The organism is Vibrio sp. 10N.286.48.F5 (genome assembly GCF_041469785.1).
GTDB classification, from domain to species: Bacteria; Pseudomonadota; Gammaproteobacteria; order Enterobacterales; family Vibrionaceae; genus Vibrio; species Vibrio crassostreae_C.
Genome location: NZ_JBFRLG010000006.1, coordinates 57,672 through 229,394 on the forward strand (window position 1 = coordinate 57,672; position 171,723 = coordinate 229,394).

At 44.5% G+C, this 171,723-nt stretch carries 143 protein-coding genes and 1 riboswitch; of the genes, 74 read left to right on the plus strand and 69 right to left on the minus strand.

The window, feature by feature from the left end; genetic code table 11:
- Window positions 1–465: 465 nt before the first annotated feature.
- Window positions 466–1,995: a DUF3612 domain-containing protein gene (locus tag AB4185_RS06220; protein ID WP_372107143.1), complete on the minus strand. Its 1,530-nt coding sequence runs from the start codon at window positions 1,993–1,995 to the stop codon at window positions 466–468.
- A gap of 169 nt (window positions 1,996–2,164) precedes the next feature.
- Between AB4185_RS06220 and AB4185_RS06225 the strand changes: the two genes are divergently transcribed.
- The gene (locus AB4185_RS06225; protein ID WP_017060610.1) at window positions 2,165–2,761 is read left to right on the plus strand and encodes a malate synthase; all 597 of its coding nucleotides are present in this window, start codon (window positions 2,165–2,167) and stop codon (window positions 2,759–2,761) included.
- Between the two features lie 130 nt (window positions 2,762–2,891).
- Here the strand turns inward: AB4185_RS06225 and AB4185_RS06230 are convergent, their stop codons facing one another.
- From AB4185_RS06230 to AB4185_RS06255, 6 genes are all read right to left on the minus strand, one after another.
- Window positions 2,892–3,908, minus strand: coding sequence for a GGDEF domain-containing protein (locus AB4185_RS06230; RefSeq protein ID WP_017060611.1), 1,017 nt, complete (start codon window positions 3,906–3,908; stop codon window positions 2,892–2,894).
- 457 nt (window positions 3,909–4,365) lie between these two features.
- Window positions 4,366–4,578 carry a cold-shock protein gene (locus AB4185_RS06235; protein ID WP_004740083.1) on the minus strand — a complete coding sequence of 71 codons (213 nt, stop codon included), beginning with the start codon at window positions 4,576–4,578 and terminating at the stop codon, window positions 4,366–4,368.
- A gap of 358 nt (window positions 4,579–4,936) precedes the next feature.
- Entirely contained in the window at window positions 4,937–6,214 is a 1,278-nt protein-coding gene (locus tag AB4185_RS06240; RefSeq protein WP_102332003.1) for a cytosine deaminase, read from the minus strand.
- Window positions 6,215–6,223: 9 nt separating this feature from the next.
- Window positions 6,224–7,462 carry a cytosine permease gene (gene codB, locus AB4185_RS06245; protein WP_065585003.1) on the minus strand — a complete coding sequence of 413 codons (1,239 nt, stop codon included), beginning with the start codon at window positions 7,460–7,462 and terminating at the stop codon, window positions 6,224–6,226.
- 680 nt (window positions 7,463–8,142) lie between these two features.
- The gene (locus AB4185_RS06250) at window positions 8,143–9,366 is read right to left on the minus strand and encodes an HlyD family secretion protein (RefSeq protein ID WP_017066494.1); all 1,224 of its coding nucleotides are present in this window, start codon (window positions 9,364–9,366) and stop codon (window positions 8,143–8,145) included.
- Entirely contained in the window at window positions 9,360–9,710 is a 351-nt protein-coding gene (locus AB4185_RS06255; protein ID WP_017066493.1) for an MFS transporter, read from the minus strand. Before AB4185_RS06255 ends, AB4185_RS06250 begins: the two co-directional genes overlap by 7 nt.
- 133 nt (window positions 9,711–9,843) lie before the next feature.
- Here AB4185_RS06255 and AB4185_RS06260 point away from each other — a divergent pair, with 133 nt between their 5' ends.
- Window positions 9,844–10,851: an AraC family transcriptional regulator gene (locus tag AB4185_RS06260; RefSeq protein ID WP_017061786.1), complete on the plus strand. Its 1,008-nt coding sequence runs from the start codon at window positions 9,844–9,846 to the stop codon at window positions 10,849–10,851.
- A gap of 10 nt (window positions 10,852–10,861) precedes the next feature.
- On the opposite strand, the gene AB4185_RS06265 is transcribed toward AB4185_RS06260, so the two are convergent.
- Both AB4185_RS06265 and AB4185_RS06270 read right to left on the minus strand, forming a co-directional pair.
- Complete coding sequence (locus AB4185_RS06265) at window positions 10,862–11,818, minus strand: urea transporter (RefSeq protein ID WP_372135143.1); 957 nt, start codon at window positions 11,816–11,818, stop codon at window positions 10,862–10,864.
- An 82-nt stretch (window positions 11,819–11,900) separates the two neighbouring features.
- Window positions 11,901–12,560, minus strand: coding sequence for a pyridoxamine 5'-phosphate oxidase family protein (locus AB4185_RS06270; RefSeq protein WP_017061784.1), 660 nt, complete (start codon window positions 12,558–12,560; stop codon window positions 11,901–11,903).
- Between the two features lie 90 nt (window positions 12,561–12,650).
- Here AB4185_RS06270 and AB4185_RS06275 point away from each other — a divergent pair, with 90 nt between their 5' ends.
- Window positions 12,651–14,108 carry a PLP-dependent aminotransferase family protein gene (locus tag AB4185_RS06275; protein WP_017061783.1) on the plus strand — a complete coding sequence of 486 codons (1,458 nt, stop codon included), beginning with the start codon at window positions 12,651–12,653 and terminating at the stop codon, window positions 14,106–14,108.
- Between the two features lie 46 nt (window positions 14,109–14,154).
- On the opposite strand, the gene yjeH is transcribed toward AB4185_RS06275, so the two are convergent.
- Window positions 14,155–15,426: an L-methionine/branched-chain amino acid transporter gene (gene yjeH, locus AB4185_RS06280; protein WP_017066490.1), complete on the minus strand. Its 1,272-nt coding sequence runs from the start codon at window positions 15,424–15,426 to the stop codon at window positions 14,155–14,157.
- 254 nt (window positions 15,427–15,680) lie between these two features.
- Here yjeH and AB4185_RS06285 point away from each other — a divergent pair, with 254 nt between their 5' ends.
- The 3 genes from AB4185_RS06285 (at window position 15,681) to AB4185_RS06295 (ending at window position 17,798) form a co-directional block, all read left to right on the plus strand.
- Window positions 15,681–16,142: an Lrp/AsnC family transcriptional regulator gene (locus tag AB4185_RS06285; protein WP_017061781.1), complete on the plus strand. Its 462-nt coding sequence runs from the start codon at window positions 15,681–15,683 to the stop codon at window positions 16,140–16,142.
- Window positions 16,136–17,056 carry a LysR family transcriptional regulator gene (locus tag AB4185_RS06290; RefSeq protein WP_017061780.1) on the plus strand — a complete coding sequence of 307 codons (921 nt, stop codon included), beginning with the start codon at window positions 16,136–16,138 and terminating at the stop codon, window positions 17,054–17,056. Before AB4185_RS06285 ends, AB4185_RS06290 begins: the two co-directional genes overlap by 7 nt.
- 127 nt (window positions 17,057–17,183) lie before the next feature.
- On the plus strand, window positions 17,184–17,798 hold the full coding sequence (locus AB4185_RS06295) for a LysE family translocator (protein ID WP_372111664.1): 615 nt from the start codon (window positions 17,184–17,186) through the stop codon (window positions 17,796–17,798).
- A gap of 103 nt (window positions 17,799–17,901) precedes the next feature.
- On the opposite strand, the gene AB4185_RS06300 is transcribed toward AB4185_RS06295, so the two are convergent.
- Entirely contained in the window at window positions 17,902–19,065 is a 1,164-nt protein-coding gene (locus tag AB4185_RS06300; RefSeq protein WP_102397949.1) for a carboxylesterase, read from the minus strand.
- A gap of 53 nt (window positions 19,066–19,118) precedes the next feature.
- Window positions 19,119–19,349 (minus strand): hypothetical protein, encoded by a 231-nt coding sequence (locus tag AB4185_RS06305; protein ID WP_017061777.1) that lies wholly within the window; start codon window positions 19,347–19,349, stop codon window positions 19,119–19,121.
- A gap of 273 nt (window positions 19,350–19,622) precedes the next feature.
- Here AB4185_RS06305 and hcp point away from each other — a divergent pair, with 273 nt between their 5' ends.
- Window positions 19,623–21,284 carry a hydroxylamine reductase gene (gene hcp, locus AB4185_RS06310; RefSeq protein ID WP_102332007.1) on the plus strand — a complete coding sequence of 554 codons (1,662 nt, stop codon included), beginning with the start codon at window positions 19,623–19,625 and terminating at the stop codon, window positions 21,282–21,284.
- Between the two features lie 101 nt (window positions 21,285–21,385).
- A complete protein-coding gene (locus tag AB4185_RS06315) occupies window positions 21,386–22,447 on the plus strand; it encodes a hybrid-cluster NAD(P)-dependent oxidoreductase (protein ID WP_102332008.1) in 1,062 nt (353 codons plus the stop codon).
- Between the two features lie 239 nt (window positions 22,448–22,686).
- Here AB4185_RS06315 and AB4185_RS06320 read toward each other — a convergent pair whose 3' ends face one another.
- Window positions 22,687–24,123: a glyceraldehyde-3-phosphate dehydrogenase gene (locus tag AB4185_RS06320; protein WP_017068649.1), complete on the minus strand. Its 1,437-nt coding sequence runs from the start codon at window positions 24,121–24,123 to the stop codon at window positions 22,687–22,689.
- Between the two features lie 966 nt (window positions 24,124–25,089).
- Between AB4185_RS06320 and AB4185_RS06325 the strand changes: the two genes are divergently transcribed.
- Window positions 25,090–27,654, plus strand: a complete 2,565-nt coding sequence (locus tag AB4185_RS06325; RefSeq protein ID WP_102332009.1) for an ATP-binding protein — start codon at window positions 25,090–25,092, stop codon at window positions 27,652–27,654.
- A gap of 31 nt (window positions 27,655–27,685) precedes the next feature.
- Here AB4185_RS06325 and AB4185_RS06330 read toward each other — a convergent pair whose 3' ends face one another.
- From AB4185_RS06330 to AB4185_RS06340, 3 genes are all read right to left on the minus strand, one after another.
- Window positions 27,686–27,922 (minus strand): hypothetical protein, encoded by a 237-nt coding sequence (locus AB4185_RS06330; RefSeq protein WP_017061772.1) that lies wholly within the window; start codon window positions 27,920–27,922, stop codon window positions 27,686–27,688.
- A 166-nt stretch (window positions 27,923–28,088) separates the two neighbouring features.
- On the minus strand, window positions 28,089–28,715 hold the full coding sequence (locus tag AB4185_RS06335) for a D-Ala-D-Ala carboxypeptidase family metallohydrolase (protein ID WP_017066096.1): 627 nt from the start codon (window positions 28,713–28,715) through the stop codon (window positions 28,089–28,091).
- Window positions 28,716–28,912: 197 nt separating this feature from the next.
- On the minus strand, window positions 28,913–29,227 hold the full coding sequence (locus AB4185_RS06340; protein WP_004742367.1) for a DUF496 family protein: 315 nt from the start codon (window positions 29,225–29,227) through the stop codon (window positions 28,913–28,915).
- 195 nt (window positions 29,228–29,422) lie between these two features.
- Here AB4185_RS06340 and AB4185_RS06345 point away from each other — a divergent pair, with 195 nt between their 5' ends.
- From AB4185_RS06345 to luxQ, 5 genes are all read left to right on the plus strand, one after another.
- Window positions 29,423–29,623 carry a hypothetical protein gene (locus AB4185_RS06345; protein ID WP_017061770.1) on the plus strand — a complete coding sequence of 67 codons (201 nt, stop codon included), beginning with the start codon at window positions 29,423–29,425 and terminating at the stop codon, window positions 29,621–29,623.
- Between the two features lie 56 nt (window positions 29,624–29,679).
- Window positions 29,680–30,336 carry a YceH family protein gene (locus tag AB4185_RS06350; RefSeq protein WP_017061769.1) on the plus strand — a complete coding sequence of 219 codons (657 nt, stop codon included), beginning with the start codon at window positions 29,680–29,682 and terminating at the stop codon, window positions 30,334–30,336.
- Window positions 30,337–30,651, plus strand: a complete 315-nt coding sequence (locus AB4185_RS06355) for a GIY-YIG nuclease family protein (protein WP_017061768.1) — start codon at window positions 30,337–30,339, stop codon at window positions 30,649–30,651.
- A 308-nt stretch (window positions 30,652–30,959) separates the two neighbouring features.
- Window positions 30,960–32,054, plus strand: coding sequence for an autoinducer 2-binding periplasmic protein LuxP (locus AB4185_RS06360; RefSeq protein ID WP_372135145.1), 1,095 nt, complete (start codon window positions 30,960–30,962; stop codon window positions 32,052–32,054).
- Window positions 32,054–34,627, plus strand: a complete 2,574-nt coding sequence (gene luxQ, locus AB4185_RS06365; RefSeq protein WP_029235262.1) for a quorum-sensing autoinducer 2 sensor kinase/phosphatase LuxQ — start codon at window positions 32,054–32,056, stop codon at window positions 34,625–34,627. Before AB4185_RS06360 ends, luxQ begins: the two co-directional genes overlap by 1 nt.
- 59 nt (window positions 34,628–34,686) lie before the next feature.
- Here luxQ and AB4185_RS06370 read toward each other — a convergent pair whose 3' ends face one another.
- Window positions 34,687–35,346 (minus strand): PilZ domain-containing protein, encoded by a 660-nt coding sequence (locus AB4185_RS06370; protein ID WP_017064847.1) that lies wholly within the window; start codon window positions 35,344–35,346, stop codon window positions 34,687–34,689.
- Between the two features lie 194 nt (window positions 35,347–35,540).
- On the opposite strand from AB4185_RS06370, the gene AB4185_RS06375 reads away from it, so the two are divergent.
- On the plus strand, window positions 35,541–35,891 hold the full coding sequence (locus AB4185_RS06375; RefSeq protein WP_017061764.1) for a HopJ type III effector protein: 351 nt from the start codon (window positions 35,541–35,543) through the stop codon (window positions 35,889–35,891).
- A 134-nt stretch (window positions 35,892–36,025) separates the two neighbouring features.
- On the opposite strand, the gene AB4185_RS06380 is transcribed toward AB4185_RS06375, so the two are convergent.
- Window positions 36,026–36,334: a DUF1289 domain-containing protein gene (locus tag AB4185_RS06380; protein ID WP_080582242.1), complete on the minus strand. Its 309-nt coding sequence runs from the start codon at window positions 36,332–36,334 to the stop codon at window positions 36,026–36,028.
- A 160-nt stretch (window positions 36,335–36,494) separates the two neighbouring features.
- Here AB4185_RS06380 and yegD point away from each other — a divergent pair, with 160 nt between their 5' ends.
- From yegD to AB4185_RS06400, 4 genes are all read left to right on the plus strand, one after another.
- The gene (gene yegD / locus AB4185_RS06385; RefSeq protein ID WP_017064846.1) at window positions 36,495–37,847 is read left to right on the plus strand and encodes a molecular chaperone; all 1,353 of its coding nucleotides are present in this window, start codon (window positions 36,495–36,497) and stop codon (window positions 37,845–37,847) included.
- A gap of 491 nt (window positions 37,848–38,338) precedes the next feature.
- Window positions 38,339–39,415, plus strand: coding sequence for a porin (locus AB4185_RS06390; protein WP_102332013.1), 1,077 nt, complete (start codon window positions 38,339–38,341; stop codon window positions 39,413–39,415).
- A gap of 349 nt (window positions 39,416–39,764) precedes the next feature.
- A complete protein-coding gene (locus tag AB4185_RS06395) occupies window positions 39,765–40,397 on the plus strand; it encodes a fumarylacetoacetate hydrolase family protein (protein ID WP_102428783.1) in 633 nt (210 codons plus the stop codon).
- A 150-nt stretch (window positions 40,398–40,547) separates the two neighbouring features.
- Window positions 40,548–41,180, plus strand: coding sequence for a LysE family translocator (locus AB4185_RS06400; protein WP_017068640.1), 633 nt, complete (start codon window positions 40,548–40,550; stop codon window positions 41,178–41,180).
- Between the two features lie 107 nt (window positions 41,181–41,287).
- Here the strand turns inward: AB4185_RS06400 and AB4185_RS06405 are convergent, their stop codons facing one another.
- Window positions 41,288–42,994 (minus strand): phospho-sugar mutase, encoded by a 1,707-nt coding sequence (locus AB4185_RS06405; RefSeq protein ID WP_102428784.1) that lies wholly within the window; start codon window positions 42,992–42,994, stop codon window positions 41,288–41,290.
- Between the two features lie 454 nt (window positions 42,995–43,448).
- Between AB4185_RS06405 and coxB the strand changes: the two genes are divergently transcribed.
- The 4 genes from coxB to AB4185_RS06425 are packed head-to-tail and all read left to right on the plus strand — an operon-like array spanning window position 43,449 to window position 47,873.
- Entirely contained in the window at window positions 43,449–44,651 is a 1,203-nt protein-coding gene (gene coxB, locus AB4185_RS06410) for a cytochrome c oxidase subunit II (protein WP_017061757.1), read from the plus strand.
- Complete coding sequence (gene ctaD / locus AB4185_RS06415; protein ID WP_372135148.1) at window positions 44,648–46,309, plus strand: cytochrome c oxidase subunit I; 1,662 nt, start codon at window positions 44,648–44,650, stop codon at window positions 46,307–46,309. Before coxB ends, ctaD begins: the two co-directional genes overlap by 4 nt.
- Before the next feature lie 11 nt (window positions 46,310–46,320).
- Entirely contained in the window at window positions 46,321–46,950 is a 630-nt protein-coding gene (locus AB4185_RS06420; protein WP_017064839.1) for a cytochrome c oxidase assembly protein, read from the plus strand.
- A gap of 38 nt (window positions 46,951–46,988) precedes the next feature.
- Window positions 46,989–47,873 (plus strand): cytochrome c oxidase subunit 3, encoded by an 885-nt coding sequence (locus AB4185_RS06425; RefSeq protein WP_372135150.1) that lies wholly within the window; start codon window positions 46,989–46,991, stop codon window positions 47,871–47,873.
- A gap of 19 nt (window positions 47,874–47,892) precedes the next feature.
- Here the strand turns inward: AB4185_RS06425 and AB4185_RS06430 are convergent, their stop codons facing one another.
- Window positions 47,893–48,123 carry a DUF2909 family protein gene (locus AB4185_RS06430; protein WP_017066085.1) on the minus strand — a complete coding sequence of 77 codons (231 nt, stop codon included), beginning with the start codon at window positions 48,121–48,123 and terminating at the stop codon, window positions 47,893–47,895.
- Window position 48,124: 1 nt separating this feature from the next.
- Between AB4185_RS06430 and AB4185_RS06435 the strand changes: the two genes are divergently transcribed.
- The 4 genes from AB4185_RS06435 to cyoE are packed head-to-tail and all read left to right on the plus strand — an operon-like array spanning window position 48,125 to window position 51,627.
- The gene (locus AB4185_RS06435; RefSeq protein WP_372135152.1) at window positions 48,125–48,958 is read left to right on the plus strand and encodes an SURF1 family protein; all 834 of its coding nucleotides are present in this window, start codon (window positions 48,125–48,127) and stop codon (window positions 48,956–48,958) included.
- Window positions 48,951–49,559, plus strand: coding sequence for a hypothetical protein (locus AB4185_RS06440; protein ID WP_016793603.1), 609 nt, complete (start codon window positions 48,951–48,953; stop codon window positions 49,557–49,559). The genes AB4185_RS06435 and AB4185_RS06440 overlap by 8 nt, the downstream gene beginning before the upstream one ends.
- A gap of 48 nt (window positions 49,560–49,607) precedes the next feature.
- Entirely contained in the window at window positions 49,608–50,663 is a 1,056-nt protein-coding gene (locus tag AB4185_RS06445) for a heme A synthase (RefSeq protein WP_372135154.1), read from the plus strand.
- The gene (gene cyoE, locus AB4185_RS06450; protein ID WP_372135156.1) at window positions 50,653–51,627 is read left to right on the plus strand and encodes a heme o synthase; all 975 of its coding nucleotides are present in this window, start codon (window positions 50,653–50,655) and stop codon (window positions 51,625–51,627) included. Before AB4185_RS06445 ends, cyoE begins: the two co-directional genes overlap by 11 nt.
- A gap of 110 nt (window positions 51,628–51,737) precedes the next feature.
- On the opposite strand, the gene gbpA is transcribed toward cyoE, so the two are convergent.
- Window positions 51,738–53,204 carry an N-acetylglucosamine-binding protein GbpA gene (gene gbpA, locus AB4185_RS06455; protein ID WP_102332020.1) on the minus strand — a complete coding sequence of 489 codons (1,467 nt, stop codon included), beginning with the start codon at window positions 53,202–53,204 and terminating at the stop codon, window positions 51,738–51,740.
- A gap of 72 nt (window positions 53,205–53,276) precedes the next feature.
- Window positions 53,277–53,366, minus strand: a riboswitch (cyclic di-GMP riboswitch).
- Between the two features lie 323 nt (window positions 53,367–53,689).
- On the opposite strand from gbpA, the gene AB4185_RS06460 reads away from it, so the two are divergent.
- From AB4185_RS06460 to aroG, 4 genes are all read left to right on the plus strand, one after another.
- A complete protein-coding gene (locus AB4185_RS06460; RefSeq protein ID WP_017061749.1) occupies window positions 53,690–54,043 on the plus strand; it encodes a hypothetical protein in 354 nt (117 codons plus the stop codon).
- A gap of 100 nt (window positions 54,044–54,143) precedes the next feature.
- Window positions 54,144–54,479, plus strand: a complete 336-nt coding sequence (locus AB4185_RS06465) for a hypothetical protein (protein ID WP_372116984.1) — start codon at window positions 54,144–54,146, stop codon at window positions 54,477–54,479.
- 13 nt (window positions 54,480–54,492) lie between these two features.
- Window positions 54,493–54,708 carry a DUF3820 family protein gene (locus AB4185_RS06470; protein WP_004730103.1) on the plus strand — a complete coding sequence of 72 codons (216 nt, stop codon included), beginning with the start codon at window positions 54,493–54,495 and terminating at the stop codon, window positions 54,706–54,708.
- Between the two features lie 313 nt (window positions 54,709–55,021).
- Window positions 55,022–56,074 carry a 3-deoxy-7-phosphoheptulonate synthase AroG gene (aroG, locus tag AB4185_RS06475; protein WP_017061746.1) on the plus strand — a complete coding sequence of 351 codons (1,053 nt, stop codon included), beginning with the start codon at window positions 55,022–55,024 and terminating at the stop codon, window positions 56,072–56,074.
- A gap of 110 nt (window positions 56,075–56,184) precedes the next feature.
- On the opposite strand, the gene AB4185_RS06480 is transcribed toward aroG, so the two are convergent.
- From AB4185_RS06480 to AB4185_RS06490, 3 genes are all read right to left on the minus strand, one after another.
- Window positions 56,185–57,609, minus strand: a complete 1,425-nt coding sequence (locus AB4185_RS06480) for a phosphomannomutase CpsG (RefSeq protein ID WP_102332022.1) — start codon at window positions 57,607–57,609, stop codon at window positions 56,185–56,187.
- A 15-nt stretch (window positions 57,610–57,624) separates the two neighbouring features.
- Window positions 57,625–59,160, minus strand: coding sequence for a mannose-1-phosphate guanylyltransferase/mannose-6-phosphate isomerase (locus AB4185_RS06485; RefSeq protein ID WP_372107159.1), 1,536 nt, complete (start codon window positions 59,158–59,160; stop codon window positions 57,625–57,627).
- Between the two features lie 86 nt (window positions 59,161–59,246).
- Window positions 59,247–60,416, minus strand: a complete 1,170-nt coding sequence (locus tag AB4185_RS06490) for a mechanosensitive ion channel family protein (RefSeq protein ID WP_065585022.1) — start codon at window positions 60,414–60,416, stop codon at window positions 59,247–59,249.
- 186 nt (window positions 60,417–60,602) lie between these two features.
- Between AB4185_RS06490 and AB4185_RS06495 the strand changes: the two genes are divergently transcribed.
- Entirely contained in the window at window positions 60,603–61,259 is a 657-nt protein-coding gene (locus AB4185_RS06495) for a TrkA family potassium uptake protein (RefSeq protein ID WP_372135158.1), read from the plus strand.
- Window positions 61,260–61,278: 19 nt separating this feature from the next.
- Window positions 61,279–62,646, plus strand: coding sequence for a TrkH family potassium uptake protein (locus AB4185_RS06500; protein ID WP_017065604.1), 1,368 nt, complete (start codon window positions 61,279–61,281; stop codon window positions 62,644–62,646).
- Window positions 62,647–62,744: 98 nt separating this feature from the next.
- Here the strand turns inward: AB4185_RS06500 and msrB are convergent, their stop codons facing one another.
- Window positions 62,745–63,887, minus strand: coding sequence for a peptide-methionine (R)-S-oxide reductase MsrB (gene msrB, locus AB4185_RS06505; RefSeq protein WP_102332024.1), 1,143 nt, complete (start codon window positions 63,885–63,887; stop codon window positions 62,745–62,747).
- Window positions 63,888–64,087: 200 nt separating this feature from the next.
- Between msrB and AB4185_RS06510 the strand changes: the two genes are divergently transcribed.
- Window positions 64,088–64,486, plus strand: coding sequence for an OsmC family protein (locus AB4185_RS06510; protein WP_017064824.1), 399 nt, complete (start codon window positions 64,088–64,090; stop codon window positions 64,484–64,486).
- A 159-nt stretch (window positions 64,487–64,645) separates the two neighbouring features.
- Here AB4185_RS06510 and AB4185_RS06515 read toward each other — a convergent pair whose 3' ends face one another.
- The 4 genes from AB4185_RS06515 to phnW form a co-directional block, all read right to left on the minus strand.
- Window positions 64,646–65,716, minus strand: a complete 1,071-nt coding sequence (locus AB4185_RS06515; RefSeq protein ID WP_017064823.1) for an OmpA family protein — start codon at window positions 65,714–65,716, stop codon at window positions 64,646–64,648.
- Between the two features lie 440 nt (window positions 65,717–66,156).
- Window positions 66,157–66,975 (minus strand): phosphonoacetaldehyde hydrolase, encoded by an 819-nt coding sequence (gene phnX / locus AB4185_RS06520; protein WP_102332026.1) that lies wholly within the window; start codon window positions 66,973–66,975, stop codon window positions 66,157–66,159.
- Window positions 66,976–67,067: 92 nt separating this feature from the next.
- On the minus strand, window positions 67,068–68,489 hold the full coding sequence (locus AB4185_RS06525; protein ID WP_372135160.1) for an aspartate aminotransferase family protein: 1,422 nt from the start codon (window positions 68,487–68,489) through the stop codon (window positions 67,068–67,070).
- Entirely contained in the window at window positions 68,489–69,592 is a 1,104-nt protein-coding gene (phnW, locus tag AB4185_RS06530; protein WP_102495249.1) for a 2-aminoethylphosphonate--pyruvate transaminase, read from the minus strand. Before phnW ends, AB4185_RS06525 begins: the two co-directional genes overlap by 1 nt.
- Before the next feature lie 368 nt (window positions 69,593–69,960).
- Between phnW and AB4185_RS06535 the strand changes: the two genes are divergently transcribed.
- The 6 genes from AB4185_RS06535 (at window position 69,961) to AB4185_RS06560 (ending at window position 77,478) form a co-directional block, all read left to right on the plus strand.
- Entirely contained in the window at window positions 69,961–70,971 is a 1,011-nt protein-coding gene (locus AB4185_RS06535) for a putative 2-aminoethylphosphonate ABC transporter substrate-binding protein (protein ID WP_108193676.1), read from the plus strand.
- A gap of 200 nt (window positions 70,972–71,171) precedes the next feature.
- A complete protein-coding gene (locus tag AB4185_RS06540) occupies window positions 71,172–72,593 on the plus strand; it encodes an FAD-dependent oxidoreductase (RefSeq protein WP_372135162.1) in 1,422 nt (473 codons plus the stop codon).
- Window positions 72,594–72,820: 227 nt separating this feature from the next.
- Window positions 72,821–73,930: a putative 2-aminoethylphosphonate ABC transporter ATP-binding protein gene (locus AB4185_RS06545; protein ID WP_372135164.1), complete on the plus strand. Its 1,110-nt coding sequence runs from the start codon at window positions 72,821–72,823 to the stop codon at window positions 73,928–73,930.
- A gap of 21 nt (window positions 73,931–73,951) precedes the next feature.
- Window positions 73,952–75,661 carry a putative 2-aminoethylphosphonate ABC transporter permease subunit gene (locus AB4185_RS06550; RefSeq protein WP_372135166.1) on the plus strand — a complete coding sequence of 570 codons (1,710 nt, stop codon included), beginning with the start codon at window positions 73,952–73,954 and terminating at the stop codon, window positions 75,659–75,661.
- Between the two features lie 68 nt (window positions 75,662–75,729).
- On the plus strand, window positions 75,730–76,434 hold the full coding sequence (gene phnR, locus AB4185_RS06555; RefSeq protein WP_048609092.1) for a phosphonate utilization transcriptional regulator PhnR: 705 nt from the start codon (window positions 75,730–75,732) through the stop codon (window positions 76,432–76,434).
- Between the two features lie 141 nt (window positions 76,435–76,575).
- Entirely contained in the window at window positions 76,576–77,478 is a 903-nt protein-coding gene (locus tag AB4185_RS06560; protein ID WP_372135168.1) for a multidrug transporter, read from the plus strand.
- Window positions 77,479–77,612: 134 nt separating this feature from the next.
- Here AB4185_RS06560 and AB4185_RS06565 read toward each other — a convergent pair whose 3' ends face one another.
- The 3 genes from AB4185_RS06565 to AB4185_RS06575 all read right to left on the minus strand — a co-directional run bounded on the left by AB4185_RS06565 (window position 77,613) and on the right by AB4185_RS06575 (window position 81,860).
- Window positions 77,613–78,395, minus strand: coding sequence for a siderophore-interacting protein (locus tag AB4185_RS06565; RefSeq protein WP_372058051.1), 783 nt, complete (start codon window positions 78,393–78,395; stop codon window positions 77,613–77,615).
- 200 nt (window positions 78,396–78,595) lie between these two features.
- A complete protein-coding gene (locus tag AB4185_RS06570) occupies window positions 78,596–80,074 on the minus strand; it encodes a peptide MFS transporter (protein WP_069601584.1) in 1,479 nt (492 codons plus the stop codon).
- A 415-nt stretch (window positions 80,075–80,489) separates the two neighbouring features.
- Window positions 80,490–81,860 carry an L-serine ammonia-lyase gene (locus tag AB4185_RS06575; protein ID WP_372135170.1) on the minus strand — a complete coding sequence of 457 codons (1,371 nt, stop codon included), beginning with the start codon at window positions 81,858–81,860 and terminating at the stop codon, window positions 80,490–80,492.
- 356 nt (window positions 81,861–82,216) lie between these two features.
- Between AB4185_RS06575 and AB4185_RS06580 the strand changes: the two genes are divergently transcribed.
- A complete protein-coding gene (locus tag AB4185_RS06580; protein WP_372135172.1) occupies window positions 82,217–83,095 on the plus strand; it encodes a YdcF family protein in 879 nt (292 codons plus the stop codon).
- Window positions 83,096–83,225: 130 nt separating this feature from the next.
- Here AB4185_RS06580 and AB4185_RS06585 read toward each other — a convergent pair whose 3' ends face one another.
- The gene (locus AB4185_RS06585) at window positions 83,226–83,486 is read right to left on the minus strand and encodes a DUF333 domain-containing protein (RefSeq protein ID WP_017059521.1); all 261 of its coding nucleotides are present in this window, start codon (window positions 83,484–83,486) and stop codon (window positions 83,226–83,228) included.
- 302 nt (window positions 83,487–83,788) lie between these two features.
- On the opposite strand from AB4185_RS06585, the gene AB4185_RS06590 reads away from it, so the two are divergent.
- From AB4185_RS06590 to AB4185_RS06610, 5 genes are all read left to right on the plus strand, one after another.
- Window positions 83,789–84,307 carry an NUDIX hydrolase gene (locus tag AB4185_RS06590; protein ID WP_017059522.1) on the plus strand — a complete coding sequence of 173 codons (519 nt, stop codon included), beginning with the start codon at window positions 83,789–83,791 and terminating at the stop codon, window positions 84,305–84,307.
- A 228-nt stretch (window positions 84,308–84,535) separates the two neighbouring features.
- Window positions 84,536–86,299: an ABC transporter ATP-binding protein gene (locus AB4185_RS06595; protein WP_102332038.1), complete on the plus strand. Its 1,764-nt coding sequence runs from the start codon at window positions 84,536–84,538 to the stop codon at window positions 86,297–86,299.
- On the plus strand, window positions 86,293–88,077 hold the full coding sequence (locus tag AB4185_RS06600; RefSeq protein ID WP_372100090.1) for an ABC transporter ATP-binding protein: 1,785 nt from the start codon (window positions 86,293–86,295) through the stop codon (window positions 88,075–88,077). Before AB4185_RS06595 ends, AB4185_RS06600 begins: the two co-directional genes overlap by 7 nt.
- Before the next feature lie 235 nt (window positions 88,078–88,312).
- On the plus strand, window positions 88,313–88,579 hold the full coding sequence (locus AB4185_RS06605) for a hypothetical protein (RefSeq protein ID WP_017059525.1): 267 nt from the start codon (window positions 88,313–88,315) through the stop codon (window positions 88,577–88,579).
- 116 nt (window positions 88,580–88,695) lie between these two features.
- Window positions 88,696–89,130 (plus strand): hypothetical protein, encoded by a 435-nt coding sequence (locus tag AB4185_RS06610; protein ID WP_017064806.1) that lies wholly within the window; start codon window positions 88,696–88,698, stop codon window positions 89,128–89,130.
- A gap of 80 nt (window positions 89,131–89,210) precedes the next feature.
- Here the strand turns inward: AB4185_RS06610 and AB4185_RS06615 are convergent, their stop codons facing one another.
- A complete protein-coding gene (locus tag AB4185_RS06615) occupies window positions 89,211–89,726 on the minus strand; it encodes a cytochrome b (RefSeq protein WP_082151303.1) in 516 nt (171 codons plus the stop codon).
- A gap of 276 nt (window positions 89,727–90,002) precedes the next feature.
- Here AB4185_RS06615 and AB4185_RS06620 point away from each other — a divergent pair, with 276 nt between their 5' ends.
- Entirely contained in the window at window positions 90,003–90,842 is an 840-nt protein-coding gene (locus AB4185_RS06620; RefSeq protein ID WP_372100092.1) for a tetratricopeptide repeat protein, read from the plus strand.
- A gap of 161 nt (window positions 90,843–91,003) precedes the next feature.
- Window positions 91,004–92,269: a peptidoglycan DD-metalloendopeptidase family protein gene (locus AB4185_RS06625; protein WP_372135174.1), complete on the plus strand. Its 1,266-nt coding sequence runs from the start codon at window positions 91,004–91,006 to the stop codon at window positions 92,267–92,269.
- A 217-nt stretch (window positions 92,270–92,486) separates the two neighbouring features.
- Here the strand turns inward: AB4185_RS06625 and AB4185_RS06630 are convergent, their stop codons facing one another.
- Both AB4185_RS06630 and AB4185_RS06635 read right to left on the minus strand, forming a co-directional pair.
- The gene (locus AB4185_RS06630) at window positions 92,487–92,807 is read right to left on the minus strand and encodes a heavy metal-binding domain-containing protein (protein ID WP_004730185.1); all 321 of its coding nucleotides are present in this window, start codon (window positions 92,805–92,807) and stop codon (window positions 92,487–92,489) included.
- 36 nt (window positions 92,808–92,843) lie between these two features.
- A complete protein-coding gene (locus tag AB4185_RS06635) occupies window positions 92,844–93,791 on the minus strand; it encodes a LysR substrate-binding domain-containing protein (protein WP_372135176.1) in 948 nt (315 codons plus the stop codon).
- Window positions 93,792–93,882: 91 nt separating this feature from the next.
- Here AB4185_RS06635 and AB4185_RS06640 point away from each other — a divergent pair, with 91 nt between their 5' ends.
- On the plus strand, window positions 93,883–94,908 hold the full coding sequence (locus tag AB4185_RS06640; RefSeq protein WP_372135178.1) for a DMT family transporter: 1,026 nt from the start codon (window positions 93,883–93,885) through the stop codon (window positions 94,906–94,908).
- A gap of 42 nt (window positions 94,909–94,950) precedes the next feature.
- Here the strand turns inward: AB4185_RS06640 and AB4185_RS06645 are convergent, their stop codons facing one another.
- Window positions 94,951–97,974: an HD domain-containing phosphohydrolase gene (locus tag AB4185_RS06645; protein WP_372135180.1), complete on the minus strand. Its 3,024-nt coding sequence runs from the start codon at window positions 97,972–97,974 to the stop codon at window positions 94,951–94,953.
- 321 nt (window positions 97,975–98,295) lie between these two features.
- On the opposite strand from AB4185_RS06645, the gene AB4185_RS06650 reads away from it, so the two are divergent.
- The 4 genes from AB4185_RS06650 (at window position 98,296) to AB4185_RS06665 (ending at window position 101,881) form a co-directional block, all read left to right on the plus strand.
- The gene (locus AB4185_RS06650; RefSeq protein WP_017059533.1) at window positions 98,296–99,042 is read left to right on the plus strand and encodes a phosphatase; all 747 of its coding nucleotides are present in this window, start codon (window positions 98,296–98,298) and stop codon (window positions 99,040–99,042) included.
- A 144-nt stretch (window positions 99,043–99,186) separates the two neighbouring features.
- The gene (locus tag AB4185_RS06655) at window positions 99,187–99,582 is read left to right on the plus strand and encodes a cytochrome b562 (protein ID WP_017059534.1); all 396 of its coding nucleotides are present in this window, start codon (window positions 99,187–99,189) and stop codon (window positions 99,580–99,582) included.
- 301 nt (window positions 99,583–99,883) lie between these two features.
- Entirely contained in the window at window positions 99,884–100,234 is a 351-nt protein-coding gene (locus AB4185_RS06660) for a hypothetical protein (RefSeq protein WP_017064798.1), read from the plus strand.
- Between the two features lie 111 nt (window positions 100,235–100,345).
- A complete protein-coding gene (locus tag AB4185_RS06665; RefSeq protein ID WP_372135182.1) occupies window positions 100,346–101,881 on the plus strand; it encodes a PepSY-associated TM helix domain-containing protein in 1,536 nt (511 codons plus the stop codon).
- A gap of 111 nt (window positions 101,882–101,992) precedes the next feature.
- On the opposite strand, the gene AB4185_RS06670 is transcribed toward AB4185_RS06665, so the two are convergent.
- Together AB4185_RS06670 and AB4185_RS06675 are read right to left on the minus strand one after the other, a co-directional pair.
- Window positions 101,993–102,376: a VOC family protein gene (locus tag AB4185_RS06670; protein ID WP_102393573.1), complete on the minus strand. Its 384-nt coding sequence runs from the start codon at window positions 102,374–102,376 to the stop codon at window positions 101,993–101,995.
- Window positions 102,376–103,308 (minus strand): LysR family transcriptional regulator, encoded by a 933-nt coding sequence (locus AB4185_RS06675; protein WP_017059538.1) that lies wholly within the window; start codon window positions 103,306–103,308, stop codon window positions 102,376–102,378. Before AB4185_RS06675 ends, AB4185_RS06670 begins: the two co-directional genes overlap by 1 nt.
- Before the next feature lie 455 nt (window positions 103,309–103,763).
- Here AB4185_RS06675 and AB4185_RS06680 point away from each other — a divergent pair, with 455 nt between their 5' ends.
- Entirely contained in the window at window positions 103,764–104,957 is a 1,194-nt protein-coding gene (locus AB4185_RS06680) for a glycine C-acetyltransferase (RefSeq protein WP_017064793.1), read from the plus strand.
- A gap of 110 nt (window positions 104,958–105,067) precedes the next feature.
- Window positions 105,068–106,099 (plus strand): L-threonine 3-dehydrogenase, encoded by a 1,032-nt coding sequence (gene tdh, locus AB4185_RS06685; RefSeq protein ID WP_017059546.1) that lies wholly within the window; start codon window positions 105,068–105,070, stop codon window positions 106,097–106,099.
- Between the two features lie 128 nt (window positions 106,100–106,227).
- Here the strand turns inward: tdh and AB4185_RS06690 are convergent, their stop codons facing one another.
- The 3 genes from AB4185_RS06690 to AB4185_RS06700 all read right to left on the minus strand — a co-directional run bounded on the left by AB4185_RS06690 (window position 106,228) and on the right by AB4185_RS06700 (window position 110,535).
- Window positions 106,228–107,454 carry a DUF819 domain-containing protein gene (locus tag AB4185_RS06690; RefSeq protein ID WP_017067619.1) on the minus strand — a complete coding sequence of 409 codons (1,227 nt, stop codon included), beginning with the start codon at window positions 107,452–107,454 and terminating at the stop codon, window positions 106,228–106,230.
- Window positions 107,455–107,995: 541 nt separating this feature from the next.
- Window positions 107,996–109,918: a monovalent cation:proton antiporter-2 (CPA2) family protein gene (locus AB4185_RS06695; protein WP_372100263.1), complete on the minus strand. Its 1,923-nt coding sequence runs from the start codon at window positions 109,916–109,918 to the stop codon at window positions 107,996–107,998.
- Window positions 109,918–110,535, minus strand: coding sequence for an NAD(P)H-dependent oxidoreductase (locus tag AB4185_RS06700; RefSeq protein ID WP_010428887.1), 618 nt, complete (start codon window positions 110,533–110,535; stop codon window positions 109,918–109,920). The genes AB4185_RS06695 and AB4185_RS06700 overlap by 1 nt, the downstream gene beginning before the upstream one ends.
- Window positions 110,536–110,841: 306 nt before the next feature.
- On the opposite strand from AB4185_RS06700, the gene AB4185_RS06705 reads away from it, so the two are divergent.
- Window positions 110,842–111,918, plus strand: a complete 1,077-nt coding sequence (locus tag AB4185_RS06705) for a low specificity L-threonine aldolase (RefSeq protein WP_372135184.1) — start codon at window positions 110,842–110,844, stop codon at window positions 111,916–111,918.
- Window positions 111,919–112,020: 102 nt separating this feature from the next.
- Here the strand turns inward: AB4185_RS06705 and AB4185_RS06710 are convergent, their stop codons facing one another.
- Window positions 112,021–112,146, minus strand: a complete 126-nt coding sequence (locus tag AB4185_RS06710; protein ID WP_372100265.1) for a hypothetical protein — start codon at window positions 112,144–112,146, stop codon at window positions 112,021–112,023.
- 247 nt (window positions 112,147–112,393) lie between these two features.
- Here AB4185_RS06710 and AB4185_RS06715 point away from each other — a divergent pair, with 247 nt between their 5' ends.
- Window positions 112,394–112,828: a YccF domain-containing protein gene (locus AB4185_RS06715; RefSeq protein WP_004730224.1), complete on the plus strand. Its 435-nt coding sequence runs from the start codon at window positions 112,394–112,396 to the stop codon at window positions 112,826–112,828.
- 104 nt (window positions 112,829–112,932) lie between these two features.
- Here the strand turns inward: AB4185_RS06715 and AB4185_RS06720 are convergent, their stop codons facing one another.
- From AB4185_RS06720 to AB4185_RS06730, 3 genes are all read right to left on the minus strand, one after another.
- Window positions 112,933–113,856 carry a hypothetical protein gene (locus AB4185_RS06720; RefSeq protein ID WP_029235256.1) on the minus strand — a complete coding sequence of 308 codons (924 nt, stop codon included), beginning with the start codon at window positions 113,854–113,856 and terminating at the stop codon, window positions 112,933–112,935.
- A gap of 195 nt (window positions 113,857–114,051) precedes the next feature.
- Window positions 114,052–115,200, minus strand: a complete 1,149-nt coding sequence (gene yiaY / locus AB4185_RS06725; protein WP_017069430.1) for an L-threonine dehydrogenase — start codon at window positions 115,198–115,200, stop codon at window positions 114,052–114,054.
- 260 nt (window positions 115,201–115,460) lie between these two features.
- Window positions 115,461–115,613, minus strand: coding sequence for a hypothetical protein (locus AB4185_RS06730; RefSeq protein ID WP_017060903.1), 153 nt, complete (start codon window positions 115,611–115,613; stop codon window positions 115,461–115,463).
- Between the two features lie 234 nt (window positions 115,614–115,847).
- On the opposite strand from AB4185_RS06730, the gene yjjG reads away from it, so the two are divergent.
- Window positions 115,848–116,522, plus strand: a complete 675-nt coding sequence (yjjG, locus tag AB4185_RS06735; protein WP_372107258.1) for a pyrimidine 5'-nucleotidase — start codon at window positions 115,848–115,850, stop codon at window positions 116,520–116,522.
- 180 nt (window positions 116,523–116,702) lie between these two features.
- Window positions 116,703–117,635 carry an aromatic amino acid DMT transporter YddG gene (gene yddG / locus AB4185_RS06740; RefSeq protein WP_017060901.1) on the plus strand — a complete coding sequence of 311 codons (933 nt, stop codon included), beginning with the start codon at window positions 116,703–116,705 and terminating at the stop codon, window positions 117,633–117,635.
- A 51-nt stretch (window positions 117,636–117,686) separates the two neighbouring features.
- On the opposite strand, the gene AB4185_RS06745 is transcribed toward yddG, so the two are convergent.
- The gene (locus tag AB4185_RS06745) at window positions 117,687–118,583 is read right to left on the minus strand and encodes a cation diffusion facilitator family transporter (protein WP_102428335.1); all 897 of its coding nucleotides are present in this window, start codon (window positions 118,581–118,583) and stop codon (window positions 117,687–117,689) included.
- A 288-nt stretch (window positions 118,584–118,871) separates the two neighbouring features.
- Between AB4185_RS06745 and AB4185_RS06750 the strand changes: the two genes are divergently transcribed.
- Entirely contained in the window at window positions 118,872–119,222 is a 351-nt protein-coding gene (locus AB4185_RS06750; protein ID WP_017060899.1) for a hypothetical protein, read from the plus strand.
- Between the two features lie 34 nt (window positions 119,223–119,256).
- Here AB4185_RS06750 and AB4185_RS06755 read toward each other — a convergent pair whose 3' ends face one another.
- Window positions 119,257–120,135, minus strand: coding sequence for a LysR family transcriptional regulator (locus tag AB4185_RS06755; protein ID WP_016797108.1), 879 nt, complete (start codon window positions 120,133–120,135; stop codon window positions 119,257–119,259).
- A gap of 161 nt (window positions 120,136–120,296) precedes the next feature.
- Here AB4185_RS06755 and AB4185_RS06760 point away from each other — a divergent pair, with 161 nt between their 5' ends.
- From AB4185_RS06760 to AB4185_RS06770, 3 genes are all read left to right on the plus strand, one after another.
- Window positions 120,297–120,896 (plus strand): class I SAM-dependent methyltransferase, encoded by a 600-nt coding sequence (locus tag AB4185_RS06760; protein ID WP_017064785.1) that lies wholly within the window; start codon window positions 120,297–120,299, stop codon window positions 120,894–120,896.
- A 346-nt stretch (window positions 120,897–121,242) separates the two neighbouring features.
- On the plus strand, window positions 121,243–122,808 hold the full coding sequence (locus AB4185_RS06765; protein ID WP_017060897.1) for a YjjI family glycine radical enzyme: 1,566 nt from the start codon (window positions 121,243–121,245) through the stop codon (window positions 122,806–122,808).
- Window positions 122,809–122,851: 43 nt separating this feature from the next.
- On the plus strand, window positions 122,852–123,766 hold the full coding sequence (locus AB4185_RS06770; RefSeq protein WP_029235396.1) for a YjjW family glycine radical enzyme activase: 915 nt from the start codon (window positions 122,852–122,854) through the stop codon (window positions 123,764–123,766).
- 75 nt (window positions 123,767–123,841) lie between these two features.
- On the opposite strand, the gene AB4185_RS06775 is transcribed toward AB4185_RS06770, so the two are convergent.
- The 5 genes from AB4185_RS06775 to yccS form a co-directional block, all read right to left on the minus strand.
- Complete coding sequence (locus AB4185_RS06775) at window positions 123,842–124,753, minus strand: LysR family transcriptional regulator (protein ID WP_065584590.1); 912 nt, start codon at window positions 124,751–124,753, stop codon at window positions 123,842–123,844.
- Between the two features lie 75 nt (window positions 124,754–124,828).
- Complete coding sequence (locus AB4185_RS06780) at window positions 124,829–126,091, minus strand: hydroxymethylglutaryl-CoA reductase (RefSeq protein ID WP_029235254.1); 1,263 nt, start codon at window positions 126,089–126,091, stop codon at window positions 124,829–124,831.
- Window positions 126,092–126,252: 161 nt separating this feature from the next.
- Window positions 126,253–126,573, minus strand: coding sequence for a hypothetical protein (locus AB4185_RS06785; protein ID WP_372135186.1), 321 nt, complete (start codon window positions 126,571–126,573; stop codon window positions 126,253–126,255).
- 121 nt (window positions 126,574–126,694) lie between these two features.
- The gene (locus AB4185_RS06790; RefSeq protein WP_017064780.1) at window positions 126,695–126,880 is read right to left on the minus strand and encodes a hypothetical protein; all 186 of its coding nucleotides are present in this window, start codon (window positions 126,878–126,880) and stop codon (window positions 126,695–126,697) included.
- A 332-nt stretch (window positions 126,881–127,212) separates the two neighbouring features.
- Window positions 127,213–129,396 carry a YccS family putative transporter gene (gene yccS / locus AB4185_RS06795; RefSeq protein ID WP_017060891.1) on the minus strand — a complete coding sequence of 728 codons (2,184 nt, stop codon included), beginning with the start codon at window positions 129,394–129,396 and terminating at the stop codon, window positions 127,213–127,215.
- Window positions 129,397–129,573: 177 nt separating this feature from the next.
- Here yccS and helD point away from each other — a divergent pair, with 177 nt between their 5' ends.
- Window positions 129,574–131,649, plus strand: coding sequence for a DNA helicase IV (gene helD / locus AB4185_RS06800; RefSeq protein ID WP_372135188.1), 2,076 nt, complete (start codon window positions 129,574–129,576; stop codon window positions 131,647–131,649).
- A gap of 87 nt (window positions 131,650–131,736) precedes the next feature.
- Window positions 131,737–132,087: a VOC family protein gene (locus AB4185_RS06805; protein WP_372135190.1), complete on the plus strand. Its 351-nt coding sequence runs from the start codon at window positions 131,737–131,739 to the stop codon at window positions 132,085–132,087.
- 120 nt (window positions 132,088–132,207) lie between these two features.
- On the opposite strand, the gene AB4185_RS06810 is transcribed toward AB4185_RS06805, so the two are convergent.
- Together AB4185_RS06810 and torT are read right to left on the minus strand one after the other, a co-directional pair.
- Entirely contained in the window at window positions 132,208–132,663 is a 456-nt protein-coding gene (locus AB4185_RS06810) for a methylglyoxal synthase (RefSeq protein WP_017060888.1), read from the minus strand.
- Window positions 132,664–132,723: 60 nt separating this feature from the next.
- A complete protein-coding gene (torT, locus tag AB4185_RS06815) occupies window positions 132,724–133,752 on the minus strand; it encodes a TMAO reductase system periplasmic protein TorT (protein ID WP_372135192.1) in 1,029 nt (342 codons plus the stop codon).
- A 92-nt stretch (window positions 133,753–133,844) separates the two neighbouring features.
- Here torT and torS point away from each other — a divergent pair, with 92 nt between their 5' ends.
- Complete coding sequence (torS, locus tag AB4185_RS06820) at window positions 133,845–136,850, plus strand: TMAO reductase system sensor histidine kinase/response regulator TorS (protein WP_372135194.1); 3,006 nt, start codon at window positions 133,845–133,847, stop codon at window positions 136,848–136,850.
- A 135-nt stretch (window positions 136,851–136,985) separates the two neighbouring features.
- Here the strand turns inward: torS and AB4185_RS06825 are convergent, their stop codons facing one another.
- The 3 genes from AB4185_RS06825 to AB4185_RS06835 are packed head-to-tail and all read right to left on the minus strand — an operon-like array spanning window position 136,986 to window position 141,026.
- Window positions 136,986–138,566: a hydantoinase/oxoprolinase N-terminal domain-containing protein gene (locus AB4185_RS06825; RefSeq protein ID WP_017064777.1), complete on the minus strand. Its 1,581-nt coding sequence runs from the start codon at window positions 138,564–138,566 to the stop codon at window positions 136,986–136,988.
- 4 nt (window positions 138,567–138,570) lie between these two features.
- Entirely contained in the window at window positions 138,571–139,695 is a 1,125-nt protein-coding gene (locus AB4185_RS06830; RefSeq protein WP_372135196.1) for a DUF917 domain-containing protein, read from the minus strand.
- A gap of 5 nt (window positions 139,696–139,700) precedes the next feature.
- Entirely contained in the window at window positions 139,701–141,026 is a 1,326-nt protein-coding gene (locus AB4185_RS06835; RefSeq protein ID WP_372135198.1) for a cytosine permease, read from the minus strand.
- A 93-nt stretch (window positions 141,027–141,119) separates the two neighbouring features.
- Between AB4185_RS06835 and AB4185_RS06840 the strand changes: the two genes are divergently transcribed.
- Window positions 141,120–142,058: a LysR family transcriptional regulator gene (locus AB4185_RS06840; RefSeq protein WP_372135200.1), complete on the plus strand. Its 939-nt coding sequence runs from the start codon at window positions 141,120–141,122 to the stop codon at window positions 142,056–142,058.
- 122 nt (window positions 142,059–142,180) lie between these two features.
- On the opposite strand, the gene AB4185_RS06845 is transcribed toward AB4185_RS06840, so the two are convergent.
- The 3 genes from AB4185_RS06845 to AB4185_RS06855 form a co-directional block, all read right to left on the minus strand.
- Window positions 142,181–144,535 carry a fatty acid cis/trans isomerase gene (locus AB4185_RS06845; RefSeq protein ID WP_372058268.1) on the minus strand — a complete coding sequence of 785 codons (2,355 nt, stop codon included), beginning with the start codon at window positions 144,533–144,535 and terminating at the stop codon, window positions 142,181–142,183.
- Between the two features lie 236 nt (window positions 144,536–144,771).
- On the minus strand, window positions 144,772–146,436 hold the full coding sequence (locus tag AB4185_RS06850; protein WP_372135202.1) for a VRR-NUC domain-containing protein: 1,665 nt from the start codon (window positions 146,434–146,436) through the stop codon (window positions 144,772–144,774).
- 57 nt (window positions 146,437–146,493) lie between these two features.
- Window positions 146,494–147,732, minus strand: coding sequence for an OFA family MFS transporter (locus AB4185_RS06855; protein WP_017067032.1), 1,239 nt, complete (start codon window positions 147,730–147,732; stop codon window positions 146,494–146,496).
- 594 nt (window positions 147,733–148,326) lie between these two features.
- On the opposite strand from AB4185_RS06855, the gene AB4185_RS06860 reads away from it, so the two are divergent.
- Window positions 148,327–148,707 (plus strand): hypothetical protein, encoded by a 381-nt coding sequence (locus AB4185_RS06860; RefSeq protein WP_017064770.1) that lies wholly within the window; start codon window positions 148,327–148,329, stop codon window positions 148,705–148,707.
- 180 nt (window positions 148,708–148,887) lie between these two features.
- On the opposite strand, the gene AB4185_RS06865 is transcribed toward AB4185_RS06860, so the two are convergent.
- A complete protein-coding gene (locus AB4185_RS06865) occupies window positions 148,888–149,232 on the minus strand; it encodes a YajD family HNH nuclease (protein WP_017060876.1) in 345 nt (114 codons plus the stop codon).
- 284 nt (window positions 149,233–149,516) lie between these two features.
- Between AB4185_RS06865 and yghU the strand changes: the two genes are divergently transcribed.
- From yghU to AB4185_RS06880, 3 genes are all read left to right on the plus strand, one after another.
- Window positions 149,517–150,374 carry a glutathione-dependent disulfide-bond oxidoreductase gene (yghU, locus tag AB4185_RS06870; RefSeq protein WP_372058266.1) on the plus strand — a complete coding sequence of 286 codons (858 nt, stop codon included), beginning with the start codon at window positions 149,517–149,519 and terminating at the stop codon, window positions 150,372–150,374.
- Window positions 150,375–150,649: 275 nt separating this feature from the next.
- Window positions 150,650–154,069 (plus strand): SslE/AcfD family lipoprotein zinc metalloprotease, encoded by a 3,420-nt coding sequence (locus AB4185_RS06875; RefSeq protein ID WP_372135204.1) that lies wholly within the window; start codon window positions 150,650–150,652, stop codon window positions 154,067–154,069.
- Window positions 154,070–154,273: 204 nt separating this feature from the next.
- The gene (locus tag AB4185_RS06880) at window positions 154,274–154,597 is read left to right on the plus strand and encodes a DOPA 4,5-dioxygenase family protein (protein WP_372100279.1); all 324 of its coding nucleotides are present in this window, start codon (window positions 154,274–154,276) and stop codon (window positions 154,595–154,597) included.
- A gap of 165 nt (window positions 154,598–154,762) precedes the next feature.
- Here the strand turns inward: AB4185_RS06880 and fruA are convergent, their stop codons facing one another.
- Genes fruA through fruB form a run of 3 tightly spaced genes read right to left on the minus strand, consistent with a single transcriptional unit; the run spans window position 154,763 to window position 158,659 of the window.
- Window positions 154,763–156,523, minus strand: a complete 1,761-nt coding sequence (gene fruA, locus AB4185_RS06885) for a PTS fructose transporter subunit IIBC (protein WP_102428326.1) — start codon at window positions 156,521–156,523, stop codon at window positions 154,763–154,765.
- Window positions 156,524–156,538: 15 nt separating this feature from the next.
- Window positions 156,539–157,516, minus strand: a complete 978-nt coding sequence (pfkB, locus tag AB4185_RS06890) for a 1-phosphofructokinase (RefSeq protein ID WP_372135206.1) — start codon at window positions 157,514–157,516, stop codon at window positions 156,539–156,541.
- A 9-nt stretch (window positions 157,517–157,525) separates the two neighbouring features.
- A complete protein-coding gene (gene fruB, locus AB4185_RS06895) occupies window positions 157,526–158,659 on the minus strand; it encodes a fused PTS fructose transporter subunit IIA/HPr protein (RefSeq protein ID WP_372135208.1) in 1,134 nt (377 codons plus the stop codon).
- Between the two features lie 373 nt (window positions 158,660–159,032).
- On the opposite strand from fruB, the gene cra reads away from it, so the two are divergent.
- Window positions 159,033–160,037 (plus strand): catabolite repressor/activator, encoded by a 1,005-nt coding sequence (gene cra, locus AB4185_RS06900; protein ID WP_017067037.1) that lies wholly within the window; start codon window positions 159,033–159,035, stop codon window positions 160,035–160,037.
- Between the two features lie 33 nt (window positions 160,038–160,070).
- Here cra and AB4185_RS06905 read toward each other — a convergent pair whose 3' ends face one another.
- From AB4185_RS06905 to nirB, 4 genes are all read right to left on the minus strand, one after another.
- Window positions 160,071–161,861 (minus strand): protein kinase domain-containing protein, encoded by a 1,791-nt coding sequence (locus AB4185_RS06905; protein ID WP_372135210.1) that lies wholly within the window; start codon window positions 161,859–161,861, stop codon window positions 160,071–160,073.
- A 167-nt stretch (window positions 161,862–162,028) separates the two neighbouring features.
- A complete protein-coding gene (locus AB4185_RS06910; protein ID WP_017060867.1) occupies window positions 162,029–163,498 on the minus strand; it encodes a NarK family nitrate/nitrite MFS transporter in 1,470 nt (489 codons plus the stop codon).
- 143 nt (window positions 163,499–163,641) lie between these two features.
- Entirely contained in the window at window positions 163,642–163,986 is a 345-nt protein-coding gene (gene nirD, locus AB4185_RS06915) for a nitrite reductase small subunit NirD (protein ID WP_017064759.1), read from the minus strand.
- Between the two features lie 67 nt (window positions 163,987–164,053).
- Window positions 164,054–166,636, minus strand: coding sequence for a nitrite reductase large subunit NirB (nirB, locus tag AB4185_RS06920; protein WP_372135212.1), 2,583 nt, complete (start codon window positions 166,634–166,636; stop codon window positions 164,054–164,056).
- Window positions 166,637–167,108: 472 nt separating this feature from the next.
- Here nirB and AB4185_RS06925 point away from each other — a divergent pair, with 472 nt between their 5' ends.
- Both AB4185_RS06925 and AB4185_RS06930 read left to right on the plus strand, forming a co-directional pair.
- Complete coding sequence (locus AB4185_RS06925) at window positions 167,109–169,706, plus strand: molybdopterin oxidoreductase family protein (protein WP_372135214.1); 2,598 nt, start codon at window positions 167,109–167,111, stop codon at window positions 169,704–169,706.
- Window positions 169,707–170,054: 348 nt separating this feature from the next.
- Window positions 170,055–171,311 carry a DUF4062 domain-containing protein gene (locus tag AB4185_RS06930; RefSeq protein WP_260256506.1) on the plus strand — a complete coding sequence of 419 codons (1,257 nt, stop codon included), beginning with the start codon at window positions 170,055–170,057 and terminating at the stop codon, window positions 171,309–171,311.
- Window positions 171,312–171,723: the final 412 nt, after the last annotated feature.

Consider the following 171,723-nt stretch of genomic DNA (forward strand, 5'->3'; position numbering starts at 1 on the left):
ATTGAATCTCAATGTTCGCGTTTTTTTATGGGCGCTGTTTGGGGTATTGTTGATGTTGAGTAGCCGTTTATGTTGAGTAACCTAGGGGAGGTTTATTGCTGTTTAAAGTGATTGAATCTAAGGGAAATATGACATTTTTGGGAAGGGTAATGAATCTTTAATTATTCATTAATAATAACATAATCACTAGCGTTTTTGTTGAATTTTGCAATTTGCAATTCCAGTTTGCAAAACAAACAAGGATATCCGGCCGATACGTGTCCAGATGCGTAGTAAATACGTGTTTTAAAAGTTGGCACGCATGCTGCATTAGTAATGGTGACCCTTCTTAAGCCGAGGGTCACCTAGCCAACTGACGTTGTTAGTGAACCTTTTTTGTTCACACAAAATATATGACCAATCACCCTTATTGTGATTGGTTTTTTTTTGCCTGAAATTTAGGTTCTATTTTTTGTTATTACTTTTTTACTCACCACACTTAGAGTAACAGCTTGGTTGGCGTGGGCATTCTCCACCTCTGGAGCAGATAAGCCTCGCCTCTGTCTCAATCCCACGTTCAATCCAATTTATATTTAGAATCTTGGCTATTGTCGTGAGATCTTTTTTGATGTTACGCGGAATTGCCACAGAGCCACCATTGTTAACGCATGACGCTTTAAGCTGCTCTGCTATGTCTCTTGAATTACCGCCTTGAGCATCAATTGCAGGGTTGAGATCTATACCAGCACACAACACACGATTGTTACCCGCAGGATCAGTCATATTGATGGATTCACAGCAGTAGATTCTTGGCTCATCACCCACGTTCAAAATGGAGATTTGAGCCGAGCTTCCCGCTCGAGGTTCTGATAATCGACGGAACACAGCCCAATGTTGACATGGGTCAGCGACCGTTCTCATATTTCCCCAAGGTAGCGGAATCCCGTTCCCGCGATATACCGCCTTGAGTTTCCCCGGCCCATAAGCATCAAAGTAGTGCCAGTGAGGGTAGGGCGATACTACAGTCATTCGACGCATCGCAACAGAGGGGGAAACCCCTGCTCTTTTGTGAACGTCGATTTCGTAACCAGTGCGGTCAAGTAGCTGCCTAAACGGGACTTTCGGGCACAAAAGTGCGCCAGCAAAGAAGCTGGATTCAAAGTCTCGCCATGCTTGAAGAATATCTTGGGAGTTGAGCTGTGAAGAGCCTGATACCTGGTTGTCGTCCCACGTGTTGTTGTTACCGACCGACAACACACTCTTTAGGCCTTCTTTGCTGTGCAGAATGCAATGACCGATATAAACCGAAAGGTCGTATTTCAGACGAGTTGGATACTCTTTAAGAATCTCGTTTAAGAAGATAGTACCGGGAGGCTCAAAGAAGGAGGTCACTAACTGCTTAGCGTTAATTCCGAGCTCATCGACGACGTCTTGCGGCGTGCGCGTCACCCAGCGGATGTTGATTCCTAGGCTTCTAGCGATGTCTATCAGGTCTTCTACGCTGAGGTTAAGACGTTTTAAGCCTACTTCTTCCGCAGCGCGCTCAAGGTCAGGGAAGTGGTTCTGGTTGCTCTCTTGGTGTGCTCGAATCAAGAGGTGCGCAAACTGGCGGCCTGAAATGCCCGTTTGTGACAGCATCTCAGGAATCGCAATTTGCAGGATGTCGTTTGAGAATAGGAAGCTCGGCTCGAGCGCCATGCCACTTATCCCACCACGATTCCCCTTATCAGGAGCAATGGCTTGTTGTTCAGATTCGTCGTCGAGGAACCACGTCGGATTCTTCTGAAAGACCTGTGCAATCACTTCCAGCATATCGATGCTCGGAACCCGCTTTCCACGTTCAATCATTGAAAGGTAAGAAACGGAAGGGGCACATTCTGGGTCGATTCTAATACAACGCGCAGACAGGTCCTCCATCGTTAAATGGTTACGTTTTCTTAGGTTACGTATCTTCGTACCTAGGAAATGTGACTGACGAACTAAACTTTTTGACAAGGGCATATTTGTAAAATTCACATTGTAAAATTTTTGTTGTGAAATTGTATGTAAAAAAGCGCTAATCTACAAACTAAGCAATTCACAAAATGACAAATAAATTAAACGTTAGTTTGGAATAATTGCTCTAGGACACATTTTTGCTGTAGAAATCGGTGGTTATCACCGGACTGGTCAAGAGGGAAAGACTATGAATATGCTTACATTCGATAAAACAGAAATCCAAAAACAATCAAAGCCATTTATCGCTGAAGCTGTCTTTGCCGTGGAGACAATCAATGCTAATCAGCAAACTGAAAAGCAAGTGAAAGCAAAGCAGCTGCTTGATCGACTATTCCCACTAGAGAATGGCTCACATCAAGACGTAACCAGCTACGTAGTCGATTACCGCCATATTATGGCTTACTTTAAAGACGGTCAGCACAGCGGTCTGAAGCACCCTAAGCAGTTTGTAGCGTACATGGGTGAGAAGAACGACCCAGACTCTATCTTGTTTCGAGATGGCAGTGGCAGCCACCTAGAGGTGATGTTTGGTTGCCACAAAGGGACAGGTTGTATTGAGCTAGTAGAAATTGATGATATTCAGTTGGAATCATGCACCACGTTTGGCCAATCACCAATGGAAGCAACAACCACAATGCGTGAAGAGACCATTGCAGCGATGCGCCACTGGATCAGTTTGATTCAAGGTGACGCAAAGGGTAAACCAAAGGCATGCAGTGAAGATAAAGAGTTCAGAGCAAAGAGTGGTGAAGACTACTGCTTGAATTATTGCTTCCAGATCTAACGGTGAATCCTAGTTAGCTAAAGTAATTTATACAACTAAAGAAAAAAAGCCCCGAAGATAATGAACTTTGGGGCTTTCTAGTCTCAATACGAGCCGACTAATATGTCGATAAGAGCATTGTTGGTGTGTTTTACAAAGGCATGACTCGGTTACGGCCAAGTGATTTCGCTTCATAAAGTAGCTTATCAGCACGTTCAATCAGCGATTGAGCTGATTCGCCGGGTTCAAGTTCAGCGACACCAAACGATGCAGTGATACTGCCGACTTGTTGACCACTGCGGCGATCTTTAATCGACAGCTTTTCTAGAGAGCGACGATTGGTATCAGCGAGTTGACGAGCAATACGCAAAGACTTGTTAGGCACAATCAGCGCGAACTCTTCACCACCAAATCGATAGGCAGAAATACCTTCACGGCAACTTAACTTCAGCTTGCGAGCGATCGCTTTAAGCACCATATCGCCAAACAAGTGGCCATAGGTGTCGTTGAAATTTTTAAAGTGGTCGATATCGAGAAGAATCAGACACAAAGATTGTTGTGCTTCACACAGGGTTTCTATGTCACGGTCGAAAGAGCGACGGTTATAGAGTGTGGTTGTACTATCGAAAAGCGCATCTTTCTGAACTTCTACTAACTGGGTTTTTAGCTTGGTGATCTCTGAGGTTGCAGAGTTTAGCTGAGAGTTTAAAAACTGAGTAGAGTGACGAATATGACGGGATTCAGACACCAGCTGTCGAACTAAGGACATGACTTCATCAATAGATAGGCTTTCATTATCAACACGAGCCAAGTCCTCGAAGCTTTTATCGATCATGTCAGAAAAAGCGGAGGTGTCGGTCAGGGTGTCATTCATTGAATTGGAAACTTCAGAAACTAACAGTTCCAAATTAGCGCGAAGGTCATTGATATTGGTTTCGGATTTGCTGGCAACATAATTGTTGTATAGCTGCTCACCAACGGCAGGAGGACAAATACCGTAGTGTTCTAAAACACCATCCATGTCTTGAGTCAGCTGGGGAATAGCGTTATCGACATAGGTGTACCAAAGTGCGTAATTTGCAGGTGTCGTTGACACCCTGTTCTTCATCATAAGAGGCACCGCTTTTTTTAGATTTGCGGTGGATTTCTGAAATTCGTCTTTGTTCATTATTTTTACTGCAGATACCAAAACAACTAAGCCACTTGCGAACAAGGTTAGCGGATTTCGAAGGTCTTTGCTTTAAAAATTATATGATTAGTGGATGAGGGTTGGATAAATAACTCATTTTTATTATGAATATCGATTGCGTATTCATAAGCGTAATCTAATGGATTGTTCTTTAACCATATTTGGGCTTATCAAACTTTCGGCGTAGCGTGAGTTAGTATCAAAAGATTACTGAGAATTAAGTGTTGTCTAGGGAAGTGCATACAAAAAGTGACGTAAATTGATCGTTGAGCTTTAATTGAGAAAGTCTAGGTTGAGGACGCTTGGCTGGTGATTTGCATTTGTTCAGAGTTTACGGGGGAAAGCCTGTATCGAGAGGGGAAATGTTTATAAGCAGGCATAAAAAAGCGCCGATAAAAATCAGCGCTTTAAAATTCTTTTTAGCTATAAGAGCTAATTATTGAGCAACAACGTTTGCTGCTTGTAGGCCTTTTTGACCATTTTCAACTTCGAAAGAAACCTTTTGGCCTTCTTTCAGAGTTTTGAAGCCTTCAGAAACGATTGCACGGAAGTGTACGAATACGTCAGCGCCGCCGTTGTCTTGAGAAATGAAACCGAAACCTTTCTCTTCGTTAAACCATTTTACAGTGCCAGTATTTGTGTTAGACATAATTTGTCCCTTATTCATAAATTTTCTAAGTTGTTGATTGCATTTAATGCAATGCGCTGATAATTGAATTATTTAATATTGCTAAGAAATAAGGAAAAACTACTTACAAAAACGGGTAACGATTTTACATGTCAATTTTTTACTATTCATCTAACTTAAATAACTCCGGCTAACAGAGCGAGAGCATGTTAACACAGTCTTTTGAGATGTACACGCATTGCTTAAGAAATTTGTGTTTTTTTTGTCATACCGTGCGAATGTACAAGATTTACACTGATTTAGTGATAGTTTTGTCGCTTCGTCCAACACAACAAAAGGAAGCATCTCAGCTTCCTTTTGATCATTAGTATAGACGATATTAACGCTTAAAGTTGATATCTTCAGTTTGATCTAAATTTATTTTTGTTTTCGCTGGTTGAGTCTCTGCAATCACCTTACCGTGGCGTATTGAGTACTGCACTGGTACTTGGCGGCGTACTGCATCAAAGCCATTGTCAGCAGGAAGAATCAGCAAGCTACCTGGCTTACCTTCTTCGATACCGAAGTTGTCTTGAATGTTCAATGTGCGAGCAGAGTTCTTGCTGATCAAATCAAGTGAGTTGTTGATTTGGTCGTAGCCCATAACCTGTGTTACATGCAGTCCCATGTGCAGAACTTGAAGCATGTTCGCTGTGCCCAGTGGGTACCATGGGTCAAACACATCATCGTGGCCAAAACAAACGTTGATGTCTGCTGCTAGCATCTCTTTAACGCGCGTTACACCGCGGCGTTTCGGGTAATCGTCGAAACGGCCCTGTAAGTGAATGTTCACTAGCGGGTTTGCCACGAAGTTGATACCTGACATCTTCAATAGACGGAACAGGCGAGATGTGTAAGCACTGTTGTACGAACCCATTGCAGTGGTGTGGCTAGCAGTTACTTTCTCGCCCATTTCAAACTTATGAGCAAGGGCTGCTAATGTTTCCACAAAGCGAGACTGTTCGTCGTCGATTTCATCACAGTGAACGTCGATCAGACAGTCGTACTTGCGTGCAAGCTCGAACACATAATGCAAAGATTCAACCCCGTATTCACGAGTGAATTCGAAGTGAGGGATAGCACCGATAACGTCAGCGCCGATCTTCACTGCTTCTTCAAGCAACTCTTTGCCGTTAGGGTATGAAAGAATACCTTCTTGAGGGAATGCAACGATCTGGATGTCGACCCACTCTTTCATCTCTTCACGAACTTCAACCATCGCTCTTAACGCAACGAGTGTTGGGTCAGACACATCAACGTGTGTACGAACGTGTTGAACACCGTTAGCTATCTGCCATTTCAGTGTTTGCTTGGCACGAGACTTTACGTCTTCGATTGATAGCAGTTCTTTGCGCTCAGCCCAACGCTCAATACCTTCAAACAAAGTGCCAGAGATGTTCCAGTTAGGCTCACCAGCAGTTTGAGTAGTATCTAGGTGGATGTGCGGTTCACAGAAAGGAGTAACTGCAATGCCACCTTCAGCATCAAGGATGTCGCCTTGATGATTGATTTGCGCGCCATTATCGAGAATGCGAGAAAATTGACCATTTTCAATCAGAATCTGTTTCAAGCCTTCTTGGTCTTGAAGTTTCGCGTTCTTGATTAATAAGGTTGTCATAGTGTGTCCTTAAGCGGCCTGAGATTTCAGAGCTTTTTTGTTCAATAGAGGATTAAGCACGAGGTAACTGATTGCACCACCTAACACTGCGTTCAAAGGAACAACGCCAGGTAGGAAGTGACCAGCGGCTACGCCTGTTGCTACCGCGATAATGCCAGCCCAGTTAACGGTTTGGAACTCTGCATTTGCAAAATCTTTGTAACGTTTACGGTTCGCGAAGAAGTCGGCGATGATTACGCCACCAATTGGTGGAATCGCCAGCGAAAGGAAGGTTAACCAACCAACGAAGTTGTTGTATAACCAAAGTGCGAAAATCGTACCGATAATGCCGTTAATGATTGACATTGTAGTACTTGAGCGACCAGTGATGTTAGATAAACCCAAACCGGATGCATAAAGTGCATTTTCATTGGTTGTCCAGATATTCAAGCCTAGCACGATGATGGCTGGAAGCAGCAGACCTTGCGCGATCATCACATCTGAAATATCAGCCTGACCGGTTGCTGCTGCTCCTGCTGCGCCGAAGATAAACATCAGCGAGTTACCGATGAAGAACGCAACCATAGTAATTAATACTGCGCTTGCTGGCTTTTTACCAAAGCGAACGAAATCGGCCGTTAACGTACCCGCACTTACGAACGAACCTACAACCATTGCAAGAGCCATTGAAAAGTCCATTGGCGTCTCTGGTTTAATAAGTTGCAGTTGCTCTAGTCCACCAACACTGTCTACCGCAATCAGTACTGAGTAACCACCCAGAATCGCAATTGCAGGCACTGCAATCGCTGAAAGCACCATTAGCGCTTTAATGCCGAAGTACACTGTACCCGTCATCAATAAGCCAGATACGATAATCAAGGTGTTGGTATCAATGCCCGTTGCTTTTTGTACTGGAATAGCAAACATCGCAACACCCACACCAAACCAACCGACTTGTGTACCACCAAGTAAAGCAGAAGGAAGCCATGAGCCTTTTGTACCGAAAGAGAAACGAGCTAGTAGGTGAGTAGAGAGGCCAGTAGATGAGCCGATGTAGCCAAGAAAAGAAGTGTAAATACCGAGGATTAGGTTACCGATGAGAACGGCGAGGAAGAAATCGTTGAATGAAAGACCTGTCCCGAGTGAACCACCTGTCCACATACTTGCAGAGAAGAAAGTGAGTCCAAGCATTACCATGGTGAGTGAAGCGACTCCTTTCCTAGCCGATGTAGGAACCGGCCCTAGACTGTAGTTATTATCAGCAGCCATTTTTTACCTCCGCAAATGATCAAAATTAAAATTAACGGTCGCCGTATTGCAGGCAAACTTGCGCATTATGGTGATATAAATCACATAGTCAATGCTAATTTTGTCAATAATTGCCCATAAAAACCAGTTATTGCAGTAATTATCTTGTAAAACATAGGGTTATTTTCTGTCTTTATTTAAAAAAAACAAATAGAAAACGTTTTCTATAATGCGTTGGTTATCTGCTGTTCTTGGTTGGCTATGAATGCTTATTATTATACGTCTGAATGGGTGTCTGTATCGAAAAAGAGGGCGGTTGGCCAAACTGCAGGCAAAAAAATAGCCAATCGCAATAATCGCAATTGGCCTATATATTTTGTGAACAAGAATAGGTTCACTAACAACGTCAGTTGGCTAGGTGACCCTCGGCTTAAGAAGGGTCAATATATACATTGCAGTTAGTGTGCCAACTTTTAAAACCACGTAAAACGGCAGTTTTATAGCAATCTGGTGCGTATTTGAGCGTTTAATTTGCGTTTTTGAAATACCCAATTGCAAAATGCAATTGCGATTTGCAACTTTAGAGTGTTTATTCGTTTTTCGGGTTTGTGTTCTTTCTGGCGACGAATGGTGAAATAAACAAAAAGCCCGTGCGATCTAAGAGCGCACGGGCTTGGGTATTGTTTCACCAATAGGAAGTATTAGATGGAGTAGAAGAAGTACAGTTGAGACTTCATTCTAATGATGATCCCGCGTATTACGTCTAGGAACGCCATAAAGCTGATAGGCTTCTCACCGCTTACCCACGCTAATCCGACAGAGCCAACAGGAATATCGTAACCCTCTGCCTCATCAATTTTTAAACGAACAAAGTGGTGCTTGTTCTGAAGGTTTTTGCCTGTGGTAACACGAACCTGCTCATCGATACCCAGCAAACTTGCTTGCGCTTCACCAGTGGCTTCTACAATGCCTTCTACGGTTGCAGAGAACACTTTTCCTGGGTATACCGCTGTCGCAAATTCCGCAGGTTGACCGACCTTAATATTACGAATCGCTTGGTGGTTAACTCGCATCAGCACGTACTTCTCTTCGGTATACATCTGGATACGAGGCATCATTGAAACACGCTGACCTTCACGAAGAATAAAGTTCGTTACAAAGCCGTCAGTCGGTGCCGTGACTTTGGTGCTGTTCAAGTCCCATTGTGCTTGTGCCAGTGTTGCCTTTGCTGAATCGACCTCAGTTTGCTTCTTGCTCACATTGGTTTCAGCTTTGTGGATGTTCAACTTCGCATTCTCGGCATCGACTTCTTTCTTGCTAAGCTGAGATTCCAATGTCGTAACGTTATACGTCGCTAAGTCTACCTTTGCTGTTTGTTGGTCGATGTCAGTTTCAGTGATCGTATGTTCTACCACTTTGTTTTGCTTCTGGTAACGATCAAGCGTCTTTGACTGCAGTACTAAGTCTGTTTTAGCCGAATCTATTTGTGCGACTGAAGCTTTGATGTCTTCAAGCGCCGATTGATAGCTGACTTTTGCAATGCTCACTTCTTGACGAGCTGTGTCTAAAGCGACCTCTGCAGACTCAAGTTGAACGCTGGCTTTGTCTCTTGCGATGACATATTTAGTGTCATCAATTTCGTAAATTAGCTGTCCTTCAGTCACATCCTGGTTTGGGTCGATGTGGACTTTGGAAGTTTTTCCCGACACATTAGTTGAATCGGGACGCAGCTGAATATGTGGAGACTGAACCACTGAGCCTCCCGATAGATCCATCGGAGTAAAATTGAGTAGGCCAACCCATACAAACAGCAACCAAGATGTACCCCCTAGGTACGCAAACGCCTTGGTGCCTTTGTTCCAAGGCATACCAACAAGTCTGAGTAAGTAAATGAACAGTGCCCAAATTGCCAAGCCTTCTAACATGTTTGGCTCTCCTCATCTTGCTTGTCGGAAGTTGTTTGCTCCTTGGTTGTGGTCGGTGACTTCCATGTGTCTCTTAGATTGATGATGGCTTTTTCCATATCAACGAAGGCCAAAATTACTGCTAGTACCCATACCCAGTGCCATACAAAACCAATCCATGTTAATGCGGTGATCAAACCGAGTTGTTGATGCTCTTTACTGTGAGCCTTGTTGATTGGTAATTCATGCACACGCCAGAAGCCGTAACATGCAGCAGCGATGGTTGCGACTAACACTACGCCTGCAACTACGTGTAGTGCGGTATCTGCGCCGGTTCCGACAAATGGGACACTAACTAAACTCATTGATATACCCTAGGTTAAATTGAGCACCGAGTGTTATTGATATCAGATTTAGAAGTTGATAATTTACCAATTACTTTAATAATGATGCCATTATGATTTGATCTGTAATAGTGACTTCTAAGTATGGTGGCTAATGAACAATTGTAACTTCTTAAGAGCATTGGGTATTTTGGGTATTTACCAATACGCAACGACTAATAAGGCTGTGAATACTGAGCAATTAGGTATTCCTAAATCGGTGTTTAATAACCCGATGAACCTTATCCCCGTAAGTGAAGTGGACAAATGGTATGGCTTACTTGAACAACAAACCGGTGATTCCGATATTATCTTGAAGCTGGCTGATAGAGTGGATATTGAAAGGCTAGGTCCTCTCTCTAACTGGTTTTTCTCGGGGCACGATCTGGCGTCGTCTATACGCCGAGTTAACATCGGGTTGCACTGTTTGCAGTCCGGGGCTTTTCTATATGGCGCTCAAGTCGGTAATTTCATCAAATGGTGCTACGACAATCCTGCTTATACTGAGGTGGGTAAAGTTCATGACTCAATTCGAGTTGCCATCTTTATGATGAAGATATTAAGGCGTTACTTGGGAGACGACTTTACTCCCGCAGCCGTCTCTATCGCAGGTTATCGCGAGAACACTCAACTCTATCAAGAGTATTTTGGGTGCAATATTCAGTGGGGCCAGCCACGAACTGAAATCTGGATACCAAGCCAGTCGAGGTTATCGAGCAATCAAGCCCCTTCTAGCGGCAAGATGAGCTTGGCAATGAACTTTCATGACTTAGATAATTACCTCAACATGCCTGATGCCGCGGATGAGCATAAGGTGACCTATGAGATGATCAATTACAGTCGCCATTTCGGCCTGCCAACACTGCATAAAGTGTCGAGTTTGCTTGGGTTATCTGAACAGCAATTTCAACGTCGATTGCATAACTTAGGCATCAACTTTTCTACCATTATGGGCTATGCGTTAAGTAATGTGGCGGTGGAGTTGTTGATGTATTCAGTGCCAATAGATAAAGTCGCGACGAGGCTCGGCTATACCAATGTCGCGAGCTTTAATCGGATGTTTAAGAAACATCGAGGTTTGACACCCAAGCAATATGTTGAGCGCCTAAAAACTGGCCTGTAACTATTCAGAGCTAACTTATGGTTCGTTTATGGATCAGGCTGGACAAGTAAACCATCCCCCAAGTACTCAAAATGAAAGGGGCGGTGAGTGGTAACAGTGACAGTTCATGAAAACCAAGTGTGATGAGACAGCTTAACAGCATGCCTAATAGGATTAACGGCCAACGGATTCGCGGATAGGGCACAAGTGCTAAAGTGGCAAGAATGGCGTTGTACCCGTAAAGACCTTGGGCTACCAGTTCGTTAGAAGCGCCAATCAACCCGCTAAATACGGTGCTAATTATTACTGCGAGCATAACCCAAATGGCATGCTTGATATTGTTGAGTGCGATGGCGACTAAGATAACGAGCCCCGACAACGCATTTTCGATGAAGCTGACTTGGCTTATCCCTTTTAACAACGGGATCACCACTGTCGGCAGGTTGAACCACGAGTTAGCCTCAATACTGATGAGTGGCATCAGTGCGGAATCAGGTGCAGAAAACGCTGACAGCTCAAAGGTTGATTGGATAATATAAATCAGCCAAGTGGTGAGGATAAAGGCGCTAGTGTAACCGTGATATTTCTCAAAACTGAATACGATGTGGGCAATCGGCACCGTGAGTAATGCACCTAACGCAGTCACTAAAGCCAATAATGGTGTCACACCAAAAAAGTTACCGATAAATAAACCAATCAAAGCGCCATTTAGCGCGTACATTCCACTATCAATGTCGTCAACTGACTTGTTGGTGTTGGTGTTGGTGTTGGTGTTGGTGTTGGTGTTGGTGTTGGTGTACATATAGCCATAGAAAGCTAATGCATAGCTGCAACTGGCGCCAAGTAAGGTAAGAAAAGCCAGCGCCAGTGACTCAATAGAAATGGCAAGCAACAGCAAAGTCGACGTCATGATAGACGGTGTGAAATAGACTTGCCCAATGCCATTGAGCAAGCCTTGAAACGGCAGAATATCCTTGTTCGTTTTCATCGTCTGATTACATTATTGAGTCATGTTAAATTTTTGTAATTCAGATTGTATACAATTTTATCAAGTTCACCATCTTCGAGTGTTAATTCTGATACCAGCGTTCACCATAAGCTTGTTGGTAATCTGGTGTTTCAATGATGCCTTCTTGTTCTGGAACGGTTTCTAACGGCCCAACAACAGTTCTATAGGGTAATACGCCAGCCCAAACTGGAATGTCCATATCGGCTTTATCATCATTCACTCCATGTTTACCAATCTTCACGGAAGCTTCTGTTAAAGGTATCGCCAACAACTCGGTCGCAGTGAGTTCTTTTTCATTACTGAGCCTCACTTCATCGGTTCTGCCCGGTGCGATTTGCTCAATAAAGATATTCAACAAGCGATCCTTTTCTTGATTGTCATCGATGACTGAAAATGACCCCAATACCACAGCAGAACGATAATGCGCACTATGATGAAATGCCGAACGAGCCAGCACCCAACCATCGAACAAGGTGAACGTTAAACAGGTTGGTTCTCCCTTTTTTAGTCCTTTTAGTAGGCGACTGTTTTTAGCTCCATGAATGTAGACTATATCACCCACTCGCCACGCGAGCATCGGGATGACCATTGGTCCTTGTTCGCCCTGCAATGCAATGTGTGCGATTAAGCTCTCATCAATAATTTGGTGCAGTTTCTCTTGTTCAAATACGGCTTTGTGAGCCCCTTTTTTAATCGTGGTTCTTTTCGTGTTAGATAACATAATCGCTCCTTAATCATTGCCTTTTGATTAATGTAGCGATTAACTGGTCTATTAAATAGAGCCACTTTTAAACACTATTTGGATCCAGTTATGCAGCCTATCGATGTCGGTGATCTACAGTTAGACGAACAACACGGCACGCGTCAAACCGCCTTGTTCCACGCGATAAGAGAGAAGATCGTTCAAGATTTATGGAGCAAGGGCAGTAAGTTACCTTCAACACGTAAGTTGGCTGTCGAGTTATCGGTGAGTCGAAATACGGTGATTTATGCGTACGAACAACTGGTTACTGAAGGCTATATCGAGAGTAAGCAAGGCTCAGGGTTTTATGTCTCGGTTGAACAACCAGAACACTTTCTAAGTTTGTCTAAGCCAAACAGTGTTCAGGATCCGAAGGTCAAACAAACAGTCAGTAAACCGAGTACAAACATAGCGACACCTAACGACATTAACCGCAGCTTTGCCCCAGGAGTTCCTGACTTAGATGCGTTCCCTTTTGCGAAATGGCAGAGGTTGCTGCAACGTCACTCTACACGTCAGAACATTGCGGGCAATCAAGAGGTTCAGGGAAGCTCAGCCTTGAGGGGAGCGTTGAGTGGGTATCTTGCAAGCAGTCGTTCCGTTCATTGTAATGCCGACAGAATCATCATCACCGCAGGTGCGCAGCAAGCCATCTCAATCGGATTAATGGCAACGTTAGCGATGGGCGACAAAATCCTCGTGGAGGAACCCGGTTATCGACAAGTACATAAAATTATCGATCTGTTGAGACTAGAGTTAGAAGGTGTAAGTGTGCGTGAAAAGGTGGGGTTGGATATTGAGAAAGTGTTGGCCAGTAATGCTAAGGCTCTGTATGTCACACCGAGTAACCAATACCCAATGGGCACGACTTTAAATACTGAGCAGCGCCTTAAACTGATCGATTGGGCCAATCAACATCAGTCATGGATCATTGAAGATGACTATGACAGTGAGTTCCAGTTTGCTCATCGCCCTTATACCTGCATGCAAGGGTTGGCGGGAAAGTTGGGGTTCGATGATCGCATCATCTATGTCGGCTCTCTGAGTAAGGTTATGTTCAATGGCCTTCGATTAGGGTACTTAGTGGTACCAGAAAGTCTGGTGGCGAAGTGTCTTGAGATCAAAGACGCGCTTACTGGAGACACGGCGTCCCACACACAGGAAGCTTTGGCGGATTTTGTTCGAGAAGGCGACTTGCTGCGTCATATTAGAAAGATGCGTCGGTCATACAAACTCAAGTATGAAGCCATGATAGAAGCGATTGAAAGCGAGTTTAACGGTGATCTTGAAGTGATCAGTCAGGCAGCAGGGCTACATGTGACCGTGAAGTGGTATCAAGGTATATCTGAGACTGAATGGAGTCATAGAGCTGAGCTTGAAAATATCATCATTCGTCCGTTTGATTTTTATGAATATGGATCAAGTGATGCTCGTGATTGGAGTGGGGTGGTGTTGGGGTTTGGAAATATCCGATTGGCTGACATAAAGCCGAAGATCAAACAGATCGCTCGGCTTTTTTATCAGTAATATTGGTAGGGCTTGTTTACCATTTTCTGATTCATCACGAATCGAGTTACAACTTGTCGATAGAGACGGTGGGTTTACCTTTACCTAGCCACTTCCGCCAAGGGAGTGACAATGTCACAAAAACAGTCACAGCATAGAGCATCGACCAACTTAAACAGATAAACACCAAGGTACAGATGACCAATGAAAGCATGGCAGTGTATCTAGATGCGCCTGTTAGTAATCGGCAAGCGGCTAACATTGCGAGCAGATAAACCAGAACAAAAATACCGTTGGCGAGCTTGAGAAAGAACTCAAGGTCTAAATTAGACAGCTCACCAATCACACACGAAATAAGCACGACAAAGCCAATTGCTAACGTTGGGTAGAGCGGTACGCCGCGGCTGTTCAGTTGAGCCATTCGACTTGCAGGGCTGTGTTGGCGGGCCTGAGCCCAGATCATCCGAGACAGGCTTTGTGTGTAAAGGTTTAGGCTGGCAAAGCAAGCAAAGAACCCGAGCACGCTGATGACGGTTTTGAAGCCATTACCAAACAGTTGTTCTGTTACCCAAGGGATGGATGCGGCATCGAATTCAGATGAACCGAAAGCACCCAGCTTAAGAATCACTACTGAACAAGCCCAGTACACTAGCCCCGCAACAAAACAGCCTGCAATGATGGCGATTGGGAAGTCACGTTGTGGATTTTTGAATTCCTCTCCCATGTGAGCAAAAGCTTCTATTCCGACAAAGCACCAAAACATGACAGCTAAAGCAGCGCCGATAGACCACATTGAATTGGATGAGATGGCAGGAAGAGCAACATCGGTTGCCGTGATGTCGGCTTTCCAAACAAAAGCGCTGACTAAGGCAAAAATCGACAATGCGATCACGGTTTGCAGTCGGCCAGAAGATTTACTGCCCATCAAATTGACGGCAATAAGCAGGGCGACGGTAAAGGATTGAGCACCAAGTGGTGTATCGAGAGGTGCGGGTAACAATTGTTGAGCAAAACCACCAGCCAGTGCAATGGCCGCTGGAATACCGACAGGAATAACACTCACAAACAACCACGCCACGCTTGTTTCTAATCGCTCGCTAAACGCCTGGCGCACAAAATAGGCAGTACCACCTGCATTCGGGTAGCGTTTTCCTAATGATGCGAAGGTCAGTGCAATCGGGCAAATAGCGATAAACAGGATTAACCAAGCGAGAAGAGACAACTGTCCTGCAATGCCTGCTGCGATCGCAGGGATCATAAATAATCCAGTGCCTAGCAAGGTCGTCGAGAGTTGTCCGATTCCTGAAATAAGCGTGATTTCTTGTTTGAGTTGTGTCATTCGCTCTCCTAGCTATTTGATTCTGGTCACGGTCTTCCAGTAACTTTCTTCTGGTGTGTGAGAAGTTATGATTGAGAGCATACATTGTTGACATCAATAATACAGCTAGCGAAACGTCGTAAGACACCGTCATTTTAACGGTATTAATCCGATTCAGTGTGAAAGTGTCGGCTGTCAGAATGGCTGTTATAAGTAGGAAAGTTGTGTCAAATTAGGCGTTATAAATAGAACAATAAATGAAAAGAATCAGAAGCATGGATAAATTTGATCGCCAGATTTTGGATATTCTCAAAACCAATGCACGATGCTCAGTGAGCGATATCGCCCGAGATGTCAGCCTCTCGCGCTCAGCGGTGAACGCCAGAATCAAGAAACTGGAAAGCGACAAAGTGATTACGGGCTACTGCGCTCAAGTGGCAGAACCCAACCAAACGAAGAATGTGTGCGCTTATATCTTGTTGAAGTTCGACATGTCGAGTAGTGACCATAGTTGTGAGTCTTACGCGAAACAAATCCAGAGTATTGATGAGGTGCAATGGTGCCACTCTATTAGCGGTGAGACAGATATGATGTTGTACGTGGAAGTGGAAAGCATGGAGAGCTTGAACCGAGTTCGCGATCAGCTGCAAAGTTACCCGGATCTTCGCCACTTAATGACTCATACGGTTTTGACCGAGTTTTTCAACAAACAGAATGCGACGGTGCATTCATGTTAGGCAATATCAACTTAAACCTACTGCGTTCACTGCATGTACTTCTTGAAGAGTGTCATGTGAGCCGTGCCGCCCAACGTTTGCATATCACACAATCCGCGGTGAGCCGTCAGCTCAGCCAGTTACGTGATTTGTGTGGCGACCCTTTGCTGGTCCGTGACGGCAACAAACTGGTGCCGACCAACCGTGCATTGCTACTCAAAGGTAAACTCGACGACCTGCTTGGCGAGTTTGACCACCTGTTAGATGATAAACCCTTCGAGCCGCAAGACTGGCAGGGTGAATTGGTGTTGTCTTCGAGTGATTATGTCGCTCAGTATATTCTTCCTGTGATTGTGGCAGAGGTGTCTGCTGAAGCACCGAACATTAATCTGGCTTATCGATTGTGGCAGCCAAACTACCTTGAAGCACTGAACGAGTCTGGGATTCATTTGGCTTCCAGTATGTTTCCCACAAAGCCAGAACATGTCTCAAGTATCAAACTTGGTGAAGATAAGTCGGTGTGTTTGATGCGAAAGTCGCACCCGCTGGCTCAACAAGCGGTTTTGAGTGCAGAAGATATTGTTCACTACTCTCACATCAAAGTGACGGGTGGTGGAGATAAAGACAGTTACGCGGACATAGCATTGAAGAAGCAAGGGCTGAAGCGAAGAGTGGCTTTACAGGTTCCGTTCTTTTCATCTGCTGGTACTGTGTTATTGCAAGACGACTATCTGATGATCGTGCCAGAACATATCGCCTATAACCTAGGTCGACACCTCGATACTACCTACTTTTCGTTGCCATTTGATACGGAAATGCATACCTATTGGTTAATGTGGCATCCTAAATATGACAACGACTCTGCCCACAAATGGGCGCGAGAAAAAGCATTCCAAGCCATGCAAAAGTCGAGTTACAATATCAGTATGACTTGAAATCATAGGTGTGATGATAATCTTTGATTTCAAATAATACCTCCTGCGAATTATGGTAAGTGCCAAGTATTGAGTATTAAGCGTAGAGCGTTCAGCTGGAACGCTTTATTTTATTAGGAATGGAATGATGACAGTAACAATTTGGTTTTCTTTATTAGCGATTTGCTTGTTGGGTGCAATGTCTCCGGGCCCAAGCTTGGCGATGATCGCTAAACACAGTTTGGCTGGTGGCCGTATGAACGGGCTTATCGCAGCTTGGTCACACGCTGCTGGTATCGGTATTTATGCGTTCGCAACCATTGTTGGTTTAGCCGTTGTGCTTGAGCAATCCCCAATGTTATTTAAAGGTATTAGCTTAGCGGGGGCTGCTTATCTGCTTTATCTTGGCGTTAATGCGTTACGTTCGAAAGGTGGTGTTGCCGCGAAATTAGAAGCGGGTGAAAAGATGAGTTACATGCAGTCTGCTCGTGAGGCTTTCTTGATCTCTATCTTGAGCCCAAAAATCGCGCTGTTCTTCATCGCTCTGTTTAGCCAATTTGTGGCGTTAGGTAATGAACTGACCAATCAAGTGATTATCGTATCAACACCGCTACTTGTAGACGGTTTATGGTACACCTTTATCACCTTGGTACTGTCTAGCCCGTTGATTGTTGAACGTATTCGCTCGAAAGCTCAGTTGATTGATCGACTATCTGGCGTGGTGCTGATCCTGCTTGCTGTTCGCGTGGTGTGGATGATTTAGTCATCACTAGACCTTAAGAGCTAAAACGGCTCACAAGAGATTATCTTGTGAGCCGTTTTTGTTTCTACTTATCTAAACGCTAACAGTTAACAGCTAAAAGAAGTTAGCCTGCTGAGTTTAGAACCGAATCTAATTCTTTCATTGAGTCAGCAAAGTAAGGGTTATAGGTCAAACGAGCATGGTTCTTCCCTTCTTCACGATACCCCCAAGCTGAGTACCAAACCTCACTGGTTGCATTGCATTGTTCTTCAAACCCTTCTGCCTGACCATTGGAGCAAATCTTCTCGCTACCATTGATTCCGTAATAAGGGTTGTTTGGTGAGAACAGTAAGCCCATGTGAGAGCCGTTCGAGATGCGTTGCTCTGGGATCTTCATGCTGTACTGAACAGCGCGAGGATCCTCGAGAGTCGTCTCTCCTTGCCAAACCAACACATTGTTTGGATTCGGCATAGATTCAGTAAAGGCTTGCTGAACGTAGTTGGTGTCAATCACGCTGTCGCCTTCACTCATCATAATAAAAACTGGTTTATCGAAGTGTTTATCTTGTAAGTCACCACGTACGACTTCTGATGTCTCGTAGTAAACCGATGCACCATTCATTGGCAACGAGTTGTAACGCAACACATTGTCTTCAGGATCTTGATCCGCCCAAGTGACAAAGTAGCTTGCTAGTCCCGCGTATTGAACGGCAGACGAGCTCGGTTGAAACGCAGGTGAGAACAGCAGTAACCCAGAGATCTTTGGATCGTTCATCGCCTGTGAAGTCACGAGGTTCGCGCCGGTTGAATAGCCGCCTAGCCAAACAGAATCATACTCTTGCTCAAGTAACTTCGTATGATGAGCCACCACACCTTGCCAATCTTCTAGGCTCGGCTGCATTAAATCACCCACGCGACTGCCGTGACCCGGAAGTAATACGGTTCTCACTAAGTAACCTTGCTCTGCCAAATGGGTAGCGATGTCTTTAAATGAGTAAGGTGAGTCGCCTAATCCATGAACCAATAATACCGCCTTGCCGTTTGGCGAGGTTGGTTGATACTCGGTTGGTGAATTGAGTTGGATCTCGAGTTGCTTGTCTTCCGTCATGAACACGCGGTTTTTCAATAACCAATCTTGTGTGTCATTGACGTAGGCATCAAAGCTGTCTTGCTGATAGCTAGGCAAGTCTGGAGATGTTTCGTAAGCGGGTATCGGTGTCTCGTTGGAACAACCAACGAGACTTAAAGTCGTTAAGGCTAGCAGTGCTAGGAGGGGCTTTCTTTGCATTATGTAATCTTGTCTCTGTTGTGCTTTCACTATGTCTGAAACTAAAGTTTAGGTTACTTTTTGCTTGAAAGGTCTTCGTATTCACCTTCAATAACACCGGCATCATTGGTTGATGACTGACGAGTGTTCATATGAGCTGCGAAACCTTGTTTCTTCATTTGATTCTGAATGCGCTTGCCAGTAATTAAAGCTGCAATAGCTAAAGGAATAGCAAGGATCAAGCTTGTGAATAACGCCAAAAGGCCAGTAAACAATGCAACAATCGTAACTAATATATTTTTCATATTCATTCCTCTTTTTCTATGTTGTTACTTTATCGCTTCTATTCTGAACGAAACATGAACGCCGTTAATAAATCTCTGAGAGTCACTATGACACGGATGTGTGCTGTTAGGGAGTTTATATGTAGTCATAATCACGCACTAAAAACATGGAATAAAACTAAGTTTAATAAAATCAATATGTTAAAAGTTGGCACGCTTGATGCTCTATAGGGGTTGGAATAAGTCACTGTAAGCAAAGTACTTACAGTTAATAAAAATTACTGGAGCCCTTATATGTTCTGTATTCAATGTGAACAAACAATTCAAACCCCAACCGTAAAAGGCTGTTCTTTCGCACAAGGTATGTGTGGTAAAACTTCGGAAGTATCCGACCTTCAAGACGTGTTGGTGCATTCTCTTCAAGGTGTTTCTTTTTGGGCCAATTTGGGCCGTGCGTGTGATGTTATTGATACTGAAATCGACGAGTGGGCGCCAAAAGCGTTTTTCGCAACACTAACCAACGTTAACTTCGACCCTGCTCGTATCATCGAATTCGCACAACAGTCCCATGAATTCAAGCAGCGTTTAGAGCAACAGGTTCGCGCGGCAGCGACATTGATTGGTTTTGAGATCCCAGCGCTTTCTGCTGCTGCTCAATTCGACCTTCCAACGGACTCTTCAGAGCTATTGGCGCTTGCCCCTCAAGCGGCGGTAAACCGTGGTCACGACTCTCAACACGAAGATGTGATTGGTCTTCGCCTTCTTTGCCTATACGGTCTAAAAGGTGCAGCAGCTTACATGGATCACGCACGTGTTCTTGGTCAAACTGATAACGCTATTTTCGCTGAATACCATGAAATCATGGCGTTCCTAGGCACAGATCCATCAGACCTAAAACAACTGTTAGATACGTCTATGCAGATCGGCTTAATGAACTACAAGGTCATGGAAATGTTGGATAAAGGCGAGACAGATACCTTCGGTCACCCTCAACCAACAACCGTGAATGTGAAGACGAAGCGAGGTCACTGTATCCTTGTTTCTGGTCACGACCTGCATGATCTAGAAAAGATCCTTCAACAAACGGAAGGCAAGGGCATTAACGTTTACACCAACGGTGAGATGCTACCTGCACACGGCTACCCTGAACTAAACAAGTACCCACACCTTGCGGGTAACTACGGCAGCGCTTGGCAGAACCAGCAAAAAGAATTTGCGAACTTCCCAGGTGCGATCGTAATGACATCTAACTGTCTGCTTAACCCAGATGTGGGCTCGTACGCTGACCGCCTATTTACGCGTAGCATCGTAGGCTGGCCGGGTGTTGCTCACCTTGAAGGTGACGATTTCAGTGCAGTGATCGATTGTGCTCTTGCGCAAGAAGGCTTTAAGCATGACGAGATCGAGCAAATGATCACTGTCGGTTTTGGTCGTAACGCCTTGATGGAAGCAGCGCCTGCGGTTGTTGAACAAGTGAAAGAAGGCAACATCAAACACTTCTTCCTAGTGGGTGGTTGTGACGGCGACAAATCTGAACGTAGCTACTACACAGATTTCACAGCTCAAGCGCCAGAAGATTCAGTAATCCTGACATTGGCATGTGGTAAATTCCGTTTCAACAAAAACCAATTCGGCGACATTAACGGTATTCCACGTCTGCTCGATGTTGGCCAATGTAACGATGCATACTCAGCGATTCAGCTTGCTCTTGCGCTGTCTCAAGAGTTTGATTGTGGCATCAACGAACTACCACTAACACTTGTTCTTTCTTGGTTCGAGCAAAAAGCGATCGTTATCCTGCTTACTCTGTTCGCACTGGGTGTGAAAGGTATCTACACAGGCCCAACAGCGCCTGCATTCCTAACTGAAAACCTACTAAAGATTATTCAAGACGAGTTCGATATGCGTTCTATCTCAACGCCAGAGCAAGATCTTAAAACAATCTTAGCGGCTTAATCTAAGCCCACTCCCAAGCCCCGTTGTTGCTGTTCTCTAGGAACGTGCAGCGGCGGGGCTTTTTAGATTTAATTCTTTAGTATCAGTGAGGTGTGTGAACTATGTATGCATGGTCGGATAGCGATTCAATCAATTTAGTGTGTTTAAAGAAATGGCACGAGACGCCAGATACGGTCAGCTTTGAGCTTGGCAGTGTTCCACAAGATTTACATTTCAATTTTAAGCCCGGTCAGTTCATCACCTTGGGTTTAGATATGCCGACGAAAACGGATTACCGTGCTTATTCCGTGGCTTCTTGCCCCGAAGATAACCGCCTGAAGTTGACGGTCAAGCGTGTGGAAGGTGGCTTGGTTTCGAACTTTATTGTTGATGAGCTTGATGAAGGTGACGAGGTTTCTGTGTTGAAGCCGGCAGGCGCGTTTAACTGTATTGATTGCATGCCAACGGCAACAAAGAAAGTAACGCTAGTGAGTGCGGGCTGTGGCATTACACCCGTAATGGCGATGGTAAAATATTGGCTGTCTCAAGACAGTGACAGTGACATTGAGATTGATTTCGTCCACATGGCACGCAACAAGCTTGAGACTATCTACTTTCAAGAACTTCATCAGCTCGATGAATCACATGCGAATTTCAACTTAAAACTGCTGTTAAAAGACAACGAAGGAACAACCGCCCCTCAAGGTCGTTTAGATAAAAACTGGTTGGTGAAACTGAGCCCAGATATCTTAGATAGAACGGTTTACCTGTGTGGGCCTGTCGGCTTCATGCAAGATATTGAGAGTTATCTGAAAGAGCTTGAGTTCAACATGGATAACTTCTATCAAGAAAGCTTTACTCCTGCTACTCAGGATGCTCAATCAGAAGCGTCAAACGCCGAAATTGCTGACGATACGAATAGTGCTGTTAAGGTATTTGTGCCTGCGTTCGGCGCTGAAGTTGAAGCGGAAACTGGCACACCATTGGCGGATTCATTAGAAAAAGCAGGCGTTCCAATTATTATCGCTTGTCGTAGTGGGATTTGTGGTTCGTGTAAATGCAAAGTGACCAAAGGATCTGTGGAATCAAGCAGCCAAGAAACATTGACGCCAGAGCAGATTGAACAGGGCTACGTGCTTGCATGTTCAAGCTCGATTCAGTCAGATGTTGAGGTTGAGTTATAACAGACGTAAAGCTGTGCAAGAGTGATGAAGACAAGATCTTATTATAGCGATAAAAGTTAGGGCGCTAGATGTAAAAAGGCCACCTAGATCAGTTAGAGAGAGCAGATCTAAGTGGCAACCCTCTTGTTTATACGGGGGAGTAAAACAAAAGGGGTTGCGAAGTCCATACAGACTTCGCAGATATAGTTATTATGTTGTGGAGCTTGTTGCGATGGACGTATCTACAAGAGCGAAGTTAATTAAACTTCTGGGTATGTCTTGTAGCGTACACCCATCATCTGTTCCATACAGTGAACAACTTGGCAGCTGTAGCCAAACTCGTTATCGTACCAAATGTACAGCACGGCACGGTTGTCTTGTGCGATAGTCGCCACACCGTCAACCACACCTGGGTGACGAGAGCCAACCAAGTCGGTAGATACAATCTCAGTCGAGTCTGTGTAATCAATTTGTGCAGACAAAGCAGAAGACAGCGCCATTTCACGCAGGTACTCGTTCAACTCTTCTTTGTTTGTGCCTTTCTCAAGGTTTAGGTTCGCAACTGCCATTGAAACGTTTGGCGTAGGAACGCGAATCGCATTACCTGTTAGCTTACCTTCCATTTCCGGCATCGCTTTTGATACTGCTTTAGCAGCGCCAGTCGATGTCAGTACCATGTTCAATGATGCAGCACGACCACGACGATCACCCGAGTGGAAGTTATCGATTAGGTTTTGATCATTGGTAAATGAGTGCACCGTTTCGATGTGACCAGACAGCACGCCAAACTTGTCGTGAACCGCTTTCAATACTGGCGTGATTGCGTTAGTAGTACAGCTTGCTGCAGAGATGATGGTGTCTTCTGGCTGAATAACATTTTCATTCACACCAAATACCACGTTCTTGATGTCGCCTTTACCAGGTGCAGTCAGTAGCACTTTCTTCGCACCGTTACACGCAACGTGTTGGCTCAGGCCTTCCGCGTCACGCCATACGCCTGTGTTATCAACCACAAGTGCATTTTCAACACCGTAAGCCGTGTAATCCACTTCTTCTGGTTTGTTTGCGTAGATAACTTGGATGAAGTTACCGTTAACGATGATCGCTTTGCGTTCTTGGTCTACAACAATGCTGCCGTTGAATTGGCCGTGTACAGAGTCACGACGAAGCAGGCTTGCACGTTTTTCTAGGTCGCCATCTTTGCCGCCGCGTACAACGATTGCACGTAAACGCAGTGGGTACCCCGGGCCACTTTTCTCGATCAACAGACGAGTTAGCAGTCGGCCAATACGACCAAAACCGTACAATACAACGTCACGAGGTTCTGTCATTGCATCGCCTTCAAGCGATTCGATAAGTGCAGTTTGTAGGAAATCATCCAACCCATGTGTGTCTTCGCGATCTTGCCAGAATGAATGCGCAAGGCGACCAACATCAATACGACATGGAGATAAGTCCATAGAGAGAAGGTGTTGAATAATAGGTTGAGTCTGTTCTGCTGTAAGAGGAGAACCAGTGTAACGTTTTGCGATGCGGTGAGCTTTGATGATGTCGATAGTTGTCGCGTTAACTAAGGTCTTACCAAAGAGGATAACTTCTACGCCTTTTTGACGGTATAACTGACCTAAAGTTGGAGCGATGGATTCAGCAATGGTTTGACTAGTTTGCCAATCTAGGAGGTGCTTTTCGGGACTCATCTTTACTCGGGACCTTTCACGTTAAGTTTCTGCATTCATGGCGGTTGTAGGGAAGCCAATCAGCATAGGGGATTTGAGGCATCAGTCTGTGGTCTTTATTGCCACTTAAATGTGCTGATATACCTTGTGTGTAACTTGTAATTTTTATGTGGCAGGATTGTAAGGTACGACGGGTTATTCTGCTAGGAAAAATAAATGCAGACAAAATATCTGCAAATTGGCTTTATATTAGCCATAAATCAAGATTTGAACGTCGATAAAGACTATTGACTTTAATAATCTGTAGCACTTATTTTTCGTCAAAAAATACTCAATTCAAAGGATAATATGTAATACAGGTCATATTGAACATTAAAGGTGTGATCGCTAACTCAAGTTACACGTAAACAGTAAACGATAAATAAGGGAATTAACGAGTATTGATGTTTGACCTTTGAATAAGCCTAGCTTGAGTGTGAAAAGTGCATCACGCAAACGATTGGATGTCACAATTTTAACCTAACTATCCACTTTGTTAGCACGCAGAGTCATTATTCACAGTCTAGTTGAGCCGCAGAATGTGGATGTGTACTTGTTATGCCGGTGATAATAACTGGAGAAAACGTCTTTTGTTTACATTTTGCTCACTAAAACCTCGCTTGCTTACATCTCATTTGTAGAAACCTCCTCGAGTAGACCTCTCTCACGTAACGTTCACTTGTCTAAAATCGGCTTGTCTCAATCTCACTTAGTAAAGCAGACTCCTCCGCTTTAAAGCCCTGTTTTGGATGCCTGTTGATTCTAATTTTTCGTTCTGGGCTCAGAGTATCATTTGTTCATATCCAATTTGATCAATAACCCCCTGTTAATGTCCTATTCTTAATTTGGGCTAGGTAAATTACTTTCGGGAAGGGAGTCGTTATAAAAATGATAAATATGTCAATTAGATGGCGTCTTATTTTTCTTTCCACGGTTTCTGTACTCATTATGTTCGGGTTTACAGTGAATGAAGTGCTTAAGAACGATGAGAAGATGAATCACCTTGAAACAACGCGTATTAAGGTCGAAGCGCTTCAATTTTTTAATACGGTTTCAAGTGATGCTTATCGATGGTTGGTGCTGTCTAATGATTCCCCTGAGAAAGGTCAGTTGCTTTTAACACTGCAATCAGAACTGGATAGACTGACTCAGTATGGAATGCGACTTCAACGGTTCGACAGCAATTGGAGTATTGACCCTCAGTTAGCTGAATTGAAAAAGTTGTTGATGATCCTAGCTAGTACACCTGAAACGACAGACAGCAGAAAATTGACAGAGCGCGCTTTCGACTTGTTAAAAGACGTGCTGATGGAGCTGTCCGAATATCGCATGGCTTTAGTCGATGAAAATATCGGTCAAGCTGAAGCGATGTTTATCAATCTTACGCATTATGTGTTTTGGACTCAGAGAGAAGCGTGGTTAAGCTTCAGTTTGAATCGCTCCCCAGAGTTTAAAAACCAATACTTGCTTAGCTATGTCGCTGCTCTAGAGAGGCAGCAACAGCTATTAGATACATTTTTCCGTTCGGATACGCGTTCTCCAAACATTAGACAGTTGCTAAACGCTGTCGCCAAAGATGAATTCCAAGACAAATTTACATCTCGAATCCTCAAAGGGGACTTTTCATCACCCGAAATATATCAACACTTGAAAAGCTTAGAGGTTAAAAAACGGGCTATTTCAAACGCGATTGGCGCTTACACCAATCAAATACAGTTTGAACTGACCAAGAATATCGCGTTGCAGAAAAGGCAAACCTTGGTCATGACGTTGCTTATACTCATCGCTTCTGGTGTTTTGATGTGGCTTGGGGTTGCGACATCTCTGCGCTTAAACAGAAACCTGTCGATTATCTTGAAAGGTGTGTCGGAATGCGCTGATAGCTACGGCCAGCCAAAGGTGATTCGTATCCAAGGGAACGATGAGCTTGCCGAGTTCACTGAAACCCTAAATCGAGTGATGGAACGCAACTATCTGCACAACAAAGAGTTGATAACAGCAAAAGAAGACGCGATTTCGGCTAACAAAGCCAAAAGCGCATTCTTAGCAAATATGTCACATGAAATACGCACGCCACTTAACGGGATCATTGGCATGGCTGAGATCTTATCTCAAAGCCAACTGAGCCCAAATCAACAAGAAGTACTGGGGGATATCGAATCGTCCTCTCACTCTTTACTGGTGCTGCTGAATGACATACTCGACCTGTCTAAAATCGAGTCGGGTAACTTGATGTTGTCACCACACAATGCTGATTTGCGAGAAGCGGTTTATGACTCTGTGAGTGTGATTCAGTCGAAAGCGATAAGTAAGGATATTGAGCTCGACATCAATATCGATTATCAAACGCCGTCACAACTGTTTTTCGATGAGTACCGCGTGAGACAGGTGCTGACCAATCTGCTTTCTAATGCCATCAAATTTACGTCTAAGGGCACAATTACAACTGACATTGCTTATACACCTATGTCTATGGGCAGGGGCAAGCTTGAATGCAGCGTGTCTGATACCGGGATTGGGATTGAGCCCGAGAAGTTAGAGTCCATATTTGAACCTTTCACTCAAGAAGATGGCAGCATTACCCGTCAATTTGGCGGTACGGGGTTAGGGCTTGCGATTTGTCGACAGCTTGTTGATTTGATGGGTGGTTACATTACCGCGCGTTCAGTGAAAGGAGAGGGCTCTACATTCACTTTTTGTTTGTATGTCGATGTTGTAGAAGCGCCTGTTCAAACTTTCGATAACCTGAGCCGAGCGACCATCATCTCGAACTCTTTCAATTACCTCGATCAGCTCGTTAAAGAGTGTGAGCGTTTGAATGTTCGAGCCAATGTGGTGTCATCCATTGCTGCTCTTAGTGAAAGTGTAAAAGAAAGTGACTTCATACTTTATTGTCATACCTTGCACCACTCTATGGAAAAAGATCTTGCGACGTTGAAGGTGATATATCCTCTTGCTCGCGTCATCGTTTGTCAGCATCACCTATTTAAAACCAACCTAATCAGAGAAACGGTCCACTCGACTCATACCTTGCCATTCTTGGGCCGACGTTTCTTAACCAGCTTACAATCTCTCGATGTGGGCGAAGAGCAAACGCCTCAAGTGGAAGCAAAAGATGAAGAAGTTCGCTCTCTGAATCGACGCATTTTGATCGTTGAAGACAATCTGATGAATCAAAAAATAGCGAGCTTCTTCCTTGAGCAAGCGGGTTATGAATATTTGATTGCCAGTAATGGCCAAGAAGCGGTGGATGTCATCACCCAGGGTGCTCAGTTTGATGCAGTCTTAATGGACTGCATGATGCCTGTTATGGATGGCATAACGGCGACTCGTGCGATACGTCAGTGGGAAGCCGATCAACAAGTCACACCATTACCCATCATAGCTTTAACCGCCAGTGTTCTAGAAGAAGACATCAAAGATTGTTTTGAAGCCGGTATGAACGCCTACTTACCTAAACCCTATAAATCTCACCAGCTGTACGATCTTTTCAGTAGCCTTGATATTGTCTAGGGCTCCCGTATCAAGGCTAGCGCGGCGCTACTTAACGAACTTCCAATCCAAGGTTGTATTGTGCAAGGCAACGACCGACATAGCTGATGTTCAGCAAGGCTGCGACTAAGATGGTGCTGATGTGGGCGACGATTTGAATTGGCAGTGAGAAGTGATCGGCCATTGGATAAGCAACAATAATACTGAGAAGCATAAGCAAGGTTGTGATAGCTAGACTGAAGTTTGAAACAGAAAGTAGAGTTTGAAAGCGTTGAGTCATCGTCTTCATATTGAATTCCTAATTGCTATTAATAATTATGATACTTGTTATTAATATCAATTAGCGTTCCAGTTTTAATTTACATTTAAAATCATAATCTTATGTAATTTCGCTTGTTTTTAGAGTCTAAGTGACACGTGCGAATTGCAGGTCTTTATGACTTGATCGTATTTCTTTACCATTGTCTAAACCCACAAGTATCGATGTGGAATCGAACACCTGAATATAAACCAAGCCCAACATTATTTTTTTGCCCGAATTCCGAATGAATCTTTTTAAGTTTCACGTGTAGATCTTCGCGAGTAATGTCATTTGCAGGCACTAGGTCTAAGGCACAAAACTCTAAGTGCTTACTTCGCAGTGCACCACCAGCTTGTTGATTGTAGATATCGGTTCGCTCTCCAGATACTGGTATAACAACACCGATTTCAGGCTCAATATATTGTTGTATGTACTTCAGGGTATTGATCATGTTTGGCACATGTTTCTTATTTGGGAGGGTAAACAAGGTTGTATTACTCATTGCCCAATCCGTCCCTTGCAATAGAACGAGATGCAGAGGCATGCTCTGAGTAACGCCATTGTCCTTGAGTTGTTGTCCGATTGCTCTCACTTGGTCTTGAGCGTGATTGAGGAGCATCCAACCTCGAAATGCTGATCGGGTCGGAACCTTGTAGCCATGAACATCGACCACGAGATCGTCATAAGTGATTTCGGTTTCTTCGGTATAAAGTTTCTCAAATTTTTCAGGGTAAGGTTGTGTCGTTGATAACGCCAAGGTTATCAGAATACTTCCGTACATAAAGTCTCTCCATCGCTAGTGTACACTCGTTATTTAGTTTGATACTGCTGTTGAGTTTCATTCATTTTGCTTAGGTACGCTTAAGCCTAGACGGTTAGGTTTAGATGCTTAAGTATAGACGCTGGAGTTTAGGTAAAAAAAACCCACTACTAAGAGTGGGTTACTAACATTGTTACAAGTGAATTAGAGAGGTTAGATTACTTCTTACCTTGGATTTGCTTGTCTTCTTCTGTCAGTTCACGAATGCGACGGCTGATGTCACGGCGAGCTTTAGAAATCTCAGCGCTCTTGATGATGTGGTCATCAACACGGTCTTCGTAGTCAGCTTTCATATTTTTGATAATGCCTAGGATCTCGTCGTGGGTCATCTCTGGCTTGATGTAATCAAGTAGGTTATCAAGAAGGTCGACACGCTTACGGTTGTCACGAACTTTCTTTTCGTTGTCTAAAAGTTCACGCTTAAGTTTGTTCTTACGTCGTGCTTGGTTAACAATTTCAAATACGCTGCTCATAGATTCCTTTTCCTATTCGTCAAATACGTTGTCTGCTTCTGATTAAAGCACATCAATTGATGATGTAACAGTCTTTAGATCAAAGCAAAAGTAAGGTTGTTTAATTATTCGTCACTCTCGCTGATGTGTGATTGTTTTTATCTTACCGTTCAAGTTAGTATCCCATGTAGATACTGCATTGATACGAAATGTGAAATGAATCAACAACAATTGGAAAACGAAGAATTGGACGAGAATGTCACTGAATCTTCAGCAGAACAAAACAAGCTTCGTGATGCGTATGTACAAGAGCGTACTTATTTGGAAGTCGTGGAAATAGAGCTAAACCGTTCTAAGATCATAATGATTGATGAACAGGGCAGAAAGAAACGAGTACCAATTTTGTCTGAACACTAGTTACTGCATTGTTAGGTGTTGAGATGGAATTATCAAAATAATAAAAAGGAAAAACGATGAACACAGTACTTTCCCCAATTGAAGCGAGAATTATCGGTTGTTTGATCGAGAAAGAAGTCACTACTCCCGATCATTACCCACTGACACTGAACAGTTTAACCACGGCATGCAATCAAAAGAGTAACCGTGAACCTGTTCTCTCTCTTTCTGAGTCAGATGTTTTAGATGCAGTTGATGGTTTAATCGGACGTCGCATGGTGAGTGATGAGAGCAGCTTCAATAGCCGTGTTAATAAGTATCAGCATCGTTTCTGCAACACTGAGTTCGGCGATCTGCAATTTACAGAGCAAGAGCGTGCAATCATCTGCTGTATGTTACTGCGCGGTGCGCAAACACCCGGTGAACTTCGTACTCGAACGGGTCGCCTTGCAAACTTTAGTGATGTGAAAGAAGTAGAAGCAACATTAGACAAACTCGCTGCAAGAGAAGCAGGTGCCTTGGTTGTGAAGCTGCCACGCGAAGCGGGTAAACGTGAATCACGCTACCAGCATTTGTTGAGCGGTGAAGTGGACGTTGAAGCGTTTGCGATGGCATCAGTAAGCGCGGCTGCCCCCTCTGCAACGAGTGAAAAGTTTGAAGAGCTTGAGTCTGAAGTTGCAAGCCTACGAGCAGAAGTGGCAGAGCTTAAGGCTCTGGTTGAATCACTGCTTTAAATGTCAGATGCTGATAAAAATGCGGATTGGGTCGTGTACTTGATCCGCAATCGTCACAATGCCCTTTATTGTGGCGTGACGAACAATCTAGAACGTCGATTTGAACAACATCAAACCGGTAAAGGCGCCAAAGCTTTAAAAGGTAAAGGCCCACTTAAGCTGGTTTGGAGCTTTGGTGTTGGCTCAAAAAGTGAGGCGTTGAAAACCGAATACGCGATCAAGCAGTTGCCCAAATCCCGCAAAGAAAAACTGGTATCACTCAAACTGATTATTGAGTGGCAAAAAGACAAAATTCAATATATCGAAGTCTCATAATTCATAGCTAAAATGTTTGTTATTGATTAAATCTTAATAGTGTAAGGAGCTATATCGGCTCTAGCTAAGCTTATGAATTTAAATGGTAATTACTCTTACCGTGAATGGGCTGAAATCATAATTTAACTCGATGTTCTTAATCTCCATTCCAAATTAACATATTGCTCATTTAGAATGTCGTTCTAATTAGTGTTAGACGCTATCATTTATCATCGTTGTCCTACATAATATCCATTAGCCATACAAAGAGATGGTGTCATGCTAGGTTAAAAAATGAGCCAAAGTAGCTCATATAAAACGAGAAAAATATGAAACGTTTACTGATGTTGTTTGGACTTGCCGTATTTTCTGCGTCCGCTCTTTCCCATGGTACTCATGTCCTCAATAGGTACTGGGAATACCAAGATTATCTTTCCACTTTTCCAGAACAAAGAGCATTGACCGATAAAATGGTCGAGGCTGTACAAAATCACCCTGTGCCACTGAGAAGAATCCAAGACGAACCAATTACGATTTCCGTGGTGTATCCGGGTCAACAGATCTCGGATTACTGGGTTCGCAATATTCAAGCTTTTGAGAAGCGTCTCGATAGGCTGAAGATCCGCTATCAAATAAATCAAGTGTTTACCCGTATTAATGCCGATCTCGCGCAGCAGAGTATTTCGTTGCAAGAAGCGATTGAAAACAAGACGGATTATTTGATTTTCACGCTAGATACCACGCGCCACCGCAAGTTTATCGAGTACGTGTTGACCTCTACAGACACCAAACTGATTCTTCAAAATATCACGACGCCAGTGCGAGCTTGGGCAGATAGACAGCCATTTATGTATGTGGGTTTTGACCATGCGACAGGCAGTTTAAAACTGGCGGACTATTTTAAACAAGTAAGTCCGCCAGACAGTAAGTATTCTGTTTTGTATTACTCACAAGGCTATATCAGTGATGCGCGTGGAGATACTTTTATCCATGAAGTGAATACGGATACCAACTTTACCCTTAAGTCTTCGTTTTACACAAAATCAAACAAAGACAGTGGCTACCAAGCGGCTAAAATCAGCATAGAGAACGATAAGGATCTAGACTTTATCTATGCATGTTCAACGGATGTCGCTCTCGGTGCAATGGAAGCGATTCGTGAATCGGGCCAAGACATCTTAGTGAATGGTTGGGGAGGCGGCTCGGCTGAACTTGAAGCCATTGCAAGGGGCGACCTAGATGTTACTGTCATGCGTATGAACGACGATACAGGCATTGCAATGGCAGAGGCGATCAAGTGGGATCTAGCCGGTTTGGAAGTGCCTACCGTTTACTCTGGTGAATTTGAAATTGTCACCAAGGAAGATTCCCCAGAACGTATTTCAGAACTTAAACAGCGAGCATTTAGGTACTCAGGTCACTAATGAAGAAAAGTTACGCCAGTACACCTAGAAACACTTTAGCTAGACTCATTACGCGTATCGTTATTTTGGTGATAGGCGTGATGGCACTTGGCGTGCTTATTCATAATTATGAAACCAGCAGTAATATCGTACAGCAAGAGACGAATCGAACGGTACAGCAAACCTCAAGCCTGATCCAAAACATGTTTGATTATCGTTTGTCGGTGCTGCAAATCCATCAAGACAGTAGCTCACACAGTGAAACTCTCAGAGAGTATTTTGATACGGGTAATGACGAGACTCTGAGCTACTTTTTCTTTGGTGTTGACCAACGTGAACCGGATCATGCACCAGATTTACGCTTTGTCTCAACCCACGATGGTTTGGCTTGGGAAGACGGCAACAGTCAATTTTATGGTTTGGATGAGTCCAACTTAAAGCATATTTCTGATGAGGTTTCGTTCAGCAGTAATTGGCATTTTATTAAACTGAGGACAGATATAGGTAAGCGTCACTTGTTGGCTCGCCGTACCCCTATTGTTGATAACGCTACTGGGGAAGTCCTTGGTCAACTCTATATCGCCATTGTGCTTGACAACAACTTCTCTTTGGCTGAGTCAATCCAACAGGGCAGTAATAGCGAAAATATCGTGATTGAAGCGCACGGTACACCGGTGACATCGACATTCAGTGGTGATGAAAGCTACACCATTACTGACATCCTCAATTACCAAATGTACGAACAGTTGCCGCGTCATTTCGTTACCATCGCAACCATTAAGATTAGTGCTGTTGAAACTCCTTTAATCATTCGAGCTGTTCAAAAAAATAATAATTTCATTGCGTTAGAAGAGAATTATCAGCGTGCGATCATCGTGGTGATTGTGGTGATCATATTGATGTCTTTTTTTGCTCGAACTTGGATTCAAAAGAGAGTCTCAGCCGAGCTTGATAAGCTAATGGACTTTACTCGTTCGGCAAGTGCTAGCGAAGAGTACAACAAGTTCGATGGCTCTAACATTTTCGAATTTCATCATATTGGTTGTACTCTTGAAGACACCTTTGAGCGCTTATCTGAACAGAATCAAAAATTCCAAGATCTCTTTAACTTTGCTCATTCGCCTATCTTAGTTTGGTCTGAAAAAGGCGATTTGATTCAGATGAACCCCGCCGCTCGCATGGCGTTGTTCGATGCTGATGACAATTATGGTCCAATTGCCCAAGAGTTTGAGCAGCGAATGCTGCCTAATATTCAAATGGTGGTTCAGGGTTCTAAACTGACGGGTATTAACGTACCCATTGGTGAAAAGGTGTTTCGTTGGAACATGTCTGCTATTCGCGTGGAACACGGCATCACAGGAGTGGTGGTACAAGGGCAAGATATTACTAAGCTAATCGAGGCGGAAAGACAGGCTGATCGAGCAAGAGAAGAAGCTGAGCATCTTGCGAATGTGCGAGCAGACTTCTTAGCTAAGATGAGTCATGAGATTCGCACGCCGCTCAACGGTATTCTCGGTGTGTCTCAGCTGCTCAAGCGCTCTATGCACAATGAAGATAATCGCGAGCAGGTGGATGTACTGTGTAATAGTGCGGAACATTTACTGGCGGTACTTAACGATATCTTGGACTTCTCAAAGATTGAGCAAGGGCAGTTTAATATTCAAAAGAAAGACTTCCGTTTAGGGGAGTTAGTTAATACCTTAGACAGTATCTATCGACCGCTGTGTGAAGATAAATCCGTCGAATTTACCATTGTGAATCACTTGGTTGATGACATTGAAATCAATACCGACCAAGTACGCCTCAATCAGATCATGTTTAATCTGTTGAGTAATGCTTTTAAATTCACTCATCAAGGCGGTATCTCCGTCAGCTTTGAGCTCGAGAGTATCTTTAACTCCGATCACGCCAGCTTGATCGTTCGAGTGAAAGATTCTGGCATTGGTATTGATGAAAGCAAAATTGATGCTGTTTTTGAACCCTTTGTTCAAGCCGAAGAGACCACCACTCGTGAATATGGTGGCACTGGTTTAGGACTTACAATTGTAAAAAATCTGGTCGATATGCTGGAAGGGGACATTCAAGTCCGCAGCGTGATAGGTCAAGGCTCAGAGTTCACGATAGAAATTCCTGTAGTCGTACACGCCAAGCCGCTATTAGTCGATGCTAAGCAACAAGCTGAGGTTGAGCCAGAGGCGTTGTTTAGTCGACCTTTGAATGTGTTGCTGGTGGAAGACAATCACACCAACGCCTTTATTGCTCAGGCTTTCTGTAAGAAATATGGCATGGTCGTCACCTGGGTAAAAGATGGCTTAGAAGCGATTGAGATGGCTAAGACGATTACCTATGACTTGATCTTGATGGATAACCAACTCCCTAATCTCGGTGGTGTTGAAACCACTCAGCAGTTAAGAGGTGAGATTGGTGTGTCAGCCCCTATTTATGCGTGTACCGCTGATGCTCAAGAGTCAACTAGAGACAGCTTTATGGCCGCAGGGGCGAATTACGTGATTGTAAAGCCGATTAAAGAAGAGTCGCTCCACCAAGCGTTTGTTCATTTCAAAAACTCATACTGGAATGACACAGAGCACTAGGCTTTAACTTAGTGCTCTTTAATGGAGTCTGTTGAAGAGAAGTAACTAATTTTCTGCCTTTATATCGAGCCAGCGACAAAGGCTTGTTCCAATAGCAGCGTTTTCAACTCATCACTCATATCTAGGTGTTCAGGGAATTGGATACCTAGCAGCCAGCCTTGTCTTTGCCTTTTCTTACTTACCACCTTGTAGACAAGATCGTCATCTAAGTACTCATTTAAGTCAGAATTGACTTTTATCTTCCAGCCGACATCAATATCTGATTGCTGGGTAAGATAGATACCGCACCCTGACGCTGAAAAGTCGACTAGTGTGGCATCCAGCGACAAGGTATCAAAAGTGACTTCACAGCTGAGACGTACTTTATACCTTTCGTGTTCACGAATAGGCTTGCTTGCAAAGTTTGAGGGTGGGCGAAGGAAGATTAGATGTGCTGGAGAGGTGATATGAGCCAGTACATTGGTTTTGAACGCGACAATGTGCCCAAGTTCGGTGTCGGTAATCGCACGAACAATAATATCAACGTTTGTGAGCTTTCTCAGCGTCAGTGCTTCTGTCGCTTTTTGCGTAAGCTCTAGGATGAGGTACTGATCTTCTTTGTGTCCGATATAAAGTGTACTGATCTGGATTGAGTCGTCTGGGCCAAATTCCAATACACCTGCTGTTTTTGTACCTGGCTTTAGGTATCTGAACAGTTCTAAGTTTTTATCTTTATGCATATTCGTTACTGAACAATGTTAATCGTTTGATAAAATAATATAACGCCCTGATAAAACTATGTCATTAGTTTCATTGAAGTAATTAGCAGCGTACAACAAAAAAGTGAATCGCTATCTCAAGTAAACAACGGCTTACTCTTGTCTTAAAACAAGATACACTGCTGACAGATATATACTTGATGGAGAAATAGTAAATGGAACTGGAAACCTTATTGAATACTCTGGCTGAAACCCCAGAGGCCGTGCAATTTGAAGATACAATGCAAGTGATCGAAGCTCACTATGATTTTTCTGAGCGCGAATTTCGCAATGGTGAGGTAGTGAACGCTGCAGGGCAGAATAATGGTTCGTGTAAGATTTTTGCTTTTGGTTTAGAGCAAGGCCTATCAGCAGAGCAAACACTTGCTTGTTTTGGTCAATTTTATCGTAACGACGTGCTCGGTTTTCCTGAGAACAGCGACCATCAAAATATTCGTAACTTTATGGTTCATGGCTGGAATGGTATCCAGTTTTCTCAGCCTGCGCTGGTTGCAAAAGTGAAGTAGACACTAACCAGGTAACGATTAGGTCGAAATTTAATCTCAGTATTTTGAAGCGAGAAAACAACCTCTCGCTTTTTTTGTCTATGTTGAACTGGCTAGTAACTTGCTATCCAGTAACTTACTAAATGGGCTCTAAACTACTGAACGGGCAGGGCAGATAAGCACTTACGACACATACAAACTCCAGCCTTTGGAATATCGCTAGTATCTCGTTTTTCTAACTCAAAACACCAACACGTCTCTTTGCCCGCACTGATATCGCATTGAGCTGGCTCATTACACTGTGGACATTGGTGAGTCGAACTCGCGCCACTAAGATTATCCATAACCGACGTTTGCTCTTCTTCAGATAAGCCTTTCCAACCTATAATTTCATCCATTGTTCGAAAGCAGCCACTACACATTCCGCCATTATTTTTACAAGCCGCTCGGCAAGGTGTTTTCATTTCTCTAACCTGTGATTCATTTGGGCTGAAATGTAGCATATTTGTTTCTTCTTGAAGAGCCGTTAAGCTAAGAAATTACTCAGTTAAATTTAGAAATGACCTCGTAATTTTTAGGCTTTTCATGTAGCATCTCGCCCCTTTTGTTGAGTGGGGGGATATTATGTTTATTGGATTTGATTATGGAACAGCGAACTGTTCTGTCGCGGCGATGGTTAATGGAGAGCCAAGCCTGTTACCGCTAGAAGGTAACAACCACTATATTCCCTCAACCGTGTTTGCGCCTACTCGTGAGAGTGTTTCTGAACATCTATTCCGCCACTTGAATATCAAGCCGAGTGATGCGATCGGTGAGCAAGTACTACGACGTGCGATTGCGCTGAACAGAGAAGAGAGTATCGACTTAGTGCCAGAAGACATGGCATTTGGTCAGGCTGCGTTGGACTTATATTTAGAAGACCCTCGCGATGTTTATTATGTTAAGTCCCCTAAATCTTTCCTTGGCGCGAGTGGACTGCATGATGTGCAGGTGAGCTTTTTCGAAGATTTAGTGTGCGCCATGATGGCAAATATCAAGAATCAAGCCGAACTCACGACTCAAGAGCAGATCAAGCAAGCTGTTATCGGCCGACCAATTAACTTCCACGGTCGAGGTGGTGAAGAGGCGAACAGACAAGCTGAAGACATACTGTCTCGCGCAGCTAAGCGTGCCGGTTTCCTTGATATCGCTTTTCAATTTGAGCCCGTAGCCGCAGGCCTTGATTACGAAAGCACATTAACTGAAAACCAAACAGTATTGGTTGTTGATATTGGCGGTGGTACCACCGATTGCTCATTATTAGAAATGGGACCAACGTGGTCTGGTAAAGCGGATCGTACCCAGAGCTTGTTGGCACACAGTGGGCAAAGGGTAGGGGGGAATGACCTCGATATCTATCTTGCATTCAAACAACTGATGTCACCTTTTGGTATGGGCAGCAAAGGCATTTCGGGTATTGATATGCCACTGACTCAATTCTGGAACCCAATTGCGATTAATAATGTTGAAGCTCAAAAGAACTTCTATTCAAGAGAAAACCTAGCGGCATTAAAATTACTTCGTAAAGAAGCGTCAGAGCCTCAAAAGCTAGAACGTTTGATGAAGGTTTATCACGACACTTTGGGTTACGGTATTGTGCGTAGAGCGGAAGAGGCCAAGATTGCGCTGGCAGAATCCCCTCAATATCGTGCTGCGATTAATGTTGCCTCTGAACTGGTCGAGGTAGATATCTCAGTCGAACAGATGGTTGAAGCGATTGAAACACCAAAGTCTAAGATGATTGAGTTGGTTAAAGAAGCGATTCAACAAGGCCAGAAAAAGCCAGACGTAATCTACATGACGGGTGGTTCCGCTCGTTCACCGATACTTCGTGAAGCCGTACAACAAGCTGTGCCGAATGTACCGATTGTGAGTGGTAATTACTTCGGTTCAGTAACTGCAGGTTTAGCTCGTTGGGCTGAGGTTTGCTTCAAATAAGAGTTCAATGATGAGTTATGAAGGGCAACCAGTCGCTGATTGGTTGCCCTTTTTTTGTTTTTCTCTAATGAACTTTCTATTGAACGATTTTTCCTAGCTCATATTGGGATTTGTTTCACAAAGCTAAATATTTCAGCTGAGCTCTACGTGTTACAAAATGTTTCAAAGGCAAAGGCGAGCCTCTCGATGGTCTGATGAGTTACCTTGGGTTTAGATTTTTAATGCTTTTTTAGTGATTATAAAATCAAAAATAATCAAAGTATTTATCTCAAAGAATGAAAGGAAATCCCAGTAATTGTCGTGTTAATCAACTGTTTTAAAAGGTATTTTTGTTTTTTATAGTGCGATTTTTTTTATTTTATATATTTTAATGCAACTTTTTTGTCATTCGTATATTAGTGTTTGCCTACTTGTTAAATGCAGGTAACAACTTCTCCGTAAGCACGAGGTTGTTAGTGAATAACTCACCCAGTTACATAATGGATATGACAATGAATAAGAAACTTTTAGCGCTAGCAATTTCTGGTGCAGTATTTGGTACACAGGCAGTTGCTGTAGAACTTTACAACGAAGACGGCACAGCGTTTTCTGTAGGCGGCCACGTTTCAGTAAACGTGAACGGTTCTGAAAAAGACGATGCATCAGTAGGTACAAACTCTCCACGTATCAACTTTAACGCTACTCAAGATCTGGGTAACGGCTTTACTGCTGACGCTAAAGGCGAATGGGCACTTAACTACCTAGATGGTGGTGATGACACATTTACAACACGTCTTGGTTACGTTGGTTTGACTCATGAAGAGCTTGGTCGTGTAGTTGCTGGTACACAGTGGTCTCCATACTACGATGTAGCTGCAGCAACAGATATGCCCATTGCTTTTGCGAATGACTTCCTATACGACAACCACGGTGCACTTGGTACTGGTCGTGCAGACAAAATGGTAAGCTACCGCAATGCTTTTGATTTTGGTGAAGCTGGTGAATTTAGTTTTGGTCTAGGTTGGCAGGGTGATAACGATGTTACTACTGAAACAGAAACGGTTGGTAACAACGGTTTAGTTATTACAACGCGTTCAACTGCATCTTACGGTGATCGTGTTCAAGCAACGCTTGGTTACTCTATTGCAGGTGTTAAACTAGGCTATGCATTTAACACTGGCGACTTCACTGAAGGCGGTGTCTCTAAGACTGCTGAATCTCACCTAGTATCTGCAGCATACGGTTCATACGGTTCTGGTTTATACCTAGCTGGTATCTACGGCTTTAATGAGAATATGAACGCTGGTCTTGTAAGTGGTACAACTCTTGAAGAGAGCAATGCTTACGAACTACTAGCAGCTTACGCACTTGCGAACAGCTTGAACCTAAGTGTGAACTACGAAGTTGTTGAAGGCGAAGTTCTTAAAGGTGGAACAACTACTACAGCTCGTGAAGAGTTAGCTCTACAAGCTGAATACAACTTCACTAGCAACTTTGTTGGCTACACTGGTTACCAATTCGATCTAAACGACGAAACTGGTTACAAGTCTGACGACAAGTGGACTCTTGGTGCTCGTTACTACCTATAAGTCGCAGACTTATTTAGCATAGTGTTTACTTCTTAAGTTTACCTTTTAGGATACTGTCCTAGACACCATGCTAAGCCCTCTCAAGCCTTTTGGTTTGAGAGGGCTTCTTTCGTTTTAATGCTCTTCAAATTTAACTGCCTACTTTAGTTTCATTTTCTCTAATTGATGTAAGCCGATGACTCTATTTCTGGAGGGTAGGTCGAGATATACACCGATATTTACCTAAAAGTATTCAAATCAATGAATTGAGCTCAAGATCAGAATTTAGAGATCGGTAATCATCTTGTCGAAGACTCTCATTTTATGATGCGCTAAACTCTGCTCTCTAAAAATAGTTCAGGGATAAACTATGAGCAGCGTTGTAGATCAGAAACAATTGATGAATTCGAAACGAACAGCAACCCCAACAAAAGTACTGTGTGTTGGGCGTAACTATGTCGATCACATTGAAGAACTTAACAATGCGATCCCTGACTCTATGGTGGTTTTCAATAAGCCAAGCACCAGCGTGACTTCCTCTCTTTCTTCGTTTCATCAAGAAGCACTGCACTATGAAGCTGAAATCTGCTTTATCGTTGAAAATGGCCAATACTCAGCCGTGGGCTTAGGGTTAGACCTCACCAAGCGTGAGTTGCAAAGTAGCTTAAAAGCGAAAGGCTTACCTTGGGAACGCGCCAAAGCTTTTGATGGCTCAGCCGTATTTAGTCGCTTTGTTCCAATTGATAACTTAGACCTTGCAGACTTAAACCTAGAGTTGTTTATTAACTGTGTTCGTGTTCAGAAAGGACATGTTGAGCAGATGCTTTACTCTCCAAAAACTATCCTAGAAGAGCTGTCTTCTTATACCACCTTACTAGACGGCGATGTTGTGATGACAGGTACGCCAAAAGGTGTTGGGGCCGTACATCGAGGCGATATCTTCCTTGGTCGCCTAAAGTGTGGCGATACGACATTGATTGAGATCGAATGGGTAGCAAGTTAATTAGTCTTTTCTATTTAGTTAATAAATTGGCTTTGTCGCTTAATGTTGGTTTTTAATTCGATTAAATAAACGTCGAACAACTGATTGCATCTGGAAGGGTGTTGGTAATTGATATAAAATCCGCCTCCGTTTTTATCAATGCTGACCCTCATGATCGACTTAACCATTTTACCTGTCTACCTGACTGCCGTTGTTGCACTTCTTCTTTTACCTGGCCCTGATATGTTACTGATTGCGAGTTCAAGCATGAGCTATGGCCGTAAGGTCGGCGTGTTTGCAAGCCTAGGTAATGCGACTTCTGGAATCATTCTGACAGTATTAGCGGCTATGGGTGTATCAGCGTTGATCGCAATGAGCCCAATAGCGCTTAAAGCTCTACATTTGTTAGGCGGCGCGTACTTGTTGAAGATGGGATGGGACTGCCTGCGAACAGAGCAGGGTAACGCGCCTGAGTTAAGCGATAACTTTGCAGCAAAAGCCTACTATCAAAGAGCGCTAATCAGTAACCTGCTTAATCCTAAAGCCTTGGTTTTCTTTGTGATGTTTCTGCCTCAGTTTGTGTCGACGAATATTGAAGCGACTTCCGGTCAGCAGATGCTTGTTCTGGGTTTATTACTGAATGTTCTCGGCTTAACGTTTAACTTTTTGCTGGTGGCGTTAGTGGGTACGATTGGTAAATCTCTCGTAGAAAACGCGAAGTTTCGTACCTATCAACAGAAAGTCATGGGCGGAGTTTTCATCGTGTTAGCTATCTGGATGTTGTCTTCTTTCTTTACTTCGTAGACGAATCAAATCAGACATCTTCTCGTGGTTAGCCGCTGAGACAAAAATGGACGCTACGAGCGTCCATTTTTTATATTTAACCGTTACATGTTGAACGCGCTAAATCGCTATGAATTCAACTCTTGTTGGTGTTGTTCAATCAGTTTCTCCATGTACTTCTCACCGCGCAGGCGAGTGTCTTCGTAGGTTTCTGTCCCTTCAAATTTTGTCACCGTCTCATAGTAGATCTTAACTTTTGGCTCAGTACCGGAAGGTCTTACGATAATGCGTGAACCATCTTCGAGATGATAGATGAGTACGTCACTTGCAGGCAGGTTAATGGCTTCAGTATTGCCTCCAATGACGAAGCGTAAAGAAGACTGCAAATCTTCAATTACAGAGATAGCGACACCGTTGATTGCTTTAGGCTGTGCCGAGCGGAGCTTAGAACCAATCGATGGTGAATCTGGGTCTAGTGCAATACTTCGCTGAGCGTTGGTATGAACCCCATGTTCAAATGAAATTTGAGCGAGAAGATCCCAAACTGTTCGACCTTGAGATTTTAACTCCTCAACCAATTGAGCAAACACGACAATAGCAGACAGCCCATCTTTGTCTCGTACTTGAGTACCAATTGTGTAGCCTAATGCTTCTTCATAGGCGAACAAGAAGGCGTTCTGATCATTTTCCAATTGCATGCCAATATTCGCTAACCATTTAAAACCTGTCAGCGTTTGGAAATAAGTCGCCCCGTGGGATTGAGCTACTTTTTCAAGCAATGTTGAAGATACGATACTGTTACCAACTAATTGGTTTTTGGTATGTGGCTTTGAGAGTAGATAATGAGCGAATAGCACGCCGACTTGGTCACCTGTTAGCATTTTGTATGAGCCATCATCTGTTCTCACTGCAACCGCAAATCGGTCTGCATCTGGATCGTTGGCACAAGCAATGTCGGCATCGACACTTTTTGCTAAGTTAACCACCAGATCCATCGCGCCTTTTTCTTCCGGATTCGGGAAGTTGACGGTCGGGAAGTTACCATCGGGCTCTCTTTGCTCGGCGACGCTGAACACCTTATGGAAACCAGAATCATGAAGTAGATCCTCGGCCATTTGTGCGCCGACACCATGCATTGCGGTATAGGTGATGGTGGTGTTCGCCGATTCGATCTCGTCACTCACGTATGGGCTCTGATTGATCGCAGCGCGGTACGTTTGATAATAGCCTTCAGTTAACCACACCAACTTACCTTGCGTCTCAGCGTCACTTAGGCTCATTAAAGGGAGCGGCTTGGTCGATGCGATATCGATTTCAGCGGCAATACCCGCATCGTGAGGAGGAATGATTTGAGCGCCATTCTCCCAGTACACTTTGAAACCATTGTATTCCGGTGGGTTGTGGCTGGCCGTCACCACAACGGCAGCTGCGGCGTTGAAGTGCTCAATACCAAAGGCAACGATAGGGGTCGCCGCGACGTTCGAGGTTAGATAAACCTTAATGCCTAAAGCCGTGAGTACGGAAGCGGTATCAATCGCGAACTGCTTTGAATCTAAACGGCCGTCATAACCGACGACCACACCGCGAATGGTCGCATTAGCGACATGTTCGATTAAGTAGTGGCCGAGCCCGGTTGCTGTTTCCTGTATGACTAAACGGTTCATTCGATTTGGGCCGCATCCAACTTTGCCTCTAAGTCCTGCCGTTCCGAACTCTAATCGTTGAGTAAAGCGGTCTTCAAGTTCGTCGTGCATTCCCTCATCGATGAGGTGTTGAAGTTCTTCACGAGTTCTTGGATCTGGGTCTCTCGCTAACCAATTCATTGCATCTTGCATAATCACTAAACCTATTAATGTCTGTATGACTTACCGTTGACTTAATTTAAGTGATATTAATTCTCATTTCCATGAAAGCAATCGTAAAACTCGATATAAAATAAATTCCAACGGCAAGAGGGCACGTAGATTAAGCCACTTCAAATAATTGACTGTTTAGTAAGTAAACTTACCTTGAATAATTGGATATCACTAACTAGCCTTTTACATAAATATAACAAAATTTAACAAATCCGCCGTTTTTGAATCTTTCATGGAAACCTCCAACGCTTTTGAACCGTAGTAGTTCTTGGGTTTATATGAGGTCAGTAGCCTGCTCACAGGCTAGTTCCATGTGAGTTGTAGATTGAGATTCAGCCTTTTCATGTGTAGCCGGAATAACAATGAATGTTGTCCAGTTCGCAACGACATTTAGGTCGCAAGTATCCAATTAGGAAGGACAAGGAGAGATCTTTTGAAAAGATTACTGGTTAGGCTAGCGTGGCTTTTGAAGAGTTTTGTTGTGCTTTTAGTATCGCCTTTAGTGCACGCTAGCAGTGATTACAACATGACTCAAGGCGTCACTGAGATCAGTGGTAAGGTGTATGAACTTCATATGCTGATCTTCTACATCTGTTGTGCGATTGCCTTTGTTGTTTTTGGTGTGATGTTTTATTCGATTTTGAGGCACAGGAAATCGAAGGGCGCAGTTGCTGCCCATTTTCACGAAAGCACGAAAGTCGAAATTCTTTGGACCATCATCCCTATCATCATTCTCATCGCTATGGCGATACCCGCCACCAAAACCTTAATAGCGATGGAAGATACCTCCCAATCAGATCTGACCGTTAAAATCACCGGGTCACAATGGAAATGGCATTACAGCTATTTTGGTGAAGACGTCGAATTTTTCAGCCTTCTAGCGACCAGTGACAAAGAGATTGAAGGCCTCGAAGTGAAAGGCGCGCATTACCTGCTAGAAGTTGATAAGCCGCTGGTACTGCCTGTTGACCGTAAAGTCCGTTTCTTGATGACTTCCGATGATGTGATTCACTCATGGTGGGTGCCAGCATTCGCCGTTAAGAAAGATACCATTCCGGGCTTTATTAATGAGGCTTGGACTAAGATAGATGAGCCTGGTGTTTACCGAGGGCAGTGTGCAGAGTTGTGTGGTCGTGCCCATGGTTTCATGCCGATCGTGGTGCATGCCATGGAAGAAGATGAGTTTGACGCATGGCTAGCGGAGCAGAAAGAGTTAGCGATAGCCGAACAACAAGCCGCAAAAGATGCATTAGATGCGTCACTTTCCTTGGCGGAGTTGAATACCATCGGTGAAGAGGTTTACAAAACTCGATGTGCGGTTTGTCACCAAGCAAACGGTGAGGGCATTCCTGGAGCATTCCCTGCCATCAAAGGAAGTCCTATTGCCCTTGGTGATGTGGATGTTCATATCGACACCATTGTTTATGGTCGTGGCGGTACGGCGATGCAAGCATTCGATAATCAGTTAACCGAGAAAGAGATCGCAGCGGTAGTAACTTATCAACGAAACGCTTGGGGTAATGATACCGGCGATATTGTTCAGGCCTCAGATATCAACGCTTATAAGGCGAAGCAAGAAGGCAGTTCTGAAAGCTCAACGGATGATGCACAAAATGATGCTAAGGATCAGTTATGAGTTCACCAATCAATAAGCCGGTGAAATCGGCTCCAGCAGAAGATCAAGTACTGATCCATTCTGCGGAAGGCACCTTGGGCAATAATGATTTGCCTGTTGATGATCACGATTCACATGCGGCACCTAAAGGCTGGGCTCGTTGGCTGTATTCAACCAATCATAAAGACATTGGTACACTTTATTTGTGGTTCAGCTTTGCAATGTTCTTAACGGGCGGCGCAATGGCGATGGTGATCCGTGCGGAGCTGTTCCAACCGGGTTTGCAACTCGTTGAGCCAGATTTCTTCAATCAGATGACTACAGTCCATGGTTTAATCATGGTATTCGGTGCCGTAATGCCTGCATTTACGGGTTTGGCTAACTGGATGATTCCGATGATGATCGGTGCACCAGATATGGCGCTGCCGAGAATGAACAACCTCAGTTTCTGGATCTTGCCTTTTGCGTTTCTAATCTTAATCGGATCTTTGTTTACAGAGGGTGGCGGCCCGAGCTTTGGTTGGACCTTCTACGCGCCACTCTCGACAACTTATGGCCCAGACAGTACCGCGCTATTCGTATTCTCAGTTCATATTATGGGGATCAGTTCGATCATGGGGGCGATTAACGTCATCGTAACCATAGTGAACATGCGCGCTCCGGGTATGACTTGGTTCAAGCTACCGATGTTCGTATGGACATGGTTAATTACCGCTTTCTTGCTGATAGCCGTGATGCCCGTTCTCGCGGGGGCTGTGACTATGGTACTGACTGACAAGTATTTTGGGACTAGCTTCTTTGATGCCGCTGGTGGTGGGGACCCGGTGATGTTCCAGCACATATTCTGGTTCTTTGGGCACCCCGAAGTGTACATCATGATCTTGCCATCTTTTGGTATTGTCTCAGCCATCATCCCTGCATTCAGTGGTAAGCGCCTGTTTGGTTATCACTCGATGGTTTATGCGACCTGTAGTATCGCACTGTTGTCATTCTTGGTTTGGGCACACCACATGTTCACCACGGGTATGCCAGTATTTGCCGAACTGTTCTTCATGTATTGCACCATGTTGATAGCGGTGCCGACCGGTGTGAAAGTCTTCAACTGGGTAGCGACCATGTGGCGGGGTGCTTTGACCTTTGAAACACCAATGCTGTTTGCGATTGCCTTCATTGTTTTGTTTACGATTGGCGGGTTATCTGGATTGATGCTCGCTATCGTGCCAGCTGATTTCCAATACCACGATACTTATTTTGTTGTGGCTCACTTCCATTATGTTCTGGTAACCGGTGCCGTGTTCTCGATTATGGCTGCTGCCTATTATTGGCTGCCTAAGTGGACCGGACATATGTACGACCACAAGCTCAGCCTGTGGCATTTCTGGACGTCGGTGATTTCAGTTAATGTACTGTTTTTCCCGATGCACTTTTTAGGGTTAGCGGGTATGCCGCGTCGTATTCCTGATTATGCGATTCAGTTTGCTGACGTTAACCAAGTCGTGTCGATTGGTGGTTTTGCGTTTGGGTTGTCTCAGCTAATTTTCTTATGGCTAGCGATTAAGTGCGTAAGAGGGGGAGAGCCTGCGCCAAGTAAGCCTTGGGATAGAGCTGAAGGTCTTGAATGGACAGTACCAAGCCCAGCGCCTCACCACACCTTTACCCATCCGCCGAAAGTGGATTAGAGGGCAGAACCATGAGTGATAAGCAAAGCGATCCCAATCAAGATAAAAAACAACCTAAGCGCCTGTCTAATAAGCGATCGACCAAAAAGCTGACGGGCTACTTGGTGTTGAGCGTGGTTGCGATGTTTTGCTTCGGTTTCGCTTTGGTGCCGCTCTACGATGTCATGTGTGAGGCCTTAGGCATCAATGGCAAAACTAATACTGTTTCAGCGGTGCAACCTCAGGGAATGCAGCCAGACTACTCTCGTACGGTTCGAGTCGAATTCATGTCCCACATCAAGCCAGATATGCCATGGCAGTTTTCGCCTGAAGTTCGAGTGTTAGAGGTTCATCCTGGTGAGGTGGTTCAAACTAACTACATTGCCAAAAACCTTTCTGGAGCCTCATTGGTTGGCCAAGCCGTACCGTCGGTTTCTCCAGGTATGGGGGCAACCTACTTCAATAAGATGGAATGCTTTTGCTTTAATCAGCAGCCATTGGACGGGCACAAGAGCGCAGAAATGGGTTTGATATTTTACATTGAGCCAGATATTCCAGAATCGATACATACGCTGACGCTCTCTTACACATTATTCAATATCACGAATGAGGTGGGTGCTGCGGCCAATAAATCTGAGCCTAACGTACTCGCAAGTAACTAGGAATTTACAGAACCAGTATCAACATAAGGAGTTGAGCGATGAGTTCTAAAAATGAAGTGTATTTCGTTCCACATCAAAGTCACTGGCCATTGGTGGGTGCTGTAGCACTGTTTTTGGTCGCGGTTGGCGCTGGCTTGACGGTGCAAAACATGGGTACCGACGCCGCAGGTGGTGTGTTTGGCAAAGCGGTGTTGTTAGTCGGGTTTGCTGTGCTGCTTTACATGCTCGCAGGTTGGTTTAGCAATGTGATCACAGAATCATTGAGTGGTCTCTATTCTGAGCAGATTTCTCGTTCTTTTAGACAAGGAATGAGTTGGTTCATCTTTTCCGAAATCATGTTCTTTGGCGCTTTCTTTGGCGCGCTTTTCTATGCTCGAATGATTTCTGTGCCTTGGATTGGTGGTGCGGGCAATAATGAAATGACCCATGAAGTATTGTGGCCGATGTTCCAATCAATTTGGCCACTAACGACGACCCCTGATGGCGTAACGACACAAGCTATGCCTTGGCAAGGTATCCCGCTTAAGAACACCATTATTCTGCTGCTTTCCTCTGTGACGCTGCACATGGCACATATCAGTCTTGAACAAAATAAGCGTATGGCTTTGATCGTGTGGTTGGAGATAACCATTGTTCTGGCTGGCTTCTTCCTGTTCTTCCAAGTTGAAGAGTATCTTCACGCTTATCAAGAGATGGGGCTGACACTTCAGTCTGGCATCTACGGTAATACCTTCTTTTTGCTTACTGGGTTTCATGGCTTACATGTCTGTTTAGGGACGATCTTTTTGATTGTGTTGCTGGCAAGGGTTGCGAAAGACCACTTCACTCCGAAAGACCACTTTGCGTTCCAAGCGGGCAGTTGGTATTGGCACTTTGTTGATGTGGTTTGGTTAGGCCTGTTTGTATTTGTCTATGTGCTTTAACTGCTGAGCCTATCGGGGATTAATAGGGGCGAGGGTTAGGAGTTATCACTCCTGATCCCAAAGCAAGTAATAAAAGTAGCACGACAACGGCTGACCACATGACACGACGACCCAAGAAGTAACTGAGTCTTTTTCCATTGTGTTTACCTGAGGCGATTTGGATTAGACCTTTCATCAAATTGAAAGCGATAAAAAACAGCAAAGCGACCAATACGACTTTAAATAACAGAACAAAGGTAGATGACGCCATAGTGATAACTCCAAACCGATTGATTGATGATGAACACAAGTTCCGCAGTAAAGGTTTTTGGATAGCGGTTGTTTTAACTGTGGTTTCAGTCGGCGCTTTAATCAAGTTAGGTTTATGGCAACTCGATCGTGGTAACGAGAAATTACGTTATGAACAGCAACTATCAGAAAGAGCGCAGCAATCGTTTAGGGCATTGGACACGGTTATCTCTGAATGGAAGGGCTCGCGTACACAAGCCCAAGGTACATCTGAACAGCAGTTTTTAAATGGTTTGAAGGTTGATGTTGAATTGGAAACACCAAGTGGTTTGGTGGTCTTGTTAGACAATCAGATTAACCAAGGAACGGTGGGGTATGTGATTTACATGTTGGGTGAGGTTCGCTTTGAAGATGGAAACCAGTCCTTAGTGGCTGAAAAACAGTTGTTGATCGATCTTGGGTTTGTTCCGGCAAGTAATGACAGAAGAGAACTACCGCAATTAGGAAGTATCACTGTACCAACCAAAATGTCAGGGCGCTTGTATACACGCTCAATTAATCCTTTAAGTCATGAGTTGGGTTTAGAAAATACGACACCGAATAGAATCCAAAACCTAAACATAGCAGCGTTATCACAGTATACAGGACAAGAAGTGCTGCCCTTTGTCTTCCAACCTCAGAGTTTAGATTCATGGCCCTATGAAATGTTATGGCGTCCAACGGCAATGAAATCTGAGAAGCACTTCGGTTACTCATTTCAATGGTTTGTAATGGCAGCGGTACTTTTGTTTTTGATGTTGTTGATTGGCTATCGGTACCTAAAAGCGACACCTATCACGGAGAACAACGATGGATAAATCTCAAGCACAAGTGAACAGGGAAAGTACCGAGGCAAACATGGCTGAGCTTAGAAGCCGTCGTACTAAGGGACGTTTGGTATTAATCGGACTCGTTCTAATTTTCGCTTTGCCTGCGATTATCGCCAAAACTGTGTTGGACCAGAATTGGTATACCTCAGGTGTCACTAACTCAGGCGAATTGGTAGAACCAAGAGTCACGCTAGCGGATTTTGGCGTAACGGTACCCATGGCTGGAGAGGGTTGGTTAGTAGGTTATATCGCACCGATGGAGTGCGAAAGCTTGTGTGAACAACAGCTTCATTATTTGAATCAAAGCTACTTAGCGTTAGGAAAAAACAAAGAACGCGTGACCGCCGTTGTTTTCGTCTCAGAAGGTAATTCGTTATCGGGTTCTCTTGATAAGCCTGATCTATCTTTGTTAGCTGGTGGTGATCAGTTAAGTACCGAGTTTGCGCCAGCTTCCATTGTGATAATTGACCCACTCGGGCAATTGGTTATGGAATATAAAAGCGTTTCTGATCCTTCGCAGTTAGTCAGCCAATCTAAAGGCATGATTCATGATTTACGAAAATTACTCAAGTTGTCGAGAGTGGGGTAAAGGCCAGTAATTAGTCGGCGTTGATGATTCTAGATAGGGAGATAAGCTATGCAAAAAGGAGCTCCAAAGTTACTCATGTTGATTATGAGAGTGACTATATTCCTAACTTTGACTGTGATTGTACTCGGTGCTTACACTCGTTTGTCTGATGCCGGTCTTGGCTGTCCCGACTGGCCTGGTTGTTATGGAAAGATCACGGTGCCTTCTGATGTATTGGCGGTGACTGAAGCGAATCTGCAATTTCCAGAACGAGCTCTCGAAGCAGACAAAGCGTGGATAGAGATGATCCATCGCTACTTTGCAGGAACATTAGGGTTGCTTATCTTTGTCGTTGTAGCTTGGTGTATTAAAAAGAACATCACACCAGTTGGTCTTCCATTACTTATCTCTGCCACTGTGATTTTTCAGGCTTTGCTTGGAATGTGGACGGTGACTCTTAAGTTGATGCCCGTTGTGGTTATGGCGCATTTGATGGGGGGCTTCACGTTGCTGTCACTGTTGTGTCTGCTCTACTGCCGTTTGTCTCAATTCCAAAGCCGTTTTGGCGAGGCTTCTTATTCTCCAACACTTAAATTTTGGGCGTTGTTTGGGTTACTCATTGTGGTTGGGCAGATACTGCTTGGTGGTTGGACATCGTCAAACTATGCCGCTTTGGTGTGTACCCAATTGCCTATTTGTGAAGGTAACTGGATGAGCTACCTCGATTTCAAAAATGCGTTCGATTTTGCTCAACATGGACACGATAACTATGAGTTTGGTGTGTTGGAATATCCCGCAAGGCTTACCATCCATGTCATGCACAGGTTCGGGGCTATTGTGGCGACGTTAATGGTGCTGATGATCGTGTACCAGCTATGGAAATTTGGCCAAGTGCCTCACCAAAAGCTGAGCGTGATTGTCGCAATAGTGTTGTTTACTCAAATCAGCCTTGGGATCAGTAATGTATGGTTTCACCTGCCAATCTCAGTTGCGGTTTTGCATAACCTAGTCGCAGCAATGTTGCTCATCAGCATGGTTGTAACCAATTTTGTGGTGTGGCAACGCAAACCGAGTGAGAGCTTGGTGAAGAACAGTGTATTACAAGGAGGTAATCATGGTCAGTAGAACGTCAACACAGTATGAAGTGGTGGCTCAAGACGCAGCCTTAACTCATAAGATAACAGCCAATAATGACATAACTTTAAGTAACGAAAAGGCTGAAAAAAACAAAGCCACTTGGAAAGTTTATTTAACGCTGACTAAGCCTAAAGTGGTGGTTTTGATGTTGCTGACAGCATTGGTTGGGATGTGTTTGGCCGTGCCGAATGGATTGCCTTTGCAACAAACTCTGTTCGGAATGATTGGGATAGGGTTAATGGCAGGTTCAGCGGCTGCGTTTAACCATTTGATCGATAAAAAGATCGACGGCCAGATGACTCGAACAAATCGACGCCCTTTACCATCCGGTGAGCTGAGTAGTGTGCGTGTGTTTAGCTTTGCAGCAGGTATCGGCTTATTTGGGTTCGCTACGTTAGTGGTGTGGGTCAATCAACTCACGGCTTGGCTAACCTTTGCAAGTTTATTGGGCTATGCGGTCATCTATACCATGTACTTGAAGCGAGCGACGCCACAGAACATCGTAATTGCAGGGATAGCTGGCGCAATGCCACCGTTATTGGGCTGGACGGCAGTCACCAACGAGCTGCATTCAAATGCTTGGTTGTTGGTGATGATCATCTTTATTTGGACGCCTCCTCATTTCTGGGCGTTGGCAATTCATCGTCGTGATGAGTATGCCAAAGTGAACATCCCCATGTTGCCTGTGACTCACGGAATCGAATACACCAAGACGTCTATTCTTCTGTATACCTTTTTGCTTAGCATCGTGTGTATATTGCCTGTATTGGTTGGCATGAGCAGCTGGATATATCTGAGCGCTTCATTGGTGCTCAACGGCGGGTTTGTTTATCACGCTTGGGTACTGAAATATCGTGATGAACCCAATATGGCCATGAAGACCTTTAAGTTCTCCATCTATCATCTCATGATCTTGTTTGTGGCTCTGTTGGCAGACCACTATCTACTTTGATAACCGCATTTCTGCTGTTGCTGAATAAGAAAACGGATGCTTTGGGCATCCGTTTTTGTTTGGTTGATGACTAAAACTCACCCAATACAAAGTAAGTATCTAGCGAGTACTTAGTCCACTTTGTTCCAAGCACTTTGCCAGTGTGAACCGACACCTGGTTCGTACTGAGTTGCTGTTGGAGCCCATTGAACACAGTAGCCAGAGTATGGGAACTCTTTACACTGATAAACACCACCATCGCTGCTCAGAACCTTTGTTCCTGCAGTGTAAGATTCAATGCTTTCTGGGAACACAAAGTCGTAATCGCCCGCTGGTGGCGGCGTTTGCTCGTCCATTAGATGAAAATCAAGCGTGTTCTGATCCACTAAGTTACCTTGGTCATCTTTCGTCACAACCACAAGCATGTGGTGGCCAGCTTCAGACTTAGAAAGAGTCAGTTGAACATCTTCAACTTGTCCGTCTGTTAGATCCGATTTCTGAGATGCAAGTGCTTCACGGTGATGGTTGTACACGGTAAGCTCAGCTTGGATATCGCCTGTTGCCGCTAACGTAAGATCAAGCTGAGTAGGTTGGCTCTCATCGATAATGTACTCTGATTCTAAGCCCGAGACTTCAAGATCATGCTCGGGTTCTGGAGTATCAATCTTGTAGCCGATTTCGACACTGTTAAAGCCAGAGCCTGCTTTTAGATAAACAGGGTTCGTGCCGTAAACGGGTGCGAAATCGCCTTGGTCGTTCAATTGGCCTGCTTTGATTTGCGTCTGCTCTTGGTTGATCTTAGAAGCAAGCGCGTAAGACCAGTTATTGGCTTTGCCTTGTTCAGAAGTTTCAATCACAAGCTCAGTGCTGTATGAAGCGTTCTCACCAGACTGGTCGAATACACGCGTATAAACAGCGTCACCAACATTCAGGTCTTGTGTCGGGTTGATTTGACCACCTTGATCCCAATCAGGAATGATAGGGCCGTCACCATCAAATTTCACGTCGATAACGTTGTAGAAAGCCGCTGCAGTGTCACCTACATCCCATACCGCAAGGATCACTTGATAACCTTCACGCTCTGGCACATTACACAAGTGACTGACTTGCATCGGTGGCTGTTCCATATTGCCTTCAACAACACAGAATGGCGTTAAGTCAAAAGAGCTGCGAGCCAACGGCTGGTTTGGATTCCAGTCGGGTTGAGTAATGTAATATTTCCAATCGCGAGTCTTGTGGTTAGCTGTGAATGTCCACTCGAAGTATTGAGAACCAGACTTGATAGGGCGTTTAACCCAGCGGTCTGCCTTTTGCTCGTCTAGTGCTGCTGCTAAAGAAGATTGCGCACTGGCGATTCTCCCATCAGCAGGGCCAACTTCTGGGAAGCCTTCAGGGCCTTCTACACTTTGTGGTTCGTATTGGATACCACCACAGTTGGTGTTTTTCTCTTGCGTATCACTCGCAGGGAACTTACATAGGGCAACACGGCTCTCAGCTACGCCATTGTTGTATGCCGAGACATAACCGTGACCGAAGCTTGCACCGCTTACGCTAAGAAGCGATAGCGCGATGAGTGATTTTTTTTGGAGTTGTTTCATTATTTGTCCTTACTGTATTTGGCCGACAAAAAAGAGAACACCCCGGCATGCATTTACACTTAAATTCTATTAAGTGGCGGCCCCGCTATCATAGACAGAATATTTGTCGACAGACCGGTGGCTTTGCGTCTTATTCTTTCAAATAGTTTGCCAGAAGTGCGTTTGAGCAATCGAAATGTAGCCAACCAGTTTTATAAATGCGAATCAATCGATTGAAATGTGGAATGCCAATCTCGAACTTTTAATTCTTGATACAAATTAACTTGCTATATGTTTAGTTCGTTAACGTATAAATTATTGATATAAATAAAGAAAGCATTTGCTCTAATCGTTTTAGTGAATGAATTTGGGTTGTTTCGCTTCGCTCTGTACAACAATTGTGCGCATATCAAAACCAAACCTTTGGTTTCCACTAACCGAACCCTGACACGCTATGTATGAAAAAACGGACAATTGATTGGTATGAATTATATAAAGGAGTCGGTATGGAATTCACAGAACTAGACAGAGACGCGTTGTATCAAACGTGGATGTCACAAAAATCGAGAATGCGAATTACGCAGATGGAGTTTTCAAAAAAGCTAGGCATGAACCAGCTTGATTTCTCAAGAGTGCTAAGAGGGGAGACGCCATTAACCATGTCTTTCATTAGTCACTTTTGTCGTTTACTTCATTTGGAACCAAGGAATGTATTCCCTTCGCTAAAAGAGGGTAATGAATCGGGCCCTAAAGTGGTCTACCTGAAAAGTAGAATGAGTGTTGATGGTGAGATCCAAAATGCTTATATTGAAGGAAATCAGGTAATTGTAGAGTACGCACACACTGTTCAACATGACTAATTTTAGAGTTAGCTCTGATTTTTAACCCCCTTTTTCTACAACCTTTTCACATAGGGTATGTCATACTTAATTAGATTCCTTAATTTTGACTAAGTGCGTTATGAACCCTTTAAAAGTCCTTTTGCTTGTTGCAACCAGCATTTTCTTGCTTGGTTGTGCAGGCGGCCCAATTAGAACCGCTACTAAATTTACCAGCTACGAAGATTTTCAGGCTGGGCCTGACGGAGGCGTCGACTTGGTTTGGGCAAGGGTTGGGCTACGTGACGCGCAGCGTTTGAAATCCAAGTTAGATGACTACGATTCTGTAGTGATCGACCGTGAAGCGGGTAATAAAGACTTTTCAACCATGATTGATTCGCTGGATGATGCCAAAGACGCGATCAACTATTGGGTTGAACGTTTAGGTGATACTCTACACAACATAGATGACGCATAGTAAAGACCGAATAATGCTAGAGAAAGAGAACCTGATTAAGTTGGCTCGAATGCAGATGCCATTTGGAAAGTACGCGGGTCGTACACTGATTGACTTACCTGAAGAATATTTGCTGTGGTTTGATAAAAAGGGATTCCCGTCTGGTGAACTCGGCGATTTATTGAAACTGTGCCTTGCTCTGAAAATTGAAGGGCTTGATAGTGTCGTCAAGCCATTGAAAAGAATGTAATTAAATAAAAGCTCACGCTGATCACGTGAGCTTTTTTGTTTTTGAGTTCGACACAATTTTACATGCATGATGTAGCTTGAAGAATGGCTCTTCTTACCTTGCTATAAAATACGCAATCGATAGCGTGTAAATAATGGTATACAGGGTGTTTTAAATATAAAACACAAAAAAAATTGCGTTTATTTTTAATTAGTGATTGAAACTAGAGTTTTTACTAGTTAAGTTACAGGGAACAAGAAGATTAGTGCTGATAGAAAGTGACGTGAGACAACGTACATTCAGCTCAAGGATAGAAAAAAGGAAGAAGTAAGCAATGTTCCAGACTGATGATGTAAGAATTAACAAAGTAAAAGAGTTATTACCCCCTGTTGCTGTTTTAGAAAAGTTTCCAGCGACAGAAGTTGCTTCTTCTACAACCTTTGAAAGCCGCAAAGCGATCCACAATATTTTAGAAGAGAGCGATGATCGCTTGCTTGTTATTGTCGGCCCATGTTCTATTCATGACACAGAAGCTGCTCTTGAGTACGGTAAACGTTTGAAAGTGTTGCGCGACGAACTGGGTGATAACCTTGAAATCGTAATGCGTGTTTACTTTGAAAAACCACGTACAACTGTTGGTTGGAAAGGTCTAATAAATGACCCGTACATGAACGATACGTTCAAGCTAAATGATGGCCTTCGTCTAGGACGTAAGCTACTGCTGGACCTAACTGACATGGGCATGCCAACGGCAAGCGAATTCCTAGACATGATCACGCCTCAATACGTTGCTGACCTAATCAGCTGGGGTGCAATCGGCGCACGTACTACAGAATCTCAAGTTCACCGCGAACTGGCTTCTGGCCTATCTTGCCCAGTTGGATTTAAGAATGGTACTGATGGCAACATCAAGATTGCAACAGATGCTATTCGCTCTGCTAGCGCTTCTCACCACTTCTTATCAGTAACTAAGTACGGTCACTCAGCTATCGTTGAAACAGCAGGTAACCCTGATTGTCATATCATCCTACGTGGTGGCAAAGAGCCAAATTACAGCGCAGAACACGTTGGTAAGATTAAAGAAGAGCTAGCAGCTTCTGGTCTTCCACAAAAAGTGATGATCGATTTCAGCCACGCAAACAGCTCTAAGCAGTTTAAGCGTCAAATGAACGTATCTGATGACGTAAGCGCACAAATTTCTGGTGGCGACAAAGCTATCTTTGGTGTGATGATTGAATCTCATCTTGTTGAAGGTCGCCAAGACCTGGTTGAGGGCAAAGCTGCAACGTACGGCCAATCTGTTACTGATGCGTGTATTGGTTGGGAAGACACTGAAACAGTACTTCGCCAGCTGGCAGACGCTGTTGAAGCTCGTCGTAACAAATAGACTAATTACAGTCAGCGATTAAGCTACTGAAAATTCAAAGCCCTTAGTTAGCAACAGCTAATAAGGGCTTTTTTGTGGATCTTAGTTGAAAACTGGAAGTGTCTGTATTCTTAAATGAGAAAAGACAGTAACTCGTCGACTTTAAGTGACAGTAAAGCTTTATCTTGTTTGGTTTCAACGTTAAGGCGTATTAATGGCTCGGTATTGGACTTTCTTAAGTTGAAGCGCCATGAGCCCATATTCATGCTGATTCCGTCTGTGTGATCGATCTCAACGGCATGATCTTGGTAGTGCGATAACACGCAAGCCATGACCTGCTCTGGGTCTGAGACTCTTCGATTGATCTCCCCGGAAGAGGGGAATCTATCTATACTAGTACTCGTTAATTGGTGAAGAGATTGTTGAGTTTTCGACATCAGCTCGATAACCAATAGCCAAGGAATCATGCCTGAATCGCAATATCCAAAATCACGAAAATAATGGTGTGCGCTCATTTCGCCCCCATAGACGGCATTCGTTTCACGCATCTTCTCTTTGATCAGTGCGTGTCCTGCTTTAATTCCAATCGCTTTTCCACCATGCGTTTTTGCGATTTCAATTGTGTTCCAGGTCATGCGCATATCGTGCAATACAGTCGTGTTAGGCTGTTTGACCAAGAATGCTTCAGCAAGCAACCCTACAATGTAATAACCCTCGATGTAATTGCCTTGCTCATCAAAGAAAAAGCATCGGTCGAAGTCTCCATCCCAAGCAATTCCAAGGTTGGCAGAATGCTCTAAAACGGCATCTCGAGTGGCTGCTTGGTTCTCTCTAATCAAAGGGTTTGGAATACCATTTGGGAAGTTTCCATCAGGGTTATGATGAACTTTGATGAAGGTGATAGGGACACCGAGTTCGTTAAATTTATTATCTAAAGCATCAATGATATGTCCTGCAACACCGTTCCCAGCATTAACCACAATCTTCATCGGTGACAGCTTTGATGGGGTTATGTACGAGAGTAGGTGCTCGACGTACGGAGCAAGAATACTGTTCGATCTACTAGAGTTACTTGGTTGTGCATGAACGAACGGTAAATTGCAGTTCAGCTCTTGATTAAGTTCTTCAATGCGTCGTTTGATTTCATCTAAACCACTGTTTTTACTGATAGGGCTAGCGTCTACACCGACCATTTTCATGCCGTTGTAATTGATTGGGTTGTGGCTGGCTGTGATTTGTATTCCGCCAATCGCTTTTAGGTAACGAGTCGCAAAGTAGACCTCTTCAGTGCCAGTCATACCTAGATCAATGACGGTAATCCCTGACTCGATTAAGCCTTTGGTCATGGCTTCTTGTAATGACAGGGAGGTTTTGCGGTTATCACGACCAATCACTACCTGCGCCAAACCATCGAGTGAGGTTTCAGGCTTAGCGGATAGGACGTATTCGCCAAATGCCTTACCGAGCAGGTAGGCGAGTGGCTCATTGATTTGTTTACCAATGACGCCGCGGATATCGTTGTTCTTAAAGCAGTTTAGGTCTAATGTTGGTTTCATCGATTTGTCGCTGCTTTATTTCGTTTGGTTGTGCTTTGATGAGTGGACTTGTTGCTTGCGCACGTCTCGCCTATAACTGTCTTGATATCGAATGATGTCGCCTTCACTTAAATGACTGCCTGTTTGTACTTCAATCATCTCGAGTGGGAGATCCCCTGGGTTCTCTAGGCTGTGAATATGACCTAAAGGGATGTAAGTGGATTGATCTTCTTCAACCAGATAGGTTTTCTCATTGTTGGTCACTTTCGCAGTACCCGCCACGACTACCCAATGTTCCGCTCTATGGTGGTGCATTTGTAACGACAACTTGTGACCGGGTTTAACGGTGATACGTTTAACTTTGTCGCGCTTGCCTAGGTCGATAACATCGTATTTACCCCAAGGTCTAAACACCTCACGATGATGCACATGTTCTGTGCGACCCGCTTGATTTAGTTGACTGACAATCGATTTAACACCCTGAACCTTGTCTTTATTTGCAACCAATATAGCGTCTTTGGTTTCGACAATAATCAGGTTGTCGACACCTACCGTCGCAACCAGCTTATTTTCAGCATGGATGTAGTTGTGTTGAGAGTCGACGGTTAACACATCACCTTCAATGACGTTATTGTGCTGATCTTTTTCGCTTACATCCCAGATCACGGACCATGAGCCAATATCGTTCCAGCCGACATCCATCGGGATCACCGCGGCGTGCGAGGTCTTTTCCATCACGGCGTAATCGATTGAATCACTTGGACTGCTTTTGAATGCTTCAGCGTCTATACGGATAAAGTCGAGGTCGGTATTTTGCGTTGCAAGAGCGAGTTTACTAGCCGCTACTATCTCAGGGTGGTGTTCGGCGAGTTCTTCAACATAGCGTGATGCCTTAAACATGAACATGCCACTGTTCCATAAGTATTGTCCTGAGCGGATGTACTCTTCTGCTGTTGCTGTGTCTGGCTTTTCTACAAAGCATTCTATGGCGAAGGCGTGATTGATTGGCTGCTCTGTTCCATTAGTATCAGTTTGAGCACTGGAGGAAAGAGGCTCTCCCTGCTTGATATAGCCATAGCCAGTCTCTGGGGAGCTAGGTGTTATACCGAATGTCACCAGCTTGCCTTGTTTTGCATAATCAACACCACGACTAATCGCTTGTTGGAATTCAGAGGTTTTCGCGATGTGATGATCAGCAGCCAGCACTAACAAGATAGGGTCGGATGCGCTTTGTTCATTAAGCGGTGGTTTACTTAAAGCCTTTAGGGCGGCAAGCGCAATGGCTGGGGCTGTATTTCTACCGACTGGCTCTAGCAGAATACCACTATGTTGAATGTTAGCTGATCGAGCTTGTTCAGCGGCAATAAAGCGATGCTCTTCATTACAGATAATGAATGGGGCATCGCATTTACTATCCATCAAGTGCTCTTCAAGGCCTTGCAGGCGTTGAAGTGTGTGCTGAAGCATTGACTGGTCGCCGGCAATATTGAGAAATTGCTTAGGGTAAAGCTCGCGAGACAGTGGCCAGAGACGACTTCCGGAGCCGCCGGCTAGAATGACAGGTAAAATCATAGCGTGGTAATTAGGTGCATTAGAATACTGCCATCATATTACCACGCTTCACGCTTATTACTTATCGATAACCAAGAAGGATATGACTATCGATGACCTTCCGTAGGGGAGTTCAACATGTCTTTGGGATCGCTAATATTCTGATTATCACCTAGGCTTTGAACGCTGTTATGATCTTGAACATTAGAAAAGTCTTGAGGGTCAATCTTGAGTGTCTGTGTTGGGAACGCGATGTCTGCATTGTGTTTATGAATAATCGCCAGAACCTGTAACAGAACGTCTTGCTTCACTTTGTGGTACCTGATCCAGTTGACTGTTTTTGTGAAGGTATAGATAAAGAAGTTGAGCGTTGATGGCCCAAATTTGTCAAAGTTAACGATCAACGTCTGTTTGGCATCAATATCTGGGTGGGTCTCGAGCATGGTTCTTACATCATCAACAATGAGCGCCAATTTGTCTGCATCTTGATAACGAAGACCAAAGGTTTCATTGATTCTACGATTCAACATTCTCGATGGATTCTCTACCACAATACTACTGAACACCGAATTTGGCACGTACAAAGGACGCTTATCAAAAGTGCGGATGATCGTCATGCGCCAACCAATGCGTTCGACAGTGCCTTCGATTTGACGATCGGGAGAACGTATCCAATCACCGACTTTAAAAGGGCGGTCGAAGTAAATCATCATGCCACCGAAGAAATTCGACAGTAAGTCCTTAGCCGCTAAACCGACGATCAAGCCACCAACACCACCAAAGGTGAGTAAGCCTGATAGGCTGAGTCCAAACGCTTGCATGATTGTCAGGCCGCCCATGACCATAAAGAACAGACGAGCTACTTTTGCAATCGCCTGTACAGTTGTCTCATCCCTGTTTTTTTGCTCTAAGACGTATGCTTCAGCATTGGTGATCATTCGTAAGGTGAACCAAACGAAGGTACATATGATCAATATGTGCTTGAGAGTTTTTAACCAGTTGATTTCATTGCCAAACTGATCTTGAAGAATCAACCCGATAGATACGGTCGCTGGCCAACACCAAAGTAACGTACTGACAGGGGTTTTCAGTGCCTCTAGTAGTAGGTCATCCCAGTGAAAGTGGGTTCTCTGTACCAGAACTTCCAAGCGATTATGGATAATTCGCCAAGCTACCCAAGCGAGAAAACTCGCAATAGTGATGCATAGGACGCTGTTTGCCCAATCACTATGGCTCTGGTTGATGTAGGTTTGTACTTGGGTTATGAATTCATTCATTGTGTGTGCTGCCGCAGAAATTATGAATTGGAAATTAGCAGAAACTCGAGTTGTTCTCTACCTTTATAAATCAAGCGATTATGACAATAGTATAACCTTATTCTTGCAGAACTAACTTTTTTTGAGATAGAAACTAATGTAGGTTTGGCTATCCCGTGTAATTAAAATTTCTAAACAGGATTTCAAATGAGCGACAAACAATATGCAGTTATCGGTTTAGGGCGATTTGGTCTGTCTGTTTGCAAAGAGCTACAAAGTTCAGGGGCACAGGTACTGGCCGTCGATATTGATGAAGAGCGAGTGAAAGAAGCAGCGGCTTTTGTTTCACAAGCGATTGTTGCGAACTGCACGAGCGAAGAGACGGTGAAAGAGTTAAGACTCGATGATTACGATATGGTGATGGTGTCGATAGGCTCTGACGTTAACTCAAGCATTCTAACGACTTTGGTGGTGAAAGAATCTGGAGCAAAAGCAGTCTGGGTTAAGGCGAACGATAAGTTTCACGGCAAGATTCTCTCTAAGATTGGTGCTGACCATATCATCATGCCTGAACGAGATATGGGCATTCGTGTTGCGCGTAAAATGTTGGATAGACGCGTTCTCGAATTTATCGACCTTGGCAGTGGCTTAGCGATGACGGAGATTGTTATTGGTTCTAAACTGTTGGGTAATAAACTTGGCGATCTTAAGCTGTGTAAAGAAAATGGTGTTGAGGTACTTGGCTTCAAGCGAGGGCCGAACCTCACTAAAGCACCAGAATTGGATGTGAGTTTAGAAATTGGGGATGTGGTGATCATCGCTGGGCCGAAAGAGACCTTATCTAGAAAGCTACGCAATTGGTAATTGGCAATAAGGTAACAGTATGAATTCGTTAAAACGAAAAGGTACTTTCTACACGCTTAAGAGTGATAAAAAGCCACGTAAAGGCTCTGAACCTAAGATTATCCTTACGAGCTTCTTAGGCGTACTTATCCCCTCTGCAATATTGTTGACGATGCCTGTATTCTCTGTGACAGGCCTAAGTTTTACGGATGCACTGTTTACAGCAACCTCGGCGATCAGTGTGACAGGATTAGGTGTTGTCGATACCGGTGAGCATTTCACCTTGGCGGGTAAAATCTTACTGATGTTCTTGATGCAAGTCGGCGGGTTAGGGCAGATGACTCTATCTGCGGTACTGCTTTACATGTTCGGTGTTAGGTTAAGCCTTAAACAACAAGCACTCGCGAAAGAAGCGCTTGGCCAAGATCGTAAGATTAACCTTCGTAAATTGGTTAAGAAGATCATCATCTTTGCATTAGTGGCTGAATTTATCGGTTTTGTATTGCTCTGCTTCCGCTGGGTACCTGAGATGGGATGGTCAACGGGCAGTTTTTATGCTCTATTTCATGCGATATCTGCATTCAATAACGCAGGTTTTGCACTGTTTTCAGACAGTATGATGAGTTTTGTTGATGATCCGCTGGTGATCTTCACCTTAGCTGGCTTGTTTATTTTCGGTGGGCTAGGCTTCACAGTCGTCGGCGACCTATCGAGTAACTGGCGTAAAGGTTTTCGACATCTTCATTTACACACCAAGATTATGCTAACCGCCACTCCGACTCTATTGTTGGTAGGTACGGTATTGTTCTGGCTGCTAGAAAGAAATAACTCAGCAACCATGGAAGGGTTATCGACTCAAGGACAGTGGCTAGCCGCATTTTTTCAGTCGGCAAGTGCTCGTACTGCTGGCTTTAATAGTGTGGATTTGTCTCAGTACACACAGCCTGCGTTGCTGGTAATGATTGTACTGATGTTGATTGGTGCAGGTTCTACCTCAACAGGTGGTGGTATTAAGGTTTCGACCTTTGCAGTAGCCTTTGTCGCAACGTGGACCTTCCTCCGTCAGAAAAAGCACGTGGTGATGTTTAAGCGCACTGTGACTTGGCAAGCGGTAACAAAGTCATTGGCCATTATTGTGGTAAGTGGGGCGTTATTAACCACCGCGATGTTTTTGTTAATGCTTACTGAAAAGGCAGCGTTTGATCGAGTCATGTTTGAGGTGATTTCAGCCTTTGCAACGGTTGGCTTAACCGCTGGCTTAACCGCGAACCTGACTGAGCCAGGTAAATACATCATGATTGTTGTTATGGTGATTGGACGTATCGGCCCCCTGACCTTGGCTTATATGCTAGCTCGCCCAGAACCTTCCTTGTTGAAATATCCAGAAGACACGGTGTTGACTGGTTAATTAGGTTCACGGGCTGATAAATAAAGCTCTGTAAATAAAAACAAAGCCAGCGATATGCTGGCTTTGTTGTTATAGGCTGTTCGTTAAATGCTGAATGCTTAGCCCTCAAACATCTCAACGTATTCCTCATAGCCTTCTTCTGCTAATTTATCCGCTGGGATAAAGCGCATTGCGGCTGAGTTCATGCAGTAACGTAAGCCTGTTGGTTTTGGACCATCTTTAAATACATGTCCCAAGTGAGAATCACCAAACTTACTGCGAACCTCTGTTCTTGGGTAAAGCAGTTTGTAGTCAGTAGTTGTGACGACATAAGCCTCGCTGATTGGCTGTGTAAAGCTCGGCCAGCCTGTGCCTGACTTGTATTTGTCTTTTGAAGAGAACAATGGCTCCCCAGTTACGATATCAACGTAAATACCTTCTTGCTTGTTATCCCAGTATTTGTTGTCAAATGGGCGCTCAGTAGCGTCTTCTTGCGTTACATCGTATTGAAGTGCTGTAAGCTTCGCTTTGATCTCTGCATCAGACGGTTTTACGTATGTTTTAGCATTCGCTGTCGCATTCTTACTGTCGATGATCTGACGTAGTGTTTTAGGGTTGTCCTTTCTATCATCACCGAAGATCTTATCTAGGTACTGATCGCGGCCAGAAGCATAGCGGTAGTAGTTATAACGAACCTTACTCTTCTTGTAATAATCTTGGTGGTAATCTTCTGCTGGCCAGAACTTCTCAAATTTTATCAGTTCTGTTTTTAGTGGTGCACCAAAGATATTAGCTTTGTCGATCTCCATCATGAAGTTCTGAGCAACATCTTTTTGTGCTTGGTTATGATAGAAAATAGCCGGTCGATAATGACGGCCTCGGTCTACAAAAGAACCTTTGTCATCGGTTGGGTCGATGTGTCGGAAGAATTGGTCAAGAACCTGTTCGTAGCTAACCACATCAGGGTTATAGGTCACGTTGATCACTTCGATGTGACCTGACTTACCCGAAGAGACCTGTTTGTAGGTTGGGTTTTCCAGTTCACCACCAGAGTATCCAGAGATAACGTCGGTCACGCCTGTCAGTTTTTCTAGATCGGATTCTGTACACCAAAAACAACCACCAGCCAGTGTCGCGATTTCAGTTTTACCTGAACTAGCCGTTTTATCCATTGTATTGGCAGTGCCAGTCTGGCTTACAAACAGCGAAATCAGTGGTAGTGTAACCACGAGTGATACCAATATTTTAGATAATTTATTCATAGATACCTCATCTTGACGTTTTTCTCATTCGATTTTGAATGTACGAATAGAGACAGGTTTTAGATGGAAAAAATTACACTATTCATGAAAAAAATATCTCAAATAGAAAATCTTGCTCATAAATGCCGCCAGTAGTAGGGTGTAGGCATTGATATAAAATACCAAATAATGATGACGTTTTCGTACATCTAAGGAACAACATGCAAGCAGAAGTTAAATGGGTCGAAGGCTTTAAATTCCTCGGTCAATCTCAATCAGGCCATTCTATTGTTATGGATGGAAGCGGCGGTGCTACTGCGCCAAGCCCGATGGAAATGGTGTTAATGGCTGCTGGTGGCTGTAGCTCTGTTGATGTAGTGGACGGTTTGAAATCTGCGGGTCAAAGCATCACTGGTTGCAATGCAAAGCTTGAAACCAAACGTCGTGAAACAGCGCCGAAAATCTTTACTGTGATTAATATTCACTTTGAAGTGTCTGGTGACAACCTTGATCCTGAGCAGGTCGCTAAGGTGTGTGCGGATTCATTAGAAAAGTACTGTTCTGTATGTCTAATGTTGGGTGCTGGCGTAGAGATGACTCATAGTTGGGAAATCGTCTAGTCTTCTGATTGTACAGCTTGGCGGTAGGCTAATCTTTACGGCTTACGGCTTACGGCTTACGGCTTATCGCTTACGGTTTTTAGGCATAGCCAGACAAAGAAAAGGGCGGAGCACTTTAAAGTGCTCCGCCCTTATTATTTTAACTAAGGTAGAGTGCTATTATTCAGCAGCTTCTACGATAACTTCTTCAACTTTGACTTCTTCTTGGTATTCAAAACCAGGGATCGTTGCGTCAACACGACGGTTTTGAGCACGACCTTCAGCTGTAGCGTTTGATGCAATTGGATTCTCTTCGCCTTCACCTGACGCTGTAATACGGTCTGCTTCAATGCCTTGCTCTTCGATGTATGCGGCTACAGCAGCAGCACGTTTCTTAGAGATCATTAGATTATACTCAGCTGCACCTGTTGAGTCGGTGTGACCAACAACATCAACTGATGATTGAGGGTGAGCTTTAAGTACTTCAACTAATGGCATTAATGCAATTTTACCATCTGTAGACAGTTCAGTACTGTTTGTCTCAAACATACCTTGAGAGAAGCTCTCAGTTTGCGCTTTAGTAACAACCACGGTTGTCTTCTCTTCAACAACAACTGCTGGTTCTGTGATTGGCTCAGATGGCGCTTGAGTCACTGCTACTGCAGAAGCTGTTGCAGCCGCCGCTGATGCTGTTGTGTTGCCAGTACCGAAGTTGTAGCTAACACCAACTGATAGTAGGTTCGAGTTCAGGTCTTGAACGTAGTTGTCGTCGAAATCATCAAAGTATTGGTATTCAACACGTAATGCCCAATCAGAAGATAGTTGCTTCTCTACACCGATACCAGCAGAAAGAACGACGTCATCCTCGCCACCGTGTGAAATGTAAGCAGGACCTGCTTTAAAGAATACGTCAAACTCTTGTTGTACTGCTAGGCGGTACATTGGAGTTAGCGAGATTGCGATCAGTGGATCGCTGAACGCAGCTGTTGTGCCGTTCTTTGAAAAGCTTGTCTTGTAGTCGCCAAGGAAGTCTGAGCTTAGCTCAATACCAAACTTGTCATTAAAATTGTAGCCAGAGTAGATGCCTGCACCAATTGCATCATCATCACACTTTTCACCGCTTACGCATGCGCTGTCTAGCCAGCCCACGCCCACTTTTGCACCCACGTAAGTCGTTGCAGCAATAGAAGGCGCTGCTGCTAGGCCTGAAGCGGCTACAACAGCACACATGATTTTTGACAGTTTTTTCATAATTTTTTCCTTGGATTAACTCTTATTTTTATCTGAACTTACCAGTAAAACGATCACTTATTGGGTTACGACACTGCTTATAATAAGTAAATCAAGGTGTTGGTTCAGGTGAACCTGTTTCTTTCTCAGTACTTATATTGTTAATCTGATTGCGTATTGGAGTCAATGAAATTGTTAAATATTATATATTTAAGATGCCTTTATTGTTGATTTTATCATTTGTTGGAATGTTTATGTTTAAGCTATAGCCTAGCCTCGTCTATTTACCAGTGGCGCTACGGGTAATAAGTAAAAAACTTGCGCTTTATCATGCTTATAAAACAAAAATCCCCACCCAATATGTATAACTCGAATGAGTACATGATTGGATAGGGATTTGAATTAAAGCGATTAGAGATGTTTTTCACGTACTTTACGTCACGTGAACATCTCGCTTTTGCTTATGGGCGCTCTCCTGCCAGTAAACGCTGTTCAATATCTGCAATGACGCCTGGTAGGTCTGCAATGGTATCGATCAAGTAGTGCGGGTTTGATTCGTTTAGCCTAACGCTTGCTTTTTCACGTGCAGCTGTAAGTGTTGTCTCGTCTGCATCTAAATATTCTTGATACGTTAAGCCTGCTTCGTTCCCCGATAATACAAGTCCAACTGTCCACATGCCTGCGTTGTGACCCTCATCGATCCCCGGTGCTGCGTCGTCTACTTTTACACACGCAGCAACGCTAGTTACACCTAGATCGATTACGTTTTTCAGTGCCATAAATGGAGCAGGGCGACCACCTTGAGGTAAGTCATCGGTCGCTACCACGTTATCTGGTCGGTAACCGTAATCTGCAGCAGCAGGAATTAAAACATCCATCACTTCACGTGGGTAACCTGAACAAGACCCGATCTTCACGTTCTTCTCTTTTAGGTTATTGACCACTTCTATCGCATTCAAAATAGGTGCTGCGTGATCGGCTACTTTCGCTTTTTGAAGAGGCATGAATGCCGCGTAGATCGCGTCAACGTCTTCACTTGTCATGGAGCGTCCGAACTGAGCCTTCCAACGAGCGTCAACAGCTGGAATTCGACCCACTGCTTGGATGTGGTCCCATTTGCCGATCCCCATAGGTTCACGCGCTTCAGCTAAGTCGATGTCAAAGTCGAAACCTTGTTTGAATGCTTCAACGAAGATGCTAGTTGGAGCAAACGACCCAAAATCAACGATAGTGCCGGCCCAGTCAAAGATAACCGCTTGGATAGGTGATGTCGTGTTCATAATAGTGTCCTATTTTTGTGTCACTCCCAGTTCAAAGTTCTGGGAAACAAATGGTTGTTTAAGGTTATTGGTTTAAATGTTGATTTCGAGAATTAAAGGTATTCAAAATCTTTGCAGACTTTGGCTATCGCTTTTTCGAATACAGACAGAGCGACTTCTAGCTCGCTACGGCTGATGATCAATGGTGGGCTCAATTGAATCACGTTACCTTGTGAAACCTTAAAGCTCAGGCCATCGTTCAGACATTGGTAAAGTACTGCTTCTGCTTCATCGAACGCTCGGTTTTTGGTGATATGGTCAGTGACCAATTCCACTCCCCAAAGCAGACCGATGCCGCGAACGTCACCAATGACTGGGTATTTCTCTTTCATTTGAAGCAGTTGTTCACGCACGAATGCGCTGTCCGCTTGTACTTTTTCAAGTAGATTTTCTTGCTCAATCACTTCCATCGTAGCCAGTGCCGCTGCGCAGCCAATAGGACTTTTCTCGTGGGTGTAGTGACCAAGTGATACTTGCGCTGCCGTGTTGTATTTGTCTTTAGTGACCATGGCTGCAATTGGAACCAAGCCCCCGCCAAAACCTTTACCGATACAAAGAATGTCAGGTTCGATATCAAAGGCCTGGTGAGTGAACCATTCGCCACTACGACCCATACCGTTTGGAATGTCGTCGATGATCAACATGACGTTATGCTTATCGCAGATCTCACGGATGCGCTTCCAGTAAGCTTTGCTTGGAACCTGAACGTCTGTGTTACGCACTGCTTCGGCAATGAAGGCTCCAATGCCACCTTCTTTTTCAATCACATACTCTAAATAGTCGGCATAGTGAACGTCGCATGCAGTTTCGTTTGCATTGACTGCGCTATTCTCGTTAAACGGGAAAGCGCCACGATAAGAGACGGCTGGTGGAATGCGTTCTACGCCAGCCATTAACGGGCCCATGCCTTCGCGGAAACAAGCTTCACCACCCACTGAAATTGCGTCCAGTGACGCGCCATGGAATGAGTCCCACAGTGAAACGACCTTGAAGTTGTTGGTGACATGTCGAGCCAGTTTGAGTGCCATGCCGATAACCGAAGTACCACCCGGTGCAAACAACACGCGGTTCAACTCACCACCGCAGATCTGTGTCAGCTTTTCAGCGCATTGAACGGCTGTTTCATTGGTAAAGCGACGTGGTGAAAACGGCAATGAAGCCATTTGTTGAGTCACTTTATTAATGATATGTGGATGGCCATAACCCAATTGATGAACATTGTTACCGTGAAAGTCCATGTACTTCTTGCCCGTCGCATCTTGAATGTAGATGCCTTCAGCTGCTTCAAGTGTGTCTAGACAAGGCGTTGACATCGCTTGATGAAGAAATACGTCAGAGTCACGTTTTAACATCGCTTGAGTCGCATCATCGTTTAGCGACTCGTTCCATTTTTCGCGTGCTGGCGTGGTGTTCACATCGCCTTCGCTTCGAAAGTGTGTGGCCTTTAGAACTGGCTCTGGATTGGTCGTCGTCATTATTTGATGTCCCAGTACATAGCGTTTTTCACTGCGCTAATGAGAGCTTCAATGTCTGACGGATACACTTCACCAATGTTACCGATTCGGAAGCAGTCTGCGTTTGAAACCTTGCCCGGGTAAATCACAAACCCTTGCTCTTTCAAACGGTCATAGAATTCCTTGAATTGGTAATCGCTATGAGTTGGAGAATAGAAAGAGGTGATGATAGGTGAATGAAGGTCATCATTAAGCAGTGGTTCAAAACCAAGAGAACGCATACCTGCAACCAATGTGGTTTGGTTGGTTTGGTAGCGACTATGACGAGCTTCGATGCCGCCTTCTTGTTCCAATTCAAGTAGAGCTTGGTAGAAAGCGCGCACTGTATGAGTCGGAGAGGTGAAGCGCCATTTACCATGGTTGCTTTCCATGCAGTGCCACTGGTCAAACAGGTCAAGGCTTAATGAGCGAGCTTGGCCTTTGCATTTTTCCAGTTCCGATTGCTTCGCAATAACAAAGCCGAATCCAGGTACACCTTGAATACACTTGTTTGCCGAGCTGATCATGTAATCAATACCTAAGTCAGCAATATCCATAGGGATGCCACCAAAGCTCGACATCGCATCAAGAATGACGGTTTTGTTGTGCTGTTTTGCCAATTTGGCAATCTCTTCGATTGGATTCAACATACCTGTAGTGGTCTCACAGTGCACAATCGCAACGTGAGTAATATCTGAATCCATAGCCAATGCCGTTTCCATTTTGTTCAAGTCAGGCTGTGATGTTTCACCTGGGGAAACGACATGGCATGGAATGTTTAAATATTCTGCGATTTGAGCAATACGAGCACCATACGCACCGTTATCGACCACAAGAAGCTTATCGCTGTTAGAGATAACGCTACCGATTGTTGCTTCAACTGAAGCAGTGCCGCTGCCTTGCATTAATACACTTGTATATCCCGCCTGCTTAGTCGCCAAAGTAACAAGCTTGCTACGAATCACTTCAACAACGTCTTTGTTGTATTCATCATCCCAAGTACACCAGTCTTTTAGCATCGCTTGGCGAACGGTTTCAGAAGTAGATAAAGGGCCCGGTGTCAGCAGTAAGTATTCGTTTCTCATGTTCAACTCTCGTGATTTTAATTTTTGGACTATACCAATATTTAGAGTTACTTTAACAACCAATTTAAACGGTCGTAAATAGCCCAAACATCATTTTCACAAAAGCTTCATATTAAAAATGGTCACTTGTCTTGAGAAAGTTTTCGATCTTTAAATTGCCATTTTTCGTTCATTTAATCGTCACAAAAGCCAGTTAGCTTAATAATCGAAATCTGGTACATACCAGTGGGAGGGGTGTGTGCCAACAACTGGAATGAATTTTTGAATATAGGTGCCTCTCGATAGGGCTTCTAGCTTTAACAACTTTAACTTTGGCAATTTTTAATTTTGGCAACTTCTCACTCTAGAGTTGGGCCTGACTGGAGAAAATGATGAAAAACCGTTTTATGAAAGGATCACTTGCAGCATTAGTCACACTATTAGCTGGTAACGCTTATGCGGCACAGGAAGTGACGGTTTATACCGCTTTTGAAACTGACATCTTAGCGAAGTACAAAAATGCTTTTGAAAGCGAAAACCCAGACATCAACATCAAATGGGTTCGTGATTCAACAGGAATCATGACGGCAAAATTATTGGCTGAGAAAAACAACCCTCGTGCAGAAGTGGTGTGGGGCCTTGCGGGTTCTTCAATGGCTCTACTTAAGGAGGAGGGCATTCTTAAGCCTTACACTCCTCAAGGTGTAGAAGCGCTGCGCTCAAACCTCAACGATCCGCAATCTACTCAAGCTTGGTATGGCAACGATGCATTCTTCAATGCGGTTTGTTTCAACGAAGCGGTAGCGAAACAACTTAACCTACCAGCACCTAAGTCTTGGGATGACCTAACGAAGCCTATCTACAAGGGCCATATTGCTATGCCAAACCCAGCGTCTTCTGGTACAGGCTACATGCAGGTTTCGGCTTGGCTACAAAACATGGGTGAAGACCAAGGTTGGAACTACATGCAGAAGCTAGACCAAAATATTGCTCACTACACGCACTCTGGTTCTAAGCCATGTGTTCAAGCTGGCATGGGTGAAGTCGCTATCGGTATTTCTATGGCGAGCCGTGGCGCTAAGCTGAAAACTCAAGGCGCTCCACTTTCAGTGATTACGCCTGAAGGCATCGGCTGGGAATCTGAAGCGGTAGGTCTTGTTAAGCCTTCTGATGCAGCACAACGTGTTATCGATTGGTCTATTTCTAAAGCGGCAAATGAGCTTTACATCGAAATGTACCCAGTTGTTGGTCACCAAGATGTGACAGGCAAAGCAGAGAACTTCCCTAATGTAGAAAAGAACATGGCAAAAATGGACTTCGCTCGCATGGGCAGTGAACGTGCAGACGTTCTTAAAACATGGTCTGAGAAGTTTGACGCTAAATCAGAGCCAAAATCTTAATCTGCTGAGCTTTTTAGTTCATGAGCTCCTTGGTTAATTATCTACCGAGCTTATTAGACACATGGTTTATTAGATATATGGCTTATTAGACACGTAGTCCATTAGATATGCAGCTCATTAGAAGTTAGAGATCAGTAAAGGAAGGCTTCGGTCTTCCTTTTTTAGTTTTACGCCTTTAGGTTTTAAGTAAGGTACAACAAATGACAAAGCACTACTCATATTGGTTCAAGCAAGCGTTAGAACAAGAGTTTGGCAACATCAATGAGGGGCTAGATTCGGCGAAGTCGCTCCAAAAAGACGTCAACTGTGATATCGCCATTGTTGGCGGTGGCTATACGGGTTTATGGACGGCGATTTTAATCAAACAACAGCAACCCGAAAAGCATGTTGTCGTGATTGAAAAAGGCCTATGTGGTAGCGGTGCTTCTGGTGCGAACGGCGGTTGCATGCTGACGTGGTCAACTAAGTATCCGACGCTGAAAAAGCTCTACGGAAAAGAACAAGCGAAATGGTTGGTTAAGGAATCGGAAAAGGTTATATACGAGATTGAAGCCTTCTGTAACGAACACAAGATTGACGCGCATCTATATCGAAGCGGTACTTACTACACGGCGACCAATGAAGCGCAAAAGGGTGGAATGGAGCCTGTTGTTAATGAGCTGGTTAAGCAGGGTATCAATAGCTGGAAGAAGTGCGACAATTCTTTGGCTGATAAAGCGGGATCTGAACGCCACATTGAGGGTTACTACTCAGAAGCTGCGGGTAGTGTGCAGCCAGCGTTATTGGCGAGAGGCTTACGCCGCGTTGCGATCGAATTGGGTGTCGAAATTCACGAAAACACAGAAATGACATCACTCGACTATGGCTCTCCCGCTCGAATTCAAACCAAAGGCGGGTCAGTATTTGCGGATAAAGTGATTTTGGCACTCAATGCGTGGATGCTCGATCACTTCAAAGAGTTCAAACGCAGCATTGTGGTTGTCTCTTCAGATATGGTGGTGACCAAGCCCATTCCGGAAAAGCTCAAGCAATTTGGCCCAGAGAAAGGGGCGGCGGTGGTAGATTCGCGTATCTTTGTCCACTACTACCGAGATACCCAGGACGGACGACTCATGTTGGGCAAAGGCGGCAATAAATTCTCGTTTGCGAATCAGGTTGAAAGCATGTTCAACCAAACGACTAACTACCTACCGATTCTCAATCAATCGTTCCAAAAATTGTTCCCTAAATTGGAACAAAGTGAATTCGATTACAACTGGTCTGGCGGCTCAGATCGTTCGGTCACCGGATTGCCATTTTTCGGTAATCTAAAAGGCCAAAGCAACATCTATTATGGGCTTGGTTACTCTGGAAATGGCGTTGCTCAAACCCGTATGGGCGGGAAGATTTTGTCAGCAATGGTACTCGATATCGACAATGCTTGGACGCGAAGCGGTTTAACTAAAGGCCCATTAGGACACTTCCCGCCAGAGCCATTCCGTTGGGTAGGTGCGATGATAGTGCGTGATGCGGTACGAAGAAAAGATAACGCGGAAGATTCGGGTAGCACGCCATTGTGGCTAGATAAACAGTTATCCAAACTCGCAGGTGCGGCGGGCAAAGCCGACAAGGTTGAATCATAGATTAATCTTGCGTTTAAATTAGAAGTTTACATTAAGGCTCTCAGTGATTTATGGGCAAGTCACTGAGGGCTTTCAACGTTGAACGAACTGTTAATGCTGAACAAATAGCAATCCTTAATGCTTATTATATCTGCAATATAACTGTCATTTAGCTACTATAAATTTGTCACTCAACTGCAATATTCCCAGTTTAAATTTGGTATATACCATATAGAGAGTGCTGTAGTATGAGCAACCAAACTTATTTGAATATTGAAAACGTTGTAAAGCAATTTGGCCAATTTACAGCGTTAAAAGACATCTCCCTATCGATAGATAAAGGCGAGTTCGTCTGCTTCCTTGGCCCATCTGGCTGTGGAAAAACCACCTTATTACGTGCGATTGCAGGCCTAGACTTACCAACGTCAGGTTCTATTGAGCAGAACGGTAATGATACGACCTTCTTGCCACCAGAAAAGCGCGACTTTGGCATCGTGTTCCAGTCTTACGCTTTGTTTCCAAATCTCACTGTGGAAGAAAATATTGCGATTGGTCTGAAAAACCAAGGCATGTCGACCAAAGAAGCCCTTGAGACGGTTGAGTCTTGGTTAGAAACCATCGGCTTATCAACGTCTGGTCAGAAATATCCAAATCAGCTATCTGGTGGACAGCAGCAGCGTGTTGCTCTGGCTCGCGCATTGGCGTTATCTCCAGGCTTGTTGCTACTCGACGAACCACTTTCTGCGTTGGACGCGAAGGTAAGAACACACCTACGTGATGAGATCTGCCAACTGCAACGCAAGCTGGGTATCACCACTATTATGGTGACGCACGACCAAGATGAAGCGTTAACGATGGCAGACCGTATTGTCGTGATGAATCATGGTGTTATCGAGCAGGTCGGTGCTCCTCAAGAGATCTACCAAAAACCCGTCAGTCGTTTTGTTGCTGAGTTTGTTGGCAGCATGAACTTTATCCAAGCTTCTGTTGCGGCTCAAGGCAAGATGCGCATTGCTGAGTCAATGCTGCCGTTACCTGGCTTAGATAATCTCACGCCAAATCTGGGTGATGTTTTCGATATTGCCGTTCGTCCAGAGCAAATCCAGTTTGTTGATCGTTTTAGTGAATCCTTGCCAGTGAGAATCGTATCAAGCGAATTCTTAGGGGCGTTTTATCGTATTGAGTGCCAATTGCAACATGACTCAACGGCGAAAGAGATCATCGTTGATGTACCCGTCAAAGAGTTCAACCGATTGAAGCTGCGTCGCAGTGATATTCGTTACGTGGCGTTTGATCAAGAAGGCCTTAGAGCTTACCCATCGAAAAGCCTGCAAGTGATGAAAGACGAGGCGGCGTAAACAATCATGGAATCGACTCAAATGATGCAATCTAAGCTGCTAATTCAACGACGAGTACAACCTTTTCTGGCTCGGTTAAGCAAAGACAACGTAATTCTGTTTGGGCTGTTGGCCTTTTTGTCTGTGGTCATGACGTTGTTTATCCTGATGCCACTGTGGGCGATGTTGAAAAAGAGTGTTCAGAACGCAGATGGCGAATTTGTAGGCTTAGAGAATTTCGCAACGTATTTTGCGTCTCAAAGCTTATGGCAGTCGGTAGGCAATACCTTCACGCTTGGGTTGCTAGTGACAGTTGTCGTGGGCGTCTTGGCGTTTGGTTATGCCTATGCGCTAACTCGTTCATGCATGCCTTTTAAGGGGCTTTTTCAAGTGCTGGGTTCTGCGCCTATTCTTGCTCCGTCACTGCTTCCTGCAATCAGTCTTATCTTCCTATTTGGTAACCAAGGTATCGCTAAAGAAGTCTTAGGTGGCAACTCGGTTTATGGCTTGATTGGTATCTCACTGGGCTTGATATTCTGGACGTTTCCACACGCCTTGATGATTCTGACCACCTCATTAAGAACCTCTGACGCTCGCCTTTATGAGGCAGCACGTGCACTCAATACTTCATCGTTAAAAACCTTTTTCATGGTGACGTTACCTGCGGCAAAATACGGCTTGATCAGCACCCTGATCGTTGTGTTTACGCTGGTGGTTTGTGACTTTGGTGTGCCAAAGGTGATCGGTGGTAGCTACAACGTGTTATCGACTGACATCTTTAAGCAGGTGGTTGGTCAACAGAACTTCTCTATGGGTGCGGTAACCAGTATCTTACTGCTATTGCCTGCGTTGCTTGCGTTTACCGTTGACCGCTGGGTTCAAAAGAAACAGAAGAGCTTGTTTGATACTCGTTCTGTCGCGTACCAACCTGAACCTAGCTCTCTGCGTGATGGCTTATGTTTCCTTTATTGCACCATCATCTCTGCTGCTGTGGTTATCGTGTTGGGCATGGCGATATACGGTTCGATGGTCACCTTCTGGCCTTGGAACAAAGCGCTGACGCTAAACAACTATAACTTTGCAGAAATGAGTACCTATGGTTGGGCGCCATTCTTCAACTCGTTAACGCTTGGTGCTTGGACTGCGATAATTGGTACTGTTCTGATTTTCCTAGGCGCATACTGCATTGAGAAAGGCCGCGCCTTCGGTCCTGTCCGTCAAGCGATGCAAATGCTCAGTGTTGTTCCTATGGCAGTTCCGGGTATGGTGCTGGGTTTGGGGTACATCTTCTACTTCAATGATTTGAGTAACCCACTTAACTTCTTGTATGGCACGATGGCGTTCTTGGTGATTAATACCGTGGTTCACTACTACACGGTAGGGCACATGACGGCGTTAACGGCATTGAAACAACTGCCTTCCGAAATTGAAGCAACAGCGGCTTCGGTAAACTTACCGCAATACAAGCTGTTCTTTAAGGTGACGGTACCTGTTTGTCTGCCGGCGATTTTAGATATTGCGACATACCTGTTTATTAATGCACTTACCACGACATCTGCGGTAGTATTCTTGTATTCTATCGATACGATACCTGCGTCAGTTTCAGTACTGAATATGGACGACGCGGGGCAAACGGGTGCAGCAGCTGCCATGGCGGTGATGATTATGATATCGGCAGCGAGCGCGAAGTTGATTCATATGTTAATCAATAAGTTATTCGAGAAGCGCACCCAAGCTTGGCGTAAACGCTAGCAAACCATTTTATATTGCAGTTGGCCAAGGAGTGGCTGACGACAAGAACAAGAATAAAAGGAAATGAAGTGCAGTACGTAAAAATCAAAGATGTCATCGTAGAGCAGATAGAGTCGGGGATGTTAACGCCGCGACAGAAACTGCCTGCTGAGCGTAAACTGGCTGAATCGTTCGATACGACTCGAGTTACCTTACGCGAAGCCTTGTCTTCACTTGAAGCGGAAGGGCGCATTTATCGAGAAGACCGACGTGGTTGGTTTATCTCTCCCGAGCCGCTTCGTTACGATCCAACACAAACGCTGAACTTCACCAATATGGCTCTATCGCAGAATCGTAAGCCGAAAACAGAGTTGGTGGCGGCGAAAGGAATGTTAGCAACCAAGGAGGCGACTCGGCTTCTTGAGTTACAACCTTTCTCGGACGTTTATCGAGTAGACAGAGTTCGTTATCTTGAAGATAGGCCGGTTGTGTATGTGACCAACTACATTCGACCTGAGTTGTTCCCTAACTTACTTGACTACGACTTGTCTAAATCGTTGACGGACATCTACCGCGAACACTTTGGTGTGGTGTATCAGAAGATCCGTTACCGAGTGAGCACAACGTCTTTACTTGGCGAGACAGCGCAAGCCCTACGTGCGACTTCTGGCTCTCCTGCAATGGTCGTAGAGCGTGTGAACTACAACCAAAACGGCGACTTGATTGACTGCGATATTGAGTATTGGCGTCATGACGCGATCAGTATCGAGTCAATCGCGCAGCTAGAGCGCTAGTCATACCTTAGAACGTGTACATATCTGTAACTCTGTGGGCTTGCCCAATTGAATCGATCAAAGGTCTCTTACCAAGAGGCCTTTTTTATCCCCCGTTTTCAGCGACGGCTTTTATACGTCAGTTAATAAGTTAGGAATGAAATGGAATTTTCTGCCATCGTCATCGTGATAATTTCGGCTTTGCTTCATGCGGGTTGGAATGTTCTAGGTAAATCTAATCAAGGTTCGGGGTCGTCTTTTTTCCTTGCTTCTGGCTTTGCCGCTGCCGCGATCTTGACTCCTTACCTAATTTGGTATGTTGATAACGTTGGATTTTCAAACATCTCATTTCCATTTTGGCAATTGGTTTTGTTGAGTGGGATTTGCCAAATTGTTTATCTAATTGGGCTAGGTGCTGCATATAAACAGGCCGATATTGGGGTGATTTACCCAATGGCAAGAGCACTGCCCGTGTTGATGGTGGGTTTAGGCACGGTGTTGATAGGCTATGAGCTGTCACCCAATCAATGGTTTGGGTTCACCTTGATTACCTTGGGTTGTTTGTTTGTACCACTTAAGAAGTTTTCAGATCTTAGGTTAAAAGCGTATCTCAACCTTGGCGTACTGTGGGCGTTGATCGCGGCCATTGGTACCACGGGCTATTCCATCATTGATAAAGAAGCGCTTTTGTTACTCGATCCTTTGAGCACACCAGTTATAACTAACAAGCACACCGCGATTTTCTACCTAGGTATCCAGTTCTGGGCAATTGTGATTCCGTTGAGTGTTTGGTTATTCGTAACCAACCAAAGAATCGAGTTTACTAATGCTTGGATACTGCGAAAGAAAGCCACGCTTGCAGGCATTATGATGGCTTCGACTTATGGTTTGGTGTTATTTGCGATGACTATGACAGAGAACGTCAGCTTGGTTGTGGCACTTAGGCAAGTAAGTATCATCTTCGGCGTAGTGATGGGGTTCTACTTTTTAAAGGAAAAGTGGCACGCGACTCGCGGTGTAGGCGTCTCTCTAATTATTGCTGGCTTAGTTATCTCATTGACTTAAAAGATCGCCTGAGTGATTGGGGATTTGTGAATAGGTATCTCTATTAAGTTAAATGAAAAAACGCCCTTAGCGAAACAAACTTCGTTAAGGGCGTTTTCTCTTTATTTAGTAAGAAGCTGTAGGTAGTAAAAGACTTACCCCGCTAAATCTTGAGCATCTTGCTGTTTCAACACTTTGTGGCCATCTTCAGTGACACCACGTTTCCAGTAGCTGCTGATGTAGATGTTCTCTTTCGCGACTTCTTTTTCGTTGCGGAAGTATTGTCTTAGCTCACGCATGCTTTCAAATTCACACGCTGTCCATATTGAAACCTGACCTTCTAACCATTCTGTGTTGCGCACGGTTTGTGAAAGTGACTCTGAGGTTTCATCTTCAATCAACCAGGTTACTTTGATACCTTGAGGAGTCTCAAGTACCTGCTTATCTGCTGCTGAGTTGATCTGAATGATAGCGTGACCAGTTGCTGTTTCTGGGAGCGTTTTTACTTTTGCAGAAAGCGCAGGTAGGGACGTCATGTCTGCAACTAAGAAGAACCAGTCTGACTCTAGGTTAAGCCCCTGAATTAAACCAGGACCAGCCACTGAAATAGTGTCACCCACTTTCGCGTTCATTGCCCACCTTGCAGCAAAGCCACACTGCAAATCTTTAGTGATGTGACGAACGAAATCGACTTCAATCCACTGCTCTACAGGATTGTACTGATGAATGGTGTAGGTACGCATGGTTGGGCGCTCACCTTCGTTTAGCTGGCTTAAATCAGTCGTGCCAAGTGGCGAGAATAAAAGCTTGATGTAGCCGCCGGCACATTCTGTTGGGTATTTACTTAATCCCTCACCGCTAAGCGTTATGCGCTGCATGTTTGGAGTAATTGTTGAGGTTTGAGTAACGGTTAATGTGATAGGGCTAGGCTTGCTCATATAAGGCTCTCTTAGATTTGGATTTCCACATCATAATCCTGAACTAAAAAACACTCAATACTAATAGTTATCATTTACTTTTGTTTACACATGTACTACCTAACTTATACGACAGATCCTATTGAGAAACGGATCCTACAAAAAAGAGTCCTTTAGAAAACTAAAGGGCTCTTAGGATTGGTTTGACTCAGCGAACAGAATTAGCTGTTTGCTTGCTCTAGTTCAATCGTTTCTTCAGCGGCTTTCGCAGCTTCTAGCATCTTACGAATAATGAACGATGCTGCCATTGCGATACCTACCATCACGACGGCAAGAACAGTCAGCATTTGGAAGTAATCACCGTAAACCGTTTGCACGATCTCTTGTGTGATCTCTTGACCTTTCTCTAGTGCAATAGACGTTGAGAATACCGCGCCAACAATGCCTGATAGTGCGATAGCAACAGAGAACAAGCTTACTGAGAAGTTTTCAATGTGCTTAGGTGCAACAGACAGGATGAAGGCTACAACCATTGAACCTACAATCACTTCACCGAATGCTAGGAAGAAGTGAATCGCTAGGAAGACTTCTGGGCGGATCAGAACATCGTCACCCACTGTCGTTACTGCCATCGTAAGGATACCGAAAGCGATAGCCGTAAGGATGAAAGAGAAACCGACTTTGGTTGCAGTTGAGAAGTTAATGTTTTTCTTTTCTAGGCTAGAGAAGATACCCGCGATGATAGGACCAGCAACCATACACCATAGTGGGTTCATTGCCATTGAAGCTTCAGGTGCAACAGGGATAAAACCAAATAGATCGCCACGCATTGTGTTGATCGCTACCATTGTCATCGAAGTCATCATCTGACCGTAGTACACGAAGAAACATGTCGTCAGGAATGTGATGATTAAAATAGTGCCCATTTTCAGCATGTCTGATTTCTTCGATTTCAACATCAAAGAAACAAAGTAGACGATTGCTGCACCGCCAATTGCGTATACGATGTTTTGGCCAATATCCATGTTCGAGAACATGAAGAATACCAAGCCAATCATAGCGGCAGAAAGACCAAGGAACGCTGCCCAGTTTTTAGTGCTTACTGGTTTTTGGTCGATTTCAGCACTTGCTTCAACAAGGCCTTTGCGAACAAAGATCATCATCAGAAGCGCAGCACCGGCTAGAACCGCTGAAAGAAGGAAACCACCGTGGAAACCAACAACAAGTACTAGCATTGGGAACAGGTATTGGCCTAACAGAGCACCAATATTGTTTACTGAGTAGTTGATTGGGTAGCAGTTCTCAAAATCTTCTTGAGTTTTGAACGTGCGTTTGTAAAGACTTGGGTAAGAAGGGGACATCAAACCACGTGCATAACTTGCTAACGCAATACCACATAATGCCATCGGAACATTGGTTGCTGCTGCACCAAGTACCAGTAGAACGTAACCACTTGCGAACCCTAGGAAGGCAATGGTTAAAGATCGGTAAGCGCCTAAAAACTTGTCGGCGATAAAGCCACCTGCGATAGCAAATAGCGGTCCGATTGCAGAGAAAGCACCAACAACCATCATGGTGTCGGCTTCATTGTAGTTCAGATCTTCAAGGAAGAAACGAGTCAAGATCACCATGACGCCATAGAACGAAAGTCCGAACATCATTTGGCAGAACATCATTGATTTGTTTAATCTATTCCACATTATTTTATTCTCACGTTTGTATTAATATGTAGTGTAATTACCCGATTATAATATCATTAGTAGTAATACATAAACTGAAACATCTGTCCCAAACAGAACTATACTCGATATATCTTTTCTTATGAGTGCATTCATATTTCTCATGAATGAGATTTGCAACGTTAGATTTTGCAAGTGGATGCATGGCGGTATGAAATTTAGCCATCATCATTTGTGGCTAAGTAATGAACTAATAAAGGGAAAGTTAGAGGTAGTCATTCTGTAAGTTATTTTGAGTGAGTATCACTTTCAATTAGCTGTTGGGCTTTAGCCAATAAAAAAGCCAGCTTGGTGGCTGGCTTTGTTGAGATATTGAAAACTAAGTTTACAAGCATGCTGTCTCTATAGAGGCTTTCTCCACTCGTGTTCCTGTCTTTTATTCACAAGGTGGTGCCATGTGGATCACGGCTAGGCCGCCTAGAGAAGTTTCACGGTACTTCTTGTTCATGTCTTTACCTGTTTGATACATGGTCTCGATAACCTTGTCTAACGAGATAAGACACTTGCTGGTACGTTTCAACGCCATGCGCGATGCATTGATCGCTTTCATTGCACCCATTGCGTTACGTTCGATACATGGCACCTGAACAAGGCCACCGATCGGATCGCATGTCATGCCCAGTGAGTGTTCCATCGCGATCTCAGCGGCAATACAAATCTGTTCGTTGCTACCACCACGTAGGGCAGTTAGGCCTGCTGCGGCCATTGATGAAGAAACGCCGACTTCACCCTGACAACCTACCTCTGCGCCAGAAATCGAAGCGTTGGTTTTGTATAAGATGCCGATTGCGCCAGAGACTGCCAAGAAGTCTTTAAGCTGCTTGGTGTCTAGCTCCTTGATGAAACGATGGTAGTACATCAATACCGCAGGAATAACCCCAGCCGCACCGTTGGTCGGTGATGTCACGACCTGACCGCCCGCTGCATTCTCTTCACTCACGGCAAAGGCAAATAGGTTAATCCAATCCATGATCTCCATTGGATCGTTTTCAATCGAGGCATTCGCTTCAAGCTTTTTAAGCAGAGCAGGTGCTCGACGAGTGACTTCTAGGCCGCCATCAAGGATGCCTTCCGTGTCAAAGCCACGCTGCATACACAGAGACATCACCTTCCAAATTTGGTCGGCTTTCTGGTCAATCACATCCATACCTTGGAATGAAACTTCGTTACGTAGAATTAAGCCACCAAGGCTCAGTCCTTGTTGTTCGGATAGTTCAAGCAACTGATCAGCAGAAGAGAAAGGGAACTCAACTTGAGTTTCTGCTTCCTGTTTGCCGTTTTGTAGCTCATCAGCGGTTGCGATAAAGCCACCACCAATCGAGTAGTAGGTTTCCATATCCAGAAGGCTGCCGCTTTCGTTAAAGGCAGAGATAGTCATACCATTTTCATGCAGCGGAAGGTTGGTCTTGTGGAAGAGCAGATCGTTTTCTACATCGAAATAAATTTCATGGTTACCGCTAACCAATAGAGATTTATCTTCAATCGCCTTACGCATTGCTTGGTTAGCACTGGTGATTTTAATGGTGTCGGGGCGGTTACCTAGCAAACCTAACAAGGTCGCTCTGTCTGTGTGGTGACCAATACCCGTCAATGATAACGAGCCGTATAAGTCGATTTGAATACGCTTCACTTGCTTAAGCTGAGCATCAATTTTTTGGGTAAAGTTAAACCCAGCGATCATTGGTCCATTTGTGTGGGAGCTGGATGGTCCAACCCCAATTTTGTAGATATCAAAAATAGACAGCATAGTAACTTCCTGTGAAGACGGTTCGATGGACGAACTCTGTGTAAAATTTGTATTTGGTTAGTTGCACTTCTTTGAGTGAACCTGTTCTGTGGGTGAAACAGTTATGCGATAGAGCGTATTCATTGATTGAAAGGGCTCTTTTATCGACTAGTGCTAACAAGCATAGAGCGATGAAATACAAGAGCGTGCTATGTTTGCTGTAAAGCGACACGTTTATTCTTGTATTACCTAAGATGTCGCTATCAATAGTGAGCATTATTGCGAGCAACATATAAGAATTTCAAAATACTTTTGTTAACAAGTATTGTATACATAATTCACTCCATCTAATCCCCAAAACGAGACTTGAACATAAAATGAGCATTAATCACCTCCTTATTGTGCTGGGTAAGCGACTTAATGAGAATAAATTGACTGATGAAGGAATCAGTCGAGTTGATGCTTTGGTTGAGTATCTGGCGGAGCCTTTGGTAGAAGAGTCGAATCAGCAAACTGCGGTAGCATTTTGTGGTGGGCTAACAAAAGGGCAAACACTGTCTGAAGCCGACGCGATGCACCAGTACTTTAGAAAGCTTGAAAAGCAGCGTGAACATCCGTTTTCTTTAGGGGCGATTTTGCTCGAGCAGCACTCGACCAACACTGTCGAGAACATACAGAACTTGGCCTCAGAGTTGATTGCAAGCGGGCTGTTTACTCGCGGGCAAAGTGTGCAAGTGACATTCGTTTCGAATGACTACCATTTACAACGTATATTCGAGATTCAATCGCTCATGGGCGAGCAAGGTTTGCTTAAAGTTCTCATCGAGAAGTGTTCCGCACTTGGGGTAGAGCAGCAAATAGATCGCAGGTTGGAGGCTCATGTTGCGGTGCCATACCCACATCAAAGTGCTCAGGGGCAATTGTTTCTGTTGATGGACGTACTGACGACCTACCGAGTTTATCTTGAAGGTGTTTGTGCGGGCGCATTTAAGCGAGATTTAGAGTTGGTTAGACGAGAGCCAGAAAGACTGTCTTTGGAAGCATTGATCACTGCCAAAGAGCTCGTTGGACGTTCATCTGACTTTGACATTGTGGACAGTTTACTCCCAGCATTGGAGCGCTGTATCCAGCAGACTTCAGTGGGTACCGATGTAAAAAAAGTCAGGGAATACCTAGCTCTACTAGATACTAACCTGACTTTATTGAATCGTTATTTAGATCCGGAATCGGATCACACACATCGCTGGTGGCGATAGGTGATTATTTCTTTCTCGTGATGCCAAAAGCTAGAAGTTCAGTGCCTTCTTCAGCGATGTTTTTAACCGCTAGAACGTAATCATCGCCCATAACATTGTGCCAGAAGGCTCATGTGTTTTTTTACAGTGATTAACTTTGGTTTTCTGAATCTTGCTCATGGTTATTGCGGTAGTACTCCCACTGTTCAATGCGCTCGCCGTCATCGAATACACAGTAAGTTGTACGCTGATTGTTTTCAGTAACCGTGTCTAATTCACCGTCTTGTTGAACACAATAAACCGCTGCTGGGTTAGCGACTGAAACACGTTGGCCCTCGCTATATTCTGCATAGTCGTTTGCACAACCGCCTAATACAACGGCACATACAGCCATCAAACCAATTTTCTTCATGTCTATCTCCTACGTGATAACTCTATAATCGAATGCGTTAAGTTCTACAGAACCAAATGAGAAGCTCTATGAAATTAGTATATTTTAGATTTCAGAAAAGGTTGTCCTAATTTGGTCAAGATATTGAAATAGGTTGATATTTCTTCATGTTTAACGACTTTTTGAGTGTTAGATCAAGCTAAGTGGATTCAAGTTACCGTAGGAATATCCCCGTCCGCTCCGTTCTGGTTAGCGGTTGTGAACCTCGAATCTATTGATGATTATGATATGATGCCGCCAAATTCAGTAGAGCAGTCAGAATCATGAGACACCTAAAAACAACCATCCATCCTGATATCGACCATCTAGACAATAAAACGGTCTATAAGCGCAACGCTGCCCGTGCCATTGTGTTAGATGGTGAAGACATTCTGATGCTGTATACAGAGCGTTATCACGACTACACCATTCCTGGTGGTGGTTTGGATGAAGGGGAAGATGTGATCGCAGGTATGGTTCGTGAACTCGAAGAAGAGACTGGCGCGAAGAATATCCATAGCATCAAGCCGTTCGGCATTTTTGAAGAGTTTCGTCCTTGGTACAAAGATGATGCAGACATGATGCACATGATTTCTTACTGCTACTCATGCAAGATCGATCGTGAGCTTGGTGAAACGGCTTACGAAGATTATGAAGTGAAAAATGGGATGAAACCGGTGTGGATGAATATCCATGAAGCGATCGCTCATAACGAAAAGACCATGGCAGAGAGCCCTAAGAAGGGCATGAGTATTGAACGTGAAACCTTTTTGCTGCATTTGATTGCCAAAGAGATGCTTTAGCCGTTATCAATACTAGCCTGCTAAGCTATTTATTTGCCGCCACTTTTGGCGGCAAAGTTGTTTCTAGCAATGCTAAAACTTAATACCCGAAACTAATTATTGAATATGGTTGATATTGTCAACTAGGTGTTTTTGATGTATCTTTACCTCAGCGATGAACCTATCTAGCTTAACTGCCCGGTTATATCGTTAAATCTCGCTGTGAGCCTGCCCTAAACAAAGAATACTATGAATAAAAGACAGTTTATTGCCCATTATCTGCGCATGAATCGCACCTCGTACTTATTGGCGATTGTGTTCATCTTTCTCGTCAACTGGTTACAAGTAGAGATCCCTCGCTATATCCAATTGGCGATAGATTTGATTGATGATGCCTCTTCAACTGGCCACCAACAGCTTCAAACCTATGTTTGGATTGTGGTCGGGATGTCGGTTGCCATGGTGGTGGTGAGAATTCTGTCTCGTATCTATGCGCTTAATCCGGGGCGAATTACAGAGGCCGCACTTAAAAGTACACTTCTACAAAAGTTGAATCGCTTACCGAGCAGCTTTCACGAACGCTTTGCTTCGGGTCGACTGATCTCGATTATCAACAATGACCTTAGTGGCATTCGACTGCTGTTTGGTGTCGGCTTCTTGCAGTTCTTCAATGCCTTGCTTGCGTTGTCGTTGACGCCTCTTTACATGTGGCGTATCTCACCAGAATTAACGCTTTATTCGATCATTCCTATCTCAATCGCTTTTGTGATTTTCCGTGTGGGCTTCAAGCGTATGAAAATACTGCATTTAGAGCACATGAAGCGTCTACAAAACCTGTCTGCTCAGCTAATGAGTTACCTGTCTGGGATTGATCTCATTAAGAGCCAGCAGATGTCACCTTGGGTGAAAGCCGAAACTGAAAAGCTGAACCAGTTATTGCTTGAATGCCGCCTTAAAATTACACGCATTCAAGTCTTCTTTATGCCGGTACTCGACTACGCCAATGACCTGATGAAAATCATCATTCTTGGGCTTGGTGGCTACATGTTAATGAGACAGGAACTCACACTTGGTGAGATTACCGCCTTTCTGACTTACTCGGTTTTGCTCGCTATGCCATTGATGCAACTTGGCAGAATCGCGACCATTTATCAGCGTGGCATGGTAGGTATTCAAAGTGCACAAACCATTCTTAATGCCAAAGTCCCGGAGCTTGATGAAGATAAGCTGACTGAACTAGATGTTGAATCACTGAAGGGAAAAACGTTTTCTGTTCGCAACCTCAGCTTCAGCTATTCAGGTGAAGAACGCGTGATTCTCGATGACATCAGCTTTGATATTCCAACAGGTAAGAAAGTGGGTGTGTTAGGCGGGATCGGAGCGGGTAAAACGACATTAGTGAACTGCTTAAACCACCACTTGGATGTACCACAAGGTTCTGTTTTCCTTGGTGAAAGAGATGTCACTAGCTTCTCACGCAGTGACTTACGCCGTTACGTGAAAACCGTGACTCAAGACCCTTACCTGTTTTCAGCAACCGTCGAAGACAATATCCGCTTTGGTAGCCTAGATACCGATTTGGCAAAGAGTCAGGTTGATGAAGTGCTAGAGCTCAGCCAGTTGGCTAGTGATGTGACACGTTTTGAACACGGCGATCAAACCTTAGTCGGTGAGAAAGGGATCATGTTGTCAGGTGGTCAGAAGCAGCGCTTAAGTATTGCGCGTGCTTTATTGCAACCCACCGACCTGATCATCATGGATAACGTTCTATCGGCTGTCGACTATGAAACAGAACGTAAGATCTTGGAAGGTTTGTTTAAACGTTTGGAAAATCAATCGGTTCTTGTGGTTTCACACCGCGTTAATGCCCTTGAATATATGGATGAAGTCATCGTGTTGAACGAAGGTAAAGTGATCGCGAAGGGCGACCACGCCACGTTATTGAAAACCTGTGATTACTATTACGATACATGGCAACTACAGCAGAATGAAACGGAGGCAGCAGCATGTTAAAAGGTGTTGATCTCAAATACCTCAAGCACTTTTTTAAGTTTGCTAAGAAATACAAAGGCTCTGCGATTCTGGGCATCGCTATGCTTCCTCTTTCTGTCATCACGAGCTTGTTGTTCCCTTGGCTGATCATTCAAGTGATCGATGTTCACCTGAGTCATGGGGATATGGATGGTCTGCTCGAATACGTCTTCTATCTCGTTGCCGTGCTGGTGGCGAGTTATGTGGTGGATACCACCTATTCGTACAACCTTCGTAAAACTGGGCAATACACGATAACTGACATGCGCTCAGTGTTGTTTGCTCGCGTGCTCAAACTGCCACGCAGCTATTTTGATAACACACCGATTGGCGTAACGCTTTCACGATTAACCAGTGATTTGGAAACCATCGGCGAGACGTTTGTTCAGTCGGTTGTCGGGCTAGTTAAAGACAGCATCAATACCATTGCTCTGTTGGTGATGATGTTCTTCATTGATTGGCAGTTAACGATGATTGTATTGATCATTATGCCGCCAGTGATGTATTTGACGGTGTATGTGAGAAACCGACTTCGTGCTCTCTATAAGGTGACTCGTTCTTCTCTCGCTCGCGGTATTGGCTTTTTACAAGAAGTCTTATTTGGCATGAAAACCGTTCAGATGTACCGAGCGGAAGAGCAAGTCGAGCAACGCTACCAAGGCTATACCGATGAGTTTTTAAGAGCGCAGAAGAAGATCAATAAATACGATGCGATTTTGTTCTCGTTTATCTCTGGCATCACCTCCATCACTATCGCGATTATGATCTGGTATGGCTCTGAGCAAGTGTTAGAAGGGGCGCTCACCTTGGGTGTGCTGATTGCGTTCATCAACACCTTAGAGAAAGTGTTTGTTCCGATTCGTGACTTTACTTCGCAGATCGCTTCGATTCAGAGTTCATTTGCAGCGTTTGACCATATTGAAGAGCTGTTTGTTGAGCCGACTGAAGAAGAAGGGCGCAACCTGTTGTCATCTAACAAGGTTGAGAAGCAGCTTGAACAGTTTGTGAGCCTAGAGTTTAAGAACGTAAGCTTCCGCTACAAAGACGACTCTCCCTACGTTCTAAAGAATGTCTCGTTTGTATTGGAGAAAGGGCATCAAATCGCGCTTGTGGGTTCGACGGGCTCGGGCAAGTCGACGATTCTGCGTCTGATCTCTAAAGCCTACCAAGACTATGAAGGCAGCATTTTGTTGAATGGAATAGAGCTGTCACAGATCTCAAGTGAAGACTCTGCTCATTTGTTCTCAATGATGATGCAAGACGTGCACTTATTTGAAGAGACCATCCAATTCAATATCGCGCTGGGCAAAACGCATCTATCTAGAACTGAGGTTGAACAGGCGGCGCGCTATGTTTATGCCGATAAGTTTATTGAACAATTGCCACAAGGTTATGACTTCCACTTGGAAAAGAACGGCTCTAACTTGTCTGTAGGGCAAACGCAGCTTATCTCGTTCGCTCGAGCGGTTGCACAGGGTGGTCAATTGATGATGCTTGATGAGGCGACCAGTTCGGTAGATTCAATCACTGAAGACCTGATTCAAAAAGCAATGCAGCGCCTTTTCAAGGAAAAAACCGTGATTGCGATTGCACACCGTTTGAGTACCGTTCGTCACTCAGATACGATTTTGGTGTTGGAAAAGGGTGAAATTGTTGAGCAAGGTAATCATCAACAGCTGGTGGCACACAATGGTATTTATGCTGGCTTGTTACAAGAATCGATTGTAGAAACGGGCGATTCTCAAGTAACGGTTGCCTGATCACCTCAAATCAGGTTTACCGTTATCGATACTATGAATTGGTGTTGCTTATGTTTCACCAATTTCTATTCTTTTCTAGTATTCCCAGTAGCTTAGGGAAAATAAAACATATTTTACGATTATTAATATGTTATGATCTCCCTACTACTAAAGGGGTGTCTTAGGGCATCGGGATGTATGCAAGCAAAAAGAACCGGCTTGTGTCAGTCACTTTCTGGCGAATATGGAATCGAAAATGTTGTTGGAAGAAGTTGTAGAAATTATCGAATTAACCGACTCAGACCATTTATCTCAAGCAATGGAACTGTTTAACGAGCATGGTTTTGTTGATGCTGAGTCTTTACCTTTTATGAATGTTGTTTTTGAAACAGCACCAGATCAACTTGCGAAGAAGCTGTCGCAGATTGGTTTTAAAGGTTTAGTGCAAGTCGAAAAGAATGAAGATGCATCAGGCTTCACCATTATTGATGCTGACCGTGTTCTGCTAAAAGATTCTGCTTAGTCGAAAGGCTCTGCTTAGCTGCAAGATTCTTCTTAATAACAAGAATAAGATTCAGCTTAGTGAAAAGACTCTATCCAGTTCAGTAACACCCGTTATGATTATTTGAGGTTAACACAGTGACAACAGCAACCGTTTCATCAACAGAACAACATATTTCCAACGAACATGCACTTTTAGGTGCATCGTTATTAGCGTCTCAAAAAGTTGAGTTGGCTCTGTTCAGTGTGATCTCTAAATTAGCTAAAGCCCTATCAAAAGAGCAGCAACAGTCATTAGGTTTGGATTTGGATACCTTTTTAAGGGAGAAGCCAAGTGAACAAGCCTCGACTCTGAGCCGCTACGAAAATACGTTTGGTGAACAACTTCCTTTGAAGGCTAATGAACTCAACGATTTTATTTATCATCGAAACTTGGTCACTCGTGGCTTTTGGCGTGTGACTGGTGCTGATGTTAAAGGCGGTGAGAAACTTGCTAACCCAGAGCTTTATTTAAAAGAGTTCTTGGCTAAATGTGAATACTGGCAAGTGATGATTGATACTCAAACCAAGTAATCAAATTGAAATAAGAAAGCCATAGCGAACATGCTATGGCTTTTTTGTTGTTTGTGCAAATTGTCTTGAATTCTTTGAATCTAGAGCATCATCTTCAATACATAGTTCCTAGAGACAAAGTGATGTTTAAGTGCGGCACTGATATGCAGCACAATTAAACAGGCTAGGGCAATACAACTGGCACGATGTAAATAGAAAAAGAAGCCGTTGATTGCAGAGTCGGTAATTAGATTATTTACGCTCACTAACCAAAATAAAGAGTACGGTTCTTTTAGCATTAAGTAGCCGGTGCTGAAAACCATAAACATCACAAGATACATCAAAGAGTGTGCAAGCTTGGCAACGCATTTTTGCCCTTCAGGCACAGAGGTTGGCATGCTTGGCGACGAGCGAAAGTGGCTCCAGATATAACGAACCACAAGCAGTGGCGTCGCAACGGTCGCCAATGACATGTTGAGCACTGACAGAAAAGAAAACAGCTCTGGATGACTGGTGACATAGTGCATCACATACCCTGCGATTGTTGCATAGATGATTACAGAAGCCATTACCCAGTGCAGTACACGGCTTACTAAATCGTATCGTGGATTATTCAAATTAACCTCGTTCTGATCGTTATTAATATAAGATTCATCTCGATGCAATAAACCATTTTTCGGTATATTCGCATCGCGAATTAATCATATAGAACAGTATTACGCGGTATTTTTATAATTTAGAAATTAATGATGTTGCTTCAGGTGTTTTATAATTATCAATGATGTTTTAGAGTGTTAATTCCAATATGGACATAGCAAACTTGTCGACTTCCTAGCTTGTATGCCTATTACGAGATACAGTTAGTCTAAATATAAACATATAAGGAATGTATAATGCTTCGAATCTTATTGGTTGCAGTTATCTCGGTGTTCAGCACGATGAGTTTTGCAAGCGAAGAGGTTAAGTACTCGGAACAAGAGTATTTGGATAGACCGCTGATGGAACGCTATATCTTGGATGAGTTGAAGCAGCTTCGAATGGAACAGCAGGATCTTGAAAGACGCTTGACCATTCAGATGACTGACCGGGAACTGACTGTGGCAGACAAGTCTCTGAATTACGCCAATGTAACCGTAACCTACTTCTTCTACATTATTGCTGGTGTGGCCTCTCTTATCGCGCTGGTGGGTTGGCAATCCATCAAAGAGCTTAAACACACAACTCAAGACATGGCTGATAAGCGACTTAATTCTATCGCTCAAGACTATGAGAAGAAGTTTAATGTTCTTGAACGGGATCTTAAGCGCAAGACCAGAATCATTTCCGACAACAACCGCGAAATTGAAATTATCAATGAGATTCATAACCTATGGTTGAGAGCACAGAACGCACAAACGGCAGAGCAAAAAATTGAAATCTACGATGAAATACTGAAGGTTCGTCCTGGAGATTTAGAAGCACTTACTGCCAAAGCTGACGCTGCTATGGATATACAGGAATACCACTGGGCAATGAGTCTTTGTAACCGTGTATTAGAAGTCGATGACCAAAATGCTCATGCCTTGTATCAACGTGCTTGCGCCTATGCTCGATTAGGGGCAGAAGGTCAAGCTATCGATGACTTAGAGCGCGCTATTGAAGCCAGTGGGTCCATGAGAGAGCTGCTAACTGAAGAGCCGGACTTTGAGATGCTGCGAGGCTTAGAACGCTTCGAAGTACTTCGTGAAGAGTAATATGAGGTAAAGATCCGTGTTAACTAAGGTGGTGGGCTTTGCATGCTCACCATACTTTCACACCTATCGCGCTATGGTTTCTTACATTTCATTTATTTTTTTGATTTAATTGTTATGTTATAACACTTTCTAAGTTCCTCGTTATAACCGCTAAGTATTTTATGAAGTTCCTCCGTATTGGTCTGATCGTTACTGCGATCAGCGCATTTTCCCTTGCTGCTTTGCTCTCTTTTCACTCCAAACCAGCACCAGAAATCTCTATCAAAATAACACCTTACCAAGGTTCTCAACCTAATGATAAGGAAGTCATCGACTCGCAAGCGACTCCCAACTCTTTGGTTAAGGTCCATTATTTTGTGAAAGTTGGCGATACCCTCAGTAACATATTCGAGTCATGGAATCTGCCTTATGAGACAGTTCAAAAAGTCATGGAAGCGGATCTTGAGTCTTTGAAGCTCGATACAATAAAGCCTGGCGATCACCTAGAGTTGCTTTTGGATAGTGACTCTAAACAACTCGTAGAGCTGATTTTCCATGAAAGTCTCGTAGAGCAAGCTGTCTTCACTAAAAATGATGATGGAAGCTTTAATTACCAATTCCATGAAATGCCTGGCGAATGGAAAGAAAAGCTCTATAAGGGCACCGTTCATGGCAGTTTTTCAACGTCAGCATACAAAGCGGGATTAACAACCGCCCAGATAGCCAATATTACTCGAACGTTAAGAGACAAGATTAACTTCTCAAAGCAGTTAAGAGCGGGCGATGAGTTTAATGTGTTGGTCAATGAGCAATACACAGGCGACCATCTAACAGGAAAAACGGAGATCCAAGGCATATCGATTACGTTACGAGGTAAGGAAGTGGCCGCGTTTCTTGCTCCAGATGGACGCTTCTACGACAGAGAGGGTAATAGCCTTGAGCAAGCGTTCAATCGCTACCCAATAGACAAACAATTCCGAAGAATTACTTCGCCATTTAACCCGTACCGTAAGCACCCAGTGACCGGACGTATATCTCCGCATAATGGTACTGACTTCGCAACACCCGTAGGGTCGCCAGTTTATTCAACCGGTGATGGTCGAGTTATTGCTATTCGTAACCACCCGTATGCGGGGAAATACATAGTGATTGAACATAACAGTGTTTACAAAACTCGCTATCTGCACTTGAGCCGATTCTTGGTTAAGAAGGGGCAACAGGTTAAGCGTGGGCAGAAAATTGCGTTGTCTGGCACGACTGGTCGCGTAACCGGGCCGCATTTGCATTTTGAAGTGCTGGTGCGTGGAAGAGCGGTGGATTCGATGAAAGCGAACTTACCTTTAGCAAGTTCTATCTTACCTGAAAATAAAGGTGCATTCTTGGCGAGAGTTGCCTCGTTTGATGACATGCTCTCCGGGCAAAAGGTTGCACGAGTAACATCAAGCTAAGTATCAGCTTATAACTGTTCTAACCCTTTGGTGGCTAGTCATCAAAGGGTTGGAACGAGTTTTCATTAGGCTGCCTGATTGCTCAATAGCTTAATAGATTAAGTGCTCAACATCTTATGTGCCCAAGTGCTCATGTGTTGAGATCTTAAGTGACTAAGTGACTAAGTGACTAAGTGACTAAGTGACTAAGTGACCAAGCGATTGAGCGACTAGGCGATTAAGCGACGACAACCGCCGTGCCGCTCGCTGATACCATCAACATGCCATTACCCGTCCCTAATACTTCATAATCTATATCGACACCTACCACCGCGTTGGCACCCGCTTCAATCGCTTTTTGCTCCAACTCTTTGAATGCGTAGTTGCGTGCTTTTTCTAATTCTTTCTCGTAGGTGCCAGAACGTCCACCCACAAAGTCACGAATTCCTGAAAACATATCTTTGAAAACGTTCACCCCTAGAATGGCTTCTCCGGCAATAACCCCTTTGTAATCGACAATGCGCTTGCCTTCGACTGATTGTGTGGTGGTAATAATCATAATGGCCTCTTGTAAGCTTGCTGAGCTGTCACTCGCTTATTGATTGATAGTTTGGTCTTGCTCTTGAATGTCATCGTTCAGTGCTGTCTCTGAGCGTGTGAATTCATGTCTTAACCATGTTCTCAGTTTTAGCACACTTTCTTGTTTTAATTTGTTTTTTGGGCAAACAAAGTAAAAATCTTGGTGCGGGTTAGCAACCGGTTTACCCAATTCGACAAGCATCCCATGGCTGATATCATCTTTCACAAACAAGCGATGCGTTACTAGTACGCCTAACGAACGAGTTGAAGCTTGCACCGCTTGAATGGAGACATCGAACGTCAGATTGCTATGGAATGTGGGCAGTGGAATTTGGTAATTGTCGCACCACACTTGCCAGTCGTGTTGCCGCCTGAGGTTAAAAACGCCAATGGTCGGGTTTTGTTTGACGAGTTGCTCGACGCTCAATCCGGTCTGGTTTTTTAATAGAGTAGGGCTGCACACCAAGACCAGATCATCGTCGGCCAGTTTCTCGCTGTAATATTGCTCCCACTCATTGGGCTTGCCATGTACGAGCGCAACATCGACCCCTTCCTGTTCAATATCGAAAGGGCCAGTTAGCGTCGAAATACGGATATCAAGTGAGGGAGCGAAAGCTTGGAAGTCGGGAACTCGTGGGATCCACCAGTGCATCGCGAGCGAATTGACCATGTTGAGGGTAATGCGGTGGTCGTTAGGCGTTCTGGCAAGCTCTTCGGTCGCCTCTATCACTTGCTCAAGTGCGGGCGCGACTTTGCGGTAATATCGCTTACCTGCGGCATTAAGAACAACACGACGACCGACTCGTTGAAACAGAGGCTTGTTGACCAGTTGTTCTAACGACTTTATCGCTTGGCTTACCGCAGAGTGACTGACGTACAATACCCGCGCGGCGTCGGTCATGCTGCCAGTCTCAGCAACAGCAATGAAAGCATAAACGGATTTAAGCGGAACGAGTTTTTTCATTGGTAAGTTTTCCTTACAGTTATAGTTAATATTACTCGCTATTTTTCATTACGTCACGCCTCTAAAATAGATGTCATAGGAGGTGATAATTATGTCTGATATTACCAAGGCGACGACTTTCATGTTGTTGTCGACGTTCAGTTTGTCTTTAAGTGGCTTGATGGCCAAGTATCTATCTGAAGTGATGCCCACTTCGTTACTCAGTTTTGTGCGTTTTTTGTTACCCAGTCTGTTTTTATTTCTTTTCCTGACCTTTTACAAAATCAGCAAGCCGACACGAGAAATGTGGAAACCTTTGGTGATGCGGGCGATCTTTATGGTGGCGTGTCAGTGGTGTTTCCTTACTTCACTGCAAACCTTAACGCTTGTTGAAGGGGTTGTGTTGTTCAGTACGGGGCCTCTGTTTATTCCATTGTTAGAAAAGTTAATATTTAGAACCAAGATTCATACAACGACGATAGTGTGTTTAGCTGTCACCTTTGTTGGCGTAGTGATGATGGCGGGGGATTGGTCGCAGTTTGAGTTGGGTTCGGAGTTCTTTAGACCTGCGCTTCTGCTTGGGCTTCTCGCGGGGGTATTTAATTCTGGCTCGCAAGTGAGTTTGTACCGAGCGTCTAAAACCAGCCTGACTCCGGCAGAGCTTAACGCGTGGACCTTTTTAGTTGCGGCAATTATTGTGATACCAATGGTGGTGTTTACTTCTGTTTCTGCGGTGCCTGATGTACTTGAAAGTGCAGAGAAAGGAACCTTGTCGGCGTTGCTGTCTTTTGACGATTTACGCTGGATTGTTCTCGGATCACTTGGTCTTGCACTGTTTACCATCAATACCCAAATCTTCCGTTCCAAGGCGTATAAGCTTGCAGACAGTGGCTCCCAGTTGGCACCTCTGATTTTTACTAACATGCTGTTTAGCGCGCTTTGGCAGGGCTTGTTCTTTGATGATGTGTTTTCTACACAGCAGATGATTGGCATTAACCTAATTGTCGTGGCGAGCATCACCAATACATTGTTGGCAAAAAGACACAGCAAGGCGAAAGCCAACCAGAAACCGCACACCACAATGGCTGTAGCGACTGTAGTGGACGTTGCGGTATTGGACTCGGCAGCTAAAAGCTAACCATTGAGCTATGGCTTATCCTCTGAATGGTTAGCTTAAAACTTAGAACAATGAGCGTATGTACTCTTTTACTCGGTCGATGTGTTCGTGCGGGTCAATCTCGCAGCGTTGGTTTGTTTCTAGGAATCGCTCAGCATATTTATCGTAGATTTTGTTTTCCAAAAACAGTAAATACAACTTGGGATCGATATGACCGCTGGTGGCCATGTCGGTCATGATGTTGAGTGATTCGCTTAAGAGTTTACCTTTCTTATAAGGGCGATCACTAGAGGTGAGCGCTTCAAAGACATCAGCAATTGCCATTGCTCTCGACGGCAGAGGTAACTGGTCTTCGTTTAAGCCTCTTGGGTATCCCTTACCGTCGATACGTTCGTGGTGTCCGCTGGCGATATCCGGAATGTTTTGAAGGTAAGGCGGGTAAGGCAACTTGTTGAGCATGGTGAAGGTTTGGATAATATGATCGTTGATCATGAAACGTTCTTCATCGTTTAGCGTACCACGGCGTACTTTCAAATTGTGCAGTTCACCTTGGTTGTATTTAACTTCTCCGGGCTTAAGTACAAACGCTTCTTGCCATACATCGGCAGGGTTAAAGCCATTGTCCCAAGGTATTTTATGCTCCGGTTTGTCGGCAAGCAGAGGCTCCATGACAGGCAAACCCTTTTCCTGACTTGTTGGCTCAGTTCTCTCTTTCTCAATCGACTCTTTTTGGGTGTTAAATCTCTCTTTTTCAGACCAAGACAAACCCAATTGATCATCCAGTGTACGTTTCCATTGGCGTTTGGCTATTTGATCTAAGCGTTCTAGCTGCTCTTCCGTCATAGATTCGCCGCCAAGATTACACTCAGCAACGAAGGCAAACTCCTCATCCAGTTCAGACAGGCTTTGTTCGAGTATTTTGAGTTGTTCTTCTTGTAGTGCACCGTTCGCCATCGCTTTCCAGTAATCGGTTTCCGCTTGCTGTTTCAACAACTCAAAACGCATTCGCACTTCGTGGATTCGGTCGTAAATGGTTTCCAGTTTTGTTGCCTTATCTACCACATATTCAGGCGTGGTCACCTTGCCGCAGTCATGAAGCCAAGCGGCGAGCATCAACTCTTCCCACTGTTTACTGTCCAATGAGAATTGCGGGTAATAGCGGTCATCATCTATGGTTGCTTGAGTTAGCCATTTGGTGAGCTCAGGCACTCGTTGGCAATGCCCGCCCGTATAAGGTGACTTGGTATCAATCGCCGATGCAATCAGCTCAATAAAGGCATTAAGCATGTCTTTTTGTTGCTGCATTTGGTCGATGTTGTCTTTCGCTATTTCCGCAAAGCTGAGCAACTCTCTTAAAAAGGCGTGCTTGTCTGCCTGCATCTTGGTAATTGGTCTCTCATAGCCAATTGCCACAATCCCTACCAACAGTTTCTCTCGGTTTAATAGTGGAAATAGGTACAGGTCTGAATTGAAGATCGAATCTTGGTAATAGTTGAGAACATTGTCTTCTCTGTTTAAATGGATCGTCTCACCAGATCTAAGCTGACACAGCAACCAAGGCGTGTGTTTGATGAAGTCATTGATGTCGGCCTTAAAAGGAAGAATGGCAAGGTTGGCTGCCGTATCAAACACGTCTTTCTCTTTGGATTGAGTGAAAAGGACAATGGTTTCTGCTTTGGTAATTAAATAGCTTTGATGAGCAATGTTCTTGGCTAAGATCGAAAACTCCTGATTCCCGGCGGTGTCTCGAAGTAGGGTAATCAGATCATGAAGCGTGTGTTCCATTAGCTCAATCGAGTGGGCGAGGTTAGCCACTTCTTGAATCATGCTTTTGGGATAATGAGTACGCCTGAAGTCGAACCGAGCGATGTTGTCGGTGAGTTGCATCAGCGTATTGAGCGGCTGAGACAGTCGATTAGCAACAAACCATACGATAGCGAAGCAGATGAACAACATCCCAATCGCGACCGCAACTTGCTTGTCTCGCATCGAGATAAGATCAGCGAGCAGCTCATTGTGTGGCGTCGCTTCTGCCAAGTATAAGGTGACATTTTGAGTCAGTTGAACCGGCGTTAGCGTTAGTGCCCAAGTGTTTAAGTTGTACTCAACGTTTTTTAGATTGAGGTTAAACTTCTCTTCATCAGAGATAAGCGGCGCAATAACGGACGCTTTCAATGCTTCCATCTGTTCACGTTTGGGCACATTAAAGAAGCTTTGGTCTTGCTCACTGCCAGAGAGATTCCCCGTCGTTTGGTTGTTCGTTTGCTCAGTTTTACTTGTGTCATCAGATTGGGAGTCAGGCTTGGGTACTGATAGCTCAAGTTGATGCTGACCGAGAAGATTAAAATGTTGATCGAACAAGGCGAGTCGGGTTTGCGGAGAATAAGCTAATTCACTGATCTGAGAAGAGAGGGAACTCAACGTAAAGTCGGCACCAACCACATGCTTGCCATCGGCAGAACGCCTAGAGAGTGTAATGCCATTGGTTTGCAGGAAATAGAATAGATAGGGCTGAGAGAGTTGTATTGAGCCATCAGGCTTTGCGTTACGAAACCAAGGACGAGTGGTGGGGTTGAACTTACTCTCTGCTTGTCGAGTACTGATCACTTGATGTGCGCCATCAAGATAGGTAATAAAGTTTTCACCGTCTAGATTGGTGCTGCTGACCATCATGGTCGCTTTAGCGGGCGCGCTGTTTTCGGCTCTCTGTTTATTGGTGCTTAATGGACGAAAGATTCTGAAGTCACCATCTTCAGAACCATAAAATAGAGCGACCAAATTGGTGTTTTGCTTGAAGATGATATCGACCGAAGCAAGCCAAGAGTCTTTTTCGACAGCGGAAGCTTGATGAGCAACAAACGGGCTCACCGCCATCACATTTAAGGTTGTGATAACAGGGGCAATGGCTTGTTTAAATACTGATTCCAGTTTGTCGCGGTGCTCATTACTGATCTCGCGCACTGTGCCTAGCAGCAGCTCTTGGGAGTGCCGATAACTTATCGAAATCAATACCGCACCGACAAGTGTTGTCAAAATTAGGAAAAGGCTAGTGATGTGGATACTCAGCGGATATCGTCTTCTTCTCATCTAACACTCCGGTTTGTAGACTGGTTTAAGTATTGACGAACTTGGGTAGGTTGCAAAAAATTGGCGCAATTACCGAGTGTGTGCGGTTCTACTTAGATAAGGCCAAGCGCTGGCTGGCTCTGGTTAGCCACGTATTCCCGTGTCGTGTAAATGAACCAGTAATAAACCTTTATGTTTGGGTGCTAATTGTCACTTTCAGCTGATAAACTGGCCGAATTGTTGCCATTAGGCATTCATTTTCTGAAGTATTCTTTTCCTGAAAGAGATTCAGAGTTACTTTCTGAAAAACGTATTTTGACCGAGCGAAGAGGGCATTGATTCATGGAACTCAAAGTAGATACTCACACCCACACATACGCAAGTGGTCATGCTTACAGCACATTGATCGAAAACGCCAAGTCGGCAAAGCAAAATGGTTTAGCCATGTTTTGTACTACTGATCATTCAGAATCAATGCCGGGCGCGCCACACTATTGGTTCTTCAGCAATCAGCGTGTGCTCCCTCGTTTTATTGAAGATGTCGCAATTATTCGAGGTGTTGAGTCAAACATCATGAACACACAGGGTGAAATCGACATTCATCCGAGTGTGGATAAGAACTTGGATTGGGTGATCGCGAGTTTTCATGAGCCAGTATTTCGCCCATCGGATGTCGCTACCCATACAGAAGCATTGTTGAATGTGATTAAGGGCGGTCGAATTGATGCGCTTGGTCACTTAGGCAATCCTAATTTTGATTTCGATTTCGAAGCTGTTATTCAATGTGCGGTTGAGAACAACGTGGCGATTGAGATCAACAACACCACACTCAAAGGCAATAGCCGAGTTGGCAGTGTTGACCGCTGCTATGAGATTGCAAGAATAGCGAAAGCGAAGGGTGCATTTATTACAACAGGCAGCGATGCGCATTTCTGTTTAGATGTCGGTGGCTTAGACTTAGTCGCAGCATTGTTAGATGAAGTGGGCGTAGATTCGAGTAAAGTGATTACCCATTCGCCAAAGCAGTTCCTAGCCTTTTTGGCCTTGCGCGGTCGTAATGAAATCCCAGAATATTCAGATCTTGTTTAAGAGAATGTCGGCGGGTTTGCATTTCGACACAATCAATTTTTGTGCCTGAAAGATTTTTGTATACACTAGCCGAAAATAATAAAGTCGAAGTGCCACAGTAATGACGGCTCTAACTTCAAAGACACCGCTTCACTTGGAGAAACAATGAAAACTCGCTCAATCCTTTTATCTGGCTTAATCGCTGCTTCAGTATTGTCTGGCAACGCATTTGCTAATGTAGACCTTAAGAAAAACATGCAAGAAATGAAGCTTGCGTTCAAACAAGCGGCAGAAGCTCAAAGCATTGAAGAGATGCAAAAGCCTATCGTTCGTTTAGATACGCTAGTGGCAGAGCTGAAAACGGGTGTTTACCCAGTCGAGAAAGAAGACAACTTCATGGAAGGCTTCAAAAAGATCAGTGCATCACTGGATAGCATTGAGCAGAAGCTAGACCAAGGTGACTTAGCGTCGGCACAGCAAGAACTTCGTACTATTGATGGCCTTCGTGAAGAGTACCATGAGAAGCGTAACCCAAGCATCTGGAGCAAGATCTTCGGTTAATTCGTTAATCATGAACGTTTGCTAGATAGGTAACAAAGAGCAAACCTCAAGATTCGATTTCTAAAACGCCGCCTTACATTACCCTCTTTCGAGGAAGGTGTAAGGCGGCGTTTTTATTGTCTCTTTTATCGAAAGCCTGCTGCAAAGAGATGAGTATTACTTTCTTAGTTTTAGTGTTGTAACCAGTATTTAACGAAAAAGAGTGTGCGTTAGCTTCAATTTTTTAACTTGCTGTTAATCTTTACGTTTACCTATATTCCAAGTCCCTCATAATAAGGGAAATTTATAAAGACTTGGAATAATGCGCCGAACCTCGTTCAACTTCTTCATGTTACTTGCAACAGCATTAAGCTGGGCGCTAGTGACATTAATGCCTGTTATCAATGCTCATGGTAATAGTGCGGGAGTATGGGCGTCGTTATGTACGGTCAATGGCTTTGAATTGGTTCAAATCGAAGAAGGCGAACCTAATACTCATAAAGGAAAGCCGTGTCCGTTTAGCCATTTTTCCACGTTTCACCAAGATGAACTTCCCACGACACTACTGACAACTCGACTGAGTTCTATTGTCTCCGACAGCTACGCTTTTTTGGCTCTAAGCGAACGCTACACGAGGCAAGCCCCGCGCGGCCCTCCCTTTGTTATTGCTTAAACCTAACCCATTAAAATAATTAAAAAATAAAGTATTAAGTGAAGTTAAACATGCTCAGATTACTTTCTGATTTTTCAGAAGGTATGTTTGCGTGTGTCAAAGGAAATTATAATGTTGAGAAATGAATCTCAAACCCCTGCGAAAGCACAAGCAACTTCGCAGTCTAAAAGCAGTGCAACAACCGGTTCGGAAACCAATATAAAAAGCAAAGACCGCAATAAAACCCTCTATTTCCTCACATGGCGCTGGCACTTCTATGCTGGGCTATTTGTTATCCCGTTTATGTTAATGCTGAGCATTACAGGTTTGGTGATGCTGTTTGATGATGAAATCGAATTGACTTTCCACCACGAAGCCCTAGAGATTGTTGCATCGGGCGAGCCGATTAAAGTGTCACAACAGTTAGCTGCAGTACAACTTCAATACCCACAAGGTTCGGTTACCCAGTTTGTTCCGAGCAAAGCTCCTGATCTGGCTAACCGCTTTTCGGTAGCACTTGTAGACGGCACATCGGTCTTCGCCACGGTAAATCAATATACGGGCGAAGTGGTCGGAGAGATTCCGCGTAGCGACAGCCTGTACCAACTCGCGAATGACATTCACGGCACTTTGTTGATTGGTGATTGGGGTGATTATCTAATTGAAGTCGCAATAAGCTTGTCTATTCTGTTGCTCATCAGTGGTATTTACTTATGGTTACCTAGAGATAACGCGAGCCGCGCTGGTTTTCTTAAGCTTCGATTTGGTTCAGGAACGCGTATTTTAATGCGTGATCTGCATGCGAACATTGTAGGTGTGTTATCGCTCGTTCTGTTGTTGTTTATTCTGTCTGGATTGGCATGGACAGGTTTTTGGGGCGGTAAGCTTGTTCAAGCATGGAGCACTTTCCCTGCTCAAATGTGGGACGATATTCCGTTGTCTGATAAGACGCACGCTTCCCTCAACCATGGCTCAGAAGAAGAGCTACCTTGGAACTTGGAGCAAACACTATTGCCTTTGTCTCAAGATAAGCCAGCAGAACACGTTCATCATGTGGAAGAGGCGACGGAACCTCATGATCACTCTAAGATGGGTGAAGATCACTCTCAACATGTGTTGTCAGCAAGCAACTTCGACATTGATGACGTTACTGAAAAAGCATACTCACTTGGCTTTACACGATACAAGGTGAATTTCCCGCGTTCAGAAACAGGTGTTTACACGGTCACAGCCAACACTATGGGCGGTGACATCATTGATCCAACGCAGGACCGTACTACGCACCTCGACCAATACTCAGGTCGTATTCTGGGTGAGGTGACATGGCAAGATTATAACTTCATTGCCAAAACGTTAGCGGTAGGTATTTCATTGCATCAAGGTGACATCAGCATCATTAACAAGCTTCTAAATGCTTTGTTTTGTTTGGCGTTCATTGTTGTGTCCGTGACTGGCGGTGTGATGTGGTGGATACGTAGACCTTCAGGTCAAAGAAAGCTTGGCACGCCACCGAAGTTTGGCGATGCAGGGCTTTGGAAGACAGGTTTAGTGATCGTGATAGTTATTTCAGTACTGTTTCCACTGGCGGGAGCGACGATCGTGACAGCAATGCTGCTGGATTGGTTACTATTTTCACGCGTTGAGAAATTCAAGACGGCATTGAGTTAATTGATATACAAACTGACCTCCTTTTTCAGGAGGTCAGTTTCATTATTCAGATGACATGCTCTGTTTATTAAGAAGACGTTAGACTTGTACAGCTCTATATTTGATAAAGCTCTAGATTTCATAAAGCTCTAACGGAAGCCCGTCAGGATCGGCAAAAAAAGTAAATGCTTTACCTGTAAATTCATCAATTCGGATCTGTTCGACTTCGATTCTTTGTTCTTCCAAATAGCTTTTGATTTGTTGAACGTCATCAACACAAAAAGCTAAGTGTCTTAGCCCTTGAGCTTCAGGAAAGCTAGGTCTTTCCGGTGCGTTAGGGAAGCTGAATAGTTCTATCTGAGCACCATTAGGTAGCGCTAAATCAAGTTTGTACGACTGGCGAGCCTCTCGATAGTTTTCGGCAATGATCTCAAGTTTTAAAATCTCGGTGTAAAAGTGCTTCGATGCGTTGTAGTTTGAACAGATTATGGCTGCGTGGTGTATTCCTTTCAACATCAGTTTATTTCTCCTGCCAACTTGTCACCTAAGTGCTCCATGGCGTAATCAATGAATACACGCAGTCGAGCGGGCATGTACTTGGTTTGAGCAAACTGCATCGCAATCGCACCATGGTAATTACTCTTGATGGTCCAATCTTCCAACACTTGTACTACAGACCCTTCAGCCAACGCATCTTGAATCACGAAGTCATGGAAAATACCGACGCCTAGACCTTCTTTCACACCTTTCAGTCGCATCTGCGAGTGGTTAACTGCGTAACGTCCACTGACGGGTACTGTGTGAAATTCATCATCTTTAAGAAAATCCCAAATGTGATCTTTGTCTGTCTCTGCAAGATACAAACAGTCGTGTTCAGACAGCTCGGTAGGGTGGTGAGGAATCCCCTTGGCATCTAAATAGTCAGGGCTTGCACACAACACGAGGTTTGTTTTTCCTAACTCTTTCAATACTAAGCTTTCGTCGGGCTTATCAGTCAGGCGGAAAGCAATGTCGATGCCTTGACGTAAAATATCGATGTCGCCGTCAGCCGCTCTCAATTTAAGTTGGATTTCTGGATACTGATTTAAGAATGGAACAACGAAAGGCTGCAATACCGAATTCAAGAAGGCTTCAGGCGCCGCTACCGTTATCGAGCCTGCAGGTTCGGTATGGTCGGAGGTAGACAGTTCAACGGCTTGTTGCGCTGCGTTGATCATCACCACACTCTGATCATAAACCAATTGACCCGCTTGCGTAATGATAAGGGTACGAGTGGTACGCTCAAACAGTTTCACCGATAGCGCTTTTTCCAAGCGGGTGATGAGCTTACTCAAGGCTGATGGTGTCACGCCTAACTGTTTTGCTGCAGCCGTAAAACTACCTTCGTTAACCACCAAAATGAACGAGGCGAGATCCGGAAGCAGGGCGATGAGTTTTGGGTTAATCATAAGTATCCAGTTAAGCTAGTTTCAACGATGAACTTAATGGTCATTGTGAGCGATTTACTTTGATTTGTGAATCAATTTCATTAATTGATTGACGTGATTGCTCTGATAGGTTGTTGTGTTTGAAGCTCATCTGTATAGCGGCGTTGCTGCTGCGCATTCTGAGATGAAAAATTGAGATTTGATATGAAAGCGAAATTAGACGGAAATTATAGCTAATTTGGCGTTTAAAAAAGCAGGTGAAGGGCGTTAATGTGCCCTATGTCACTGGGATGAACTATTATTAGTGCCTGTGATTCATTAATGTTTTTCCAACTAAAGGGATAATCGGAACGGGGATGTTCAACTAGAATATAGGCATAAGTTTTACAGTGTAAATGATCGTGTTGAGATCGTTTACATCCCTACATAAAGCGGCGCGCGATGCTGCTAAATTATAACTAGGAAGGAATGAGACAATGTCTTCTGCATTTTACCAACAGATTCAAACTCAAATCGAAGAAGTTAAAGAAGAAGGTCTTTACAAGTCTGAGCGCATTATTACTTCTGCACAAAAAGCAGCGGTTTCTATCTCGACTGGTGAAGAAGTACTAAACTTCTGTGCAAACAACTACTTAGGTCTTGCTAACCACCCAGCTCTTATCGAAGCAGCTAAAGATGGTATGGATCAGCACGGTTTTGGTATGGCTTCAGTACGTTTCATCTGTGGTACTCAAGATTCTCACAAAGAACTAGAGCAAAAGCTTTCTACGTTCCTAGGTAAAGAAGACACTATCCTTTACACATCTTGTTTTGATGCAAACGCTGGTTTGTTCGAAACAATTCTAGGTAAAGAAGACGCAATCATCTCTGACGCACTAAACCACGCATCTATCATCGATGGCGTTCGTCTGTGTAAAGCAATGCGTTTCCGTTACTCGAACAACAACATGGAAGAGCTAGAGCAGCAACTTATCGCTGCTAAAGAAGCTGGCGCTCGTCACACACTAATCGTAACTGACGGTGTGTTCTCAATGGACGGCGTAGTGGCTAACCTTCCTGCTATCTGTGACCTTGCAGACAAGTACGATGCACTAGTAATGGTTGATGACTCTCACGCAGTGGGCTTCATGGGCGAAAACGGAGCGGGTACTCACGAGTTCCACAACGTTGTAGACCGTATCGATATCATCACTGGTACTCTTGGTAAAGCAATGGGTGGCGCTTCAGGCGGTTACACTTCTGGTAAGAAAGAAGTGATCGACTGGCTACGTCAGCGTTCTCGTCCATACCTATTCTCTAACTCTGTTGCTCCTGCAATCGTATCTGCGTCTATCCGCGTTCTAGATCTTCTTGCGGAATCTGGCGACCTACGTACTCAACTATGGGAAAACTCTGCTCACTTCCGTACTCGCATGGAAGAAGCTGGCTTCACTATGGGCGGTGCAGACCACGCAATCATCCCAATCATGCTTGGTGATGCAAAAGTAGCGGCTGAGTTCGCTGAGCGCGCACTAGAGAAAGGCATCTACGTTGTAGGTTTCTCTTTCCCTGTAGTACCAAAAGGTCAAGCTCGTATCCGTACGCAAATGTCTGCTGCACACTCTCGTGAGCAACTAGACCGCGCAATCGATGCGTTCATTCAAGTTGGTAAAGACATGGGTATCATCTAATTTTAAAGGGATGCCACGAGCATCCTTTAATTGGATAGAACAACACCCAGTAGAACATATAGATTTTTGATTCTCGCCTTACAGTTAGGCGAGATGAACTAGGTAACATTATGAAAATTAAAGCACTTTCTAAGCTAAAGCCTGAAGAAGGCATTTGGATGACCGAGGTTGAAAAACCTGAAATGGGTCATAATGATCTTCTTATTCGTATTAAGAAAACCGCAATTTGTGGTACTGACGTACATATCTACAACTGGGATGAGTGGTCACAAAACACAATCCCAGTACCTATGGTAGTAGGTCACGAATACGTGGGTGAAGTTGTTGGCATTGGCCAAGAAGTTCGTGGTTTTGAAATCGGCGACCGTGTATCTGGCGAAGGTCACATCACATGTGGTCACTGTCGTAACTGTCGTGGCGGCCGTACTCACCTTTGTCGTAACACAACAGGTGTTGGTGTTAACCGCACTGGTGCGTTCTCTGAGTTCCTTGTGATTCCTGCGTTCAACGCATTTAAGATCCCTGCAGAAATCTCTGACGATCTAGCTTCAATCTTTGACCCGTTTGGTAACGCAGTACACACAGCACTTTCTTTCGACCTAGTTGGCGAAGACGTGCTAATTACTGGTGCTGGCCCAATCGGTATCATGGCTGCAGCTGTTGCTAAGCACGTTGGTGCTCGTCACGTTGTAATCACTGACGTAAACGAATACCGCCTAGATCTTGCTAAGAAAATGGGTGTGACTCGCGCAGTAAACGTGATGGAAGAGAAGCTTGAAGACGTAATGTCTGATCTTGGCATGACAGAAGGCTTCGATGTAGGCCTAGAAATGTCTGGTAACCCATCTGCGTTCAATAGCATGCTAACTAACATGAACCACGGCGGTAAGATCTCTCTACTAGGTATTCCACCATCAGACATGGCGGTAGACTGGAACCAAGTAATCTTTAAAGGCTTGGTTATCAAAGGTATCTACGGTCGTGAGATGTTCGAAACTTGGTACAAGATGGCTTCATTGATCCAATCTGGCCTAGATCTAACACCAATCATTACTCACCACTACAAAGTGGACGATTTCCAGAAAGGCTTCGACATGATGCGCTCTGGTATGTCTGGTAAAGTAATTCTTGATTGGGAATAAGCTTTAGCTGAGTAACAAGATATTAGAAAGGCGACAGTTTTTACTGTCGCCTTTTTTACATCTCGGAACTCAAGAAAATGGGCGATATGATCAAGGTTCAGTTGCCCATTTTTTACAGCAATGAGTTGTTAACCCAATGCAGCAGCCTGCATGATGAGGCCACAGATGTAAGCGCCGTATGTACCGAGAGCGTAACCCAATACCGCCATTAGGATACCTACTGGTGCCAATGCTGGGTGGAATGCAGCCGCGACGATAGGTGCCGATGCAGCACCGCCTACGTTAGCTTGGCTACCTACAGCCATGAAGAACAATGGTGCACGAATTAGCTTCGCCATTACAATCATCAGAAGGGCATGGATAGTTAACCATGTAATACCAATGAAGAAGTAACCTGGGTTGTCTAAGATAGCTGTCACATCCATTTGCATACCGATAGTTGCAACTAGGATGTAGATGAACGCTGAACCTACTTTAGATGCGCCACTGTGCTCAAGGCTGCGTGTTGATTTGAAGCATGAAGCAATGAGTGCAAACGTAGTCACCATTACGATTAACCAGAAGAATCCAGAAGTCAGGCTGTATTGCGCCAGTTCAGGAGCATTAGTTGAGATCCATGGTGCGATAATGTCGCTAAAGAAGTGTGCTAAGCCCGTAAGGCCAAACGCAATCGCAGTGATCTTCATTAGATCCGTTGTCGTCGTCGGACGCGCGTTTTCTTCTTGGTACTTAGATACGGTTTCTTTTAGGTCTTCGATAGATGAAGTATCGGCTTTTAACCATGCATCAATCTTCTTCTGACGACCTGCCATGATAAGCAATATTGCCATCCAAATATTGGCACAGATAACATCAACCGTAATCATTGCAGAGAAGAGTTGGTCATCAACCTCGAACACTTCTTTCATTGCAGCTTGGTTTGCACCGCCGCCGATCCAAGAACCAGCCACCGTTGTTAGACCACGCCATACATCACCCGATACAAGGCCAGGATTTATTTGGTCGATGATCAAGATAGCCAATGGGCCGCCAATGATAATACCGACAGTACCGGTTAGGAACATGATGACGGCTTTTGAACCTAGTCCAAAGATCTTGCGCAGATCTGCAGAGATGATCAGTAGAACGAGTGCACTCGGAAGTAAGTAACGGCTTGCAACAAAGTACAGCTTTGAGTTTGATGCGTCGATGATGCCGAAGCTGTTTAATAAAGAGGGAACAAAGTAACAAAGCAATAGACCCGGAACGAACGAGTAGAATTTTTTCAGTGCGCTATTTTGGCTACTTTCCGTGATAAAAACACCGCCAAGAATAACAGCTAACATGCCCATTATTACAGCATCATTAGTAATCATTATTATATCTCCTTTAAGGTGAGCGCAGAGGTCTCACTTTTTGAATTGCAGGACTATACCGATAATCGCTATTCGTTACAAATTGTAACAATAGACATGTTTTGAAATGTTTATGTTAATTTTAACGGGTTGAATTTGTGAATGTCGTGCGTTATTTATTTGATTGATGAATGAATCTGTTAGGGGTTTTGCAGCGTATTTAGATATATGCAATGTAACTCAAGCTTTAGAGGGTGGTCGCTATGAATTGGGGCGATGATTGAACGACTTAAATGAGTGCATATATAGCCATGTTTATGGTGTGGTTTATGCGAGGTTGGAATGTTTCAATAATGTAAAAAGTGAATTCACTTTTGCCATGTGGTCAGAAATTAAAAATTTTAGCTAGATCACATAAATCTTTCGGATTACGAGTTCTAGCACCCGCTACTCATGCTCATTTGACGTTTTGTAGGGGTTCAATGAAAGAAAAAGCGGCCTAAATAGCCGCTTTTGATGGTTGCCTAGTATGGTTATCTAGCGCCGTTATTTAGAGTTCTGCTTAGGACTCTTCTTCCTCAAAGCCATCTGCATAGCCTTTCGGTGGCGGTGTCCAACCACGTTCAGATCGAGAGTGCTTGTCTGAACGGTCTTTTTTCATATCTTCTTTCATTGCTTCTTCAAGGTGAATGAAGATTTGTCGGTAGTTGTTGTCGTAGCGCGGGTTCTCTTCCGCTTCAGACCAAGCTTGGTAGAGCTTTTCAGACTTACGGCTTTCAACACGTTGATACGTCGATTTCTGTTGTTCAACGAAGAATGGGTGATGACCCAAAGAACGCAAGGCTTCTGCACCCATTTCAAGAGCAGAATGGTAGGTCTCTGATTCCACGAAGTCTGCACCTGCTTCTCTTAGGCGATAACTATGACCACGGTCGAATGCACGCGCTAAGATTTTCACTTTAGGGTAGTTGTGTTTAACGTATTTGACCAATTCAACACTTGAGTCTTGGTTGTCGATAGCCACAACCAACATTGCGGCTTCTTCGATACCAGCGGTATGTAATAAATCATGACGAGTCGCATCACCAAAGTAAGATTTGATGTTGATTGAACGTAGCAAGTCGACTTGATTAGCTTGATGATCCAAAACCACAGTATTGACATCATTCGATACCAATAAGCGGTTAACAATCTGACCGAATCGGCCAATACCAGCAATGATCACCGTGCCTTTCTCTTCGATGGTATCTTCTTCGCGATCGTTAGACTTTTGCTCGTAACGAGGAAGTATCACTTTATCAAACAGAATGAACAGACCAGGAGTTAAGAACATAGAGAGGGCAACAACCAGTGATAGTGTTTGAACAATATCCGCAGGTAATACATGGTTCTGTGCTGAGAAGCTGAGTAGTACAAAACCAAATTCCCCCGCTTGAGCCAAGCTCAATGTAAATAGCCAGCGGTCGCTGTTTTTGATTCTGAAGATTAAAGCCAGTGTAAACAACACCAAGGCTTTCAGCGCCATCACGCCAAGAGTTAAGCCAATGATGAGTGCGAAATCGTTAAATAGAACGCCAAAGTTGATACCTGCGCCTACCGTGATAAAGAACAATCCAAGCAATAACCCTTTAAACGGGTCGATGTTAGATTCCAGTTCGTGCCTGAACTCACTGTTGGCAAGTACCACACCTGCTAAGAAAGTACCTAGGGCAGGCGACAAACCAACAAGGCTCATTAGCGCGGCAATACCAATCACCAACATCAGTGCAGTTGCAGTGAAGATCTCGCGTAAGCCAGAGCTCGCAACAAAACGAAACAGTGGCCGACTTAGATAATGTCCACCGACGACCACAATCGCAATTGAAGCCGTAATAACAAGTCCGTATGCCCAACTTGGCAAACCTGCAACTAAACTGAGTTCATCATGGTGTGCAGCGGTTTGGGCGGCACTTTCTGCCAAAGCAACCAATTCAGGAAGAGCCAACCAAGGGATGAACGCCAGCATTGGGATAACGGCAATATCTTGGAACAAAAGTACCGAGAAAGCGTTTTTACCGCCTTCCGTTTTAGACAGGCCTTTCTCATTGAACGTTTGTAGAACAATGGCTGTCGATGAAAGCGCAAAGATCAAACCGATAGTTAAAGCAATCGTCCAAGGTTGACCAAAGAACTGTGCAATTCCCATCACGATAGCGGTCGTACCACCAACTTGAAGGCCACCAAGCCCCATCAATCGGTTTCTCATCGCCCATAGCATCTTAGGTTCAAGTTCAAGCCCGACTAAGAACAGCATCATCACTACACCGAACTCGGCAAAGTGCTGGATGGTTGTTGTCTCTTCGCCAACCAATCCAATGATGGGACCAATCACAACGCCAGCGATTAAGTAGCCGAGAACTGATCCAAGTCCAAGTCTTTTGGCAATAGGGACCGCAATCACGGCTGCAATTAAATAGATAAATGCTTGTAGAAAGTATCCCGTCATTATTTAACCTCTGCCATCAATTCTTCCACAATATGGTTCAACTTTTCTGCCTTGTTGGCTCTTTTGATGTTGATATCACCTGCAACCAAGGCCTGTAAAAGCGTTCTGTAGCTATCGACATGTTGTTGAATACGGTTTTCTTCTAAAGCGGTACGAGATCCAAAAAGCGCAAAAGGCGCAAGATAGTTCATCCCACATAAAGACGCGGTTTGTTCAATTGGGTGAAGCAGTTCTCGAATAGTGAAGTGGTTGTAGCCATCACTTTGGTAAGCATCCTTTTTACCGCCAGCAGTGATGCAACACAGTAAGCTCTTACCTTGTAACTCGTTGCCATCGGTTCCATAGGCGAAGCCATACTCTAGAACGAGATCTTGCCACTCTTTGAGAATTGCCGGTGTGGAGTACCAATATAAGGGGAACTGAAAAATGATGATGTCATGGTCCAATAGGCGTTTTTGCTCACGATCGATGCTGATCTTGAACGTTGGATATTCGGCATAGAGGTCGACGCACGTGACACCGTCAACGCGTTTTGCTTGCTCAAATAACGGTTTGTTTGCTTCAGAACGATGTTGAGAAGGGTGTGCGAATAGCACTAAAACTCGATTTTTCGACATATAGCCCTCTTTGTATATAAACGAATAATACCTATTGGGATTATAGATATACAATAATAGAAGAATGCTTGAAGAACAACGAATTAGCTAATAGTGATTGTTTTTTCATTATCTCATTTCGTATAGTTTACCTTGTTTTAAGGCACTGTATTGTTTATACAATTCAATACTTCGAAAGGATATGAGCTTGTAAAACTAAATATTCGTTAATAATAAAAGCTAACATTTTTACTTTATGTCACCTTAACGTTAGAACGAAACCATTCGACAACTTTTCATACAATGATAACGAATAAAGGAAAGAGTATGAGTACAGATCTGCGTCAACAATGTGATTTTTTGCTTTCTGGTCACTTAGAACCAACTCCGGCACAAACATTCGCTCAGATGGCTCACTGGTGTGAAACAAATAATGTTACTCACGATAGCTACGGTGATGGCGAGTTTATTGAGAGTTTTGAAAAGAAAGTGGCAGATCTGCTCGGTTATGAAGCGGCTGTGTTTGTTATTACTGGCACCATGAATCAACCAACAGCATTAGAAATTGCGTGCCAAGAGAAAAGAAACCCACTAGTAGCGATGCATGAATCGAGTCATATTATGCGCCATGAACGCCAAGGGTATCAGCTTCAAAATCGTTTTAGTGTTCTTCCTGTCGGTAACGTATTCCGCACTTGGAATGTCGATGACTTAAAGGCATGGCCTGATGAAATCGCAGCCGCATTATATGAACTGCCGATGCGAGAAATTGGTGGGCAGTTACCCGAATGGGAAGAGCTTGAGGCGATTAAACAGTACTGCAAAGAACAATCGATTCATCTGCATATGGATGGTGCGCGTTTGTGGGAGTGCGGCGCGTATTATCAAAAGCCATACAGCGAGATTGCTAAGGGGTTCGATACGGCTTATGTTTCGCTGTACAAAGGGTTAAACGGTCTTGGGGGGTCACTCTTATTAGGTGACAAGGCTTTCGTAGCAAAAGCGTCGGCATGGATGAAGCGTCAGGGCGGAAATGTTTATCATCGCACGCCTTACGTGGTTTCGGCAGCAATGCAGTTTGATGAGCGATTAGAACTGATGCCTGCTTTATACGAACGCACCAAACAGGTTTATCAAATCCTACAAGATTACCCTCAGTTTACGATTAACCCGCAACAACCGCAGGTCAACATGCTTCACCTCTATTTACCTGTGAGCTATGAAGACGGCATTATTGTGAGAGATAACATAGCGAAGAAACACAAGATTTGGATAGGAAACCCAGCGATCAGTGAGTTGCCAAACCAATGTAAGATTGAATGGTATGTAGGGGATAACCTACTAAATTTGCCTGATCATGAGCTGATAGACATTCTAGATTTTATTAGCGAAGAGCTGATTTGATTAACGAAGAGCTGGCTGAAGAAGAACTGATCTAATTGGAACTGAAATGGATACAGGAAAGGGTTCTTATATCCATTTATATAGCTAGGATGTCCGGCTCTGTTACATATACTGGTTGATGTACACATCAACTAAGAACATGAACACTGGAACAGTGCTGAGAAGTCCGAAGAAGGCGATTGGCACCCAGTTTTTCATTTTCTTTTTAGGTTGCTCAGTGTTATTCATAAATTCGGCCTTAAATTCGTTGTTGAGTCTGTTTAGCTTTTTGGTACTAAAAATCTAAGTGTATGGTATCAAATAAATGGGTTTAGCCCTATGTAGATTTAGAGAACCGTGGTGTATATCAATCACATAAAATGTAAGTGATTCATAAACGGTTCATAAAGGTTCAACAATAATGAACCTATTACAACAATCATTGCCTTACTCGGCATATTAAATAAATAGCATTCAAAGATTTGGAGAATACAGAATGAAAACAATAGGAAACATCATTTGGTTTCTGTTCGGTGGCGTATTTATGGGACTAGCTTGGTGGTTCTTCGGACTGCTCGCATTCCTAACCATCGTTGGTATTCCATGGGGTAGAGCATGTTTTGTTATGGGTAACTTCTCATTCTTCCCATTTGGTCAGGAAGCGATTTCGCGTGATGAGCTAACCAATGAAATGGACATCGGCACGAGCCCGCTAGGTGTGATTGGTAACGTTATTTGGTTCTTATTTGCGGGGATCTGGTTGGCGATTGGTCACATCATGTCAGCAGTAGCGTGTTTCATTACTATTATAGGTATTCCGTTTGCGATTCAGCACCTTAAGCTCGCGGTTATCTCATTGGCGCCAATCGGTAAAACCGTTGTCGACAAGCGTGAAGCAGAAGCGGCACGAGTAAGAAACTACAAGGGTTAAGACTACAGTTTAAGCCTTATATAGAACTGAAAAAGCACATCACATGATGTGCTTTTTTGTGCCTCGTTTTCTATCTAACGATGCCCCAATCTCACAAACACTCACTAGACATTGTTGAACAAGACTTCAAGCCTAAGGGTGATGTTGGCTTCTTCGGTGTGTTTCTCATGAGGTTCTCGTTCCCATTGATAACGAGGGATGAGTTCGTAGAACAGCCACTCTTTCCATACGTTTTGTCGGTAGGTAACCGAAACCTGAGCGTATTCGTAATGATTATGAGGCTCATCCGTTGCATTAATCGTGGCGCTATATTGAAGTGCTTGGTCTTGGGCAAGGTAGTGATACAAGGTTAGCCCTGTACCATAGTTCCAACCTTTAAGGTCGTCGTTATATCCTGCAAAGCTTGACCATCGAGCCAAGAAATCATCACTTAAAGAAAGATCAAAGTCGATGTCGGTGATCTCACCAGTCTCTTGTTTTTCTTGATATACACGTTGGGTCAGCCTGAATACTGCATCTGTGGTGAGCGGGTAGGTAAAACGATAGCGAGCCTCTATTCTTGGGCGTAATGTCGCTTTGATATTGAAACTACTGTAACCCTTGGCATAGGCGTCATAACGAAGGCCAAGTGCATTCTCTAACTCTTCAGAATCTTGTGGGAAGAAGTCTAAGAATTCTTCATCGCCAACAGACTCGTAGATTAGCTTAAGCCTTTTGCTGACAAAGGGTAAATGCAGGCGTGCGTTGAGCTTGGTGGAATAATCCACGTCACCGCCCTCAGAATAGATGAAATCATTATACCAACGTACAGAGGTTCCGGCTCTGGCGTCCTCGGTAATACGGTCATCCACAAAGAAGTTATCGAACCATATTGCGGGCTGACAAAACTTGCTGTTTAGGTAGTGGTAAGCTTTTTCGACGCGCGTGTCTTCTAACGGTTGGCTGTGACACTCATCCTGTTCCTCCGCGAAGGCAGAGTGGGAAACGAGCGATGCTAATAATGAGGAGTTAACTATCCAACGACTCAATGGAACCTGTTTGTCATTCTATGTATCAATAGTTTGACTATAACTAAGCAGTTATGACAATGCGACTTTTAAAGAGATTTATCTTAATCAGTGGCTATTCAAAACAGAGACTTGAATAACATATGGCAGGTAAAGAAAACGGGCTCAGTAGGTGAGCCCGTTTGTCGATAAGTTTATAAGTGACTTAATGGCAGATTACATTGCCGCTTCGAAAATCGCAGAGATTTCTTCGTGGGTCGCTTGTTTAGGATTAGTAAAACCACATGCGTCTTTCAGTGCGTTGTCAGACAGCGTAGGGATATCTTCTAGCTTCGCACCAAGTTGCGCGATACCTGTTGGGATGTTCACGTCATTTGCTAGTTGAACAATTGCTTCGATCGCAGCTTCTGCACCTTGCTCTGGTGACATACCTTCAACGTTAACGCCCATTGCTTTTGCAACATCACGTAGACGCTCAGGACAAACTTGCGCGTTGTAGCGTTGAACGTGTGGTAGCAAGATAGCATTACACACACCGTGTGGAAGATCGTAGAAGCCGCCTAGCTGATGCGCCATCGCATGAACATAACCTAGTGACGCGTTGTTGAACGCCATACCCGCCATGAACTGTGCGTAAGCCATTTGTTCACGTGCTTCAATGTCTTCGCCGTGCGCTACTGCCGTTCTTAGGTGAGCTTGTACAAGTTCAATGGCTTTAATCGCTACAGCGTCTGTAATTGGTGTCGCTGCGATAGAAACGTAAGCTTCGATTGCGTGTGTTAGCGCATCCATACCTGTTGCAGCAGTCAGTGATGCAGGCTTAGCAAGCATTAGTTCAGGATCGTTTACTGAAATAAGCGGTGTTGTGTGCTTATCAACGATAGCCATCTTAATGTGGCGCTCTTCATCAGTGATGATGCAGAAACGTGTCATTTCTGAAGCGGTGCCCGCAGTCGTGTTGATAGCGATAAGAGGCATCATCGGTTTTTCAGATTGATCGACACCTTCGTAATCTGCAATCTTGCCGCCGTTAGAAGCAACCAGAGCGATACCTTTTGCACAGTCGTGTGGAGAACCGCCACCTAGAGAAACAACAAAATCACAATCGTTGTCAGTCAGCAATTCTAGACCATCGTTCACGTTAGTGATGGTTGGGTTTGGTTGAGTGCCGTCGAATACAACTGCGTCTACGCCACGCTGGCTAAGAAGGTCTTGTACCTGCTTAACTACACCAATTTGATTCAAGATCTTATCAGTTACGATCAGACCTTTTTTAAAGCCTTGAGACTGAATACTATCAGCAGCATCCTTCAGACAGCCAGTACCCATGAAGTTGATTGTAGGGATGTAAAATGCAGTAGACATTGGAAAACTCCGTTAATTATGATTTTTAATTTCCTACATGTTGTCGGCATTCAAGTGGTCGACCATTGATCTGGAACAACTTTGAATTCGAACTACCACTTTGTGGCTAGTCGTTGTGATAGGGCTCATATAGCAATCGTTTTCATGGTTTTTGGCTGTGTTGATTGTCAGTAATAGATCGCGATAAATCGACTAAATTAGAGACAGTATGGAGCTCTATAACAATGAAAAATAAGGTTTTTCATTGAAAACTCTTCTAGTTAGGCTGGTGTCGACGTTTTATCTGAGTCATCGCTGCATTCAATTTCAGGTTCTTGTGACTCTTCAGAATCAAGCGTGTCTTCTGACTCCTCGTCATAGTATTTGACAAGAAAAGGGGTAAGCATGACAGACGATGGTAAAAAGTGCTTCATAGTACCTCCCGGTACCTAAGTGTATTTATTGTATGGTATTGGTTTAATATGTGGCAAAATTTGCGATACATCATGACTTGCGGCTTGTTTTCTATAAATTATTAGATTTATATACAGGCTCACAGATTTACGAGTAAAGTGATTGCCAGCCTACAAGGCGAAGAGAAAAATTAAGCAAAACTACGATAAAAACAAACACAGCACTGCTCAACAACGCGAATAACAGGACAGAAAATGAAGTACGATTGGATATTCTTTGATGCGGATGAAACCTTGTTCCACTTTGATGCTTTTCAAGGAATGAAGCTGATGTTCTCCCGTTTTGGTGTGGACTTTAGTGAACAGGATTATTCGGTTTACCAAGAGGTTAATTTACCACTATGGGTAGACTATCAAGATGGTCGCATTACGGCTGATCAACTGAAACACACGCGCTTCGAAAGCTGGGCTGAGAAATTAGAGACAACAACCGCTGCTTTAAACAGTGCATTCTTAACAGCGATGGCGGATATCTGCTCTTTATTACCGGGTGCACAAGAGTTGATGGAGTCTTTAAAAGGCAAAGTGAACATGGGCATCATCACTAACGGTTTTACAGAGCTGCAGTCAATTCGTTTAGAGCGTACAGGAATGACGGATTACTTTGAGCACGTGATAATTTCTGAAGAGGTTGGGGTAGCCAAACCGGATGCACAAATTTTTGAATATGCCCATAAGCTGATCGGGTTACCATCTAAGCAACGAGTATTGATGGTCGGAGATAACCCACATTCCGATATTCTAGGCGGATTAGATTTTGGTATTGAAACCTGTTGGTTAAATAGTCAAGAAAAGGCAACGCCAGCCGGAATTAACCCTCATTATCAGGTTAAGTCTCTGGCTGACCTGCAAGCTCTTTTACTAGCATAATTGCTAATTGCTAATTGCTAATTGCTTTTAGATTTTTGAGTGAATGATTGATAGCCGAGTACAGTTATGTGCTCGGCTACTTATTTTTACTTACTGCAACTTATCGATAGTGGCGTTTAAGCCTACCTTTGCTTTAAGCTCGCTTTGATTACCCCATTACAATAAAAATAAGGAAGAGGCGTGCTGAAATCTCATCGCCATAGCTGCTACGGCATTGCTGCCATTTTACTTTGGAGCTGCTTAATCGCGCTGTCTCGTAGCGTATCAGAACAACTGGGCCCAATTGGTGGCGCCGCCAGTCTTTATACAGTGAGCTCACTGTTGTTGGTCTGTGTTATGGGGTTACCTAAGCTGTCGCGGTTTTCTAAGTCATACCTGTTGATTGGTGGTGCTCTGTTCGTTTGTTATGAGATCTTCTTAGCTCTGGCTTTAGGGATGGCAAACAACCGACATCAAGCCTTGGAAATGGCCGTTATCAACTACTTATGGCCTGCATTGACGGTGTTGTTCGCGGTATTGCTCAGCGATAAAAAGATTAACTGGTTGGTTTACCCAAGTATTTTCTTAGCCTTCTTTGGTGTGGCTTGGAGTATCAGTGGCGATCAGGGGCTTTCTGTTGATCAAATCGCTGCCAATATTGCCACCAACCCTAAAACCTATTCAATGGCGTTTTTCGGCGCGATTATTTGGGCGGTCTACTGTAATTACACTCAGAAAGTGGCGAAAGGACAGAATGCGATCGTGCTGTTCTTTATCGCGACTGCAATCACCTTGTGGATCAAATACGCATTGAGTAACGAAACCGGCATGGTGATGACAACCAGTGCTGCAATTGACTTAGTGTTAGCCGGTGTGTGTATGGGCGCAGGTTACGCACTTTGGAATACCGCGATACTTGGCGGCAATATGGTCTTCCTAGCGACCATGTCTTATTTCACGCCTATTTTTGCGACCTTACTGTCTTCTATGATTTTGGGTTTGTCACTGAGCATGACGTTTTGGCAAGGCGTTTGTATGGTGACGATTGGCTCTTTAGCTTGCTGGTGGGTAACCAGAGACAAAAAGCCGACGGTTACGGCGTCGGCTTCTAAAAAGGTTCAATCAGAGTCTTAGTTAACCAGAGGTTGATGGGTTAATTCTTGTTTTTTTTTTAACTCTCGATTCTTAACTCGCGATATTGAGATTCAATTGGAGCTCATAAGGCATCTTCGATAAGCGTCGCTTAAGTTGGCGGCGCGTACGTTCAATATCATCAACCGCAATTGCATCTTGGTCATTGGTATGAATATCAACGTTGATTCTTAGCTCAGGACCAACCTTAGTCACGCCCATTAGCTCTAAATCTTGATCCGCTTCTTTGTCTACCGCGACAACGTTCTTATCTACCGCATCACAAATATCTTTGTTTGCCGACATCATAAGCAGTTCGCGCATCGCCTCACGTAACATGTCGAAAGGCACTTTGATGAAGTAGAAAGACATTAGCAACATCATCATTGGGTCGGCATACACTGCGTATTCTGCAAGCGGAGAAAAAGTAATTAACCAAGCCGCTACGAAACCCGCGGTTACCGCTACACTCAGTAGCGTATCCATTTGCCACTGTTTAGACTCAGCCTGAATCAGACCTGAAGAAATACGTTTACTCTTATTCGCGATGTACCACCAAGCGTAACCACAACCCAGTACGTTGAAAATACCAAACAGAGTTGCGATAGAAGCATCAACTTCACGGCCACCCGTCATTAGGGCACCAATCGCAGAGTAAAGTGAATAACCAACCACAAGAAGAATCACAACGGCTTTAATCGCAATCACAATCGGCTCGATGATAGCTCGACCAAACGGGAACTCAGTGTCCGAAGGGCGATTGATGTATTTCGAGGCAGCTAGTGACAATAAAGTTAACAGTAAGCTGATAAGAGAATAGACACCGTCAAATACTATGACCAGAGAGCCAACGAGAAGACCCAACACCAATCCGCCAATTGCGAAGCCTGATGCTAAAAGGGCTGAGAACAATAGTACTCGATTTTCGTTTTGGCTTTTCCTGTCACACATAATATTTTCCAGATGTTTTTGATAACTTCATTGTTCTAATAATGAGCTAACTTTACAAACTTTATCTGATGATGTTTATATGTCTTATTTAATTCGAACATATAAATCAATAAAATTCAGTAACTTAAGATCAGGGTGTGGTGTCAATAAAGTTGACGTTGAGTGTTTTTTGGTGATGGTGTGCAACTGAAATAGGATCGTTTATGATTAATAAAACACATTAGTCGCTAAGGTCTTATTGGTCTTCTAGATTTGACTGCGACTGCGATGGACAAGGAGTGAATCAATATGAAGTTTGACGATATCAGTGATAATGAGTTGTGGGCGATTGCTAACCCGATTATGGATAATCTGATGGATGGTTCAACTAAGGTTGATCATGAACAGCACTGTCGAGATTTTACTCAAAGGATGAAAGACATTGTTACGCCAGAATATTTAGAAAAGGTGTGTCACCATTATCAGCACAGTAATGGCTTTTTTGCTGAGCGTGAGCAAGTTGCTTTATTTAGACGTTCAGACTCCATCGCCTTTGTGTGGAAACAAGCTTACACCATCGCCAAAGGTGAGTTTGTCGCTGAAATGGTATTGGTTGAAGAAGACGGACGCTATTTAGTGGATCACGTGATGGTTTTCTAGAGCAAGACTTAAGTATGGAGTAAAAGTCGTCCGTCTAGAAATCAAACAAATAATCACTAAGCTGGTCGGCCAACCAATTCATTCCTGGGTGCTCTGCCATGCCAGCCGCGGTAAACATACAGTAGTCTTCTTGTGTTAAACCGTAGGTGTGTTTGATCACGGCAAGCTCTTGTTCACGCAGTAAATGGCGAATCAATGGCTCAGGCATTACGCCCCATGCTTCTTCACGTAGAATCGTATCCAACATAAAGTCGAAGCTAGAGAAGCCAATGTAACGACGCGAGAAGGGCTCAAGCTCAGGATTATCCTTTTCATTAAGATAAACCATGGTTGCTTGCATCGAATTTCTCAGTACTTCATCAGACACTCGTCGCATCGCACTCAAATCATGTCCTTTCTTACATACAGACATCATTCGAATCTTACCAAGCGGGTTGTAGATAATTCTTGGGTCATCGACGCGTTCGTAATCGACACCAAATGCGAAGTCGACTTGCTGAGTTTCAACTAGGTTAGCTAAGTCACCGCTCGATGCGAGAACGAAGTTGAATGAGGTAGAAGGGTACTTGTTATTTAAGGCGTGAGATAAGTCCTGCCACATTTCATCGGGTAGGGAGTCATCTCGTGCTATCCAAATTTCTGCGTTGAATTCGCCCGAAACATGCAAGCAGGTTTGTTTAATACGCGCGGCTGTCACCAACATGCCTTCGCAATCTTTGTAAATCGCTTTACCCGCTTCTGAAAGCTCAACGTGGTTTCCGCTGCGGACGAACAGCTCGACATCTAACTCTTTTTCCAAGGCTTTAATCGACATGCTGAGTTTGGTTCGGTTGCATTCTAACTGGCGTGCAGCTTCAGAAACTGATCCTAAATCAGCAACGGAACAAAAGGCTTGGACTTGAGAAAGGTTCATTTCATTTCCATATTGAGCGGGGGTCGGTGCATATTATCTGAATATTGTGCTGACTATCTTAGAAATAGTCCATCTTTGCATGATAACTCTATGACGAATTGACTAATTTGGTTTACTCTGGGGAAGTTCCGAACCTACAAGAAGTAAAGATGGAGGCCATGATGGCGAAACAATGGGACGAATACGCCGTTGATTGGGATAAAGATCCCGCGACCGCAGTATTCGCACAGTCCGTATTTGACCAGTTAACACAGCTCGTTGATTTAAACGGAACCCGTGTCCTTGATTTTGGTTGTGGTACAGGACTACTCAGCCAGAAAATATCTCCTTTAGCAAAAGAGATCATCGCACTTGATATCTCTGAAGGGATGATTGAAGAGTTAGATAAGAAAGAGTTACCTAACGTTGAACCGGTAGTTGATATTTTATCGCGCGGACTTGCAGCGCAGCATCCAGCATTCAGAAACCAGTTTGACCTAGTGGTAGCCTCTTCGGTGTGTGGTTTTATCCCGAACCTACAAGACACAGTCAGTCTGATTTACACGCTGCTTGAAAACGACGGTACGTTTGTACACTGGGATTGGTACTTGGAAAGCGACAGTGAAGACTACGGTGTAAGCCAACAGCGCTCAGAAAATGTATTGAGTGCAGCGGGCTTTGCAGTAGTTGAAGTCTCTACACCGTTCTCGATTGACACTCCACAAGGAGAGTTAAAGGTATTAATGGGTGTTGGACGTAAACAAGCGCTTCCAGATCTGTAATCGTGTGTATGCCTTGAGCTAGCATTCAGAATGCTCATTTAAACTACTAAACCCACATTAACGACTCTAACGTCAGTTATGTGGGTTTTCTCTTTTTGGCGCTATCGTTTTAAACAGAACGAATTAGCGCTTTCTCATTTCTTCACTACTAACTCTGGTTTCTCTATTTCTCTATTTCTCTATTTCTCTATTTCTCTATTTCTCATCTCGCTCATAGAAAACTCAACACCGCTAATTTACAAATTGTTTATTTCCATTTTGGAAATGTAGTCTTGCATACATTTCATTAGTGGAAATATAACGGTGAGATATAAAATAAGCCCATAACAACACTAAGGGTTTAATCATGAGCCACCAATCTGCGTCATCTACTTCTTCACCACTTTCAGAGCAACAACAACGCTTTAGCAATATCATTTCAGATGCCAACCTGTCACCAAAACAGAAGTCGAGCTATCTTGCCTTAGAAGCTGAAGCCAGCTTACCGTATATGCCGGTAAGCAAAGAAGTAGAGCAAGCCTTACAACAAGGTGTGCTGTGTGACATGTTTGAAGGGCACGCCCCATTTAAGCCGCGCTATGTACTTCCAGATTATTCTAAATACTTACATCAAGGCTCAGAGTATTTAGAGCTTAGCGCGGCAACCAACTTCGATGAAGCATTGAACATGCTTACCATCCTTTACCACCATGTTCCGTCTGTCACTTCAATTCCGGTTTACCTAGGTCAGTTGGATGATGTGTTGATGCCTTTCGTGGGCGACTTAACAGAAGAGCAGGTATACCAAAAGATTAAGCTGTTCTGGATCATGTTGGATCGCACACTGCCAGACGCCTTTATGCATGTGAATATCGGCCCGACAGACAACATTATCTGCCGTACGATTTTACGTGTAGACGCTGAATTGAAGCAGATCGCGCCAAACTTAACCTTTATGTACGACCCAGCCGTGACACCTGATGATCTACTTCGTCATGCGGCGAGCAACATCTGTGAATGCAGTAAACCACATATTGCAAACTATCCAGCGCATGCCGAGGCTTACGGCGATAAGCGTTTTGGTATTGTGAGCTGCTACAACTCTCTGCCGTTAGCGGGTGGTTCAAACACCTTGGTGCGTATGAACCTTAAGCAAGTGGCGTTGAAGTCTGAGGACAGTGCTGATTTCTTACAACAAGTATTGCCGAACTACAGTGGCATCATGGTTGAGTTGATGAACGTTCGAAGCCGCTTCTTGCATGAAGAGTCTAACTTCTTCGAAGGCTTCTTAACCAAAGAAGGTTTGATCGAAGAGGATCGCTTTGCGCCAATGTTTGGTATTTACGGCATGGCGGAAGCAGTCAACATCTTGTTGGAGAAAGAAGGTCAAGCAGGGCGTTATGGTCACGATGAACTGGCGAATCAGCTTGGTCATCGTATCTCTGAAAAGCTGGCTGAGATCGTTGAACGCTCTGAAGTGAAATATGGATTAGAAGGTAAAGCTCTGCTGCATGCTCAAGGCGGTATTAGCTTAGATGAAGATGTGACGCCGGGTGTCCGTATTCCTTATGGTACCGAACCGGATCCTGTCTCTTACGTTCGTGCAACCGCGGGTCACCATAAGTTCTACACCTCGGGTATCAGTGACATTCTGACCATCGACGAAACAGTGAAATCTAACCCTGAAGCGATGTTTAACCTGTGTAAAGGCGCGATTCAAGCGGGTTACCGAGAGTTCACGGCTAACGTTGCATCAAATGATTTGGTTCGTGTCACGGGTTACATGATTAAGCTATCTGACATTGCCAAATATGACGAGCAAGGCTCACGCACCAATACCACCTTTTTAGGTGCCGAAGCTGCGAAGAACACGGGCATATTAGAGCGTAAACCACGCGTGGCGAGTTTAGAGATGTCGCCGACATACGAATAGCTTTAACGTGTGTTATGCGTTTCGAATACGAACAATGTGAATTATGAAAATTTCTGATCTAACAACTCAAATGGCTAGGGTTAAAAATAATAAGACAGAAAAACAAGCGAAGGTCAGCCGTGTGCTGACCTTTTCTTGTGTTGATGGACCGGGAAATCGCCTAGTGCTGTTTCTACAAGGGTGCAATTTCGATTGTATAACCTGCCATAACCCACACACTATTAATCACTGTAACCATTGCGGAGATTGTGTGAGTGGCTGTCCAAGCCGTGCTTTAAGCATGGTTGATGGCAAAGTGAAGTGGGACCCAGCAGCTTGCACCAACTGCGATAAGTGCATTGATATCTGCGACCATAAGTCGAGCCCGAAAATTACCACAATGACGGTCTCAGAGGTTCTGGAGCTTGTCAGGCATAATCAGTTTTTCTTGAGTGGCATTACCGTTTCTGGCGGTGAAGCGACCATGCAGTTGCCGTTTATCATAGAGCTGTTTCAAGCGATTAAACGTGATCCACAGTTAGCGCATCTCACGTGTTTTATTGATAGTAATGGTTCGCTGTCACTTCAAGGGTGGGACAAGGTGTTGCCTTATCTTGATGGCGCGATGATTGACCTAAAATCATGGCAATCGGAAACACATCAATGGTTAGTGGGTAGAGGTAATCATAGGGTGTTTGAAACCATTAACTACTTAGCAGATAAAGGAAAACTGCACGAAGTTAGGTTGCTACATATCCCAAATAAAAGCGATCTTGAGGACGAAATTGAACAAGTGGGGCGTTACTTGAAGACTCTACCAAGTGATGTTCGAATTCGACTCAATGCGTTTCAGCATCATGGTGTCATTGGCGACGCGTTAGATTGGCCGAAATGCACCGAAAAACAGATGCAGAGCTTTCACGATAAGCTCTACACCATAGTTCAAAGACCGATGCAAACTCCTGAGGTTTATACCTAGTCTTTAGATTTCTTAGGCGGTCAATCAGGCTTCTAAGAACGTTAACTTTCTAAAGATATTAAGTCTCTAAAAATATTAAGCTTCTAAAAACAGGTCACACAACCATTTGATCGCTTGATCATTCATGTTGGGTTTATTCCACACCAAGCTGTACGCCACCTTACCGTAATCAAAAGGCAAGGGCTTGCTCACTAAGCCCTGAGCTTGTTTAGCATGCTCAGCCCACTGTTTAGAGCAAGTGAACAGGAAAGGTGTGTGGTGACACAACACAGCCGCAGCGCCGAAGTCCGCGACCGATATTGCCATCTCTCTTGGTTGGTGGCATTGAACCAAGTTTTGTTCAAAGTAAGGCTGAGACAGTTCGTTATCTAAAATCCCAATGTGCTTGTAATCTAAGTAGCCTTCTACCGTCAGTTCTTGCTGAGCGAGAGGGTGGTGTGCGCCCATCAAACAAACCATTTCATCTGGAAGAATTGTTTCCCAAACCAGCTCTTTGTTATCGGTCGGCGGCTGAGATATATCATGAGGCAACAAGATTAAATTGACCTTGCCACTGAGTAAAGCATCGAAGCCGAGCTGTTGTTTCGAATAGATGTTGAGCTTCGCGCTTGGCGCGAGCTCAGTGGTAATTTTACTGATCTTTGAGGCAAATACTTCGAAAGTACTTTCACGCATCGAAAGTGAAAAACTGCCTTGGTACTCTTGAGGGGTAAAACTCTTTTGATGAAGCAGTCCATTCATGCTTGAAAGAATTGCGTGAACAGTGGGCGCTATCTTCAGAGCAAAGGGAGTCGGGATAAGCTTGGTACCATCTCGATAGAAAAGCTCATCATTCAGGATGTCACGCAACTGAGACAGGGTTTTGCTTACACTCGAAGGGCTGACACAGAGTTGCTCTGAGGTCTGAGTGACGCTGTGGGTGTTCAGCATAATATGAAGCGCAGTGAGGTGCTTAAGGCTCACCCTAGATAAGTGTAAGTAATCCATTTATGACTCACGCATTCAGATTGGCTTGTGATTTTGCATGAACGACAAAATCGAACAAGCCAAATTGGATAAAGGTTATTTACGAGCTAGCTTATGGTGCGCTCGTGAAAAGTGGCCTGCGCAAAATGCGCCCACAATCGATAGTTCACCCGCTAAACACAGTGCAGCACAAACTTCAGCTAGGGCTTGTGATTTACCGTTACCATGCAGCCCAAGTAAATCTAAACAGGCTTTTTGACTTGGCAAGCCGGTACCACCGCCGACAGTCCCCACCATTAGGTTAGGCAGTGTCACGCTAGCGTATAAACCGCCTTCTTTGTTGAGTTCCATACGCGTCATACCAATCGCTGACTCAGCGACACAGGCCGCGTCTTGGCCACAAGCGATATAGAGTGCCGCCAACGCATTCGCATAATGGGCATTGATACCGATAGTACCACTCAAAGCGCCACCGACTGTGGTCATTTGGCCAAACTGGACCATCTTCTCTGGTGTCGTGTGTAGGTACTTCGCGACAAGCTCTGCAGGGATATTAACCTCAGCAGTTACCTTTTTGCCACGAACGCTGCGCAAGGTTTGGGTATTGGCTTTCTTATCGCCTGACAAGTTGCCATCAAGGAAAGCATGGTCAGGCTTAACTGGCGTATTTTCGATGATGTACTCAAACACGGCATTGGTTGCGATGGTCACCATATTCTGACCAGAAGCGTCTCCGGTTAGAAATTCGAACACCAAGTAAACATGGTTACCTTCGATGTTGATATTAATGTCGGTCAGCTTGCCGTGTGATGTTGTTGATTCTGCCAAGATCTTGAACTGGTCATACTGAGTCACAGCCCAAGCCACAAACTGTCCGGCTTCAACTAATCCTTGAAATGCAAAGCCAGGAGTACGTGTTACGCCTTCATTGAGCAACATAGCACTTGCGCCACCACAAGCCGTAATCAGCTTAGAACCACGGTTATAAGACGCGACAAGCGCAGCTTCTGTGGTCGCGAGTGGTACGAGGTAATCGCCCGTAGCAAATAGGCCATTGACTCTTAAAGGGCCAGATATTCCCACAGGGACTTTAACGGTGCCAATAAAGTGCTCAATGTTTTTCTCATAAGCTTGGAACTGACTTTGTGTATGAGGGTCGAGCAGTTCTTGCTGTGAATCTGCATTATCGAGCGCTGTCCAGCGACGTGTGAGATTCTTTTCTGTCAGGTAGGGGCTAGGTGTCAGCTTATTTACTGGCTTTTCAAAATGAGGCTGAAGCTTTTTTTCTAATTCGTCTGCGGAGATGTCGCCTCCTAAAATAGAAACATAGTCACGGCGATGCAGATTTAGTTTTGGCATAAATAGTATGAAGTAAAGTTTGTGCAGCAAATTGGTTTGCGCTGATTCTACCGAGTAATAAACCAGAAACAAGCGCCTGATATAATGAGTTACAGTTTGTGTGGTTGTTGAAGCAAAAAGCAGCGAAGTTTCGCGAAATATAGGCTGTATTTGAGCGAAATTTAGATATGAATGTCGAGAAGGCTACCGATGACTTCGTTTTGACGATCAACCACACTTGCACCAACGCGGTTATAACTTGCGCTTTGTGTCAGTTTAATCAAGGAATCGGTTGAAGATGAAGCAGGTTCAGGTTCTTTGTCTTTAAAGGGAATGGCTTGTTCAGGCTCTATTTGATTAAAGCTGAGATCGCTAGCTTCGAAAGTGTCGTCGGATTCTAGAGCGTGTTTGGAGGCTTGGTTGAGCTCGATTGCGGCTTCTTCAGCCATGTTGGTGGATTGCTGAATAATGGCGTAACCAGATTGAATACCAGATATCGACATATCAGAACCTTTTATTGACGTATGGAATGAGTCTAGGCGGACGATATTTTGAGCGCAATGATGAACAGATGAAATTTACGGTAAAAATGTGAACTTAAGCTAAAATAGTGATGTCTGTCTATTAACTGAACAGGTCATTTAGCGCGTTTAACTCTTCATCAGTAAGCAAAGAAGGCTTCTCTGTTTCGAGGTTGCCGTCGATCTCACCCTGAAGTGCTTTTAATTGTTGTGGGCTAAGAAGCTGTATTTGCTGCTTAAATGCTTCAAATTGCTGTGTATTCATAGTGTGACCTTTATTCAAATTCATATGCTCTTTAGAGCATAGCCTACTGATTCAGGAAATCAAACAAGATTAAGTGAATTTTAAATGATGTTTGAAGTTTCTTGAAACTAAGACAACTATAAATTCCTGTGGTCGTTTTTTGTCCGAGAAATGTTAGGAAAAGTTAAGGCTTGGTCAATCAAAGTCAGAAAATTCCTACAATGTAAAAACGCCTTCAACCCTTGTAGCACAAGGGTAGGTAAGTAATTTCTCTACCCAATTAGGGGTATGGGTAAAGCAATGTATAAATATTTGTGATGATCAAAAGATAAGCAATTGGCGTTATCTTTTTGTTTTTACGGTATTTTGTTTGTTGCTCAAGAAGCTTCTGTTTCAAACGACTTGTCGATCTTAACCTTAACTGCAAACTTGGTCGCTAAGGTATGCAGTTCTGGAAGCATGCGATAGATCAAATGGAGCTGTTGTAGAACCATTTTGACAGAATTCTCATCTTCTTCTCGCCATTCACTCAAACGTTTATCCAGCTCCGGGTCATAAGCGTTTTTCACTTCACAATGCTCTTTATGAGAATAGAGCTGATCATTTAGAGCGTCGAGATGCTGGTGGATTACTCTGTGCGCATCTAGCACCAGTTTGTGTGTCGCTTCATCATCAATACGCGTTCTGTGAGCACCCAGAGCCGAGATATAGCTAAGCAGAGCATGATTGAGTGTTAAGAATCGGAAGCTCTCATCTTCAGAGGTACGGTACTTACCCGGTTCAACCAACATGCTACTGATGGCGGCAGTCAGGTTTGCGTCATTATTATGAGCGCTACGACGAGCGATACGATAGTTTAGGCTATCTTTCTTACCGACACGGTATTGGCCGATGATCTGAGCGAGATAGTTCTTGTTGGAATCGAGCGCATCCGCCATCACTTTGTGCAGTCGCTTCGATTGCCAATCAGGCAACACATAAATGACAGCAAGCACGGCGAGAGCACAACCAATAAAGGTATCCGCTAACCTTGGCAATACTACCGCGTAGCCTTCACCTAATTGGTTAAAGCAGAAGAGCACAAGCAGTGTGATAAAGCCGGTCGCAAACCCGTAGTTATTGATTCGAAACGCAAAGAACATCACGCCACTGATCACAATGAACACTAATTGGCTCTCTTGCGACGGGAAGAAAGTCAGTAACGGTACTCCGATCAATAAGCCTGCGACCGTGCCAATGACACGCGCCGTCAGTTTTTGACGGGTTGCACTGTAGTTTGGCTGACACACAAACAGTGTCGTCAGTAGAATCCAATAACCTCGTTCGATATCAAAACCCTGGATAATCCCGTAGCCCAGCGTCAAAGTGATCGCCATGCGAATCGCGTGGCGGAATAGCATAGAATCGGTGTGCAAGTTAGCTTTGATCTTGTGCCACATTGCCGTCAAAGTATGAGGGTTGGTATCGTCCAATACACCTTCTTCAATCTTCTCTGCATCTGGGTTGCTGATATTCGAGAGCTGTTTTTCAACGGTTGCTAGGTTATTGAATAAGTAATCCAACTGGTTCAGCAGTGATTTCCATTTAGGATTATTCTGTTGGTGCAGATGATTGAGCGAAGACATCAGCTCATCGAGTGCCAATACAGACTTGTCACCATGCTGGTATTCAGCGCCAACTTTCAACGAGCTCGCCACTTCTTTACACGCAGTGGCCTGCGCTTCCAGTAGATACTTAAATCTAAACAACACGTCAGAGCGCTCAAAGTGTTTTGCTAGCTCTTGATAGCGATAGTGGCTAGAGCTGACGCGTTCATGAATATCTTGTGCGATGAAGTAGGTGTTAAGAAATCGGTCACTAGGGCCGTCAATGTGTCCGCGCTTAGAGCGATTAAGCAGCGTCGCTTTACACATGTTGAGTGCGTTAACGGTACTCGCGTTGAGTTTGGCTTCAATGATTCGGTGTGGCTGGGGAATCAAGTCAGAAACGGGGTAGAAGAGTTCCGCTTTTGAATCGATGTAGTTACCGATTTGATCGAATACCGTGGCTAAGTTTTGCTGCACGGGTTGCATTGGCCACACTATCTGCCAAATCATCGACATGAAGTAGTACCAAGCGGCGCCAGTTAACAGTAGAAGCGGTTGAAACCAAAGGTTGGTGCTCTCGTGTGCACCAAGCATGGTATAGATGGCAACCAAGAGAGAACCAAACGCGATACTCGCGTATTTAGGGCCAATTGCCCCGAGAATGATAAAAGAGAAGGTTGAAACAAAAAGCCCTATCGCGAACAGCCAAGGCGTATCGAAGAGAAGCTCAATAGAGAAAGCCGCAACGGCGAAACAGATAAAGGTCAGCGTGAGTGCTTTCAAGCGCCCGGTAAAGCTGTCATCACTTTCCGCAAGAGCCGCAGCAATAACGCCTAAGATCAAAGGCGTGATCAGTGTGTTTTGTCCATAATACCAAGCAGGCACCACCACGCCGAGTAGAGTGATGAGAATTAATACGCTGTAATTTATGGTTTTATTCGCCCAATAGAGGCGTAATTTGGCTGAAAAGTCCACAGTCGCTCACTTGACACACTAAAAACCATAATCCTAACAGAAATCAAGCACAAGAATTTGATACTTATCCATAATTGCCCGTAGGTGGTCATGAAAGCGTCGATAAGATATGAGATATTATTAATTCTCATTGCATCATGATATAAATTCAATATTCCCAATTAAGAGCACACTCCAATGCAGCTAAGCGCTAACAAGACTGCACAGTTTTTTATTCAAAATGAATATCATCAGGTTGAACTTGATGGTCCACGCTTGCTGTTATCTTCAGTAGGCAGTGAAGAGCGTATCCCATTTACTATTTGGAGTGGCAAGATCGCGATAAAGCGCGGATTGTTCTGGGGATCGCTACAATTTTTTGCTAATCAACAAGATGGAACACAGCGCAGTTGGTTAGTACAAGGCTTACCTTGGGAGCAATGCCGTCAATTTGCACGCGCGTCAGTTAGTGCTTATCAGAAGTGGCACGACACTCAATGTGAACAATTGGCTGAACACGTACCTCAGTGGGAAGCTGAATTAACACGTCTTGAGCAATTACCAGCCTTTCTACCGCATTCTAAGGTCAACACTTGGGTTGATATGGTCAACTCAGGCTTAGAGAGTATGACAATGACGCTAGAAGAGGCCGCACAACGCATGCCAAACCGCATCGCAAGAATGCAGCCATGGTTATCTGAAACGGAAATCAAGCAAGCTGAAAGAAACCAGCAATGGCTAGAGACCGAGCGAAAAAACTGGGAAGTGTTGTTTGCGCAATGTGAGTCGTCACCACTGAACTTATCGCAGCAATATGCGGTGTTGATGAATGATGATCACAACCTTATTTTAGCGGGTGCAGGCTCGGGTAAAACCAGTGTTCTAACGGCTCGTGTCGCGTATTTACTGCAAAGCCATCAAGCTCAAGCTGAAGAGTTGCTATTGCTCGCTTTTGGTCGTGAAGCGGCAGAAGAGATGAAGCAACGTCTCGACAGCAAAATTGGTTTATCAGCAGAGAAGGTGCAAGTCAGCACTTTCCACCAGTTGGGTTTAAAGATACTGAATCAAGTTGAACCCGAACGTGTGGTTATTTCTCCTTTAGCGCTCGATGACAACCAACGCCAAGCATGGTGCATTGATTGGTTGAAGAAGCACTGGATGACACCGACCAACTTTAAACGTTGGCAAAAGCATTTGTCTAAATGGCCAATCGCTTATTTAACCGGTGACGATGAGCTTGGTAGCCACGTTTCAAACCTCAAATTGATCGGTTGGCTTGAAAAGCAGCTTGAACAGTTGAATGCGTCGGGTTTAACCAAAAAAGAAGTACAGCAACAGCTGATTGATCACCGAGACTATGCGCGCCTCAACAGCGAGCTTTCACTGTGTTGGCCATGTGTAACCGCGTGGCAAAAGGAGCTGAAAGAACAGAATCATATCGACTTCTCAATCATGATCAGCCGAGCGACTCAGTATGTCGAGAAGGGCAAGTTTATCTCACCTTGGAAGTTCATCATGATCGATGAATACCAAGATATCTCACCTGATCGTCTTGCCTTGGTTGAAGCACTGTGTAATCAGTCTAAAGCCGAGCATCAAGCCTCTATTTTTGCAGTAGGCGATGACTGGCAGTCGATTTACCAGTTTGCAGGTGCGGATGTGGATTTGACCACGGGCTTTAAGGATCGTTTTGAAAGTTCGACCATTCATCACCTAGATACGACTTACCGCTTTAACAATCAGTTAGGTGCGGTGGCTAATCGCTTTGTACAAGAAAACCCAATTCAGATTCCGAAAGAACTGAACAGCTTCAAGCAACAGAAGCAGAAGGCGGTGTACAGTGCGCCAAGTAAAGAAGTTGAGAAGATTCTTGATCAACTGAACCGTCAATCCAAAGGCAAAACCAATAAATTGGTGCTGCTACTTGGACGTAATCATTACCACAAGCCAGAGTTGTTGGAAGACTGGAAGAAGATCTTCACTTCCATTGATATCAAGTTCATGACTTGCCACGGCAGTAAAGGTAAAGAGGCGGACTTTGTCATTATTCTTTGTGTTGACGAAGGACAGTTCCCGACCAAGAAGAAACAGCTGCATATTGATGGCGCATTGACTGAATCATCAGACGCGTTCCCTTATGCTGAAGAGCGTCGTTTATTCTATGTAGCAATGACGCGGGCAAAAGAGAAAGTATGGATCACGCACAGTGGCGACGGCTCTGGCTTTGTGCAGGAGCTGCATGGTTCTGATTACCCAGTTGTTCGTAAAAAGTGATGTTACTTGACTTGATTGTCTAAGATTAGATCTTCAATCCCTGCCCTAATATCACAAGGCAGACGCATAAAGCATAAGGAATTTGCTATGGAACACGGCTCTATTAACTACATTGAATTTTCTGCGAAAGACATCGCCGCAACTAAGGCATTTTTCAGTCAAGTGTTTGGTTGGAGCTTTGAAGACTATGGCTCTGAGTATTCTGCGTTTGAAGGCAAAGGCTTAATGGGCGGCTTCTATTTGGCGGATCTGGCGTCGAATACGGATAATGGCGCGGCGCTGATGGTTTTTTATAGCCAAGATCTTGAGCAAACCGAGCGCGATGTAATTGATGCTGGTGGTCAGATAAACCGTGAGATCTTTAGCTTTCCCGGCGGCAGACGTTTCCATTTCAGAGAGCCAAGTGGCAACGAGATGGCAGTGTGGAGCGATAAATAGAGAGACTCTCGCACTGTTTTATGATTGAACTGTTTAATGTCTGAAAACGAGACATAAAAAAGCCTGCGATAAAATGCAGGCTTTTTAGTCTGTTCAGTAGAGAGCACATTTAACGTGCGATTACGTGCGCTCAGCTAGGTACGCTTCGTAGTCTGGGATCTCGATGATTACTTCTTCTTCAAGCAGTGAAGAGTTAAACAAGAAATTAGCGGTAGCGCGGTTAGTGGCCACAGGAATGTTCCAAACACTTGCGATACGAAGCAGTGCTTTTACGTCTGGGTCATGTGGTACAGCATTAAGTGGATCCCAGAAGAAAATCAGCATATCGATCTTGCCTTCAGAGATAAGCGCGCCAAGTTGTTGGTCACCGCCCATAGGGCCGCTGATCATGCTCTTGATTGCTAAGTCTGTCTCTTTACTTAGTAAAGAACCAGTCGTGCCCGTTGCGTAAAGGAAGTGCTTTTGTAGTTTTTCTTTGTTCTCTTTGACCCATCTTAGTAGCTCAGGTTTGAAGTGGTCATGAGCGACCAAAGCGATATGCTTATGTGTTGGCATAGTGCGCGTCGTTTTTTGCATGAATGTTCCCTAAATTGTTGTTTCGTTTTTATTGTTTTGAGTTCTTCAGCCAATATAGCACTAAGGATTCACACTGAATACCGGACGAAACTCAGAAGGTGACAATGAGTCGGCGATAATTTGATCTTTGAGAGTTTCAGGTGTCAGCGCTTCGATAATCGGTGCGCTGTGTTGCTCGTAAGGTTGACCGCGTAAGTAACTCGTGGCTTGTTTTACCGACAAGCGACCTTGCTCAACCATTTTATCGGTTGGCGCAAAAAGTACCTTGTTACGAAGTAAACCACGGTAGGTTCCGTGACTTAAGTAACTCGAAATTAACCCAATCTCTTCGGTTTTATCGGCCGCTCGTAGCTCACTGATCGCTGCTTCAATCGCGACGGCACTTCCGACTATATATTGGATATCCGGCTCCTCGATCACCTGTTGTACTAGGTTTCTTTGCAGTTCTTTATCGTTATCTGCCCAATAGCTGATCGCGATTTTGATGTCACTCGACTTGATCGCATCATAAAACCCCAGTGCCACAGGCTTAGTGCCGCCACTTGCTTGTGGACCAAGTAACAGGGCGATAGGTGTTTCGCCTGATCCTTTCGGGTGTCGTTTCGACAAAAAATCTCCGACTTGGTATCCCATTTGGTACCAATCGACACCGACCGTACCTTTTAATACCTTCTGTTGTTCTTCATTGACGGTTAACTCATTTACCGTAGCAAACACAGGCGTCGAGCCAACCCAATCGCTGAGATTGTCATGATACGCATCGGGTGAAACCGTACCTAAAATAATGGCATCGGCTCCCCATTGCGTGCAAAGCACCAGTTGCGAGGCTTGTTTGGCCACGTTGGGGTAACCGCCAGCTTCCAATACTCTTAGCTCAACTTGCTGCTTTTCTGCTTCAGAGATCATTCCATAGTTTACCGACAACCAATAAGAGTCTTTGAGGTGCGGATAAATGGCACAGATTTTCTCTTTTTGTGATGTGGCTTCGGCTGGTTTTATTGGGCTCAAAGGCTCGCTAGCCCCTGCGACAGTGGTCACTGAGGCCAGTAGTGAGAGAAGAATTATTGAAGCGAAAGGTCTAGATAGCATGAATTGCCGTTTTATTGGTTTTAGATAAGAAACACTGCAAAATATAGCGTATTCTGCATGGGTAAAGAAGAACGTTTTAAGGTTTAGAGTTTATGTTGTTAGCTTCAGCGAGTATTGGACGCAAGCTGCTGGCCTCATTCTTAGTGATGGCACTGTTGGTTCTATTGTCTGCATTGATCGGTGTTTCTGGTTTTAGCTTTGTAGCAAAAACGGAAAGAAACGTCGTTGATTCGGCGCTTCCTGCCATGATCGAAGCTCGTCAGGTTTCTGAGTTGAGTAACCGTATTATTTCGTCAGTACAAACACTTTCTAATGCGAGAAACGAGGCCGAAAGAAAAGAGGCTGGCACCGTACTGTTTGACCAACTTGAGTCGCTTCTTCAACATATCAAAGAGCTTGGTGTCGACAGTTTCGATTCTCAGCTCCTCAATAAACTCGAAAACAATGTTCAAAGCGTTATTAACACACTGGCTGAGTTGGGTGTGTCGGTTGAGCGTAAGCTTTGGTTAAGCAAAGAGTTGTCGTCTCGTGTCGAAGAGATGCGCCTATTGGCCGAAGAGCTAGAGCAGTTGACGCGAACCCAAGTTTTGAACACGGCTACCATTGCGGTTGCTAACGTCACGCATATCTATGACCTGCTAGAAACCAAAGAAACGGATAAAGCCTACCAAGCCTTAGATGCGCTTGTAGAGGTTGACCTTGATTTGTCTGAGCGCCTACACGAATTGCATTTGCTGGCGTTCAAAATGCTTAACCAAATTGAAGAAACGCAAACCGTTACCAACGTAGAGCGTATTCATCAAATCCAATCAGAATTTGAATCCAACCTAAGAATCATGGCGCGCCGCGTTAAAGCGGTCGAAGATCCTACTCGTTCAGCGCAGATGTCTCAGCTTCTAGAAGAGCTCAGAAAACGCCAAGTCGTGTTCGATATTTCATTAGAACAATATGAGAACACCAAAAAGTCAGAGTTTCTGATGCAAAATACGTTGGAGCTGTTCTCTCAGCTGAATACAACGGTTAACCAACTGGTTGATGATTCAAACCGCAGTACCAAAAAAGCGGTTGATGAGCTGACCAGCACGTTGAATTTGGCTCAATGGTCACTGTCTGTGATTTCGGTTATTGGTTTGGTTATCGTTGCATTTATCGTGTGGCGAGTGGTGTATATCTCGGTTGTTAAACGTCTTACTGAATACTCATCGGCCTTGATGTCTATCGCACAAGGTCGCCTGAATATTGATATCTCGGTAAAGGGTAATGATGAGCTGGCTCATATGGGCGAGGCGATCATCACTGCCAGAAACACCGCGCAGGCGCTACAAGTGGTTGCGGTGGGTGAAGCAAAGGCGAAACGCGAACTTGAAGAGCACAAAGAACACTTAGAAGAGTTGGTCACAGACCGAACCTACCAGCTGCAAAAGACCAATGAGAAGCTGAACATCGAGGTAGGGAACCACGCTAAGGCTCGTAACGCCGCAGAACAAGCAAGCCGCGCAAAATCCGCTTTCCTTGCGACGATGAGTCATGAAATACGAACGCCGATGAACGGTGTATTAGGTACTGCAAGATTGCTCAAAGATACCGGGTTAGACCCGCTGCAATCCGGCTATGCAGACATCATTAACCGCAGCGGTAAGAACCTACTCGCGATTTTGAATGACGTGTTGGATTACTCAAAGATTGAAGCAGGGCATTTAGAAATCCGCACTGCTTCGTTTGATCTTCATCAGATGGTTCAAGATACCTACCAATTGATGGAAGGGCGTGCCGCTGAGAAGAAGCTGAACTTTGATTTCCATATTGAAAGTGATGTGCAACGCTATTGGCGTGGTGACATAACGCGAATCAGCCAAATCTTGAATAATTTGGTCGGTAACGCGATTAAGTTTACGGAAAGTGGCTCGGTCGATATCTTTATCAGCTTAGATATCGAAGATGAAAATCGAGTGATGTTTGAAGTGTCAGATACAGGTGTCGGTATTGATGCTAGCGAACAAGCTTGTCTGTTTGATGCCTTTACCCAAACCGATAGCGGTCGCAACAAAACCGGCGGCACAGGGCTTGGATTAGCGATCAGTAAAAGCATCATGTTGGCAATGAACGGGGATATTGGCGTTCATTCTGAAGAAGGCGAGGGTAGCCAGTTTTGGTTCTCACTGCCACTTGAAGCCGGTGAGAAGATAGAAACGAAAGTACCGGTCATTGAAGCGTGTATTCGAGCTAAAGTACTTCTGATTGAAGATAACCCCGTAAACTGCATCGTTGCTGAAGGCTTCTTGCATAACTTGAGGCACGAGGTTGTGATTGCGACAACCGGACAAGAAGCGAGAACCATATTCAGTGAGCAAGAGTTCGATATTGCGCTGGTGGACATTAACTTACCCGACTGCGATGGCGTCGAGTTAATTCAACAACTCAAAGACGATGCGCTTCAGCATAAAAGTGAAGAAGACGTAATTCGAAAAGTACCCCCAATGATCGCAGTATCGGCTCATGTGTTTAACGAAGAAGTGGAAAGCTATTTGTCGTCTGGCTTTGATGGATTCTTACCTAAGCCGTTAGAGAAGGAAGCATTATCGGAATTGATTGTTGAGCAGTTGGACGGTCACACGCTGTTGCTGCCTCAGCCGGATCCGTCAGATGCTGTTTGCTGTCAGCTAAACTCTAAACCTCAGGAAACCGAGCTAGACTTATCAGCATTGGCATTTGCAAGCTCGACACAACGAGCAAACCAAGACGCGGAACATAATCAAGGAGAACCGATTGTGCAGATGATTAACCCTAAGATTATCAAAGACGACTTGGCCATTCTCGGTCGAGAAAAAATAGTGCAGATTGTTGGGTTGTTTGACCAAAGCAGCCAAGTCACTCTCGATGAACTGATTGTGGCAAGTGCCGCTGACAACGCTCGTGAAATTAAGTCTTTAGCTCATAAACTGAAAGGGTCTGCCGGCAGCCTAGGATTATCTGCACTGTTTGCTTTATGCCAGAGCATTGAAGCGAGCGAGGATCCATTACTTCAATATCGCGATAATGCAGACTCATTACCTGAATTGGTGAAAGACTCGTTAGCAGCGCTCCGAGAGCAACTATAGAGTGGCTATTGGGCGGAAAGCCCCAAAATAAGAACAGAAAACAAAAAGCAGGCTATTTCTCCGTTTTAATATGAAGAAGTGACCTGCTTTTTTATTGTCGAATAAGAATCTAAGTAAGGCTTTCAAGGAACGGCTCTAAGCCATCTTGATATGTCCAGCAGCTTTGATCTTAACGTGAACCATATTGCCTTGTAGGTAGCTTAATGGAATCTCGCTGCGTTCAATGATCGCGACATTATCGCTGCATGCGCCAGCTTCAATCGCCAGTTGCTTTGATTGTGCTTCCAAGCCCTTTAAGGTCTCTTCACGTGATGCTGGGTCAATCGGTACGATCTTATCGAATTGACCTGATATTTCACCTAACGCAACACCAATCGCATTAGCCACTTCAAAGTGCTCAGGACGAACCACTTGGCTCACACCTTCAAAATGATCTGGGAATAGGGCACTACCACCACCAACCATGATTACGGGTACACTCGCCGCAGAGGTCTTCATCTTATCGATGCCTTCTTCAACATCCGTGACCATTTGTTGATAAATCTTGCTTGCTTGTTCGGCTGAAACACCAATCTCATCACTCAGTTGATGTTCTGCCTGCCACTGCATTTGTCCTGTTTTGAGTGCAATATCGGTGAGCGTAAGTTCATCACCACCAAAGCTACGCGCCGTTTGCGTCAAGGTATGGCCAACACTTTCTGGGCCTAGCTCTATACGCTGCTGTTCAAAGCGAACCTTGGTACCACCACCAATGGCTAACGCCAAAATATCAGGCATACGGAAGTTGGTTCTCACTTCACCGATTTCTACTGCTAAGCTCGATTCTCTTGGGTAGCCGTGAGTCAGTACGCCGATATCAGACGTAGTGCCGCCCACATCGACCACAATCGCGTCTTTTAACTTAGTTAAGTGACTCGCTCCACGAATCGAGTTTGTTGGCCCACAAGCCACGGTAAGAATCGGGTACATCAATGCGAACTGCTGTGACATCAGTGTTCCGTCGTTCTGACCGAAATAAGGCGTGGTGTGGATTTCATGATTGATGAGTGCACTGCAAAAGCCGTCAACGAATCGTTTTGCTGTCCCTTGCAGAGCCGCATTGAGGATAGTGGCGTTCTCACGCTCTAAAAGCCCTAAACTGCCCACTTTATGGGATAACGATAGGTTCACGCCCGGAAGTTCTTGTTGAATCCATTCTGCTGCTTGAAGCTCCTGGTCGCCGTTGACGGGAGAGAACACTCCGCAGATAGCAATGGAATCCACTTGGCCTTTCATTTTCTGGCAAAGCTCGCGGATCTCAGACTCTTGAATGTCGGCAATCAACTGGCCGTCATATTCATAGCCGCCGTGTGCTTGGTAGAAGTGCTGACCAAGCAGGTTTTGCCACGCTTCACTCCAACCACAAAGGGGCGGGACGCTATCACCACTGGGAAGCGCTAAGCGAATCATGCCGACTCTGTCTAAGCCTTTTCGTTCAACGATTGCGTTGGTGCATTGAGTCGTGCCAAGCATCGCGTGTTTCACTTGCTGACCATCAATGTTTGCTTGGTTTAATAGCGCAGAAATCGCGTTGTCGATCCCTGTTGAAACATCATGTGTGGTTGCGGTTTTTACTTTGGCAATCACATTTAAGTCTGCGTCGAGCAGCACACCGTCGGTATTGGTGCCACCTACGTCAATGCCCAAACGGCAGTAATCAAGCGTAATGTTTGTCATGCGACTACCTCTTCAATGCAGACTTTAGTTGTTCAATGGTTTGATACTCGACGGTGTAGCCAAAGTAACCCGGGCCCGCGACTTCAATACCTTTGTCAGTGCGCCATTTGGGGTCGCAAGGGTAAGCGATAAGGTCGATGCGCTGCCCGTAACGAAGTTGTTCGGTTGTGATTGGCTTACCCGTTTCATGATCCAAGATCGAAATAAGATCCGGTGTTGATGCCAGCAGGTTATCTTGGCTCATGTCTGCGCGGCTTGTACCTTTGTGCGCGAGAAGTAATTCGTTTTGGAACTGCACAAACACGTTATCGACGCCGGTATCTTCAAACTGAGCCAGCTTTTCAATCACGACACCACCTGTTGCAAAACCACCATCGGTTTCACGTTGAATATCAACAATCTTGCCACTGATGATGGTATGGCCGCCGACAATGTCTAATACGGCCTGTGTGCCAATTTTATTGTTGTCGTTCGCCAGTCTAATCGCTTCACCAATCTTCATTGCTTGGGTCAGTGTTGCAGGCAGTGCGCTGCGTTTTAGGTTCTTACCGTTCATTGGGTAATCGCACATTGCTGCAGAGCCACCCATCTGTTCGGTAATCGGCCTCGCAAACTTTTCAGACCAAATACCGTCAATCGGATAAAGCGTGACGACATTGCCACGCTCATCGGCCAATGTGTTCGGTGCCGAAGGGAGACCATCAAGAAAGAAGGTCACCATCTGAGCTTCTGGGAACGCACGTCCCATCGCATCACAATCGATCACAGGAATGTTCTTTTGTGCTGCAACGAGAATTGGAATCAATGAATTGAAGCCGCCTACTTCGATAGGAAACGTTGCCGCTACTTCAGTGCCGAGCGCTTTTTCCATCGCTTCGAAAGCAATCAACATTTGATCTTTCGAATTGAGTTTCTCTACTGCGACTGTTGGTGCGCCAATCATTGATGAGGGCACTGTCATCCAATCGTCTTGCACGTCTTCTAAAGGAATCATGCGTACAGGGTGCTTTGCCGTTGCAATGGCTACTTTCGCCATCAAGGCACCGCTGTATGGGTCACCGCCGCCGCCAGTACCTAATACCGTCGCACCCAGCGCGATATCATCAATCATTTGTTCAGTAATAATCACAACTACTATTCCTTATCACTTGAAGGAGAAAGCTTCATTAGGGCGAGGTAAATCACACCAGCGGCAAGAATGCCGTCTAACGCCGAGATGCTGGTGAACGAAAACAGGTTGAAAAACTCTGGTGCAGTACAAGCGCTGAATGCAGTACCAAATGACCAAGAAGCCAAGCCTTTAAACATCCAGGCTGGAACTTGTTGGATGTTCTCAAAGCTCATTTTTGTCGAATCTAAAACATAATATTGAACGATGTAGACACCCGCAGCAGGCGCAATGGTTACGCTGAGTAGCATTAAGAAGTCGGTAAACTTGTTCACCATGCCGAGTTGAGCGATACCAATGCCGACGATGGTCATGATCACAACCAGAACAGGGCGCGGAATCTTAGGTAGAACCATCGACATGCATAAGCCGCCAGAGGTTAGGTTGCTACTGTTGGTGGTCCATTGTGCGAATACCAGTACTATAATGGCCGCCATGCCTAAACCTAGGGTGAAGAAGACTTCGACTAGGTCGTCGGTGCCGGTCATTTTGGTCAAGATCAATGCGATAAGAATGATGGCGCTGTTGCCGACGAGGAAACCGATACCCGCTCCTAAAATCGCATCACGGCGTGTTTTGGCGTAGCGAGCAATATCAGGTGCAGCAACCGCAGCTAGAATCCAGATAGACATAACAAAAGAGATGGCTTGGCCAAGCGTCAAAGGATCTTCAATCGATGGCGCTGCGCCACCTTGATAATCAGCAGCCATAAACAAACCGATGGTAATCAACGTCACCATCAATGGAACAGAATAGGTACTGAGTTTGCCTAAAGCACGAACGCCATAGATAGCCGTCATCATCATTAACACACTGCCGCCAATAAGAGCGGTGAGGTGTGAAATTATGATGTCGTATTTCGCCAGTGCATCGACCATGATGAAAGCGAAGAAATCAGCCTGGAATGCGAACCAGCCGACTAATGAGATGCCGTTGATGAAGCCAAGAATTTTACCGCCGTTACGGCCAAATACCGCGCTGCTCACCAGCGGGGTAGAGACGCCAGCTTGAAAGCCAATGTTGGCACACAGCATCGCGATGATCGCCAATAAGCCTGAACCAATAAACGTGGCAAGCAGTGCGTCTTCAAAACCAATACCGCTGCTTAGAATCGAGCCGAGAAACAGTCCCGAAATGTCGATGCCGATTGCCAACCAAATAAGGCTGATGACCCACCAAGATCGTTTGGCCTTCTCGGGAACGGGTTCCAACTCGAAGTCATCTATCTTTTTGTGGCTGTGTGTTGCTTCGGGTTTATTCACGTAAGCTTCTGCCGCCATAGTGCCATCCATGCATTGTTATTCCATAAGTGTGAATAAAGCATACTGATGTATTTATTGTTAATAAATGAATATAATCAGATGTAAACATAACAAAAAACAAATGTGAGTGGTAAAGTGAATCAAAACAATAAGTTAGATAAAAGAGACCTACGTAGATTAGAGCTTTTTTGTGAAATTGTTGAACAAGGAGGCATCAATCAGGCGGTCGCAAGCACTGGGATTAGTCAACCAGTGCTGAGTAATCAGCTTATTGCCTTGGAAAAAAGCTTAGAATTAACATTATGCCAACGTGGTCGACGTGGTTTTAAGCTGACTCATGAAGGTGAGCAAGTGTATAAATATGCGAACCAACTAAAATCGACCTTAACCGACTTCGCTTATAAGTTACGAGGTGTACAGACGGAACTCTCTGGGCATGTGCGAATTGGATGTTTGGATAACACCGTCACTTTGCCTTATAACCCACTTCCCAAAGCGATCGAGACGTTTTACCAACGCAGTAACAGTGTTGAGGTGAGTGTTGATGTCGGGGATTTCACCCAGTTGAATGAGAAGTTAGCAAAGAACCAGATTGATATGATGATAGTGGTTCTAGGGTCACATCAAAAATCAGCGTTTCAACATAAATACCCACTGTTTGAAGAGCACAGTTATCTGTATGCGCGTAAGGATCTGGCTGAGAAGATCATGGACAAGGATTTCTCATTGGATGGCTGTCGTATCAACATGGGCGGCTATGCCAAAGATGAGATGTTCCGATTACTGAATATTGAGCAGTACGATTCCGTAAAGCCTTTTGATGGCTGGCATGTCGAGTCGGGTGTAATTTTAACCTTGGCGGGCACACACCTGAGTTTTTTACCGTCTCATTTAACCGACCGTGGCCATTATGACCAAGCCTTGATTCCGCTTCAGCCCGAGAAGTGGAGCCTTAAGAGTCAGTTTTATGTGGTGTTGAAGCAACCTGTAGATTCCCTTTCCCCCGCCGCGCGTGCGTTTTTTGATGAGCTACACCAACCGGAAACATCGGGTTCAATCTAGAGCACTTTTCGCTTCTTAAGAGCACTTCTCGCTTCTCAATAGCATTTACGATACTTTTCCCCATAAACAAAAAACCTCTGCCAAGACAGAGGATTTTTGTTTTTAAAAGTTATGCGTGAAAACTAGCGGTTCTCAAAGCGGTTGTAATCCAACAGGCCGAACTCGATAGGTTGCGCTTGTTGATACCAGCGATGGACACGGTCACTGAACGGCCAAAACTCCGGAGAGCTGCGTCGTACAGCAAACTTATCAAGTAACGCCACGTAGTCTTCTTCCGTGTTCAAGTTCTGTAGCGTTTTAACCAGAGTCGGAATGTCGCTTTCGGTTAATGATAGGTAAGCCGCAGGGTAGCTACCGACAACGCCTCTTACGAGGGTTAGGTCATCATTGGCGTAATCACGGTTACCTTCTTCATTAAACAGGCTCGAAATGTTGCTGTGAGCGTTGTTGTGAATCATGGTGAACAGTTGCTCTTCGCCGTTTTCGCCTTCAATCATGATCATCACTAATTGAGGCACATGACGCAGGCCTTCGCCCTTTATCAAATTCACTTGGTTAAGCAGTGCTTCATTCTTCCTACCAAAACCTGTTTCAACAATCTCAAAGCGATTATCGAGAACAGGTGCGAGCTTATCTTTGATCATATCAAGCAGTTCGTGTTTCGGATCCGCCGTTTTGTAAACCACGCTGGTCGGCTGATCAAAAGGTGCAATGTTTCGCTGCAAATAGTCACTCAGTTGTGCGCTTTGGTTCTGGTACCAACTAGAGTGTTCAATGTGACGAACGTCTTTAGGAAGAAGGCTTAAGAAGTTACTCTCACCTTCAAGACGCAAGAAGTCCATGAACATGCGTGTAATCAGCTGGTGGCCAAAGTTGCCGTAAACATCGAAGCCTGCAACGAGAAGATAATGAATACGCTCTAGAAGAGCATAATCAAGAATCCACGCAGTCTTAGGTTGCGTGCCAACTAACCCTTGTACAACAGAGGCGCTATCGAAGTGCCTAAAGACGGTGAGAGCAGCATTCGGGTTGATGCCATCGCCATCCCAAATGATGCCAGTGTCTAGGTGGACGCCACTCTCGAACCATTGGTTAGTGAAGTCTGATTTCGCGTTTAGGTATTGCGCTTGTTGCTTTGCGTATCTTACCCAGTTGGTCACAGGTACGGTGTTACTTTTTAGTTCGCTAGGCAGCTTTAAGTTTTTCTTTTGACTTGCGTAGAAGGCGTTGATTTCCGGAACATCGGCTTTCTCTGGGTCGATGAAGAAAACCCAAAAACGGTCGTTAATTACGTTCAAGGCAAGTTGACCACGACACACAGGTCCTTTGATGTAGGCCATGATGGTGTTTTGCGCGTTATCTAACATGAAGTTGAAGCGCGAGTTTACTGGCAGTGCTTCAAACGAAGTCATTGGGTTAGCTGAAACATCGATGTCGTAACTAGGTAGTTGTTTTACTTCGTAATTTACGTCGACAAACCAGGTATTCCACTTTTGTAGACGCTCTTTATTAAGTGCGAAAGGCATGTGCGTTTTGTCGACGATAGTGCCTTGTTTTGGAATCAGACGGTAGTAAACACGGTCTACTTTTGGATCGTCATAAGGGCGACGAGTCGTGATGCGCTGTACCGCTTCACCTGGTGGTGTTGCAGAGCGAACAACAGTGAAGAAGCGTGTTGGCTGAGCTAAATCAGAAAAATAGACATGAGATAAAAACAGGTGCTCGTAGATGTAACGTGCTGAAAGTTGACTCTTATTGTCACTCTTGTTTAAAAAGCTTTCGTAGACATTAACGAGCTCTTGTTCTGCATCAGTCAATGGAATGTGGTCGTTCATTAACGCGCCATTTTCCAACCAACTCATTAAAGTCGCGTATTCGGTTTTGTCTAAGTTTGGCATCCCATAAGGCATTCCCCAAGTTGGGTAATCTCTCTCGTATTGAGCGTATTCTTCAATGGTTGGGCACTGTTGGTCGCGATCGATTGAAAAGTCGAAACCTTCAAGCTGGGTTTGATCGGGCAGAGGGTGATTCTCTTTCTGGATCAACATACGAGAAACAAGACCAGCATCGAGGTTAGCCGTTGAGTTTTGCATGCGCTCATTGAGGACAGGATGAAAATCCGCATCGCGCCACTCTTGCGTGGTTAAAGCATCTTCAAACAAGCGAGTAGGGGCTGATGCCGTTAAGCGGGTGCCTTGATAAACGAGTGCCTTGCTCGCGCCTCGGTCTATACCTTCCACTGAAGACATTTTGAGTTGGCAAGGGGCGTCATAACAAGCGTGACAAACCACGCATCGGTTATCAATGATGGGCTTTACTTCGTCAATGAAGTGCTGCGCTTGAGCTGAAAGAATAGGTGCTTGGCGATCGCGTACTTGTTGTTCACCAAACAGTTCGTCGAAGTTTAAACCCGCGTAGACGGCACAACCTGAGAAGACGCTAACAAAAGCTAAAATGAAGAGTTTTTTCAAATTCATACGTATTTAAATATTAGGCATTTTCTATAATTATATCGAAAATGATTGAAAATGCTCATGTTCTAACAATTTTGTAGACAAGATCTTGATGGGACGAGTGACTTGTCGATGCGCGTCACTCGCTAGTGCTCAGAAATTGGTGTTTAGACTTAGCTAGATTTAAGTCCCAAGAGCTGAAAGCTAGCAGTTAAGAGTTAAGAGTTAAGAGTTAAGAGTTAAGAGTTAAGAGCTAAGACTCATTGATTGACGTAACAAACAGAGAAGGGGACAGACAATCGCTCAAACTCTTTGATCCAGCGCCACTGGTTGTCTTGCAGTTTATCGCCAGGGCCTTTGACTTCAATCCAATGAAACTCATCGCCCTTGAACGCAATCAAATCCGGCATCCCAGTTCTAAATAGCTTTAAGTCACTCAATATCACTTTGAAGAGGTCTACAACCAAGGCATTTGGAATTGAAGCCATGCCGTGTTCGATGAGTGCTTTAGGAAAATAATTCCAATGAACAAAGGGGTTCGCGATACCTTGCTTTTCATCGTAAGTATCAAGAAAATGGTTCAGCCCATGTTTGGATATCGTTTGAAACACGGCTTCAATCTGTTCGGCTCGCTTGTCTACGAAATCTGAATGGTACAGATCCAATGGTCGATGTTGGTAACGATTGATAAAGGCGCCTTCAACGTCTGCGAAAATGACATCCCAGAAAGCCAAACCAAACAAGCCACACAGAAAACTGTTTTCTGAAAAGTAGACGTCCCAACCTTGGTTCTCAAAATGCTGCTTTACCGCAAGCTCGACTCGAGTTTGGCTGAGGTCTAATTCCAGTTTTAACTCTTTGCAGCTCGGCTTTATGGTTCGTGAAACTTTGTGCCCCTGTTTCCGTAGCAGCCGGTCTTCAAGCTTAATAGCGATTTCCAACTCTGACACATCCGATGGAGTAGCTTTCATTTGCGTGACAATGTCACACATTAAGTCTAGCGTACCTTGCTTATCATAGATGCGTGCAAGTCGTTCTCTGCTCGGAGGAAGTGTAGATTGTCTGAACCAAAAGATAGCTTGGTCGTTTAGATTAAGCCTTTCAAGATCGCGAGCAATATCATTGATCAAACGCGATCGTTTTCTGGCAATACTTCTGTGTTCTGATTCTTCAGGAATCGCATTTAAAAGCAGTTCCAGAAACTCGCCATCTTTGCGGTCACCTTCTGAATAAAAGCGTTGAATATCGCGCATCTGGATTAATTGATTGAGCTGATCCCTAGAGGTGAAGAAGCGGTGTTGCTTGCTTAATGGGTAGTTCTCAAAGGTGTTTAGCCCAAGGTCGCTTAACACGAACTGACTTAAGTCTTGATAGGTGTTGGCAAAGAACAGCAACAGTAATACATCAATCACTTGAGATTCGATGACGTAAATACAGTCGAAAGAGAGGTTTTGAAATTGATCAAAAGGTTGCTGATCAAGCCGTAACAACAGCTCGTCTTTCTTGGCATTTCTATGGCTCTTAAGGGCGGGGAATACACTCAACAGCTCTGGTTTGGTGAGCAAGTGAAACCCGAGCTCGACCTCACTAATGGCGAGGTCATGCTGTTCTTCGGGATGACTCAACCCAATGAAGCCTGAGCTGTTTAGCTCTTGCAGTACGGTCTTTAGATCTGGGATCTCAACATAGTTGAGTTTATCGCTGCGAAACCAACGGCCTTTACGAGAAAGCAAACGAACCATTAGGCATTGGCTTGAAACAGAAAGACGTTTGTATGCGGACAACCAACGACATTCATCATCACTCAGAAGATCGGGGTAGAGCGTTTGAGCGTGTTCAACCAGTCGATTGAAGTTGTCGAGATAATAAGTGGGGGAGAGCTGAAGAGTGGTTTCGGTCGTCAATGGAGAAGTCGCTTGATACAAAAAGAGCCTAACCCTAAGGTTAAGCTCTTCAGTAACAAATTCAATCTTTTCTGTTGATTAAGCTTGTGATGCTTTTAGTTCAGCAACTTTAGCTTCAGAGATTGGTTTAGTGATGATTGCTAGAACAATACACACTGCCATCATAACTGCAGAGATTGTGTAAGCTAGGCCGTAACCTTCGCCGTTTGACATTGAGAAGCCAACAACTGCTGCACCGATAGCGCCGCCGATACCCCATGCCGTGTAAAGCACGCCGTAGTTAGTACCGTAGTTTTTCAGGCCGTAGAACTCAGCAGTTAGTGTTGGGAATACTGCTAGAAGCGTACCGTAACCAACCGCTGCGATAGCCGTACCAATGATTAGCGTGAATTCAGAGTTGAACGTAGCGAATAGAGCCATGTTCGCGCCTTGAAGGATGAACGCTAGAAGTAGAGTACGTACGCCACCGATTTTATCTGCAAGCATACCCGCAGCAACACGGCCGCCTGAGTTGAATACTGCAAGGATAGACGCTAGGTAAACTGCGTTTGGCAGGTTAGCTTGAACGCTAGCAATTGTAGTGATGTTACCGATGATCATTAGACCAACAGATGCAGCGAATGCGTACATGATCCATAGAGAGTAGAACTGAGGAGTCTTCAGCATTACTTTCCAAGTTAGGTCTTCAGTCTTCTTAACCGCTTTAGGAGCTTGGCCTGCTTTTACTTTAGGCTCAGCTGGCGTGTAATCCGCTGGTGGGTTGTTGATTGTTGCTGCTAGAGGTACTGCGATTGCAAGTACACCAACACCAAGAATCATAAAGCTAGTTTGGATACCCATGCTGTCGATTAGCGCAGAAGTTACTGGTGCTAGGTAAATAGCCGCAAGACCGAAGCCTGCTGCGATAAGACCGTTAACCATACCTTTCTTAGAAGAGTGGAACCACTTCATTGCTGATGGAGACAGACATGCGTAACCGAAGCCGATACCTGCACCTGTTATAATACCGAACGTGATGTTCAGCATCATAGGCGTTGTAGCGAAACCAGAAGCAATCATACCTAGGCCTGTAAGCGCTGTACCTAGGATAAGGATCTTACGTGGACCCATACGGTCTTGTAGGATGCCCGCAACAAGAAGACAAACAGAGAATGTGATAGTTGCAATAGCGTAAGGTGAAGATGCTTCAGCAGCACTCCAACCAGCTTCAGTTACTAGCGCTTTGTTAAATACACTCCAAGCATACAGGATGCCAAGACAAAGGTTGATACAGAAGCCTGCTAGCAGGATACGTGTTGCTTTATCAATCTTGCTCATTTTTATTCTCAGTTTTGTCATCGGTTAGTGGAGAGCCACTTAACTAAAGACGGGTTATTGTGATTGTTTCTTCAAAATTAGTTTGCGTTTATCAACAGATAGCGCAAAAGAGCGCGGATTATAACCAATTAAAATGTGATTGGAATCTCTTTTTCCATTTTTGGTAAATTAAATTCAATTTGTTAATAAGTTGTTTTTCATTGGTTTTTGAAATGTTTTTAACACCTCTCTATTTTGTTCTTTTTCGCTCTGTCTTCTTATTATTTCAGGGATTTTGAGGTGATGGTTTTTGAATAGACGCGTATTGCGTGCGGATATCACAGAGTTACAAATAATTTTAATTAATTTCCAAGGTTAAATTTGTGTAACAAAATAAATCGTAACAGCGCTTTGCTCATATGAGACAAGGAGTAACGGAGTTTTATTAAAAACAGAATGTTAAGTAATTGTTAAGGGTGATTTTTGTTAGTACTTTTGCTTACATTTTGTTCGATTGGAGGGGTTGTGTTGTCCGTAAAAAGTGGGAAAATAGTATGCAAACTGAGATTCCAAATTTGAAAGGATGCGTTTCCAACTTATGGTGAGGCGAGTATTATGAAACTGTTTTTAATTTTATTGATGTCAATTTCTGGTGGTGTAGCGGCAGCTGACCATATTCACTCTTTCCTATTCGGCTTCTATGTTGCGGCTCTAGCAGTTGGTAGTTGCTACTGGCTTGCATTCCGCAGTACGCGTTTCCCACAGTTGGCATTAGTGCTATTGATGTGTGGCTTTTTTGCGAAAATTGCAGTGACTGTTATCGGTGTTTCTTGGGGTATCTCGAACGATATCATTCAATCGCCGTTCATTTTCTCATTGTCATACCTGTTCTTCTTAGTGGTTGTGTCTTACGTTTGGTTTGCATACCGCGATAAATTGACGCTAAAACAGCGCGCTAAGAAGGTAGAAGAGTCTCGCAAGCAAGCGGCAGCATAATTCGATTTGATTCTTAAAAAGCCTTCTTCGGAAGGCTTTTTTGATCCTGCCTACCTGAACTCTATTATTTGGTTATGACGGCAGATAAAAGAAACCCCAGTATGGTGACATACTGGGGTTACTTGTTATGTATCTATTATCTAGCAGTTACCATCTACCAAAGACTACTCTGAAGGTGTGTTATTTCTTCATCATCTTAGCGAGATCGGCGAACGGGTTGTGTGTCGCTGACTGATGATCATCTAAACTCGCTTTTGCATCCACACCATAACGCTCATGGTCAGTGTATTTTGAATGCTCATGATCGTGACAGTACAGGCACAGTAGCTCCCAGTTGCTGCCATCTTCAGGGTTGTTTGTATGGTCGTGATCCACGTGGTGAACGGTAAGCTCTCGGAGGTTTGAGTAAACAAATTCGCGCGCACATTTACCACAAACCCAAGGGTACAGTTTTAGTGCTTTTTCGCGGTAGCCTTTCTCTTGGCGAGCATACGCTGCACTCGAACCTGTGAAATCAGAAGACATTGCCAAATCCTTATCAATTGTAATATCCCGATTTTATCACAGCTTTCTTGAAGCTGTCGGTATGTCGTTCGTAAAATCATTGCTAAATGATGCAGTGGACTTATCGATATTAGATTGAAGTTTGAATACAGACTTACCTTCTACACACTAACGCTTAAGCGGGTTATGTCTTTCTGGAATAAGCCATGCTTAACAGTTTGAAAATAAATCGTATTCAGGGGTTTTAACCGCAGGCATGTGACCTAATATCAGTTTGTGAGACCCTATATTAATAAGGAAATATCATGTCAGAACAATACACTCCGCCAAAAGTTTGGGTTAACGATACTGCTGGTGGTAACAAGTGGGCAAACATCAATAGTCCTGAATCTGGAGCTCGCTTTGATAAAGAGCTTCCTGTTGGTGACCATGCTTTTCAATTGTATTCTCTTGGCACACCTAACGGTCAAAAAGTCACTATCTTGCTGGAAGAGTTGTTAGCGGCGGGTGTTAAAGAAGCTGAATATGATGCGTACTTGATCAACATCGGTGAGGCTGATCAGTTCTCTTCTGGCTTTGTTGGTGTAAACCCGAATTCGAAAATACCAGCACTTGTTGATAAGTCTGGTGACGAAGATGTGAATGTCTTTGAATCGGCATCCATCTTGATGCACTTGGCTGAAAAGTTTGGTCACTTTTTACCGAAAGAGGGCGCTGCTCGCACTCAAACATTAAATTGGTTGTTTTGGGCGCAAGGCTCTGCACCATTCCTAGGTGGTGGCTTTGGTCATTTCTACGCTTACGCCGATGAAAAGCAAGAATACCCAATTAACCGTTTTGCGATGGAAGTGAAACGTCAACTAGATGTATTAGACAAACAGTTAGCGAATAACACGTATGTGGCAGGCGAAGAGCTTAGTGTTGCAGATATCGCGATTTGGCCTTGGTATGGCAACCTTGTACTAGGTAAAACATATGATGCCGCTGAATTCCTTCAAGTTGAGTCGTACGCCAACGTAGTTCGCTGGGCGAAGCAACTAGAAGCGCGCGAAGGTTTCCAACGCGGTCGAGTGGTTAACCGTTCATTTGGCGAAGAGTGGGAGCAAGTACCAGAGCGCCATTCTGCAGAAGACATTGACCGTGTTTTAAAGCTTAAGCCTTAGTTCTTTTTTGAACGTGTTTTTGGCAGATATACCCTATCGGTCTTAATGTTAATGGCTAATTGAAACGCCATATCTCAATCGAGATATGGCGTTTTTCCGTTTTAAGGTAGGGAGAGGTTTTGTAATTGGAATGAGAGTCTCAATTATCATTTTGTTTTTTTATTCAATCGCTTATGAGTAATGGTCTTTGTGGTTAAGACAAAAAACGATAGTCATCGAGGTGGAGTAAATCTATAAGATAACGGTCCACTTTAAATTACGACTAACTTCGCTCAATGAAAAAAAACTTAATTGCGTTGGCTATCATATCCACGGCTCTTTTAGGGTGTAATCACGACTCACTAAGCTATAGTGGTGGCCCTGATACGGCTCCTCCAACAGATATTGTACCACCAACGGACATTCTTCCTCCGACAGATATTGTTCCACCAACGGATATTCTTCCGCCGACTGACATTATCCCACCGACGGATATTATTCCTCCAACGACTTATATAGGTACGTTACTGTCGAGTGGAAATATCGTATCAGGCGATGTGTATTGTGATGGTATCCGCCTTGAAACTGGCTCGTTCAGTGTGAATCAAGGAGTAAGTTTTAGTTGTACACTGGGTCATCTCACTTTAGGTGATTTCACTGCTCCTCTCCCTGAAGTCACAGAAAGCACGATTTCAAATGATGCGCTTCATGCGGCATTTGAGTTGACAGAATTACATGGAGACAACGTTACCAAGGTACTCGAATCAATTGATGTTTGTGAGACTGAAAGTGCTATCTGTCTAAAAGAGCTGGATGCTTTTGATATTGAGGATGTGTTCTCGCAGCTTGATGATCAAGATGCTGTCGATGCGTACTTTTCATCGAAAGAAGAGGAGTCTACAGATGAAGTAGGTAAGGCTCCTAGTTCACACGTAGACACAACTGTTGTTCCTGCGGTTGACCCTAATGCGGACAATAACCTTAACGCTGGTTTTGTTTCTGCAGACGCGGAGTCTACCTATGCTTATAAGCCAAGTGTTGAAGGTAAGGTGTTAACTCGCAGTAAGCTTACAGACGCTAATGGTACGCCGATTTCTGGGATCAGTTTTGTTAGTCCTCAGTATGGTTTTGCGTCAGTAGAAAAGCGTGGTTCAGGTGACTTTGATGATTTGGATGCGAGTAATACGCCGATTTTGATCCTTCAGGCATACCCACCTAAGTTGGTTCAAGATGGCATGACTAACCAGTTTGTTGCTGACTTGGGTAACCCGAACTTAAACCAAGACGATATTACGGCTCTTATTAACTATGTTAATGACGGTGGCAATATCTTGTTTATGGATGCGATTCAAACGACTAATCCTGAACCTGTTGGACGCTTGGCAGATGCCGTAGGTGTATCTCTTGGTGGTGAAAACGTTACCCCGACAAACCAAGCTTTCTGCGGTAGCTCTTATTACTGCCAAGCACCGTACCCTAATCTTCACGTGAAGAGTGAAAAGGATATGGTGGTACTAGAGCGTTTTCAAGATAACCAAGGAGAACCTCCATTCACGGTCAATCAAGATGGTACGGTTGAGTGGCTCAAAGATGAGTCGAAGATTAAGTTTGAGATCCCGACTTATGAGGTTACTAAGTTAGACGCTGAAGGGAAGCCAGTGCTTGATGCGTCTGGTGTAACAGTAATGGAGAAAAAATCCGCACGTATCTTTGTTGAATCGGCAGAAGAGCGTGAAGCGGCGATCAAAGAACTGCAATCTGCATTTGTTGGAACTGATCTTTGTACAAACGATTATGAATATGAATTTAACTGTATTGAGACTCGTTCTGGAGACGGTGTTACTGTTCGTGGTGCTTATCATCGCGCAGACTTTGATCGCTATGAAGTAAGTGAAGCTGTTGTTGGTAGCATGGTTAAAGCGGCGAACTTGGGCACTAACTTTACGGCGCTTTATGAGCATGAAATTGACTATAGAACAAAAGGTACTCAAGGTAAGCGTCTGTCTAACAGCGAATTGAATCAAGCGTTTGATAACCTGTCTGTTTGGATGTGGAATGACAACGCATACCATTTTGAAACAGAAATACAAGATGAGTTGGGGTTCAAGCAGGCTGTTCAGTTCCTTAACTGTTATACAGAAGACTTACATCAAACAGACACAATGGATGCACAGTGTCCTGTTGACCTAAAAGCGTCGTTAGTCGCTAATGGAATGATTCATGGCGAAGGTGAGTTATCTGGGCAGTTGAATCCTAGCTATCCATTAAATTACATGGAGAAACCTCTGACTCGTATTATGTTGGGGCGCTCATTCTGGGATCATGAAATCGTTGTTGATACCACAATGTATCCGGGTCGAACTTCGGGGGCATCTTCGTCAAGTACGGTAATGGTTCAGACCAACGGTAAAGCGGTGACGTATTCGGCAGGAAACAATCAATCGACAGGTCTGTGGGCACCTCAATTACAAGAAGTAACCATTCAAGATGGCGTGGCAGCTATGATTACTGTGATGATCGCGGATGATCTTACAGGTAAGCCGAATCACGAAACGAGTTTGAAACGCCCTCCACGTATGCAAACCAGCTTTGACTACAATGGTTCGAGCTTAACTTTCAAGGTTCCATATGGTGGCCTTATTTACATTCAACCGAAAGTAAAAGAGCTTGGTGAAGTCTCGTTTAGCATTGATGGCGCGTTAAAAGCGGCTTGGTGGAAAGAGGGACAGTGGATTAACACTATTCAATCGGCAGACGCACCAATTGCAGAAATCGATACGGGTTCATTTATTTACACTACACCAATCAGGAATCTAGAATCCGCTGATTTGAACCAATTCGCAACAGATATGAATCGATTCGCTGAAGCGGCAAGTGACTTCTACGGGCGTGATGAGAAACAAAGCACTGGTTTACACCGTAGGTTCACTTATCCAGAACTGAATGCGTTCCGCCATCGTTTTGTGAATGACGTGCAGATTTCGATTGGCGCTGCTCACTCTGGCTACCCAGTGATGAATTCAAGCTTTAACGCAAATCGGACATACATTCCAACCAACCCTGTGAACGATTGGTTGTTGTGGCATGAAGTTGGTCACAACTTAGCATCAGCTCCTTTCCTTGCGGCTGGTAGTACAGAAGTGACCAATAACCTTCTTGCGTTGTATATGCAGGAGTTAGAGGGGCGCAATGCAAACCCTGAAATGGATCGTATTAAATCGGATATTAAGAAAGCACCTAAATGGCTAGAGCTTAATAATGAACATGCGTGGTCACATGGTGATGCAGGTTTACGATTAGTTATGTTTGGTCAGCTAAAAATCTGGGCAAAATCGAACTTTGCAATTGATGATTGGTATACACGCGGCGCAAGCCAATCTGATGTGTATGGTGAAGATGAAGGCTGGAACATGTTCAAACTTATGCACCGTAAAGCTCGAGGTGATAGAGAAGGCGACTCGAATACGAACTATTGTAGTGCTAGCGAGACTGGGCTTTCTGGTGGAGACCTAATGATGGTGTGCGCTTCTTATGTTTCAAACTATGACTTAAGTGACTTCTTTGAAGTTTGGAACGTGGGCGAAACGTCCATGACTAATGCTGATGGCACGAAGTCTTATAGTGGCGGAATTAGCTCTAAAGGTCTTAGTGCGGTTGAACAATTAAAACTAGAGAAACCAAACAACAGTCCTTTGAATGTTGATTCAATTTACTAACGCTAATTATTGCTAAAGCATTTTATAGCTTAAAAACAAACGCCACACTGAAACTACGTGTGGCGTTTTTGTTGGAATGCTCTAGAAATTTCAGCTAGATCAGTCTTCTACATGATGTTTAATACTTCGGCTGCCATTGGTTGAGTGTCCTTGCTAGAGAAAGCAGGTTAAACTGTTCGCATCATAATTCTAAAGGATGGTGCCATGTACCACGGTCATATCTATTTCCCTCTGCGATTTGCAGAGCAAGCAGAAACACTGCGTCGGAAAATTTTAGCGGAACGTAAAGATGTATTAGAGGTTTTCCCATTAATACAGCGTTTGGTTGGTCCACATAAGATGCCAATGTTTGAGATTCACTTTGCGAACAAAGAGTCGGGCATTGTTGAATGGCTTGAGCAAGAACGCGGTGATATGTCGGTGCTTATTCACCCTGTAACTGGCGGTGAAGAAACTTTGGATCACACAGTACGAGCGATCTGGCTTGGTCGTGAATTGGGTGTCTTTGAAGAAACGCTTACTAGCTAATCAAATATACCAATATTGCACTTAACTCATTCCGACCGGAAAATACATGAACAATAAAAAGGCTCCTCAAATGAGGAGCCTTTGTTTTAAGGAGCCGTTTTACCAAGAAACCGGTTATCAAGAGCCTCTGGTTATCGGGCTGAACCGTTAACCAGAGTAGGGGGATTAAGCCTCTGCCGTTACTTTAGAGCCGCTCATCTTTTTAAGTGCTGCGTAGCCAAAGCCTGTTACTAGCGTACCTGCTGCAATCGCTACTAGGTACATAAGTACTGGAGAGATAGCGCCAGGAATCAGTAGTACGAATAGACCGCCGTGTGGAGCCATTAGCTGTGCACCAAACATCATTGATAGAGCACCTGTTAGTGCACCACCTGCCATACAAGCTGGGATAACACGCATTGGATCTTTCGCTGCGAATGGGATTGCACCTTCAGAGATGAAACATAGGCCAAGAACGAATGATGCTTTACCTGCTTCACGCTCGCCTGCTTCAAACTTGTCTTTCACTAGGAAAGTCGCAAGGCCCATACCTAGAGCTGGAACCATACCTGCTGCCATGATAGCCGCCATTGGTGCGTAAGTTTGCGAAGCCAGTAGACCAACACCGAATGTGTAAGCGGCTTTGTTTACCGGACCACCAAGGTCGAAACACATCATTGCGCCTAGAATCACACCTAGAAGAATCGCATTAGACGTACCCATGTTGTTTAGGAAAGTTGTCATCGCGCTCATCACGCCAGAAACAGGACCACCTACGATGTAAACCATCACAAGACCAGTGAACAAACTCGCGATAAACGGAATGATCAGGATAGGCTTGAGGGCTTCCATGGACTGTGGAAGTTGAACCTTGTCGGCAATGAATTTCGCTGCGTAACCTGCAATGAAACCTGCCGCGATACCACCTAGGAAACCTGCGCCCGTTGAGCTAGCCAGCATACCGCCAATTAGACCTGGAGCCAGACCCGGACGGTCGGCAATCGAGAATGCAATGAAACCAGCAAGAACAGGAATCATCAGTGCGAATGCAGAACCACCACCGATAGTCATCAGTGCTGCTGCCAGTGTGCCTTCTTCTTTAAACGCTTCGATACCGAATACGAAAGAGAGTGCGATGATCAAACCACCCGCAACAACCACAGGAAGCATGTGAGATACACCTGTCATCAGGTGCTTGTACACGCCTTTCTTCTCGTCAGCAGGCGCTGAATTTGAAGACGCTGTGTGTTGGTATGGTTTAGCTTCTGCGAATGCTTTTTCCATCTCTTGCTTTGTTTTCTTCAAAGCAGGGCTTGTTGTAGTTTTGTACAGCGCTTTGCCGTTAAAACGATCCAGAGGAACGTCGATGTCTGCTGCGATGATAACTAGATCAGCGTCTGCGATTTCTTGGTCTGTCAGTTGGTTTTTCGCACCTACAGAGCCGCGAGTTTCCACTTTGATTTGGTGACCTAGGCGTTTGCCTTCTGCTTCAAGCGCTTCAGCTGCCATAAAGGTATGTGCAACACCCGTTGGGCAAGCCGTAATCGCTACGATCTTCTTGCTGCCTGTGCTTGCTGTTGTAGAAGAGTTTGGAGAGGTACCGGTCACTTCAACAGTGCTTTCAGCTTGAGAAGCGTCTAATACTGTTGCTTCTGCTACCGCTTTCTCTAGAAACGCTTTTGCATCTGCAGTGCATTCAGAGATAGCCGCTTGGTACACTTTCTTACCAACAAAACGTGCTTTATCAACATTTTTGTTAGCTGCGATAACTACAACGTCGCTGCTGTCGATAGCGTCTTGCGATACAGTTGAATCAGGTAACACGCTTGATTGACATTCAATAGCAGCGTTCCAACCTAGTGCTTTTGTCGCTTGCTCTAACAAGCCCGCGGCGATGATGCTGTTTGCTACGCCACTTGGGCAAGCTGTGATAATGGTAATATTCATAATAAACCTTTTGTCCTATTTGCTTGTGTCTAACTGGCTAGTTGGAGCACTAAGCGCCTGTAATTGGATATTTTGTAGTACTGAATCCAGCTCTTGTTGGCTGGTGATGCCCACGCCTACCTGTGAAACTGCTAGAGCAGATAGGGCGGTTGCGAATTTAATAAGTTCTGGTTTTGGCATCTGTTGCATTTGACCCCAACATAGACCAGCAACCAATGTGTCACCTGCGCCTACCGTGCTTACTACTTGCATGCGCGGTGGTTGAGCATGTAACCATTCACCTTGGTTAAGCCACATCACGCCTTCAGCGCCAAGTGATACCACGATATTCTCGATGCCTTTTTCACTTAGGGCTTGGCCCGCGTGTTGGCATTGGTCACGAGTTGTCAGCTCTGCATTGAACAGCTGAGACAGCTCTTCATCGTTTGGTTTGATTAACCATGGTTGTGCATTGATACCGGCTTTAAGTGCGTCACGGCTGCTATCAAATAGAACCTTCTTACCTAAATCGTGTAAGCGTTGAACCCAAGAAGCGCAAAGCTCAGGAGAGATACCTTGTGGCAAGCTGCCTGCAATGACGAAATAATCGTGCGTTTCAGCAAGTTCTAATAGGGTTTCTTCGAACGCTTTAATCGCGTCAGCATCAACAGGAACACCTGGGAAGTTGATGTCGCTTACTTGGCCTGAATTCTCTACCAATTTCACGTTAATGCGAGTTGCGCCATCAACACGGATGAAGCGGTCAGTTGCGCCCATCTGTTCAAACAGTTGGCAGAACGCTTCTTCGTTATTGCGACCAAGGAAACCTGTTACGGTCACTTTCGCGCCAAGCTCTGAAAGAACTTTTGCGACGTTTACGCCTTTGCCCGCTGCATGCAGAGAGCCTTTGTTTACTAGGCTAACTGAACCTACATTTAGTGCGTCGATAGCGCCTGTCAGGTCTAGAGCAGGGTTAAGCGTTACGGTAACGGCTTTGATTTGTTTATCAGACATATCGACTCCTTAACCTTCGCCAAGGCCTGAAGCGATAGCTTTACCAATCGATTCAAGTGCTTGTGCTGCATCGTCACCTTCAGCAACAAACTGAAGCTGGTGGCCGTGTTTAACGCCAAGCGCGATGACTTTCATCAAGCTCTTCGCGTTCACTTCTTTTCCGTCGCCATCTAGGTTTGAAACGCGGATCGTTGATTCAAACTTCTTCGCTTCAGCAACTAGCATTGCACCCGGACGAGCGTGTAGGCCGTGTGCGTTTTTGATTTTGAAGACTGCGCAGTTGTCGTCGTCTTGAGACGCTGTAGAAACCGCTTCACCTTTTAGAAGGCCAATCACTTGCGCTGCGTCAGCGGCTAACAGTTGTTGCTGTTTACCTTCAAAAACCATCTTGCTTAGGTTTGCCAGAATAGATTGGTGCGCGCTGTTACAAGCGGCGAATGCTACCAATGCTTTAACTGGTGTGCCTTCGTATTCACAATGGTTCGCTGTTGAAACGAAAGATACGCCAGTGCGAGTTACACCTTTGTCGCTGCCCAACAACCACAGGCCTTGGCCTAGGTGAGTTGGTGTTTTCGTTACTAGGTCAGCAACGAATGCGTTGTCTGTGCAACCTGTGTTCTTAAGTAGACCGCCCGCAACTGCAGACATTTGAATCATGTCGCTTGCAGGGAACAGTAGCTGAACTAAAGAAGCGTCTAGGTCGGCTTCAAGCTGAACTTCGCCGTTAAGTAGAGCGATGATTTCGTCTTCTGATTTAGCTTGCTTTAATTTCTCTTCAACACCGTCTGCCGCTAGAACCTTTGTTAGTTGCTTAAGAATGCCTAAGTGCTCGTCAGATTTCGCTGCAATACCAATTGCTACGTAAACACGGTTGCCGTCTGCCCAATCAATGCCTTCAGGGAAGTGGTGTACCGCAACGCCTGTCTCTTTTACTAGGCCACGCGTGTCAGTGGTTCCGTGAGGAATCGCGATGCCGTTACCTAGGAACGTAGAGTTCTGGTTTTCACGGTTCAGCATTCCTTCAACGTAACCAGAATCCACTAAGCCTTTCGCGGTTAGGTCGCTAGCAATGTTTTGGATTGCTTTGAATTTGTCTTCGGCAGTTTGGCCTAGAGTGATGTCAGATTTTGATAATTTAAGCATGGTGCCTCTTTAGCGTATCGCTTGAGAATTTGTGTATCGCTACGATTCAGTCTAGAGCAAGATTTATGGAGCTTAACTCTTTGTCTTATGCTTGCTGAATCGGTTCAGCATTCAGTGTAAAAAAATTCAGCAAAGCCGATTTTGGTTTTCAAAATAGTTTTGCTGCGTGTCGTAATTTCAGTTTCGTTAATAACGAGAAGTTGAATCACAACAAATGACGCTCAATCCATACAAAAGGATGATTGAAGTCACTTTTCAGATTTTGCTGAATCCTTTCAGCTTTTATACTGAATCGATTCAGCATATAATTCAACTAATCCGAGGATCAGATCATTGGTTATATGATCCTACGCACAAAATACAGGTCACCCATATGACACTTGATGAAATTGCTAAATTGGCTGGAGTATCGAAAACCACGGCCAGTTATGTCATCAACGGCAAGGCGCAGAAATACAGAATCAGTGAAAAGACTCAGCAGAAAGTCATGGCGGTTGTGGAAGAGTATAACTACCGACCAGACCATGCTGCTTCGTCGCTGCGTGCTGGTAATAGCCGTTCATTTGGTTTGATTATTCCTGATCTGGAAAACAGCAGTTATGCGCGTTTAGCAAAACTGATAGAGCAGAACTCACGTAAAGTGGGCTATCAGATTTTGATTGGCTGTTCAGATGATGACGCTGAAACCGAGCGAAAGGTCGCTGAAGCTTTGGTCAGTCGTCGTATTGATGCTTTGCTGGTGGCGAGCTCAATGCCAGACGCCAACGAGTTCTACTTGAAACTGCAAAACTCAGGTACCCCAGTAATTGCGATTGACCGTCCGTTAGACGATGAGCACTTTGCTTGCGTGATCAGTGAAGATTTCGAGGCTGCATTTGAACTGACCCACTCGATTCTCGATGACAGCATTCATAGTGTTGGCTTGATCGGTGCGTTACCTGACCTGAACATTTCACGTGAACGTCAGCTGGGTTTTGAAGCGGCGAATAAAGCACATACTCAACAAACAAGGCTAGCAGAAAACAAGCCGATGGTAGTGGGTTATGGAGAACACTTTGATAGAGAATCAGGGCGCGAGGTTTTTGAAGACTGGATAGCTAAAGGCACGGTGCCTGATGCGATTGTGACTATGTCTTACACTTTGTTAGAGGGTGTGTTGGATGTGATGGTTGAAAAGCCAGAGCTGATTAATCAAGTAAAACTGGCAACCTTTGGTGATAACCGACTGCTCGACTTCTTGCCTTTTAAAGTCCATTCACTGCCTCAGCAGTTTGAAGTAATTGCCGACAGCGCTTTTGCTTTGGCGCTGAATGCATCGGCTAAGCGTTACCAAGCTGGCATTGAACTCGTGCCAAGAAGCTTAGTGAAACGAGGCTAAACGCGGTTATATTAGGCTAATTCGTAAACGTATCTAGCTTGGGTTTAACAATAACCCCAGTTCTACGACCGCAACAATGCCGAGCAACAAAGCCAACACTTTCCAAAACTGGATCGGGTTTCGGTTTATCAAAGGTTGCTTGGCTTTGCTTTTCACCAAGCTTTGGTTTGGTGTGTAAAGGTCAGCGACAAAATCCCCCAACACTTGATGACGTTCGCTTGGTGATTCCGCGCAGGCTTTTTGTAATACCAAATCCACCCAGCTTGGTAAGTCAGCTCGTTTCTGTGTGATGGGTTGGTATTCCCATTGATGGTGACGAGATTGCTTAAGCGATTGGGCAGTCATTTCAGAGTAGGGCAATGCACCGGTTAGCATCTCATAGCCGATTACAGCGATAGAGAACAGATCAGAGCTGGTGGTCGCGCTGTTGTGCTTGATGGTCTCGGGTGCAATGTAATTGACCGCGCCTAATGGTGTGTCGTCCTTGTCAGTGAGCTCTCCCTCTTCAAGGCCTCTCACTAATACCGCACCAAGGTCGATGATTTTTACCTCACCATCACGTTGAATCATGATGTTCTCGGGCTTTAAGTCTCGGTGCACCATGTCTGCACGTTGTAATACTCGAATGCCTTGAGTGATCTTTTCTAATATGTCGCGCACTTCATTGAGTGACGGTTTTGGGTTGTCGTACATCCATTGTCTTAGGGTGATGCCTTCTACCCATTCGCAGATTTGGTATAAGAATTGCGAGTTCTCTGGCGTCGGGTAAACCTTCATTACTCTCTTGTTTTTTAGCAAGATCCCCGCCCATTGTTCATTAAAGAAAGCTCTGAGTTGCGAAGGGCTATCGTGATATTGAACGGAAGGGACTTTCAGCACGAACTCGGTTTGTGTCTCTTTCTGCATCACACGATACACATGGCTTCTTGAACCTGCATACAACACCTCAAGTACCATGAAGTTGTCGATACTTTGCCCGAGCTTTAAAGCGGGTGGGATTGCCCGTTTAGCCAGCTTCTCATGGAATTCAATCAGCGAAGGTTTAGGCAGATGGCTGACTTGCACAATCAAGCAGCTCACGTTGTCTGAGCTATTGTGGCTTAAAGCGGTGTTACAGATGGTTTGCGCTGCGTATTCGAAATCCGCTCCGGGTTTATCGATGTGTTCTTTGAAGGTGTTGGGAGATACAAACTCGTGCACGCCATCAGATGTCAGGATAAAGCAGTCGTTTTTCTTGATAGGCAGGGTTTGATAGTCAACGTTGAGTTGGTTGTCCATGCCTAAGGCGCGTGTTAGATAATGCTTCTGTCCCATATTTTTACGCGTGTGGTCGCGGGTCAGTTGGCGTAATTCTCCATCTCTTAGTAAGTAGATACGGCTGTCGCCCACGTGGAAGATATGCGCGGTGTTTGATTTGAGTATCACGCTGCTGAACGTCGAAACGAGGGCATTGTGGTTCACTTGTTGTGCGGGATGAATATTAGAAACAGACGTGTTGAAGAGCCAAGAATTGAGGGACGTTAAGACCTTTTGCGCCGAACGTTGGATGCTCCAGCTTTGGGGAGTTGCGTAATAGTCGTCGATAAACTGCATCACGCTGGTGTGACTGGCTTTCTGGCCGTGTTCACTGCAACTTGCGCCGTCTGCTATGCAGGCAACACTGCCTTTCAACTCTTGCTCTGCGCGAGTTTTTGGGTGTTTTACAATGATGGCATCTTGGTTTTCATCTCGTACGCCTTGATTCGAATAACCACCAAACTTAAGCGTTAACTGGTTGTTGGATTCTGGCGTGATGACTTGCCCTTGGCTGAATGAAATTGTCATAACTGGTCTTCTTCTTAACTGCTCTTCTTCCCGCTTCCTTGACAGAACATCCTAGGAAGAACAAAAGCCCTAGTGAACTTAGAGCCTTTGAACGAAGCACCTAGCATTGATGTATCCGCTAAGGTGCTTCTCCCGATTCAATAATATCAATGCTTCATAGTACAGACCTAGCTTGAAACATTAATCAGCGTGACACTGCCATCGTCGTTTACTTCGGCGATTTGACCGTTAGGCTCTTCCATGAACAGTAGAGTCACAAAGCCAAGTACCGCTGTTGCAGCAATCACTAAGAAGAAGGTTTGGTAGCTCACGAATGACAACACAGTTAGGTAAACTACTGCACCCACGTTACCGTAAGCGCCCGTCATACCTGCAATTTGACCTGTCATACGACGCTTGATTAGAGGAACCGTTGCGAATACCGCACCTTCACCCGCTTGCACGAAGAAAGAACACGCCATCGCCGCAACAACCGCTAGCCATACAGGCCATGTGCTGTCGACTTGACCCATTGCGAAGTAACCCACAGCAAGACCAATCGTTAGAATAAGCAGTGTTGGTTTACGACCGAATTTATCTGAAATCCAACCACCACCTGGGCGAGACATTAGGTTCATAAAGGCATAAGCCGATGCAACCATACCTGCAAGAACCGGTGTTAATTCAAAGGTTTCAGAGAAGAACAGTGGCAGCATAGAAACCACAGCCAGTTCAGAACCAAATGTTGCGAAGTACAATACGTTAAGTACCGCTACTTGCTTGAACTTGTACTGGTGAATCTCAGGCACTTCTTCTTTAAATACGTTCTTGTTTACTTTCCAAACTTGCGACACTTCGTACACGTAAAGTGCTGCTAAACCTGCATACACAGAGTAAACCGCCATGTCAGACAACATGTTGATGTTGCTTGGTGATAGCTTCCAAGTCAGTAGCGCTAAAGCGGCATACATAGGGATCTTCATAATAAGTAGGAAGAAAAAGTCACCCTTTGATGTCACTTCCATTGCTGTTACTTGAGCAGGCTTGAAGTAAGTAGAACCTTTTGGTGTATCTGACACGTTTTTGTAGAAGATAAACGAGAACGCTAAGCTCATTACGCCAGTAATACCGACCGCATAACGCCAGCCGTCTTCACCACCAAACGCTAGAGCGAGAGTTGGAAGTGTGAACGCTGCTGCTGCTGAACCGAAGTTACCCCAACCGCCGTAAATACCTTCTGCTGTACCCAGTTCGTTGTGTGGGAACCATTCAGACACAAGACGAATACCGACAACGAAACCTGCACCAATGAAGCCCAGTAGGAAACGAGCGATTGCTGCTTGAATGAAAGAGTCTGCCAGAGCAAACATGAAACAAGGGATAGAACAGACCGCGAGTAGCGAAGAGTAAACCAACCTTGGGCCGTATCTATCGGTTAGCATGCCTATTGCGACACGTGCCGGAATGGTCAATGCAACGTTGAGGATCAGGAGGGTTTTGATCTCTTCAGTAGAAAGACCAAGCGTAGTTTTTACCATTTGCAGTAGTGGGGCAAAGTTGAACCACACAACAAAGGTAATGAAAAAGGCCATCCAGCTTAGGTGTAAGACCTTCATCTTACCCGTAAATGAAAGCAGCGAAAATTTAGTGTTATCCATGGTTTAAATCCTTTAAATCTGGAAAATTACCCGGTTTGTGCACCTGCGTTACTTCCGAACTTAGAACGCTTTTAATGTGCATAAACCCTGTGCCGAAATTGCGCACGCCAATAAGCGTTTGCATGATGGTGTCGGCGGTTTAGTTAACTGGCGATAGCAAGTGGTGTGAGAACTTGAACTTGTTCTCCTTGTTTGCGAACTTCAAATTTCACGAGCTTGAGCTCAGGCTGTTCAAGACATTCGCCAGTTTCTAAGTGGTAATGCTGCTTGTATAAGGGTGAGGCCACGTAAGGTTCTCCGCTTAATGAACCAATTATACCACGTGACATCACATTCGCCTTGCCGATAGGGTCGTAATTAGAGAGCCCATAAAGCGTGTCGCTGCGCTTGCAGTAAAAAATAGCCACTTGGTTATCGTCTACTTTGGCGCAAATTCCCCCGTTTGGGGTTAGATCGCTGGTGCTGCATACGGTTGTCCAATTTTCCATGACTTTCTCCTAGTCTAAAATTGAGTTTTTATTTTTTTATTGATGAACTTGATGAACCTGATGAAATTTATGAAACCTCAGTCACTTCGATTTGGTCTGCTTTAGCGAGCTTTTCATCGCGTTTTGAATCGGAAGAAGAGCTCAAGCTCGGCTTAGGAAAACGCTGCTCTCGTTCTTTGATGAATGACAGGCTAGTGTCCATTTCTTCGCTGTTGATGTAGTGCTGGAAACGCTTCATTTTTTCAGGGTTTTCGATGGTGGTTTTCCACTCACATTGGTATTTTTCGATGTTAAGGGCGATATCGGCTTCAAGTTCTTCAGCAACGTTGAGCTTGTCTTCAATCACGACTTGCTTGAGGTATTCAATGCCGCCTTCAAGGTTTTCCATCCATACCGATGTACGCTGTAGGCGATCCGCGGTACGTGTGTAGAACATCAGAATGCGGTCGATGTATTGCAGCAGGGTGGTTTCATCAAGGTCGGTCGCGAAAAGGTCACCATGGCGAGGGCGCATACCGCCGTTACCACAGATATAGAGGTTCCAACCTTTGTCGGTTGCGATAATGCCAAAGTCTTTCGATTGGGCTTCTGCACATTCACGAGTACAGCCAGAAACCGCAAACTTGATCTTGTGTGGTGAACGCAAGCCTTTGTAGCGGTTTTCTAGTCGAATCGCTAAGCCAACACTGTCGTCGACGCCGTATCGACACCAAGTGCTGCCCACACACGATTTCACGGTACGTACCGATTTACCGTAAGCGTGGCCAGTTTCAAAACCAGCATCGATTAGCTTTTTCCAGATGATTGGCAGTTCGTTAAGTTGCGCACCAAATAAGTCGACGCGTTGACCACCGGTGATCTTGGTGTAAAGGTCGAATTCTTTAGCGACTTCGCCAAGCACGATCAATTTATCTGGAGTGATTTCACCGCCTGCAATACGCGGAACCACCGAGTAAGTGCCGTCTTTTTGCATGTTACCGAGGTAGATGTCGTTGGTGTCTTGCAGTTCGATATGTTGATCTTCAAGGATGTAATCGTTCCAGTAGGAAGCCAGAATCGAACCGACAGCCGGTTTACACACGGTACAGCCCAATCCGTTTCCATGAGAATCCAATAGCTCATCGAAGGTCTTAATTTTGTTGACGCGGATGATGTCAGTTAGCTCTTGGCGAGAATACGAAAAGTGCTCACAGATATCGTTAGAGACTTCCACACCTAGGTTACTTAGCTCGCTATCGAGAACCTGTTTAGCAAGGGCAGAACAACCGCCACAACCTGTTGAAGCATTAGTGGTTTCTTTCAATGCGGCCATCGTGGTGCAACCCGCTGAAACCGCGTCTTTAATGTCGCCTTTGGTTACATCAAAACACGAACAGATCACTGCGCTATCGGGCAGAGCTTCAACACCCATTGCCGAACCTGAATCATCCGCGACATTAGGTAGAATCAGTACTGATGGGTTTTCAGGAAGAGGCATGTCATTTTGCTTTATTTGCAGTAGCGAACCGTAAGCCTCTGCATCACCGACCAATACTGCACCGACAATCTTTGTGCCGTCTGCCGAGATGATCAGGCGCTTATAAACTTGTTCAATTTCATCGTTATAGGTATACGACTGAGCGCCTTCTGTCTTGCCATGTACTTCACCAATACTGGCCACATCGACGCCAAGCAGTTTGAGTTTGGTGCTCATGTCGGCACCAGTAAATGCAGCATCGTCAGTGCCGCCGGAGACAATATGCGAAGCCGCGACTTTCGCCATGGAGTAACCGGGTGCGACTAAGCCGAAGATCTTGTTGTCCCAAAGCGCACACTCACCAATCGCATACACGTTGTCGATGTTAGTTTGGCAGTGATCATTAATCACGATGCCGCCACGTTCACCAATGGCGATATCAGAGCTGCGAGCTAGGGCATCTTGAGGGCGAATACCTGCAGAGAACACGATCATATCGGTTTCAAGGTGGGTGCCGTCTGCAAAGTTCATTCTGTAGCGAGCGCTTTCACCCGCGACTATCTCAGAGGTCGCTTTCTCGGTATGAACCTGCACACCAAGGTCTTCAATTTTTCTGCGCAGTAGGGCACCGCCACCGTCATCTAACTGTACGGCCATCAGGCGAGGTGCAAATTCAACAACATGGGTTTCCAAGCCAAGGTTTTTGACTGCGTTTGCGGCTTCTAAGCCAAGCAGGCCACCACCAATCACCACGCCAGATTTGCTGCCTTTGCTTGATAATTCAATGGCGTCTAGATCTTCGATGGTGCGATAAACGTGGCAGTGTTCTTGGTCGTTACCGGGAATAGGGGGAACAAAAGGGAATGAACCGGTCGCCAGAATTAAGGTGTCATAACTCTCGGTATGTCCCGATTCAGTCACAACGCACTTATTTTCAGTATCCAGTTGAGCGACTCTCGCGTTGAGAAGGTAATTGACGCCATTGCTTTGGTAATACTCTTCGCTGGTTAATGCCAAATCATCAGCATTTCCGCGCTTGAAGTAAGCCGTCAACTGAACTCGGTCGTAGGCCAGCCTTGGCTCTTCACTAAAAGTAATCACATCAAACTCATCACTGTCTGATTGCAGGATGTTGTCGATAAATTTGTGTCCAACCATGCCGTTACCAACAACGACGATTTTCTTCTTGCTCATAATCCATTCCTTATTCTCGGCGTCACCATCACTAGCATCTAATTTCTAGTCGTTAGCAGATGAATACCGGGTTGAGATTCCACTCAATTCATAATCATCAAGAAAAACAAAAATGTTTTTTCTAAGTCTTGGTTTCTAGTGGAGCAAGGAGGGTGCCAGATTGCGAGTTGTTCATTCAAATAAAATTTAAATTATATATTTCAATGTCTTAAAAATTGAGGGTGGCACGTAATTACCCCTAAAGTGGTATGTAAAATTTTTGTTAGATTTATATAAATGAGCGTTTGTGGTGCAACTTTCTGCAAGATGGTGCAAAAATTAAGTTTCTATCTTGGTTAAGTTGAAATCTATTCAGTATTGATATTTTGTTTTTTATTAAGTTATTGTTTTTAATGTGAAATATTTCATTTTTGTCGGCTGGTGTTAAGTGGCGTGCTATTTGCTTGGTTTGAATTATTACAATTATGGATAATTGAGCGAGAAACGGATGACCGATTCAAACAGCGGCTGGATAAAATCAACCTGTGCTTATTGTGGTGTAGGGTGTGGAATAGAAGCGAGACCGACATCGTTAGGAAAACTAGAAGTGCGTGGTGATAAAGATCATCCATCAAACTATGGAAAGCTATGTACTAAAGGGATTGCGCTTGGTGATACCGTAACGCCTTTAGGACGCCTAACACAGCCTGCTCATATTCAGAATGAGCAAAAACAAGAGCTGGACTGGAACAGTGCCACTCAGTTGGTCGCAGACAAATTCAATCAAACCATCGAAGAGTTTGGGGCCGATTCGGTTGCGTTCTATGTTTCTGGTCAGCTGCTTACCGAAGACTATTACGTTGCCAATAAATTGATGAAAGGCTTCATCGGCAGTGGCAACATCGACAGTAATTCTAGGCTATGTATGGCTTCAACCGTGGTTGGGCATAAGCGAGCATTTGGCGCAGACACCGTACCTGTCTGTTACGAAGATCTCGAGCAAGCCGATCTGGTTGTGATTACAGGCTCCAACCTAGCATGGTGTCATCCGGTACTTTTCCAAAGGCTAAGAGCCGCGAAACAAGCCAACCCTGCATTGAAAGTCATCGTCATCGACCCGCGTTATACCGATACCTGTGAAATCGCAGACATTCACTTGGCATTGGAATCTGGCTCAGACGTGGCGCTGTTTAACGGCTTATTGGGCTATCTCGACGATAACGACAAGCTAGATGCAGACTACATAGAAAACCACACTCAAGGCTTTACTGAATCAATTCGATCTGCGACTCACTACCGTTATACAGAGTCAGGTTATACCGAATCAGGCTGGGGCGACAAAAGCGTTCCTGAGCTCACAGGGTTAACAGAGCAGCAGCTAAAACAGTTCTACAGTTTGTTTGCATCGAATGAGAAGGTGCTGACCATTTACTCCCAAGGCGTGAACCAATCGACACAAGGGTGTGACAAGGTGAATGCGATTATTAACTGCCATTTAGCCACCGGGAAAATCGGTAAGCCGGGCATGGGGCCATTCTCAGTAACAGGTCAGCCGAACGCAATGGGCGGGCGTGAGGTGGGCGGTTTAGCCAATACCTTAGCGGCGCATTTTGAATTTGGTGATCCACAATCACACCAAACCGTCAGCGAGTTCTGGCAAACCGACAGCTTAGCCACACATGCGGGTTTAAAAGCGATTGACCTGTTTGATGTCATGAATGAGGGCAAGATAAAAGCCGTGTGGATCATGGCAACCAACCCAGTCGTGAGCCTGCCTGACAGCGAAAAAATCAAAGCCGCATTAGAGAAGTGCCCATTTGTGGTGGTATCTGACTGTATTGCCGACACTGAAACCACGCGCTTGGCCGATGTGGTGCTGCCCGCACAAGGGTGGAGCGAGAAGTCGGGTACGGTGACCAACTCTGAGCGCCGCATCTCACGTCAACGCCGCGTGTTACCAAGCCCAGGGGAAGCCAAACCCGATTGGTGGATTCTAAAAGAAGTGGCACAAAGAATGGGATTCAAAGAGCAGTTCGAGTTCCGCCACGAAGGCGAGATCTTCAAAGAGTATTGCGAGATGACTGCGCTCGGCAATGAAACAGGCAAAGCGCGAGACTTGTGCTTAATTGGACTCACGCAACTGGATGAGAAAGGCTATGGCGAACTCACTCCACAGCAATGGCCAGTATTAGAGTATCAACCAGAGATCATTGAGCAGCGCATGTTCACCAATGGCGAGTTCTTTACAGAATCTGGCAAAGCGCAGTTTATTGCGGTTGAACACGACAAGCCGATTGCCGATACTAGCCTGGAATTCCCGCTTATCATGAACACCGGTCGAATCCGAGATCAGTGGCACACCATGAGCCGCACAGGCTTGGCCGCAGGTTTAGGTGAACACACACCAGAACCCTTTGTCGCTATGCACCCAGATACCGTTGCTGAGCTTGGATTAGATGAATTTGGGCTAGATGCCTTCAACCACTCCACTATTAATCCAGTGGTGAAAGTGCGCAGCGCACAAGGCGAATGCCAAGCGCGCTTAGTGGTGACCAAAGAGATGCGCCGTGAACAGGTGTTTATGCCTATTCACTGGAATGCGCCAACTGCCAAAGACAGCAAACCATGCGACCTAATCTTGCCTCATACCGATGCTGCTTCAGGCCAACCAGAGTTTAAACACACACCTGTTGTGGTAGAGCCGTGTGGTTATCGCAGTGAAGCCGCACTGGTCAGCGACAAGGTGATGGATTGCAGCGGCTTTGATTATTGGGTTCGCCAAAGAGTGGAGGGCGGTTTTCTGTATCGCATCTCATCATCTAAGAACCCAATGGAGCTGGTGATTCAGCTTGCCAACACACTCGATGCTTTACCAGAACCCAACGCGGAGGCGATAAAATCACTCCATTACCACGGCAACAAATCATTCAAGAACTACGGCTCTGCCAAGCTGGGTCAGTCTGGCGTAAAGCAAGCCTTTGTGGTGAACAGTAAGCTCGATCATCAAAGCATCGACTGGCTGGTGGAATGTTTAACAAGAGAAGCCGATGAAGAATTTGAAGCCGATTTTTTGAGCACCATGGCGAAGTAATTACTACCTCTCACTCATCATACCTATAACAAAAACGCCGACAATCATGTCGGCGTTTTTGTTTGAGAACACGATTCCCAAGATAAAACCTTCTTGCCTGAACTGCGGTTTACTCACACATTAGGGAATTTTCTGCATTTTGCCGAAACTATATGGAAAATTTCTGCTTTTCGTCATGTTTGATACAAAGATAAGTAGGTAAGATGATGTTATTAAATGAGTTATTAGACTAAGTGTAGTGTGTCTTGGAAACTAGACAGAATTGTTTCGGGGACAAAATGCAGAATTATTCTGTCTAATATAGCTGTTAGCAATCACCACATAATAGTTAAGTTAGTAGGAAAACGTATGGCTTATGAAGCAAAAGTATTCAGAGTTCTTATCGCATCACCATCAGATGTGATAGAAGAGCGTGAAATTGCAGTAAAGACAATTCAAGAGTGGAATGATCTCAACTCTTCAGAAAGACAGATTGTTTTATTACCATTGCGTTGGGAAACTCATACCGCTCCAGAGTATGGAAAGAGACCTCAAGAAGTGATTAATCGTCAAATGGTTGATCATTGTGACCTTCTTATAGGTATATTTTGGACAAGAATTGGAAGTCCAACTGGAGTGAGTGATAGTGGAACGTTAGAGGAGATCGACGAAGCGGCTTCTTCTGGAAAACCGGTAATGCTCTACTTTTCAAAAATTAAAAAAGATCCAGATGAAATCGAACTAGAGCAATTGGTTCGCCTTCGTGACTTTAAGAACAAGACTTACCCTAAAGCTCTAGTTGAAAATTTTTCATCTCAAATTGAGTTTAGAGACAAACTTTCGAAACAAATAGAGCTCCAATTAAGAACATTGCTAACAGATAGTGACGGTAATTTTACTGGTAAAATTACCTCTGAGATCGATTTTGAATTTTCTAACGCTGAAACTGGCGAAAACCATGGAACTTCACTCAAACGAGAATGCACATTCTTGAATATTAATAACTACGATAACGTTCCTGATTACGAAGATGCTATTGAAAGAAAAGTTACTACACGTACGGCGGATGGTCGAGTTAGAGAAATTTCAATCGGTGGGACTCGAGACAATAAAGACTTCTATAGAGAAGTTGTCGATTATGCAGTCGCTGAAAAAATGTTCACTCCAATTGACTTTTGGCTAAAGAACAAAGGCTCATTGGGAGCAAAAGATCTTTATGTAGACATAAAGTTGGAATCTGACACTTCTAGCCTAGTTGTATTGACAGCAGCAGAGTTTGAGCTCAAAAAGCCTAGTAAGACAAAAGGTGAATTGTTCCCTAGTTTCAAGGGTACATATTATGAAGATATTTCAGTCGAAAAAGTTGAGGGACGACTCAATGAGTGGGAATTGAGTTTTGAGTTAAATGCTTTGCAGCCGAAACGTGAGATTTGCCCAGATACCGTTATATATATTGGAGCAGAAGAGTCTTGTACTGTGTCGTTCCACGTTACAATTTATGCAGATTCACTTCCTGAACCTATATGCCACAGTCTAACAGTAGATTTATCTGTTGAATCAGTAGAAATTGATGCGGTACAAATGCTGCAAGATTCGGGACAATTAGATTCGCTAAAGTCGGCCTAGATTGCTAACAAAGCGTTTAAGACAGATTCCCAACGCATGGCATTTTTCATTCCATCGTTGGGTTTAGTGTTTACGGTGGTATGGTTAGGTTTCGTGGTAGCGTTGCTTACTACTTAACGCGGCTACATGGATTCCCCCGGTTGTCAAACATCCGCTAAACTTATGTTGATGGGTTTTGGACTGCCGCTCTACATTCGGCCTACTTATCGACGATTCGCATCCGTCGTGGCCCTGATGACTTGCGCGACTGCGGTGCCTTATTCGTTAGATGACATCTAGTGTGTCCGCCGCATTAACAGGCTCTCCGCAAGTGGTCTTAACCTATCTCCATCATTAGCGTCTGCAATGACCCGGTGGGTTTAACTCTCTATGCTGCTTAGGTTTCTACTTAAGCAGCATAGTTTTCATATTC

Bases quoted from the DNA above. Each gene is read 5' to 3' on its own strand.
- AB4185_RS06590 (WP_017059522.1), top strand. From the start codon at position 83,789: ATGAGACACCTAAAAACAACCATCCATCCTGATATCGACCATCTAGAC.
- AB4185_RS06440 (WP_016793603.1), top strand. From the start codon at position 48,951: ATGGATAAATCTCAAGCACAAGTGAACAGGGAAAGTACCGAGGCAAAC.
- AB4185_RS06905 (WP_372135210.1), bottom strand. From the start codon at position 161,861: ATGACAATTTCATTCAGCCAAGGGCAAGTCATCACGCCAGAATCCAAC.
- AB4185_RS06405 (WP_102428784.1), bottom strand. From the start codon at position 42,994: ATGCAAGATGCAATGAATTGGTTAGCGAGAGACCCAGATCCAAGAACT.
- AB4185_RS06345 (WP_017061770.1), top strand. From the start codon at position 29,423: ATGAATCAACAACAATTGGAAAACGAAGAATTGGACGAGAATGTCACT.
- AB4185_RS06375 (WP_017061764.1), top strand. From the start codon at position 35,541: ATGGAACTGGAAACCTTATTGAATACTCTGGCTGAAACCCCAGAGGCC.
- AB4185_RS06480 (WP_102332022.1), bottom strand. From the start codon at position 57,609: ATGAAACCAACATTAGACCTAAACTGCTTTAAGAACAACGATATCCGC.
- AB4185_RS06510 (WP_017064824.1), top strand. From the start codon at position 64,088: ATGCAAGCAGAAGTTAAATGGGTCGAAGGCTTTAAATTCCTCGGTCAA.
- AB4185_RS06770 (WP_029235396.1), top strand. From the start codon at position 122,852: ATGAAAATTTCTGATCTAACAACTCAAATGGCTAGGGTTAAAAATAAT.
- helD (WP_372135188.1), top strand. From the start codon at position 129,574: ATGCAGCTAAGCGCTAACAAGACTGCACAGTTTTTTATTCAAAATGAA.
- AB4185_RS06275 (WP_017061783.1), top strand. From the start codon at position 12,651: ATGCAGCCTATCGATGTCGGTGATCTACAGTTAGACGAACAACACGGC.
- AB4185_RS06560 (WP_372135168.1), top strand. From the start codon at position 76,576: ATGGAATTTTCTGCCATCGTCATCGTGATAATTTCGGCTTTGCTTCAT.
- AB4185_RS06835 (WP_372135198.1), bottom strand. From the start codon at position 141,026: ATGGATGGCACTATGGCGGCAGAAGCTTACGTGAATAAACCCGAAGCA.
- AB4185_RS06575 (WP_372135170.1), bottom strand. From the start codon at position 81,860: ATGCTGTCTATTTTTGATATCTACAAAATTGGGGTTGGACCATCCAGC.
- AB4185_RS06700 (WP_010428887.1), bottom strand. From the start codon at position 110,535: ATGTCGAAAAATCGAGTTTTAGTGCTATTCGCACACCCTTCTCAACAT.
- AB4185_RS06260 (WP_017061786.1), top strand. From the start codon at position 9,844: ATGAACAATTGTAACTTCTTAAGAGCATTGGGTATTTTGGGTATTTAC.
- AB4185_RS06295 (WP_372111664.1), top strand. From the start codon at position 17,184: ATGACAGTAACAATTTGGTTTTCTTTATTAGCGATTTGCTTGTTGGGT.
- yjeH (WP_017066490.1), bottom strand. From the start codon at position 15,426: ATGACACAACTCAAACAAGAAATCACGCTTATTTCAGGAATCGGACAA.
- AB4185_RS06465 (WP_372116984.1), top strand. From the start codon at position 54,144: ATGAACCCTTTAAAAGTCCTTTTGCTTGTTGCAACCAGCATTTTCTTG.
- AB4185_RS06305 (WP_017061777.1), bottom strand. From the start codon at position 19,349: ATGAAAAATATATTAGTTACGATTGTTGCATTGTTTACTGGCCTTTTG.
- AB4185_RS06470 (WP_004730103.1), top strand. From the start codon at position 54,493: ATGCTAGAGAAAGAGAACCTGATTAAGTTGGCTCGAATGCAGATGCCA.
- AB4185_RS06460 (WP_017061749.1), top strand. From the start codon at position 53,690: ATGGAATTCACAGAACTAGACAGAGACGCGTTGTATCAAACGTGGATG.
- AB4185_RS06760 (WP_017064785.1), top strand. From the start codon at position 120,297: ATGGCGAAACAATGGGACGAATACGCCGTTGATTGGGATAAAGATCCC.
- AB4185_RS06325 (WP_102332009.1), top strand. From the start codon at position 25,090: ATGTTCGGGTTTACAGTGAATGAAGTGCTTAAGAACGATGAGAAGATG.
- AB4185_RS06270 (WP_017061784.1), bottom strand. From the start codon at position 12,560: ATGTTATCTAACACGAAAAGAACCACGATTAAAAAAGGGGCTCACAAA.
- cra (WP_017067037.1), top strand. From the start codon at position 159,033: ATGACACTTGATGAAATTGCTAAATTGGCTGGAGTATCGAAAACCACG.
- AB4185_RS06625 (WP_372135174.1), top strand. From the start codon at position 91,004: ATGAAGTTCCTCCGTATTGGTCTGATCGTTACTGCGATCAGCGCATTT.
- AB4185_RS06315 (WP_102332008.1), top strand. From the start codon at position 21,386: ATGTATGCATGGTCGGATAGCGATTCAATCAATTTAGTGTGTTTAAAG.
- AB4185_RS06230 (WP_017060611.1), bottom strand. From the start codon at position 3,908: ATGAACAAAGACGAATTTCAGAAATCCACCGCAAATCTAAAAAAAGCG.
- fruA (WP_102428326.1), bottom strand. From the start codon at position 156,523: ATGAATATTACCATTATCACAGCTTGCCCAAGTGGCGTAGCAAACAGC.
- AB4185_RS06360 (WP_372135145.1), top strand. From the start codon at position 30,960: ATGAAACGTTTACTGATGTTGTTTGGACTTGCCGTATTTTCTGCGTCC.
- AB4185_RS06805 (WP_372135190.1), top strand. From the start codon at position 131,737: ATGGAACACGGCTCTATTAACTACATTGAATTTTCTGCGAAAGACATC.
- AB4185_RS06550 (WP_372135166.1), top strand. From the start codon at position 73,952: ATGATGCAATCTAAGCTGCTAATTCAACGACGAGTACAACCTTTTCTG.
- AB4185_RS06910 (WP_017060867.1), bottom strand. From the start codon at position 163,498: ATGGATAACACTAAATTTTCGCTGCTTTCATTTACGGGTAAGATGAAG.
- AB4185_RS06250 (WP_017066494.1), bottom strand. From the start codon at position 9,366: ATGTTAGAAGGCTTGGCAATTTGGGCACTGTTCATTTACTTACTCAGA.
- phnX (WP_102332026.1), bottom strand. From the start codon at position 66,975: ATGAACACGACATCACCTATCCAAGCGGTTATCTTTGACTGGGCCGGC.
- msrB (WP_102332024.1), bottom strand. From the start codon at position 63,887: ATGAATAAATTATCTAAAATATTGGTATCACTCGTGGTTACACTACCA.
- codB (WP_065585003.1), bottom strand. From the start codon at position 7,462: ATGGCTGCTGATAATAACTACAGTCTAGGGCCGGTTCCTACATCGGCT.
- gbpA (WP_102332020.1), bottom strand. From the start codon at position 53,204: ATGAAACAACTCCAAAAAAAATCACTCATCGCGCTATCGCTTCTTAGC.
- AB4185_RS06540 (WP_372135162.1), top strand. From the start codon at position 71,172: ATGACAAAGCACTACTCATATTGGTTCAAGCAAGCGTTAGAACAAGAG.
- AB4185_RS06605 (WP_017059525.1), top strand. From the start codon at position 88,313: ATGTTGTTGGAAGAAGTTGTAGAAATTATCGAATTAACCGACTCAGAC.
- AB4185_RS06750 (WP_017060899.1), top strand. From the start codon at position 118,872: ATGAAGTTTGACGATATCAGTGATAATGAGTTGTGGGCGATTGCTAAC.
- AB4185_RS06500 (WP_017065604.1), top strand. From the start codon at position 61,279: ATGAATTCGTTAAAACGAAAAGGTACTTTCTACACGCTTAAGAGTGAT.
- torS (WP_372135194.1), top strand. From the start codon at position 133,845: ATGTTGTTAGCTTCAGCGAGTATTGGACGCAAGCTGCTGGCCTCATTC.
- AB4185_RS06680 (WP_017064793.1), top strand. From the start codon at position 103,764: ATGTCTTCTGCATTTTACCAACAGATTCAAACTCAAATCGAAGAAGTT.
- tdh (WP_017059546.1), top strand. From the start codon at position 105,068: ATGAAAATTAAAGCACTTTCTAAGCTAAAGCCTGAAGAAGGCATTTGG.
- AB4185_RS06225 (WP_017060610.1), top strand. From the start codon at position 2,165: ATGAATATGCTTACATTCGATAAAACAGAAATCCAAAAACAATCAAAG.
- AB4185_RS06255 (WP_017066493.1), bottom strand. From the start codon at position 9,710: ATGAGTTTAGTTAGTGTCCCATTTGTCGGAACCGGCGCAGATACCGCA.
- AB4185_RS06395 (WP_102428783.1), top strand. From the start codon at position 39,765: ATGAGCAGCGTTGTAGATCAGAAACAATTGATGAATTCGAAACGAACA.
- AB4185_RS06595 (WP_102332038.1), top strand. From the start codon at position 84,536: ATGAATAAAAGACAGTTTATTGCCCATTATCTGCGCATGAATCGCACC.
- AB4185_RS06790 (WP_017064780.1), bottom strand. From the start codon at position 126,880: ATGAATTTGAATAAAGGTCACACTATGAATACACAGCAATTTGAAGCA.
- pfkB (WP_372135206.1), bottom strand. From the start codon at position 157,516: ATGTCTGATAAACAAATCAAAGCCGTTACCGTAACGCTTAACCCTGCT.
- AB4185_RS06430 (WP_017066085.1), bottom strand. From the start codon at position 48,123: ATGGCGTCATCTACCTTTGTTCTGTTATTTAAAGTCGTATTGGTCGCT.
- AB4185_RS06745 (WP_102428335.1), bottom strand. From the start codon at position 118,583: ATGTGTGACAGGAAAAGCCAAAACGAAAATCGAGTACTATTGTTCTCA.
- AB4185_RS06380 (WP_080582242.1), bottom strand. From the start codon at position 36,334: ATGAAAACACCTTGCCGAGCGGCTTGTAAAAATAATGGCGGAATGTGT.
- AB4185_RS06860 (WP_017064770.1), top strand. From the start codon at position 148,327: ATGAAACTGTTTTTAATTTTATTGATGTCAATTTCTGGTGGTGTAGCG.
- AB4185_RS06810 (WP_017060888.1), bottom strand. From the start codon at position 132,663: ATGCAAAAAACGACGCGCACTATGCCAACACATAAGCATATCGCTTTG.
- AB4185_RS06655 (WP_017059534.1), top strand. From the start codon at position 99,187: ATGAAAACTCGCTCAATCCTTTTATCTGGCTTAATCGCTGCTTCAGTA.
- AB4185_RS06240 (WP_102332003.1), bottom strand. From the start codon at position 6,214: ATGACAACCTTATTAATCAAGAACGCGAAACTTCAAGACCAAGAAGGC.
- AB4185_RS06825 (WP_017064777.1), bottom strand. From the start codon at position 138,566: ATGACAAACATTACGCTTGATTACTGCCGTTTGGGCATTGACGTAGGT.
- torT (WP_372135192.1), bottom strand. From the start codon at position 133,752: ATGCTATCTAGACCTTTCGCTTCAATAATTCTTCTCTCACTACTGGCC.
- AB4185_RS06490 (WP_065585022.1), bottom strand. From the start codon at position 60,416: ATGAATGAATTCATAACCCAAGTACAAACCTACATCAACCAGAGCCAT.
- AB4185_RS06675 (WP_017059538.1), bottom strand. From the start codon at position 103,308: ATGATTAACCCAAAACTCATCGCCCTGCTTCCGGATCTCGCCTCGTTC.
- fruB (WP_372135208.1), bottom strand. From the start codon at position 158,659: ATGCTTAAATTATCAAAATCTGACATCACTCTAGGCCAAACTGCCGAA.
- AB4185_RS06340 (WP_004742367.1), bottom strand. From the start codon at position 29,227: ATGAGCAGCGTATTTGAAATTGTTAACCAAGCACGACGTAAGAACAAA.
- AB4185_RS06855 (WP_017067032.1), bottom strand. From the start codon at position 147,732: ATGAGCAAGATTGATAAAGCAACACGTATCCTGCTAGCAGGCTTCTGT.
- AB4185_RS06425 (WP_372135150.1), top strand. From the start codon at position 46,989: ATGAGTTCTAAAAATGAAGTGTATTTCGTTCCACATCAAAGTCACTGG.
- AB4185_RS06370 (WP_017064847.1), bottom strand. From the start codon at position 35,346: ATGCATAAAGATAAAAACTTAGAACTGTTCAGATACCTAAAGCCAGGT.
- AB4185_RS06515 (WP_017064823.1), bottom strand. From the start codon at position 65,716: ATGAAAAAACTGTCAAAAATCATGTGTGCTGTTGTAGCCGCTTCAGGC.
- nirB (WP_372135212.1), bottom strand. From the start codon at position 166,636: ATGAGCAAGAAGAAAATCGTCGTTGTTGGTAACGGCATGGTTGGACAC.
- yjjG (WP_372107258.1), top strand. From the start codon at position 115,848: ATGAAGTACGATTGGATATTCTTTGATGCGGATGAAACCTTGTTCCAC.
- AB4185_RS06350 (WP_017061769.1), top strand. From the start codon at position 29,680: ATGAACACAGTACTTTCCCCAATTGAAGCGAGAATTATCGGTTGTTTG.
- phnW (WP_102495249.1), bottom strand. From the start codon at position 69,592: ATGAGAAACGAATACTTACTGCTGACACCGGGCCCTTTATCTACTTCT.
- AB4185_RS06580 (WP_372135172.1), top strand. From the start codon at position 82,217: ATGAGCATTAATCACCTCCTTATTGTGCTGGGTAAGCGACTTAATGAG.
- AB4185_RS06665 (WP_372135182.1), top strand. From the start codon at position 100,346: ATGTTGAGAAATGAATCTCAAACCCCTGCGAAAGCACAAGCAACTTCG.
- AB4185_RS06335 (WP_017066096.1), bottom strand. From the start codon at position 28,715: ATGTACGGAAGTATTCTGATAACCTTGGCGTTATCAACGACACAACCT.
- luxQ (WP_029235262.1), top strand. From the start codon at position 32,054: ATGAAGAAAAGTTACGCCAGTACACCTAGAAACACTTTAGCTAGACTC.
- cyoE (WP_372135156.1), top strand. From the start codon at position 50,653: ATGGTCAGTAGAACGTCAACACAGTATGAAGTGGTGGCTCAAGACGCA.
- AB4185_RS06875 (WP_372135204.1), top strand. From the start codon at position 150,650: ATGAAAAAAAACTTAATTGCGTTGGCTATCATATCCACGGCTCTTTTA.
- hcp (WP_102332007.1), top strand. From the start codon at position 19,623: ATGTTCTGTATTCAATGTGAACAAACAATTCAAACCCCAACCGTAAAA.
- AB4185_RS06485 (WP_372107159.1), bottom strand. From the start codon at position 59,160: ATGATTTTACCTGTCATTCTAGCCGGCGGCTCCGGAAGTCGTCTCTGG.
- AB4185_RS06705 (WP_372135184.1), top strand. From the start codon at position 110,842: ATGAGTACAGATCTGCGTCAACAATGTGATTTTTTGCTTTCTGGTCAC.
- AB4185_RS06445 (WP_372135154.1), top strand. From the start codon at position 49,608: ATGCAAAAAGGAGCTCCAAAGTTACTCATGTTGATTATGAGAGTGACT.
- yiaY (WP_017069430.1), bottom strand. From the start codon at position 115,200: ATGTCTACTGCATTTTACATCCCTACAATCAACTTCATGGGTACTGGC.
- AB4185_RS06845 (WP_372058268.1), bottom strand. From the start codon at position 144,535: ATGAATTTGAAAAAACTCTTCATTTTAGCTTTTGTTAGCGTCTTCTCA.
- AB4185_RS06730 (WP_017060903.1), bottom strand. From the start codon at position 115,613: ATGAAGCACTTTTTACCATCGTCTGTCATGCTTACCCCTTTTCTTGTC.
- AB4185_RS06355 (WP_017061768.1), top strand. From the start codon at position 30,337: ATGTCAGATGCTGATAAAAATGCGGATTGGGTCGTGTACTTGATCCGC.
- AB4185_RS06495 (WP_372135158.1), top strand. From the start codon at position 60,603: ATGAGCGACAAACAATATGCAGTTATCGGTTTAGGGCGATTTGGTCTG.
- AB4185_RS06755 (WP_016797108.1), bottom strand. From the start codon at position 120,135: ATGAACCTTTCTCAAGTCCAAGCCTTTTGTTCCGTTGCTGATTTAGGA.
- AB4185_RS06640 (WP_372135178.1), top strand. From the start codon at position 93,883: ATGTCTGATATTACCAAGGCGACGACTTTCATGTTGTTGTCGACGTTC.
- AB4185_RS06660 (WP_017064798.1), top strand. From the start codon at position 99,884: ATGCGCCGAACCTCGTTCAACTTCTTCATGTTACTTGCAACAGCATTA.
- ctaD (WP_372135148.1), top strand. From the start codon at position 44,648: ATGAGTTCACCAATCAATAAGCCGGTGAAATCGGCTCCAGCAGAAGAT.
- AB4185_RS06690 (WP_017067619.1), bottom strand. From the start codon at position 107,454: ATGATTACTAATGATGCTGTAATAATGGGCATGTTAGCTGTTATTCTT.
- AB4185_RS06585 (WP_017059521.1), bottom strand. From the start codon at position 83,486: ATGAAGAAAATTGGTTTGATGGCTGTATGTGCCGTTGTATTAGGCGGT.
- AB4185_RS06620 (WP_372100092.1), top strand. From the start codon at position 90,003: ATGCTTCGAATCTTATTGGTTGCAGTTATCTCGGTGTTCAGCACGATG.
- AB4185_RS06600 (WP_372100090.1), top strand. From the start codon at position 86,293: ATGTTAAAAGGTGTTGATCTCAAATACCTCAAGCACTTTTTTAAGTTT.
- AB4185_RS06320 (WP_017068649.1), bottom strand. From the start codon at position 24,123: ATGAGTCCCGAAAAGCACCTCCTAGATTGGCAAACTAGTCAAACCATT.
- yegD (WP_017064846.1), top strand. From the start codon at position 36,495: ATGTTTATTGGATTTGATTATGGAACAGCGAACTGTTCTGTCGCGGCG.
- nirD (WP_017064759.1), bottom strand. From the start codon at position 163,986: ATGGAAAATTGGACAACCGTATGCAGCACCAGCGATCTAACCCCAAAC.
- AB4185_RS06570 (WP_069601584.1), bottom strand. From the start codon at position 80,074: ATGTGGAATAGATTAAACAAATCAATGATGTTCTGCCAAATGATGTTC.
- AB4185_RS06290 (WP_017061780.1), top strand. From the start codon at position 16,136: ATGTTAGGCAATATCAACTTAAACCTACTGCGTTCACTGCATGTACTT.
- AB4185_RS06695 (WP_372100263.1), bottom strand. From the start codon at position 109,918: ATGACGGGATACTTTCTACAAGCATTTATCTATTTAATTGCAGCCGTG.
- AB4185_RS06400 (WP_017068640.1), top strand. From the start codon at position 40,548: ATGATCGACTTAACCATTTTACCTGTCTACCTGACTGCCGTTGTTGCA.
- AB4185_RS06780 (WP_029235254.1), bottom strand. From the start codon at position 126,091: ATGCCAAAACTAAATCTGCATCGCCGTGACTATGTTTCTATTTTAGGA.
- AB4185_RS06880 (WP_372100279.1), top strand. From the start codon at position 154,274: ATGTACCACGGTCATATCTATTTCCCTCTGCGATTTGCAGAGCAAGCA.
- AB4185_RS06785 (WP_372135186.1), bottom strand. From the start codon at position 126,573: ATGTCGATATCTGGTATTCAATCTGGTTACGCCATTATTCAGCAATCC.
- AB4185_RS06565 (WP_372058051.1), bottom strand. From the start codon at position 78,395: ATGAGCAAGCCTAGCCCTATCACATTAACCGTTACTCAAACCTCAACA.
- AB4185_RS06235 (WP_004740083.1), bottom strand. From the start codon at position 4,578: ATGTCTAACACAAATACTGGCACTGTAAAATGGTTTAACGAAGAGAAA.
- AB4185_RS06650 (WP_017059533.1), top strand. From the start codon at position 98,296: ATGGAACTCAAAGTAGATACTCACACCCACACATACGCAAGTGGTCAT.
- AB4185_RS06865 (WP_017060876.1), bottom strand. From the start codon at position 149,232: ATGTCTTCTGATTTCACAGGTTCGAGTGCAGCGTATGCTCGCCAAGAG.
- yghU (WP_372058266.1), top strand. From the start codon at position 149,517: ATGTCAGAACAATACACTCCGCCAAAAGTTTGGGTTAACGATACTGCT.
- AB4185_RS06390 (WP_102332013.1), top strand. From the start codon at position 38,339: ATGAATAAGAAACTTTTAGCGCTAGCAATTTCTGGTGCAGTATTTGGT.
- AB4185_RS06525 (WP_372135160.1), bottom strand. From the start codon at position 68,489: ATGACGACGACCAATCCAGAGCCAGTTCTAAAGGCCACACACTTTCGA.
- AB4185_RS06285 (WP_017061781.1), top strand. From the start codon at position 15,681: ATGGATAAATTTGATCGCCAGATTTTGGATATTCTCAAAACCAATGCA.
- AB4185_RS06535 (WP_108193676.1), top strand. From the start codon at position 69,961: ATGATGAAAAACCGTTTTATGAAAGGATCACTTGCAGCATTAGTCACA.
- AB4185_RS06420 (WP_017064839.1), top strand. From the start codon at position 46,321: ATGAGTGATAAGCAAAGCGATCCCAATCAAGATAAAAAACAACCTAAG.
- aroG (WP_017061746.1), top strand. From the start codon at position 55,022: ATGTTCCAGACTGATGATGTAAGAATTAACAAAGTAAAAGAGTTATTA.
- AB4185_RS06775 (WP_065584590.1), bottom strand. From the start codon at position 124,753: ATGGATTACTTACACTTATCTAGGGTGAGCCTTAAGCACCTCACTGCG.
- AB4185_RS06710 (WP_372100265.1), bottom strand. From the start codon at position 112,146: ATGAATAACACTGAGCAACCTAAAAAGAAAATGAAAAACTGGGTGCCA.
- AB4185_RS06670 (WP_102393573.1), bottom strand. From the start codon at position 102,376: ATGTTGAAAGGAATACACCACGCAGCCATAATCTGTTCAAACTACAAC.
- AB4185_RS06930 (WP_260256506.1), top strand. From the start codon at position 170,055: ATGGCTTATGAAGCAAAAGTATTCAGAGTTCTTATCGCATCACCATCA.
- AB4185_RS06330 (WP_017061772.1), bottom strand. From the start codon at position 27,922: ATGAAGACGATGACTCAACGCTTTCAAACTCTACTTTCTGTTTCAAAC.
- AB4185_RS06635 (WP_372135176.1), bottom strand. From the start codon at position 93,791: ATGAAAAAACTCGTTCCGCTTAAATCCGTTTATGCTTTCATTGCTGTT.
- AB4185_RS06300 (WP_102397949.1), bottom strand. From the start codon at position 19,065: ATGCAAAGAAAGCCCCTCCTAGCACTGCTAGCCTTAACGACTTTAAGT.
- AB4185_RS06715 (WP_004730224.1), top strand. From the start codon at position 112,394: ATGAAAACAATAGGAAACATCATTTGGTTTCTGTTCGGTGGCGTATTT.
- AB4185_RS06265 (WP_372135143.1), bottom strand. From the start codon at position 11,818: ATGAAAACGAACAAGGATATTCTGCCGTTTCAAGGCTTGCTCAATGGC.
- AB4185_RS06630 (WP_004730185.1), bottom strand. From the start codon at position 92,807: ATGATTATTACCACCACACAATCAGTCGAAGGCAAGCGCATTGTCGAT.
- AB4185_RS06645 (WP_372135180.1), bottom strand. From the start codon at position 97,974: ATGAGAAGAAGACGATATCCGCTGAGTATCCACATCACTAGCCTTTTC.
- AB4185_RS06545 (WP_372135164.1), top strand. From the start codon at position 72,821: ATGAGCAACCAAACTTATTTGAATATTGAAAACGTTGTAAAGCAATTT.
- AB4185_RS06765 (WP_017060897.1), top strand. From the start codon at position 121,243: ATGAGCCACCAATCTGCGTCATCTACTTCTTCACCACTTTCAGAGCAA.